We start from the raw sequence: 226,469 nt of genomic DNA, 5'->3' as shown, positions 1-226,469 counted from the left end.
GAGAATATCGGCCCGGTGCGCTGCGCTGTCAGCAAGCACGATGGTTCGACCTTTGCCGAGTTCGACCTGGCGAAACTGCCGGCCCAGCTGGAATTGTCGGCCGATCCCGAGGCGATCGGCGCGGCCCTTGGCCTTGGGCCGCACGAGATCGGCTTCGAGAACCACCGCGTTTCGTTCTGGTCGGCGGGCGTGCCCTACGTGACCATCCCCGTCGCCAATCTGGAGGCGGCCGCTCGGATTAGGCTGGACAACCAGGCGTGGTCGGAGCTCGCACCACGCAAGAGCGAATGGGCCTTCGCCAGCCCCTATGTCTATTGCCGCGAGACGGTGCACCATGACAGTGCCTTCCATGTCCGCATGATGGTGCCCGGCAATCCGTCCTACGAAGACCCGGCGACCGGATCAGCGGCGGCCGCGTTCGCCGGCGCGATCATGCATTTCGACGGCCCGACAGACGGCGTTTCACAACTGTGGATCGAGCAGGGGCTGGAGATGGGCCGGCCTTCGCGCATTCGCCTCGAACTGAATGTCGACGGCGGCAAACTGGCCGCCGCCCGCATCGGTGGCCATGCGGTGAAGGTGGCTGAAGGCAGGCTTTTTGTTTGACGACCTCGGCACTTCGGCGATTTGTCGGGAAATGAATCCCACGGGGCTGGACATGGCGGATGGCGGCGGCTATATGCCCGCCAACGCCGGTTTTTACCGGCCGAGTGGGTGCGTAGCTCAGTTGGTAGAGCAGCTGACTCTTAATCAGCGGGTCCACAGTTCAATCCTGTGCGCACCCACCAAAAATCTCCAGGATTTGGTGGAAAGACCTTAGAACGAGCCGGTTTCATTCACCGCGCTCGTTTCATCGACTTTGGGCTGCTTTTGGAGTCCGATAGTCTTTGGCGAGGCGTGCTCTTAGCTCGCGGCGCTCGCAGCCGACTGGATCAAACGCTGCGATTGCCGCGCCCGAAAACGCGGCTCAGAAACTTGCCGAACCGAAAAGCGATGCCATTGTCAGCACTCTGACGTCTGTCAGCATCAACATCGGCTTTTCCCCCTGAAAAGTCGCTGATAAGCCACCAGAAGAAGATCAAGAAAAGGACGAGAATCGCGGTGTCGATCGGACCGTAGCTGGAGTATCTGCCGCGCGAAATTAGCGCACCGCTACCGACAATGAGAAACGCAGCAGAGTAGGCGGGGTGAAATTTTTTCATCCCACCAGATTTATCTGAGAATCATTGCGAACGGAAGCTGCTGCCTTAGTGGATCAAGCTCATAGGCCGATGTTGAACTGGATCACTTCTCCGAAACACCAGCCTCCGCAAAACTTGCCATCCTGGCATGGCATTCGAGTGCCGAGCGGACGATGTTGACGGCGAGGCAGGCGCCGGAGCCTTCGCCGAGCCTCATGCCGAGGTCGAGCAAGGGCGGCAGGCCGAGCGCCTCCAATAGACGACGGTGGCCGGATTCGGCCGAGACATGGGCTGCCAGGGTGTGGGCGAGGCCAGCAGGGTGCAGCGCTGCCAAGGGTGCCGCTGCGGCGGTGCAGACGAAGCCGTCGAGCAATACCGGCACGCCGAGATGACGCGCAGCCAGCGTTGCGCCCAAGATCGCCGCAAGCTCGCGGCCGCCGAGGGCCGCCGCGAGCTTCAGCGGATCGGCCAGCGCCGGGGCGTGGCGCTTCAGGCCGGCCTCGATGGCGACGATCTTGCGCACGAGGCCGGCATCGTCGACGCCAGTGCCGCGCCCGGTCCATCGTTCGGCGCCGCCGCCGAACAGCGCGGTTGAGATGGCCGCCGCCGGCGTGGTGTTGCCGATGCCCATTTCGCCGAAGCAGACGAGGTCGAGGTCCTTGCTGACCGCGTCGTAGCCGGCCGAGACAGCGGCGAGGAAGGCCTCGTCGTCCATCGACACGTCTTGCGTGAAATCGCCGGTCGGATGATCCAGATCAAGCGGGATGACGTCCAGCTCCGCGCCGGCGATGCGGGCAAGCTGGTTGATGGCGGCGCCGCCGCCGGCGAAATTCGCCACCATCTGCACGGTGACCTCCGACGGGAAGGCCGACACGCCTTGCGCGGTGACGCCGTGATTGCCGGCGAAGACGAAGACCTTGACACGGTCGAGCTTTGGCATGTCGCGGCCCTGCCAGCGCGCCAGCCAGGCGACTATTGTCTCCAGCCGGCCAAGGCTGCCTTGCGGCTTGGTCAGCGTGTCCTGGCGGCGGGCGACGGCATTGGCCGCGGCGTCGCTGCCAATGGGCAGGCCGAGGCAGGCGGCGCGCAGTTCATCGAGCGATTTGAAAGGCATGGGGGCAAAATCTCCGAAACAGAGTCAGGAAAGGGAAATGGAAGCGACGAGCAGGATTGCGATCTCGCCCAGCTGCTGAAGGGCGCCGACGGTGTCGCCGGTCTGGCCGCCGATCTGATTGAGGCAAAGCGCGCGGAAGGCGGCGAATAACAGACCGAGCAGGATGATCGCGAAAACGGCAGCGCCGAACCCAAGCGCCAACAGCGCGACCGCACCGAGTACGGCACCGATGCCAGCTGTTTTAGCCGAGACGGTGCCCGCTTCGGCCGAAAGGCCGTCGCTGCGGGCCGGCTGCAGCAGGTGCATGAAGGCGCCGAGCAGGCCGCGCGAGGCGGCATGCGCGGCAATCAAAGCCAAGAACACGTGGGCTGGGCCGGCGAATCCAGAGAGCACGCTCCAGCGGATCAGCAGCGAGATGCCGAGCGCGCAGGCGCCGTAGGCACCGATGCGGCTGTCACGCATGATCTCCAGTTTCCTGTCGCGGGTCTTGCCGCCGCCAAAACCATCAGCAACATCCGACAGCGCGTCCTCATGCAGGCAGCCGGTGACAAGCAAGATCGCGGCAAGGGCGAACGCTGCAGCAGGACCTCCGGCTAGGCCCAGCCTCGTGCCGACCGCGTAGGCCAGCGCACCGGCCATAGCGGCGGCGAGACCGGCGACCGGTGCAGCCCAGATCGCAGCGGCAAGGCTTCGGCCACGGAAGTCGGCTCGCGGCAGCGGCAGCCGGGTAAAGAAGACGAGGCAAAGCGCGATATCATCGAGAATTTGCTGTTGCGAGGCCTTCATCCGCCCCTCGCAATGGCATGGAAGAACGTGCCGCTGACATTGCCGCGCCGGTAGCCGGAGGCGCCGAGCGGGTTGCCTTGCCCGTCGGCGAGATCGGCCAGCGGCTCGTCATTGCCGGTCGCAACCATCTGCGCGTAGTGGAACTCATGGCCGCGGATCAGCGTGCCTTGGCTGCCGAGCGGACAGCCGGACCGCAGCCGCGCCTCGCGGTAGCCGAGATTCATCTTGCGCTTGGCGAAGCTGGTCGAATGGCCGAGCAGGCCAAGCATCCGATGCGTCTCGCCCGATGCGTCCTCGAGCGCCTCGCCGAGCACCATGAAGCCGCCGCACTCGCCATGCACCGGCCGCGTGGCGGCGAACCTCGCCATGCCCGCCCTGAAATTCGCAGCGGCGGCGAGGCGGCCGGCGTGGAGCTCGGGATAGCCGCCGGGCAGCCAGCAGACATCGCAATTGTCGCCGGGCGCTTCATCGGCGAGCGGCGAGAATGGGACGATCTCGGGGCCGGCCTTGCGCCAATGCGCGGCAACGTGCGGATAGAGGAAGGTAAAGGCAGCGTCCTCGGCGAGTGCAATGCGCTGGCCGGGGGGCGGCAGCGCGTCGCCGAAATTGCCCGGCGCGGGCGTGAATGGCGCCGCCAGAGCCATGATGGCGTCGAGGTCGAGCGAGCGCTCGACCATATCGGCCAGCCGGTCGAGATGCGCCATCAGATTCTCATATTCGCCGGCCTGAACGAGGCCGAGATGACGCTCGGGCAGGTTGAGCGAGGGATCGCGCAGGATAGCGCCGACGACAGGCAGGCCGAGCGCTTCGATGGCATCGCCGCACAGTCGGCGGTGGCGTTCACTGCCCAATCGGTTGAGCACGACACCGGCCATGCGCACATCGGGGTCATAAGTAGCAAAGCCCTTGGCAACGGCCGCCGCCGTGGTCGACTGGCCGGAAACGTCGAGCACCAGCAGCACCGGCAAGCCATAAAGTCGGGCAAGGTCGGCGGCCGAGCCGGTGCGGCCCGGAGCAGCCGGAATTCCGTCGAACAGGCCCATGGCGCTTTCGAGGAAGATAAAATCGGCATCTTCGGTCGCTTCGCCGGCCAGTGCGTTAAGCAGGGCGGGCGGCATTGCCCAGCTGTCGAGGTTGACGCCGGACAAGCCTGTGGCGGCGGTGTGGAAGCCGGGATCGATATAGTCCGGGCCGGACTTGGCGCCGCGCACCTTCAGGCCGCGCCGGGCGAGCGCGCGCAGAATGCCGATGGTGACGCTGGTCTTGCCCGAGCCCGAGCGCGGCGCGCCGATGATGATGGCGCGGGTCATGGCTCGCCCGCCAGTGCCGCACGCATAGCGACAATACCGCCGACGACGATCAGCGCCGGCGAGGTCAGACCGGCGGCTGCTGCCTCTTCCGCAATGGTGGCGAGCGTGGCGACGACGATCCGTTCCTGCGGTGTCGTCGCAGCGACAATCACCGCGGTGGGCGTCGAAGGCGCCAGCCCGCCCTCGAGCAGCGAGGCGGCGATCAGTGGCAGATTGGCCATGCCCATATAGATGACCACCGGCTGGCCGGTACGGGCGATGGCCGCCCAGTCGAGGTCGTCATCGGTGCCGGCGGCGTGACCGGTCGCCAGGATCAGCGCCTTGTTGATGCCGCGCATGGTGCCGGGAATGCCGGTGGCGGCCAGCGCGCTGAGGCCGGACGTCAGGCCAGGCAGGATGCGGAACGGGATGGTTTTCCCGGCCAGCGCAAGCGCCTCTTCGCCGCCACGCCCGAAAATATAGGGGTCGCCCCCCTTCAGCCTGACGACGCGCCGGCCCGCGCGCGCCAGCCGAACCAGCAGAGCGGTAATGTCGTCCTGCTTCATCGATGGTTTGCCACCGCGCTTGCCGGCATAGAACAGTTCCGCGCCCTCGGCGACGGCGACGACCGCGGGCGAGACCAGCGCGTCATAAACCAGCGCGTCGCACTGTCCGAGGGCGGCCAGCACTTCCAGCGTCAGGCAGCCGGGATCGCCAGGGCCGGCACCGGCCAGCCAGACATGACCGGGCTCCAGCTGGCGCGGCTTGAAGTCCAGCCGGGTGAGCGCCTGCTCGACCGTAGTGTTTCTATTGCTGCCGCTCACAACCCGCCCCGTCCGCGAAAGCGCCGCTGGTAGTGCGCGTCATACAGTGAACTTTCGCCAAAGCCTTCCGCCGCCAGCGAGCGGCCGACGAAGATGATTGCCGTGCGCTCCATCGGATCGGCGGCCAATTGCGCCTCGATGGTGGCCAGCGTGCCGGTCAGCACGCGCTCGTCCGGCCAGGAGGCACGGAAGACGACCGCGACCGGGCAGTCGGCGCCGTAATGCGGCGTCAGCTCGGCGACGACGCGGTCGATGGCGTGGATGGCAAGGTGGATGGCCAGCGTGGCGCCGGTGCGGCCGAAGCCGGCCAGCGTTTCGCCGGGCGGCATTTTCGAGGCGCGGCCGGAGATGCGGGTCAGCACCAGGCTTTGCGCGACTTCTGGAATGGTCAGCTCGCGGCGCAGCGCTGCCGCCGCAGCGGCGAAGGACGGCACGCCCGGCGTCAGCGTATAAGGGATACCATGCTTCTCCAGCCGGCGGATCTGCTCGGCAACTGCGCTCCAGACCGACAAATCACCGGAATGCAGGCGGGCGACATCATGGCCGGCCGCGTGGGCGGCCACATATTCGGCCTCGATCTCGTCGAGTGACATCGGCGCGGTGTCGATCAACCTCGTTCCGGGCGCGCAGTGCTGCAACAGCTCCGGCGCCACGATCGATCCGGCATAGAGGCAGACGGGACAACTGCCGAGCAGGCGGCTGCCGCGCAAGGTGATGAGATCGGCAGCACCCGGGCCGGCACCGATGAAGTGAACGGTCATGCCGCATCTCCGCTGATGGCGATGGCGCAGGTGACAGCACCGAGCACCGTGCGCGGTCCGAGCAGCTTTGCGCCTTTGCCGGCGGCGGCAAGCGCCGAGGCTTCGGAAACAGACGGCGTGCCGGCATGCTCCTGTGATAGGTCGGAGTGGCTGGTCGTAGATGCAGCTTTGAGTTCGTCCTGCTCGACAACGATCACCGGGAGGCGGAGTTCACGTCCGGCGGCGAAGATTGCCGCTTCATCCTGCTTGAGAGACGCGGTCGCGAGGGCTGAAAGCGCGGGCAGGGCAAGCCCGTGCGCCTCCAGCGCGGTTTCTACCGCAGCAAGCACGTCGCGTGCGCTGACACCTTTGCGGCTGCCGATGCCCGCGACCATCATGGCTTGGCCCAACTCCATTGCGTGACCGGCATAGCCGGCCGCCAGGCCTGCATCGAACCAACCGGCGAAGCACGGGATATAGCGATCCGGGTAAGCTCGCCTCCGAGCGCAGCGTGACGGGAAAGCAGCAGTACCTCCATCTCCAGGGTCACTGCGTTGGCGACTAGGCGGCCGCCGGCAGGTAAGGCATCGATGGCTGTTTCCAGCACGCCGGCATCGCTGCCGCCGCCGCCGATGAAGATCGCTGCCGGCGTTTCCAGCCCGGCAAGAGCTTGCGGTGCCGAATCTTCAACGACGGCGAGACCGGGAACGCCGCAGGCCGCGGCGTTGCGTCGGATGCGGGCGGCGCGGGACGGATCGGCCTCAACGGCGATGGCACGCATGGAAGGATGGGCCAGCATCCATTCGATGCCGATGGAGCCCGATCCGGCGCCGATGTCCCACAGCAGTTCGCCGCGCCTTGGCGCGAGAGCGGACAGGGTGACGGCGCGCACTTCACGCTTGGTGATCTGGCCGTCATGCTCGAACAAAAGATCGGCACGTCCCGCTGTCAGCGGCAGGATGGGTGCTTGCGGAGTCGATTCAACTTCGATCGCGAGCACGTTGAGCGGATTGATCTTTGCGAGGTCGAAGGTGCCGGCGCTCGCCGAGCGCAACCTTTCGTTCGGCCCACCCAGCGCCTCCAGCACCGTCAGCCGCGACGCGCCGAAGCCGAGCTCGGTCAGGAGACGGGCAATCGCTTCCGGTGCATCGCGGTCCGAAGTCAGCGCGAGAATGCGGGTGCAATCATGCAGCAACGGCCGGATCAGGTCAAGCGAGCGGCCATGCAGCGAGACCGTCTCGACGTCCTGCAGCGCCCAGCCCAGGCGTGAGGCGGCCAGCGAAAAGGCCGAGGGCGCGGGGATCACCCGCATATCCTCTGCCGCGACCTTGCGGGCGAGGATGACGCCTACACCGTGGTAGAAGGGATCGCCGGAGGCCAGCACGCAGACGCGTCTGCCGGAGAGCGCCAGCACGTCGCGCATCTCGGCATCGAAAGGCGTCGGCCAGGCGCGCGCTTCACCTTTGACCAGTGATGCGACAAGGGCGAGGTGGCGCTTGCCGCCGAAGACGAACTCGGCCTCAGCGATCAACCGCTTGGCCTCGTCGCCGAGACCCGCTACACCGTCCTCGCCGATGCCGATGATCGTGAGCCACTTTGAGGCGAGCTTGGCGCCGCGCGGAGCTTCAGCAGGCATGATGACCCACCGCATTCTGATCCTCGGCGGAACCACCGAAGCACGGCAACTGGCCGGCAAGCTTGCCGCGCGCGCGGATATTTCGGTCATGCTGTCGCTGGCCGGTCGCACCGAAAACCCGGCCGCGCAGGGGGTGCCGGTGCGGGTCGGCGGCTTCGGCGGTGCCGGCGGGCTGGCGGCGTATCTCCGCCAGAACAAGATCGACCTGCTGATTGACGCCACGCATCCCTATGCGGCGCGAATCTCCGCCAATGCGGCGGAAGCAGCGCGCATGACCGGCGTGCCTACCGTTGCGCTCAGGCGTCCCGGATGGGAGGCGGTCGAAGGTGATCGCTGGACGTTGGTCGACACCGTTGCCAGCGCGGTGACGGCTTTGGGATCGGTGCCGCGCCGTGTGTTCCTGGCGCTCGGGCGACAGGAGGTCGCTGCCTTCGAGGCAGCTCCCCGGCATCATTATCTCATTCGCAGTGTCGACCCGGTCGAGCCCAGGCTCGCTGTGCCCGACGCGGCCTATCTCTTGGCGCGCGGGCCGTTTCATGAGGTCGATGAGCGCACGCTGCTCGAAAGCCGTGGCATCGAAGTCGTTGTTTCCAAAAACAGCGGCGGCGAGGCGACCTACGGCAAGATCGCGGCGGCGCGGGCACTCGGCGTCGAGGTGATCATGATCCGAAGGCCGGCGTTGCCGGACGTTACGTCGGCGGGAACCATCGAATCGCTTGCCGCTATGGTCGATCATTTTCTGGTCGGTCATGTTCTTGGGCCCGCTGCCGAACGCGGCGTGTAGACCAGCGCGACCTTGTCACGCCGCTTGATGATCCTGGTTTCCGGCGAGCCGATGATGATGCAGGTCGCCATGTCGGCCTTCGCGGCATCGGCGTCGGCCAGCAGAAAAACCTCGATGCGCTCGTCGGGACGGCCGGCGGCACGGCCGAAGATCACCGGCGTGGTGCCGGGCAGGATCGCCGTCAGGCACTCGAAGGCGCGGCCAAGCTGCCAGGGACGTGCCTTGCTGATCGGATTGTAGAGCGCGATCACGAAGCCGGCGCCCGCCGCGGCAAGCAGGCGCAGCTCGATCAGATCCCACGGCTTCAGATTGTCGGACAACGAGATGGCACAGAAATCATGGCCGAGCGGCGCGCCGATGCGGGCGGCGACGGCGAGCATGGCGGTGATGCCGGGCACGATAGCGATGTCGACCGTGCGCCATTCGGGTGGGCCCGCCTCGATCGCCTCGCAGACGGCCGCCGCCATGGCGAAGACGCCGGGATCGCCGCCCGACACGACGGCGACATCGTGGCCTTCCGCAGCCTTCAGCAGCGCGTCCCTGGCGCGCGCGAGTTCCTCGCGATTGTCGGAAGCGACGCGGGTCTGGTCGGGGCGCAGATCGAGCCGGTCGAGATAAGGCTTATAGCCATAGAAGAATTTTGCCTCGGCAACGGCGCGGCTTGCCTCCGGCGTCACCTGGTCGGCGTTGCCGGGCCCGAGGCCGATGACGGTGAGGCGGCCGCTCATGCTTCTGCTTTCAATGCACTTGGCCGGCCCGACCAGCCGGCCACCAGCACGATGGCGAAATAGGGCGCCTGGTCGTCCTTTTTGTCGGCCAGCCGCATCGAGACGCCGCCCGGCATGGTGCCGCGCTCGACATAGATGGCCCGCGCCAGCTTGTCGGTTGCCTCCAGCGCGCGCCTGATCTTGGGCAGGTTGCGGCCGACCTTCATGATCACCGCGGCGTCGGTGTCGGCGAGGCGACGCGTCAGCTCGAATTCGCTCATCGTGCCCGGCAGCACCGTCAACACGTCGTCGCCCTGGACGATCGGCAGGCCGGTCGCCGACCAGCAGCCGGACATGGCGGTGACGCCCGGGATGACTTCGGTCGGAAAACGGTGCGCCAGCCGGACATGAAGATGCATGTAGGAGCCGTAGAAAAGCGGATCGCCTTCCGAAAGCACCGCGACCATCCTGCCGGCGCTGAGGTGCGCGGCGACCTTTTCGGCCGATTGCTCATAGAAATCGGTGATCTGCGAGCGGTAATCGCTGTGATCCTTGTCGATCTCGGTCGTCACCGGATAGAGCAGCGGCAGCTCAATCAAATCGGGGCGAAAATGCGCGCCGACGATGGCGCGCGCATTGCTGTTGTTGCCGCGCTTGGCGAAATGCGCAACGACATCGGCCTCGGCCAGCGCACGCACCGCCTTCAGCGTCAGCAGGTCGGGGTCGCCGGGACCGGTGCCGACGCCGACCAGTCGACCTTTTGCGATCACGTTCATAGGCCCGGCCTCGCCAATGCATTGAGGGCGGCGGCGGTCATGGCGCTGCCGCCCAGCCGGCCGCGCACGACGGCGTAAGGCACGCCGTAGGAATTTTCGGCCAGCGCATCCTTCGATTCGGCGGCACCGACAAACCCGACCGGCATGCCGATAATCGCCGCCGGCTTCGGCGCGCCGTCGCGCAGCTTTTCCAGCAGATAAAACAGGGCGGTTGGCGCATTTCCGATGGCGACGACCGAACCGGCTATGCGCTCGCCCCACAGGTCGATCGCCGCGGCCGAGCGGGTGTTGCCGATCTTTTTCGCGATGTCGGCGGTCCGCGGATCGCGGAGCGTGCAGATTACCTCGTTGCCGGCAGGCAGCCGGGCGCGCGTGACGCCGTGCGAGACCATCTGCGCGTCGCAGAAGATCGGCGCGCCGGCGCCCAGCGCTGTGCGTGCGGCGGCGACGAAATCGGTCGAGAAAACGAAGTGCCGCGCGGCCTCGACCTGGCCGCATGCATGGATCATGCGGATAGCGACGTCGGCCTCGGCTTCGGACAAGCGCGACAGGTCGGCCTCGGCGCGGATGATGGCGAAGGAGCGCTCATAGATCGCCGTGCCGTCATGGATGTAGTCGTAGGCGGTCATGTTCATTCCTGTCGGTAAGCTTTGACGACGCCCGCCGTGCCGAGCCTCGCGAGGCAGGCGGCAACGGTTTCGCCGGGATGTCGTGCGCTGCGGATCGCCGCTGCAACGCGGCCGATGCCGTGCGCGGCGTCGTAGCCCGGCCTGTATCCGGCGGGCAATGCCTTTGCCGTCCCGTCCACGACAAGTCCGGCTCCGTTTTCGCCACCGACCAGGGTCAGCTCCGCTGGACCGGGATGGGCGCAGCCCTTGGCGCAGCCGGAGATGTGCAGCGTCAGCGAAGAATCGAGGATGTCGCGGCTTTCTGTAGCGATGATCTCGGCGATGTCGCGGGTGGAGATGCGGCCGGAGGCACAGGCGGGTGCGCCGGGGCAGGCGGCGATCCGGGTGCGCGGGTCGGCGGGGTCTGTGACGAAGCCGAGGGCGGCGGCTGTCTGCTGAAGCGAGTGGTAGGCGGTTGGCGAAAGGCCGATGAAAAGCAGCGCGCGGCTTGGAGCGAGGCGGATTTCGGTGACGCCCAGGGCGATGGCTTCTTGCGTGAGGCCGATGAGTTTTTGCGCGGGCATGCTGCCGAAGGGCAGGCCGATGCCGAGGGCACGGCCGTTGCTCAGGTTGAAGATACCAATGGGCGGGCGAAGGCGCTCGGCGGCGCCCCCCTCTGTCCTGCCGGACATCTCCCCCTCTAGGGGGGAGATTGCGCCTTGGTCTCCGCCTCCGCTAATCGCCGAAGTCGCGCCAAATACCAAGGCAGCAGAAGTACGGCCGTCGGCGGAACTGCCGATCTCCCCCCTAAAGGGGGAGATGTCCGGCAGGACAGAGGGGGGCGCGAAGGAATGCCAGCTTGCGAGAGATCTGCGCTGCCGTTCCGTCAAATCCCTTGCGTGAGCGTCGCGGCCTTTTTCGGCGACCATCCTTAGAATCGCGACGGCGATATCACGGGCTGCTTCCTCCTCGGCCATGGCGAGAGGCTTGGCATTCTGCCCGTCGCCAGCAACGGCTATCAGCCAGCGGACGCCCGCGTCGGTTCTGATCGCAGCCAGTCGTATGTCGGCCGTCACCGCATCCATCGTCAGTTGCCCGCCGCCGTCGATGACGACTGAAACCTTCGGACCGCGCCTTGCCGTCAGACCAGCCTCTTCAATCGCCACCCGAATCCGCTCCGCCATCGGGCGCGGGTCGGCTATCTCCTCCGGGTCGAGCCCGGCCAGCGGGCCGGTCTCGACCGGCACGCCGGTGCGCACGGCGATGCCGAGCGCATCGACCTCCATCGCCAGTAGCGGCGCGCTTGCCGGCGTCAGGCCGCGTATCTGCAGGCCGCCGCGGGCGGTCACTTCCATGATGCCGTTGCCATGGCGCAAGGCGGATTCGCAGAGTCCGATCAACGACTTCGGCAACAGTCCTCCAGCGACCGGATTGAGCCGCACCAGTAGCCCGTCGCCGGTTTGCATCGGCGCGGACAAGGCAGGGCAGGCGCCACGGCGCGAGAAAGCGTTCATGCCGCCACTCCCAGAGCTTGCGCTTCGGCAATCAGTGCGGCGAGATCGTCATCGATCGAGTTGCGCAGCGGATGCCAGAGCCCGCGCCGCCGTGCTGACAGCAAACGCTCGGCAATCACCTTCGCCGCCGCCGGGTTCTCGCGCAGGATGAAGGCGCGCACCACGGGGTCGCCAAGATAGGCATCGTGCACGGCGTCGATCAGCGTGCCTGATATGGCATGGGTAGTCTCGGCAAAGCCGACCAGCCGGTCGACCGTCTCGGCGAATTCCGAGGCGCCGCGCGGCCCGTGCCGCATCTGGCCGGCGATGAAGCGCGGGTTCACCGCGCGGGCGCGAACTACCCGGGATACGGCCTCACCAACCGAGCGCGGCTTGGGCCTTTGCGGGTCCGTGATGTCGAGGACGATGACGTCGGCGCTGCTGCCGAGCGCGGCAAGCGCTGCCGAAAAGCCGCCGATAAAGGCGACGTCGGCCGAGCCTTCGAGGATGTCGCGGCCGGGGTCGTCGCCGGTATGAACCAGAAGGTCGGCCTCAGCGATGCGGCCCTCGAACGCGCCGGGCGCCGAAATGCCTTCGCCCTCGGCGCCGCCATAGGCATGCGAAGTGGCGTCGAGGTAAGTGCGGCCGATCTCTTCGCGCGCAGCCCAGTCGCCGCTCGACAACAAGTCCTCGACGCCGGCGCCGTAAGTGCCCGGCGAGGTGCCGAAAATGCGCGGGCTGATCTTTCCATCCGCGCGGGTGCTGGCCGCCAGCGGGTTTTCCGAATCGTCCTCGTCGCGGGCGGCGACGGCGTTGGCGGCGGCATCGATCAGCGCGATCTGGGTCGGGAACATGTCGCGGAACAGGCCCGATATGCGCCAGGTGACATCGACGCGCGGGCGGCCGAGCGTTGCCGGCGGCAGCACCTCGATGCCGGTGATGCGGCCGGTGGCTGAATCCCATTGCGGCCGGCAGCCCATCAGCGCCAGGCCTTGCGCGATCTCCTCGCCGCCGGTGCGCAGCGAGGCCGACCCCCAGAGGTCGATGACCAGCGAGCGCGGCCAGTCGCCATGCGATTGCATGTAGCTGCGCAAGACCTCGTCGGCGGCCGCCCTGCCGAGATCGAACGATGTCGGCGTCGGCATGGTGCGCGGGTCGGCGGTAAACAAATTGCGCCCGGTCGGCAGCACATCGCTCCGGCCACGCGCCGGCGCGCCGGCCGGACCGGCAGCGACGTGGCGGCCGTCGAGGGCGGCAAGCAGCGCGGTTTTTTCAGCTGCCGCACTTTGCCGCCGTACCGGATCAGCTTCGCCTTCCGGCGAGCGGCCGTAAATGTGCAGGCCGTCCTTGATGGCGAAATCCTTGAGATCGCAGAGCCAGGCGTCGATGCGGCGCAAAGCCTCGTCGGCTGCGTCGGTCCTGGCGACACCAGCCTCTGAGGCGAGGCCGGTCTTTTCCGCCGTTTCGACGATCAGCTTCGCCAGGCGGTCGCGGCGGCGGCGGTCGAGCCCGTCGGCCTGGGCATATTCGTCGACCAGTCGTTCAAGCCTGTGCTGGTTTTCGTCCAGCCCGGCGCCGGTCAGTGGCGGCGGCAGATGGCCAAGCGTGACGGCGGCAACGCGCCGCTTGGCCTGGGCTGCCTCGCCGGGGTTGGAGACGATGAACGGATAAATGACGGGCAGGGCGCCGGCGACGATTTCGGGAAAGCAGTTTTCGCTGAGCGCAACGGTCTTGCCGGGCAGCCATTCCAGCGTGCCGTGGGCGCCGACATGGACAATTGCATGGATGCCGAGCGACTGGCGCAGCCAGAGGCCAAAGGCGACCAGCGCATGGCGAGGCGGCAATGTCGGGTCGTGATAGTCGGCGCGGCGGTCGACTGAGCGCCCGCGATCGGGGGCGAGCGCCACGGTGATGTTGCCGAACGTGGCCGTGCGGAAGGGGAATTTGGCGACGGCAGGCGCTTGAACACCCCTCTCTGTCCTGCCGGACATCTCCCCCTCAAGGGGAGAGATTGCTCCGTGACTTCTGCTTTCGCCAACTACCGACGGTATTAAGGTAGAGCCGTCGGCGAAACGGCCAATCTCCTCCCTTGAGGGGGAGATGTCCGGCAGGACAGAGGGGGGCGCCTCGCGCGAACCTGTCTCATCTTCCGCCTTACCCCATGCCGCCTCCACGGCAGCGAGTGCCGCAGTCGGTAACTCTGCAGAAAGAGCGAGATAATCGTCCAGTCTCAGCCCACCATTGCCCCGTTCCAGCAAATCCAACAACTCCCTTGGCGTTTGCGGAATCCTTTCAACGGCGTAGCCCTGTTCGCTCAGGTCGTGCAGCATTGCCAGCACGCTGGACGGCACGTCGAGGCCGACGGCGTAGCCGGTGCGACCGGGGGCGCTCGGATAGTCGGGGATCAGGATGGCGAGCTTGCGTTCCGCGCGCGGCGTCCGCCGCAGGCGCACGAATGCCTCGATACGGTTCGCCACTTGCGCGACGCGGTCGGGCTCTGGCCGGTTGGCGAAGGCGCGGAAGGCCAATGCGGGATCGGTTTCGCTTTCGCCCTTGAAGGAAATGGCGCCGGCCAGGATGCGGCCGTCGAGCTCGGGCAGGACGACATGCATGGCAAGGTCGGCGGGCGCCAGGCCGCGCTGATTGGTTTGCCAGATGTCGCGGCGGGTGGTTGCGACGATGACCTGGAACACCGGCACGCCGGCGCGGTCGAACAGGGTTTCAACGCCCGGCTCGGCCCCGGAGGCGAAAGCTGTGGCGGTGATGATGGCGGCAGGCTTCAGCGTTGCAAGCGCGGTTTCAACAAAGGCGAGTGAGGCCGGGTCCTTGAGGCTGGAGACGAAGATAGGCACGGGAGCCATGCCGCGCGCGCTCAGCGCTTCGAAAAGCGCGTCGATGGGCGCGACGTCGGCGGCGAGCAGCATCGAGCGGTAGAAGAGGATCGGCACGACTTCTCCCTCCCCTTCGAGGGGAGGGTGGCCCGAAGGGCCGGGTGGGGTCGTTGCGGCAGTGCTCGACATTTTTTTCTGTCGGCGCGCTTCAAAGTGTTGGCGCGCTTCGGAGAGGACCCCACTCCCGGCCTGCGGCCGGACCCTCCCCTCGAGGGGGAGGGGGACGCCGCGTTCTACGACCCCTAGCCCCGGCTCGTAAAATCCCGCCTTTGGCACGCTAACAGGTTCGGCTATCGCCGCACCCGATCCAGCGAGACTTGCCAGCCTCTGCACCAGCGCCGTCATATTTGCCGGCCCGCCCTCGCGGAAATAGCCCAGCAGGGCGTCCAACTCCTCGCGCGGCAGCGTCGAGCCTTCGATCAGTCGCAAATCCTCGTCGTGGCTCTCGCCCGGTAGGAGCGCCAGCTTGATACCGCGATTTCGCGCGATAACGGCGAGCTGGTCGCAGCCATAGCGCCACCACTCGTAGCCGCCGAGAATGCGGACCAGAATGACCTTGGCGTGGCGGGCGACGCTCTCGGTCCAGAGGTCGACGGACATCGGATGGCGCAGGTCGCGCAAGGCGGCGAGCCGCATCGAGGGCAGGCGGTCCGCATCCGCCTTCCACGCCGCCGCCAGCCCGGCCAGGTCGCTGTCGGTGAAGGACAGGGCCACGACATCCGCAGGCGTTTGCCTGAGATCGACAGGCTCGGCGAGATCGTCGAGCGAGGCGGATGTGGTGGTGAGGATGTGCATCGCGGCTCGTACCTGGGGTCAGCCGGCGAGGATACGCTCTATCGCCGGGCGGTTCAGCCCTTTCAGACCGATGACGACGAGGCGCGAACGGCGGTCGTCGTCAGCCGTCCAGGCGCGATCGTAATAATGGTTGACGCGGGGACCGACAGCCTGCAGCAGGAGCCGCATCGGCTTGCCGCCAACCTCGACGAAGCCCTTGACGCGCAACACGTTTTCTTCCGCCGCCGCCGTGGCGACGCGTTGTGCGAGCTCGTCCGGGTTGGAGACGGACGCGATGTCGATGACGAACGAGTCAAAATCGTCATGCTCGTGGTCGAGCTCGTCGTCGTGATGGGTCTTGCGGTTCTCGATGTCGTCCTCGACGGCGAGGCCGAGGCCGAGCAGCACCGACGGATCGACCTTGCCTTGCGAAGTCGGCACGATCTTCACCGCCCGCGCAACATGCTTGCCGATGACGGCATTGGCACGGGCCGAGCCGGCTGCGTCCATCAGGTCGCTCTTCGACAGGATGATCAGGTCGGCGCAAGCGAGCTGGTCTTCGAATACTTCCTCGACCGGATCGTCGTGTTCGAGCGTCTCGTCCTGCGCGCGCTGCGCCTGCAGGGCGTCCATGTCGTTGGCGACGCGGCCATCCGCCAGCGCCGGTCCGTCGACGACGGCGATGACGCCGTCGACGGTCACCCGGCTCTTGACCGACGGCCACTGGAAGGCCTGGACCAGCGGCTTGGGCAGGGCCAGCCCGGATGTCTCGATCAGGATATGGTCGACCCTCGGCATCAGCGACAGGATTTGGTCGAGCGCCGGGACGAAATCGTCGGCGACAGTGCAGCAGATGCAGCCATTGGCCAGCTCGACGATGTTTTCCTCGGGGCAGGTGTCGATGCCGCAGCCCTTCAGGATCTCGCCGTCGATGCCGATGTCGCCGAACTCGTTGACGATGATGGCCAGCCGCTTGCCTTTGGCGTTTTCGAGCAAATGGCGGATCAATGTCGTCTTGCCGGCGCCGAGAAATCCGGTAACGACGGTGCAGGGGACGCGCGAAAGGGAGGCAGCGGTCATATCAAGTCCTTCAAAAGGTCGAGGGGAGGGATGCGGGCAACCAGACCGCGCTTCAGACAATCGGGACGGCCGCGCCACGGAATGAGCCCATCCGTCGAGGTGGCGAACAGCTTTGCACCGGTCACGAGATCGGCGCCGCTGGTCGTGGTCAGGTCGCCGAAGACGTAACTCCAGCAGCCGTCGCGCAGCATGGCGGCGCTGAGCCGGCGCTTGCAATTGCCGAGGCATTCGACGGTGCGGATTTTGATGTTTTCGCCGGAAGCGGCGCGGCGCGTGTCCTCGGCGAGCAGTTCGCCGGCGCGGGGATGAGCGTCCGAACCGGTCTCGTCACGGCAGGAAGAGCAGACGATGACGGTAACGCCGGCCAGGGAATCGTCAGGGCCGGACAATAAATCCGCTGTCTCAGCCGAAAAACTGCTGTCGCGTTCCAAATCAGGCTCCTTGCCCGGAAAACCCGCCAGGCGATCGGATTCTTATGTCCTAGACGGCAGGTCTCCTGGCTCGCGGGTCATCGCCTTGGTGCCGCCTTCCCGGGAATATCCCAGTGGTTTTCGGCCTTGGCTCGTCGCTTACAGTTGCGGGGACAGCCGCGGATTTGAAATCGAGATTTCGCACCGCATTCCCTCTTGGCCCCTGCCGTTGCGGGCAGGGGACCGTCTGGAACAGATTTAGGCTTGTGGAGGCAGTCGTGTCAACGCACGTCTACGACGCGGCAATGTCGGCCAGCGCCGGCCCAAGATCACCGGCAGCTGTCACCTCGATGCGCTCAAGCCCGAGCCAGCCCTGCATCTGCTTCAATTCCTCGAAGAGTTCGGCAGCGGTTTGTGGCGGGGCGCCGGGCTCCGCATAGGCGGCATGGACGCGCAATACGCCGGCCGGACGGTCGGCCCTGAGGTCGACCCGCCCGACGATGCTGTCGCCGAGCAGGAACGGCAGCACGTAATAGCCATACCGGCGCTTTTCGGCCGGCGTGTAGATCTCGATGCGGTAGTGGAAGTCGAACAGCCGCTCGGTGCGCGACCGCTCGAAGACGACGGGATCGAACGGCGCAAGCAGGGCGCGCGCCTCGGTCCGGCGCGGCAAACGGGCGTTCTTGTGGAGATAGGCTGTTTTGCTCCAGCCGTCGACGCTCACCGGCAACAGCTCGCCAGCCTCGACCAGCTCCTCGATGCGGCCCTTGATATCGGCGGGCGAGAGGCGGAAATAGTCGCGCAGGTCGCCTGCCGTGGCGACGCCATGGGCGCGGGCGGAGATACGCAGCAATTCGCGGTGCGCATCCTCGGGGCAAGGAACCGGCAGAGCGAGTACCGCCGGCGGCAGTACGCGCTCCGGCAGATCGTAGAACCGCTCGAAGCCGCGGCGATGCGCTGTGGTGATGCGGCCGGCCCAGAACAGCCATTCGAAGGCGTGCTTGGCATGGCTCCAGCCCCACCAGCCACCATTGCCCTTTTGGCCTTCGAGGGCTGAAGCGGCGATCGGGCCGTGATCGACGACCTGGCGATAGATCTCCTCGATATAGGCGGCGTGCTCGCGGCCCCATTTGGCCAGTCCGCTGTACATTTCCTCGCCGCGCTCGGCCCGCTGCATGCGCCAGCGCATCAGCGGATAGGTCTCGACCGGCAGGAAGGAGGCTTCGTGCGCCCAATATTCAAAGACCATCCGCTTGCGCGTTATGGCGGCGTCGTCGAGCAGCGCCAGCTTGTAGGGGCCAAGCCGCGAATAGAGCGGCATGTAGTGGGCGCGCACCACGGCGCTGACGGAATCGATCTGCAGCAGGCCGGTACGGGCAAGCACGCGGGCCAGATGTCGGCGGTCGGGTGTACCGGCGGGTCGGGGGTCATTGAATCCCTGTGCCGCCAGCGCGATGCGGCGGGCCATGCGAAGCGAGATTTTTTCCTTCATCAATGCGGGTATCCTGATGATGCCGGACAGAGCAGAGAATCTGCGATTCCGCGCCATGCTAGCAGGGTTTTGTCGGTATCCATGTCAGGAGAGAAAAGTGGAGTGAAAAGTGAAAGAAATCAAACAGGAGCGGATCTGACCAGTTTTCCCGGATATGCCGCCCAGTACCGCGATTTGAACAAGGTTTGACTTGCTTCGCCGAAAGCGCTGCGCTAACCCTCGCCGCGTTGCAGCATAGAGCCCCCTTAAAACGGTTCAGTGGTTAAACTGTCACGCTTCCGCAAGTGGGTCCGGTGCTGTAATCAGAGTGGATTGGCCGCCAACGGAAACTGCAGCATGAACGCACTTTTAGGTTCGTACCTGCCCATCGTCCTGTTCATCGGCGTGGCGCTGGTGGTCGGGCTGGCGCTGCTTGCCGCACCCTTCCTGGTGGCCTACCGCAACCCCGATCCGGAAAAGCTTTCGGCCTATGAATGCGGCTTCAACTCGTTCGACGATGCGCGCATGAAGTTCGACATCCGCTTCTACCTGGTGTCGATCCTCTTCATCATCTTCGATCTGGAGGTGGCCTTCCTGTTTCCTTGGGCGGTGTCGTTCAGCCAGATCGGCATGCTCGGTTTTTGGTCGATGATGGTGTTTTTGGCGGTGCTGACCATCGGCTTTGCCTATGAATGGAAAAAAGGAGCGCTGGAATGGGATTGAACGACAGTTCCGGCACGCTCGTCGCGCCGAAGCCCAAGGGCCTCATCGACCCCAACACCGGCAGGCCGGTGGGGGAGGATGATCCGTTCTTCCTGGAGATCAACAACGAGCTCGCCGACAAGGGCTTTCTCGTCACCTCGACCGAGGCGCTGATCACCTGGGCGCGCAGCGGCTCGCTGATGTTCATGACCTTCGGTCTCGCCTGCTGCGCGGTCGAGATGATCCATACCTCGATGCCGCGCTATGACTCGGAAAGGTTCGGTGTTGCGCCGCGCGCGTCTCCGCGTCAGTCCGACATCATGATCGTTGCCGGCACGCTGACCAACAAGATGGCGCCGGCGCTGCGCAAGGTCTACGATCAGATGCCGGAGCCGCGCTACGTCATCTCGATGGGCTCCTGCGCCAATGGCGGCGGCTATTATCATTATTCCTATTCGGTGGTGCGCGGCTGCGACCGCATCGTGCCGGTCGACATCTACGTGCCCGGCTGCCCGCCGAGCGCCGAAGCGCTGCTCTACGGCATCCTTCTCCTGCAGAAGAAGATCCGCCGCACCGGCACGATCGAGCGGTGAGCGGCATGACCCAGGCGTTGAATGACCTCTCGACCTATCTCGGCGAGAAGCTGACCGGCCGGATCGGCGAGGTGGTGTTTGCCTATGGCGAACTCACCATCTCGGTCGAACCGCGCGACCTGATCGAGGTAGTGACCTTCCTGCGCGACGACCCGAAATGCCAGTTCATCTCGATCATCGATGTCTGCGGCGCGGATTATCCGTCGCGGGCAAAGCGCTTCGACGTCGTCTATCATTTGCTGTCGCCGAGGCAGAATATCCGCATCCGCATCAAGGTCCAGGCCGACGAAGAGACGCTGGTGCCGTCAATCACCGGCATATATCCCGGCGCCGACTGGTTCGAACGCGAAACCTACGATCTCTATGGCGTGCTGTTTTCGGGTCATCCCGATCTGCGGCGGATTCTGACCGACTACGGCTTCGAAGGCCATCCGCTGCGCAAGGACTTTCCGCTGACCGGCTTCGTCGAGGTGCGCTACGACGACGAAGCCAAGCGCGTCATCTACGAGCCGGTGGAGCTCAAGCAGGAATTCCGCAATTTCGATTTTCTGTCCCCATGGGAAGGCACGGATTATGTTCTGCCGGGGGACGAGAAGGCAAAACAGTGAATGGCTGAAACCTCCGTCCGCAACTTCAACATCAATTTCGGCCCGCAGCATCCGGCTGCGCACGGCGTTTTGCGCCTCGTGCTGGAGCTCGACGGCGAGGTCGTCGACCGCGTCGATCCGCATATCGGACTGTTGCATCGCGGCACGGAAAAGCTGATCGAGCACAAGACTTATCTGCAGGCGGTGCCTTATCTCGACCGGCTCGACTATTGCGCGCCGATGAACCAGGAGCATGCCTTTGCGCTTGCAGCCGAGCGGCTGCTCGGCATCGAGGTGCCGAAGCGCGGGCAGCTTATTCGAGTTCTCTACTCTGAGATCGGCCGCATCATGTCGCACATCCTCAATGTGACGACGCAGGCGATGGATGTCGGCGCGCTGACGCCGCCGCTGTGGGGCTTCGTCGAGCGCGAAAAGCTGATGGTGTTCTATGAGCGTGCCAGCGGCTCGCGCATGCATGCAGCCTATTTCCGGCCGGGCGGCGTGCATCAGGACCTGCCGCAGAAGCTGATCGAGGACATCGGCAAGTGGATTGACCCGTTCCTGAAGTCGATCGACGACCTCGACGCGCTCTTGACCGGTAACCGTATTTTCAAGCAGCGCAATGTCGACATTGCCACTGTCTCCCTGGCGGACGCCTGGGCCTGGGGGTTTTCCGGCGTCATGGTGCGCGGCTCGGGTGCGCCGTGGGACCTGCGCAAATCGCAACCCTACGAATGCTATGCCGAGCTGGACTTCGACATTCCGGTCGGCAAGAACGGCGACTGTTTCGACCGTTATCTGGTGCGCATGGAAGAGATGCGGCAGTCGGCGAAAATCATGCGCCAGTGCGTCGACCTGTTGCTCGGCAAGGAAGGCGGCGGGCCGGTGTCGAACCTCGACGGCAAGGTGGTGCCGCCGAAGCGCGCGGCGATGAAGCGCTCGATGGAAGCGCTGATCCATCACTTCAAGCTCTACACCGAAGGCTACCGCGTGCCGGCCGGCGAGGTCTATGCCGCGGTCGAGGCTCCGAAGGGCGAGTTCGGCGTCTATCTCGTCTCCGACGGCACCAACAAGCCCTACCGCTGCAAGCTGCGCGCGCCGGGCTTTGCGCATCTGCAAGCCATGGACTTTTTGTGCCGCGGCCACATGCTGGCCGACGTCACCGCCGTTCTCGGCTCCCTCGACATCGTGTTTGGTGAGGTCGATCGCTAAATGTCAGTCCGCCGTCTCGCAGAAGCCAGCCTCCAGCCAGCCTCCTTCGCCTTCAACCGGGCGAATGCGGCAGCGGCGAAGCAGTGGATCAAGAAATATCCGAAGGGGCGCGAGCAATCCGCGATCATCCCCTTGCTGATGCTGGCGCAGGAGCAGGAAGGCTGGGTGACCAAGGCGGCGATCGAGGCGATCTCCGACATGCTCGGCATGCCCTATATCAGAGGGCTGGAAGTCGCCACCTTCTATACGCAATACCAACTCAATCCGGTCGGCAGCCGCGCCCATATCCAGGTCTGCGGCACCACGCCCTGCATGCTGCGCGGCTCGGAAGCGCTGATGGATGTGTGCCGCTCGAAGATCCATCACGACCAGTTCCACACCAACGACAAAGGCACGCTGTCGTGGGAGGAGGTCGAGTGTCTCGGCGCCTGCGTCAACGCGCCGATGGTGATGATATTCAAGGACACCTATGAGGATTTGACGCCGGAGCGGCTTGCCGAGATCATCGACCTTTATGACGCCGGTAAGGGCGCCACGGTGGAACCGGGACCGCAAAACGGCCGCGTCACTTCCGAGCCGGCCAGCGGCCTGACGACCCTTAAGAGTGAAAAGGCGATCCTCAAGGCGACCCGCGACCGGGAAACCAGGGCCGCGACCAAGGCCGCCAAGGAAGCGGCGCCGGCGGCCGCTGCCGCAGCGCCGGTTCCGCCTGCTGCCGCGCCTGCACCGGCGCCAGTTGCGCCCTCGAATGCCAGCAAGCCGAAGACCGATGCGGTCGAGACCAGCCCGGCGCTGAAATCGCCGTCGGCGACAAAAGTCGCGCCCGCGGCGGAGAAGGCGGCGAGCGTTGCAGCGCCTCTGCATTCGGCCGCCAATGCCAACAAGGCCGAGCCGCAGGTCGAGGACGTCTCGAAACAGCGCAAAGGCTCCAAGAACAAGGCCGAGCCGGCGTCTGCTTTCAAAGCGCCGGAGGCCAAGGTTAAACCGGCGAAGGCTGCCGCCGAAGCGGCCAAGCCGTCGCCCGGAAACAAGCGCCGGCCGACCGGCAAGAAGCCGGTCTGAAGGAACGAGCAATGCTTCAGGACAGAGACCGCATCTTCAACAATATCTACGGCCGCTTCGACAAGTCGCTGGCCGGCGCCATGGCGCGCGGCGCCTGGGACAACACGCCCGGCATCATCGCCAAGGGGCGCGAGTGGATCGTCAACGAGATGAAGGCATCGGGCCTGCGCGGCCGCGGCGGCGCCGGCTTCCCGACCGGGCTGAAATGGTCGTTCATGCCCAAGCAGAGCGACGGCCGGCCGAGTTATCTCGTTGTCAATGCCGACGAATCCGAACCCGGCACCTGCAAGGACCGCGATATATTGCGCCACGATCCGCATACGCTGGTCGAGGGCTGCCTGATCGCGGGCTTCGCCATGGGCGCGGTCGCCGCCTACATCTATGTGCGCGGCGAGTTCATCCGCGAGCGCGAGGCGCTGCAGCGCGCCATCGACGAGGCCTATGCGGCCAAGCTGATCGGCAAGAACAACACGTCCGGCTATGATTTCGACATCTACATGCACCATGGCGCCGGCGCCTATATCTGCGGCGAGGAAACGGCGCTGCTCGAAAGCCTCGAGGGCAAGAAGGGCCAGCCGCGGCTGAAGCCGCCTTTCCCGGCCAATGTCGGCCTCTATGGCTGCCCGACGACGGTCAACAATGTCGAGTCGATCGCTGTCGCGCCAACCATTCTGCGCCGCGGTGCGGCCTGGTTCTCGTCCTTCGGCCGGCCCAACAATGCCGGCACCAAGCTGTTCTGCATCTCCGGCCACGTCAACAATCCGTGCACCGTCGAAGAGGCGATGTCGATCCCGTTCCGCGAACTGATCGAGACGCATTGCGGCGGCATCCGCGGCGGCTGGGACAATCTGCTGGCGGTCATTCCGGGCGGCGCCTCGGTGCCGCTGGTGCCGGCCGAGCAGATTATCGACGCGCCGATGGATTTCGATGCGCTGCGCGACCTGAAATCGGGCCTCGGCACCGCGGCTGTCATCGTCATGGACAAGTCGACCGATGTCGTGAAGGCGATCGCGCGGCTGTCCTATTTCTACAAGCACGAGAGCTGCGGCCAGTGCACGCCCTGCCGTGAGGGCACGGGCTGGATGTGGCGGGTGATGGAACGGCTGGTGCGCGGCGAGGCGCAGAAGCGCGAGATCGACATGCTGCTCGACGTGACCAAGCAGGTCGAGGGCCACACGATCTGCGCTCTGGGCGATGCGGCGGCATGGCCGATCCAGGGTCTGATGCGGCATTTCCGTGGCGAGGTGGAGCGGCGCATCGACGAGTTTTCGCGCAACGCACACCGCGCCGAACCGGTGCTGGCGGCGGCGGAATAGAAGAATTCAAAAAATGCGGGCGAATGCCCGAAACGAGGAAACGAGCGCGGGGCAGACGGAAACGACCAGGAGACCACCTATGTCGCTGTTTTCGATACCCGACGATTTGACGCCCGATGTGGACCCGTTGTTGAAGATGAACCAGGACCTAACCAGGACAATGCCGAAGGAGATGGCCAGCGCCGTCAATCTCCTGGCGCATCCTGTCGCCGGCGCGGCGGCGATGACGGCACTCGGCATCGGGCTTGCCAACCACGCCTTTGGCATCTGGATGGGCGTGCTTTCAGGCGTGGCCGAGACCTCGCAGCGGCTTTGGCAGCCGGTCACCGAGGATTTCGAGGCCCGGACCGAACGCGTTTCCGAGACCGGCAAAAGCTCCTCGACCAAGGCGCGCGCAGCCACCAAAACCCTGATTGCCGAGGCGCAGTCCTTCGCCAATGACGTGACCGACATTGCGACAAGCACTGCGGCGCGGAGCGTGGCGAATGCGAGCGCCGTTGCAGCGGACGCATCGGCCGGGCTGATGCCGGAAGATTTCAAGCAGCCCAAGCCGATGGACCGGCCAGCCGTGCCCGCCGACCTCAAGGCAATATCGGGTATCGGGCCGAAACTGGAAAAGGTGCTGAACGGCCTTGGCATCTGGACATACGCCCAGATTGCCGCGTGGACGCCGCAAGAGATCGCCTGGGTCGAAGATTACCTGTCGTTGAAGGGCCGTATCGGCCGTGACGGCTGGATCGGTCAGGCCGCCGCATTGGCCGGGGCCAAAAATTGAATTCAATATCGTGCGCGGTGTCGGCTGCGCCCGGAAGGAAAGATTGCGGAACGTCCGCAGGGGTTTGAGGCGAAATGGCAAAGCTCAAGGTCGACGGGAAAGAGATCACTGTACCCGACCACTACACGCTGCTGCAGGCGGCCGAGGACGCAGGTGCTGAAGTGCCGCGCTTCTGCTTCCATGAGCGGCTGTCGATCGCCGGCAATTGCCGCATGTGCCTGATCGAGGTGAAGGGCGGCCCGCCCAAGCCGCAGGCGTCCTGCGCCATGGGCGTGCGCGACCTGCGCCCCGGTCCAAATGGCGAGCCGCCGGAAATTTTCACCAACACGCCGATGGTCAAGAAGGCCCGCGAAGGCGTGATGGAATTCCTGCTGATCAACCATCCGCTGGATTGCCCGATCTGCGATCAGGGCGGCGAGTGCGACCTGCAGGACCAGGCGATGGCGTTCGGCGTCGATTCCTCACGCTACCACGAGAACAAGCGGGCGGTCGAAGACAAGTATATCGGGCCGCTGGTCAAGACGATCATGAACCGCTGCATCCATTGCACGCGCTGCGTCCGCTTTACCACCGAGATTGCGGGCATATCCGAGCTCGGCCTGATCGGCCGCGGCGAGGATGCCGAGATCACCACCTATCTCGAAAGCGCGATGACTTCGGAACTGCAGGGCAATGTCATCGACCTTTGCCCCGTCGGCGCGCTGACCTCCAAACCCTACGCCTTCCAGGCACGCCCTTGGGAACTGACCAAGACAGAATCCATCGACGTGATGGACGCCGTCGGCTCGGCCATCCGCGTCGATAGCCGGGGCCGCGAAGTGATGCGCATCCTGCCGCGTACCAACGAGGCGGTGAACGAGGAATGGATTTCCGACAAGACCCGCTTCATCTGGGACGGCTTGCGCACGCAGCGCCTCGACCGCCCCTATGTGCGCAAGGACGGCAGACTGGCACCGGCAAGCTGGGCCGAGGCTTTTTCCGCGATCAAGGAAGCGGTGTCGAATGCCGCACCCGAAAAGATCGGTGCCATTGCCGGCGATCTTGCCGCCGTCGAGGAGATCTACGCGCTTAAGCTTCTGATGGCTTCGCTCGGCTCGAAGAACACCGACTGCCGCCAGGACGGTGCCGCACTCGATCCGTCGCTCGGCCGGGCGAGCTATGTCTTCAACCCGACCATCGAAGGCATCGAACAGGCCGATGCGGTGCTGATCGTCGGCGCCAATCCGCGCTTCGAGGCATCCTTGCTCAACGCCCGCATCCGCAAGCGCTGGCGGGCCGGCAATCTGCCGGTCGGCGTCATCGGCGATGTCGGCGATACCCGCTATGATTACGAGCAGCTCGGCGCCGGGCCGGAATCGCTGAAGGATCTGGCCGACGGCAACGGCAAGTTCTTCCAGCTGCTGAAGAAGGCGACGCATCCGCTGATCATCGTCGGACAGGGTGCGCTGGCGCGTCCGGACGGCGCGGCCGTGCTTGGCCAGGCGGCGAAGCTCGCCGTCGCCGTCAATGCCGCAAGGGCCGACTGGAACGGCTTTGCCGTGCTGCACACCGCCGCGGCACGCGTCGGCGGCCTCGATGTCGGCTTCGTACCGGGCGAGGGCGGCAGGAATGTCGCCGGCATGCTGGGCGAGACCGACGTGCTGTTCCTGCTCGGCGCCGACGAAATCGACATGGCCAAGACCGGCGGCGCTTTCGTCGTCTATATCGGCACGCATGGCGACAAGGGCGCGCATCGCGCCAACGTCATCCTGCCGGGCGCCGCCTATACCGAGAAGTCGGGCACCTTCGTCAACACCGAAGGCCGCGTGCAGCAGACCAACCGTGCCGGCTTCGCGCCCGGCGAAGCGCGCGAGGACTGGGCGATCCTTCGGGCTCTGTCGGATGTGCTCGGCAAGAAGCTGCCGTTCGATTCGCTGCAGCAACTGCGCGCAAAGCTCTATGCGCAATACCCGCATCTTGCCCGCGTCGACCATGTCGCGGCCGGCGACCCGGCCGACATCGCCAGGGTGGCCAAGCTCGGCGGTCGGCTGAACAAGGGCACCTTCACCTCACCGGTCAAGGATTTCTACCTGACCAATCCGATCGCGCGGGCTTCCGCGGTGATGGCCGAATGCTCGGCTTTGGCGAAAAACGGCTTCAGGCAGGCGGCGGAGTAGATATGGACACCTTCTTCTCCTTTTATGTGCTGCCGGCGCTGCTGATCCTTTTGAAGTCGGTCGTGCTGATCGTCGTTCTGTTGATCTTCGTCGCCTATGTGCTTTACGCAGACCGCAAGATCTGGGCGGCGGTGCAATTGCGCCGCGGACCGAACGTCGTCGGCCCGTGGGGCACGCTGCAGGCCTTCGCCGATCTGCTGAAATTCGTCTTCAAGGAACCGGTGATCCCGTCCGGCGCCAATAAGGGCGTTTTCCTGCTGGCGCCCTTGGTGTCGGCGGTGCTGGCGATCTCTGCATGGGCGGTCATACCGGTCAATGAAGGCTGGGCGATCGCCAACGTCAATGTCGGCATCCTCTATGTCTTCGCCATCTCCTCGCTCGAGGTCTATGGCGTGATCATGGGCGGCTGGGCGTCCAATTCGAAATACCCGTTCCTTGGCGCGCTGCGCTCGGCGGCGCAGATGGTGTCCTACGAAGTCTCGATCGGCTTTGTCATCGTCACCGTGCTGCTTTGCGTCGGCTCGCTCAACCTGTCCGACATCGTCCTGTCGCAGCAGGACGGGCTGGGCACGCGGCTCGGCCTGCCCAACACCTTCCTCGACTGGCATTGGCTGTCGCTGTTCCCGATGTTCATCGTCTTCTTCATCTCGGCGTTGGCCGAGACCAACCGTCCGCCCTTCGACCTCGTGGAAGCCGAATCGGAACTCGTCGCCGGCCATATGGTCGAATATTCCTCGACGCCGTTCCTATTGTTCTTCCTCGGCGAATATGTCGCCGTCGTCCTGATGTGCGCGTTGGCAACCATCCTGTTCCTTGGCGGCTGGCTGCCGCCCTTCAACTTCGCGCCGTTCACCTGGGTGCCGGGGCTGATCTGGTTCGTGCTCAAGGTCTGCCTGGTGTTCTTCATGTTCTCCATGGTGAAGGCGTTCGTGCCGCGCTATCGCTACGACCAGCTGATGCGACTCGGCTGGAAGGTGTTCCTGCCGATCTCGCTGTTCATGGTGGTCGCCACCGCCGCTTTCCTAAAGATCACGGGGTTTGCCTGATGTCTGCATTATCCCAGGCCGCCAAGTCACTGCTTTTGCAGGATTTCGTCGGCGCTTTCTTTCTGTCGATGCGCCAGTTCTTCGCGCCGAAGGAGACGATCAACTATCCGCATGAGAAGGGACCGGTCAGCCCGCGCTTCCGCGGCGAGCATGCGCTGCGCCGCTACCCGAACGGCGAGGAACGCTGCATCGCCTGCAAATTGTGCGAGGCGATCTGCCCGGCACAGGCCATCACCATCGAAGCCGGCCCACGCCGCAATGACGGCACGCGGCGCACCGTGCGCTACGACATCGACATGGTGAAATGCATCTATTGCGGCTTCTGCCAGGAAGCATGCCCGGTCGACGCCATCGTCGAGGGACCGAATTTCGAGTTCGCGACGGAGACGCGCGAGGAACTTTACTACGACAAGGACAGGCTTCTGGCCAATGGTGACCGCTGGGAGCGTGAGCTGGCGCGCAACATCTCGCTGGATGCGCCTTACCACTGATATTTGACGCATGGACGGGGCGAGGGCCTCGTTCAGAGGATGATCCCGAAAAGTTGCAGACTTTTCGGACAAGATCATCCTCCGGAATGAAAGAGTGTCGCATGTTTTCTTTTCGATCGGGTCTTTCAACCCGATCGGAACATGCGATAGGAACACGCAACTTGCCGACCGGAGGCGGTGGCAAAAAACAGGACGAACGTCCTGTTCTGACAGGAAACCCGGGGGAACCCATGCTGAGTGGACTAGAGGCGGCCTTTTTCTACCTCTTCGCCTTTGTCGCGGTGGCATCGGCGTTCATGGTCATTTCGGCGCGCAATCCCGTGCATTCGGTGCTGTTCCTGATCCTGACCTTCTTCAACGCCGCCGGCCTGTTCATGCTGACCGGCGCCGAGTTCCTGGCGATGATCCTGCTCGTCGTCTATGTCGGCGCGGTGCTGGTGCTGTTCCTGTTCGTGGTCATGATGCTCGATGTCGACTTCGCCGAGATGAAGGAAGGCGCCCTGCAATATGCACCGATCGGCGCGCTGGTCGGGCTGATCCTGGCGGCGGAGCTGATCGTGGTGCTCGGCGGCTATACATTCGCGCCGAGACTGGCGGCGACGGTCGCCAAGCCCATTCCGGACCTGGCCGCGCGCTCCAATACGGCAGCGCTCGGCGACATCCTCTATACGGATTACCTCTATTACTTCCAGGTAGCTGGCCTGGTGCTGCTGGTCGCCATGATCGGCGCCATCGTGCTGACGCTGCGCCACAAGCCGGGCGTCAAGCGGCAGTCGATCGCCGCCCAGGTCGGCCGCACGGCGGCAACCGGAGTGGAAATCCGCAAGGTCAAGACGGGCGAAGGAGTCTGAGATGGTCGTCGGCATCGCGCACTACCTGACCGTATCGGCGATCCTGTTCACGCTCGGCGTGTTCGGTATCTTCCTGAACCGCAGGAACGTCATCGTCATCCTGATGTCGATCGAGCTGATCCTGCTTGCGGTCAACATCAATTTCGTCGCCTTTTCGGCGGCGCTCGGCGATTTGGTCGGCCAGGTGTTCGCACTGTTCGTGCTGACGGTCGCGGCGGCCGAAGCGGCGATCGGCCTCGCCATTCTCGTCGTCTTCTTCCGCAACCGCGGCTCGATCGCGGTCGAAGACGTGAACATGATGAAGGGTTGACGGAAACCACCATGTATCAGGCCATCGTCTTCCTTCCGCTGCTCGGCTTCCTGATCGTCGGCCTGTTCGGCACTTCGCTCGGCGCCAAGGCTTCCGAATACATCACCTCCGGCTTCCTGGTGATCGCCGCTGTGCTGTCGTGGGTTGCCTTCTTCTCGGTCGGCTTCGGCGGCGGCGAGGTGTTCACCGTGCCGGTACTGCGCTGGATCCAGTCAGGCGGCCTCGAAGCGTCGTGGGCGCTGCGGATCGATACGCTGACCGTGGTGATGCTGGTCGTCGTCAATACGGTGTCGGCGCTGGTCCATGTCTACTCGATCGGCTACATGCATCACGACCCGGACCGGCCGCGCTTCTTCGCCTATCTGTCGCTGTTTACCTTCGCCATGCTGATGCTGGTGACGGCCGACAACCTCGTGCAGATGTTCTTCGGCTGGGAAGGCGTCGGCCTTGCCTCCTATCTGCTGATCGGCTTCTGGTACAAGAAGCCGTCGGCCAATGCAGCTGCGATCAAGGCCTTCGTCGTCAACCGCGTCGGCGATTTCGGTTTTGCGCTCGGCATATTCGGCGTGTTCGTGCTGTTCGGCTCGGTCAATCTCGGCACCATTTTCGCCAATGCGGCGACGTTCATTCCAGCCGAAGGCGCGCCGCAAGGCGCGGCCGTACTGACCTTCCTCGGCTATGCGCTCGATAAGCAGGCCGCGATGACGGTCGTCTGCCTGCTCCTGTTCATGGGCGCGATGGGCAAGTCGGCGCAGGTGCCGCTGCACACCTGGCTGCCGGATGCCATGGAAGGCCCGACGCCGGTCTCCGCACTGATCCATGCGGCCACCATGGTGACGGCAGGCGTGTTCATGCTGGCGCGGCTGTCGCCGCTATTCGAGCTGTCGCATTCGGCACTGACGGTGGTCACCTTCATCGGCGCCTTCACCGCCTTCTTCGCGGCGACAGTCGGTCTTGTCCAGAACGACATCAAGCGCGTCATCGCCTATTCGACCTGTTCGCAGCTCGGCTACATGTTCGTGGCGCTCGGCGTCGGCGCCTATGGCGCGGCGATTTTCCATCTGTTCACCCACGCCTTCTTCAAGGCGCTGCTGTTCCTCGGCTCGGGCTCGGTCATCCACGCCGTCTCCGACGAGCAGGACATGCGCAAAATGGGTGGCCTAAGGACGCTGATCCCGACGACTTACTGGATGATGGTGATCGGCACGCTTGCGCTGACCGGTGTCGGCATTCCGGTAACGATCATCGGCACGGCCGGCTTCTTTTCCAAGGACGCCATCATCGAAGCGGCCTTCGCCGGCCACAATGCGGTCGCCGCGTTTGCCTTCATATTGCTGGTCATTGCTGCCTGCTTCACCTCCTTCTACTCCTGGCGGCTGATCTTCATGACCTTCCACGGCGAGCCGCGGGCCAGCCACGAGGTCATGCACCATGTCCATGAATCGCCGCCGGTCATGCTGGTGCCGCTGTTCATCCTGGCCGCGGGCGCGCTGTTCGCGGGGGTGATCTTCCACGGCGCCTTCATCGGCGAGGGCTATGCCGAATTCTGGAAGGCGTCGCTGTTCACGCTCCCGGACAACCATATCCTGCACGAAATCCACGAAGTGCCATTATGGGTCGAGCTGTCGCCGTTCATCGCCATGCTGATCGGCTTTGCGATAGCCTGGCAGTTCTATATTCGCGCGCCGGAAATGCCTCGGAGCGTCGCCGCCAACCATCGCCTGCTCTACGCCTTCCTGCTCAACAAATGGTATTTCGACGAGCTCTACGACTTCCTGTTCGTGCGGCCGGCAAAGCGCCTCGGCAGCTTCCTGTGGAAGACCGGCGACGGCACCGTCATCGACGGGCTCGGGCCGGACGGCATTTCGGCGCGCGTCGTCGACGTCACCAACCGGGTCGTCAAGCTGCAGACCGGCTATCTCTACCACTATGCCTTCGCCATGCTGATCGGCGTTGCCGCACTCGTCACCTGGATGATGCTCTGATGACCGCCTGGCCGATCCTATCGCTGGTCACCTTCCTGCCGCTGGTTGGTGTTCTGCTCATCCTTTTCGTGCGTGATGACAGCGAGAACGCGCGCCGCAACATCCGCGCCATCGCGCTTTTCACGACTGCGTTCACGTTTGTGATTTCGCTGTTTATCTGGACCGGCTTCGACAATTCGCAACCTGGCTTCCAGTTCGTCGAGAAGTTTGCCTGGCTGGATTCCGGCATCTCCTACCATATGGGCGTAGACGGCATCTCCATGCTGTTCGTCATCCTGACCACCTTCCTGATGCCGCTTTGCATTCTCGCCTCGTGGGAATCGATCGAGAAGCGCGTCAAAGCCTATATGATCGCCTTCCTGCTGCTCGAGACGCTGATGATCGGCGTGTTCTGTGCGCTGGACATCGTCTTGTTCTACGTCTTCTTCGAAGCCGGCCTGATCCCGATGTTCATCATCATCGGCGTGTGGGGCGGCAAGCGGCGCGTCTATGCCTCGTTCAAGTTCTTCCTCTACACCCTGGCCGGCTCGGTGCTGATGCTGCTCGCCATCATGGCGATGTTCTTCCAGTCCGGCACCACCGATATCCCGACGCTTCTGACGCATAATTTCCCGGCCAATATGCAGACCTGGCTATGGCTTGCCTTCTTCGCGTCCTTTGCGGTGAAGATGCCAATGTGGCCGGTGCATACCTGGCTGCCGGACGCGCATGTCGAAGCGCCGACGGCCGGCTCGGTGATTCTGGCCGCCATCCTGCTCAAGATGGGCGGGTACGGCTTCCTGCGTTTTTCGCTGCCGATGTTTCCGATCGCATCCGAAATGTTCGCGCCGCTGATCTTCACGCTTTCCGTTGTCGCCATCATCTACACCTCGCTGGTGGCGCTGATGCAGGAGGACATGAAGAAGCTGATCGCCTATTCGTCGGTCGCTCACATGGGCTTCGTTACCATGGGCATCTTCGCGATGAACCAGGAAGGCGTCCAGGGCTCGATCTTCCAGATGCTGTCGCACGGGCTGGTCTCCGGCGCGCTGTTCCTCTGCGTCGGCGTCGTTTACGACCGCATGCACACGCGCGACATTGACGCCTATGGCGGGTTGGTCAACAACATGCCGAAATATGCAACCGTGTTCATGATCTTCACCATGGCCAATGTCGGCCTGCCCGGCACCAGCGGCTTCGTCGGCGAGTTCCTGACCATGCTCGGCGTGTTCCGGGTCAACACCTGGGTGGCGTTCTTCGCCGCCACCGGCGTCATACTGTCGGCGGCCTATGCGCTCTGGCTCTACCGCAAGGTGATCTTCGGCGCACTGACCAAGGAAAGCCTGAAAGGTTTGCTCGACCTGTCGACGCGCGAAAAGGTGATCATCTATCCACTGGTCGCGCTGGTCATCTTCTTCGGCGTCTATCCGGCGCCGATCTTCGACGCGACGGCCGAATCGGTCAAGGCGCTCGTTACCAATATCACCGCATCCATCGGCGCCGCGCAGACCGCGGCGGCGAACTGACTGGGGGTTTGCGAACCATGACGCCGGACCTTCTCTCCAGCCTGTCGCTCTCGACGCCAGAGCTGATCCTCGCCATCGGCGCCTTGGCGCTGTTGATGCTCGGCGCCTATTCTCGCGCCAACACCGCCGTCACGGTGAGCGGCCTTGCTGTTGCCGTGCTGGTGATCGCCGGCGCCTGGCTGATCTTTTCCCCGGGGCAGGGCAACGCCTATGGCGAAGCCTTCATCCAGGACCCATTCGCCCGCTTCATGAAGATGTTGGCGCTGATCGGCTCGGCGGTGACGCTGGTCATGTCGGTTCGCTTTGCCCAGGCGGAGCGTTTCGACAAGTTCGAATATCCGGTGCTGATCCTGCTCTGCACGCTCGGCATGATGCTGATGATCTCGGCCAACGGCATGATCGGGCTCTATCTCGGCCTCGAGCTGCAGTCGCTGGCGATCTACGTGCTGGCGGCGATCAACCGCGATAATCTGCGCTCGACCGAGGCCGGGCTGAAGTACTTCGTCCTTGGCGCGCTGTCGTCGGGCATGCTGCTTTACGGCATCTCGCTGGTCTACGGCTACACGGGCAACACGGGCTTCCAGGAGATCGCCGCGGCGCTCAGCGGCGGCGAGCGCCAGCTCGGCCTCGTCTTCGGCTTGGTCTTTGTGCTGGCCGGCCTTGCCTTCAAGATCTCGGCGGTGCCGTTCCATATGTGGACGCCCGACGTCTATGAGGGCGCGCCGACGCCGGTGACGGCCTTTCTGGCGGCGGCACCCAAAATGGCGGCGATGGCGCTGATGGTGCGCGTCACCATGGGCGCCTTCAAGCCGATCGCCACCGACTGGCAGCAGATCATCGTCTTCATCTCGATCGCCTCGATGGCGCTCGGCGCCTTCGCTGCCATCGGCCAGACCAACATCAAGCGGCTGATGGCCTATTCCTCCATCGGCCATATGGGTTATGCTCTGGTCGGCCTTGCCGCCAACAGCCAGGACGGCGTGCGCGGCGTCGCCATCTACATGCTGATCTATCTGGTGATGACGCTCGGCACCTTCGCCTTCATCCTGGCCATGCGGCGCAAGGAGGGCAATGTCGAGCAGATCAGCGATCTCGCCGGCCTGTCGGCGACCAACCCAATCATGGCGACGATCCTCACCATCATGATGTTCTCGCTGGCCGGTATCCCGCCGCTCGCCGGCTTCTGGGGGAAATGGTACGTGTTCCTCGCCGCCATCAATGCCAACCTCTACGCGCTGGCGATCATCGGCGTGCTGGCCTCTGTGGTGGGCGCCTATTATTATCTGCGCATCATCAAGATCATGTGGTTCGACGAACCGGTCGGCGGCTTCGTGCCGATGGCGACCGAACTGCGCGTCGTGCTCGGCGCCTGCGGCGCTTTCGTGCTGTTCTACGTGCTGATCGGCGGCCCGATCGGAACCTACGCAGCCGCCGCGGCCAAGACCTTCTTCTAACGGAATGACGTTCAGGCTGGCTCCAACCGCGGCTTCGGAAGGGTTCCGGCTCGAGGCGCACGATACGGTCGGCTCCACCAATGCGTTGGCGCTGGAGCACGCGCGGGCCGGCGATCCGGGCAAACTCTGGGTCGTCTCAAAAAAGCAGGAAGCGGGACGTGGCCGCCGCGGCCGCGCCTGGGCGACGCCCGAGGGCAATCTGGCGGCGACGCTGCTGGTGATCACCAACACCGAGCTTCGACTTGCCGCGACGCTCGGCTTCGTTGCCGGACTGGCGCTGGCCGACGCGCTCGACGCCGTCGTGCCGAAAGGCAGGATTGCGATCGGCCTCGATGGTGCGAGCCAGGGCAAGAACCGCTTCGAGTTGAAATGGCCGAACGACGTGCTTGCCTCGGGCGCCAAGCTCGCCGGCATCCTGCTGGAATCGGCGATGCTGGACGGCGACCGTTCGGCGGTGGCTGTTGGCATCGGCGTCAATGTGGTGGCTTATCCCAATGATTTGCCCTATCCAGCGACGTCGCTCAACGCGCTGGGGTCGGCTTGCGATGCCGAGACACTGTTTCTGGCGCTGTCGGATGCGTGGAGCGAGAATGCCCGGCTGTGGAACGAAGGGCGTGGGCTTGCCGCCGTCAGGCGGCGCTGGCTGGCGCGCGCGGCGGGGCTTGGCGGGCAGGTTGCTGTCAGAATTGACGGTAATGTGGTGCGCGGCACCTTCGAGACCATTGACGAAGACTGCCGTTTCGTGATCCGCGACGATGAAGGCTCGGTTCTGACGATCGCCGCCGGCGACGTGCATTTCGGCGCGGTCGCATCGGCCGTCGGTTGACTGGCCAATACGTTTGACTGGCCAGGTATTTGACCAGCTTGAATTTGACCGGCCGACAATTTTGATTGGCCGACAATTTTGACCGGCCCACAATTTGACCGGCCCACAATTTGACCGGCAAGGAAGGAAAGACCATGGCGACAGCGGAAAATGCCGAACTTGTCTTCGTGCCGCTCGGCGGTGTCGGCGAGATCGGCATGAACTTCGCCCTCTACGGCTATGGGCCGGCCAATGCGCGCGAATGGATCGTCGTCGACGTCGGCGTTACTTTTCCCGATGCAACCCTGCCCGGCGTCGACCTGGTACTGCCCGACACCCGCTTCATCGAGGAGAATGTCGCCAATCTGCGCGGCATCGTCATTACCCATGCACATGAGGACCACTACGGCGCGCTGCACGACATCTGGCCGAAGCTCAAGGCGCCGGTCTGGATGACGCCGTTCGGCGCCGGCCTGCTGGAAGCCAAGCGGCAGGGCGAGCAAGGGGCGCCGAAGATCCCGGTGACGATCTACCGGGCTGGCGAGAAATTCACCGTCGGTCCGTTCGAGATCGAGGCCATCCCCGTCGCGCACTCCATTCCCGAACCGATGTCGCTGGCGATCACCACGCCGGCCGGCGTCGTCATCCATACCGGCGACTGGAAGATCGATCCGGCGCCGACGATGGGGCCGATGACCGACGAGGCACGCTTCCGTGCCTATGGCGACAAGGGCGTGCTGGCGTTGATCTGCGATTCCACCAACGCGCTGCGGGAAGGGGAATCACCGTCGGAAGTGGCGGTAGGCGAGGGCCTCAAGGGTGTCATCCAGAATGCCAAGGGCCGTGTCGCCGTCAGCAGCTTCTCCTCCAATGTCGGCCGCATCGTCTCGATCGCCAAGGCAGCGCGGGATGCCGGCCGCCAATGCCTGGTGCTTGGCCGCTCGATGAAGCGCGTCATCGATGTGGCTGATGAACTCGGTTATATGGACGGGTTGCCGGAATTCATCGCCGAGGAGGATTACGGCTTCATCCCGCGCGAAAACCTCGTCATCATCTGCACCGGAAGCCAAGGCGAGCCGCTTGCCGCACTTGCCAAGCTGTCGCGCGACGAGATGAAGTCGGTGGCGCTGACGGCCGGCGACACGGTGGTGTTTTCCTCGCGCACCATTCCCGGCAACGAGAAGGCGATCCTCGAAATCAAGAACCGCCTTATCGATCTCGGCATCAAGATCATCGAGGACGGCGATGCGCTGGTGCATGTCTCCGGCCATCCACGCCGCAGCGAATTGCGCAAGATGTATGAATGGGTGCGGCCGCAGATCGGCGTTCCCGTACATGGCGAGGCAGCGCATCTGGTGGCGCAGGGCTCGCTGATGTCGATGTCCGGCATCGGCCAGGTGGCGCAGGTGCGCGACGGCGACATGCTCAGGCTGTATCCGGGTGCCGCCGCCATCATCGACCAGGTTCCGTTCGGCCGCATCTACAAGGACGGAAGGCTGATCGGCAGCGATCAGGCGATGGGCATTCGCGACCGCCGCAGGCTGTCCTTTGCCGGCCATGTCGCCGTCAACGTGGTGCTCGACGACAAATACGAGCTTGCCGGCGATCCCGATCTCGTCGCCATCGGCGTCGCCGAGGCCGACGGCAGCGGCGAGAGCCTGGAAGACCTGATGATCGATGCGGCAATCGGCGCCGTGGACTCCATCCCCCGCCAGCGCCGAAAAGACCTCGACCTGGTCCAGGAGGCGGTGCGGCGCGCGGTGCGCGGCGCGGCCAACGAAGCCTGGGGCAAGAAGCCGCTGGTGACAGTGTTCGTCACAAGATGAGGGAGTAGGGGAGTAGGGCAGTAGGGGAGTAGGGAAGAACAGGTAGCTTGCACTCTCCAAACTTGTTTTCCCTACTCCCGTACTCCCCTATTCCCCTACTCCCCTAACCGGGAGCACTCTATGCTCGGACGCCTCAACCATGTCGCGCTTGCGGTGCCGGATCTGGCCGCGGCTGCGGCGGTCTATCGTGATACGCTTGGCGCGCGCGTAACCGCGCCGCAGGCGCTGCCGGAGCATGGCGTTACGGTGGTGTTCGTCGACGTCGGCAACACCAGGATCGAGTTGCTCGAGCCGCTAGGCGAAGCTTCGCCGATCGCCGCATTCCTCGAGAAGAATCCGTCCGGCGGCATGCACCATCTCTGCTACGAGGTGGACGACATTGTTGCGGCGCGCGACCGTCTCAAGGCCAGCGGCGCGCGCGTGCTGGGCGACGGCAAGCCGAAGACCGGCGCGCATGGCAAACCGGTATTGTTTCTGCACCCCAAGGATTTCTTCGGCACGCTGGTCGAACTGGAGCAAGCATGAGTTGGGTTTCGTTTGTCGCCCTGTTCTTCGCCACATGGTGGGTGGTGTTGTTCGCCGTGCTGCCGTTCAGCATGCGGACACAGGACGAGGACCGGGACGTGACGCTTGGCACGGTTCCGAGCGCACCGCGCGGACCGCATATGCTGCGCGCGGCGCTGCGCACGACAATCGCCACGCTGGTCCTCATGGGTATCTTCTACGGCATCACGAGAGGGCTTGGCCTCGGCATCGATGACATCCCGCACATCGTACCAGATTTCAACCAGAGCCCAGCGCATTAGCCGGCTACCTACCGTGTCCGGCTATCCCAGCCTAGCCGACGCCCTGAAATCAAGCTGAGCCAGCAAGGTCAACCCAAGTAAAGCCCCGGGGCGGGCTTGGGCTGACGCAACGTCATGTAGTTTGGTAATCTGTCGTGCTAACCAAATGATTGCACAAAAAAAATGCAAGGCGCGAGGCCTTGCAATTTAAACGCGTCCGATCTGTTTCCGGTGTCCGGCGGCAGCGAGTTACCGCGCCTAGATCGCATCCTCCCAAGACTTTGACCGCGTAGGAGGGCAGATTTTTCTCTACCCTCTCGGTTATGTGGGCACACTAGCCTAAGGCGGGTGAAAATGTCACGAAGAATTTTGCCCGGAAACAGGCAATCTCGTGCTGCAGTGCACAATAGTACGGCAGGCGTTGCTTGCGAAACGGCCAGCAAGCCGTGTGCGGCAATTGCGGCGCCTGTGCAGCGCCTGGGCCGGGTTTCCATTCCGCCATGAAATGGCTATGAAGCCGGGGCAAGCAAGCCTGTGCCGCGCCGATTCCGGCGCCGCCATCCTCTCTCACGGACCAGTTCATGCGTTTGTCGCGCTATTTCCTGCCCATCCTCAAAGAAAACCCGCGCGAGGCCGAGATTGTCTCGCATCGGCTGATGCTGCGTGCCGGCATGATCCGCCAGCAGGGGCAGGGCAGCTTTTCCTGGCTGCCGCTCGGCAAGCGGGTGCTGGACAAGGTCTGCCGGATTATCCGCGAGGAGCAGAATCGCGCCGGCGCGCTCGAAATCCTGATGCCGACCATCCAATCGGCCGAGCTGTGGCGCGAAAGTGGCCGCTATGAAGATTACGGCAAGGAGATGCTGCGCATCAAGGACCGGCAAGACCGCGATATGCTCTACGGGCCGACCAACGAGGAGATGGTCACCGAGATCTTCCGCTCCTATGTCAAGTCCTACAAGGACCTGCCGCTCAACCTCTATCACATCCAGTGGAAGTTTCGCGACGAGGTGCGCCCGCGCTTCGGTGTCATGCGTTCGCGCGAGTTCCTGATGAAGGACGCCTATTCCTTCGACCTCGATTATGAAGGCGCCAAGGCCGCCTATAACCGCATGTTCGTGTCCTATCTCAGGACGTTTACGCGCATGGGGCTTCAGGCTATCCCGATGCGCGCCGACACCGGGCCGATCGGCGGCGACCTCAGCCATGAGTTCATCATCCTGGCCGACACCGGCGAGAGCCAGGTGTTTTGCCACCGCGATTATCTTTCGCTGGCAGTGCCCGGCGCAGACACGGATTTTTCGAACGACGCCGAGATCGGCGCCATCGTCAAGACATGGACGACGCCCTATGCCGCCACCGACGAGATGCATGACGAGGCGGCATGGGAGAAGGTGCCCGCGAGCGACCGGGTCTCGGCGCGCGGCATCGAGGTTGGGCATATCTTCCATTTCGGCGACAAATATTCCAAGCCGATGGGCGCCAAGGTGACCGGCCCGGACGGCAAGGATCATTTCGTTTCTGGCGGTTCCTACGGCATCGGCCCGTCCAGGCTGGTCGCGGCGATCATCGAAGCCAGCCATGACGATAACGGCATCATCTGGCCGGAGGCGGTGGCGCCGTTCGATGTCGGCCTAATCAACATGAAGGCCGGCGATGCCGAATGCGACCGCGTCTGCGGCGAGCTGAATGCCGCCTTTGCCGCCGCGGGCAAGGAGGTGCTCTACGACGACACCGACCAGCGGCCGGGCGGCAAGTTCGCCACCGCCGATCTGATCGGGCTGCCGTGGCAGGTGATCGTCGGGCCGCGCGGCATCGCCGCCGGCGAGGTCGAAATCAAGAACCGCAGGACCGGCGAGCGCGAGACGCTGCCGATCGCGGACGTGAAGCAGCGTTTCGGTGCCGCCGCATGAACAAAGCGGCGGCAGCAAGACCATCGGGCGCCGGGCCTTTTTCCGGCTTCGAGCGCATGGTGGCGTGGCGCTATCTGCGGTCGCGTCGCAAGGAGACGGTGATCTCGGTCATCGCCTCGATCTCCTTCCTCGGCATCATGCTGGGCGTCGCCACGCTGATCGTCGTCATGGCGGTGATGAACGGCTTTCGCGCCGAACTGCTGACGCGCATCCTAGGCGTCAACGGGCACCTGATCGTGCAGCCGCTCGACATGCCGCTGGAGGACTATGCCCAGGTCGCCGGCCGCATCAACGGCGTGCCCGGCGTCAAATACGCCATCCCGCTGATCGACGGGCAGGTGCTGGCGCAAGGCAATGTCGGCGGCGGCACCGGCGCGCTGGTGCGCGGCATACGCGGCGAGGATCTCGGCAAGATCACCATCGTCGCCAACAATATCAAGGAGGGCTCGATCGTCGGCTTTGACACCGGCGAAGGCGTCGCCATCGGCAGCCGCATGGCCGAGAATCTCGGCCTAGTGCTTGGCGATACGATCACGCTGATTTCGCCCGAGGGCGACATCACGCCGCTTGGCACGACGCCGCGCATGAAAGGCTATCCGGTCACCGCGATCTTCGAGGTCGGCATGTCGGAATATGACAGTTCCATCGTCTACATGCCGTTCTCGGAAGCGCAGCTTTATTTCAACATGGACGGCCGGGCGCAGACGATCGAGATCTATGCCGACAATCCCGACAATATCGACGCGCTGAAGCCGAAGGTCGAAGAGGCGGCGCAGCGGCCGATCAGCCTTGTCGATTGGCGGCAACGCAACAAGACGTTCTTCGACGCGCTGCAGGTCGAACGCAACGTCATGTTCATGATCCTGACCCTGATCGTGCTGGTGGCGGCGCTAAACATCATTTCGGGCCTGATCATGCTGGTGAAGGACAAGGGCCACGACATCGCCATCCTGCGCACCATGGGCGCGACGCGCAGCGCGATCCTGCGCATCTTCCTGATGACCGGGGCTGCGATCGGTGTTGTCGGCACCATCGCCGGCGTGCTGCTCGGCATCGTGATCTGCCTCAACGTCGAGCGCATTCGCCAGTTCTTCTCCTGGCTGGCCAACGAGCGGCTGTTCAATCCCGAGCTTTATTTCCTGAGCCAATTGCCGGCCCGCATGGATGCCAGCGAGACGATCTCCGTCGTTCTCATGGCGCTGGCGCTGTCGTTCCTGGCCACGCTGTTTCCGGCGTGGCGCGCGGCCAGGCTCGATCCGGTCGAAGCGCTGAGGTACGAGTGATGGCCGAAGCCATTATCGAGCTGAAGAGCGTCGAACGGCACTATGTGCAGGGACCGCGCAAGCTGACCATCCTGAACGGCGCCGATTTTTCGCTGAAGCGTGGCGAGATGGTGGCGCTTGTGGCGCCGTCGGGCACCGGCAAGTCGACGCTGCTACACACCGCCGGGCTGTTGGAGCGACCGGACGCCGGCGACGTGATCCTGGCGGGGCGCGCCTGCGGCCGGCTTTCCGACGACGAGCGCACGGCGATCCGCCGCAACGACGTCGGCTTCGTCTATCAGTTCCATCATTTGCTGCCTGAATTCTCGGCGCTGGAAAACATCATGATGCCGCAGCTGATAAAAGGGCTGCCGCGCAAGGAGGCGGCCGAGCGGGCGGCGCAATTGCTCGACTATATGCAGATCGGCAAGCGGGCACAGCATCGCCCCTCCGAGCTCTCCGGCGGCGAGCAGCAGCGGGTCGCCATTGCGCGTGCCGTCGCCAATGCGCCGCTGGTGCTTTTGGCCGACGAGCCGACCGGCAATCTCGACCCGGTGACTGCTTCCTATGTGTTCGAGGCGCTGGCAGCGCTGGTCCGGCAATCGGGCCTGGCGGCGCTGATCGCCACTCATAATCATGAGCTCGCCTCGCGCATGGACCGCCGCGTGACGCTGGCCGACGGCAAGGTCGTGCCGCTTTAGGGGTGCGCTGCTATTGAGGCGATGCCGGCCTGCGAGCTGCCGTGCGCCGTCCCGCCACTTTCGCGCGCCTGTCGGCCCCGAAACGCCCGGCATCTCCCTTTTCAACCCTTTCTTAACCCTGTCGAAATGACCGAGCGCAATTCCGGTGACACCTGGGCTGCGATCGTTGACATTCGAACAAAATTAGAACAAAATACGAACATACTAACAACAGGAGAGAGTTATGACCGATCTTGTTCAGGATGTCGTTTCGCTGGTGTGCATGAGCACGTTCCTCATTTCCATGGCAATCTGGATCGGCGCGATGTGAGGCTTGAGCTCAAGGGCGGGCTCGATGCTGATGAGCGAGGGCCGCCTTCGCATATTGGCGCAGGCATTGGGCGAGTGTTTCAGCCGGCCTTGCGGGACACTTCGACAGGCGACACCGCGGCGGGCCCGAACACGTCCTCGAAAGCGGATTTCAGCGCCAGGTCGAGGTCGGCCATGGTCACGGGAAGGCCGAGATCGACAAGGCTGGTAACGCCGTGATCCTGGACGCCGCACGGTACGATGCCGCTGAAATGGCTAAGGTCCGGCTCGACATTGATGGCGATGCCGTGAAAGCTCACCCAGCGCCTCAGCCTTATGCCGATGGCGGCGATCTTGTCCTCGGCCGCCGAGCCGTCGGGCAAAGCGGGGCGGTCCGGCCGAACCACCCAGACGCCGACGCGGTCCTCGCGGCGTTCGCCGCGTACGTTGAAGGCGGCCAGCGAGCCGATGATCCATTGTTCGAGAGCGGCGACGAAGGCGCGGACATCCTCGCGCCGCCGCTTCAGGTCGAGCATGACGTAGGCGACCCGCTGGCCCGGCCCATGATAGGTGTATTCGCCGCCACGCCCGGCGGCAAAGACCGGGAAGCGGTCCGGCTCGATCAGGTCCTCGACGCGGGCGCTGGTGCCGGCGGTGTAGAGCGGCGGGTGCTCGACCAGCCAGACCATCTCGCCGGCGGCGCCGCTGCGGATTGCCTCGGCGCGCGCCTCCATCAGGGCGAGCGCATCGGGATAGGCGGTGAGCCCAGGCTCGATCCGCCATTCGACCGGCGCCGAGCCGGGCAAGGGCAGGAACGACGTGGCGATCTGGCTGCGTTCTGTCATGATATCTCGTCTCGCCACTCATATGGCGGCAATCGGTACAAACGTCCAGTTCCGGCACGTTCGGCCCTTGAAGAGTTATGCCGATGTCCGGCCGATTATTGCTGGCCGCGCACTTGTTTCACCGGAAACGATTTGCTACACGCCGCGGGCCGGTTGGTTCCGGCTCCTACCACGTGCGGTCGTGGCGGAATTGGTAGACGCGCAGCGTTGAGGTCGCTGTGGGGCAACCCGTGGAAGTTCGAGTCTTCTCGACCGCACCAATCAGTCTTTTGGCTGTGGAAGTTATTGCGATTTTTCTGGCTTGTCGCACAGCCGTGCAAATACCGCAAAAAGCGCACTGTCACCGTAATTTGTTAATTCGCGTTCTATGCCGTCTGTTCACTTTCCCGGACATCTGAGTTCACGGTTGGTGATGGGCATCGCAGCGAAGCAAGCACCTTTGCGCTTGCCTTGAAGGCATCCTATTCTGGAGGGTAGCATCCGCTCGTGGGCATAGAATGTCGGTACTGCCTTTCTTAAGAATTTACGCGCCGCTCAACGCGGTGCTGGCTGCGACTGGGCTTGTGGCGGTGGCTGCGCTCACGACACCGGACATGTCCGGACGAAGCAGACTGGCTTTGGCTGCCGTGCTCGCGGTCATTTGGGGCGTCTATCTCCTGGAATTGGCCGAGAAACTGCTCAACCGCCGGGCGGGAGACCTTCGGGACAGGACGCCGGCAATCGCCATTGATGTGCTCGCGGTTTTGGTTCCACTCGCCGCATTTCTGCTCGTCGGCACGCCCGACCGGAGCCTCTACTGCGCTGTCTGGCTGCTGAAACCGCTGCGCGATTCAACTTTCTTCCCGCTGCTGGGCAGAATCCTGACCAACGAAGCGCGCAACCTGATCGGCGTCGCCACGGTCTTCGGCATCGTTCTGTTCGGTGTTGCGCTCGCAGCCTATGTGATCGAGCGCGACGTCCAACCGCAAAAGTTCGGCAGCATCCCCCAGGCAATGTGGTGGGCGGTGGTCACGCTGTCCACCACCGGCTATGGCGACGCTATTCCGGAAAGCTTCGCCGGCCGCGTCCTTGCCGGGGCGGTCATGATGAGTGGCATCGGCATCTTCGCGCTCTGGGCTGGCATTCTTGCCACCGGCTTTTATCAAGAAGTCCGTCGCGAGGATTTCGTCCGCAATTGGCAATTGGTCGCCGCCGTGCCGTTGTTTCAGAAGCTCGGCCCGGCCACACTGGTCGAGATCGTGCGCGCATTACGACCTCGCATCGTGCCGGCAGGTGCTGTGATCTGCCGCAAGGGCGAGACCGGTGATCAGATGTTCTTCGTCGTGGAGGGGCGCGTCAGCGTCGCGACGCCGAACCCGGTGGAGCTGGGCCCTGGCGCCTTCTTCGGCGAGATGGCGCTGATCACCGGCGAACCGCGCTCGGCGACCGTCAGCGCCACAACGGTGGTCTCACTCCTGTCGCTACACTCGGCGGATTTCCAGATGCTGTGCAGCAGCAGCCCGGAGATCGCAGAAATCATCCGCAAAACCGCGCTCGAGCGGCGCGGCGCGGCGCCTAAGGGTTGACCGTACTAGGTGTTCGTCAGGAGGAGGATGCGCTGCCAGGGCGGCCAATTGCCCGCCGACGGTGGCTGGCTGGAACTACATGCTCTGCCGCTGCCGAACCGCCCTCAATACAAATCGCCGCGGAATCGTAGAGAAATGCTTTAAAATCAACGCGGGAGGCGTTGCGGCGCTGCGTCTCGAGCGCACCATTAAATTCGAAAGCGGAATCTCTTCCTCGTTGAATTCTCGCACGGCGGGGAGCGTCCTTGTCGGGGCACGTGCTTTGTGCCTGATTGCGGTCGCGAGTTTGGCTTATGCGAAGTGGCCATCGGCGGGCATGGCCATCCATCGACAAGCGCACATAACTATTCGCGCACCAGGCGTCCGGTCGCCCACCAGATCACTGATACAACAACGATCGATGCGTAGCCGTCCACGGCATAGTGCCAGCCAGTGAACACCGATCCGTACAGGATCAGGGCTGCAAAGGTCCAACCCAGAACGCCAAGCCAGCGATTGATCGATGACAGCAAATAGGCGTTCAATACGGCAAAGGCGACATGCATGCTTGGCATGGCCGAGATGCCGCCGCCAAGACTTGGCCGGCCGCTCTGGTAAGCCTTCAGGAGATATGCCGCGGGTTCCCGCACCATGTAACTATGGTTCAGCCTGTCCAGGGCCGCATTCAATCCGTGGAAGCGATCCACGCCGACAAAGTGGTGGTAGTAAACCGGTCCGACCGATGCCAGCGCCAGGGCCAAGACCGTTCCGAGGACGGACAACGTCAGCGCTGCTGCGCAGAGATAGCGGATGCGGGCAATCTCGTCCGACCAGAGCGACACGAAAAGGATGGTGCCGAACCACTGGTAAAACCAAATGACTTCATAGCTGTTGAAGACGACGGACGACCAATTGTTGCTGTCGAGCTTATGGACGATCTCCCATGGCGGCATCCCGTGCAGCCATTCATCAGCGTCGGCCAACCAGTTGTCGGCATAGTATGGAACGACGGACGGGATGGCGATCTTGTAGGTAGAGAACGCGGTCAAGCTGGCAAAGAAGAACAGCAGCACCAGCAGACAACCACGCCAGCGCCCTTGAGCCAAATCCAGTGCGTAGCGAACCGGTTGCCGCCGACCATGGATTAGCGCGGCACAGCAGACGCCACCGATAAACAACACCGGGATGCCAACAAGAAACTTGTGAGAATAGATTAAGGCCGACGTATAGAATACCTCCGGGTATAGTGCGGAAGCGCCTAAAACATATGTCGCCATGAACAATGAGAGGCGCAATTGCCATATGGCGGAGGGCCTGTAGCGAGAGGCTTCCGTGGTTAGGGCCAAACCAATTTACCCGTTCTTAACGTTTCGCCGGAGAGACACATATACCGATAAGGTAAAAACCTTGCCGCCAGGTTTACTTTTCCCCGGTGGTCGACATTTGCCGCCGGCTCGCATGCGACGGATTGTTTCCCTGTAATCTTGCATCCGCATTTGCTGTCCAAGCCCCTGCGTGAAGGGATTGCCCGAGGGCTGGAAACCGAACTGGCTGGCTGGTGCTTAACGCGCCTGCCGCCTCCCGTTGACGTATCATAAGTTTTAGCTTATCATAAGTCATGGTTTATGATTATGCAGGCATGATGGCCTTGGCCGATCCGACACGCCGCAAGGTGTTCGAGCTCATCGCCGATCGGCCACGCTCGGTCATCGATCTGACGCGAGTGCTTCCGGTCTCGCAGCCGGCGGTATCGCAGCACCTCAAGGTTTTGAAGGAAGCCCGGCTGGTCCGCGCAGAGCCGAAAGGTGCCAGCAACATCTATCATCTCGACCCGCATGGACTTGGCGAGATGCGCGCCTGGCTCGACCGCATGTGGGGCGATGCGCTCGACGCCTTCAAACGGGAAGTCGACAACAGCAAGGAGAAGAGGAAATGACGACCATGATCAAGCCCGCGCCGGTCAGGAAGTCGGTGACCGTGGAGGTGCCGCTCGACAAGGCATTCGATGTGTTCACCACAGGATTCGGGCGCTGGTGGCCGGCTTCGCACTCGATCGGCAAATCCGCCCTGACGACCGCGGTGATCGAACCGAAAGCCGGCGGCCGCTGGTACGAGATTGGCGAGGATGGGTCACAATGCGATTGGGGCGAGGTTCTCGCCTGGGATCCGCCGTCAAGGCTGACACTCGCCTGGCGCATTGGAGCCGGCTGGCGCTACGATCCGGCACTGCTGACCGAAGTCGAGATCCGCTTTGTCGCGCTCGGCGAGAACGCGACGCGTGTGGAACTCGAGCACAGGCTTCTGGAGAACATGGGCGAAACCGCAGAGGCGATGCGCGAGGCCTTCGAATCCGAGGGTGGCTGGAGCGGTCTCCTCGACCGCTATGCGGCCGAGGCCAAGCGCCACGCCGCCTGATCGGGAAGCCTTCCAGTCCAATACCAGCGAGGCCCTCGCACTGTCGGCCTCGCCGTTTTGAATCAGTGTCGATCTCCCCATCTGGTTGACTGGGGCGGGGAGATACGCTGCCCTTTACCTGGCGCCGCGAAGGTTTTGCAGCGCCGCAGGTTTGTAGAACGTCCTCTCCTCCTACCATCCGGTATGCGTTGCGTCGTTTGGACGCGCGAACGGCGCTGTAGCAATTTGCCGTTGCGCATGGTCCTTTCGCAAAATCGATTCCGATTGTCAGGGTCATGCGTTAGACCTGACAGGCACCTTATCCGGAAATCCAATGGCGGGAGGCGCTGGTGGAAGGCCAGGACGAACAGATGACCGGCGCCAGGGCCGTCGAGGAGCGCCGCGCCGACATCTATGACGAGGACGGCGTCATCCTGTCGTCGTTTCTCGCCCAGATCGGTGCCGCGATCGCCGATCGCGATACGCTGACGCTGAAGCGTGAAGTCGACGATCTGCACCAGTCGGAACTCGGTCATCTGCTCGAGGCCCTGCACCCGGAACAGCGACGCGCGCTGGTCGAATTGCTGGGCAAGGATTTCGATTTTTCCGCGCTGACCGAGGTCGACGAGGCGATCCGCCGCGACATCGTCGACAGTCTGCCCAATGCGCAGATCGCCCAGGCGGTGCAGGATCTCGATTCCGACGATGCCGTCTACATTCTCGAAGACCTCGACCAGGAGGACCAGGACGAGATCCTGTCGCAACTGCCGTTTACCGAGCGGATCAGGCTGCGGCGCTCGCTCGATTATCCCGAAGAGACCGCCGGCCGCCGCATGCAGACGGAGTTCGTCGCGGTGCCGCCCTTCTGGACGATCGGCCAGACCATCGACTACATGCGCGAGGACAACAACCTTCCCGACCGTTTTAGCCAGATCTTCGTCATCGATCCGAGCTTCAAGCTGCTCGGCGCCATCGACCTCGACCAGATCCTGCGCACCAAGCGCTCGGTCAAGGTCGAAGAGGTCATGCATGAGACCAGGCATGCCATCCCGGCCACCATGGACCAGGAGGAGGCGGCACGCGAATTCGAACAATACGATCTTCTGTCCGCCGCCGTCGTCGACGAGAACGAGCGGCTGGTCGGCGTGCTGACCATCGACGACGTCGTCGACGTCATCCAGCAGGAGGCCGAGGAAGATCTGCTGCGCATGGGCGGCGTCGGCGACGAAGAACTCTCGGACAGCATCTTTTCGACCTCGCGCTCGCGCGTGCCCTGGCTGCTGGTCAATCTTTTGACGGCTTTCCTGGCGGCTTCGGTGATCGGCCTGTTCGACCGCACCATCGAGCATATCGTGGCGCTGGCGGTGCTGATGCCGATCGTCGCCGGCATGGGCGGCAATGCCGGCTCGCAGACCATGACGGTCACGGTGCGGGCGCTGGCGACCAGGGACCTCGACATCTACAATGCCGGCCGCATCATCCGCCGCGAAATCGGGGTGGGCTTCATCAATGGCATCATCTTCGCCATCCTGATCGGCCTCGTGGCTGCTGCCTGGTTCCACGATCGCAATCTCGGCGGCATCATCGCTGCTGCGATGATCATCAACATGTTCGTGGCGGCTCTGGCGGGCATCCTTATCCCGCTGCTGCTCGACCGCTTCAAGATCGACCCGGCTGTGGCTTCGGCGGTTTTCGTCACCACGGTCACCGATGTCGTCGGTTTCTTTGCCTTTCTCGGGCTCGCCACATGGTGGTTCGGCGTGCGCTGAACGGCACCTCAATTGACTTTTACGTAAATGCCGTGCGAGGCTTTGGAAGGTGCCTTGTCCGCCGATTCTGGTTACGCGCCTGGGCGCCGGCGGCGCCGGCCAGTTGGAACTCGCGGCGTGGCCGGGGCATTGGAGTGACGATGCGGGAATATTATTCGATCACGGAACTGACCCGCGAATTCGACGTGTCGACGCGGACGTTGCGCTTCTACGAGGACGAAGGGCTGGTGCAGCCGGTACGGCGCGGCCGCACCCGGCTGTTCCGGCCATCGGACCGGCATCTGATCCGCCAGATCATGCGCGGCAAGAGGCTCGGCTTCTCGATCAACGAGATCCGCGAAATCATCCAGATGTACAGGGAGCCGCCCGGCGAGGTCGGCCAACTCAAATTGATGATCAAGCGAATCGAGGAAAAGCGCGAGCATTTGCGCCAGAAACGCCGCGACCTCGAAGAGACCCTGGCCGAACTCGACCAGGCCGAGGAATCCTGCGTCGAGCGGCTGGTGGAACTCGGCGTCACCACATAGGCGCGGTGTCAGCCTCGGCTCAAACCCAGCGCCGCACCCTTTTGGCGTAGTCCCGGTACTTTTTGCCAAATTTGGCGGTCAGCACCTTCTCCTCGCTCTCGATCGTCAGCTTCTGCGTCAGGAACGCCGCGATGACCGCCAGCGGCAGGAACCAGGCGATCCCCGTGACAAAGGCGAGGCTGACCAGCAGCAATGTGTTGGCGAGGTAGATCGGGTTGCGGCTGACGGCGAAGGGTCCGGTGGTCACCAGATGGTCAGGCACGCCGTTCGGGTTGAGCGTCGTCTTGGCGCGGATCATGGCGCGAATTGCCGTGAACCAGAGCGCGGCAACCGCCACCAATCCCACAAGGCCGGCGGCGAACAGGATGTCGCCGAGAAGATCGCCGATCCACGGCAGCGGATAGAACAGCCCTAGCGCGACGCTGACGATGATGGCGGCGATATAGATCAGCGGCGGCCATGGGATGTGCCCCAGCTTCGGCTGCCCAGGATTTTGCTGCACGGGTTTCGGGTGACTGTCGCTCATTATTGTCCTCCCTCGATTAGCGCGTTCCCGGTTCCGCCGCCTCGGTTTGGGCGGTGCAGGTGCCGGCGAGCTCGCCAATATGCGCCTTCCACTCCAGGGACTGGTCGTTGCTGTAGAGCCGGTCAAGCGAGGCTTCGCCCTGGAGAGTGTCCAGCATGCAGGCACAATAGCTGGAGCAGAACTCGGTGTCGCGTGCCTGCTGGCAGGATATCTGGCAGGATTTCAGAAAACTCACCTCCCTGGTTTCGGCCTGCGCCGGCATGAATTGCGAAAACAGCCAGACCGAGCCGATCAGCACCGGCTGATGGATCAAATAGAAGGCAAGGCTGTGCCGGCCGATGAAGACCAGCGGGTTTGCCCAGCGGCCGGGCGCCAAGGCCGACAGCCGCGTCAGTGCGCCAGAGGTGGCGGCGCGCTTGGTAACCGCGATGCCGGCAAGCACGGCGCCGAACCAGGGCAGCAGCGGAACGTAGTCATTGGAGCGCGGGTTGGTCGCCGACAGGCCGACCCACCACAAAGCCGGATGATCGAAAAGCTCGGATCGCAAGTAGAAAGGCGCGGCGATAACGAGGGCCGCCACGGCAAGCGTCAGCAGCGCCGGCAGCCGCAGGAACGCCAGGCCGAGCAAGCTGGCGAGCGCGATCTCGTGCAATATGCCGAAGAAGATGAAGCCGTCGGGCGTGGCGATGCGGGTGACCAGCGATATTGCGAGCGCTGCCCCGGCAACCATGGCGAAGCGCTTCCAGAAGCCGGTCCAGCGGATTTTTTTGCCATGGGCGAGATAGAGGCTGATGCCGACCAGGAACAGGAAGCTCGAGGCGATGCAGCGCGCGTAGATTTTCCACCAGCCGAAGGCGGTGAGGCCGGGATCGGTGTAGCCGAAGAATTCGAGGTCCCAGGTGAAATGATAGCTCGCCATGGCAAGCAATGCGATGCCGCGTGCAATGTCGATAGCGGCGATGCGCTTCGACTTCGGTTGATCCTGAACGGCTGCGCTCGGCGTGTCGATGCTCATTGGTCTCGCTGTCTTGGTTCCAGCCCCGGCAAGACGACTATCACGGTTGCCACCGTCAAAAGAAGCAGGGCCTTGCGTCGCGTTGGTGACGGTCGGCATCAGGGCTGCTTTAGGCCAGAGCCGGAAAGCCTTTGGCCGGCTTCGCTTTTTGCCGTGAAGGCGTCGGTTTCCTGTTACCCGGCCAGGAATCGCCGCGGCAGATTTGTGCTCCAACCCTGCTTCGGGCGATTCGGCTTCGGGGAACACAATGGCTACCCATGTGCGCCATCCGATCTGGCTTGCGGCCTTGCGGCCGGCGGATGCCCGCACCTTCGCCTCGCTCTATGCGGTCGAATCCTTCGCGCGCGCCACCGTGTCCAGCGTCATCCCGATCCAGGCCTATGAGATACTGCACAACGAGCAGATCGTTTCGATCCTCTACACGATCGTGGCGATGCTCGGCCTGTCGGCGACGCTGTTCATGCCGATGCTGATCGCCCGCTTTGCCCGGCGCTGGGTCTATACCGCCGGCGCCTGCCTGCTGGCCGTCGGCTCGCTGTTCTTCGTCACCCATACGCTGGTCGGCCAGGTGGTGGGCATGCTCTGCCGCGTCGTCGGCGCCGGGGCGCTGGCGATCACGCTCAACCTCTACATCATGGACCATATCCGCAAGACCGATTTCATGCAGGCCGAGTCGCTGCGCATGGCGTGGTCGATGCTTGCCTGGACCGCCGGGCCGACCCTCGGAATTTACCTCTACACGCGTTTCGGCATCTATGCCGCGCATGGCGCGGTGGCCGTCTTCGCCATGGCTTTGCTGGCGCTGTTCTGGACTTACCGGCTTGGCGATAACCCGTCGATCCGCCCCGGCAAGACGCGGCCGGTCAATCCGCTGGCCAATATCGGCCGCTTCGTCGCGCAGCCAAGGCTGAGGCTGGCCTGGCTGATCGCCTTCGGCCGCTCCTGCTTCTGGACGACGTTCTTCGTCTACGGGCCGCTGTTCATGGTGATCACCGGCGAGGGCAAGCTCGCCGGCGGCCTCTTGGTTTCGGCCGGCAATGCGCTTTTGTTCATGGCAATCTTCTGGGGCAGGGCAGGAAAGCGTTTCGGCGGCCGGCGCACCATGACGTTCGCCTATTTCGCGATGTCGGCAACGCTGCTGGCGGCCGGCGCCGTCGGCGAGGCCGCGCCGCTCATCACCGGCGCCTTGCTGCTTTGCGGTGCTTTCTTCACCATCGCGCTGGATGCGCTGGGCTCGACCGCCTTCATGCGCTCGGTGCGCTCGTATGAGCGGGCACAGATGGCGGCGGTCTACCGCACCTATCTCGACTTTTCCGAGCTGACGCCGCCTCTGGTCTATTCCGTGGTGCTGGCGTTCTTCGGCCTGGGCGCGGTTTTCGCGACACTCGGCCTGCTGGCGGCGATCTGCGGCTTCGGCACCTGGCGCTATCTGCCCAAATCGCTTTGATGTTCGAGCGCCACATGGCGCTCGCGCACCCCAATTGTGGAAGCGGTGCAGTGCCGCATCGAACGCAGGCCGTTCTGTTCGACCGCGCAGATCGCGACGTCTGCGGCGCCAGTTCTCCGGTTTGGCGAGGCGGCGCATTCGCCACACGATCCGGCGGAATTTGGTTTGCCGGGCGCGGCGATTCTGCCTATAGTCGCTGATGTCGTCGGTTCCGTTTGGAACCAAGAGGGAATGCGGTGCGGGCGAAATTGTTTGCCCAATGCCGTGGCTGCCCCCGCAACTGTGTGCGGTAGTCCTCTCCATATGCCACTGAAGGTTCGCCTTCGGGAAGGTGGGGAAGGGTGCTGATCCGCGAGCCAGGAGACCTGCCGGCGACAGGAAACTGACTTCTATGCCCTCGGGTGGAGGGCGAAAGGACAAGACATGAATACCGCTTCCGTTTCGCTCGGCGCTTCCGCCTCCTCGCAGTCGCGTCTCATGCAGCTGGCGCTTGCTGCATTCCTCGGCATTTTCGTCATGGGCTTTGTCGGCTTTTCGCATATCGATGCGGTCCACAATGCCGCGCACGACTATCGCCACTCGATGGGCTTTCCCTGCCACTGACAAGGGGCTGACATCATGACACTGTTTCGCAACGTCGTGTTCATCGCGGCGATCGCAGGGCTTGTGGCCGGCGTCGTTCTCGCCTGCATGCAGGCCTACGCCACCGTGCCGCTCATCCTGAAAGCGGAAGTCTACGAACAGGCCGGCGGCGGCCGTGACCATGCCGCGGCACCTGCGGCACCGGCCGAAAACGCAGCGGGCACGATGGCTATGAGCAGCGCCGCGCCGGCACCGGCTGAAGCAATGGCTCCGGCTGAAGACGAAGGCTGGGCGCCGGCCGACGGCTTCGAGCGCTTTGGCTTCAGCGTCGTTGCCAATATCGTCACCGGCATTGGCTTCGCACTGGTCCTGGTCGCGGTTTCGGAGTTCGCCGGCGGCATCGGCAATTGGCGCCAGGGCCTGTTCTGGGGGCTGGCCGGCTTTGCCGTGTTCACGCTGGCGCCCGGCCTCGGCCTGCCGCCGGAACTGCCGGCGATGCCGGCGGCCGACCTTGTCCAACGCCAGATCTGGTGGTGGGCAACAGTGGTGGCGACAGCGGCCGGTCTCGGCCTTATCGCCTTCCGCAGATCGCTGCCGCTGGCGATCCTTGCCGTGGCGTTGATCGTTGCGCCGCATATTGTCGGCGCGCCGCAGCCCGACAGTTTCGAGACGGCGATCCCGGAAGGCCTGCATCATCAGTTCGTGGTGGCGGTGACGCTGACCAATCTGGTGTTCTGGCTGGTGCTCGGTATGGTCGTCGGGCTGGTGCGCGGACGCTTCACCGGCGCGGCAACCAGCCTGCGCGACAGCTTTGCCTGACCGCGCTGCCGGGGCGCTGACCCTGGTCATCGGCGGTGCGCGCTCCGGCAAGAGCGCGCATGCCGAGAGGCTGGTGAGCGCCTGTCCGGCGCCGTGGAGCTATATCGCCACAGCGCAAGCCTATGACGAGGAGATGCGTCAGCGCATCGCGCTGCACCGCTCGCGGCGAGGCGATGGCTGGACGACCATCGAGGCGCCGCTCGACCTTACCGGCGCGATCGAGGCACTGCCCGACGGCCAGCCGGTGCTGATCGACTGCCTGACGCTGTGGCTGACCAACCATATGCTGGCCGACCATGATGTCGAGGCCGAATGCCGAAGGCTGGCCGATGTGCTGTCGCGGCCGCGCGGCCCGTGGTTCGTGGTGTCCAACGAGGTCGGCCAGGGCATCGTGCCGGACAATGCGCTGGCAAGACGATTTCGCGATGCCGCCGGCCGGCTGAACCAGGACGTCGCGGCGGTCGCCGGCACCGTGCTTTTGATGGTGGCGGGGCTGCCGCTCAAGGTGAAATGACATGGCTGATACTATCGATCCCAAGACCATTGAACAGGGGGACGAGGAACGCCACCGCGCCAAGATGGCCAAGCGCAAGGCGGTGCAGGACGCCGAGGTTGCAGCCAAGACGGTCGAGAAGGGGCTGTTGATCGTCAACACCGGGCCGGGCAAGGGCAAGACCACGGCCGCCTTCGGTCTGGCGCTCAGGATGCTCGGCTACGGCAAGCGTGTCGGCGTCGTCCAGTTCATCAAGGGCAAATGGCACACCGGCGAGAAGGACGCCTTTGCCGCCTTCGGCGACCGTGTCCTCTGGCACGCCATGGGCGAGGGCTTTACGTGGGAGACGCAGGACCTGAAACGCGACATCGCGGCGGCCGAGGCCGCCTGGGCGAAGGCGCTCGAGCTGATGGCCGAGCCGTCGATCAGCCTGGTGGTGCTCGACGAGTTGAACATCGCGCTGCGTTACGACTATCTCGACCTCGAAAAGGTGGTCGCGGCGCTGAAGTCACGCCGCGAAGGCCTGCATATCATCGTCACCGGCCGCAACGCCAAGCCGGCACTGGTCGAGGCGGCCGACCTGGTCACCGAGATGGCCGTGACCAAGCACCACTTCTCCGCCGGCGTGAAGGCGCAGCAGGGGATTGAGTTCTGAGGGGTGTTGCTGGTTTGTCAAGGTCAGCGCTGCCCCTCATCGCCTGCCGGCGATTTCTCCCCGTGAAGGACGGGGAGAAGGAGCTAGCCGCAACGCTGGCGATCTCCCTCTCCCTGTCTTTTCACGGGGAGGTAAGGCTGAGGGGCAGCGCCGACCTGAACCGATTATTTGAGGCGTTGCCCTATTTTGTTCTTGCTTTATGCCGGCAGCTATGCTACTAATTCCGCTATGGTGCTAATTGGCTCCAACGACCCGCCGCTTGGCGGGTTTTTTGTTTGCGCTCGATCTCGAGCGCAGGTCACGCCAAGATAACAACCACTGCGACCACCCCGAACAGCGCAATCAGCAGCAAGTCGGCGACCTGGTAGAGTTTCAGCGCCCGTCGGACGTCGGTGCTCTCGACATCGTCGCGGCGGCCGCCCTCGCCCATCAACGCGTCTTCGACCATCACGCCGTCGTAGGAACGGGGGCCGGCGAGCGCCAGGCCGAGCGCGCCGGCCATCGCTGCCTCCGGCCAGCCGGCATTGGGCGAGCGGTGTTTTTTCGCATCGCGCCGCACGGCGTGCCAGGCGGCTTTGGCGTCGGCGCCCTTTACCAGGAAAGCCGCAAGCACGATCAGCAGCGCCGTCAGTCGCGACGCCGGCAGGTTGATCCAGTCGTCGAAGCGCGCAGCCGCCCAGCCGAAGGCTTCGTGGCGCGGCGTGCGGTGGCCGATCATCGAATCGGCGGTGTTTGCGGCCTTGTAGGCGACGCCGCCGGCGAGCCCGCCAATACCGATCCAGAAGGCCGGCGCGACGACACCGTCGGAGAAATTCTCGGCAAGACTTTCGATCGCTGCGCGGCAGACAGCGGCCCTGTCGAGCTTTTCCGGATCGCGGCCGACGATCCTGGAGACGGCAATGCGGCCCATGTCCAGTCCGCCGCTGTCGAGTGCGTCGGCCACCGCTTCGACGTGCTCGGCCAGGCTCTTCTGCGACAGCAGCGACGTCGCCAGGATTGCGGTGACCAACAAGCCGAAGGGAATGCTCCAAAGCATGGCTTCGATCCAGAAGGCGAGGCCGGCCGGCACCAGCACGATCACCAGCAGCGCGACGACGCCCCAGCGGCGACGGTCGGCGTCGGAATCAGTGGCGCGGTTGAGCCTGCGGTCGAGAAAGGATATCAGCCTGCCGAACCAGGTGACGGGATGGCCAATGGCATCGAAGAGCCGGGCCGGGTAGCCGAGTACAAGTTCGATGGCCAGCGACAGGGAAGTGATCAGGATCGACATGAAGTCTCTTGATGGAGTGACGGCGGCGGTGGACCACGGCGGAAGCCTTGGCCGGGCGAGGGCGCTTTTCCCTCACGCGCCGCTGCCTTTCGTCGACCTCTCGACCGGGATCAATCCGCACTCCTACCCGCTTTTCGATTTGCCCGCCACCGCCCTGTCGCGATTGCCGGAAACGGCGCGCAGCCGCGACTTGGCTGAACTCGCGGCAAGCGCCTATGGCGCGCCGTCGGCGGCGAACGTCGTGGCGGCGCCCGGCACGCAAATCCTGTTGCCGCGCGTCGCTTCGCTGGTCAGCCCGGGCAAGGCGCTGGTGCTCGGGCCGACTTATGCCGAGCATCGGCGGGCAGCAGCGATCGCCGGCCACGCGGCGGCTGAAGTCGATGATTTCGAAGCCCTGGCGGCGGCCAACCTTGCGATCGTCGTCAATCCAAACAACCCGGACGGGCGCGTCGTCGAGCGCGAAAGATTGCTTCGACTTGCCGGGGCATTACGCGCCAGAGGCGGGCTGCTGGTCGTCGACGAGGCCTTCATGGATGTCGGCCCGCGCAGCGAGAGCCTGGCCGGCGACGTCGACCAGGGCGGCATCGTCGTGCTGCGCTCGTTCGGCAAGTTCTTCGGCCTGGCCGGCCTGCGGCTTGGGTTTGCATTGGCCGACGCGCTGATGGTCGAGCGGCTGGAGGCGCAATTCGGGCCATGGGCGGTTGCCGGGCCGGCGCTCGAATATGGCATAAGGGCGCTTGCCGACACCGGCTGGCAGGCCGGGATGCGGCGCCGTCTGGCCGAGGATACCGCACGGCTCGACACGCTGTTCGGCCGCTTCGGCGTGCCTGTCGCCGGTGGCACCACGCTGTTCCGCTATCTCAGGCTGGCGAACGCTGCCGGCCTGTTTTCGGCACTTGGCCAGCGCGGCATCCTGCTTCGGCATTTCGCCGGCCGGCCGGATGTGCTGCGCGCCGGCCTGCCGGGAGCCGACGAAGAATGGCGGCGGCTCGAATCGGCGCTTGCCGGCTGGGCCTCGCGGCGCGACGATGATGCCAAGGGAGAAACGACCCAATGATCCATGTCTGCTCGCTGTCCAAAGTCGAGGAAACGGTGACGAAGACCGGCGCCGGGCGGCTGCTTTCGCTGCTCGCCGCCGGAACGGAGGTGGTGCGACCGGCCTCGATCACCAGGGAAAACCATCTGCATCTGGTCATGCACGACATTGCGGTGGCGCAGGAGGGCATGACCATGCCGGGCGAGGAGCACGTTGTGACCCTGCTCGATTTCGCCCGCCAATGGGACCGCTCGCGGCCGCTGGTGGTGCATTGCTATGCCGGCATCAGCCGCTCGACCGCCTCGGCCTATATCATCGCGGCAGCGCTGGCGCCGAAGCGCGACGAGGCCGAGTTGGCCGAGACTCTGCGCAGGCTGTCGCCGACGGCGACACCCAATCCGCGGCTGATCGCGATCGCCGACACGCTGCTCGATCGCAGGGGCCGGATGATCGAAGCGATCCAGGCGATCGGGCGCGGCGCGGATGCTTTCGAAGGCACACCGTTCGAATTGAAAATCTGAGCCTAAAAACAAGTTCCAGGAAAGTGCGCAGGAGTTCTAGGACACGGCCAAGGCGCGAATGATGATCGGGAGAATTTTGGCCATCGTTGTTGGCGTGGTCTGCACGACAGGCAGCGCCATGGCCGCCTCCATGCCGGCTCTCAAGTCGATCGACCCAGCAGCGCTCCAAGCCTCTGTCGAGGGTTTGGCCAAGGAACTTATGCTGCCCGGTGCTATGGTTTTGCTCAAGACTCCGCGGGGCAACCTCGTCTTCGGCTACGGTACGACTGAACTGGGTGCCACGAACCCGCCGCGCGCCGATACCCACTTCCGTGCGGCCTCGAACACCAAGACGATGACCGCCGCTGTTATCGTGCAACTGGTGCAGGAAGGGAAACTGAGCTTTGCCGATCTGATCTCAAAATACGTCCAGCGCGTTCCCAACGGCGACGAGATAACCATTCGGCAGCTCATAACAATGCGGAGCGGCCTCCCTAACTTCACAAATGCGCCGGAACTTGCCGAAAGCCTGGACAAGTATCCTTACAGGGTATGGACCGCCGATGAAGTACTCGGCATGGCGTTCAAACGGCCGCCGGACTTCGCGCCGGGTGCCGAATTCGAGTACAACAACACCAACTACTATCTGCTCGGCCTTGTTGCCGAGAAGATCGACGGCAAGCCGCTCTCGACCATCTTCCGGGACCGCCTGTTCGGGCCGCTCGGCATGAAGAACACGGCGTTGCCGCCGAGCACGTCGAGCGCCATCCCCGAACCATACTCAAACGGTTACCTCTACGGCAGTACTTCGTACGCCCTGGCTGATGCGCCCTATCCGGACGACCTCCAGGCTGCGGCCAGGGCCGGAACGCTCAAGCCCAACGACGACACATGGCAGAACCCGTCCGCCTACTTTGCGGCTGGCGGAGTCATCTCCACCGCCGATGACCTCGCGACCTGGATGCGCGCGCTGGTCGGGGGCAAGCTCTTCAATGCCGACTTCCAGCGGCAGTGGCTTGCAAGCCCTGTGGCGCCGGAGCCAGGCGAACCCGCCATGCTAAAATACGGCTATGGCATCCTAACGCTGACCTTCGGGCCTAACGTAATCTACTATCACGAAGGCGAGATGCCCGGTTACCAGTCCTTCATAGGCTACGATCCGGCCAATGACGTCACCCTGGTCATATGGACCAACCTGACGCTCGCGCTCGACGGCCAGGCGACCGCCAACACCTTGATGGTGAAGATACTGGACGAAATCTACACGGTGTCGCCGCTTCAAGAGGGGAAGTGAGGATCCTCGCGCGAATGGAATCGCCCCTCGTGAGCGAGGCCTGAGCTGGTGGGATCGAACACCTACGCCAGCCAGTCCGCCAGCTTGGCCTTGCGCATGTCCCTCACCAAGCCGATGAAGCCGTCGGCCTGATGCTCGGCGGTGAGCCGGCCTTTTTCGGCGGTGGCAATGCTGGCGTCGCCGACCACGCCATTCGGGTTGAGATCGCTGGCGATCCAGGCGAAGGCGTGCGTTCCGGTGTGGCGCAGCAGCGAAAATTCCTTTTCGGCGCGGGCAACCTTGGACACGAAATTGTCGGCCTTGGCCATATCGACGAGGTCGGACCGGAAATGCAGCATCAGCGAGGTCTCGACGTCGCCGCCATGAATGCCGTGGCGGTCTTCGAGATCGGTGTACATACCGGCCGGCCGGCCAAAGCGCTGCCAGCTGGTCTTTGCCGCCAGTATCTTTGCCCGCACGCGCAATTCGCGGGTGACGATGCCCATGATCTCTTCATTGCCGCCATGCGAGTTGACGACAATCAGTTTTCGGACGCCGGCGCGCGCGACCGACAGGCCGAGCTCGGTCCATGCCTCGACCAAGGTCGTCGCCGGCAGGGTGAGGGTGCCGGGCGCATGCAGGTGCTCGTTCGACTTGCCTACCGCCTGCACCGGCAGGATGCGGATGTCGAGATCGCCGGGCAGGCGGGCGATCACCGTTTCCAGCATACCGTTCATGATCGAGGTGTCGGTCGAAACCGGCAGATGCGGCCCGTGCTGCTCGATCGCTGCCAGCGGCAGAACGGCAATGGTCGCCTCAGGATCGATGGTCGCGTATTCGGTGGTCCGGTAGTCACCCCACCATACGCGCTTTTTTGTTCCGGCCATTTTGAACCTCGAAGAGACTGAATGGGCGTTTGCGCTGCCCCTCACCCTTAGCCTCTCCCCGTAAAGGACGGGGGAGAGGGGGATCGCCAGCGTTCCGGCTCGCTCTTCTCCCCGTCACTACACGGGGAGAAGGTGCCGGCACGCGGATGAGGGGCAGCGCCAACCTTTGTCGTGTAACTTGAGATCATCGGCCTGTCGATTCCAGCCGCTGGCCAGCGCTGCTCAACCCGCCGCGATGACCTCGATCTCGACCTTGAATTCCGGCCGGGCAAAACCTGAAACGATCATCAGCGTCGAGGCCGGCGCAGGGCTGGCGAACAGCCGGTCGCGAACCTCCATATAGGGGCGCAGGAAGGCGCGGTCGGTGACGTAGGCGTTGATGCGGACGATGTCGGACAGGCTGAGCCCGGCCTCGCCGAGAATCGCCGATATGTTCTGGAAACAGAGCTCGGCCTGTGCGCCGGCGTCTTCCGGGATCTGGTCGTCCGCTGTGATCGCGACCTGGCCCGAACACAGCACCAGCCGCTTGTCGGGCGGCAGCTCGACGCCGTGGCTGTAGCGGGCGAAGGGCGGCTTGATCGACTTCGGCGTGAGAAATTTGAACATGGCAATCTCCGTTCACGGCAGCCTATCGCATCGGCCCGAAAATCGAGATCGATTTTCGGAAAGCACGATGCGACAGGATACGAAGTTTTAGAGCGTACTTTGTGCGTCCAAGTGGACGCACGTCGCTCTAATGCGGGATCGATGCGGGCATCAAGATGACGGTGCATGTCACGAGTGCGATTGTGGACAGGCGATCAAAAAATAGGCACGATGCCTTTCGTACAGCATGACCCGTCCGGCCTTCGCGCCGCCATTGCACAGGCGGGCATTGCACAAGCGGGCGGTCCCGGCGCAACGCGCCGGTGGCATGTGTCTTGCTTCTTGAAACAATGGTGTCGAGCCCGCCGCGGAACGCGCCGGAGCGAACAAAGGGTGGTGTGGATGTACGGAAAACTGAAGATTTCGGCCGGCGCGATCGTGCTGCTTGGCGCAGGCACGCTTGCTGCGGCAGCGAACGAAAAAGTCACCTTCGGCACCAATTGGTTGGCCGAGCCGGAGCATGGCGGTTACTACCAGGCGGTGGCGGATGGCACCTATGCGGCCTGCGGCATCGACGTGACGATCATGCAGGGCGGCCCACAGGTCAGCGGCCGGCCGCTGCTGCTGGCCGGCAAGATCGATTTCTACATGGGCGGCAATTTGCTGTCGGCCTTCGATGCCGTGCAGCAAGGCATACCGATGCGCGTCGTGGCCGCCGACTTCCAGAAGGACCCGCAGGTCATCATGTCCCATCCCGGCCAGGGGCTGGACAAATGGGAAGACCTGAAGAACGCCGACCAGTACATCCTCGGCGACGAAGGTGCGCAGACCTTCTTCCAGTGGATGGTCACCGACCTTGGCTTCGATGCCGCCAAGCGCGTGCCATACACCTTCAACCCTGCGCCGTTCATCGCCAACAAGAAGTCGATCCAGCAGGGTTACGTCACCTCGGAGCCATTCGCCGTTCAGAAGCAGGGCGGTTTCACGCCGAACCAGTTCCTGCTGGCCGACTATGGCTGGGACACATATGCAACGACGGTCGAGACCATGCAGGAGACGATCGACAAGCGGCCCGAGGTGGTCCAGTGCTTCGTCGATGGTTCGGCCAAGGGCTGGTACAATTATCTCTACGGCGACAACAAGGCCGCCAACGAAATGATCAAGAAGGAAAATCCGGACATGACGGATGAGCAGATCGCCTTCTCGATCGAGCAGTTGAAGAAGTTCGGCGTGGTCGATTCCGGCGACAGCGAAAAGCTCGGCATCGGCGCCATGACCGACGCGCGCATCCAGAGTTTTTACGACAAGATGGTCAAGGCCAAGGTCGCGCCGGCGGGCATCGACATCAAGAAGGCCTACACGCTTTCCTTCGTCAACAAGAGCGTCGGGCTCGACCTGAAGAAGTAGACCGTGAAGCTGGAGAAGGTGGCGCAACAGCCAGGAAGTGTACCGGGGCCGACGCTGTTGGCCCTGCGTGGCGTCGGCAAGGTTTTTTCCAACGGCGTCACCGCGCTCAGCAATGTCGAGCTGACGATCCGGGAAGGCGATTTCCTCAGCCTGCTCGGGCCGTCCGGCTGCGGCAAATCGACGGCGCTGCGGCTGATTGCCGGCCTGTCGACGCCGACCTCGGGCCTGCTCGACTGGCGCGGCAGCGGCGCCCGCGATCGTTCGAATATCGGCGACCGCTCGAATATCGGCTTCGTCTTCCAGGAGCCGACGCTGCTGCCCTGGGCCGACGTCTTCGACAATGTCTGGCTGCCGCTGCGGCTGAAGGGCGTGTCGCGGGCCAAGGCGGCACCGACGGTGATGGAGATGCTGGCGCGGGTTCACCTGACCGGCTTCGAGAAGGCGGTGCCGCGCGAACTGTCGGGCGGCATGAAGATGCGCGTCTCGATCGCCCGCGCCATGGTGACCAAGCCGCGGATTCTGTTGATGGACGAGCCGTTCGCGGCACTCGACGAGATCACCCGCTTCAAGCTCAACAATGACCTTCTGGAGCTATGGCAGGATGAGCGTTTCACCGTCGTTTTCGTCACCCACAGCGTCTTCGAAAGCGTTTTCCTCTCCAACCGTGTCGTCGTCATGGCGGCGCGGCCGGGCCGAGTGTTCGCCGAGCTTGCCGTCGACGCGCCCTATCCGCGCGACGAGGCGTTTCGCACCTCGCCCGACTATGCCGCGCTCTGCCGCCAGGCATCCGACGTGCTGATCGGCGCCATCAACTCAACTGCCGGACCGCATCATGACGGCCATTGAAGAACCAGTCCTGGCGCTCGACCCGGAGGAGGCGCGCCGCGTCCGCCAGGAGCGCTTCGAGCGCATCGGCAGATGGCTGCTGCCGCTGGCCATCATGATCTTGGCGATCTGGCTGTGGGACCGTGTCTGCGTCTGGAACGACATCCCGAAATACATCCTGCCGCGTCCCGGCGTGGTGCTGCAGACGTTGCATGACGATGCCGGGCTGCTGTTCTCCTCGCTGCTGGTGACACTCAGGATCACCTTCTTGAGCCTGCTTCTCGCCGTCATCGGCGGCGTCGGGCTGGCGGTGCTGTTCGCTCAGTCGAAATGGGTGGAGATGTCGTTCTTTCCGTTCGCCATCGTGCTGCAGGTGACGCCGATCGTCGCGATCTTTCCGCTGATCAACATCTATGTCGACAACCAGACGACAAAGCTTTTGCTTTGCGCCTGGATCGTCGCCTTCTTCCCAATCCTTTCCAACACCACGCTCGGCCTCAATTCGGTCGACCGCAATCTGCGCGACATGTTCAAGCTCAACGGTGCGACCCGCTGGCAGCAATTGCGCTACCTGCGGCTGCCGGCGGCGATGCCTTATTTCCTCGGTGGGCTGAAGATCGCCGGCGGGCTGTCGCTGATCGGCGCGGTGGTGGCCGAGTTCGTCGCCGGCGCCACCGGCCAGTCGTCCGGCCTCGCCTCGCGGATCATCGAGGCCGGCTACCGGCTCAACGCGCCAAGGCTGTTCGCCGCGCTGATCCTGATCTCGCTCACCGGCATCCTGATCTTCCTGGTTCTGTCGCTTGTATCGCATCTCATTTTGCGGCGCTGGCACGAGAGCGCGCTGAGGCAGGAGCGGTAGGCATGGTCGGCGCCGTTACCCCCCTCTGTCCTGCCGGACATCTCCCCCTCAAGGAGGGAGATTGGACCTCATTTCGGATTTCGCCAATTACTGACGTGGCAAGGCGTGTGCCCCGGTTGAAGCTGCCGATCTCCCCCCTTGAGTGGGAGATGTCCAGCAGGACAGAGGGGAGTGCGGCTTGATACCAGCCTCTGGTCCTTATCATCTTGCAAACGTTCGTGTTCATCAGTCGCTGACGCCAGGGCTTGCGGCTGCCTTCGATGCCGACGGCTTTGCGCTTACGGATATCGCCGTCGCCAATGGAAAAATCTCCAGCATTGCAGCACATCAGCGATCCAATGCACCGGCGGACGCCGTCGATCTCGGCGGCCGGATCGTCTTGCCCTGCTTCGTCGACTGCCACACCCATATCGACAAGGGCCATATCTGGCCTCGAAAGCCCAACCCGGACGGCACCTTCATGGGCGCGCTGAACGCAACGGGCGCCGATCGGGCGGCGCGCTGGAGCGCCGACGACGTTGCCCGCCGCATGGATTTTTCGCTGCGCTCGGCCTATGCGCATGGTACCAGGGCACTGCGCACGCATCTCGACAGCGTTGCGCCGCAGGAAGAGATCTCCTGGCCGGTGTTCGAGACGATGCGGGATGAATGGCGCGGCCGCATCGAGCTGCAGGCGGCCTGCCTGCTCGGCATCGAGGGCGTGCGCGACAGGAAATGGTTCGAGAGGCTGGCCAAGCGAGTGGCTGCGGCCAACGGCGTGCTCGGCGTCGTCACCTATATGGTACCGGATCTCGAAGAACTGCTTGACCAGGTATTTGCGCAGGCGATCAAGCACGGCCTCGACCTCGATTTCCATGCCGACGAGACCGACGATATCGCGGCGATCTCGTTGAAGAAAATCGCCGAAGCCGCCCTTTGGAACGGTTTCGAGGGGAACATCCTGGTCGGCCATTGCTGCTCGCTGGCGCGCCAGCCCGATCTCGACGTGCTCGACACGCTGGACAAGGTCGCCAAGGCCGGCCTGACGGTGGTGTCGCTGCCGATGTGCAATCTCTATCTGCAGGACCGGCGCGGCGACAACACCACGCCGCGCTGGCGCGGGGTGACGTTGCTGCACGAGATGAAGGCGCGCGGCATTGCCGTGGCCGTCGCCTCCGACAATACGCGCGACCCGTTCTACGCCTATGGCGATCTCGACATGCTTGAGGTTTACCGGATGGCGACGCGCATCCTGCATCTCGACCATCCCGTCGCCGACTGGCCGCAAGCGGTGACTTCGACGCCGGCCAAGGTGATGCGGCTCGACGGTTTCGGCACGCTTGCCGCCGGAGCGCCGGCCGATTTCGTCGTCTTCAAGGGACGGAGCTGGACGGAATTGCTGTCACGGCCCGAATCGGATCGCATCGTTGTACGCGACGGCCTGTCGATCGAGTGCCAGTTGCCCGATTATGCCGAACTCGATGATCTGATGGTGGAATGATGGATATTGCGGCGCTCAAGCGCGACCTGCACGGTTTGAAGATCGACGACCATCCGGCGATCGTCCAGCAGAAGAGCCGCGACTTCTACTGGTACAGCCCGGTGCTGAAGCAGCAGCTCGATCACGTCACCGGCGACCTGATCGTGACGCCGAAAACCGAAGACGAGGTCGTCCGCATTCTCGCCGCCTGTCACCGGCATGGCGTGCCGGTGACGCCGCGCGGCAGCGGTACCGGGAACTACGGCCAAGCGATGCCCTTGTCCGGCGGCGTCGTGCTCAATCTCGCCGAGATGAACGCGGTCAAGACGATCGCCCCCGGCCGTGTCGTCACTGGCCCCGGCGCCGTGCTCGCCGACATCGACAGAGCGACGCGGGCGCATTCCGGCCAGGAGCTCCGCATGTCGCCGTCGACCTACAACACGGCATCGATCGGCGGCTTCGTCGCCGGCGGCTCCGGCGGTATCGGCTCGATCCGCTGGGGCGGACTGCGCGATCTCGGCAATGTCATCCGGCTGAGGACCGTGACGATGGAGGCTGAGCCGCGTGTCATGGAGCTCACCGGCGAGGACGTGCTGAAGGTGATGCATGCCTACGGCACCAACGGCATCATCACCGAAGTCGAGATGCCGCTGACCGCCAGCTATGACTGGATCGACGTCATCGTCGGCTTCGACGATTTCATGGATGCGGCCGGGTTCGGCAACGACCTCGCCATCCAGGACGGCATACTGGCGAAACTGATCACGCCGATCGCAGCACCGATCCCCTACGATTATTTCAAGCGCCACCAGCGGTTTTTCCGGCGCGGCCAAAGCATCGTCGTCCTGATGATCGCACCGCATGCGATGGATGCCTTCCTTGCCTTCACGGCGCGCAGCAAGGGCGAGATTGTCTTCCGGGCCGACAAGGAGGCCGATCTCAAAGGGTTGCCGCCGGCCTATGAGCTGACCTGGAACCACACGACGCTGCGTGCCATCCGGGTCGATCCGACGATCACCTACCTGCAGACCCGCTACCCGTCGCCGGACCACCTCGGCCACGTCAAGGCGATGGTCGATCGCTTCGGTGACGAGGTGCCGGCGCATCTCGAATTCATCCGCTTCGACGGCGCCATCGGCATCGCAGGGCTGCCGCTGGTGCGCTTCACCACGGCGGAGCGGCTCGACGAGATCATCCGTATCCACGAGGACAATGGCTGCTGGATCTTCAACCCGCACCGCTACACGCTGGAAGAAGGCGGCATGAAGCGCACCGACGAGGTGCAGCTCGCCTTCAAGCGCGAAACCGACCCGCAAGGGCTGCTCAATCCGGGCAAGATGATCGCCTGGGAAAACCCGGACTATGATTATCGCTCGGGCAAGTCGTTCCTGTTCAAGGGGCTGGAGAACGCGGGTTGAACATCCTCGTCCTCTACGCTCATCCGGTGGAGACCAGCTTCAATGCCGGCCTGCACCGGACCATCGTCGAGCGCCTGAAGGCGGCCGGCCATGTGGTCGACGACTGCGACCTCTATGCCGAGAATTTCGATCCCAGGCTGACGCGCGCCGAACGGATGTCCTATCACGACGAACGCAGCGACGGCGATCCGGCGTCGGCTTATGTCGAGCGCTTGCTGCGGGCCGAGGCGCTGGTGCTGTCGTTTCCGGTGTGGAACTTCGGCTATCCGGCCATTCTGAAAGGCTTTTTCGATCGCGTCTTCCTGCCCGGCGTGTCGTTCAAGCTGGTCGCCGGCAAAGTGCAGCCGTCACTGCACAATATTCGCAAGGTGGTCGCGGTCACGACCTATGGCGGCAGCCGGTTCCGAGCCATGCTGATGGGTGACCCGCCGCGCAAGCTGGTCAATCGGGTGCTGCGTGCGACGATCAAGCCCGGCGGGTCGGTTTCCTACCTTGCGCATTACTCGATGAACCTGTCGACCGACGGCAGTCGGAAGAGGTTCGTGGCGAAAGTCGTGGCCAGGATGGACGCGCTCTGAGGATGCGCTACATCCGCACCCGTTCCGCCTTCGGATCGTACATCGGCCTAAGCGACGCCTCCGCCGCAAAGCGCTCGCCGGCGATCTCGATCTCGTAGGACGACGACAGGACATCCGCCTCGCTCTCGCCCTTGCAAGGCACGTAACCAAGCCCGATAGCGCCGCCGAGATGATGGCCGTAATTGCCCGAGGTGATCGGACCGACGATCTTCCCGTCGCGCAGGATCGCCTCGTTGTGGAAGAGCAGCGGCTCGGTGTCGTTCAGGCGAAACTGCACCAGCCGGCGCGACAGGCCGGTTTCTTTCTTCTTCAGCACCGCATCGCGGCCGAGGAAGTCTCCCTTGGCCGTCTTCACGGCAAAGCCGAGGCCGGCCTCCAGCACATTGTCTTCGTCGGTGATGTCGTGGCCGAAATGCCTGAAGGCCTTTTCGATGCGGCAGGAATCCAGTGTGTGCAGGCCGCATAGCTTCAGGCCGACGTCGGCGCCGGCTTCTTCTATCGCCTCGAAGACGTGGGTGGCCTGATCGGTCGAGACATAAAGCTCCCAGCCGAGCTCGCCGACATAGGTGACGCGGTGGGCGCGGGCCAGCCCCATGCCAATTTCGATCTCCTGAAACGTCCCGAACGGGTTGTTTTCGTTTGAAAAATCGTTGGGGCTCACCCTTTGAATCAGCTTTCTCGCATCCGGGCCCATCAGGCAGAGCACGGCTTCGGCAGCGGTCACATCGGTGATGACGACGAACTCGTCGGCAAGGTGTTTTCGCAGCCAGGCTAAATCGCGCTGCAGCGTCGCACCGGGCACGACGAGGAAGAAGGCTGTTTCAGACAGCCGTGAGACGGTGAGGTCGCTCTCGATGCCACCGCGCTGGTTGAGCATCTGGGTATAGACGATCTTGCCCGGCGCCACATCCATGTCGTTGGCGCAGAGCCTTTGCAGGAAGGCGCAGGCGTCGCGGCCTTCGACGCGGATCTTGCCGAACGAGGTCATGTCGAACAGGCCGACGCCGTTCCTGACCGCCAGATGCTCCTCACGCTGGTTGTCGAACCAGTTCTGCCGTTTCCAGGAATAGCGGTATTCGCGCTCCTGGCCGGGCCTGGCGAACCAGTTGGCGCGCTCCCAGCCGGCGACCTCGCCGAACACCGCACCGCGCGCCTTCAGATGCTCATGCAGCGGCGAGCGCCTTATGTTCCGCGAAGTCGCCATCTGCCGGTAGGGGAAATGATGGGCGTAGAGCAGGCCGAGCGTTTCGGAAACGCGCTCCTTGAGATAACGGCGGTTCTTCTGGAACGGCTGAGCGCGGCGGATGTCGACCTCCCAGAGATCGAAAGGCGCCTCGCCGTCATTGATCCATTGCGCCAGCGCCATGCCGGCGCCACCGGAGGAGACGATGCCGATCGAATTGTAGCCGGTCGCCATCCAGTAGCCGGAAAGCTCCGGCGCCTCGCCGAGATAGTAGCGATCGTCGGGCGTGAAGCTTTCGGGGCCGTTGAAGAAGGTGTGGATGCCGGCGGTGCCCAGCATCGGCATGCGGTTGACGCCCATTTCGAGGATCGGCTCGAAATGATCCATGTCCGCGGGCAACTGGTCGAAGCAGAAATCCTCGCTTATGCCGTTCATGCCCCACGGCTTGGCTACCGGTTCGAAAGCGCCGAGCATCATCTTGCCGGCATCTTCCTTGTAGTAAGCGCACTCGTCCGGGACGCGCAGCACCGGCAGGCGGGAAAGCCCGGCGATCGGTTCGGTGACGAGATAGAAATGTTCGCAGGCGTGCAACGGAATAGTGACGCCATTCTGGGCGCCAAGCTCGCGTGCCCACATGCCGGCGCAGTTGACGACGATGTCGGTATCGATCGTGCCTTGCTCGTCGCCCTGCGCCCAGGACACCCCGGTGACGCGGCCGGCCCTGGTATGGACCTTGGTCACCTTCACATTCTCGACGATCGTCGCACCGCGCTGGCGCGCGCCCTTGGCCAAGGCCATGGCGATGTTGGCGGGGTCGCACTGGCCGTCGAGCGGCAGATGCACGGCGCCGACCACATCGGATACATTTAGATGCGGGTACATCTGCTTGACTTCACCTGGCGAAATCTCGTGCACGTCGACATCGAAGGCGCGGGCGAGAGACGCCTGCCGATAGATCTCGTGCTTGCGCTCCTCGGTCAGCGCCACGGTGATCGAGCCGACCTGGCGCATGCCGGTGCCGACATCGGTCTCGGCCTCGAGCTTGACGTAGAGGTCGGCCGAATATTTCGCCAGCCGCGTCATGTTCTGCGAGCCGCGCAATTGGCCAATCAGGCCGGCAGCGTGCCATGTCGTGCCTGACGTCAGCTGCTTGCGCTCGAGCAGCACGATATCGGTCCAGCCGAGTTTGGCCAGATGATAGGCGACCGAGCAACCGGAGACGCCGCCGCCGATGATGACCGCCCTTGCTTTGGGAGGAATGGCCTTGGTCGGAATGGCTTTGGTGGGCGGGGCGCTCATGCGGCCTCGCGGCGATAGCTGGATGCGAAGCGGCGCAGGCGTGTGGCAGCCTCCATCAGCACCGGCTCAGGCTGGCAGAGGCTGAAGCGGATGTGGCCTGCTGCGGCCGCGCCGAAGCTCGAGCCGGGCATAACGCCGACCTTCTCCTGGTCGAGGAAAGCCCAGGCGAATTTTTCGTCGTCTGGCTCGATCGCCGATATGTCGAGCATCACATACATGCCGCCTTCGGAGCCGCGCACGGTGACGTTGTTCATCCCGCGCATGGCATCGAGAACGACGGCGCGCCTCGCGGCATAGCGCTCGGCGATCTCCTCGACGCCGTAGCCGTTTTCGAGCGCCTCGGCGCAGGCGAGGCTGATGAAGGCTGGCAGGCCGTAGGTCATCACCAGATTGAGGTCGGTCAGCAGCGAGATCATCTCCTCGGGCCCGGTCAGCCAGCCCATGCGCCAGCCGGTCATGCCGTGGCTCTTGGACATCGAATTGATGACCAGCGTGCGTTCCGCCATGCCAGGCAGCGAGCGTGGTGAGACGTGCTCGCCGCCGCCCAGCGTCCAGTAGACCTCGTCCGACAGCAGCCAGAGGTCATGCTCGCGGCAGATCTGCGCCAGCTCTTCCAGGCGCTCGCGCGAATAGACGGCGCCCGTGGGGTTGTTCGGCGTGTTGATCAGGATGGCCCGGGTGTTCGGCCGAAGGGCGGCGCGGATGTCGGCGGCGCGCGGCTGAAAGCTGTCTTCGGCGGGGGTCTCGACGACGCTGAACTCGGCGCCCGCCGCACTGAAGGTATTCGGATAGGTGGCGTAATAGGGCGCAACGACGATGGCATGGTCGCCCTGGTCGAGAACCGCTTGAATGGCCGCGTAAAGCGCGGCCTGCCCGCCCGGCGTGGCGATGACCTGGTCGGGGCTGGTCGCAACCCCGGTGCACCGCGTCGACGCCGCCGCCATCGCCTTGCGCAGGCGTGGAACGCCGGCAAGCGGGGTGTAGTGGTGATTGCTGGCGCGGACGGCCGTCACGCAGGCTTCGATCGTCTCGCCCGGCGTGTCAAAATCATGGTCGCCGACCGACAGCATGATGATGTCCTCGCCGGCCTGCTTGCGCGCCCAGGCAGCGGAATGAACCTCCCAGCCATCCTTGCCCAAAGGCACGATGCCGGAAATGCGCGATGATGGTCTGGGCATTACGCTACTCCCGAAATTTCGTAGCCGGCCTGTTCGAGCCGGTCGCGCAGCGCGGCGATGTGGGCCGGTCCGACTTCGCAGCAGCCGCCGACGATGCCGGCGCCAGCCTCGACCCAGCCGATCGCCTGGCCGGCATAGGCATCCGGATCGAGGTCGTGGCGGGCGTGCAGCACTTCCACGGTGCCGCCATGCTTGAGTGCCTCGACCGAAGTGAAGCCGTTGGCATAGGCGCCGACCGGCCCGCCGAGGGCGATCAGTTCGGGGAGCGCTGCAGCGATCGCCTCGGGCCGGCAGCAATTGATCAGCCGGGCCGCGACGGGCAGGCCGTCGAGAGCGCTTGCCGCCGCCGCAATGGCTTCGCCGCTGCGCAGGCGCGGCGCGCCGTGGTCGGCGAGCGTCCACGACACCCATACGGGCTTGCCGCTTTCCGATGCCGCGGTGACGGCGGCGCGCGCCTCTTCGGCCGACGCCATGGTTTCGCACAGAAACAGATCGACGCCGTCCGCCTGCTCGGCAACGATACGGCGATAGACGTCGAGCGTATCCTGGAAGGATATCGTCAGCGCTGGCGCATAGCTGCCGAACAGCGGCGACAGGCAGCCGGCGATCGCCGTGTCGCCGGCTTGGTCGCGCGCTTGCCTTGCCAGTTCGATGCCGCGCTTCTGCAGCGGCTTGAACAGCTCTTCCGCGCCTTCGCGCGCCAGCCGCTCCGGCGTTGCGGAATAAGTGTTGATGGTTATGACGCGGGCGCCGGCGCGGATAAATTCGGCATGCAGGTCGCGCACCAGATCCGGTTCGTCGATGAGCACCCTGGCCGACCACAGCGGCGTCGGCTCGGAGCTGCTGCGGCGGACCAGCTCTTGGCCCATGCCGCCATCGGTGAGGATCACTTTCTTCATGCTCTGAGCCTCTCGTTCTTTGGATCCCATAACGGCTCATCCTCCTGCACGACCGCCCGAAAACGTTCGCCGAAGATCTCGACCTCGACCGCCGTTCCCGGCTCGGTCAGGTCGGCGCGCAGCATGCCGAGCGCGATCGACTTGTCGATACGATGACCCCAGCCGCCGGACGTCGTCTCGCCGACGATCCGGCCGTCATGCCACAGCGTCGACATATAAGGCGCATCGCAGTCGCCGGGGTTTTCGACGACAAGCGTGACGAAGCGTTTCTTGACGCCCTGCTGCTTCTCGTTCTGCAGCGCTGCCTTGCCGCGGAAGTCAGGCTTGTCCCATCTGACGAAGCGCTCCAGCCCGCCCTGCAGGATCGAATAGGCGGTCGACAGGTCGCCCTTCCAGGTGCGGTAACCTTTTTCGAGCCGCAGCGAATCCAGCGCGTACATGCCGAACGGTTTCAGGCCGTGCTTCTGGCCAGCTGCCCAGACGGTGTCGAAGATCGCTGCGGTATCATCGATCTTGCTGTGGATTTCCCAGCCGAGCTCGCCCGCGAAGGACACGCGCACCAGCTTTGCCCAACGTCCGGCGATACTGGTCTCCTGATGCGTCAGCCAGGGCAGGGTGAGGTCGGCCGCGCAGAGTTCGGCCAGGATTTTTCGCGAGTTGGGACCGGCGAGGATCTGGGTAGAGTATTCCTCCGTCCTGTCGATCAGCTTGAATGTGGCGTCCTTTGGGATGCGCGATTTCAGCCATTCGAAATCATGCCACTGAGCCACCGCGGCGGTGATCAGCGTCATCAGGTTCTCGTCGTGGCGGATCACCGACATTTCGGTGACGATGCGGCCGTTGTCGTCGGCAAAATAGACGAGGCCGATGCGGCCGGGTTTCGGCACCAGGCCCGTGACCTGGAGGCTGAGCCATTCGGCGGCACCTGGACCGTCGAGATTGAAACGGGAAAAACCCGGCAGGTCCAAGATGCCGGCGGCATCGCGGACGGCAAGGCATTCTTGGCGCACACGATGCTGCCAGGGGCCGTCACGGCGGAAGGTCAGCGTGGATTCTTCGGAGACGTCGTCGCAGGGCTGCGCATACCAGGTGGCGCGTTCCCAGCCATTATAAGCATCGAACTGGGCGCCGAGTGCCTTGATGCGGCCGTGGAGCGGCGACAGCTTGCGGTCGCGTCCGGCCGGCCAGGCATGGCGCGGGAACTGGATGGCGTATTCGTTGCCGTAGATTTCCATGCCCTTGGCAACGCAATAATCCGGAGCCGAGGCGAAGGCGGTGAAACGGCGCGGATCGCAGGACCACATATCCCATTCGGTCTGGCCCTCGGTCACCCATTCGGCCAGCACCTTGCCGGCGCCGCCGCCCTGGGCGATGCCGAAGGTGAAGACGCAGGCCTCGAAGGCGTTGGGCACGCCGGGCATCGGCCCGATCAGCGGGTTGCCGTCCGGCGCATAGGGGATCGGCCCGTTGATGACTTTGGATAGGCCGGCGGTGCCGAGGATCGGCACGCGGGCGACAGCGTCAGCCAGGTAATATTCCAGCCGATCGAGATCGTCGGGAAACAGCTGGAACGAAAAGTCGTCGGGCATCGGGTCGTTGTGGCCGACCCAGTGGGCGCGGCAATTGCGCTCATAAGGGCCGAGATTCATGCCGTTCTTTTCCTGGCGCAGATAATAGGACGTATCGACGTCGCGCAGCAGCGGCAGCTTCTTGCCCTTTTCCTTCGACCACGCCGCCAGTTCGGGGATTTCCTCGAACAGGATATATTGGTGGCTCATCACCATCATCGGCACCTCGCGGCCGAACATCCTGCCGATCTCGGCGGCGCGGTATCCGGCGGCGTTGACGACGATCTCGCAGCGGATCTCGCCTTGCGCCGTCTCGACCACCCACTCGTCGTTTTCTCGGCGCACGCCGGTGACCGGGCAGAAACGGATGATCTTCGCGCCCATGTCGCGGGCACCTTTAGCCAGCGCCTGGGTCAATTGCGCCGGGTCGATATCGCCGTCATTCGGATCGTAGAGCGCGCCTTTCAGATCATGCGTCTCGATGAAGGGGTAACGACGCTTGATCTCGTCGAGCCCGACGACATCGATGTCCATGCCCTGGTAGCGGCCCATGCCCTTGGCGCGCTGGAATTCCTGCATGCGCTCCGCGCTATGGGCTAGCCTGAGCGAGCCGGTGACGTGGTAGTTCATGGGATAGCCGACCTCGTCGCCCAGCCGGCGATAGAGTTCCGTCGAATATCGCTGCATGTTCATCAGCGACCATGACGAGGAGAAAGTCGGCACGTTGCCGGCGGCATGCCAGGTCGAGCCGGAAGTCAGCTCGTTCTTCTCCAGAAGCACGCAGTCGATCCAGCCCGCTTTGGCGAGATGATAGAGCGAGGAGGCGCCGACGACACCGCCTCCGATGATCACAACGCGTGCCGTGGTCGGCAAACCGGCCATGTTCTTCTCCGACTATTTGTTTTGATGCATGTCGTTGTCCCAAAACCGCCACGCACTTTTGGGCGACATGCATTCGTTCAATAGACAGGCGGCGAAACCACCCAGATGACGACAGCCGGCTCGGCTCCAGGATTGCGCCAGCGGAATGGCTTGCCGTCAAAGCGGAAGGAGTCGCCTTCGCCAAGCCGGTGCCAGACGCCAGCAATTTCGATGTCGAAGCTGCCGGAAGCGACGTAGCCGGCTTCCTCGGTCGGCCGGCGCGCCTCGGTCTTCAGCTCGGCACCCGGGGCGAAGGCCGAACGCAGCATCTCGAAGCTACCGCCGAGATCGGGCGACAGCAGCTCCTCCACCAGGCCAGAATCGCTTGTGCCAAGCACGCGTCGGCTGCCGGCGCGCACGACCACGCCGCGCTCGGTCTCGACAGGCACGTCATGGCTGAAGAACAGGCTGACCGGCACGCCGAACAATTCCGCGAAGGCTCTGAGGTCGCCGAGCGACGGGATCGACAGGCCGCGCTCGACCTGGCTGACCCAGCCGACGGAGCGGCCGAGCTTGAGGCCGGTCTCGGCAAGCGTCAGTCCGCGCGCCTTGCGCAACGCGCGGATGTCGCCGGCCAGCAGCCGTTCGCTGCTGTCTTGTTCCGATCTGGCCGCGGTTGAGGGCAAAGCTGTCCCTGTTTCGGTGAAAAATTCCCAGCAAATTTCATGTGAAGGCACGTTTGTGAAAAAATCAAGAGGATTTTCATGCGCCCACAAGATTTACTTGCGCCATTTTGACGGTTCGGGCAAAGGCTCGGCGCACGAGCGGCGAGTGGGGCGTCCGGTCGAGGCGGATAGGCTTATCGGGCGTTCAAAAAGACGCGCAAGGATGCTCCATCACTTCTAGTCGGCGCATGATCCTTCCGGAGAATCGGGTTCGGGATCATACGCAAAGGGACGGCCATGCTGGAAAACAACTCCCGGATTGCGGCGGCGATCGTCGATGACGCGATCACCTCGCGCCGATCGGTACGCGCCTTCTTGCCCGATATGATCGACGACGAGACCATCCGCGATATTCTCGCCGTTGCCGCGCGCGCGCCCTCAGGCACCAACATGCAGCCCTGGAAGGTCTATGTGACCAAGGGCGAGGTCAAGCAGCGCATCACCGATGCCATCCTCAGCTCGGGCATCCGCGCCGAAAAGGCGGAGTGGGACGAATATCGCTATTATCCCGACCAGTTCTTCGAACCCTATCTGACGCGGCGGCGGGCCAACGGCTTCGGTCTCTACGGCGTGCTCGGCATCGGCCGGCGCGAGGTCGACAGGATGCGCGCGCAGCACGACCGCAACTTCATCTTCTTCGATGCGCCGGTCGGCATGATCTTCACCGTCGACCGGCGGCTGAACAAGGGGTCGTGGATCGACTACGGCATGTTCCTCCAAAACATCATGGTCGCGGCGCGGGGCAGGGGCCTGCACACCTGTCCGCAAGCTGCCTTCGCGCCCTATCACCGGCAGATCAGGCCGGTGCTCAACATTCCCGACGAGGAGATCGTCGTCTGCGGCATGGCGCTCGGCCATGAGGACACGTCCAAGCCCGAAAACGCATTCCGCACCGACCGCGCGCCGCTGGAAGAGTGGGTGACGTTCGCCAGCTAACGTGGCGACGCGCCGCCTGAGTTATTGCACGTCGTAGCCGACTTCCTCGCTGGCGTGGCAGAGTGCCTTCCAGAACGAGCGTGCGAACGAGCGGAACACGTAGATGTCGAACTGATCGGCCGCGGTGCGCTGGATCTGCGCGAAGACGTCGTGATGCATGGTCGAGCGGCCGGCGCCGATCGGGAAGGCCGGCAGCGCGAAGTCGATGGCGAAGAATTTCGCCAGCACCCACTCGGCCTTCGGCCCGGCGATACGGATCGCGGTGCGGCCGTGCGAAAGGTCGGTGACCGTACCGATGGCCGGAGTGACGACATCGGCAAAGGCCGTCGCCAATCCCTCGGCTTCATCGACAACCGTAAATTTGCCCGGCGCAAAGCCGAACACCGACCTGGCGCCGTTCGTCACACCGCCGCCGGCGCCGTCGGGCAAAGTCAGGCCGGTGATCGTATGGATGCCGGCCATCAATGTCTTCTCCTCGCCGGGCCAGGCGGCGAGCTGCAGAATCGACCCCGGCCTGGTTTCGGAGAGGATGATTTCGACGCCGTGCTCGAAATCGCCATGCGAGCCCGGATGCAGCACCGGCTCAAGCGGTGATTGGCGTTCAACCATGCATGCGGCTCCCGTCCGGATCGAAGAAATGGTTGGAGACGATCTCGACCGGCCCGAACCGGTTGCGCAACGGGTCGGAAACGTAGGCACGCGAGCCGCGCCGCGCCTTGCCGCCCTTGACCAGGGCCAGCGCGATATATTTGCCGAGCGCCGGCGAATAGCAGCAGGCGGTGATGTGGCCAAGCGAGCCGTGGGGATTGGCTTCGTCAAGCTGCTCGACGATGTGTGCGCCCCCATTGAGCGGCTGGTTGTCGAGCGAAACAATACCGACGAGTTCCAGGCGGTCCGGTGCGATCAGCCCCTCGCGATCCATCATCGCCGAGCCGATGAACGGCTTCTTCTTCGACAGCATCCAGTCGAGATGCAGGTCGCGTGCCGTGGTACGGCCGTCGATCTCGGCACCGGTGACGTGGCCTTTCTCGATACGCATGGTGCCCAGCGCCTCCAGCCCGTAGGTCACCAGCCCGAACGGCTTGCCGGCTTCGATGAGCGCCTCCCAAACATGGGTGCCGTAACCGCCGCCGGAATAGACCTCGAAGGCCATTTCGCCGGAGAAGGACAGCCGGCAGATCATCACCGGCACGCCGGCGATTTCGCCGTGGACGATGCCCATGAAGGGCAGTGCGGCATTGTCGACGGCGGTGCCGCTGACGCAAGCAGCCAATATCTGCCTTGCCTTCGGCCCGCCGATGGCGGCACCGGCCCATTGATCGGTCACCGAGGTGACGTGGACCTTCAGCTCCGGCCAGATCACGTCGAGGAAATACTCCAGATGCTGCATCACCTTGCCGGCATTGGCGGTGGTGGTGGTCATCAGGAAATCCTGCTCGCCGAGCCGCCATGTTGTGCCGTCGTCGAAGGCGAGACCGTCCTCGCGCAGCATCAGCCCGTAGCGCGCCTTGCCGACGGCCAGCGTCGAAAACATGTTGGTGTAGACGCGGTCAAGGAATTCCGCCGCGTCCGGGCCTTGCACGGCGATCTTGCCCAGTGTCGAGACGTCGACGATGCCGGCGCTCTCGCGCGTGGCTCTCGCTTCGCGCACATAGGCCTGCTCGATCGTCTCGCCGGGATGGCCGTAGATCATCGGCCGGTACCAGAGGCCGGCCGAATACATGGTGGCGCCGTTGGCGACGTGCCAGTCATGCATCGGCGTCAGTCGCTCGGGTTTCAGATCGCCGAAGCGTTCGGCGGCAAGCGAGCCGATCGATACCGCCGAAAAGGGCGGGCGAAAGCGCGTCGTGCCGACCTGCGGGATCGGCTTGCCCAGGGCCTCGGCCATTATGGCCAGGCCTGGTATGTTGGAACTCTTGCCCTGGTCGGTCGCCATGCCGAGCGTGGTGTAGCGCTTCAGATGCTCGACCGAGACGAAGCCTTCCCGATGCGCCAGCCGCACGTCGTCGGCCGTCACATCATGCTGGAAATCGACGAAGCTCTTTCCACTGGCCCTGATCTCGAACACCGGCGCCGGATCGGGATCGCCGGGTGCGGCTTCGACAACCGGCAAGGCCGCCGGCGCGCCGGTTCCGCCCGTCGCGGAAAAACCGGCGGCGCGACCTTCGGCGATCGCCTCGGCGGTGGAGAAACTGCCGGTGAAGGCGCCGGCGCCGATCCATTGCCGTGTTGTAGGTTTCGGCGGCAGGAACGCTTGCAACGTTTCGTTCCATTCCGCCTTGGCGCCGGCCTGGCTGGCCAGATGGATGGTCGGCGACCAGCCGCCCGACATCAGCAGGCAATCGGCGTGGATGCTGCGCGCATCGCCGGAAAGCGCGCCACTCGCCATATCGAAGCGCTGCACCTTGAAGCCGGACAGCGCCTTGCCGCCCTCGGTGGCGATCACCGCGTGGCCAGAAAAGATCTCGGCCTCGGTTTCGCCGGCCAGCTTGTGCATCTCGCTCGAAAGCTCAGGGCGTACGTCGACGATGGCGACGATCACGGCGCCGGCCTTCTTCAGCGCCAGGGCCGCGCGATAGGCGCTGTCATTGTTGGTGAACAGCCCGATCCTGTCGCCGGGCAGCACGCCATATTCATTGGCAAAACGCTCGGCCGCATGCGCCAGCATCACGCCTGGTCGATCATTGCCCGGAAAGACCAGCGGACGCTCCAGGGAGCCGGTGGCCAGCACCACCGACTTGGCGCGGATTGTCCAGTAGCGATGGCGGGGTTCGCCCTTGCCGGGCGTTTCCTTGTGGTCGGTGACGCGTTCGAGCGCAGCAAGCGTGTTGCCGTCATAATAGCCCCAGACCGTGGTGCGCGGCAGCAGGCGGACATTGTCACGGCCTTCGAGCTGGCCAGCGGCGCGCCCCGCCCAGTCGGCGGCCGGCATGCCATCGATCGTCTCGCCCGACCAATTGGCCGAGCCGCCGAAATGCGGCTCGAGCTCGGCCAGGATGACGCGTGCACCCTGATCGGAAGCAGCCCTGGCGGCCATCAGTCCGGCCGGGCCGGAGCCGACTACCAACACATCGCAAAACGCATTCATGCGTTCGTAGCGCGCCGTATCGGGAGCCGTGCCTGCCTTGCCCAGGCCGGCGGCACGGCGGATGAAATGCTCACAGAACATCCAGAAGCGCGTGCCCTTCAGCGGACCGATCACCGGTCCCATGAAGGTCTTGTAGTAGAAGCCGGCCGACAAAAGCTTGCCGCCGAGCTGGTTCACGGCACTGACATCCCAGGCAAGTGAGGGGAAACGGTTCTGGCTGATTGCGGTCAGCCCGTCATAGATCTCGACCATGGTGGCGGGAATGTTCGGCTCGCGAACCTCGCCCCGCAACACGGTGACCAGCGCGTTAGGCTCCTCGACGCCGGCGGTCAGCACGCCGCGGGGACGGTGATATTTGAACGAACGCCCGAACAGGGTGACGCCGTTGGCAAGCAGCGCCGAAGCCAGCGTGTCGCCGGCGTGGCCGGTATAGGGCGCGCCGTCGAAGGTGAAACGAATGGTCCGCAGCCGGTCTATGAGGCCGCCAGCCTCGGTACGGCGCGGGCTCATGGCTTGTCCTCGGCCCGGTGCCGCGCAACCGAATTGTGATCGCCGCGCGCGAACGCGGTGCTGGAGATCTCGTGCGTCAGCGTGTTGCGCACGACCCTGAGATGGGCGCGGCAGCCGCCGGAATGCTGCCAGATCTCATTGTGGTCACCGGCCGGGTTCAGCCGGTCGTAGACATAAGCGTTCCAGGCGTCGAGATTCTGCGAGGCGGGCTGTGGGCGCTGGCGATTGCCGTCGCCCTGATAGGTGAATTCGATCACGTCGCGCGGGCCGCAATAGGGGCAGGTGATGAGCATGGATCTCTTAAACTTCTCGTTTGACCACGATCTTGTCCGAAAACCGGTTTCCACTTTTCGCTGACGCGGACCTGCGGTTCGGGATCATGACCTAATGCAGCCGGGGCGTAGCGCCCTGGCCCTTGTCGTCGATCACCAGGCCACGGTAGAAGCGGTCGAGCGTGAAGGCCGCGTTGAGATCGTGTGGCTCGTCCTTGGCAATGGTCCAGGCAAAGCACCAGCCGGAAGCCGGCGTCGCCTTGAAGCCGCCATAGCACCAGCCGCAGTTGAGATACATGCCCGGCAGCGGACCGGTGGTGATGATTGGCGAACCGTCCATAGACATGTCGCAGACGCCGCCCCATGAGCGCAGCATGCGGACACGGGCCAGCCCAGGGAAGAGCGCCAGCATCTCGCTCATCACCTCATCGACGATCGGCAGGCTGCCGCGTTGGGCGTAGCTGTTGTAGCCGTCAAGATCGCCGCCATAGACAAGGCCGCCCTTGTCCGATTGCGACATATAAAAATGGCCCATGCCGAAGGTCAGGACCGTATCGATGAACGGCTTTAGCGATTCCGTGACGAAGGCCTGCAGCACGTGGCTCTCGATCGGCATCGTCTCGATGCCGGCGAGCCGCATGACTTGCCCGGTGCTGCCGGCCACTGCGACGGCTACCTTCTTGGCGCGGATTTCGCCGCGCGTCGTCGTGACGCCGGTGATACGGTCGCCGTCGCGCAGGAAGCCGGTGACCTCGCAGTTTTCGATGATGTCGACGCCGCGGCGATCTGCAGCGCGCGCATAGCCCCAGGCGACGGCGTCGTGGCGGGCGGTGCCGGCGCGCCGCTGCATCAGGCCGCCGACAATCGGGAAGCGCGCGGTGGCCGAGACGTCCAGTGCCGGTACCAGGCGGGCGATCTCCGCCGTAGTCATCAGTTCGGCGTCGACGCCGAGATGGCGCATGGCGTTGCCGCGCCGGGCATAGTCGTCGAGCTGGGCAGGTGTGTGGGCGAGGTTCAGGCAGCCGCGCTGCGAGAACATGACGTTGTAGTTGAGGTCGTGGGCCAGGTTCTCCCACAGCTTCATCGAATGCTCGTAAAAGCGCGTGTTGGCCGGCAGGAGATAATTGGAACGGACCGCTGTGGTGTTGCGGCCGACATTGCCGGAGCCGAGCCAGCCCTTCTCCAGCACCGCGACATTGGCGATGCCGTGCTCCTTGGCTAGGTAGTAAGCGGTCGACAGGCCATGGCCGCCGCCGCCGATGACGATCACGTCGTAGGACGCCTTCGGGTCGGGCTTGCGCCAGGCCGGCCTCCAGTCCTTGTTTCCGGTCAGCGCGTTTTTGAGAAGCGAAAAGGCCGAATATTCCGCCATTCTTATTGTCATCCATTTCAGGCTTGGCGGCAGACTATAGAGCAGGTGGCCAACGCAAAGCCAAGATTGCGCCATCGCTTTTCGACTCCCCGACTTCGATTGACCGACTCCGATTGGCCGAGTTCGATTGGCCGGCTTCGAAAAACGAGACGCCTGGGATGACTTGCCCCGTGATATGAGCCTCTTTATCAAGGACGTGCTCCAAAACTGCCGATGCCGCCCGCGAGTCGCCAGAAAAAAACATGTTCTTTCGTTTACTCCGCCTGGTCTTGATTCTTGCGCTTGTCGTCTCGGCGCCGTCGTTCGTTGCAATGGCGCAGGCACTCGGGCAGGGCGCCGCCGGGTTGATCGCAGACCAGCAGAAGGTCATCCAGAGTCTGACGGCCAAGACCGACGGTCTCGAGAAGAAAATACAGCAGGACGGCCAAGACGATGCCACCCTGGTGGAAATTTCCGGCTTCTATAAGGCGGTCTCGTCCTGGCTGAGCTTCGCCTTCAAGTTCAAGTTCCAGGCCATTCTTGCCGCGACTTTGATGGCGCTCGCATTCGCTGCAGTGCTTTTTATCGGCGGCCGACGCCTGTTCGGCCGCGTCTTCGAAGCGGATCCCTCCGTCGAGGACCCCTCCTATCTCAGCCGGCTGTCGGTGGCGTTCTGGTCGACATTGCTGCCGACGCTGGCGGTCGGCGCCTTCCTTGTCTCGACGATCTTCTTCTTCAATTATTACAATGTTTTACGCGGTGACATCGGCATCTTCCTGAATTCGCTGGTTGCCGTTGTCGCGGTGGTGTTCTGCGTCAACCGCCTGACCAACGCAGCGCTCGAGCCCCGATTGCCGAACTGGCGTCTGATCCCGGTCGAAACCGGCCCGGCGCGCTGGCTGGTGCGGCTGACGACCGCCATGGCCGTCGCCATCGGCATCAACTATTTCCTATCGGTCGTGAACGACAAGATGGGCTCGCCACTGTCGCTGACCATCGCCAGAAGCTTCATCGCCACCATCATCGTCGGCATCATCCTGATCCTTATGGGCCTACTGAAGCCGTTCAAGGCTCCCGACGGAAGCTGGCGCCCCTGGCCGGCGTGGCTGCGTTACACCGCCATCGCGCTAGGCCTATTCACCATCGCGTCGGCACTGCTTGGCTATATCGGCCTTGCAATTTTCGTCTCGCTGCAGGTCGTGGTCACCGGCACGATCCTGGTCACCGCCTATATCGGTTTCCTGTCGGCGCGGGCGATCGGCGAGGAAGGCGGGTTCGCCAAAACTTCGATCGGGCGCTGGCTAGCGGCCAATTCAAGCTACGAAGAGACCGCCCTCGACCAGCTCGGGCTTGTCGTCAGCGCCGCCATCAACATCATGATTGTGCTGGTGTTCCTGCCGCTGATCCTGTTGATGTGGGGCTTCCAGCCCGGCGACATTCAGGCCTGGGCCTACAAGCTGGCGACCGGCCTCACCATCGGTTCGGTGACGATCTCGGTCACCGGCATTCTCACCGGCGTCGTCGTCTTCATTATCGGCTATTTCCTCACGCGCTGGTTCCAGGGCTGGCTCGACGGCTCGGTGATGGCGCGCGGCCGGGTCGACACCGGCGTGCGCAATTCGATCCGGCTGGCGGTCGGTTATGCCGGCGTCGCGGTCGCGGCACTGGTCGGCATCTCGGCGGCCGGTATCGACCTCTCCAATCTTGCGCTGGTCGCCGGCGCCCTGTCCCTCGGCATCGGTTTCGGCCTGCAGAATGTCGTCTCGAATTTCGTGTCGGGCCTGATCCTTTTGGCCGAGCGGCCGTTCAAGGTCGGCGACTGGATCGTCGCCGGTGACATCAGCGGCACGGTCAAGAAGATCAGCGTGCGCGCCACCGAGATCGAAACGTTCCAACGGCAATCGGTGATCCTGCCCAATTCAAACCTGATCAACAATGCGGTCGGCAACTGGACGCACCGCAACAAGCTCGGCCGGATCGACATCAAGGTCGGCGTTGCCTATGGCAGCGACGTCAAGCAAGTGCATGGCGTCCTGCTGGAGATCGCACGCAGCCATCCGCTGGTGCTGAAGAACCCGGAACCCTTTGTGTTGTTTTCCAATTTCGGCCCGGCCGCGCTCGAATTCGAGATACGCGTGTTCCTGGCAGACGTTCTTAGTGGCAATATCGTCCAGAACGACATCCGCTTTGCCATCTTCGATGTGTTCGCCGACCAGCATATCGAAATTCCGTCGACACCGCGCGCCGTCGTCGAGACCAAAAAGCACGAGGCGTGGCCGATCGACGACGACAAGATCGAAGTCGAATTCGCCGAGCGGGAACAAGCAAAAGCTCTAGCGGCGGTCGAGGCGAAACGTCTCGCCAAGTCGGCACGCAAGGTCCGCAAGCCCGATCCTGACTAGCAGCGTGCCTTCAAGTCTTCGGAAACCAATTGCGGCATGAATGCGGCATTCAGTTGCTGTTCAGCTTGCATTGCATATAAGCTCACCTGCAAACGGCGAGAATGCCTTGCGAAATGCAACAGAGGCGGTGGCAACACCGATACTGCAAAATGTGGAAGTCTCTCGTCGCCGCCATCGCTTTTCTGGCCGTGGGCGGTTCGGCCCATGCCGCCAGCGCGGTCAACAAGGACGCCGAGACCCGCACGCTGATCGTGACGGAAGGCGGCGGCAAGACCGAGCTGGCGCTGGCCGCCGGCGAAACCGTGGAATTTTGCCCGAGCGGCTGTTTTGTTACCTTGCCGAATGGCGACCTCGAGGCGCTGACGGGTTCGGAAACCGTCGAGATCTCGGGCGGCGTCGCGCGCATCAAGTAAAGTCGACGCCATGATTTTTGAAGGCCGGGCAAACGCCCGGCCTTTTATTTACTTCCAGTAATCGGCGATGAAGGTATTCACTTTTCTTCGAAGCTGCGCAGAACGGGCTCTAGCAGCGCTTTCGTACCGAGCAGGGTGAAGGCGTAGGTCCAACTGCATTCGACGAGCTGGTGGCGCGGGCTTTTTTGGCGATGTCGCAAACAGGCTGCAAGCGCGCCGCCGCGCCGACCTATAGTCTGCTCGCAATAGAATCTTGGAGTCGCGGGCAATGGCAGGGTTTCCGGAAAAGGCGAAGGTCGTCATCGTCGGGCTGGGCGGCATCGTCGGCGCATCGGTCGCCCATCACCTGATAGAGCGCGGATGGGACGATATTGTCGGCATCGACAAATCGGGCATCCCGACGGATATCGGCTCGACGGCGCACGCCTCCGACTTCTGCTACACGACCAGCCATGATTTCCTGTCGTGCTGGACGACGCTCTATTCCATCGATTTCTACGAAAAGATGGGTCATTACGCTCGCATCGGCGGCCTCGAGGTCGCACGCGTCGGAGACGACGCCCGCATGGCGGAAATCAAGCGCAAGATCGCCTCGGCGAAGGCCTTCGGCACACGCGCCCGCCTGATCGATCCCGCCGAAATCAAGGAAAAATTCCCGCTGATCGAAGAACAGATGGTACAGGGCGGCCTGTGGGATCCCGATGCCGGCCTCGTCATCCCGCGTTCGCAGACAGTCGCCGGCAAGCTGGTCGACCAGGCGGAAGCCTCGGGCAAACTCAAGGCGTTTGCCAACACCTCGGCCAGGTCGCTCGTCATCGAGAACGGCCGCATCAAGGGCGTGGTGACCGACCGCGGCACCATCCAGGCCGACTACGTCGTGGTCTGCACGGGCATCTGGGGGCGGCTGATCGCGGAAATGGCGGGCGAGGACCTGCCGGTCATGCCGATCGACCACCCGCTCACCTTCTTCGGGCCGTACACCGAGTTCGCCGGCACCGGCAAGGAGATCGGCTGGCCGCTGCTGCGCGATCAGGGTAATTCGGCCTATATGCGCGATACCGGCGATCCCAAGACCGCCGAAGGCGGGCAGATCGAATGGGGTTATTACGAAGAAACCAATCCGCGCCTTTGCCATCCGCGCGATATTCTCGAGAAAAACGAGGCACGGCTTTCGCCGTCGCAGCGCGATCTCGACATGGAGCAGATCCTGGCGCCGCTGGAGCGGGCCATGGAACTGACGCCGATCCTGGGCGAGCTGGGCTACAATGAGAGCCATTCCTTCAACGGGCTGCTGCAGGTGACGGCGGACGGCGGTCCTTCGATGGGCGAAAGCCAGAAGGTGAGGGGCCTCTGGTATGCCGTGGCGATCTGGGTCAAGGACGGTCCCGGCATGGGCAAGCTCATCGCCGATTGGATGACAGACGGCCGCACGGCGATCGACCATCACGCCATCGACTATTCGCGCTTCTATCCGCACCAGACGAAAGAGCAGTTCATCTGGGACCGCTGCACTGAAACGGCGATGAAGGTCTACAATCCGGCGGTCCATCCGCGCGAGCCCTTCTCCAAGGCTCGCAATGTCCGCCGCTCGCCGTTCTGGGAGCGCGAGAAGGAACTCGGCGGCTATTTCATGGAGCTAGGCGGCTGGGAGCGCGCCCATGGCTACGCCGCCAACGAGCATCTGCTCGAGAAATACGGCAACCGGGTGCCGGTGCGCCAAAACGAATGGGATAACCGCCACTTCTGGCGCGTCTCGAACGCCGAGCATCTCGCCATGAGCGAGGATTGCGGCATCGTCAACCTGTCGCATTTCGCCATGTACGACGTCGAAGGCCCGGACCATGTCGCGCTGATGGAATGGCTGTGCGCGGCAAAGATCGGCGGCGACAACAATACCGGCAGGGGCATCTACACCCATTTCCTCGACGAGGAAGGCATGGTGCGCGCCGACCTGACCGTCATCCGCATGGCCGACCGCTGCCGCGTCATCGACGGCGCCGATGCCGGGCCGCGCGACTTCCAGTACATGCGCCGGACGGCAGAAGACAAAGGCTTCGACGTTACCGTCACCGACGTGACCGAGAAGTACGTGACCATCGGCATCTGGGGTCCGAACGCGCGGGCGACATTGAGCAAGTGCGTGGAAAACCCCGACGGGCTGACGCCGGAGAATTTTCCCTTTGCCGCGATCAAGCCCGTCAGGATCGCCGGCAAGGACGTGACCGCCTTCCGCATCTCCTATGTCGGCGAGCAAGGCTGGGAACTGCACATGCGCTACGAGGACGGCCTCGCTGTCTGGGACGCGCTGCGGTCGACCGGCGTGATGGCCTTTGGCGTCGAGACCTATGCCAACAGCCGCCGTATGGAGAAGAGCCTGCGCCTGCAAAACGCGGATCTGTTGACCGAATATAATCTGCTGGAAGCCGACCTTGCCCGACCGAAGGTTAAGGAGGCCGATTTCTGCGGCAAGGCAAAGCATCTGGAATATCGCGCCCGGGTGCACCAGCCGGCCATGCTTTGCACGCTTATCATGACGGACAATACCGATTCCAACGGCGTTCCCCGCTATCCGGTCGGCACGATGCCGGTGATGGACCCGCAAACCGGTGAGACGCTCGTCGACGAGCTCGGCCGCCGCTCCTTCACGACCTCGGTGGCCTATGGTCCGACCCTCGGCAAGAACATCGCGCTCGCCTACCTTCCCTGGGCGTATTGCCAGGAGGGCCGCAAGCTGAACGTCGAATATTTCGGCGAGAAATACCCAGTCGAAGTGGCCGCCGTCGGCTACAGGCCGCTCTATGACCCGGAGAACCTCAATCCGCGCAGCTAAGCATTGGGGCGGTCGCAAAAATGTGACCGAATGAGCCCGGCTCTCCACCGGGCTTTCTCTTTGTCGATCGGCGATTTTCGCTTAACGTGCGGCATGTCTGGTTTTGCCAGTGCAAGACATTTCGTCTCGGGTGCCGCCGCGCTGGCGTCGGTGCTATGGCCGGCGGCAATCTCCCGCGCCGCCGAGCCGGTCGATGTCGAACTGGTGCTGGCAGTCGACGTATCCTTGTCCATGTCGCCGGACGAGCTCGAAATCCAACGTCATGGCTATGCGGCGGCGCTGACGCATGACGATGTCCTGCAGGCAATCGGCGAAGGCGCTCATGGCAAGATTGCCGTCACCTATGTCGAATGGGCTGGCGCGACCTGGCAGCAGGTCGTCGTGCCGTGGACGGTGATCGCCAATCGTGCCGACGCCGAACGGCTGGCAGCGCAGCTTTCCGCTCATCCGCCGGCCAGTGCCAGGCGCACCTCGATCTCCGGCGCGCTGGAATTCGCCAGCGATCTCTTTGCCGAAAGCGGCTTCCAGGGCGTCAAGCGGGTGATCGACATTTCGGGTGACGGCCCCAACAACCAGGGCGCACCTGTCGATATCACCCGCGACGCCGTGATCAAGCAGGGCATCACCGTCAACGGCCTGCCGCTGATGACCAGGGGCGGGTTCACCAGCGCCTACGATGTCAACAATCTCGACCGCTACTACAGCGACTGCGTCATCGGCGGGCCGGGCTCTTTCATGATTCCGGTCAATGACTGGACGCAGTTTCCGGAGGCCATCCGCCGCAAGCTGGTGCTGGAGCTTGCCGGTCCGGCCTCGCCGCAGCGAGCGGCGGAAGAGGCGGCGCATCCGCCATTGGTGCTGGCACAGGACATCCCCGTCACCGACTGCCTGGTCGGCGAAAAAATGTGGCGCGATCGCAGCTGGATGTACAACACCCGCTAATGGCGAAGTTTGCTGCCGGTGGTGACATACCGCAGTGCAGCATCTGCTTCATTGACAAGGCTGTGCGCGTCTGTGACACAATTCTCCATCCGAACAAAAAAGGGGAACCGACATGAACAAGATCGGAATTCTTGCAGCAAGCTTGACGCTTGCCGTCGGATTGTCCGCGCCGGCCACCGCCGCTACATCGGTCAGCATCGGCATCAGCGGATGGACGGGCTTTGCGCCGCTGACGCTCGCCAAGCAGGCCGGCATCTTCGAAAAGCACGGCCTCGACGTCACCTTGAAGAAGGTGCCGCAAGCCAGTCGGCCCCTCGCCATCGCCAGCGGCGACCTGCAATGCGCCGCCACTACGGTCGAGACCTGGCTGGTCTGGAACGCTAACGGCGTGACGACCAAGCAGATATTCCAGCTCGACAAGTCCTACGGCGCCGACGGCATCGTCGCCCGCAACGACATCAAGACCGTCGCCGATCTCAAGGGTAAGTCGGTCGCGTCCTCGGCACCGGGCACGTCGCCCTATTTCATGCTGGCCTGGGTGCTCAACAAGAACGGCATGTCGACCAAGGACGTGACGGTCGTCAACCTGGAGCCGGACGCGGCGGCGCAGGCGTTTCTCGCCGGACAGAACGATGCGGCGGTCACCTATGAGCCGTTCATCTCGGCGGTGCGCGAAAAGTCCGACCAGGGCCATATCCTTGTGACCACTCTCGATTATCCGATGGTGCTCGACACGGTCGGCTGCACGCCGGAGTTCCTCAAGGCCAATCCGGATGCGGCCAAGGCGCTTGCCGACAGCTATTTCGAGGCACTTGACCTGATAAAGAGCGACCCGGCGAAATCCTATGAGACAATGGGCGCCGACGTGAAGCAGTCGGCCAAGGAGTTCGAAGAGTCGGCAAAATACCTGAAATGGGCCGACAAGGCTGAAAACAAGCAGTTCTTCACCAAGGAATTCCAGGACTTTTCCAAGACCGCCGGCGAGCTTCTGCTGCAGATGGGCTTGATCAAGGAAGCGCCCGACGTATCGACATTGGCCGACACCAGCGCCGTCGCCGACTAACCGGCAGGATTGTCGCCCGGCGGCGGCGCGTGCGCCGCCGCTTTTTCATTCCGATCAGAGGACGGTCGAAGATGCCGCGCCCCTTGCATCCGGTCTCGCCGGGCATTCGAACCGTGCTCGGCATTTCGTTCTTCGTGCTGTTCGTGGCGTTCTGGGCGTGGATCACGCTTGGCGGCCACGTCAATCGCATTTTCCTTGCCGATCCGCTGTCGATGGTGAGAGACGGTTGGCGGCTGCTGGTCGAGGACCGCTTCTGGCTCGACATCCTTATCACCATCTGGCGCGTCTTCGGCGGGTTCCTGATGGCGGCCATCGTTGCCGTGCCGCTTGGCATCGTGATGGGTGCCTGGAAGCCCGTGGAGGCGTTCCTGGAGCCGTTCGTCTCCTTCGCCCGCTATCTGCCGGCATCGGCCTTCATCCCGCTGCTCATTCTGTGGGCGGGCGTTGGCGAGCTCGAAAAACTGCTGGTGATCTTCGTCGGCTCGGTGTTCCAGATCATCCTGATCATCGCGGTCAAGGTCGGCGGCACACGGCGCGACCTGGTCGAGGCGGCCTACACGCTTGGCTCGTCCGACAACGGCATCGTGCGGCGCGTGATCATGCCGGCCAATGCGCCGGAGATTGCCGAGACCCTGCGGCTGGTGCTCGGCTGGGCCTGGACCTATGTCATCGTCGCCGAGCTGATCGGCTCGTCGTCGGGCATCGGCTACATGATCATCAACAGCCAGTCGCGGCTGGCGACAGGGCAGATCATCTTCGGCATCATCGTCATCGGCCTGATCGGGCTGTTGTCCGATTTCGCCTTCAAGGCGCTCAACCGTTGGCTGTTTCCATGGAGCCTGGCGTGAGCAAGCTGGTCATCGAAGGCGTCTCGCGTACCTTCGCCGGTGTCGGCGGTGGGCAGCCGGTCAAGGCGCTGATGCCGATCGATCTGGCGGTCGCCGCCAACGACTTCATCACCATCCTGGGGCCATCCGGCTGTGGAAAGTCGACGCTGCTCAGGATCGTCGCCGGCCTCGAAGCGCCGAGTGGGGGACGTGTTATGCTCGACGGCAGGGTGGTGGACCGGCCCGGTCCAGACCGCGGCATGGTTTTCCAGTCCTATACGCTGTTTCCGTGGCTGACGGTCGCCGAGAACATCGGCTTCGGCCTGCGCGAACGTGGAATGGCCGAGCACGAGCGCAACGAAATCGTCGCTTCTTACGTCGATCTCGTCGGGCTGAGAGGTTTTGAAAACCATTGGCCGAAGCAGCTTTCCGGCGGCATGCAGCAGCGCACCGCGATTGCCAGGGCACTGGCCAACGATCCGGAGATCCTGCTGCTCGACGAGCCGTTCGGCGCACTCGACAACCAGACCCGCGGGCTGATGCAGGAACTGCTTCTCGGCATATGGGAGCGCCGGCAAAAAACGGTGCTGTTCGTCACCCATGACATCGAGGAGGCGATCTTCATGGCGTCGCGCGTGGTGGTGATGACGGCGCGGCCCGGCCGCATCAAGTCGGACGTTGCCGTCGACCTGCCGCATCCGCGCCACTACACGCTGAAGACCAGCCCGGAATTTTCGGCGCTGAAGGCGCGGCTGACGGAAGACATCCGCGTCGAGGCGATACGCACGGCGCAGGTATAGTCGGGTCAGCAAGGCGCCTGAACGGCTCAGAGACTTCGTAAGTCCTTGATAAGTACGTATAGATGCAGCGGGTCCGTCGGCGATTGCACGAATCCGTAGCGCTCGTAAAACGTGCGGGCGCCGTCGTTCTTGGCGTGGACGACGACCGCGCGGATGCCTGCAATATCGGCCGCCTGCAAACAGCGCAGAACGGCATCGCGCAACAGTCCGCCGCCGACGCCTTTGCCTTGCCAGTCCAGACTGACCGCAAGACGCGCCAGCAGCATTACAGGCACCGGATGGCGTGCGAGACCTTTTGTCAATCGTTCGGGCGCACCCTCATATTTAACCTCACCAACGACCAGGGTATAAAAGCCGATCACAGCCTCGCCAGAGAGACCAATGTAGGTCTGCGAAGCATTGGCTTGCTGGTTTTGGAATGCATAGCGTACGAGAAAGCGATTGAGCGGTTCTTCACCGCAGTCGAACATGTCCACCAAATGCTTGCGGGCCAGTTTCTCGATCTGGAATTCGCTCACGCTGGATCGCGACCGGAAAAGATGCTTGGTTCGTTCAATAGGCGCTTGAGGCGGGGGAGATCACGCGTTGGCGCGTCGAGCGCTGCCATGAACGCGACCCATTTTTCGGCGTCGAGATGGAAGCTGCGCCGGTCGGCTAATGTTTCTTCGGCTCGCGCAAGCGCGCTTTCAAGCACGAAATCGCTGAGCGAACGGCGTTCAGTCGCGGCGGCGGTTGCGAGTGTACGCTTTGCCTGGGGGGTAAGGCGCAAGTCCAGTTTTTCCGATCTGGTGGTTCTAGTCGTCATTGATACCTCTCGATTGCCGGATACCACATGTCGCCAGACAATGTCATGACAATTTCGGCCGCCCGCGAAATGTGCTGGATCAAGCCGCCAGAAGCTGTTTGCGGTCGACGCGTTCCTGTTGCGGCGAGCGGGCGTACAACTCGCGATAGCATTTGGAGAAATGCGAGGCGGAAACAAAGCCGCAGGCGACCGCCACTTCGACCACCGGCAACGACGACTGGATCAGCAGGTGCCGGGCGCGGTCGAGGCGGATCTCCAGATAGTAACGGGCAGGGGAGCGCCCCATCTCGGTGCGGAACAGGCGCTCAATCTGCCGGCGAGACAGGTCGACATGGTCAGCGATCTCGATCAGAGAGAGCGGCTCGGAGAGATTGGCCTCCATCAACTCGATAATGGTCAGCACCTTGGAATTCTGCACGCCAAGGCGGGCGCGCAGCGGCAGGCGCTGGCGGTCGGTCGGGCTGCGCACGCGATCGGTCAGCACCTGCTCGCAGACGCGGTTGACGAGGCTTTCGTCGAAATCGTCGCCGATCAGCTTCAGCATCATATCTAGGGCGGCGGTGCCGCCGGCGCAGGTGTAGATGTTCTGGTCGATCTCGAAGAGGTCGGCGAAGACATTGGCCTTGGGGAACGCCTCGGAGAAGCCCGGCAGGTTCTCCCAATGAATGGCGCAGCGCTTGTTGGACAGCAGGCCTGCTGCGGCCAGGATATGCGCGCCGGTGCACAGGCCGCCGACGGCAACGCCGCGATTGTACTCCTCGCGCAACCAGGCAAAGGCCGATTTGTTCTGGTAGCGCTCGACATTGATGCCGCTGCAGACGATGGCCATGTTCGGCCGGTCCGGTCCGGACATCTTCTTGCGCTCTTCCTCCAGCGACGTGTTGACGGCGCATTCGACGCCGTTCGAGGCGCGCACCGGCTTGCCGTCGATGCTGGCGAGCCGCCAGCGATAGGCTTCATAGCCGAGCATGCGGTTGGCCGAACGCAACGGATCGAGCGCCGTTGCGAAGGCGATCATGGTGAAATCGGGGACCAGGAAGAATACGAACGATCGCCGGATCGGGTGCTTTACGACGTTCACGGGTAGATCCTCACGCTGCAATGGCGCGAACAGGATGTCGCGATCAGCATAGCGACATCAGGAAAAACGTTTCCTGTCAATTGGCTAGATGGCAACGGAGCCACTTTATTTGCGACACGGGTCGCAAATGGGCAATCGCTGTGCGGCGAAGGACGTGACAGGCCGCCGGATCGACCAACGAGCCTACACAGTCTGCGCACACAAAAACGCCGCCTCGGCAAAACCGAGGCGGCGCTGGATCGACTTCGAAGCAGCGCTGGGCTGCTTCCGCCAGGATTGCTGTGTCAGCTGTCTCAGGCGACGAAGCCGAGGCGCGCGGCAGCCATGGCCCCGGTCTGGCCGGGCATGGTGTTGGCCAGGCGCTGGCGTTCGAGCGCGGTCGTCAGGTTCATGTCGCGGCGGGCAAAGAGGCGGGCAAAAAGCTTCATGATCATCTCCATTCAGTTGCTCAGACGGGTCGCCTTCGCTTGATGGAGTGGGGCAGCTCGTTTGTTGATGATGATATAGGCTTACGTGAGGGGAAACTAAGTCGCAAAAGCGAAGCACTTGATATGAAAAGCGACACGGAATGCGACAAATTTGGGCAACCTGCCCAGGATTTTCGATTATTTACAATGTGTTGATTGCCAGTGCGGGCTGCTATGCGACTTGCTCATATGCGGCATGCGACGGCGACATGGCTCGGGAAAATCATTTGAATACAAACAAAAGAGGCCTGCCGGGCTGATCTGCGCGGCAGGCCTTCAGCTATTGATACACACGGTTTACTTTGCTCCAGCCCAAGATCCCACACCATGGCGAGTGCCGGTCTTGGCATCGGCAGCTTCGGGCCAGCCGATATCCTTCTGCAGTTCAATCGGCAGCGCGCGGATGGCGCGTTCCGTCTGGTAGCGGGCACGGACCTCGCTGAACTCGGTCGCGATCCGACCGATGGATGACAGGATAGACATCTCATTCTCCTTCGCGTTGGGCCGGGATGTCCCGGCGCTTGCAGCGTCAGGCGGTACACCGGGTTTGTTTCAGCTTCATTTCGTGTCGATTGCAGGTCCGTGTCATGGTTGTTTCGGGACCACTTCGATGCGTCCTGCCTTCGATGGAGTTGACTATCCTCCCAAACTGATGTTCAATCAAACGAAATGGAATGATGGTTTGCATCAGAAAAATTGAAGGTCGCTTGCCATGAACGCCCCACTCAATCATCCGCTGCCGCTGCTCGATCTCGACGTTCTGCGCACTTTCGTCGCAATCGCCGAGACCGGCAGCTTCACCACTGCGGCCAATGCGGTCTTCCGCACGCCGTCGGCCGTCTCCATGCAGATCAAGAAGCTGGAGGACATTCTCGGCCGCTCGGTGTTCGCGCGCGACGCCCGTTCGGTGACGCTGACCACCGATGGCGAGATGCTGCTCGGCTATGCGCGCCGGCTGCTGTCGATCAATCGCGAGGTGGTATCGAAGTTCATCATTCCAGACATTGTCGGGGTGGTGCGGCTCGGCTCGCCGGACGATTATGGCGAACGTGTGCTGCCGCATGTGCTGAAGCGATTCGCACAGTCGCATCCTTCCATCGCGGTCGACGTCACCATCGACCAGAGCGTCAACCTGCGCCGTCGCATGGACGATCGGGCACTCGACATCACGCTGCTCACCAACTCATACAAGACCAGCGCGATCGGCGCCGAAGTACTGCTCACCGAGCCTATCGTCTGGGCCGGTGCCAAGGGGGGCTGTGCGCATCTGCGCGAGCCGCTGCCGGTCTCCTTGTGGGAAGAAGGCTGCGCCTGGCGGGCGGGGGCATTGGAGGCGCTTGGCCGCGAGGGCCGCAACTACCGTATCGCCTATATGAGCGCGCACACGGCCGGCCAGCGCGCCGCGATCATGGCGGATCTTGCAGTCGCGCCGCTGCCGAAATCGTTCCTCGGCAGTGACATGGTCGAGCTGTGCCCGAAGGACGGCATGCCAGACATAGGCACCTACAATCTCGCCATGGTGGTGACGCCGGACGCCAGCGCGCCGGTGAAGGCAGTCGCCGACCATATCCGAGCGACGTTTGAGATGTTCAGGGAAACTGGGAAGTTCTGAGCCAAACTACGACCTGAGCGGCGCAACCAGATCGCGAGGGGTTCCGTCGCGGTCTTCCCTTTGCAGCGACAACTCTCCTGCCTTGGCATGATAACTGCCAGTTTCGTTGGTCAAGAACGTAACGATGCTGTCCCGCGCGCGTCGCGCCTCCGGCATGTCGATCAACGGCCAGACATGGAACATGCCTTGCTCGTGGACGACCTCAATTTCGACGCCGGCCGCGCGTGCCTTTTCCGCGAAGATCAGATTGTCGGGTGTAAGCAGATCGCGTGAACCGGTCAGCAGCAGCGTTTTGGGCAGCACCGACAGGTCGCCGTAAACCGGGCTGATGCGCCAGTCGGTGGGATCTATGCCGGCGCTGTAAAGCCGGATCGCCTCGCGGCCGCCGGCAATGCCCAGCCATGGATCGTTGCGTTCAGCCTCATACATTTCTGGGTTGGCGAGCGATACGTCGAGGCCGGGCGAAATCAGCACGTGGCGTGATGGCAAGGGCAGGCCGTCTTGCGCAGCCATCATGGTCAGCACGACAGCCATGTTTCCGCCGGCGGAATCGCCCATGAAGATGATGTCATTTGCCCTGGTTTCGCCGAACATCTGGCGGTAGACGGCGCCGACCATACCGAACATCGCGTGGAAATCGTGTTCGGGAGCAATGGGATAGATCGGCACGGTGATACCGAACCCGAGGCGGTCGGCCATGTCGGCGATCAGCCGCCAATGATAGGGGGTGATTTCAAAGACGTAAGCGCCGCCGTGCAGGTAGAGAATCCGCCTCCGCTCACCAGCCTTGGGCGCGATCTCGTAGACGGGAAAGCCGTTGATCGTGCGGGTTGTGATCTCCAGGCGCGACCGCAGCGACGCAGGCGGCCGATGGTTTTCCGTCTTGCGCGCATAGGCGATCCAGCGCTGCAGGTTCTCCGGGCTGGAAAACGCCTTCTTACGGCTGTACCTGAGCACGAACGAAACGACGTGGCTTTTGAGACTGGGCATGCAGATACACGGACTTCGGCTGAGCCGACTAAGAGAACCCCCGACTATTTTGAAGATTGTGTCGCCACCAAAAAAGTCAATATTTATGCAATCTCAACACGGTGGTTTGACTCCAGCTGGCGATAAAGCCTCAGGTCCATGAAGTCGCCAGCCCACCTGGGCAGCTCAGCGCCGCGGCGGCAGTGCGGCGCGCAGCCAATTGCTGGGTGCAGCCGGAGCCGCATTGCGGCCCCGGCGAATACCAAGCAGCTTGCATTTGTCGGTGAAGTTCATCCGCGCTGCATGCCCCAGCCCACCGAAAGCTGCCTTTCGCTCGAACGCGGCGACACCGGCCAGCCAATGTCCTTCTGGATCTCAGGCGGCAAGCTATTGAGGATGCGCAGCGACTTGCGCGCTTCACGTGTTTTCTTGAAGGCCGCACCATAGCGGCCGAGGCTTTCGAATATCGACATCTTGATCTCCTTTGGAGCGTTGCGGTGGCCGAAAACTGTTTCTGCCTGCCGTTCGATGCCGGTTAAATGCTCCGCACATGTATCTGGCGGATTTCACGAAAACGCGATTTCGTTTCCAGATCGGCGCGATCTGGAAACATTTGCATACAAATGAAAAATGGAAAGGCTGACAGCCTAGCGGAGGCAAGTCATCCCCGCCCGCGCCGCGCGGCGTGGCCTTCGCGCGAACGGCGCCGCGGGGCGGCGTCGCCGGCAATGCCGTCTTCGCTCACCGTCTTGCGCGGCGGCAGTTTCACCGCCGCCGACAGCTTGGGGAACGGGTCGATCTTGTTCGGGAGCGCCATGGCATAAACGAAATGTTCCTGGAATTTCGGCTCCAGCGCCGTCTCGATCTTCTCGATCCTGCTGACGGTTTCCTCGATCTCGCGGCGATAGCCGCGGTTCAAGAGCGCCATGCGGGCACCGGCGCCGGCCGCATTGCCGACGGCCGAGACCTTGTCGAGGTCGCAATCCGGGATCAGGCCCAGCACCATTGCGTATTTCGGGTCTATGAACGAGCCGAAGGCGCCCGCGAAGTGGATGCGGTCGACGTGATCGGTGTGCTGCTTTTCCATCAAAAGCTTGGTGCCGGCATAAAGCGCCGCCTTGGCAAGCTGGATGGCGCGCACGTCGGTCTGGGTAATGGTGATCTTGGGCTCGCCTTCCTTCAGCACATAGGAGAAGGTGCGGCCATTGGCGACGACGCGAGGCGAGTGGCCGCTCAGCGATCCATCGACGACGCCGTCCTCGGAAATGATGCCGGCGAGGTACATCTCGGCGACCACCTCGATGATGCCGGAGCCGCAAATACCAGTGACGCCGGTCGCCTGCACACTGTCGAGGAAGCCCGGCTCGTCGGACCAGAGTTCCGAGCCGATGACGCGGTATTTCGGCTCCAGCGTTTCGGGATCGATACGGACGCGCTCGATTGCACCCGGTGCGGCGCGCTGGCCACCGGAGATTTCCGCACCCTCGAAGGCTGGGCCGGTTGGCGAGGAGGCCGCCACGACCCGCTGGCGATTGCCGAGCACGATCTCGGCATTGGTACCGACATCGACGATCAGCATCATCTCGTCCTGCCGGTGGGGGCCTTCCGACAGCGTCACTGCAGCCGCATCAGCGCCGACATGGCCGGCAATGCAAGGCAGCATGTAAAGCCTGGCGCCCTGGTTGAGTTTCAAGCCGATATCCGATGCCTTGATGTGCACGGCGCCGGAGACGGCTAGCGCGAAGGGAGCGCCGCCGAGCTCGGTCGGATCGATGCCGAGAAACAGATGATGCATGATCGGATTACCGACGAAAACGGAATCCAGGATATCGTTACGCTGGACGTTGCCTTCGGCGCAGACCTTGTCGACGAGGCCCGAAATGGCCTCGCGCACGGCGACCGTCATGCCTTCGCGGCCGTCCGGGTTCATCATCACGTAAGAGACGCGGCTCATCAGATCCTCGCCGAAGCGGATCTGCGGATTGGAGGTGCCCGATGAGGCGGCGACCCGACCCGACAGCAACGACACCAGATGCATGGCGATCGTGGTCGAGCCGATATCGCAGGCAAGCCCGTACGCCTCGTTCTTCAGGCCAGGCCACAGAGCGATGACCCGCGCGGTCTCGCTGTCGGTGTCCTTGTGGATGGCGGCCGTCGCGGTCCAGTTGCCTTTGCGCAAAATGCCTTGCACCTGCGGCAACAGATGGAAATCGAAATCGAGGCTCTTAAGGCCCCAGTCCTTCATCAGCGCGATCTTCAGACGGTCGAGGTCGCCGAGCGGCTTGTGCATGTCGGGTTCTTCGATCTCGACATAGCACATGCGGATAGCCGCATCGCGGGCGATGACCCTGGTATCGGCGTCCTTGCGGATAGTCTGCGCGTTAATAACGGTGTCCTGCGGCACGTCGACGACGAGATCGCCGAGGATCTGTGCCGAGCAGGACAGGCGGCGCCGCTCGGGGAGCCCGCGAACGCGCTCGTAGCGCTCTTCCTTGGCGCCCTTGGGCGAGAGGTGATCGTTGGAGGAGACGATCTTGTGCTTGGCGAAATTGCCTTCCTGCACCTCGATCTGGCAACGCCCGCAAGTGGCACGCCCGCCGCACACGCTCTCGACGTAGACACCAAGCTGGCGCGCGGCATCCAGAACCGGCGTGCCGACCGGAAACCGCCCGCGCTTGCCCGACGGCATGAACAGCACGAGTGGATCAGTGATGTTGACGGGAGAGTTCATTCGTTTCCAGACTTTACTTTCTACGCTGCTCGGGTCTTGGCCACGGCAGCGATGCCGCTGTGTTTCGGTTCCTCCCCAGTCGTAAACCCATATCGTGTCGGCCAAGCCATGGCTCAACCCCGGGCCATCCGCGCTTCGCGGCCGCCGCGCCTGCGTCCGCCATTGCCATTGCCATCGCCCGGCGCGTTGACCTGCGTCCGGGCGGCAACGGCCTGGCCGCCTTCAGCAGGCTTGTAGTCCTTGTAGGTCCTGATCCAGTTGGTGCAGTTCTCGTCGGTGCCGTTCAGCACGTTGGCGCCGCGCACCGCTTCCATTTCCTGCGGCCGCACCGGGTTCATAATCGCCGAGGTCATGCCGGCGCCGATCACCATCGGGATGAAGGCGGCGTTGATGCCATGACGGTGCGGCAGGCCGAACGAGATGTTGGAGAGGCCGCAGGTGGTGTTGACCTTGAGCTCCTCGCGCAGCCGGCGTAGCAGGGCAAACACTTGGCGGCCGGCATCGCCCAGCGCGCCGATCGGCATGACCAGCGGGTCGACGACCACGTCATGCGCCGGAATGCCGAAGTCGGCACAGCGCTGAACGATCTTCTTGGCGACGGCAAAGCGCACATCGGGGTCCATCGAAATACCGGTCTCGTCGTTAGAAATGGCGACGACCGGAACGTTGTATTTCTTGATCAGCGGCAGGATGGCTTCGAGCTTTTCCTCCTCGCCGGTGACGGAATTGACCAGCGGCCGGCCCTTGGCGACCTTCAGCGCCGCTTCGATCGCGGCGGTCACCGAGGAGTCGATCGACAGCGGCAGATCGACCAGGCCCTGCACGATCTCCAGCGTCTGCACCAGCAGCGCCGGCTCAGTGGCGTTGGGATCGACTGCGGTAACGCCGGCATTGACGTCGAGCATGGTCGCGCCGCAGGCGGCCTGCTCCAGCGCATCCTTGATGACCGTCTCAAAATTGCCGGCGATCATTTCGGCGGCCAGCTTTTTGCGGCCGGTCGGATTGATGCGCTCGCCGATCACGCAGAAGGGCTGATCGAAGCCGATGATGATTTCTCGTGTCGCCGAGGCGACGATGGTGCGGGTCATGAAATCTCTCCATCGTGATATAAAGAGTTCTTTATATCGTTATCTGTTTGTGATCAAGCGAATGCTGACGATTCGCGCTGTCAATGCGCGGTTTTGACCATGTCGACCTGGGTTTCGGTGAGGTCGTCATGCAGTATGTGGTCGAGCCGGTCGGCAACGAGCTGGTCGTCGCGGCGGATTTCGCGCTTCCACGGCCGGCGGCCCTTCAGCACGCCGGATTCGTCGACGATCTCGGCGACGTATTCTTCCTGGCGATAGGCCATCACATGGACGCCGGACACACCGGGAATTTCCTTCACCTCATTGATGATGTCGATGCAGAGCTGCTTGCCTTCCTTCTTCTGATCCTGAGCGCCTTCCAGGCGCTTGACGATCTGATCGGGAATGTGAATGCCCGGCACGTTGGAGCGGATCCATTTGGCCGTCTTGGCCGAGGCCAGCGGCCCGACGCCGCACAGGATGAAGCATTTCTCGGTATAGCCGAGGTCGCGGACCTTCTGCATGTAGGTGCGGAACATCGGCACGTCGAAGCAGTACTGGCTCTGCACGAACTGCGCGCCGGCGGCGATCTTCTTGCCAAGCCGATAGGGCCGGAAATCGATCGGCGGCGCGAACGGGTTGATGGCCGCGCCAAGGAAAAGCTGCGGCGGGGTCGTCAATTTGCGGCCGGACAGGAATTTTCCGTTGTCGCGCATGATACGGCAGGTTTCGAGCAGCGACATGCAGTCGAGATCGAACACCGGCTTGGCGCCGGGCTGGTCGCCGGCCTGCACGCCGTCGCCGGTCAGGCAGAGCATATTGGCGACACCCATCGCAGCACCCCCAAGCACGTCGCCCTGGATGGCGATGCGGTTCCGGTCGCGGCAGGCGATCTGCATGATCGGGGCATAGCCCATGCGGGTCAGGAGGGCGCAGATGCCGACCGACGACATGTGGCAGTTGGCGCCGGAAGCGTCGACGGCATTGATGGCGTCGACCCAGCCATCGAAAATCCTGGCGCGGTTGTAGACGTCTTCCGGATCGGCGCTGTCGGGCGGATTGAGCTCGGTCGTCACTGCGAATTCGCCGCGTCTCAATACACGCTCCAGGCGACCACGTGAGGTGTGGCCGGGCAGGGGATCGAGCGGCAAATGGATGCCGGCCGGATTCTCGTCGGGCTGGCGGCCAATCATGCCGACGCTCCAGTGTTGGTAGTGTTCCGGGCTGCATCGCGGGCGGCCGCCGCCTGCGCGGTGACGCGCAGCCACGCGGAGGTCTCGCGCAAGGATTGGTCGACTGGTTTCTGCACGTCAAAAATCCTGTCGCCATGCACCATGTTCCGCGAGCCTTCCCAGGCCTTAACCCAGACGCACGGCATATCAGGCTCGACCTCGCAATTGCCGTTGGCGCGGACACCGCCACAAGGGCCGTTGCGCAGTTGCTTGGGGCAGTTCATCGGGCACGACATGCCGGTCGAGGAAAGGATGCACTGGCCGCACATGCGGCAGTCGAACATGAAACCCTTGACGCGCTTTTCGACGAATTTCACCGGTCCTTCGACGCGGCTGTAGCCGATGCCCTTCCACAGCGGGTGGAGGAGCAGAAACATATCGGCGAATTTGGCGTAAAACCATTCGAGCAGCCGCGAATGCCGGACCGACCAAAGCCGCACTGCAAACGAGCGCTGCACGCGCCGCTGCGGCGACACGTCGGCCGGCTTGTAGTCGGATTTCGGCGCCGCCTTCCTGACGATGGTCGCCTGGGTCAGGCCGGTCTGAGCCGTCGTCGCCGGCATTGATTGGGGATCAGACATTTTTTTTGCCGCCCGCCTTGACCAGAGCGACCAGCCGCTCGCGGTCGTATTTCGCATCGATTTCCTGAAGAGCCTTCTCCGCCTCGGCTTCAAGATCGTCACCGACTGGGATGGGTTCTGCCTTGCGCCATTCGGCAAGATAGTCGTCGGTGCCGCCGGCGCCGGTGCGCATGGCGCACATGTCGATCGCCTCGGTGAAGCGCAGCGGCAGTTCGCGCTTGGCGTTCTGCCGGCCCTTTTTGACGATGACCTGGGCGGGGATGTCGCGCCAGTAGACGACGATCAGATCGGCCATGAATTCCTGCTCCTGCAGAGCGCCGCGCGTCCAAATCGAACGCACAAACGATGCTCTACCACCTAACTTCGCTGCATCGTGTCCTCCGAAGATCGATTCCGATGTTTTGGGCCGATGCAGTGATTTCGAGCATTGCCGGAAGCGCTGTTGGGCTGCTTGTTATGGGACGACGCGGGGGCCTTCAAAAGCGACGCAATCGACGGCCGCGGTTGAAAGCGGAGTCTTTCAGCACAGGTCAGCCGGCGCGGCCATCGAAGCTTCCGACCAGCTTCCAGTGGAAGCGCACGTAACCTCGTTCGGTCGTGCCTAGATGCTCCGCGACGATCTCATGGAAGCGCGGCAGGCGGTGGAAGGGAACGGCCGGATAGGAATGGTGCTCCGAATGGTACGGCATATTCCAGGCGACGAAGCGCACCAGCGTTGTGGTGAAGGTGGTGCGGGTGTTCTCGAGCATGTTGGCGACATGCGGGCACAACGCGTGCTCGGCCAGCAGGTAGGCCCGCAAAAACGGCTGTCCTACCAGCACCGGCACGATCCAGACCCACAACAGCAGCGCCGACTGTATGGCGAGAGATGCGGCCAGCAACACCGCATAACCGATCAGGAACAGCCGTGCTTCGGCAACCACCTTGCCGCGACTCTTTTCCGGTACGAAGCCGTCGCGATTGCGGCCAGCCGCATTGGTTGCGACCACGCGGCCCATGGCGATCCAATAGGGGCCGCCCGACAGATAGCGCAGATATTGGCTGACGGTCTCCGGCTTCGGCGCCCTCAGTTCGGGGTCGTTTTCGGGGTCGTGCGTATGGCGGTGATGGGCGAAATGGAAATAGCGGAACCATGCCGGCGGCAGCAGGATCAGGAAGCCGGCCACGGCGGCAACAGCGCGATTGAGCCACGCCGTCCTGAACGCCGTTTCATGGATGGTCTCGTGCAGCGGCGTGAAGAAGAAGACGATCAGGATTCCCTGCGGCAAGACGAGAAGCGGCCAGAACGGGATGCGGGCGGCGATCAACGCGCCCAGCAGGATAACCAGCCCGCCATGGGCGGCCAGCCGGAAAATGCCTGGCCGGTCAAGCCTGGCGGTGAGGTCGCGACGGTCCTCGACCGAAAGGCCGGCAATGATGGTGCGGTGATCGATGTCGCTCATGATGCAATGTTAGCGGCGGGTGGGCATCCGGTAAATCGGCGCGTCACCAGACGCCGTTCGTTATCCCGGTCCAGAGATAGGACCAGACCGTCGGGTGATACCATTGTTTCGAAGGCAGGCCGGGCTCGACCGTGCCGAGCTTGCCGGCCAGCGCATCCCTGACCGCCTCGACGCAGATGTCGCGCGAGAACGCCGCCTGCCGCAACGCGTAGCTTGAAATCGTGTCGCCCGGCTGCGGTTTTGCCGGGTCAGCATCATCGTGCCGAGTTGACCGATGGCCGAGGCCCAGCCTTGCCGTCGCGCCCGTCCGAGAAGCAATTGCTTTTTGGATTCAGGTGCTTCGAGGATAACACTGACCGGCCCGAGTTGATCGGCGACCGCGTTGACGATCGCCCAGATATGCGAGCCGCCTTCGGTGACGACGACGATCGGTCGTTGGTTTGGTTTCGACCGTGCCATGGTTCGCGACCTCCGCAAAGACCTGTTCTTTGCGCGCGAATGCCAGGCTGACCGGGTTAACCCTTGGTGATCGGGGCTCAGCGCTTGAGTTCGAGGATGTCGAGCTTCGATTCGTAATAGGGCGCCGGGAACTCGATGCGCCATTCGCTGGCGCTGTTGCGGAAGGCATAGCCGACCTGATCGCTTTCCGGGCCGCTGCCGTAGGGCCTTGCCGGATCGTCGTTGACGTAGAAGGAACCAAGATAGATCGCGCGTTTCTCGCCATCGTCGAAGAAGCGGCCCTTGGTGCGCTGCGAGCCGGTGATCTTTTCCAGTCTCCAGCCGGAACCGTCGTCGCTCACCTTGCATTTGAACCAGCCATAGATGACGAGCGGGCTCAATCCGCCGGCCTTGATGGTGCGGCATTGCCACTTGCCGGTCAGGTCGTTGTCGGAGAAGGAAACCAGCGGCTTTGCCAGCAAGGCGTCGAGCTGCTTGACCTCGGCTGGATCGCCGGCCTTCGCCTCGTCAAGCGCTGCCTTGCGCGTCTCGCCATATTTGTCGAGCCGCGCCTTGTCGGCAGCCGTTATCAACTTCTGCACCTCGCCGTCGGCGAACGCGGGCATGGTCAAGCAGAGGACAGTTGCTGCGGCAAACATGAGGCGAGCGATCATCGGTGGCGTTTCCCTGTTGATGGCTGGAGCAGCCCGTTTTCTTGTCTGGCGCATACCTTAATGTTTCGCCACGTTCTGTCATCCGTGCTTGGGCATCGACAGCGGAAACGAGGTGGAAAGAATGCGGATCTTGCTGACGGGATCGTCGGGCTGGCTAGGCAGCGCCTTGGCACCGCGCCTGCGGGCCCTCGGCCATGACGTCACTGGCCTCGATCCCGTTCCGTCTTCGGAAACTCCAATCGTCGGCTCAGTCGCCGATCGCGACCTGGTCATGCAGGCGGTCGAGGAGAACCGCATCGAGGCCATCATCCACAGCGGCGCGCTGCACAAGCCCGACATCGAACGTTATCGCAACGAGGATTTCGTCGAGACGAATGTGCGCGGCACGCTCAACCTGCTCGATGCGGCCGCTGCATTCGCGGTTCAGCGCTTCGTGTTTACGTCGACGACATCGCTGATGATTTCCGAGGCCATACGCGCCGGTTTCACGGGAAGCGCGCGCAAGGCGGCATGGCTGACGGAAGACATGTCGCCGGAGCCACGCAACATCTATGGCGTCACCAAGCTTGCCGCGGAACATCTTTGTCGCCTTTACCAGCTCCAGTTCGGCCTTCCGTCGATCGTACTGCGCACCGCTCGGTTCTTTCCCGAAGCAGACGATATGGCGCACGTGATCGAACAGTCGGACGCCAACACCAAAGCCAATGAGCTTTTGTTTCGCCGGCTGACGGTGGAGGATGCTGCCGATGCCCATATCGCTGCCTTGGAGAAAGCACCGCAATTGGGCTTCGACATCTTCATCATTTCGGCACCAACACCGTTCCAGCCCGAGGATTGCGCGGCATTGATCGCCGATGCACCGTCGGTCGTCGCACGCTATTTTCCGGATTATCCGGCACTCTACGCGAAGAAAGGCTGGACGATTTTTTCGTCGATCGACCGGGTCTACGATGCGTCGCGAGCGAGGGACCGGCTGGGTTTCGTCTGCAAGACGAGCTTTGCCGATGTGCTCGCCGGGCTCGAAGCTGAAGAAGGCCTTGCCTAGAAGTACCGTCAAGCCAGGATTGCAGCGCTGGCCAGCTCCTTCGTCAGGTCGCCATAGCCGGTCGAGCGGCGCTCATAGGCGAGGCCGAGCATTTTCGCCGCCTTTTCGGCGACCTTGTCGAGTTCCGGGTCGTCGGTCTGAGCGATATAGATCAGCTTCTCGTAATTGCCGAAATAGTCCTTGATCAGCTCCGGGTGCTTGTCGAGGCCGAGCGGCTTCATGAAGAAGGCATCGAATTGCCGGCAGAGGAAGTCGGTCATGTAGAACGACATCATGTCGTCATCGGCGACTTTCGCATAGGCATCCATGCCCTGGTAGAAGGCAAAGCAATGCGGCCCGGCCATGCGCTCGACGCCATGCTTCTCGCAGACCCGATCGAGCAAGCCACCCGTGCCGCAATCGGCATAGCCGACGAAGATGTGTCTGTAGCCGTCGGTCTTGGCCTTCTCGATAGCCTTGTCCATGGCCGGCGCGATGCGGTCCGGATAGAAATGGAACTCCGCTGGCAGGCAGGTCAGGTCCAGATGGTCGAACCCGAGCTGCTCCTTGACCGCCAAAACCTCGCGCGCAATCATCCCGCAGGCGATGACGAGCAGCCTGTCGCCCTGATCGGATTGTTGTTTTCGCGCGGTAGTCATGGAACCAGTCTAATCCATCTTCGTTGCTGTCCAGCGAATTTATATGCTGAGGGAGACACCATTCATGAAATTGTTCCGCGTTGCGCCAATCGCTATTCTCGCCTGCGCCTTGGCTGTTTCGGCCTGCGCCAACACGGTGCGCGGCGTCGGTAAGGACATCAAATCCACTGCTAAGGCTGTTGACGATACCGTCAAGAAACCCTGATCCGCACGGCTCTAAACATTTGGGAATAAAAAAGCCGCACTGCAAGGCGCGGCTTTTCTCGTTGGTGCCGGACTTATTGGCTCAGGCCGAAGCGCGGACGTTGTGCTTGCGCTTCATGAAGTCCTTGGCGGTCTCGACTGCCACCGCGGCGTCGCGGCAATAGGCGTCGGCACCGACGGCTTTGCCGAATTCCTCGTTGAGCGGCGCACCGCCGACCAGCACAACATAGTCGTCGCGAATGCCCTTTTCCTTCATCGTATCGATGACGACCTTCATGTAAGGCATGGTCGTCGTCAGCAGCGCCGACATGCCGATGATGTCGGGCTGGTGCTTTTCGATGGCATCGAGATATTTTTCGACCGCATTATTGATACCGAGGTCAATGACATCGAAGCCGGCGCCTTCCATCATCATGCCGACCAGGTTCTTGCCGATATCGTGGATGTCGCCCTTGACGGTGCCGATCACCATCTTGCCCTGCTTTGGCGCGCCAGTGGCGACAAGCAGCGGACGCAGGATGAACATGCCGGCCTTCATCGCGTTGGCCGACAGCAGCACTTCGGGAACGAACAGGATGCCATCGCGGAAGTCCTCACCGACGATGCGCATGCCTTCGACCAGAGCCTCGGTCAACACCTTGTAAGGCGCCCAGCCGCGCTCGAGAAGGATATTGGTGCCTTCCTCGATTTCTTCCTTCAACCCGTCATAAAGATCGTCGTGCATCTGCTGCACCAACTCGTCGTCGGAGAGTTCCGAAAGGATGATCTCGTCGTCGGCCATTTTTTCTCAGGCTCCTTGCCGGCTACAACTATCGCGGCAGCTTAAAAATATCGCGCCAATACCTAACCCGCATGGGCCGGTTGTCCATAGCTGATTTGCGACTTCCCGCAAAACGAAAGCGACCGTAAATCTCTTGGAATTCTTGTCGATTTTGCGACAGGCGTTGGCGCTGGCGGGCCGTTTCGAATAGGGTGCATGGCTACGATCCGGCCAGAGACCGCAATATGCGGCCGCAAACGGATTTCAGGCCGGTACAAGAGCCCGGCCGGAGTAAATCAAGGCCAGAACGAAAGCCAGGGAAGAACGATTATGAGTGAGAACGCGCCGGTCGATCAGGAAGCGTCAAACGCGCGGCGCGGACGCGCTGCCAGCGGTGGCGCCGCAGCCCGACGGGCTGCACGTTCGGGCGGCGGCCCCGGCACACAGCTCACCTATATCAAGCGCAAGATCAACGTCTATGAAGTGCTGGACGAGGAAGGGCTGGCGCTGATCGAAAAGAACACCGACACGGTGCTGGAGGAGATCGGCATCATCTTCCGCGACGACGCCGAGGCGCTAAAGCTTTGGAAAGAGGCGGGCGCCGACGTCAAGGGCGAGCGGGTGCATTTCCCCAAGGGCCTCTGCCGCTCGCTGTTGAAGACCGCTCCGTCCGTCTACACCCAGCACGCTCGCAACGGCGAGCGCTCGGTGCAGATCGGCGGCAACGCGACAGTGTTCGCGCCAGTCTATGGACCGCCCTTCGTGCGCGATCTCGACGGCGTCAGGCGCTATGCGACGATCGAGGATTTCCGGAATTTCGTAAAACTCGCCTATATGGCGCCGTCGATCCACCATTCGGGCGGCACGGTTTGCGAGCCGGTCGATGTGCCGGTCAACAAACGGCATCTCGATATGGTCTACAGCCATATCAAATATTCGGACAAGCCGTTCATGGGCTCGGTGACCGCGCCCGAGCGCGCCGAAGACACGGTGGCGATGGCCAAGATCGTGTTTGGTGACGATTTCGTCGAGAACAACACGGTGCTGACCAGCCTGATCAATGCCAACTCGCCGATGGTCTTCGACGAGACCATGCTGGGAGCGCTGAAGGTCTATTCGCGCCACAATCAGGCCTGTATCGTCACGCCGTTCATCCTTGCCGGTGCGATGAGCCCGGTGACGGTCGCCGGCACGCTGACACAGGTTTTGGCCGAGGTTCTGGCCGGGGCATCGTTCACACAACTGATCCGGCCGGGTGCGCCGGTTCTGTTCGGCACCTTCGCCTCGTCGATCTCGATGCAGTCGGGCGCGCCGACTTTCGGCACGCCGGAGCCGTCGCTGGTCTCGTATGGCGCCGCACAGCTTGCCCGCAGGCTCGGCCTGCCGTTCCGCACCGGCGGTTCGCTCTGTGCTTCAAAAATCCCCGATGCGCAGGCCGCCTACGAGAGCGCCAACACGCTGAACTCGACGATCCTCGCCGGCACCAATTTCGTGCTGCATTCGGCCGGCTGGCTCGAGGGCGGTCTCGCCTCCTGCTACGAAAAGTTCATGATGGATATCGACCAGCTCGGCATGACGCAGAAGTTCTCCCAAGGCGTCGACCTGTCGGAAAACGGCCAGGCGATGGACGCCATCCGCCAGGTTGGCCCGGGCAGCCACTATCTCGGCTGCGATCACACCCAGGCGAATTTCCAGACCGCGTTCTACCGTTCCAACATTGCCGACAATAATTCTTACGAGCAATGGCTGGCCGAAGGCGAAAAAACCGCGCCGCAGCGCGCCAACGAGCTCGCCCGCCGCTGGCTGGAAAGCTACGAGGCGCCGCATCTCGATCCGGGTATCGACGACGGGCTGAAGGACTTCATTGCCAGGAAGAAGGCGTCGATGGCCGACGCCTTCACCTGAAAGGAGCCCGAATCAGGCGGGGCTAAAGTCGCCAACATCATCCACAAGGAAGTCTGGCGGAGCGCCTTCTCCGACCCAGACAAGAAGGGATGATCCTCGAGCGCAGCATGGTCGAAACCATCGCGGCGGCACTTTCCGCACACGGTCTCTTGCTTCGCGGCGGCTTCAATTTTGCAGGCGCTGAGAAGGCGCCTTCCGATCTCTCCGGCACTACCGCCAAATCCGTCCTGCTGGTGGGCCAGGCGGGTGCCGCACCTTGGCCGCACTTCATGCGCTGGCTGGAGAAACAGTCACAGCCGATCGACGATCCGCTCGACAGATGGTCGCGCGAAGTGATCGGCGCGGTGGCCGGAAGATTCGGGGCGCGCGCGGTGTCGCCGTCCGACAGGCCTTATCTGCCATTCCAGCAATGGGCGATGCGTGCGGAGGGGCTGAAGCCGTCACCGCTCGGCATTCTCATGCATCCGCAATATGGGCTCTGGCATGCCTATCGCGGCGCGCTGCTGTTCGAAGACGAAATTGCGCTCCAAGAACCCCGCGACATGATTCACCTTTGCGATACATGTCTGGAAAAACCTTGCCTGAAATCCTGTCCGGTAGAGGCTTATTCTGCGGATGGTTTTGCACATGAAACCTGTCTGGCCCATGTGCGCGGGCAAAACGGCGCGCCCTGCCGGACCGGCGGCTGCCTTGATCGCAACGCCTGTCCTTACGGCACCGACTATCGCTATCCGGCCGAAGTTCAGGCCTTTCACATGGCAGCATTCGCGCGTCTGTAGCGTCGCCGAATGCCGCACGAAATCTTGAAGCAGATCGCCTCACTACAGCTTGCGGCGACGGTCACCGCCGGTATCTATCGCACGTCGGGCCGGTCGGCATTGTCGGCTACTGCATGGGTGGAGCGCGGGCGCTGAACGCAGCGGCCAGCTATCCCGGCCGCATCGTTGCCGCGGCCAGTTTCCACGGCGGCAATCTGGCTGGTGACGCCGCCGACAGTCCGCACCGGAAGGCCGCTTCGCTCAAGGCAAGGGTTTATATCGGTACGGCCGGCACTGATCGCAGCTTTCCGCCCGCGCAAGCGGCGCGGCTGGCCGAAGCGCTGCGCGCGGCCGAGGTCGACCATGTCATCGAGAACTATGCCGGCATGGCGCACGGCTGGTGCGTGCCGGACCACAGCGCCTTCGATGCAGCCGGCGCCGAGCGCCACTGGAAGCGGCTGACGACGCTGTTCGCGGAGACGCTCGGTCAGGGCACGCCAACCGTTACGACGTGACGGCGCGCCAGAAAATTCTTTCCATCGCCCCAAGGAACAGCCATTAGCCTTCGTCCAACAGGCAATGATGGCGATGATGCTGGACGAAAGCGAAGCCTCCGACGCTGAACTGATCGGGCGGGCGAAGGGCGGAGATCGGGGTGCTTTCGGCAAGTTGCTCGAAAGGCACTACGGTTTCGTCTATCGCGCCGCCTATCGCTGGTGCGGGAAAAAGGCCGACGCCGAGGATATCGCCCAGGAAGTCTGCGTCCGGCTTGGCCGGGCGATCCGCGACTATCATGGCAGCGGCGCCTTCACGACATGGCTCTACGCCATGACGCTGAATGCGGCGCGCGACATGATGCGCAAGACCGCCCGCGAGACGGTCAAGACCGATGCCTATGGCGCCTATGTCCTGATTTCGGGGGAAATCTCGGCTGAGCCGGAGGACCCCGCCGAGGCGCTCTGGGCGGCGGTGCGCAAGCTGCCGGACAAGCAGCGCGATGCGGTGCTGCTGGTTTATGGCGAAGGGCTGAGCCATGCAGCCGCCGCCGAGGCGATGGCGATCTCGGAGACGACGGTTTCCTGGCACATCCATGAAGCGAAGAAACGGCTGAAGACGCTGATGCGTTCAGCCGGGGAAGTGTGACCATGGTCGACGACAACGAACTCAACAGACTGCGCGAGATCGCGACCCCGGCGCCGGACGCGGACGCAAAGGCGCGTGCCCTCCAGGCCGCGCTGCGCGCCTATGACATGGAAGAAAAAACTTTACCGGCCGCCCAAGGATCGGCAAGCGGGCTTCGTCTCACAGAGCGAGCACAAAGGCTCTGGAGCGAAATCATGCAAAAGAAACTCTTCGCCACGCCGGCCATCGCCGGGCTCGTTGCCCTGCCGATCGCCGGATACGCTGCCATGTACATGCTTGGGGAATCCAAATTCAGCGGGCCCGAATTCGGCGGGGACGATAAGATCACCGAGACACTGGCCGACAAGCCGGCGACCGTCAAACCGCCGGTCGTGGCCGAAGCAGACAAGCAGAAGAAGGCGGACGCCGACAGCGAAAGCCGTAACGCCGGCGAGGCGCTTGTGGCGCCGACATCGCCGCCGAAAGCGGAATCGACCGCAGTCGGCGGGTTGACCCAGCAGGACGTGCTCACCCGCAATGCTCCCGAACCGGCGCAGAGTGGCGAGTTTGTGCTGAATGGCGGCACCAGCACCGCGGCTCCGGCCGTCGATGGCGGCGCGCGGGTCGGTCGCATGCCTGGCACGGTTGCCGATTCCAAGCTGATGGCACAGCAGCCTGCCGCTGCGCCGGCCGACCAGATGCTGCCGCAAGAGGAAAACCGCGACCGCGTCGAGAATTTCAAGACCAACCCGGTGCATGCCGCACTGGAAGATCCGGTCTCGACGTTCTCTATCGATGTCGACACCGCTTCCTATTCCTTTGTGCGGCGCTCGCTGAAGGAAGGTTTTATTCCGCAAGCCGATACGGTGCGCGTCGAGGAGATGGTCAACTACTTCCCCTATGACTGGAAGGGACCGGACTCCGCCTCGGCGCCGTTCAACTCGACCGTCAGCGTGATGCCGACGCCGTGGAACGAGCACACCAAGCTGATGCATGTCGCCATCAAGGGCTTCGACGTGAAGCCGGCCGAGCAGCCCAAGGCCAATCTGGTCTTCCTGATCGATGTGTCGGGCTCGATGAACGAGCAGGACAAGCTGCCGCTCCTGCAGTCGGCCTTCCGACTGCTGGTCAACAAGCTGAGACCTGACGACACCGTCTCGATCGTCACCTATGCGGGCGATGCCGGTACCGTGCTGGAGCCCACCAAGGCTTCGGAAAAGGACAAGATCCTCGCTGCCATCGATAATCTGACATCCGGCGGCTCGACGGCAGGCGAGGCCGGCATCAAGGAAGCCTACAGGCTGGCGCAGAAATCCTTCGTCAAGGACGGCATCAATCGGGTGATGCTCGCCACCGACGGTGATTTCAATGTCGGCCAGACCGACGATGACGATCTGAAGCGGCTGATCGAAAAGGAGCGCAAGACAGGCGTATTCCTGTCGGTGTTCGGCTTCGGCCGCGACAATCTGAACGATCAGATGATGCAGACCATCGCCCAGAACGGCAATGGCACCGCTGCCTATATCGATACGTTGGCGGAGGCCGAGAAGGTACTGGTCGAGGATGCCTCCTCGACACTGTTCACCATCGCCAAGGACGTGAAGATCCAGGTCGAGTTCAACCCGAACAAGGTTTCGGAGTACCGGCTGATCGGCTACGAGACCCGCGCCTTGAATCGCGAGGATTTCAACAATGACCGGGTCGACGCCGGCGAGATCGGCTCAGGCCATTCGGTCACAGCGATCTACGAAATCACGCCTAAGGGCAGCGGCGGCGAACAGATTGATCAACTGCGCTATGGCCAGGCCTCGGTGAACAATGGCGGTGTTGCCAATGCCGACGAATATGCCTTCGTCAAGATCCGCTACAAGCTGCCGAACGAGGACACTTCGAAGCTGATCACCACGCCAGTAACGTCAGCCAACGAAGTGGCGTCGTTCGACCAGGCCAGCACCGACCAGCGTTTCTCCGTTGCGGTTGCTGCCTTCGGCCAGAAGCTGCGCGACGAGGATGCGACCGCGAAGTTCGGCTACGACAAGATCATGCAGATTGCCACCGCCGCCAGAGGAGCCGACCCGTTTGGATACCGGTCCGAGTTCCTCTCGCTTGTGCGCCTTGCCTCGGCGCTCGGCGGTAACCGGTAGTGGCAATGAGGGCCGGTTTCTTTCAGATGGGATCGTTCTGATAGGGGGAGCCGGCCTACGGGCGGGTGAGGCAGGCCGGCGAGGGAAACCTTGCCGGCCTTTTTTCCGCGGCCGCACTGCTTCGCGCGGACCGCGTCGCAGACGAAAGTGTCAGGCGCGTCCGCGGCGCCGCTCGCGGCGGGCTTCGCTAGTCTCGGCGACGTTGACCGTCGCCTGCTTGTTGCGCATAGGGCCGATGCGTTCGACGATCTGCTCGACGGTTGGGCGATCCGACTTGGTGTGCGCATCGAGCGCCTTGCGCATGGCGGCAAGGTGCTGGAACGAGGTACCGCAGCAGCCGCCGACGATCTTGGCGCCGGCATCGACGGCTAGGCGCACATAGTCGGCCATCAGCTCGGGCGTGCCCGAATAATAGATCTCGGCACCGCGAAATTCGGGAATGCCGCAATTGCCCTTTACGATCACCGTTGCTTCCGGCTTCGCCTCGGTCATGTCGAGCAGCGAAGCGAGAATGTCGGAGGCGCCGACGCCGCAATTGGCGCCGACACCGAGCGGCGTCTGCGACAGGCCATCGACGACGCCGTGAATGTCCTTTGGCAGCAACCCCATCATGGTACGCCCGGCGGTGTCGAAGGAACCGGTATAGGTATAAGGCAGGCCGACGCGGATAGCAGCTTCGGCGGCGGCACGGATTTCGTCAGGCGCCGACATGGTCTCGATCCAGGCGACTTCGGCGCCGCCGGCCTTCAGCCCTTCGATCTGTTCGGCAAAGGCCTCGACCGCCTCATCATAGGTCATGGCGCCGAGCGGCACCAGCAGCTCGCCGGTCGGGCCGACGGAGCCGGCCACGATCACCTTGCGGCCAGCCTTTTTTGCAACGGCGCTTGCGATCTCGGCGGCGCGCTTGTTCAGTGCATAGACCCGGTCCTGCGCATGATGCAGCTTGAGCCGATGGCGGGTGCCGCCAAAAGAGTTGGTCAGGATGATGTCGGCGCCGGCATCGACAAAGTTCTGGTGCAGGCTGGTGATGGTATCGGGTGCGGTCTCGTTCAAGAGCTCGGGAGCCTCGCCGGCCTCAAGGCCCATGGCGAACAGATTGGTGCCGGTGGCGCCATCGGCGAGCAGGACGCCCTTTTCGGCAAGCAGCGCGTCGATCGGATTGGTCATTGTGGAATACGCCTTCCCGGAGAATTATTGAGATAACGATATAAAGAATTCTTTATGTGACGTCAATGTCGGCGTGGGAAACAACCGGTCAAAATCGCATCTCCGCCAGCTTTCGTGTGAAGCTGGCCGCCTCATGCGCGTTGACGTCCGCGGCACGGATCAGATTGTCGAAATGGCTGGTCAGGATGCGGATCGGCTGCGTGGCGTTCAGCACCAGATACATGTCGCCGACGTAAATGGCAGCGCGATAAGGTCCGAAGATCGTGTAGGGGATCGAATAGCGCATCCGCCCGTCATAGAGAAACAGGCGGAAGGTGGGATAGAGGTCGTCGAGCAGTGTCGCCATGTGCAGGAGTTGCTGGTGGCGGTCGGCCTCCGGAAAGCGGTCCCACACGCCCAGCCCGCGCGCGAAGATCTCCAGCGTGTGGCGCGGCATACAGACTTCCATGTCGGTTTCGGGCCGTCGGTTGTAGTCGATGCGATACTGCGTTTCGCCGGCCTGTGCCTCGCGGCTCTTGTTGGCGATGACGGCTTCATAGTCGACAAGCGCCTCGGTGCGCAGAAGATCGGGAATGCCGGCCGGCACGTAGCGGATTTTCGTTCCCGCCGCCTCGGCATGCCAGCGAGCCAGCAGCGTGCGGTCGAAGCCGTCCGGCGCCTCCTCGATCTCAAGGCTCTCGCGGATTTCACCGGTGACGCCCTCGTCGTGGCTGAGGCCGAGCAGCCAGTCGAGCGAGACTTTGAATTCGGCGGCGATGTTAAGCAGCGTTTCAGCACGGGGAAGGCGGGTCGAGCCGCCGGAGAGCAGCTGCGACAGTGCCGAACGGTCGATGCCAACCGCACCGGCGAACGCTGACTGGTTCAAATCGGACCTTGTCAAGAGCATTTTCAGGCGCTCACGAAAGATCGTCGACAGGTCGCGTTTGTCCAAATCTCTACTCTCCCTGAAGTGAGCAAAAATTTGCGCCGAAGCGGTCTATATGGCGTTTCGAGCGCAAACGAATCTACGAGCTTGTTTACAACAGATAACATCTGCAGCTGAAAATGCGCAATCGCAACAGTTTGTGCGCTTTATCGCGTTGCAGCGATGCAACGCTCCTGACACAATGCTGTCAGGAATCAAATCGGGTTCCGGCGACTGGAAGGCAGTGGTCGATAGCATGACGAGCATGGGTAACAGGCGACACGGCGCAGCGGCCATCGAATGGCCGACCGTGTTTCTCGCACTTCTCTGCTACGGCGGCTGGCTCGCTGCCGGCTTTCTGCTCTGGCCATCCTACCCGCTACTGGCACTCGTCTTTCTGACCCTGATTACGGCGCTGCAATCCTCACTGATGCACGAGGTCCTGCACGGCCATCCAACCCGGAACGCGCGGCTCAACGAAGCGTTTGTGTTCCTGCCGATTGGTCTTGTCTGGCCGTTTCGCCGGTTCAAGACCATTCACCTGCGCCACCATGCAGACGAGCGCCTGACCGATCCGCTCGACGATCCCGAAAGCTATTACAAGGCGCTCTGGCAGCACGAGGGACTGCCGTCGGCGATGAAATTCCTGCTGAAGATCAACAACACAATGCTCGGCCGTTTCGTGCTGGGCCCGTGGCTGTCCTGCATAGGGTTCTTCATCGACGACGCCAGGCGGGTTGCCGCGGGCGACAAGGTCGTCCGCAAGGCCTGGCTGCTCCACGCTATCGGCCTCGCCATCGTGCTGCCCACCGTGCAGTTCGGCTTCGGCATGCCGTTGTGGCTTTACGTTCTGGTGCCGGTATGGCTGGGACAATCGCTGATTTCGATCCGCACCTACGCCGAGCACCAATGGTCGGAACATCCGGAAGGCCGCACGATCATCGTCGAGCGCTCGCCGCTGTCCTTTCTGTTCCTCAACAACAATCTGCATTTCGTCCATCATAAGAGTCCGACGGTGGCCTGGTACAGGCTGCCGAAGCTGTTTCGCGACCGCCGCGACGAGTGGCTGCGGATGAACAATGGCTACGCCTATCCGAACTATTTCGCGTTGCTCAAGGCCTATGCCTTCAAGGCGAAGGAGCCGGTCGTCCATCCCGTGCTGCGGCGCATGCCGGAACCGGGACGCGCATTCAAGCCGCGTGTCAGGGCACGCAGCCTCAATGGGCTTGGCAGCGCACCGGTACCCGCCGAGCCGCCGAAAGAGTGATTCTTGCGTTGTTGCAGGCGGTTCCGCGCGGACGACGCTTTCCTGAACTTGTCAATTTCCCCGCATAACGGTCAAATCCCCGACATGAGCGAATTCATTGCGGCTTTGCCGATGTATGACTGGCCGGAAGCGCGGGACGAGGTCGACGCGCAATGGGCGCGGTTGCGCGATACTTTCAGACAAAGAGGCATCGATGCGCCGGAGACGATCATCCGCCGCAATGGCGATTTGCCTCCAGTGCCTGGCGGTATCCGAGACGATCAGGGAAAACCCGTCGCGCCAGATCCGGCGACATTGCCGCCGGACGAGCTGGATTTTCACCGGCTCTGGCTGCACCCGGCGCTGCTCCTTGCGCAAACCTGTTGGGGACCGATGGAACTCGGCCTGTCGCAACGTGTCCAGCTCGTCGGTCAGCCGCGTTATGATGCCTTCGAGGGTGGACAGGGCGAACTCTATTCGAGCGCCATCATCATGAGAGCGGGCGAGGCACCGCAGGCAAGGTCGCCGGCCGACGGCGGTGCCGTCATTCCGCTCGATCTGCTGCGCGGCCAGCGTTTCACCTTTAACAGCTTGGATTCCATGTCGGGCATCATCGCGCCAACTCGCGACCTGCAAGCATTGGGCGAGAGTCTGGACATCTTTTCCGCGTTGAGCGAAAGCTGTGGGCACCGTGCTTCGATCGTTGCTGTTGCCGAGGGCAGGGCCGACGTCGCGGCGATCGACTGCGAGAGCTGGGCGCTGGCGCAGCGTTTCGAGCCTGCGGCCCAGAAGGTGACGGTGGTCGGCTGGACAAGGCGTCGCAAAGGCTTGCCGTTCATCACGGCAAGGACAACGCCGGAAACGATCGTCACCACGATGCGCGAGGCGATCGCAGCGCTCACATAACCGCGTCGCGTTCGGTCGGCCTCATGCGAGCACTTTAGATTCCTGTTTATGCATGTCGTTATCGCAGAACCGCTGCACACCCTCGGGTCAAGCCCGGGGGCATGCTTTTGTGGGACATGCATTAGCAGCCGCCAAGCAGCCGATTGTCGAGCGGGTAGGTCGAAAGCTTCTCGTTGCCGGTTTCGGTGATCAGGATCTGTTCCTCGATCTTGGCGCCTTCGTAGCCGCCAAGCCGACCGATATAGCTCTCGACGCACAGCACCATGCCAGGTTCGAGCACTCCGTCGGGTGTGTCGTCGGTCCAGTCGCTAGCATGCGGCAAAGTCGGGTATTCGTCGGCAAGACCGACGCCATGATAGAGCACCCCATAACGGGCGGGGAAGCAGTCCCCCGGCGGCACTGACGAGCGCTCGACGAGGTCGCGGAACGATACGCCCGGCCGCATCAGCTCCGTGTTGTTGGCGATCTGGTCGGCGGCGATTCGGAACAGGTCGCGCTGCTCCTGCGACGGCGGCGCGTCACCGCAAAGCCAAGTGCGCGAAAGGTCGGCGCAGAAGCCGTAAGGACCGATCAGGTCGGTGTCGAAGGCGACGAGCTCGCCGGCCTCGATCGTCCGCGACGAGCACTCCTGGAACCACGGATTGGTGCGCGGACCCGACGACAGGAGCCGGGTTTCGATCCATTCGCCGCCGCGCGCGATGTTTCCGCGGTGGAGTTCGGCCCACAATTCGTTCTCGGAAATCCCCGGCCTCAGCGCCTGCTCCATCTCACCCATCGCTGCCTCGCAAGCGACGATCGCGCGGCGCATGGCAAGGATCTCGTCGGGCGATTTGATCAGCCGCGCATTTTCCATCACCGCCTCGCCATTGCCGGTCGAAATGCCGAGACGGGCGAGCTCTTCGATGCCCTCGGGATTGATGTGGTCGATCGCGATACGGCGATTGCCCCCGCCGTGTTCCAATACCAGCTCGGCGATGCCGGCTGCCCAGCGGCGGACTTTTTGACCGGTCAGCTCGCCGCTGTACAGATAAGCCCACGACACTGCCGGCCGCACCTCGTCGACGACGCCGGAATGATCGGAAAGATGCTCGCAGGAGAAATAGTCGAACAGCACCACCGGGCCATCGGTGGCGACGAAACAATGCCTGGTCCGATTGTGTGCGACCCAGAGCTGCATGTTGGTCGCATCCGTCGCATAGCGGATGTTGACCGGATCGTAGAGCAAGGCTCCCGCATAGTCGCGGCGCTTCAGCTCGGCGCGGATGCGCTCGAGCCGGTATCGGCGCATGGCGGGCAGGTCAGGAGCAGCAATTCCCGCCGCCTGCCATTCGGTTTCCGCCAGCGCTCCATAGCCCAGCGCATGCTGGTTGAGTTCAGCGGCCTTCAGCCGCGATTTTTTGCGCAGCACATCGTTCGAGCCGTCCGGCTCGAACGGCATGATCTTGCGGTGATGACGGGGCCGGTCAGTCGGGTTCCTGTCCACCCTCGGCTCCTCCGCTAACGTCTTCTTTTGGCGCCGTGGCTCCTCCCACCGCCATTCTCTTCAATCTTACATAGGCGCCGGGCCGGGTGGACTTGCCGGTGCCACGCAACAGCGGAACCATCATTTGCCGCGGCTGGCCGTCCGGCTCATAGCCGGCCACTTTGAGCTGCTCCAAAATGACCGGACGCGGATCGTCGCGGTCAAGCCAGACGAGTACGGCCGGCTCCTGCATCAGCATTTCGAAATTAGGCACTTCCTGGTCAAGTGCGACCAGTTTTTCGTCGACCAGCCGCAGGTTTCCGACCCATGCACCATCAGATATTGCGGTTTTGACCGGTCCGTCCGCAGTCAGTTGGCGATAGAGGGCCGGGTAATCCACGCGGATCATCCGCGACAGACCACTGGTCCCGTTTATCTGGACGTACCAGGTGGCGGGCGCGAGGAGCACGGCGATGATCGCTCCAGCCGCGATTACCAGGAGCTGCGCATTCCTGCCGCGCGGCGTCAGCCGTTCCATAGTGGCGACGATGGCCGGCGGCAACATGAACAGGACCGGTAGCAGCCAGCGATCCTTGACCACCGTCACGCCGGTGGCCAGTACAAGTATCGCAAGCATGGCCAAGCCGAGCGCCAAGGTACGCCGCAACAGAATTTCCCGAGCCGGACCTTTCGGGTGCCACTCGGAGAAACGAAACCCGGCCAGCCCGAAAGCCAGCGCGGAGACGAGCACCGGCAAGACCGCGAAATTGAAGGTCCCCATGATAAACTTGCCGGCACCGACAAAGGCCGCCGCCATGCGCCCTCGTTGCGAGTCTATTCCGAACTTCTCGCCTCTCGACAATAAATCGGCGGGATGCATGAGGCTCCAATAGGTGGTTGGCGCCAGCACCAATATCGCGACCGCTATGCTGATGGCGAACTTCGGATCGAGGATTACGCTGCGCCATTCGCGCAGCGACAGCACTGCCGCAACAAGGGCTATCACGAGAAAGACATCATTATATTTGGCAAGAATTGCAGCCGCCGTGGCCAAGCCAAACGCCGCATAGGCGACCATGCTTCGCCGCTCGAGAAGATAGGCCATGGCAAGCAGGAGCAGCGAGCAGAAGGCGACGACGGCGACGGAATGCGACAAGGCGCGCTGCGATTCCCAGACGATCTGCGGGATCGTAAACAGACCGAACATGGCCGCCGCCGCTGTCGCTTTGGTGTAGCCGAACCGCCGCATGGCGGCGAACACGCTGCAGGCGGCGAGGAACAGCACGGAGTATTTGACGAGCTTCAGCGTGAAGATACTGGTGCCGAAAACATGCGCGGCCAGCCAGTTGATCCAGGTGTAGAGGGGTGGTTGCGAGCCGCCATATCCAGCCCAGAGATACGGTATATAGATCAGCTGCTCCGCATCATCGATGCCGACGCCGGTTCCCGCCCAAGAGCTCAACAGGGACAGTATGATGGTCTGCAAGGCGAAGTAAGCCGCGACCATGACAATCGCCGCCGGGAACGGGCCGATCCGTCCCTCGGCCAGCCACTCGGCCCATCTCAGATTGTACTTCAATGAAATCTCATCGCCCTTGCCAGCAGAGTGTTGCCGGCTGCGCTAGCATGAAGAGCATGCTCCGCACAATGCGACCGGCTGGCTGCGCCTACGTCCTCATCCTTTCGCCGCTCGGATCGAACGGCGGTTCGACATTGATGCGTGCGGGACGCCGGTGGCCAAGGATTTCGATCTCGAACAGGCCGGCGCTCTCGTTCTCGGCAAGCGCTGCCGGTACATAGCCTTGCGCCATCGACTTCTCGACATAATGCGCATAGCCGCCGGAGGTGATCCAGCCGACCACGCGCCAGTCGCCGTCGACAATGCCGCGCACGGCAGACGCGCCTTCGGCGGCGTTCGAGCCGCGCACTTCCTTGCCGCCCGCGTCGAAGCGCGGTGCACCGTAGCCATGCGGCTTTTCCACGGTGCCGTAATCCTTGCCGCCGACTTTGGCCCAGATCGGCTCGTCGCCCATGACGTCGGCATCCGCGGCATCGACGATGAAGGAAACGCGGCGCAGCTTCGGCCCTGCCGCCTGTTCCCTGGCTGCCGCCTCCCGGCCGATGAAATCGTTCTTCTCCAGCTTGATGAAGCGGTCCATCGAGCCTTCGAATGGTCCGTAGATCGGACGTAGCTCGCGGAACCAGGTCGGGAAGTTCTTCTCAAGGCGCATCGAGAGCAAAGCCCGCATGCCGAAATCGATAAGGCCAAACTCTTCGCCAGCCTCCTTGATCGCCTTGTAGACCAGGCGCTGGTAGGCGGGCGCCATCCAGATCTCATAGCCGAGGTCGCCGGTGTAGGTGATGCGGTTGACCATGCAGGGCGCGCCGCCGACCGCCATCTCGCGGAAATCCATGAAGCGGAAGGCCTTGGTCGAGATGTCGACATCGACCAGTTTCTGCAGCAGGTCACGCGATTTCGGCCCGGCGATGGAGAGGCCGACCAGCGTCTGGTCGAAGCGGTGGATGCGCACCTCTGACGCCCTTGGGCCATCCTTCGGCAGATGCTTCTCGAACCAGCGCATGTGGTATTTCTGCGCTGCCGAAGAACCCCAGATCATGAAGCGTTCTTCGCCCGCCTTGGCGATGGTGAAGTCGCCGATCAGCCGGCCGAACTCGTTCAGCATCGGCGTCAGCACGATGCGGCCGGTCTTCGGCATGCGATTGGTCATCAGCCGGTTGAGGAAGTCCTCGGCCCCTGGTCCGGAGACTTCGTATTTGGCAAAGTTGGCGATCTCGGTGACGCCGACCTTCTCGCGGGTGGCGCGCACCTCCTCGCCGATCGGGCCGAAATCATTGGAGCGGTGGAAGGACACGACGTCCTTCGGCTCCGAGCCTTTCGGCGCGAACCAGAGCGGGGTTTCGAGACCCCAGCTGTCGCCCATGACGGCGTTGTTGGCGAGCATGGTGTCGTAAAGCGGGGTCGTCTGCGCCGGTCTTGCCGCCGGCAATTCCTCGTTGGGAAAGCGGATGGAGAAACGGCGCGAATAGTTTTCGCGCACCTTTGCGTTGGTGTAGCGCAGCGTTGCCCATTCGCCGAAGCGGGCCACGTCCATGCCCCAGACGTCGAAGCCGGGGTCGCCATGGACCATCCAGTTGGACAGCGCCAGGCCGACGCCGCCACCCTGGCTGAAGCCGGCCATGACGGCGCAGGCGCACCAGAAATTGGTCAGGCCCTGCACCGGGCCGACCAGCGGGTTGCCGTCCAGCGCGAAGGTGAAGGGACCATTGATGATCTGCTTGATGCCGGCCTTCTCGATGCCGGGGAAATGCTTGAAGCCGATCTCAAGCGACGGCGCGATGCGGTCGATGTCGGGCTGCAGCAGCTCGTGGCCGAAATCCCACGGCGTGTTGACCGGCGACCACGGCTTGCAGGCCTTTTCATAGGTACCGAGCAAGATGCCGTTGCGCTCCTGGCGGGTATAGATCTCGCCCTTGAAATCGAGCACGCCGATCATCTCGCGGCCGGTCGACTTGTTGAATTCCTCGACCTCCGGCATCGGCTCGGTCAGGAGATACATGTGCTCCATGGCCAGCACCGGCAGTTCGACGCCGACCATGCGACCGATCTCACGCGCCCACAGGCCGCCGCAGTTGACGACATGCTCGGCTTTGACCGTGCCTTGCTCGGTGACGACGTTCCAGGTGCCGTCGACCTCCTGCGTCAGTTCGACGACGCGGTTGCGCAGCACGATCTCGGCGCCCAGCTTCCTGGCGGCCTTGGCATAGGCGTGGGTGGTGCCGGAAGGATCGAGGTGGCCCTCGACCGGATCCCACATGGCGCCGACGAAATTCGTCTCGTCCATCAGCGGGAACATCGCCTTCGCCTCGGACGGCGTGATCAGTTCTGTGTCCATGCCGAGATAGCGGCCCTTGGCGTGGGCGAGCCGCAGGAAGTCCATGCGCTCGGGCGTATCGGCCATCATCACGCCGCCGGTCAGGTGCAGCGAGCAGGATTGGCCGGAAATCTCCTCGATCTCCTTGTAAAGCTGCACCGTATAGGCCTGCAGCTTGGCGACGTTGGGATCGCCGTTCAGCGTATGGAAGCCGCCCGCCGCATGCCAGGACGAGCCGGAGGTGAGCTCCGAACGCTCGATCAGCAGGATGTCGGTCCAGCCAGCTTTGGCCAGATGATAGAGCACCGAGCAGCCAACGACCCCGCCGCCGATGACAACCGCTTTTGCATGAGATTTCATTAAGATAATTCCGTTTTTGAAGAGATTGAATCGAGTGAGCGGGGCGCGAAAACAAAGCGGAGGTCGAATACGGCGATGTTTTCGGCCAGCCTGCCATCAAGACGGAGTGGGGGTCGACTACTCATCAGATGATCAGAAATCGGTCGGCGCGCCGCCTTCGGCCCGGCGCTTGTCGACGAAAGCGTTGAGCTCCTCGCGGATTGCCGGGTCCATATAAGGCTCTTCATAGGACGCCAGCCGTTCCTTCCACACGCGATTGGCCTTTTCGAGTGCGGTCGGCGATCCGGCCTCAACCCAACTCTCGAAATTGCGCCAGTCGGAAATGATTGGCGCGTAAAACGCGGTCTTGTAGCGGTCCTGCGTGTGCTGGGTGCCGAAGAAATGGCCGCCGGGGCCGACCGATTGGATGGCGTCGAAACCGAGCGCTTCCTCGGAAAGATCGAGCGGCGTCAGGAACTCGGCGACCATCTGCAAGAGGTCTATATCGAGGATGGTCTTTTCGTAGGAACAGCGCAGGCCGCCTTCGAGCCAGCCGGCCGCATGCATCATCAGATTGCCGCCACCCTGAATGGCGCCCCACAGCGAGAACACGCTTTCATAGGCGGCTTGCGCGTCGACCGTGTTAGCGGCGCAGGTGTTGGAGGTGCGGTAGGGGATGTTGTAGCGGCGGGCGAGCTGCCCGCCGACCAGCTGCGCCTTCATATATTCCGGCGTGCCGAAGGCCGGCGCGCCGGACTTCATATCGACATTCGAGGTGAAGCCGCCGTAGCCGACAGGCGCGCCCTTGCGCACCATCTGCGCAAAGGCGATGCCGGACAGCGCCTCGGCATTCTGTTGCACCAGCGCGCCGGCAATCGTCACCGGCGCCATGGCGCCGGACAGGGTGAAGGGCGTCACGATGACCACCTGGCCCTTGCTCGACATCTGGATGATACCTTCCATCATCGGCACGTCGAGCTTGAGCGGCGAATTGGTGTTGATGATGGTGAATACCGACGGCTCTGCGAGCAACTGCTCATGGCTGATGCCGCGCGCGATCCTGGTGATCTCGATGCCGTCGACGTTGCGCTCCTTACCGAGCGAATAGATGTGGAACATCTTATCGGTCAGCGTGGCGAGGTCACGGATGCATTCGAGGTGGCGCACGGACGGATGGATGTCGATCGGCTCGACCGGGTAGCCGCCCGTGCAGTTCAATATGTTGTGCATCTGCGCAAGCTTGAGGAAGTTGCGGTAGTCCTGCTGGTTGCCTGGCCGACGGCCGCGGTCGACGTCTGAGCAATTGGGTGCCGACGCCATCATCGAGATGATCAGATTATCGCCACCAAAGCGCACATTGTGCGCCGGGTTGCGGGCGTGGATAGTGAATTCCGGCGGGCAATGGGCAACCAGTTCCAGGATCATGTCGCTGTCGAAGCGCACCCGCTCACTGCCTTCGCGGACATCGGCACCATGCGCCTTCATGATGCGCCGGGCTTCGTCATGCAGCACGTCGACGCCGATTTCCCGCAGCACGCGTAGAGAGGCGAGGTGAATTGATTCCAGCTCGTCGTCGGAAACCAGCCGGGTCGGCGTCAGCGGGTTCTTCAACTGCCGAAACGGCGGCTGCTCAAACGCCGTCGAGCCGCCGGCACGCTTCCCCGCGCGGCCGCCGCGACGGGCGCGGTCGTTTGCCAGTGCCGGTTCGGCGGGCTGAAGGGCGGCGATCATGATAGTCCTCGTACGCTGCGGCAATGCGGCGGCATAATGGACCGCCGGCCGTCCGGCCATTGCGGAGGCGGCGACCACTAGGGCGAGGGAAGCGACATGCCCTGAGGGCAGCCGGCGGGATCGCCAGCCTCTTGATCGCGTTCCGGCTGGCGCAAGCGGTTTTCGTTGCCGGTGCTTACCGCGAAGGAACCGAAACGCTAATCCTGCATCATGGACCGGGCGGAACAAAGCAGCGGCGAAATAGGGCAATGGGCGGCGATCACCGGCGTGATCGCCACCGTTTCGGTGTTCGCCATCGCGCAAGGGCTGAGCTATCCGCTGTTGAGCTTCATCCTGCAGCGCCAGGGCGTCTCGCCGGCCATAATCGGCCTGTCGGCGGCAATGACGCCGATCGGCTTCATCGTCTCGTCGCCGCTGGTTCCGGCGCTAGCGCGGCGTTTCGGGGCAGGGCGCACCGCGCTTACGTGCGCGGCACTTTCCGCGCTGGTGCTGGCGCTGATCGGCTGGACCCAAAACGTCTATCTGTGGTTTCCGCTGCGCTTTTTGATCGGCGCCGTCACCAACCCGCTCTACGTGCTGAGCGAAGTCTGGGTGATCGCACTGGCGCCGCCGGCACGCCGCGGCCGCGTCATGGGCATCTATTCGACCATCATTTCGGCGGGCTTTGCGGCGGGGCCGCTGTGCCTGCTTGCGGTCGGCACCGTGGGATGGCCGCCGTTTCTGGTCGGCATCGGCGCATTCCTGTTTTGCGGCGCCTGCCTCGCCTCGGTGCTGGCACGGCTGCCCAAGGTCGACGAGAGCGGGCACCGGGTTTCGGTGCTGGGGTTCGTGCCGCAGGCGTGGCTGCTGTTGTCGGCGGTGATTGTGGCCGCCGGTTTCGAACAGGCGGTGCTCGCCTTGCTGCCGGTCTACGGAACACATTATGGCATTGCGGAAGCGCACATGTCGGCGCTGCTGTCAGTGATGATCGCCGGCAATATCGCTATGCAGGTGCCGCTCGGCTTGTTGGCGGAACGACTGACGGCGCGGCTGGTGCGGTTCATCTGTGTTTCGATGACGGTGCTGGGATGCGCGCTGCTGCCGGTTCTCATCGAGACGCCGCTGATCTGGCCGTGCGTCTTCGTCTGGGGTGCGGTTTCGTACGGTATCTACACGATGTCGATCATCGAGCTCGGCGAGCGGTTCACCGGCTCGGCACTGGTCGCCGGCAATGCCGCCTTCTCTTTGATGTGGGGCATCGGCGGCATCGCCGTGCCGCCGCTGGCGGGCAGCGCCATGGATGTTGTTGGCGCCGGCGGCCTGCCAATGACGCTCGGTGCCATTTGCCTGGCGCTGACAGTTGTAACGGTCATTCGAAGACGGATGGCGTGAATGCCAGAAAGCCGCCGTTTCTGACGAACGACTTGAATATAAGCGGCCCCATGTCGATCTTGGCTATGCCGCCGCCCGACTCAACCGGAGACCTCATGACCAAATCGAATACCAGGGGCCAGCCGGGTTCGGCGGCCGAAGACCCGTTTCTCTGGCTGGAGGACAGGAGGGGCAAGCAGGCGCTCGACTGGGTGCATCGCCAAAATGCGATCACGGTCGGGGAGCTGCAGGGTGATCCGTCCTATCAGACGTCGTTCCAGACGGCGCTCGACCTGATGACGGCCGAGGATAACATCGCCGTCGGGACCGCTATCAACGGCCATGTCTATAATTTCTGGCAGGACCGGACGAACGTACTCGGCCTCTGGCGGCGTACCACGGTCGCATCCTACAAGACCGACAAGCCGGAATGGCAGACGATCATCGACTTCGACAGCCTGGCGGCGAAAGAGGGAGTGAAATGGGTGTTCAGCGGCGCCAGTCGGCTCTACCCCGACTTCAGCCGCTGCCTGCTCAACCTGTCGCCGGATGGCGGCGATGCCAGCGAGATGCGCGAATTCGATATCGAAAGCAGATCGTTCGTCGATGGCGGCTTTCGCGCTCCTGCCTCGAAGTCGAGCTTTAGCTGGCTGGACGAGGACACGGTTATCGTTTCCGCCGCTTTCGAAGAGGACGACAAGACCCAGTCCGGTTATCCGCGCGTGGTCAAGCTTTGGCGGCGCGGCATGCCATTGAACGAGGCGATTCCGATCTTCGAGGCGCTAAAGCAGGATCTTGCCGCCGGCGGGTCCGTCGAATTCGACGGCGACAAGCGTCATGTCTTCCTCGCCCGGACCATCGACTTCTTCGCCTCGCACAGTTTCCTGCGGCTGCCATCGGGCGAAAACAGGCGCATCCCGCTGCCGGACGACGTCACCGATACAGCGCTGTTCAAGGGCCAGCTTGTCTTCGGCGTGCGTACCCCATGGACGGCGCCGGACGGCACGCTGTGCAAGCCCGACGGGCTCTATTCACTCGATTTCGAGCGCTGGATCGAAACCGGGCTATTCGGATCCCTCGATACCGTGCTCGAGCCGGCGCACCGTGTCTCGATCGCCGGTATTGCCCGCACGCAGGACCGGCTGTTCATCAATTTGATGGACAATGTGCGCGGCAAGGTCGTCGCCGGCAAGCGCAGCGACAGCGGCTGGGAGTTCAAGCCCGTGGCTTTGCCCGAAAACGGCAATGTCGGCATCAGCCATGCCGAGCGCTTCGGTTCCAGCGTCTCCTTCTCTTTCACCGATTTCCTGACGCCGAGCTCGATCATCTGGTCGGACGACAACGCCGCGGGCCTCGCAACGGTGAAGTCGCAGCCGGCGCGTTTCGATGCGTCGTCGCTGGTCTCCGAACAGTTCGAAGCGCGCTCGAAGGATGGCACGATGATCCCGTACTTCGTCGTCAGGAGGCGCGACTTGCATGGACCCGTGCCGACATTGCTTTACGGCTATGGCGGCTTCGAAGTGCCGCTGTTGCCCGGCTATGCCGGCGTGCGCGGCAGGCTGTGGCTGGAGAAGGGCAATGCCTATGTGCAGGCCAACATCCGCGGCGGCGGCGAGTTCGGGCCGAACTGGCATCAGGCGGCGCTCAAGGCCAATCGCCAGAATGCCTTCGACGATTTCGCCGCGGTGGCGCAAGATCTGGTCAAACGCGGCATGGCTACGCCCGCCACGCTGGGCATCCAGGGCGGATCGAATGGTGGTCTGCTGACCGGCGTCTCGCTGACCCAGCACCCGGAATTGTTCGGTGCAGTGATCATCGAGGTGCCGCTGCTCGATATGCTGCGCTACACCGAACTGCCGCCCGGCGCGTCGTGGATGGCCGAGTATGGCGATCCGGCGAAGCCGGAAGAGGCAGCCTGGCTCGCCGCCTATTCGCCCTACCAGCATGTAGACACGGACGCAGCCTATCCGCCGGTGTTGCTGACGACCTCGACCGCCGACGATCGCGTCCATCCCGGGCATGCGCGCAAAATGGCGGCACGGCTGCAGGCGGCCGGCCACGGCAAGACGCTGTTCTTCGAGGAGACCGAGGGCGGCCATGGCGGACGCGGCGATCGGCGGCCGCAGGCCGCACAGGCGGCAATGAAGTACGTCTTCCTGCAGCGGGCCCTGACTGGCACCAATTGACTGGCACCAATTGACCGGCGTCGCTTGACCGGCACGGCTTGAACTGAGGGCTCGAGGCAGCCTAAGGTGCGTGCATGGCTCGGCTGGCGAAATCGGGTTGCGCATTTGGGGTCGCGGTGACGCCGTCGCCGCGCACGCTTCGCGCCGAGCTGTTGCGGCTGTGCGCCCGCATTGGCTATTCGCCGCCCGCTGTCCTCTGACGAATCCGCCCCGGCGCAAAAGCTGCCGGATTGGTTCAAGAGGAAAGATCAGACATGACCTACCAGAATTATTCGCTGAAGCAGCTTCAGCAGATCGATGCCGCGCATCACCTTCATCCGTTCACCGACCACAAAGAGATGCGCGAGACCGGCTCGCGGATCATCACTCGCGCCAACGGGCCGTTCATCTACGATTCCGAAGGGACGGAAATCCTCGACGGCATGGCAGGGCTGTGGTGCGTCAATGTCGGCTATGGCCGCGACGAGCTGGCCGACGCCGCCTACGCCCAGATGAAGGAATTGCCCTACTACAACTCCTTCTTCAAATGCTCGACGCCGACGCCGGTTCTGCTGTCGAAAAAGCTGGCGGAGATCGCGCCAAGGCATATCAACCAGGTGTTCTACGGCTCGTCGGGTTCGGAGGCCAACGACACGGCGCTGCGCCTGGTCCGTCACTATTGGGTGCTGGAAGGCAAACCGGAGAAGAACCGCATCATCTCGCGCAAGATGGGCTATCACGGCTCGACCATCGCCGGCGCCTCGCTCGGCGGCATGGATTTGATGCACAAGCAGCTCGGTGGTGCCGTGCCCAACATCGTCCATGTAATGATGCCCTATGCCTATGAGCTCGCACTGCCCGGCGAAAGCGACCATGATTTCGGCCTGCGTGCGGCAAAAGCGGTCGAGGACGCGATCCTCGAAGCTGGCGCCGACAAGGTGGCCGCCTTCATCGGCGAACCGGTGATGGGGGCAGGCGGGGTGAAGATCCCGCCGATGAGCTATTGGCCGGAAGTGCAGCGCATCTGCCGCAAATACGACGTCCTGCTGATGCTGGACGAGGTCATCACCGGCTACGGCCGCACCGGCGAGTGGTTCGCGGCACAAGCCTTCGATGTCGAGCCCGACACCATCACCACGGCCAAGGCGCTGACCTCTGGCTATCAGCCGCTGTCGGCGCTGCTGGTCGGCGACCGCATCGCGGCGACGCTGGTCGAAAAGGGCGGCGAATTCTATCACGGCTACACCTATGCCGGGCACCCGGTGGCCTGCGCGGTGGCGCTGAAGAACCTCGAGATCATCGAGCGCGAGGGGCTGGTCGAGCGCGTCAGGAACGACACCGGGCCTTACTTCGCCAGGGCTTTGCAGGAACGTCTCGGCGGGCACGATCTGGTCGGCGAGGTGCGCTCGTTCGGGCTGATGGGAGCGATCGAGATCGTCAAGGACAAGGCAACCAAGGAGCGCTTCCTGCCGGCCGGCAACGCGGCGGTGACCGTTCGGGACTACGCAATTGCCCAGGGCATCATGCTACGCGCCACCGGCGACACGATGATCCTGTCGCCGCCGCTGATCTGGACGCGCGAGACGATCGACATGGCCTGCGACCGTATCGCAAAGGCGCTCGATCTGGCCGAAGCAGATCTGCGCAAGCGGTGAACGACCGCCGGGCGCTCCATGTCGGGCGCCCGGCGATCGTCTCATTGTCCTTGAAGGATGCGAAACGCAAAAACCGCGTCCCATCGGGAACGCGGCTTTGCCAGATACGCATGGCGTTTCGCCAACCAAACACTTGCGAAACTTGCGGGCTCCGGTACGCGAGACCTGATCCGGAGCGCCGGGCGGATGTCCGCCTCGCAATCCGTTTTAAACGCATATCGTTACTGCAGGGTTAGCAAGAGCTTAAGCAAACCTAAATTTGCCGACTTTCCGCTTTGGGCAGATCGAAAACCTGTGAACTTGGAGCTTACGCCGGGTTACCACGGAGGAAATTAATGATGCCGGAAAAATCGGCACCGGCATTCCCTTGTGCGTTGAACAGCGCATAGAGCTGAGCTGCCTCGGCGCCGAGCGGCGTTGCTGCACCGACGCTCTGTGCGGCCTCCTGCGACAGTTTCAGGTCCTTCAGCATCAGTGCCGCCGCGAAGCCAGGCTTATAGCCATTGTTGGCGGGCGATGTCGGCACCGGGCCGGGCACCGGGCAATAGGTGGTCAGCGACCAGCACTGGCCGGACGAGGTCGAGGCGACGTCGAACAGCGCCTGGTGCGACAGGCCGAGCTTTTCCGCCAGCACGAAGGCCTCGGCAACACCGATCATCGAAATGCCCAAAATCATGTTGTTGCAGATCTTCGCCGCCTGTCCGGCGCCGTCGTCGCCGCAATGAACTATGCGGCCGGCCATCGGCTTGAGGATTGGTTCGGCCTTGGCGAAGGCATCCTTCGAACCGCCGGCCATGAAGGTCAGCGTGCCGGCCGCCGCACCGCCCGTGCCGCCGGAGACTGGCGCGTCGATCGACAGCAACCCGTGCTTGGCGGCGATGGTATGGGCCTTTCGAGCCGACTCGACATCGATGGTCGAGGAATCGATGAACAGCGCGCCTTTTTTTGCCTTGGACACTATGTCTGCGTAAACCGACAGAACATGCTTACCGGCTGGCAGCATGGTGATGACCGCATCGGCGTCTTTCACCGCCGCAACGGCGTTGGCCATGATGACGACGCCGTGTTCCCTGGCGATGACGAGGTTCTCCGGCACCAGGTCGAAGCCGTACACGGCATACCCGGCCTTGACCAGGTTGGAGGCCATCGGATTGCCCATATTGCCGAGGCCGATGAAGGCGATGGTGGTCATGATGGCGCTCCGTGGGTGGGGTGGAGAATAGTGAATAGTCATCAGGGATCATGGGTTAGTCATGTTCTATATGATTTATTCACCATTCACCATTAACTACTAACTACTCACTACTCACTAAATTCTCTACTCACTACTCACTAAATTCTCTACCGTCCAATCAGCGCGCGAGCGATGATGACGCGCATGATCTCGTTGGTGCCTTCGAGGATCTGGTGGACACGCAGGTCGCGCACCAGCTTCTCGATGCCGTAATCGTGCAGATAACCATAGCCGCCGTGCAGCTGCAGGGCGTCGTTGGCGACATTGAAGCCGGTGTCGGTGACGAAGCGCTTCGCCATCGCCGACCATTTCGAGGCATCCGGCGCGTTGCGGTCGAGCTTCGAGGCGGCGGTGTAGAGGAAGACGCGCGCTGCCTGCAATTCGGTCTCCATGTCCGCAAGCTTGAACTGCAGCGCCTGGAACTGGTTGATCTTCGAGCCGAAAGCCTTGCGCTCGGCCGTGTAAGCGAGCGCCTTGTCGAGTGCCGATTGCGCGCCCCCGAGCGAGCAGGCGGCGATGTTCAACCGGCCTCCGTCGAGCCCGGCCATGGCGATGCCGAAGCCGGCGCCTTCTGCCGACAGAAGGTTTTCCGCCGGCACCTTGCAGTCCTCGAAGACGACCTGGCGCGTCGACTGCATGTGCCAGCCCATCTTGTGCTCGTTGGCGCCGAAAGAAAGGCCCGGCGCATCGTTCGGCACGACGAAGGTGGAAATGCCTTTCGGCCCGTCGGCGCCGGTGCGCGCCATGACGACATAGAGGTCGCTGTCACCGGCACCGGAGATAAACTGCTTGGCGCCGTTCAGCACATAGTCGCCGCCGCTCTTTGTCGCGCGCGTCTTCAGCGCCGCCGCATCCGAGCCCGAGCCGGGCTCGGTCAGGCAATAGCTTGCCAGCCATTCCATTGAGGTCAGCTTCGGCAGGAAGCGCCGGCGCTGTTCGTCGCCGCCGAAGCGGTCGATCATCGATGCCGCCATATTGTGGATAGAGATGAAGGCGGAAAACGCCGGATCGGCCCGCGAAAGCGCCTCGAAGATCAGCACGGCGTCGAGCCGGCCGAGCCCCGAGCCGCCGACATCCTCGCGGACATATATGCCTCCAAGGCCGAGCGGGCCCGTCTCGCGGATCACGTCGGCGGGGAAATACTTGTTGCGATCCCAGTCGAGTGCGTTCGGCGCCACACGGTCGGCGGCGAAGGCCTCGGCCATCTCCTGGATGGCGCGCTGGTCCTCGTTGAGTTCGAACTGGCTGGTGCCAGCATCGACAGCGGCGTCCATGGCGTGCTCCCTGACGTTTCCGGCCTGCTGGCCTGTCGTTTTTGGCTTTGCGCGCCGTTCAATCTAGACCAATGATGCCGCCGCGCAACCCGACCCGTCCGCGCAGCCGCTGTGCGCGAATGCGCTTTGGAGCAAAGTGTGACGACAAAATTCGACGAACTGCTTGGATGCTTCCATGCCTATCTCCAGACGTTCGACGATGCGCTGGTGCGCGACGCCGTTGCCCGGATCGGCTGGGACATGCCAAGCCGGCCGCTCGAACCGCATGCACTGCCTTGTCTCGTCCAGCTCGACCGTATCGTCGAACTCGCTCCCGTTGCGGCCAAGCCGCTGGCGCGGCTGGTTGCGGAGCGTCGCGGCGATCTGCGCTGGGGCCAGACCTATGGCGAAGCGGATTTCGGCAAGGTTTTCATAGACAATTACGGCTGGCTGGAGGTGTTTGGTACGCGCGGCCATTTCGTCAATGAAGAGGTCGCGGCCGGCCTGCTGATCCTTGGACCCGACATCGTCTACCCCGACCACCACCATGTCGCGGAGGAGATCTACATCCCGCTGACCGGCGGCACCGAATGGCGCATGGGCGATGGCAGTTTTCGCCTTCGAGCGCCGGGCGAGGTGATACACCATGCCTCTGACGTCAGCCACGCCATGCGCACCGGCAAGGAGCCGCTGCTGGCGCTCTATCTCTGGCGCGGCGGGCCACTGGCAGCCAAGTCGACGATCACCGCAACCGTTGCGCAGGGCAGGGACTGAGATGGCCAAGGCGATCATGCTGCAGGGCACGGGTTCCGATGTCGGCAAGACGGTGCTCGTCGCCGGCCTCTGCCGCGCGGCGAAGAAGCGCGGCTTGAAAGTGCGGCCGTTCAAGCCGCAGAACATGTCGAACAACGCCGCTGTCGCCGATATTCCCGGCGCTTCAGGCGGCGGTGAGATCGGCCGCGCCCAATGGCTGCAGGCGATCGCCTGCGGCGTGCCGCCGACCATCCACATGAACCCGGTCCTCCTCAAGCCGCAGACCGATGTCGGCGCTCAAGTCGTAGTGCAGGGCAAGGTGTTCGGCGAGGCGCGGGCGCGCGACTATCAGACGCTGAAGGGCCGGCTGATGGATGCGGTGCTGGACTCCTGGGCGACGGTCGGCGAGGGCGCGGACCTGGTCATTGTCGAGGGCGCGGGATCGCCGGCCGAGATCAACCTGAGGAGCCGCGACATTGCCAATATGGGCTTTGCGACGCGCGCCGGCGTGCCGGTGATCCTGGTCGGCGATATCGATCGCGGCGGCGTCATCGCCTCGGTCGCCGGCACCCACCTGATCCTGCCGGACGAGGACCGGCGCATGATCGTCGGCTATCTCATCAACAAGTTCCGCGGCGATGTCACGCTGTTCGACGATGGCATCGAGGCGATCGAAAAATTCACCGGCTGGCGCTGCTTTGGCGTGGTGCCGTGGCTGAAGGCGGCGGCGCGGCTGCCGTCGGAAGACTCCGTCGTGCTCGAACGGTTGGCGTCCGGTGAGAAGCGCGCGCTGAAGATCGCTGTGCCGGTGCTTTCGCGCATCGCCAATTTCGACGATCTCGACCCGCTCAAGGCCGAACCGCAGGTCGAGGTGGTGTTCGTGCCGCCTGGCCAGCGCCTGCCGCAGGATGCAGGGCTGGTGGTCATTCCCGGCTCGAAGTCGACGATTGGCGATCTCCTGAAATTCCGCGAGAACGGCTGGGACCGCGACCTTGCCGCGCATAGGAAACGCGGTGGCCATATCGTCGGCATTTGCGGCGGCTTCCAGATGCTCGGCCATGTCGTGCGCGATCCCGATGGTATCGAGGGCAGCGTTACCGAGACGCAAGGCCTCGGGCTGCTCGACGTCGAAACGGTGATGGAGCCGGAAAAGACGGTGCGCAATGTCAGCGCGCGCTCGGTGCCGTTCGATCTGCCGCTCGAGGGCTACGAAATCCATCTCGGCCGAACCACCGGTCCGGACACGCTGCGGCCGTCCGCCGTTATCAACGGCATCGATGACGGCGCTATCTCGGCCGACGGCAAGGTGCTGGGCACCTATATGCACGGGCTGTTTTCCGCCGATGCCTTCCGGGCGAAATTCCTCGAAAGCCTCGGCGTCAAGGGCGGCGGCATCGACTACCGCGCCGAGGTCGAACGGGCACTGGACGAGATCGCCGCCGAGCTGGAAACCCACCTCGACTGCGACGCCATCTTTGGGCTGGCGCGTTAGCTGGCGGGCTCGTCAGCCTTCGGCCAGTAGGTGCCGAACGACCAGACATTGCCTTCCGGATCGCGGCAGATGAATTCGCGGCTGCCATAGTCGCGGTCGGTGAGTTCTTCCAGAATCTCGGCGCCGGCGGTCTTTGCCCGCGCGTATGCCGCATCTGCGTCAGCGACCGCAACGTAGATCGACTTGCCGCCGCCCGAACCGGGCGCGCCGACCATCTTGCCATAGGCATCGTCGCGCGCCGTGCCGAGCATGATGATCGAGGAGCCGAAAGCGAGTTCGGCATGGTGCACCACATCGCCTTCGCCATAGCGGGCGCGAACGCTGAAGCCGAAAGCCTCGCACAGCCAGTCGATCATCCTGCCGGCATTTTTGTAGCGCAGCGCCGGGTAAAGCCGCGGTGGTTCGGCGGTGTTCGGCACGGCTGATCTCCTTCAGCGGGTTGGTCGATCAACCCAGTCTGGGCGAAGGCTGGTTGCGCGTCTTGAAGAAATGTTACCTCGCGGCGACAGTGGTCGGCGTGACGCCTGCGAGGTCGCGGAACTCGCGCACCAGATGCGCCTGGTCGGCATAGCCGCAGTCGGCGGCGATGTCGGCCCAATCACTGTTGGTCTGTCTCGACAGGCCAAGCGCATGGTTGAAACGGACGATGCGCGACAGCGTTTTTGGGCCGGTGCCGACTGCGTCCGAAAATTTTCCGGTAAGATGCTTGCGGCTCCAGCCAAGCTTTTCGGCCAGCGTCGAGATGCGGGTCCGCCCACGCGTCGAGACGATCGTCTCATAGGCCCAGACCATTTCGGCCTGAGTGCGGTCTGCGGTTGCCAACCGATCGCCGACGAAGGCCTCGGCGATGGCAAAGCGTGAGCTCCAATCCGGCGCATTGCCAAGCCTTTCGCGAAGCGCGATGCCTTCGACGCCGAGCACGTCATCCAGGCCGACCATGCGGTCGGTCAGTTCGCTCATCGGGCGGACGAAGAAGCGACGAGCGCCGAGCGGAGTGAAATTGATCTGCACACAGCAGGCGCCGCCGAAGGATTCGATCACCACCGGCCCGGCATAAAGGCCGGCGGCAAAACTGGCGAAGCGGTCATTGTCGGTGGGGTTCCTGCCGAGCCCGATGGCAAAGGGTTCGGCAAAGCTGATGACCAGCGGCACGGTCAGCGAGGCATATTCGATCGCGCGGAAATGGCCTGGCATGGTTTCGCGAAAGCCACACATGTCAGTGACGGCGCCCTGAAGCCGATGGCTCGGCGCGCGCCGCACCATCTCGAACCGATCGAGCTCCGGGCCGTCGTGGCGGCTGCCGTCTTCGCTGGTGGGCATTGTGCTTTCCCTGGTCCAGGAATTCTAACAGACCATCCTGCAGAATCAAAAGCGCCCGGCTTTTGGCCGGGCGCCCCGAGTTGCCTGAGATTGCGAGTTGCCTGAGATTCCGAATTGTCTGGACGTGTTTAAGCGCCGCGCATCAGACAGCCGGCGGCCAGCACGATGTAGGCGATGACGACAATCCACACAGAAGCCAAAGGGATAAACGCAAGAACGCCAAGCGCGGCGAGAACGCCGATGATGGCGATGACAAGGGATATGATAAAAATAAGCTGGGTAGGTGCACTGAGATTCATGTCCGTCCCTCCTCAACATGATTCGTACAGCGGCATAGTATCAGTCGCACGGTCACACACCAATGAGCGCAGCGGCTTGCCGGATTGGCCGGCAGCTTTCCAGCGAGAAAACATGCGGCTCCAGCACGCGCACCCCCGTTTGCGCCAGGCCGATTCCGCGCTACCTTCCGAACGAATCGGAAGGGGCTGATGGCGATGGGATTGCTGGACCAGATACGCTCGATTTTCGACGGCGACCCCGGCGTGCGCAAGGTGGCGGACGATCCGGTGCTGTCGGCGGAGCTACTGATGCTGTTCCGCATGATCCTGGCCGATGGTTCGGTCAGCGAAAGCGAAATGACCGCCTTCAGGCGTATCTGCCGGGACGCCTTCGGCATTCCCGAAACCAGCGTCGACAGCGTCATCGAATACCTCAACGAATTCGGCTACGAGACCAACGGCTCGCAGGCCATCGCGCAGTTCCGCGACCTCGATGTCGAACGGCGCAAGCTGCTCGCCCGCCACATGGCGGAAATCGCCAAGGCCGATTCGCAACTTGCCGGGAGTGAGATGCAGCTGTTGCGCCGCACGCTTGACCTGCTCGACATCAGCCCTGCCGATGTGGTCAAGCCGCAAGGCTAACTGTCGCCGCTCACCCCTGTTCCTGCAGTCGTTTCGCGATCGCCCGGTGCAAATCTGGAGCGGCGGCGACCAACGCCTTGGCCGCTGCGGATTGCGGGTGGTCGAGCACTTCGCTTGTCCTGCCGCGCTCGACGATCTTGCCGTCATGCATGACCATCACTTCGTCGGTGATGGCGCGGGCGACGGTCAGATCATGGGTGATGAAGAGATAGGCGATGCCGAGCTTCTGGTTGAGCTCGGCGAACAGATCGAGGATCTGGGCGCGGATCGAGACATCGAGCGCCGAGACCGGCTCGTCGGCGACGACCAGCTTCGGCCGCGTGATGATGGCGCGGGCGATCGAAAGGCGCTGACGCTGGCCACCCGAAAACTCGTGCGGATACTTGTCCATGTCGCCTGGTGAGAGGCCGACCTCGTGCAGCGCATGCGCCACCATCTCGCGCCGCGCGGCGGGCGCCGGCTTCTTCTCCAGCACATGCAGGGGCTCGGCCACCAATCTTTCGACCTTCTGGCGTGGGTCGAACGAGCCATACGGGTCCTGGAACACCACCTGCATGTCGCGCCGTGCCGGCTTCAGCTCCGCCTCGCTCTTGCCGATGAGGGTGTCGCCGCGGAAGCGGATCGTACCGGTCGTCGGCTTGTCCAGTGCCAGGATCATGCGAGCAAGCGTCGACTTGCCACAGCCGGAACGCCCGACGAGCGCCACCGACCGGCCGGGCGCCATGGCGAAGGAGACATCGTCGACGGCGCGGATCGGAGCCGCGCGTTTCAACAGGGATATGCGCCGTCCCGGATAGTCCCGCGTTACGTTCTCTACCTGAAGCAGCGGTTTGGCCGATCCGCTGTCATGCGTTCGAGCCCGCGCCGGCACATGCATCGAGGCCTGCGCCAGCTGTCGCGTGTAGGGATGAAGTTGTTCCGACAGCGTGCGCGCGGTATCGCCGGCCTCCATCACCTCGCCATGGCGCAGGATGGTGATGCGGTCCGCCATCTCGGTCACCACTGCGAGGTCGTGCGAGATGAGCAGAAGACCCATGCGATTTTCCGCAACGAGGTCGCGCAGCAGGTCGAGAATCTGCGCCTGCAGCACCACGTCGAGCGCCGTCGTTGGCTCGTCGGCGATCAGCAGCTTGGGTTTCAGTCCACAGGCGATGGCGATGACGACGCGTTGGCGCTGGCCGCCTGAGAGTTCGTGCGGATAGCGCGACAGCGGGAATTGCGCTCCCGGCAGGCCGACCCGGTCGAGCATTTTTCGCGCCCGTTCCTCAGCGTCGGCGCGGCTCGCCCTGGTGTGCCAGCGAATACCCTCGGCGACCTGCTCGCCGATGGTCTTGACCGGATTGAGCGCCGTCATCGGCTCCTGGAACACCATGCCGATGTCGTCGCCGCGCAGCGCGCACATCTGGTCCTCGCTGGCGGCAAGGATGTCGATGCCGTCGAAGGTGATGCGTCCGCTGGCATGCGCAGCCCAGGGCAGAAGCTGCATGACGGTGAGCGCCGTCATCGACTTGCCGGAGCCGGATTCGCCAACCAGCCCCATCACTTCGCCCGGCGCGACGGAAAGTTCGATGTCTCTGAGGATACGGGTGCTGCCGATGGTCAGCGACAGCTTCTCGATTTCGAGCAGGCTCATCGCTGCCGCCGCGATTTCGGATCGAGGATGTCGGCAATGCCGTCGCCAAGCAGGTTGAGGCCAAGCACCGTGATGACAATCGCCATGCCCGGAAAGATCGCCATCCACGGCGCCACCACCATGCGGGTCTGGGCGTCGAACAGCATGCGGCCCCAGCTTGGCATCGGCGGCTGGGTGCCCAGCCCGACATAGGAAAGCCCGGCTTCGGCCAGTATGCCCAGCGCGAACTGGATGGTGCCTTGCACCAGCAGCAGCGTGGCGATGTTGGGCAGCACATGTTCGATGCTGATTAGCGTCCTGCTCTTGCCGGCGGCGCGGGCGGCGAGGATGAATTCGCGCGGCCAGATCGCCAGGGCGCCGGCCCGGGCGACGCGCGCGAACACCGGGATGTTGAAGATGCCAATGGCAATGATGGCGTTGAACGCGCCCGGCCCGAAGATGGCGGTGATCATAATTGCCGAAAGCAGCGCCGGAAAGGCGAAGACCAAATCGTTCAACCGCATCAGCACGTCGTCGGCGAAGCCGCCGCGCGCCGCGGCAAAGGCGCCGAGCGGTACGCCGACGCCCATGCCGATGCCGACCGCCACCAGCGCCACGGCAATCGAGTTGCGGGCGCCAACCATGATCATCGACAGGATGTCGCGACCGAAATGGTCGGTGCCGAACCAGTGCGCCAGCGACGGCGCCTGGGTCTTGTCGGAAATGACCAGATTGGTGACATCGTAAGGCGTCCAGAAGAAGGACAAGATCGCGACCGCCGCCACCAGTGCGGTGACGACGAAGCCGGCGAGGAACGAACGGTTTCGAAACGCCTTGGCCAGGATGCCGGCAAGGTTCTCGTCGGGGATGTCGATGTGCAGCGTCATTGCCGGCCTCTCAGGCGCGGATCGACCACCGCATAGGAGAGATCGACAACGAAATTGACGATGATGACCGCCGCGACCAGCAACATGACGACGCTCTCGACCACGATCAGGTCACGCTGATTGATCGCCTGGAACACCAGCCGGCCGAGGCCGGGCAAGTAGAAGACGTTCTCGATGATGATGGTGCCGGCAAGCAGGAAAGCGAATTGCAGGCCTAGAATGGTGACCACCGGGATCATGGCGTTGCGCAGCGCATGCCGCCACAAGACAAGGCGATAGGGCAGGCCCTTGGCGCGGGCGGTTCGGATGTAGTCCTCGTTCAGCACTTCGATCAGCGCCGAGCGGGTGACCCGGGCGAGGATCGCCGCCTGTGGCAGAGCGAGGGCGACCGCCGGCAGAAGCAGCGATTTCAGTGCCGGCCAGACGCCGGCGCTCCAGCCGGGAAAGCCGCCGCCCGGCACCAGCCGCAGCCAGACGGCGAACAGATAAATCAGCATCAGCGCAAACCAGAAATTGGGCACGGCGACGCCAAGCTGGGCGGCACCCATCGCGATCGTGTCGCCGGCCCGGCCGTGCCGGCTGGCGGAAAACAGTCCGACCGGAATGGCAATGACGGTGGACAGCGCCAGCGCCATCAGTGCCAGCGGCAGCGAGACGACGAGGCGCTCACGGACCAGATCGATGACCGGCACCGAATAGGTGTAGGAACGGCCGAAATCGAGGCTCAGCAAGCCGCCGGCCCAATGCAGATAGCGCAGCACGACGGGAGCGTTGAGACCCATCTGGTTGCGCAGCAATTCGATCTGGTCGGCACTGGCGTTCAGGCCAAGCATCAGCCGCGCCGGGTCGCCGGGGATGATTTCCAGCACGGCAAAGACCACTATCGAGGCCAGAACCAGCGTGACGACGGCGATGGCGAGCCGCTTGAGGAGGTAGGCGGTCATGGACGTTGAGGAACCGCTGTGTTGGCGAACGCAGAAACCGGGCGAAGCTTGCGTTCCCGCCCACCCTCTGTGCCGGACATCTCCCCCTCAAGCGGGGAGATTGAGCCCTCTTCGCTAACCACTAGCGTTGCAAGGACAGAGCCAGCGTGGAAACGGCCAATCTCCCCGCTTGAGGGGGAGATGTCCGGCAGGACAGAGGGGGGTATGACGGAGTGCAACTTTCGCCCCTTCTGTCAGCGCCTCAATCCGTCCACTTCACCTTGGTCAGGTCGTTGGCCTGGATCGGGGCGTTTTCCCACAGGCCCTGCAGTTTGGCGTCCCAGACGCCGACCTTCGGCAATTCGTACAGGAAGCCGACCACGGCGTCATCTGCCAGGACCTTCTGCGCCTCGCCAAGCAGCGTCGTGCGCTTGGCCTCATCAGAGGTAAGGTTCAGCTCCTCGATGATCTTGTCGAAGGCCGGATTGTCGTAATTGAAGTAATAGTCCTTACGCGAATAGATATCGATGTCGTTAGGCTCGGTATGGGAAACGATGGTCAGGTCGTAATCCTTCTTGGTGAAGACCTGGTCCAGCCATTGCGCCCATTCAACCGGTATGATCTCGAGATCGATGCCGATTTCGCGAAGCTCGGAGGCGATGATCTCGCCACCGAGCCGCGCGTAGGAGGGCGGCGGCAGCTTGAGCGTCGCCTTGAAGCCATTCTCCAGGCCGGCTTCCTTCAGCAATTCCTTGGCCTTGTCCACATTGTGCGGATAGAGGCCGGTGAGGTCGACATAGGCCTCGCTGGCGGGCGACATGTGCGAGCCGATCGGCACGCCGAGGCCGGCCGAGGCGCCGTCGATGATCGCCTTGCGATCGAGCGCAAAGGAAATCGCCTGCCTGACCTGTAGCTTGTCGAAGGGCGGCTTCTTGTTGTTGATCGACAGGATGGTTTCACCCTCGGTCGAGCCGATCACCACCTTGAAGCGTGGGTCGTCCTTGACCTGGGCGACGCTGTCGGGGTCGAAGAACGGAAAGGCCTGAACGTCGCCGGAAAGCAGCGCCGGAACGGCGGCGGCGGCATCCGGAATGATGCGGAACTCGGCCTTGTCGAGGAATACCGGGGCGCCCCAGTAATTGTCCGACTTGACCAGCGTGATCGATGAGCCCTTGGCCCAGTTCTGGAACTTGAATGGGCCGGTGCCAACAGGCTTTTCCTTGTTGGTGTCGGCTGTCTCAGGCGCCACGATAACCGCGTCGCCCCAGCCCATATTGTAGAGGAACGAGCCTTGCGGGTTCTTCAGCGTGACCTTTACCGTCGCGGGATCGACAACCTCGACCTTGTCGATGGCGGCAAACAGGCCCTTTTGCGCGTTGACGGAATTTTCGGCGCGGGCACGGTCGAGCGAGAATTTCACGTCGTCGGCGTTGAAGTCGGTGCCGTCATGGAATTTCACGCCGGTATGCAGCTTGAAAATGTAGACCTTGCCATCGTCGGAAATGCTCCAGCTTTCCGCGAGATCGGGCAGCACCTCGCCGTTCGGGCCGATGCGGGTCAGGCCCTCGAAGACATTGGCATAGAGTACCTCGTCGATTGCCGCGGCGGCACCCGCGGTCGGGTCGAGATGCGGGGGTTCGAGCGTAATGCCGATGACCAGGTCGGTGCGCGCGGCCATCGCCGAGGTTCCGGCGGCCAACGCCAGCGCCGCGGCGGCCAGAATGGTTTTCCACAATTTCATCGTGCAACTCCCCATGTCTAAAACACGTGCTCAAACCCGGCCGGATAGAAGCGTGAATTCGCCGCCGAGTAAATTGCGTTTCGTCCCGTCGGCGGTCGCCGGGAGGAATGTTTTTTCGCCCATGGCCGGATCATCGCGGGCCGGCGTCCCTCAGCAGAACGTTGAGGCCGATCGCCATCACCTTTGCCGAGTCCAGCATATCGGCAATGCCGACCCATTCATCGGGCCGGTGGGCGAGATCGAGGATGCCCGGGCCATAGGCGATGCAGTCATAGATGTGGCCGATACGGGCGATGTGCTTCTGGTCGTAAGTGCCGGGCGAAATCACGTAATCCGGTTCGCGGTCGAATATCTCCATGATGCCTTGCGCGACCGCCTTAACCACCGGCGCGTCGCGCTCGGTCATCAGCGGCAGCACCTCCATCAGATCGCGGATTTCGTAGTCGAACTTTTTGCGCTCGCGCTTCAGCCGTTCGAGGATATCGGTCACCTCGCTCTTGACCGTAGCGAGATCCTCTTCGAGCAGGAAGCGGCGGTCGATGGTCAGCCGGCAGGAATCGGGCACGTTGGGCGAGGGCAGGCCGGGCCGGAAATCCTCCGTCTGGCCGCCATGGACCGAGTTGATGTTCATGGTTGAGCGTTTTGCGCCTTCGGGCACGACCGGCATGCGCGTCATCTTGCGGTCGAGCGCCGGAAACAATTCGTCCTCGAAGGCGCGCAGCACGGCGCCCATATGGCGCACCGCATTGTCGCCGAGGAACGGCATCGAGCCGTGCGCGATCTCGCCCCTGGTTTCGATCTCCGCCCACCAGACGCCGCGATGGCCAAGGCAGATGCGATCCTTGTTGAGCGGCTCGGGAATGATGACGTGGTCGACCTTCGGCCTGGAGAAATAGCCGAGCTTGGCCAGATGCGCGACGCCGCCAAAGCCGCCGGACTCCTCGTCGACCGTGCCTGAAATCTCGATGGCGCCGGGAAAATCGGGAAAGACCTCCATGAAGGCTTCAGCGGCGATGATCGAGGCGGCAAGCCCGCCTTTCATGTCGCAAGCGCCGCGGCCATAGACCTTGCCATCCCTGACGATGCCGGCGAACGGATCGAGGCTCCAGCCGTCGCCGGGCTCGACGACGTCGATATGCGAATTGAAGTGCACGCAAGCACCCGGCGCCCGGCCATCGAAGCGGGCGACGACGTTGACGCGCGGGTAACGGTCAGTGTCGCCAGGTGTGCCCTCGGCACGGATGAATTCGGTCTCAAAACCACGCTTCTTCAGCCGCGCGCCGATATATTCGGCACATGGCCGATAGGCTTCGCCGGGCGGATTGATGGTCGGAAAGCGGATCAGATCCGCAGTCAGTGCAACCAGATCATCGGCTCGGTCATCGATAGCCTTGAGGAGCCGTTCGTTCGGTTCGTTCATTCGGCGAATTGAGCAGCGGATGAGGGGGTTTTGCAAGCCCGATGGCGAATTGCCAGGCGATTGCGTGTCGTTACGGCAACTATTGCGGGAAATCGTTCAAATTCGCTGCTTGGGATTGGTGAAATCGTCAGGGAGTAAGTGTTAGCTCGCTGGCTTGCCATCAAAACGCTGGAGAACAGCGTGAGGGCAGGCAGGCAAGGGGCATCAAAGGGGTTTGATTGCATGAAAAACACAGTTCTCATGGCAGCGGCATTAGTAGCGATGCTGTTCGGCTCGTCGTTCGAGAGCCGTGCGGCCAGCCTGGTCGCGAACATCGATATTTCCTCACAGACGATGACGGTAAGATACGGACTGTCGTATTACCGGTGGAGCGTTTCCACCGCCCGCAAAGGCTACATCACGCCACGCGGCAGCTATCGTCCACAGCGGACGGCCCGGATGTGGTATTCGCGCAAATACGACATGTCGCCGATGCCCTATTCGGTGTTCTTCCGCGGCGGCTATGCCATCCACGGCACCGGCGCGATCCGGCAATTGGGGCGCCCGGCATCGCATGGCTGTGTGCGCCTTCACCCCAGCAACGCGGCCGCATTCTATTCGATGGTGCGCAAAGCCGGCTTCGGCAATACGCGGATCCTCGTGACGAATTAGGGTCTGCTCCCCGGCCCGCAACAAAAAACCCGCCGGAGCGGCGGGTTCGTCGGGGCCAAATAGCACCATAACCAAATTTGTAGCATAGCTGCCGGCACAAAGCAAGAACAAAATACATCAGTAGCGGAAAACGCTTGCTATGGTTTCCGCTCAAGCGGCTTTGTCGCGCATTGTCGCCGGCCGACGCTTTTTGCGCTTGCTGATCTCCCAGCGCTTGTGGAACCACATCCACTGGCCGGGGTCTTCGCGCACCCAGCGCTCGACGACGTCGCTGAGAAGCTGGGTGGTGGCGGGGACGTCGACACTGCCGCCGGCGGTGCGCGGCAAGGTGAGCTTGTCCTCGATCTCGAGCAGGAAACGATTGTTCGGCAAGCGCACGCAGCGCGCCGGGTAGACATCGCAATCGTAGTGCCGCGCCAGGGTGCCGAGGACCCGGTTGCTCTCGCAGGGGCGGCCGAAGAATGTCGTCTCGAGCCCGCCGGTGAATTTCTGGTCTACCAGCACGCCGATATTGCCGCCCTTCTCCAGGACGGCCGCAAGCGCGAACGAGGCACCGGTCGAAGACGGCAGCAGCGATCCCATGCTCGAGCGGCGGGTCGAGAGGATGTAGTCGGCGAGGTAAGGGTTGTTGGGCGGGCGAAACAGCGCCGTGATGTTCATGCCGAAAGTCGCCGCCGCCACCGGCAGCAGCTCGAAATTGCCGAGATGCCCGGTGAAGACGATATGCGGCTTGTCCTCGCCGGCGATGCGCACGAAATGCTCCACGCCCTTGACCTCGACACGGCCCGGCTTCGTCGCAGCGGGATCGTAGTCGAACAAAGCATCGAGAAAGATGTATTCGGCGGCCAGGCGGGCCATGTTGCCCCACATGTCGGAAGCGATCGCTTCGATCTCGGCATCGCTTTTTTCCGGATAGGCCTGGCGCAGATTGTCGACCGCAACCTGATGGCGCGCCACCCAAGGGCCGATGCGGCGGGCGGCGCGGTCGGCAAAATTGAGCGCGCTGTCGGGCGGCAGCAGGCGCAGCGCGGAGATGATGATCATCGCGACCCGCGCGACCAGCCAGTAGTTGAACTGGCGAAGCCGCCTGCCATAGCGGAATCCCAGGTCCCTGCGGATCTTCTTGAAGGCGTTGCCGATCATTCTCAGCCGACGCGCAGGATGATCTTGCCGAAGACGTCGCGGCCTTCCATGCGTTTCAGCGCCGCATCGATGCCGTCGAAGCCGACCTCGGTGTCGATCACCGGCGCGACCAGGCCCGCTGCCATCTTCTGCATGGCGTCGGCTATGTTTTCCATGCGGCAGCCGAACGAGCCGAGCAGCTTCAGCTGCTGCTGGAACAACTGCATCAAATTGATCTGCGTCGACACGCCGGAGGTCGAGCCGCAGGTGACCAGCCGGCCGCCGCGTTTGAGGCACAGCATGGACGCGGCAAAGGTGTCGGCGCCGACATGCTCGAACACCACGTCGACGCCCTTCTTCTTGGTCAGCTTGCGCACGACGCCCTCGAAGCGGTCGTCGCGGTAATTGATGACGTGGTCGGCGCCGAGCGCCTTGGCCTTGTCGATCTTATCGTTCGAGCCGACGGTGGTGATGACCGTGCAGCCCATCTTCTTGGCCAGCTGAATAGCGGCGGAGCCGATGCCGGAGCCGCCGGCATGAACCAGTATCGTCTCGCCGGGCTGCAGCCGGGCGTTGTCGAACAGCATGTGCTCGACCGTGCCGAAGGTGACAGGCGCCACCGCCGCGCCGATTTCGCTCACGCCTGGCGGGGCGGGGACCAGAAGGCGCGCCGGCAGGTTGATCTTTTCCTGCGCAAAGCCGTCGAGATGGAAGCCGTGAACGCCCGAAACATGCTCGCAGAGATTGTCACGGCCTTCGCGGCAGGCGCGGCAAAGCCCGCAGGTGCGGGCGCCATAGATCGACACCAACTGTCCGGGCAGGAGGCTGGAAACGCCGGGGCCGACCGCCTCGACCTCGCCGGAGGCCTCGGCGCCGACGACCAGCGGCAGCTTGCGCTTGGCGAAGGCCATGCCGCGCCAGCCCCAGACATCGATGTGGTTCAGCGCCACGGCCTTGATGCGCAGTGTCACCTCGCCGAGCGACGGCGGCGGCGGTGGCGGCAGGTCCACCGTTTCAAGCCGGCGATCCTCGATAAGTTGCAATGCGCGCATGGTGCCTGTCGGTTCAGTCCGGCTGAAAAAGGTCGCTTAGACCGGTTCCCGCGCCATGACAAGGCAGGTGTTCTGGCCGCCGAAGCCGAAGGAGTTCGACAGGACCGTGCCGACCTCGGCGTTGCGCTTGGCGTTCGGCACCACGTCGAGCACGATCGCCGGGTCGGGATTGTCATAGTTGATGGTCGGCGGAATGACGCTTTCGCGCATCGTCATCAGCGAAAATGCGGCCTCGACGGCACCGGCAGCCGATAGGGTATGGCCGATCATCGACTTGTTCGACGAGACCGGCATTGATGAGATCCGCTCGCCGAATACCGTCGACAGCGACAAGTGCTCCATCTTGTCGTTTTCAGGCGTCGAGGTGCCATGGGCATTGACATAATCGATCCCGTCCTCGCTCAAGCCGGCATCGGCAAGAGCGGCGCGCACCGCCGCGATCGCCGGCGAACCGTCCGGCTTGGAGCGGGTGCGATGGAAGTCGTCGGCCTTTTCGCCGCAGCCGCGCAATATGCCGAGAACGGTGGCGCCGCGGGCAAGTGCTGCCTCCAGCGATTCCAGTACAAGGGCGCCCGAGCCCTCGGCCAGCACGAAGCCGTCGCGGTCCTTGGAGAAGGGTTTTGAGGCCTTTTCGGGGATGTCGTTATGGGTGGAGAGCGCGGACAGAAGCGAGAAGCGGATCAGCGCCTCGGCGGTCGCCGAGCCGTCGGCGCCGATCGACAGCGCCCTGTCGCATTCGCCGCGGCGGATCGCTTCGACACCGAGCTGGATCGCCGTGGCGCCCGAAGCGCAGGCGGTCGACAGCGTGATCGGCAGGCCACGCGTGCCGAAACGGTCGGCAAGCCGGTCGGCGATCGAGCCGAACTGGGTGGTCTCGAAGATGTCGAGTTCCCTGAGGCCGCGCGCTACCCGCAGCAGCCTTTCTGCACCGGTGTCGTGCGTGTCGGAATTGTAGAGCGAAAAGCGCTCGCTCCAGTCGAGCTCGACCGGCGGCGAAGCGAGGAAGAGCGGTCCGCCGAAATCGCCGGCATCGAGGCCGGCCTCCGACATCGCTTCCTGGGCGGCGGTTTCGGCAAGCTCATAGGTGAGGAGACTGGCGCCCTTGGAACTCGACGGCAGGAAATCGACCATGCCGGAGATGCGGGTGTTGAGATGATCGACCGGGAAGCGGGTGATCGGATGGATGCCGGATTTGCCCGACGTAAGTGCCGCCCAATTTTCGGCTTTGCCGACACCGAGCGACGTCACCACGCCGATGCCGGTGACCGCTACGATAGGCCTGCCCATATGGTCGTTCAGATTGGCCATTTGTTGTCCAAAAACCTGTTTCTCTTGGAGCAATCGGATCGCCCGAAAACCGCATCACACTTTCGGTCCGATGCTCTAGGCGGCTTTGATCAGCGCCATGCCCTCGAATTGGTGATAGCCGATCGCCGTTGCAAGGACGGTCTTCGGGACGCCGGCAAACGGTTTTTCGACTGTGGCGTCGAAGACAGGGTAGGCCGCCTTGCGGTCGACAGCCAGGGCTGCCAGCGCAACGGCAAAGGGGAACTGCGCTTCCTTCATGTGGCCGGTCAGCGTCGAAAAGCCGCGTGCGGCGATCGCCGGATTGGCCTCGAGTGCCGATTTCTCGGCGGCGGTCGCGGCATGGGCGCCCGAAGCGCCGGAGATCGCCAGCAGTTCGCCGTCCGGCAATGCGGCTTGCTTCAACAGCGCGGCGATCTCACCGTCGAGTTCGCCCCGTCGGCGCCTGGCACGACCGGACAGGACCGGGCCGAGTTCCGCGTAGATCTTCCGGCCACGGCGTTCCGCGTGCTCGCGCTGCTCCAGGACGAGAAACGCGCCGCCGGATCCGGTCACCACACCGCCGCCTTCGGCGCCTTGCCTCTGCCAGACCGGCCGCCACGCGCCGCGATGCAGGTAGCCGGCCAGTTCATAGCCGAGCAGCATGTCGGAATGTTCGGTCTGAAAAGCGCCGCCGACCAGTATATGCGTCGACTGGCCGGAGCGGATGCGCGCGGTCGCCGTCTCGACCGCGGCAACGCCCGCACCTTCCTCGCCCATGAAGGTGCGCGACGACCCCGTCACCTTGTGGACGATCGAGATGTTGCCGGCGAGCAGGTTGGAAAGCTGTGCCAGAAACAGCGTCGGGCGCAATTCCGTGGTCAGCTTCTCGTTAAGCAGCACGTCGCGGTCATTGCGGCTTTCCGATGCCGCGAGAATGGCCGCATCGACCGCCTCGTCGCGCTCGCCGCCGCCGGCGGCCACCACCATGTCCATGGTCGCGCAGAGTTCGTCATTGCCCTTGATGCCGGCATCGTCGAGCGCAAGGCCGGCCGCATAGGTGCCGAGCCTCTGCCAGGTCTCCATCTGCCGCTGGTCGCCGCGCTTGGCGATCTGCAGGTTCCAGTCGATCTCCGGCAGCGGATGGACCGTATAGGGCGAGAAGCGCGAGGCCTCCAGAACCGGCTCAAGGCGCGGCTGGACAAGCTTTTGCCAATGCGCATCCGGACCCTCGCCCAGCGACGAGACAAGGCCGATGCCTGATATGACGACGTCGTGGGGGTTCATTGGGGGCTGTTGTGGGTCGGGCGCGTCAGGCGCTGTGTTCACGCGGCGTTCTTGGCGGCGACGAGCGCGTCGATCTTGGCGCACAGGTTCTTCATGACGAAATAGTCGTCGGTCGAAGCCTTGCCGTCATTGACCTCCTGCGTCCACTTTTCCAGCGGCACCTTGATGCCGAATTCCTTGTCGATGGCAAAGACGATGTCGAGGAAGTCGAGGCTGTCGATGCCGAGATCGTCGATGGTGTGGCTTTCGGGCGTGATCGTCTCGATATCGATCTCGCTGGTGTCGGCGATGATCTTGGCGACTTTGTCGAACGTGGTGGACAAGGGCTTTTCCTTCGATTGCGGGCGGAATCTGTCCGCATGTGTTTGGCGCTGTCTAATCGGTTTTTCCGGGCAGGAAAAGGCCTGATGCGCCGACGGCAGCTGGGATTGATGTTCTGGCAGAGCAATAGGGGTCGCTGGCAACCCCTCCCGGCGATATGCCCAAACCGTCCCATCTCTGGTCATTGCGTGTACCAATGTACCACGAAGATCTATGACTACAGAAACGCGTGCAGACCGGGTGCGCCTGGAAAAACGATTGGCGAAGGTGCTCAAGGCCTTGGCTGAGCATCGCGACATGAGCCTGGGTGGACGGCTGGCGCATCGCATCCGCTATGTTCGCGTTACGCCGGATTCGCGTTTCGGATTTGTCGAGGTGGCCTGCCGACCGACACTAACGGAGGCACGGAGGCGTCGATTACCTATGCGTTCACGGCCTTGAGCCCGGCAGGAGCATCGTATCTGTCCGAACTGACGGAGGACGCGTTCGCGGACATGATCGAGGGATGGAAGCTCCGTGTCGACGCTTGGCTGGTAGCGGTGAAAATCTGACGCCAGGTAACTTAAACGAATTGCCACCAAGGGTGGAATGTTACCTTCGTCTCGTAGATGGGAACCAGCAAGTAGCGGACAAAGCTGTCGCTCAGTGAGTTTTCCTTCGTTCTGTGCCTTGATGGGACAATTCCTCGCCGCTGATCGGAGCAACACTCGTGGCCATTCATTCCTTCCACATTAACATCCCGGATGAACAGATCGAGTACCTACAGCGTCGTATCCAAGCGACAAGATGGCCGTCGTCGATCTTCGCATACGGATGGGAGGACGGTACTGACGTTGATTTCCTCAGTAAGCTTTCACGTTACTGGCAATACGATTTCAGGTGGCGCGATCACGAAAAACGTCTGAACCTGTTGCCTCAGTTTAGGGTCACGATAGACGGGTGCGACATCCATTTCGTTCACCAGAAAGGAAAGGGGTCAGCGCCCTTGCCGTTGATCCTCACTCATGGCTGGCCCGGCTCCTTCGCCGAGTTCGAGCATGTCATTCCGCTGCTCACGGATCCTGCCAAATACGGCGGGGATGCCGATGACGCCTTCGATGTCGTCGCACCGTCGCTTCCGGGTTTCGGCTTCTCGTCCCCGCCGCGTCAGGCCGGCGTTAGCTCAAAGCATGTCGCCAAGCTGTGGCGGGGGCTGATGCGCGAACTGGGATATGATCGCTTCGCCGCACAAGGTGGCGACATCGGCGCCGGCGTCTCGACCTGGCTCGCTCAGCTTTACCCGGAGGACCTTATCGGATTGCACCTGAATTACATTCCAGGCAGTTTCCGCCCGACCCTCGGTCGCGACGACCCACCTGTCACGCCGGAGGAGAAGGCATTCCTCGACAGTGCGGCGAATTTCGCCGCGACGGAGGGGGCCTACGCTTTTCTGCAGGGGACCAAGCCCCAGACGCTAGCCTTTGCACTGACAGATTCCCCAATCGGGCTAGCCGCATGGATTGCCGAGAAGTTCCGCAGTTGGAGCGACTGCGAAGGCGAACTCGAACGCGCCATCCCTCTAGACACGCTGCTTACCGACATCTCGCTCTACTGGTTCGGTAACACGATCGAGGCCTCGCTCCGGATTTACAAAGAGAACCGGCTCTGCCCCCTGACCTTCGGGCCAAGGGAGCGAATAACACCGCCCCTCGGCGTTGCAGTCTTCCCTCGAGAGCTTCCTATGCCACCTCGCTCCTGGGTCGAGCGAGTCTTCCGTGTCGAGCGCTGGACCGACATGCCGAAAGGAGGACATTTCGCGGCGATTGAGCAACCCGAACTCCTGGTCGAGGACATCCGGGCCTTTTTTCGGCCGCTGAGGCTCCGGCCGGCAAAGTAAAGGACGAAAACCTCGCCCGTTGTCACGGCTCGGAAGTCCTGATGAGACGTACCATCGCATTCGCTTTAGTTGAAAGCGCTCGTTGGTCCTGACTAAGGGTCAATGTCGACCTTGGACTCGATCAAGACCTCATCGCGGGTCGGAACCGGTATTCCGCTTAAGTACCAAACGCTAGATTTCACTACTAGCGAACGCTTCAACCGGCTCCGGCGCAGATCAGAAAGTGACGCGGCCGAGTACCCGCAGGCCGTCGCCCTGCGGCTCGACGACCACGGCCTCGCCTTCACGCGGCGAGATCCCGGTCAATTCCTTGATGTTTTCGAGATGCGTGACCATGACCAGATTGTCGGAGCCGGAATAGCCGCGGATCTCGGCAAGGATCGCGGCAATCTGGTCGGCCTTTTCCTTTTCGTCGGTCTTCAGCAGGTCAAGCGGTGCGAACGGCTCCGGCTCGCTTTCGAAAGCGATGCGGGCGGTCTCGAGGCAGCGGCAATAGCGGCTGGACAGCACGCGCTCGACCGGTGCGGCGCGGGCGCCAAACAGCGCGCCGATCTTGCGCGCCTGTTGCTTGCCGCGCTCAGAGAGATTGACCTGGGTCGCGCATTTGCCGAGGTCGAAATTGGCGGCATCGGTGGTGCCGGTGACCATGGCATGGCGAAGCAGGACCACATGCCCGCCGTCGCGGAGCAGCGCCCAGCCGGCTTCCGTCGCATGGGCTGTGGCGGAAACGGCAAGCAACAGCAGCGCCAGCACAAATCGAAGCATCAGACATCCTTTTCGGGTGACCGGCAGGCAGGTCCCCGGTGACCGGCATATAGGGACGGCAAAGCCGGCTGAAAGACAAGCCGAGTGCAACCTGCGGCCGAGACGCCTATTTCTTCGCTATCTGCTTCTTCACCAGATCGATCTTGCGGTCGATCAGCGGGATGGGGAGTGTGTAGCCGGCTTCGGTAAAGCCTTGCTTGGCGTTCTCGAAGAATTCGATCGCCTTTTGGTATTCGGCATTGCCGCCGCCATAGCTGCCGCGGTTCCAGTGGACGTCGCCGAGATTGTTCTGCTCGAAGGCCCATTGCATCGGCTGGCCTTCGCGGGTGAAGACCTTGAGCGTCGCCTCGAAGGCGGCTTCGGCTTCGTCCAGATATTTGCCGGTCCGTTCGAGATTGCCGAGATTGATCAGGCAAAGCCGATCACCGCCCCCAGATTTTCCGTCGCGGTAACGTCCGCCAGTGCCCTGGCGCCGCGCATCGGCTCCAGCCCGCCGGCGCCGATCGGCGAGGCCGAGGCGGTGGGCGCCCGGCGCAGCACCGCATCCGCCGGAAACGGGTTGGTGCGGCAGGCATCGAGCAGCATGATCGTTACCGGCACGGTCGTCTTCAATTCGTCCATGACGGCGGAGATCGGCGCCAGGGCCTGATCGGCGTCCTTCAATGAAGAAACGTCGGCGTCGACCGGCACCAGATAGTTTTCGCCGCCGGCCTCGATGCCGTGGCCGGAATAGTAGATCAAGGCGACGTCGGCGTCCTCGGCATCCTCAGCGAAACGCTCGAGGTCGCGCTTCAGCTTTGCCGCGTCGCGGTCGGTGACGCTGCGCGCGCCGAAGCCGAGATCGGTCAGCATCTTGGCGATGTCGCGGGCGTCGTTGGCGGGGTTGGGAAGAGCCGCTATGTGCTGGTATTTCGACTGGCCGACAATCAGCGCCACGCCCTTGAGGCTCTCCGGCTCCGCGGCATGAGCCGAGGTCACCACGAGGCAAAGCATGGCGCCGACGAAAGCCGTCAGCCACGCCTGCTTGAAGAAGTGCTGATTTCCGACAAGGCCCATTCGCCGCGTGTCACCCGACAACCCTGTATAGCGCTGGCATCCAACCATGAGCAAATTCGGGCAAGATCCGAGCAGCCGGATTGTTGGCCGGTACATTCGCGAGGGAAGGGCGATTGCGCCGCCGCCGGGCCTCGCCTATCACGGGAAAAATGTCTCCGCTTACCGAAACCGTCCTCTTCGTCTTCAGTCTCGTCGGGCTCGGCTATCTTGCCGGGTTGACCGGCTATTTGAAGCCGGCGAGCGGCGAGGGCGTATCCGAATTCGCCATCAACGTGGCAATGCCGCTTTTGCTGTTCCAGACCATGGTAAAGGCCGATTTCCACGGCGTGGCGCCGTGGTCGCTATGGGGCGCTTATTTCGCGGCGGTCGCGCTCACCTGGGCCACCGGCCATCTGGTTGTTACGCGCATCTTCGGGCGGGACGCCCGCGCCGGCGTCGTCGGCGGCGTATCGTCGTCCTTCTCCAACGTCGTCCTGCTCGGCGCGCCCTTCATCATCGGCGTGTTCGGGCCGGCCGGGTTCGAAGTGTTGTCACTGCTCGTCTCCATTCACCTGCCGGTGATGATGATGGCCTCGATCATCCTGTTCGAGATGTTCGGCCGCGGCGGCAGCGAGCCTGTGCATCCGGTCCGTGTCGTCAGGAGCTTTCTCAGGAGGGTATTCATCAATCCGCTGATCATCGGCATACTGGCCGGGCTGGCGTGGCGCTTCACCGGTGCGCCGCTGCCGGTGCTTGCGACGCGGCTGAGCGACGCGCTGGCCGGCACGGCCGCCCCGGTTGCGCTGTTTGCCATGGGGCTCAGCCTGCGCCGCTTTGGCATCTCCGGCAATGTAAGGCCGGCGCTGGCGCTGTCGGTGCTGAAACTGTTCCTGATGCCGGCGCTGGTTCTCGGCCTGGTGTGGCTGATCGGCCTGCCGCCATTGACGGCCAAGGTGGCGGTGATGGTCGCGGCGTTGCCGTCCGGCATCAATTCCTATCTCATCGCGGTGCAGTTCAACACCGGCCAGGCGCTGGCGTCGAACCAGATGACCATCGCCACCACCTGTGCTGTCGTGACCACTGCGTTTTGGCTGACAGTGGTCGTCGTCGTTTTTGGATAAGAGCCCGGCTGCATCGCTCTCGCTTTGGCTGGCCCAAACCCTATATGCCATCTTGTGATTGCTTGCGGGGCTTGCCCTGGGCTAAGAGCAGTGGCTCTAGCGATGCTATCGCGCACGTCCATTCACGAAATCAGCGACCGGCCCGCCAGGTGCCGAACGGAGGCGAGATCATGCTTCAGAAAACCAGCCATTTCATGCGGCAGGCCAATCTCATCAATGGCGAATGGGTGCAGGCCGATTCAGGCCAGACGATCGACGTCAACAATCCTGCCACCGGCCTCAAGATCGGCACAGTGCCGAAGTCGGGCAAGGCCGAGACCCGCCGCGCCATCGAAGCCGCCGACGCTGCTTTCCAGACATGGCGCAAGACCACCGCGCTCGAACGCTCGAAGCTGTTGCGCAAGCTGCACGACGCGATGATGGACAATCAGGACGTGCTGGCCGAACTGCTGACCATCGAGCAGGGCAAGTCGCTGTTCGAATCGAAGGGCGAGATCGGCTCGGCCGCGTCCTACATATTGTGGTTCGCCGAAGAGGGCCGCCGCACCTATGGCGACGTCGTTCCGTCGCCCTGGGCGGACCGCCGTATCCTGGTGACCAAGGAGCCGGTCGGCGTCATCGCCGCCATTACGCCGTGGAATTTCCCATCCTCGATGTTGGCCCGCAAGCTTGGCCCGGCGCTTGCCGCCGGCTGTACCGCCGTGGTCAAGCCCGCGTCGCAGACGCCTTATTCCGGCCTTGCCTGGGGCGCGCTTGCCGAGGAGGTCGGCTTCCCCAAAGGCGTAATCAATATCCTGACCGGCGCCGCCGGTGAGATCGGCGACGAGATCTGTGCCAACCCACTGGTCAAGAAGATCACCTTCACCGGCTCGACGGAGGTCGGCAAGATCCTGATCCAGAAGTCGTCGGTGACCGTCAAGAAAGTGTCGATGGAGCTCGGCGGCAATGCGCCGTTCATCGTCTTCGACGACGCCGATATCGAGCGGGCCGTCGCTGGCGCCATCACCGCCAAGTACCGCAATTCCGGCCAGACCTGCGTCTGCACCAACCGCTTCCTGGTGCAGGCCGGCATCTATGACCAGTTCGTCGAAAAGCTCGCTATTGCGAGCAACGGGCTGAAGGTCGGTTCCGGCCTCGAGGAAGGTGTCCAGCAGGGACCGCTGATCGATGAGAAGGCGGTGGAGAAGGTCGAGGAGCTGATTGCCGACGCTACCGCCAAAGGCGGCAAGGTCGTCGCCGGTGGCAAGCGCCACGCGCTCGGCGGCTCGTTCTTCCAGCCGACGGTGATCGCCAATGCGACGCCGAAGATGCGCTTCATGAAGGAAGAAATCTTCGGCCCGGTAGCACCGGTATTCAAGTTCGAGACCGAGGAAGAGGCCGTAGCACTCGCCAACGACACCGAGTTCGGCCTGGCCTGCTACTTCTACACCGGCGATCTCGGCCGCGCCTTCCGGGTCATGGAAGGGCTGAAATACGGCATGGTCGGCGTCAATGAGGGGCTCATCACCACCCCTGAAGCGCCGTTCGGCGGCGTCAAGGAATCGGGCCTCGGCAAGGAAGGCGGCCATCAGGGCATCGAGGATTATCTCGACACCAAATATGTCTGCATCGGCGGACTTGGTCTCTAGAAGCCTGATGCGGTAATACCGAAACGACCCTGGGCCGCTTCGAAAGGCCAGGCTGGCATCGAGCAGCGAACTTGCGAGCATGGCAATGAAGGACGGCGAGGTTTTCGGCACGACGCAGGCGGGCGAGGCCGTCCGCCGCTTCACCATCCGTGGCGGCGGCCTCACCGCCAACATCATCGGGCTGGGTGCGATCATCCAGGATCTGCGTCTGGCCGGGCACGACGCGCCGCTGGTGCTCGGCTATGATCGTTTCGAGCACTATGAGACGGACACCGCCTTCTTCGGCACCGTCGTCGGGCGCTATGCCAACCGTATCCGCGACGGCCGCTTCACGCTTGCCGGCAAACGCTATCAGACCGAGCGCAATTTCCTCGAAAAGCACACGCTGCATGGCGGTTCGCAAGGTTTTTCGCGCCGGGCCTGGGCGGTTTCGCTGCATGGCAGGGATTTTGTCACGCTGACCCTCCACGACCCGGACGGCACGATGGGCTTTCCCGGCGCGCTCGACGTGACCTGCACCTACCGGCTGAAGATCCCCGGCACGCTCAGCGTCGAACTGACCGCCACCTGTGAGGAGCCGACGCTCTGCAACCTTACCCAGCATTCCTATTTCAACCTGGATGACGGCGGCGCCGGCGACATTCTCGACCACCGGCTGATGCTGAATGCCGGGGCCTATCTTCCTGTCGACGCCGATCTGATCCCGACAGGCACGGTCAAGCCGGTCGACGGCACGCCCTTCGATTTTCGCCAGGCCCGGCCGCTGCGCATGGAGACCGAGGGCGAACAGCTCCCCTACGACCAGAATTTCTGCCTCGCCTCGACGCGCGGGCCGCTGAAGCAGGCGTCATGGGCGCAAGGCGCGAATTCCGGGGTCGAGATGGAGCTCTGGACCACGGAGCCGGGCGTCCAGCTCTATACCGGCCAGTACCTGGCGCTGTCTTCGCCTGGATTGGGCGGGCGTCAATACAAGGCCTTTTCGGGCTTCTGCCTGGAGCCGCAAATCTGGCCGGATGCGCCGAACCGGCCGTATTTCCCGCAAGCCACGCTGTGGCCTGGGCAGATCTACCATCACGTGACGGAATACCGGTTCAGGCAGCCTTAGGGCAGGAGTGCCGCTGCCCAAGCGTACGACTCGAGCGTCGTGAACATGCCCAGCGCGGCGCCTTCGGGATGATAGTGTCCTGAAGGTTCTGCAAAAGCTCTGGAGAGAGAACAGCTCTTGGCCTGAGGCAAGGGGCTGCCATGGCACGCTGGTGACGTTTCGACCACCGATTCCCGTGGAAGGGGAGTGCCATGACCAATCGAGAAATTAGACTGAGCAGAGGGCGAGTTGAAAGGGTTGCTGTTGTCGGATGAGGACGGCTTTCGCAAGGACTTGCAGATTGTGGTGCAGGAGGCTTTGGAGGCCGAGATGACGCAGGCCATCCAAGGAACTTACCAAGGGCAATCAGTAACGCACTTCGTCGACCCGCAAACCGGCTTGAGTGTCATTCGCGATAGTTCAGGAAATCTCCTGTCTGGATGGAAGCTCAGTCCCAAGCAGTTAGAATATGTCTTGACGACCGGCAAACTGGGAGGCGAACTATGAGCAGCGTATCTGGCGAATACCGTGCGTTGGTTGAAACCTTTCTCGCAGGGGAAATAGATGCTCCTAAGTTGGTAGAATTTTACTTAAAGAAATTTAAGGATGAGACGCGAGCCATCCCAGAGCAGGACTTTAAGGTGATAGATGAGATCTTTGCTGACATTGACGCATACACTTCCGATATCAGCTTGATTAGAGAGAATCCTAGATTTTATCTTGACGACGCACAACTGAGAGTAAAAGTTGCGGAGGCCCTAGACCGGCTCCCATGAGGCTTACCGGCTGCCCGGCGGACATGCCAACGTCATCGCTGAATGCAACGCCATTTTTGCAGAGCTTGACGCACACAACTCTCGAGATCCCTAGTCTGCGGCAGAGCTTCAGCCATCTGGCGGCTATCTCAGAACCGGCTGGAGCGTTCTTTCGGCTGAGGCGACTTCAAGCCCTGACAGGAGCATGCCGGATCAGCAGGAAGTCGCGCGGCGGTCTCCAGCGCGACCCGCGAGGCTGTCATTGAGAGATTGGGCAGCACGTCCTCCTGCAGCAATTTCTGGCGATTGCGATCCATATAGTCGTTGAAGCCCGCCGTCACGAACGCGCAAGGCACGAAACACGCGCCGATCTCGCGCGACAAGGTCGCCTCAGGGGCGATGGAATGGTTGAGTACATCCGCCCCCATGCCCCGATACGCCAAGGCTTCGGCTGGCGTTGTCAGCCGGGGCCCATAACAGTGGGCAGCCACCAACTGCTGTTCGATGCCATAAACGCGGCATTCGGCTGGCCAATGACGGCGGGCCGTTTCGACCAGAACCGCCGCACATCTTGGACACACGATTTGCTTGCCCGAACAGTCAAAGCTCTGGCGGTCAGGCAACAGTGAAAACGGGGTCTGCGTCAGTTCGATGATGTCGGCGGTCACCACCATGTCGCCCGGCTGGATCGCCTTGTTGACGGCGCCAACCGTCGAGCAGGCGAGAACTTGCCGTACACCCGCCCGCATCAATACCCAGAACGCGCGGCGATGACAGGAATGGTCAATATGGTCGCGGGGATTGCCGTGCGAATACATGCACAGAGCGCGCTTTGCTCTCCCGTCGGCAGTAATCGACGCGTCGAACTCGAGCAGCTTCCAGTTGTCGGTACGACCGAAAGGCGTTTCAAAACTCATGTCGCGCCGCAACGTGCGCACACCATCGAATTCGACATCTTCCGGGAAGGCAAGCCCCCAGTTTGCCGACCCGGTGATGATGGCCAACCCTACCTGAGGGATGTCCGTCGAATGATCCGCCAGATCGTCGGCTGCATGGTAATTGGTGGGCATGTTTCCAGTCTCGGTCAGGATTTTTGGCGAAGGGTCACAATCAGGACCACGGCCACGACGATGACGGTCCACAATGTCGAGATCGCCGCAATGGTCGGATCGATCTGATCGCGCAGCGACAGGAACATAAGCTTCGGCATCGTGCTGTTGCGACCGCTTGCAATGAAGATCGAAATCACAGACTCGTCGAGCGAAGTCAGGAACGCCATCAATGTCGCCGACAGCAAGCTGATCCGAAGTTGCGGAACGATTATTCCGCCAATGGCTCTGGCCCAGTTTGCACCGAGGCTGCGCGCCGCCTGAACCTGGTTCCAGTCAAAGCGGGCGAGAGCGGGTAGCAACACAATGCAGGCGACCGGAACGGCCAGCACCACATGTCCGACCAGCACACCGAATAGCGTTCCGATCAGATGTTGTGCGGCCAACACAAAGAAGAGACCGATCGCAAGCAGGATACCTGGGGTGATCGAGGGGGTCAGCAGGACACTCTGGATGGCCGCAGCGGTCTTTCCGCCCAGCCGGTTCATTGAAATGCAGGCGAGCAGCGCGAAAGGCACCGCGATCAACGCCGTCAATGTCCCAAGGATCAAACTCGTCCTCAGCGCGGCCATCCACGTTGCCGAGCCGAAGAAGTTCTCGTACCAGCGCAACGAGTAGGCGTGCGGCGGAAACTCGAGGAGATTCGATGCCGAAAAGGAAAGCGGCACCACCACGAGCGTCGGCAGCATCAGAAATGCCATGACAAGAGCGGCAAAGCTCCAGAGCAAAATGCGGGCGAGCCTGTTTTGCGGATAGGCTTCAAGCATGGGAGGCTTCCACGGTGTTCTGGGCCACCAGCCGGCGTGCCGCCAGCAACATCACACCGATCAGCGCTATGAGAACGAGGAGCAGAATGCCCAGGACGCTCGCCGATCCCCAGTCCTGAAAGGTCGATAATGTACGCTCGATCCGGGTAGAGAGCGGATTTACCTTGCCGCCGCCAAGCACCGCCGGCGTGATGAAAAAACCTATGGCGTAGATGAGGACGATGATCGAACCCGAGAAGATGCCGCCCGCCGAAAGCGGCATAATGACGGTGCGGATCACCTGCCTGAGAGTGGCTCCCATGCTCGCTGCCGCGCGAATGAGATTTGGGTCGATATCGCGCATCGCAGCATAAACAGGCAGCAGAAAGAGTGGCAGCATGTAGTGCACCATGCCGATGAGCGTTCCGGTGAAGTTGTAGACCAGCGGCAATGGCTCCGCCGTCAGGCCTGAACCGGTCAACGCCGCGTTGACCAGGCCGTCGCGCCGCAAAAGCACGAGCCAACCATAGGTACGCACCAGAATGGAGGTCCACAGCGGCAGCATGACGAACGCCATGAGCACGTTGGCCAACCTTGGTCTGACGCTGGCCAGAGCGAGCGCCAGAGGGGTGCCGAGGAGAATGCAGGCCGCTAGCGTACCCAAGGACAGTTCGAGGGTCGTGACGAGCGCCGACCATGTCAGTCCGCTCGAAAGGACCTTCTGGTAATTGCCAACGGTGTACTCACCTCCGGTGGTCAGGAAGGATTGCCGGATTATCCAAAGGATGGGCAGTATCGCCGCCAGTCCAACGATGAACAGCGCCGGAAGCGAAAGCGATAGAAAAAACCGCCGCTCGCGCCGTGCATCCACTGCGAGCGCCGGATCCCGGACGACGGTCACGCCGTCGCTCCCGGTATCGCGTGAACCTTCGCTGCTGGTGCATATGCGGTCATCCGCTGACCGGCGGCAAGTTCGGCGCAGCCGCCGGCCAGCGCTGCCGGAATGCAGACAAGAACCTCTTGCCCACCGTCAAGCGCCAGCGTCAAAAGCCAGTTCTCGCCGCGGAACGCTTTGGTGCGCAGTATTCCTTCGAGAGCCACTCCGTCTCCCCCGACGAGCTTCGCATCAAGATGGAAGCTTTCGGCGCGGATCATCAGCGTTTCGCGTGATGCTTCGGCGCCGTCGATTCTGCGCGCCGAGCCCGGGGCCACAATGTTGGCCTCGCCCATGAACTCCGCGACGAAGCGGGTCGATGGACGATCATAAATCCGCTGCGGCGTATCTATCTGCTGGATGCGGCCAGAATTCATCACCGCAATCCGGTCAGACATAATCAGCGCTTCGCGCTGGTCGTGGGTCACATAGATTGTGGTGATCCGTAGATGATCATGCAGACGCCGGATCTCATACTGCATGGTCTCGCGCAGGTTCTTGTCGAGTGCCGACAGCGGCTCGTCCATCAACATCACGCGCGGTTCGAAGACGATAGCCCGCGCCAATGCCACCCGTTGACGTTGGCCGCCGGATAGTGCGGCCACATTGCGCTCCGCCAGGCCATCCAGCTTCACGCGGGCCAAGGTGTCAAGCGCCCGCTGACGCGCCTCCGCTCTCGGTACCTTGCGCAGCACCAGCGGATACGCGACGTTCGCCAGGACGTTCATGTGAGGAAACAAGGCGTAATTCTGGAATACTATGCCGATGTCTCGTTTGTTGGGCGGCAGGCGGGTGATGTCTCGATCGCCCAGGAAAAGTTTACCGGAATCCGGCCGGACAAAGCCGGCCAGAGCCATGAGTAACGTGGTCTTGCCCGATCCCGATGGCCCTAGCAGCGTGAGGAATTCGCCAGCCTGAATGTCGAGCGAAACATCATCCAGTGCGACGTAGGACCCATAAGCCTTGTGCACGCTTTCGATGGTGATCGCGAGCGACTTCATCATGTGCTCCAGCCTTGAAGCGCGTCGCGTTCGACCGGCTTCACGCTACGCGCTTCAGGTTCTTGTTTTCATGCATGTCGTTGTCGCGCGCTGCACATTTTTGCGCGACATGCGTCAGAGCTGAGAGTCAGCGAGCCATCATTTCATCGAAGGCTCGTTGGGCAGCCTCGCCATTCTTGACCCACCATTCTGAATTGGAAAACACCGAAGTGCCAGCATTTTCAGGGGCGGTCGCAAGTGTCTTCAGACGGTCCTCGGGAATAAGTCCACCCTCATATGCCGCAGGATTGACTGGGCCATAGGCAATGAAATCGGTCAGCTTGGCAACCCGCGCGGGCTGCGTCATCGCTGCAATGAGCTTCATCGCGGCTTCCTTGTTCGGCGCTCCCTTCGGCACCCCAAGACAATCCGTGCCGATGACCGAACCCTTGAACGTGTAGTCAGCCGCGCCGCCATCGGCTTTCACGGTTTGGGCGCGTCCGTTCCAGGTAATGACCAAATCCGCCTCACCGTCTTTCAGCAACTGCGCGGATTGGGCGCCCGAGGTCCACCACACGGCGACGTTTGGTTTAATCGCTTCAAGCCGCTTGATGGCGCGCTCTAGCCCTTCCGGCGTGCTGAGCACGGAATAGACGTCCGCCGGTGCCACGCCATCGGAGAGAAGCGCGATCTCGATCGAGTCTTGCGCATTGGCGCGCAACGCGCGACGGCCAGAAAATTTGGCAACATCCCAGAACTCCGCCCACGTCTTCGGCGGGTTCTCGCCATAGGTCTTGGTGTTCCACGACATGACGGTGCCATAGGAATCGAACGGATAGCAGTAGTCGGACTTTGCGCCGTCCGGCACGGATTTCGGATCGATGATCTTGTAGTCGAGCGGCTCCAGCAGCGATTGCGCGGCAGCCTGCGCCCCTTCCGGCGAACCCAGGTGGACGATATCGGTCGTGACTGCACCCGAGGTAACCTGCATCTTCAGGGCGGCCAGGCCGTCGCTCTGCGTCTCCTCGCGGACATCATAGCCAAGCTCTTTTGCAGCCGGCCCCCACATGGCCTCCTTGATGGCGTTGCCATAGTCGCCGCCCGCGGTCGTGATGGTGACCGTCTGCGCATGCACGGGCAGGGCAGCCGAGATTGCGAATGCTGTTAAGGAAATGCGTAGCCAGGACATAGGTTTTCCTCCCCAACTTTTATGGAATATCGCTTGAAAGAGCCATTATTTTGTAATCGTAACGTTACGATTGCATCTAGATACGCTAGAGTCAAGCTGCTTCCTATGGAGTTCGATTGACCGGGATGTCGAATTCGGTAACGCTATGGCGGTCAGCAAATCAGCCGGCGCTTTCGCAAATGAAGTCGGGCGAACAATGGCCAATCTAAAGCAGATCGCCGCGGAACTTTCCCTCTCGGTGACGACGGTATCCCGCGCTCTGAAGGATGGGCCGGAAGTGCAGCCCTCGACCATAGCCCGCGTCAAGGAGGCGGCTAAGCGGGTCGGCTATTTACCAAATCATCATGGTCGCGCGCTCAAAACCGGTCGAACGCAGACGCTGACGGCGGTGCTCCCGATGGAGACACGAGACCATCTGTCCGATCTGTTGAAGCTTCCTTTGATCGAAGGCATGACGCTGGCGGCGCGGCAAGCCGGTTATAGTCTGTCCATCTATTCCACCACTCCCGACGACGATCCCGTTGAGAGTGTGCAGCGGCAGCTTCAGGCGCGCAGCGCAGACGGCCTGATCATCACACGCCTGGTGTCGGCTGATCCGCGCGTCAGGCTGCTGCTGGATCAACGCATGCCATTCGTCGCGTTTGGAAGAACGGACCTGGATATCGCCTATCCCTATGTCGATGTCGACAATGAACAGATTGCCTACGAGGCGACCCGGCGGCTCATGGATAAGGGCTGTCGACGCATTGCGCTGCAACTTCTCGTTCCGGAGGACCAGGCGAGTGCCATGCGTCTTTCCGGGTATGGAAGGGCAATGGCCGAGGCCGGTATTCCGATCGACCAGTCGCTGATCGGTCATGGCATGTTCACCATGGAATCGAGCGCCGGCTGGTTCGATCGCTTGCTGGCGTCATCAGATTCGCCAACGGGCTTGGCGTGCGCCAACGAACTGGGCCTGCTGGGAGCGTTGCACGCTCTCGGCAAGCGGGGTCTTACAGCAGGCCGCGACGTCCACATCGTCACCCGTGACAGCACGCGGCTGGCACGCTTCCTGCCCGCAAAGATCGGAGTTCATTCCGTCGATATGGCGGGTGTTGGACGCAAACTTATCGAAGTCCTGGAGAGCCGGATCATCAATCCGCTTGGGCCGGTGGAGACAGTCTTGGTGCAAGGCAGATTCGAGCCGGCCGAATAGTCCGGGCGGCCGTATAACAAGAAGGGCACCCTGCGGCTGGCCGAAATGCCGGAGCCGGAGCTCCAGGACAGCGATGTCCTTGTAGAGGTCCATGCCGCTGGGGTGAACCTGCTCGATTCCAAGGTCAGAACCGGAGAATTCAAGCTCATCCTGCCCTATCGTCGGCCGTTCATCCTGGGCCACGACGTGGCCGGAACGGTTATCCGCGTGGGATCGAAAGTTCGCAAGTTCAAAGCCGACGACGATGTCTATGCGCGGCCGCGCGATGGCCGGATTGGGACATTCGCCGAATTCATTGCCGTGAATGAAGCCGACGTGGCCTTGAAGCCTGAGAATCTCAGCATGGAAGAAGCGGCCTCGATTCCCCCGGTCGGACTGACCGCCTGGCAGACGCTTATCGACAGGGCAAACCTAAAGAGGGGACAGAAGGTCTTCATTCAGGCTGGTTCCGGCGGCGTCGGAACATTCGCCATTCAGTTGGCCAAGCACCTCGGCGCGACCGTTGCGACAACCGCGAGCGCGGCGAGTGCCGATCTGCTGAAAAGCCTCGGCGCCGATGTCGTCGTCGACTACAGGAAAGACGACTTCGAGAAAGTTTTGTCGGGCTACGATGTCGTCTTGAACAGCCAGGACGCCAAAACACTGAGCGTGCTGAAAGCGGGTGGGAAGCTCATCTCCATTTCCGGTCCACCGGATCCCGAATTTGCCAGGAAAAGGGACTGAATTTGATGCTGAAGCTGGTGCTGCGCTTCCTGAGTCGCGGAATTCGGGCCAAAGCCAAGCGCCGCGGCGTGCAGTTTTTCGTTCCTTTTCATGTGGGCGCAGGGCGATCAGCTGAGCAAAATCACCGCGTCATCGAAGCCGGCGCGATCCGCCCGGTTGTGGATCGAGTCTTTCCATTCGAAGCGACCAATGACGCCCTGGCCTATGTCGAAACAGGACGCGCCAAGGGCAAGGTCGTCATCAAGCTCAGATAGCAGGTGCCTCGAACGCACCCCTCAACGTCTCGAACGGCGCCAGGGCGCCGCGCACCTGCACGACGGCGGCGGCGACGCGATGGGCGCGCTGCACCGCTTCTTCCGGGGCATGTCCGGCAAGGCGGGCGGCGAGGTAGGCGCCGTTGAAGGAGTCGCCGGCACCGGTGGTGTCGACCGGCGCGGCGACATGCACCGCCGGCACCGATTGCAAGCCGCCGTTCCGGGCGATCAGCGCCGGCTCCTCGCCGTTCTTGACGACGACTTCACCGACCAGCTTTCGCAGCCGTTCGGCTGTTTCCTGCGGTGTCGTATCACCAAATAGCACCTGCTCGTCGGGGAAGGTCGGCAGCGCGATGTCGGCGACTGCGAGCGCCTCGAGCATGGCGGCCTGTGCTTCCTCGCGCCGGCGCCACAGCCGCGGCCGGTAATTGGGATCAAAGGCGATCAGCGAGCCGGCCGCGCGCGCTGTGGCCACGGCCGTCAGCAGTACCTTGCGTGGAGCCTCGTCGAGAATTGCCAAAGTGATTCCGGAAAAATAAACAAGCGCCTGGTTTTCAAGGCTTTTCTGCAATGCGGCTGGGTTCGAAGCCAACTGCCTTGCGGCCGCATCGGCCCGCCAGTAGGTGAAAGAACGTTCGGCGCCGGTCAGCGTGATCGCATAGAGGCCGGGGCGGGCGCCCGCTATCACCGGGCTGGCGCCGATGCCGATGCCGTTCTCGGCCAGGAACTTGATCTGGTCGCGCGAGAACGGGTCGTCGCCGAAGGCCGACACGTAGGTCGCCGGCCGCTCGCTGCTCAAGGCATGCAGCGCCCATAAAGTGTTGAACGTGTCGCCGGCAAAGCCCATGCGCCAGTTCAGCCCGGCCTGGCCCGAAAGCTCGAGCATGCACTCGCCAATCGAGGCGATGCCGTTTCCTGCCATGAAGCACTCCTCCATCCTGCAATTGCGGTGCTGTAGCTTTTTGCGGCCGGCAGCGCCATGCTTGGCGACGGCGGATTCTTGCGCTGGGCGCGATTTCCCACAGGGGCGTGGGACGCGATCTGCCCAGCGAAACGTTATCCGCAGAACAGGAATTGGTTTGGCATCGTTATGGCGTTATCTTCTTGGAGGCCTCGGCCTGGCTGCCTTGCTTGCCGGCGTGCTGGCCGTCGTCTATCTGACGGCGCCGCATGCGCCGCAACCAAGCTCGGACGTAGGCCGTTCCAAGACGACGGCGAACAAGCTGTTCGTGGCGACTTTCGAGCCCGAGAAAGGCGTCATCCGGCAGGGCGAACTGGAATCCTGGCTGCTGACGCTGAAAACCATCGAGGGTGCGCCGGTGGAAGGTGCTGCGATAACGATTTCCGGCGGCATGCCGCAGCACAAGCACGGTCTGCCGACCAGCCCGCAGGCGACCGATTACCTCGGCGCCGGGCGCTATCGCATCGATGGGGTCAAATTCACGATGAGCGGGTGGTGGCAATTGCATTTTGCCATTTCCGCTGCGGCCGGTTCGGACACTGTCGTCTTCAACGTGGTGCTGTGAGCCGCTGATGAGCTGGTTTTCCAGTCTTCTCGTGTTGGTGGTGGTGGCCGTGCTTGCCGGCTGCGGCAGACCGGAGTTCTCCGATGCCGAAAAGCAGACCATCGCCTCATTGGCGCTGTCCAGGCTGCCGCCGCTGAAACCCGACACCACCAATCGCTTCGCCGATGTGCCGGCCGCCGCGGCACTCGGCTCGACGCTGTTCTTCGACACCGGGATGAGCGGCGACGGCACGGTATCGTGCTCGACGTGCCACAAGATCGACCGCCAATTCCAGGACGACCTGCCGCAAGCGGTCGGGGTCGGCCGCACCAATCGTCGTACCATGCCGTTGGCCGGCGTCGCGCATGATCCCTGGTTCTTCTGGGACGGGCGGCGCGACAGCCTGTGGGCCCAGGCGCTGACACCGCTTGAAAATCCGCTGGAGCAGGCCGGCAACCGCGCCGCCTTCGCGCATTACATCAAGGCCCGCTTCGGCGAGCGCTATGAGCGCATCTTCGGCCCGCTGCCGAACCTTTCGGGCGTGCCGGCCAATGCCAGCCCGCTTGGCAGCGATGCCGAGAAGGAGGCCTGGAACGCCATGCCCGCCAGCCAAGCCGAGGAGGTCAACCGCGTCTTTGCCAACATCGGCAAGGCGATCGCCGCCTTCGAGCGCTCGATCGCGCCGCCGCAGACACGCTTCGACCGCTTTGCCATCGACCTGGCTGCGGGCGCCGAGCCGAAAGGCGACGCCGCCTTTTCCTCGGAGGAAATCCTCGGCCTGAAGCTGTTCATCGGCAAGGCCAATTGCGTGACCTGCCACAATGGCCCGCGGTTTACCGACGGCAGCTTCCACAACACCGGCGTGCCGCCGGTCGCGGGCCTGCCGCCGGATCGCGGCCGCGTCGACGCGGTACGCCAAGTCGAGGCCGATCCGTTCAACTGTTTCGGCGCCTTTCGCGACGGCGATGTCAGCGCCTGCCGCGAACTGCGCTTCATGGTCAAGGCCGGGCCGGAACTCGTTCGTGCGTATAAGACGCCGTCGCTGCGGGGTGCCGCCACCCGGCCGCCCTACATGCACGCCGGGCAGTTTTCCTCGCTCGACGAGGTGGTGGCGCATTATTCCAAGGCACCGGCAAGCGTCGAGGGCACATCCGAGATCCACCCGCTGCAGCTTTCGGACCACGAACGCGCGGCGCTGGTGGCGTTTTTGAAGACACTGGCGGAGTGAGGGTGGCTCAGCGCGCTGTGTAGCGATCCTTCGCTGTCCCGCCAACATTACCGCAACAGCGCTCTCCTACCGATCCTTCACCGTCTCCATCGCGACAAACGTCGAGGTCTGGGCAACGTGCGGCAGGGCGGAGATCCGCTCGCCGAGCACGCGGCGATAGGCGGCGATGTCGGTGGTGCGGACCTTCAGCAGATAGTCGAAGCTCGACGCCATCATGTGGCACTGCTCGATCTCCGGCACCGCCTGCACGGCGCGGTTGAAGGCGTCGAGCGCGGCCGAGCGGGTGTCGGACAGTTTCACCTGGACGAAGGCGACATGACCTTCGCCCATGCGCTCGCGATCGATGATCGCCTGGTAGCCCCTGATAAAGCCGTCCATCTCCAGCCGCTTGACCCGCGCCTGCACCGGCGTCTTCGACAGCCCGACTTTTGCCGCGAGTTCCGACATGGAAAGCCGGCCGTTGCTGCCCAGCGCCGACAGGATGTTCCTGTCAATGCGGTCCAATTGGTCTTCTGTCATTGAAATTCTGGTCAAATTGGCGTGGATCGGCCGTCATGATAGATCAATCGACCTCTGCTGTCGATTTCTTTGGACCGACTGCGATCGGGCTTTGTGCTAGCTTTGCGCCATTCGGTCCGGCGACCGCCGGCCCGCTCACTGATGCTTGCTCTACAGGACCGTCATGCCAGCGCTCGATGCCATCCGCCAGCAGATCCGTGCCAATTACCTGCCTGACGAAGACGGGGCTGTGAAGCGGCTGGCCGAGGCGACGAGGCTTGCAGGGAAAGACCGAAAGGCGATCTCGGCCCGCGCTGCCGATCTGGTGCGCGCGGTGCGCGGCTCGTCCGATCCGCGGCTGATGGAGGTCTTTCTGTCCGCCTATGGCCTCTCGACCAAGGAGGGCGTGGCGCTGATGTGCCTGGCCGAGGCGCTGCTGCGGGTGCCCGACACCGAGACGATGGACGATCTCATCGCCGACAAGATCGCGCCGCACGACTGGTCGGCGCATGCGGGCGGCTCGAGCTCGATCTTCATCAACGCGTCTACCTGGGCGCTGATGCTGACAGGCCGCGTGCTCGACGAAGGCGAGGGCGGCATCGAAGGCACGCTGCGCGCCATGGTGCGCCGGTTGGGCGAGCCGGTCATCCGCAAGGCGGTGGCGGCGGCGATGCGCGAGATGGGCGAGCAGTTCGTGCTCGGCCGCACCATTGCCGAGGCGGTCAGGCGCGGCCGGCCGATGACGCAGAAGGGCTATCTCTATTCGTTCGACATGCTGGGCGAGGCGGCCCGCACCGAGGCCGATGCCTTGCGCTATCTCAAGGCCTATGCCGACGCCATCTCGTCGCTCGATGCCGGCGCCAACGGCCCCGACATCCGCCAGAACCACGGCATCTCGGTCAAGCTTTCGGCGCTGCATCCGCGCTATGAAGTCACGCAGAAGGAAAAGATGCTGCCCGTCATGGCCGAGCGGCTGCTGTCGCTGGCGCTCGCAGCGCGCCATTCGCGCATGGGCCTCAACATCGACGCCGAGGAAGCCGACCGCCTCGATTTGTCGCTCGACGTCATCGAGCGGGTGCTGGCCGAGCCGGAGCTTGCCGGCTGGAACGGTTTTGGCGTCGTCGTGCAGGCCTATGGCCCACGCGCCGCGTTCGTTATCGACTGGCTCTACGAACTGGCGAGGAAATATGACCGCAGCATCATGGTGCGGCTGGTCAAGGGCGCCTATTGGGACACCGAAATAAAGCGGGCGCAGACGCTCGGGCTCGACGGCTATCCGGTCTTTACCCGCAAGGCCAACACCGACGTCTCCTACCTGGCTTGCGCCAAGAAGCTGTTGGCGATGACCGACCGCATCTATCCCCAATTCGCCACCCACAACGCCCACACCGTCGCCGCCATCCTGTCGATGACGACGGACCGCGATACATTCGAATTCCAGCGGCTGCACGGCATGGGCGAGGCGCTGCATGAGACGGTGCGGCGGACCGAAGGCACGCGCTGCCGCATCTATGCGCCGGTCGGCGCGCATTCCGATCTGCTCGCCTATCTGGTCCGCCGGCTGCTCGAAAACGGCGCCAATTCCTCCTTTGTCCACCAGCTCACCGACGAGGAAGTCGAGCCCGAGGACATCGCCCGTGATCCGCTGGAAATCGTTGAGAAGCAAGGTCCCGCCGCCAATCCGGCGATCGTGCCGCCATCGGCGATCTTCGGTCCCGGCCGGCGCAACTCCAAGGGTTTCGATATCACCGACACGCTGACGCTGGCCGCGATCGACAAGGCGAGGGCCGAGTTCGCCGGGCCGGAGTGCTGGCACGCCAAGCCGGTCAGCCGCGCCGCCGGCTACGGCAAGCAGCGTCCGGTCGTCAATCCGGCAAAACCTTCGGAAGTGGTCGGCACGGTCAGCGAGGCCGGCGTAAAGCAGGTCGAGACCGCCGTGCGCATCGCCGTCGAGGCACAACCGGCGTGGGCAAAACGCCCGGTTGCCGAGCGCGCCGCCATCCTCAACCGGGCGGCCGATCTCTACGAAGCGAACGCCGTCGAGTTCTTTGCACTCGCCGCCCGCGAGGCCGGCAAGTCGCTCGCCGACGGCGTTGCCGAGGTGCGCGAGGCGGTCGATTTCCTGCGCTACTATGCGGCCGAGGCCGCAAATGCCGAGGCGGGAACCGAGGCGCGCGGCGCCATCGCCTGCATCTCGCCGTGGAATTTTCCGCTCGCCATCTTCACCGGGCAGATTGCGGCAGCACTCGTCACCGGTAATTCCGTCATCGCCAAGCCTGCCGAACAGACGCCGCTGATCGCTTTCCGTGCTGTCCAGCTGCTGCGCGAGGCCGGCGTGCCGGAGGATGTCATCCAGCTTCTGCCCGGCGACGGCCCCTCGGTCGGCGGCCCGCTGACCGCTGACCCACGCATTGCCGGCGTCTGCTTCACCGGCTCGACGGAGGTCGCCAAGCTGATCGAAAAGCAACTCGCCGAGACCGCTGCGCCCGATGCCATGCTGATCGCCGAGACCGGCGGCCTGAACGCCATGATCGTCGATTCCACTGCGCTGCCCGAACAGGCGGTGCGCGACATCCTGGCCTCCGCCTTCCAGAGTGCCGGCCAGCGCTGCTCGGCATTGCGCATTCTCTACGTGCAGAAGGACGTCGAGAAGAAGATGCTGGAGATGCTGAAAGGCGCGATGGAAGCGCTTAGCCTCGGCGACCCATGGCGGGTATCGACCGATGTCGGCCCGGTCATCGACGACGAGGCGCAAGCGTCGATCCGCGACTACTGCACCAAAATGGGCCTGCAGGGCCGGCTGATCGCTAAACTCGAAGCACCGAAGGATGGCCGCTTCGTTGCGCCGCACGTCTTTCGGGTCAAGGGCATCGAGGAGCTGGAGCGCGAGGTGTTCGGGCCGGTGCTGCATGTCGCCACCTTCGATGCCGACGAGATCGATGCGGTGATCGCGGCGATCAACCGCAAGGGCTATGGCCTGACCTTCGGCCTGCACACCCGCATCGAAGGCCGCGCCCAGCATTTCGTTGACGGCATCCACGCCGGCAACATCTACGTCAACCGCAACCAGATCGGTGCCGTCGTCGGCGCGCAGCCGTTCGGCGGCGAGGGGCTTTCCGGCACTGGGCCGAAGGCTGGCGGCCCGCATTATCTTCGGCGCTTCCGCAAGGGGCCGGAGGCCGGTACCCATCTTGCCGAAGGCCGCAAGGTGACGGCGACCGAGCTCGCCGACAATCTGCCGGACCCGACGTTTGGCGGCTGGTCGACGCGGCCGGACCGCGTAACCATCCTGAGGAAACATCTGCGCGGTAAGGGTGCCGCGGCCATCGGCGCTGCCGCCGCCATCGATTTCGGTCAGGTCGACCTGCCCGGGCCGACCGGCGAGGCCAACACGCTGTCGCTGGCGCCGCGCGGGCGCGTGCTGTGCCTCGGTCCCGACGCGGATACGCTGCTTGCCCAGACCATCCAGGCGCTGGCCGCCGGCAACGCGGTGCTCGCCGTCGCGCCCGGCGCGCCGGCGGCGCTATCGGCGCTGACCGGCAAGGGCCTGCCGCTGGCGGCGATCGACGGCCGGCCGGACCCGGTCGAAGCGCGCTCGCTGCGGGTCGATGTCGTCGCCTTTTCCGGTACGCCCGAGGCCACGCGCATCGTGCGCAAGGTCATCGCCGAGCGCGCCGGCCCGATCGTGCCGCTGGTCAGCGAAGTCTATTATCCGGCCGCCTATGCGCACGAGCGCGCCGTCTGCGTCGACACCACGGCGGCGGGCGGCAATGCCAGCCTGCTGGCCGCTGCGTAGGGTTTCGCCAGGGTTCGCGTATCGCCGGCAGCGGCGGCGCCGACTTTGGTGCCGGCATGGGGATGGTCGCTACCTGATACCGAGCGGCACTTCGAACTGCCAGGCCGAGCGACCGGCTCCATCTGGAATAGGGGGAAACGGAGAAGCCCGGCGGACTGCGTCGAGTGCGGCCTTGTCCAGCGCGGCAACACCCGAACTGCCCGTCAGCCTGGCCGACCGGACGCTGCCATTCGATGCGACGGTAAAGGCAACGGTAGCCGTGCCGGTGGCGCGCGTGCGTGTCGAATTGAACGCCCGCACCAGCTTAGACCTGATCTTGCCGGGATAGTTGGTGACGGTCGCATTGCCGACGCCTGATTTGCCGCCCCTGCTGGCGGTCAGGATCTTGCCGTCCTTCTTGCCGTCGGCCGCGCCGCGCGCGACATCCGTTTCGTCACGGCCGCCAGAGCCGGTCTTTTTCTTCTTGGAATCGGCTTTGGCAAGTGCCTTGCTCGCTTTCTTGCGCAAGGCCGGCTTTTCGGGCTCGTTTGGTTCGGCCCTCCTGGCCGGCTTTTTCTGTGCGGTTGCCTTTTTCGGTTGCTTGGGCTTCGGCCTTTCCGGCTTCGGTTCTTCCGCCGCGCCGACTGTCTCGGTCGTCTGAACCGTTTCGGCCGGCGCCGGGTCGGCCGGTGCCGGAGCACTCGTCTCGGCAGGCTCGGCCGTTTCGACCGCGCTGACTGGCGGCGGCACGGCATTGTCGTCGGCAGGCACCAGCCTGTCGGTCGCAAGAATGTCGGGCGATGGGCCCTGGCGGGCTGGCCGGACGGGTTGGGTAGGTGCGGGCTCGGTGCGATCGGCAGGCGCAGCAGCCTCCGTGGCGGGCTCGCTGACCGGCTCGGCCACTTCTGTTCCGGAAGCTTCGGCCGCGCCAGTGACCGGCTGGAGCGTCTCCGCCGCCGCAGTCGCCTGTGCCTCGACCGTTTCCACCGGTCTGGCGTCCAGCATCGTCACCATCGTCACGTTGGCCACGTCCGGGTCGTCTCCGACATCGCCGGCTGCCTGCTGCGGGTCGGCGCCGAGCAGCATTTCGCCTTGCTGGTCGGCACCTTCGATCCTTGGCCGGTCGTCCGGCAGCGTGAGAAAAGCCAGCGCCACGGCTACGTGGAATGCGCAAGAGCAGGCGATCGCCACCGTCCAGTTGCGGCGCCGCTGCTTCTGTCGTGCCTGCCGCATTGGCTCCACAGGCACCGTATGCAAGTTGCCGTCGGCATCGACGATGTAACTGTCTTCCGGTCTGTCGCGCAGCGAAACACGCAGCGCCTCGCGCGGGATGGCGAAATCCGGATCGTCCGGCTCCGGCGGCAGGAAACCGGCTAGCGGCCACGCCATGGCGTTTCGTGCGAAGGCGGGTTCCAGTCCCAAAATTCAGACCCCGAAGGCGATGCCGGTCCTGGTCTGCGTCTTCAGCCGGCGCATGCAGGCATTCGGCTCGGCGCCGGCGCATTCCGTGGCGCTGTTGATCAACACGCGGCTGAGCTTGCCGCAATCGGTGCCGGCAAGGTCGAAACGCGTCACCTTGGTCTTGCCTGCCGGCAGCTCTTTGAAATCGAGCACGGTCAGCCGATCGACGACACCGACCTCGTTGAACAGCGCGACCTCGAATGCCGCCTTGGACAGATCGGCACCGAGATTGTTGGTGACCACGAAGGTCAGGCGGCAGCCCTTGTCGGATGGTTGCGCGCCGTTCAGTTCTAGGTTCAGCGCCGGCGCTGGCTGCTGTGTCCATGCCGGAGCCGCTGCAAGCGATATTGCCAGCACCGCGGCGAACAGACGAAGGGATGCCGTCATGCCTGTCATTGTCGTCAGCCTCCAAACCTCATGGTCGCCGCCAGCTTCAGGGTGACGCCGGGCTCGTAGACGACGCTCGTCGTCGATGCGTTCAGCGGGTTGGCGTATTTGACGTCGAACAGATTGTCGGCGCGAAAATCGACCTTGAAATTGTTGGTCGCCTGGTAGCTGGCGAAGGCATTGACCAGCGTATAGTCCTTGGCCACCGCGTTGCCCTGCGGCTTGCCGTTGTATTGCACCTCGCCGCCGATAGTCAGCCTGTCCTCGAGGAAGCGAAACCCGAGTTGCCCGGTGACCTGGGAGGAGGGGACCGTGACAAGGTCCGCCCGTTCGCCTTCATAGGAGATGGTGTGGCCGTCGGTGACCGACGCCGACAGCCCGGCAAAGCCCCAGGCGGCGTCATAGACGCCCTCCATCTCGAAGCCGTGGATCCTGGCCTTGGCGAAATTCTGGTACTGGAAGCAGATCGGGATGCCCGGACCGAATGGGCAGCCGCTGGTCGGGTCGAACGGCGACAACGTCACGCCGTCGATGTAGTCGTCGACGTTGTTGTTGAAATAGGCCGCCTTCAGCCGCAGCGCGTCATCAGCCTCGATGACGCCATTGGTGCTGTAATTGACGCCAAACTCCACCGTCTTGCCGATTTCAGGCTTCAAATTCGGATTGGGGAGAAACGGGAAGCTGACGCCTGACGGATGATTGCCGCTGATCAGCGTCTCCGACAGCGACGGAGAACGGTAGCCTTCCGCATAGGTGCCGTAGAATTGCAGCCCGGAAAGGCCGGCGGTTTCGAAGGGCGAAAGGCCCACTGTGATGCGTGGCGACAGCCGGTTGCCAGAGGTTTCGCCGACATCGCTGTCGAGCTTGTAGCTGTCGTAACGCAGCCCGGCGATGACCTCGAGCCAGTACCAGGTGAGCTTGTCCTGAACGTAAGCGCCGGAGACGTTTCTATCGCCCGAAGGCGTGTAGAAACTGTCGCCGCCCGCCGCGCCGCCTGTCTCGACATCGTCGCCGACCCAGTCGCCGCCATAGGTCAGCTCATGCGCGATTCCAACGGTCTCGAATCTCGACGTGTTCCAGATGTCGATGCCAGAGGTGCCGATGTCGAACATCGATTTCGAACCCGCCGGCAAAACCACGGGCAGACCGGTGACCGGATCAAACCGGTTTTGCGCGACAAGGGTCGTCAGATCGAGCTTGGTCTTGTTGTAAGAGGCGTTGATGTGGAGATCGAGCCAGCTCCTGTCTTCGTCGGTGATGTTGTAGCGGGCCGTGAAGGTATTCGCCTTCAGGTCGGCGTCGTTCACCGGCGCACTGCCGCTGGTTTCGGTCCATCCGTCGTTCGAGCCGATCCAACCGAGCTTCAGTTCGCTGTTGTCGCTGGGGCGGATGGTCGTCTTGAGCAGCCCGCTCAAGACGTCGAAGCCGGTGCCCGCTACAGTGTCGCCGCCGCCATGCTTGTAGTCGTCATAATCGCGGTAGACGATGTTGCCGAGCACGTCCCAATTCTCGTTGATCCGATAGGCACCGCTGGCGCTGGTGGTCCAGCCTTCGCCGTTGGTTTCGTAGCGCCCGGTCGCTGCTGCCGCCCAGGTCTCGTCGGACCTGAGGAAATCCTGCGCATCCTTGGTGTCGAAAAAGACGACGCCGCCGATCGCCCCGGAGCCATAGGTGTTGGCGACCGGGCCGCGGATCACGTCGACGGATTTGATTAATTCGGGATCGATGTAGAAGATCGATTGCGTGCCATGATCCGAGCGCTGGAAATTCTGACGAGCGCCGTCGACAATGACGGAGACGCGGCCGAAATCCTGCAGGCCGCGGATGTTGATGCTGGAGCTGACACGCCTCGCGTCGGCCTGGACGGCGACACCCGGCACACCGAACAGCATTTCGTTGGGCGTCGTCGCCATGCGGCGCTCGAGCTGTTCCTCGTCGACATGGCTGGCTGAAGCAAGCGACTCGATCGCCGTCTCGCCGGTACGGCTGAGGATCAGGATCTTGTCGAGCAGCGTGGTACCCGTCAAAGCCGGCTTTGCCTGTTCGGGCTGTTGTGACGGGTCAGTCCGTTGCTGGCCGGTTGCCGGTTGGGCGGCCTGCTGGGCGCCGGCCGGTGTGGCGAGCAGCGGGATCGCCGCCGCGCCGGCCAGCAACGCGGCCATTTTGCTTGCCATAGACCCCATTTTTCTTGCCGTCGACCAGTGTGTCAGGCCGTTGCCCGCCAGCCGTCCCCAATTCGCCAACCCCATGCTGCAACTCCAAGAATCCATGTTCGATGCTGGCTGGCTTGGGCTCGCTGGCATTTTTCATCGCGTCCGGCGCCTTAAATATTGACTCATTTACTCCGGTATTGCACTGCTAGAATAACATGACCATTCGAGTCAAGAATTGAATCGGCATTTCACGCAGGCGCCGAGCCAGATGCCCGGCACAGGAAAGGGATCGAACCAATGAATACGCACAATCCCAGCGACTTTCGCTATCGCGTCCGCCGTTCCGACGAAAATTCCATCCGTTTCGACCGGGTCCAATCGGCCGTGAGAACGCTGTCCAGCAACACGCTGTTCCAGGGTGAGCACGAGATCGGCATCGAGCATCACGGTGCGCTGTATCGGCTGAAGATCACCCGGCAGGGCAAGCTCATTCTCAACAAGTAGGTGGTAGAAATGGACCAGCGCGTAAAACCCGCCCCGCACGAGATCCGGCGGGCACGGGCAGACAATCCGAAGATGCGCGAGCGTGACCTCGCCGCCCAGCTGAGGATTTCGGAGGCCGAACTGGTCGCCGCGCATTGCGGCGACGGGGTCGTGCGCGTCGAGCCGCGTGTCAACGACCTCTTGATTGGCCTCGAAGCTGTCGGTGAGGTGATGGCGCTGACCCGCAACGAAAGCGCGGTGCACGAGAAGATTGGCGTCTACGACAAGGTCGTCACCGGCAATCACAATGCCATGGTGCTCGGCGAAAACATCGACCTGCGCATTTTCCCAAAAGTCTGGGCGCACGGCTTTGCCCTGGAAAAGCGCGATGGCGCCGACATCCGCCGCAGCCTGCAGTTCTTCGACACCGCAGGCGAGGCGGTACACAAGGTGCATCTCAGGCCAGCCTCCAACCTCTACGCCTATCAGAAACTGGTGGCCGGGCTGGAATCGCCGAACCAGGAGCCGACGGTGGCGATTTCAGCGGGCACGGCTGACGAGACCGAGACTGCGGACAATTCGGCGAGCGTCGACGATCTGCGCAACCGCTGGAGCCAGTTGACCGACGTGCACCAGTTCTTCGGCATGCTGAAGACACTGAAGATCAGTCGCCGACAGGCGGTGCGCATGGTCGGCCAGGACTACGCCTGGCTGGTCGAGAAGGATGCAGTGAACGCCATGTTCAACCACGCCGCTGCCGGCGCCATTCCGATCATGTGCTTTGTCGGCAATCGCGGCTGCATCCAGATCCATTCCGGCCCCGTCGCCTCGATCAAGCCGATGGGACCATGGCTCAACGTGCTCGACGAAACCTTCCATCTGCACCTGCGGACCGACCACATCGATGAGGTCTGGGCAGTGCGCAAGCCGACCAAGGACGGCCATGTCACGTCGCTCGAAGTCTATGGCGCCGACGGCAAGATGATCATCCAGTTCTTCGGTAAGCGGCACGAAGGCGAAAGCGAGCGCGAAGACTGGCGCTTTCTGGCCGAAAACCTGCCGCGCATTCCAAGCCCGACCGCAGCCTGAGGACAACGACTATGGTGTCTTTGCTCAAACGGGCGCGTGTTTTCAGAATGGCGCTCGGGCCGGCGATCGCCCTTTTCCTGGCCTTTGCCGCATTGCTGCCGGCCCACGCCACTGAAGGCACGGAGGTCTTTGCGGACCCGTCGAAGATAGCCGCCATCGGCGGCTCGATCACGGAGATCGTCTTTGCGCTCGGCGAGCAGGATCGGCTGGTCGCCCGCGATTCGACCAGCCGCTATCCGCAAGCGGCGGCGGAACTGCCTGATGTCGGCTACATGCGCCAGCTGTCGCCGGAGGGTGTGCTGTCGGTCAATCCGTCGGGCATACTGGCGCTGCACGGCAGCGGACCGAAGGAAGCCGTCGACGTGCTGAAGAAAACGAGCATCCCGTTCATCGAGGTGCCCGAGCGCTACGACCACGAAGGCATTCTAGAAAAGATCCACATCGTCGGCAAGGCGCTCGGCACCGAGGCCAAGGCCGATGCGCTGGCGGCCCAGACAGACGCCAAGCTGAAGGCAGTTGAAAAGCAGACCGCCTCGATCAAGGAGCGCAGGCGCATCCTGTTCGTGCTGTCGATGCAGGGCGGCAAGCTGCTTGCCGCTGGCAGCGACACCGCCGCCGACGGCATCATCAAGCTTTCGGGCGGCATCAACGCCATCGACGGATTTGCCGGCTACAAGCAATTGTCGGACGAGGCAGTCATCACCGCCAGGCCCGACGTGATCCTGATGATGAACAACGCCGGGCCGGCCACCGCGGATGACGAATTGTTTTCGAACCCTGCCGTCGCTTCGACGCCGGCGGGTGCAGCCCGCACGCTGATCCGCATGGACGGCGGCTACCTGCTCGGCTTCGGTCCACGCACGGCCGACGCCATCCATGATCTCGCCGTCTCGCTCTATGGCAGCCAGGTCACGGATTGAGCGCGATGGCCGATCATTCGATCGCCGGTGCGGTGGCCATCATGGCGACGGCAGCCGAGGGTGACCGTTCGCGGCGCGCCCGCATCGTCATCGTGCTGCTCTGCGTCGGGCTGGCTATCGCCGTGCTGTTGTCGCTGACCTCCGGCGCGTCCGATGCCTCGGCCATCGGCGTCATGCACAACTGGCTGTTCGGCGCGTTGCCCGGCGACGCGGCGTTGAGCGCCCGCGACCGCCTGATCATCCATGACATCCGTCTGCCGCGCATGATTCTGGGCGTGCTGATCGGTGCATCGCTTGCCGTCTCCGGTGCCGTCATGCAGGGGTTGTTCCGCAATCCGCTGGCCGACCCCGGCCTGATCGGCGTTTCGGCTGGATCGAGCCTCGGTGCGGTCGCCGTCATCGTGCTTGGTTCGACCATGCTGGCGCCGCTGACTTCAGCGCTCGGCACGACGGCTTTGCCGCTGGCTGCGTTCTGCGGCGGGCTGGCGACGACATTGCTGCTCTATCGGGTCGCGACACGACAAGGCCGGACCTCGGTCGCCACCATGCTGCTCGCCGGCATCGCGCTGGCGGCGCTTGCCATGGCGCTGACCGGCATCCTGATTTTCATGGCCGACGACCGGCAATTGCGCGACCTGACCTTCTGGCAGCTCGGTTCGCTGGGCGGCGCAACCTGGCAGAAGATCGGCTCGGTCGGGCCGGTCATCGTGCTGGCGCTGGCGGCAATGCCGTTCCTGGCGCGGGGCCTCAACGCGCTGGCACTTGGCGAGGCCACCGCCGGCCATCTCGGCATCCCGGTGCAGCGCCTGAAATACACCGCCATCATCGGCGTCTCGGCAGCGGTCGGCGCCTCCGTCGCGGTCAGCGGCGGCATCGGCTTCGTCGGTATCGTCGTACCGCATTTGCTACGTTTGCTGATTGGCCCGGACAACCGCTATCTGCTGCCTGCATCGGCACTGCTTGGTGCGGCGCTGCTGCTTTTGGCCGACGCCGTCGCCCGCACCATCGTCGCCCCGGCCGAATTGCCGATCGGCATCGTCACCGCGGTCGCCGGCGCACCGTTCTTCCTGTGGATCCTGCTGCGTAAGCGCGGCGTCATCGACCTGTGAGAGACCGTTTGGAAACTCTACTCTGGCGGCCATTTGATGGCGTTTTCTGCGCTTCCGGTGCTCACGGACACAAATGTCCGCTCCGCTCCGGTTCTCGAAACCACCACCATATGACTCGCCAGAGCGAATTTCGAAACAGTCTCTAAGAGGTTTTTATGATCGAAGCGCGGGATGTCTCGGTGGCGATCGGCGGCAAGCGCATTGTCGCCCATATCGATTTCGCGGCTTGGCCCGGCGAGGTCGCGGCCATCGTCGGCCCCAACGGTTCGGGCAAGACGACCTTTCTCAGAGCACTGTCCGGCGATCTTGCTTATTCGGGAGAGGTCACCGTCAACGGCCGCAATCTATCCGCGATGAAGCCGGTCGAGGCGGCGACGGTGCGCGCGGTGCTGCCACAGGCGACGACGCTGTCCTTCCCGTTCACCGTGCGTGAGATCGTCAGGCTAGGCCTGGTCGGCGGGCGCTCCGGCGCGTTGCCCGGCGAGGACCAGCGCCTGCCCGAACGGGCGCTGGCTCGCGTCGACCTCGACGGTTTTGCCGGCCGCTTCTACCAGGAGCTGTCCGGCGGCGAGCAGCAGCGCGTGCAGCTTGCCCGCGTTCTGTGCCAGGTATGGGCGCCGGTGCTCGACGGCAAGCCGCGCTATTTGTTCCTCGACGAGCCGGTGTCCAGCCTCGACATCAAACACCAGCTGATCATCATGCAAATCGCGCGTGATTTCGCCAGGCGCGGCGGCGGCGTGGTCGCCATCCTGCACGACCTCAATTTGACGGCGATGTATGCCGACCGGATCTTCGTCATGCATCGCGGCAGGCTCGCCGCTACAGGTTCGCCGCAACAGGTGCTCAGCGACGAACTGATCGAAAAGGTCTTCGATTGCCGGCTGAAGGTCGGCGTGTTGCCGGCGGCAAACATGCCGTTCGTACTGCCGCAATCGGCGGCTTAGGCAATCAGAGAACTCAAGCGGCCGGCGCCCTTTGCACCAGCATGTCGATGCCGAGCAGGTGCCGCACATTCGGGCGCGCCGCCACCAGATCGGCGATCGTGTAGCGCGACAGTACCGCGAAGAAGGCGTTGAGCGCTTCGCGCAATGCCGAATTCAAGGCGCAGCTGTCGACCAGCGGGCATTCGGCGGCATCGTTCTCGAAGCACTCGGCCATGGCAAAGCTTTCCTCAGTCACCCGCACGACATCGAACAGGCTGATTGATTCGGCCGCACGGCCGAGCCTGACGCCGCCATTCCTGCCGCGCACCGTTTCGATCAGCCCGTGCTCGACCAGCGGCTGCAGGATCTTGAACAGGAAAAGTTCCGATACCGAATAGGCGGCGGCGATCTCGGGGATGCGGCTCAACCGTTCGGTGTTGGCGGCGCAATACATCAGAATGCGCATGGCGTAGTTTGTCTGACGGGTAAGCCGCATCGTGTCCTCACATAGCAGTGGTTGGCGTCAATATGGCCTATAGTTTGGAACAATTCCAGACTGGCGCTGCATAATAGATGAATTTCGGCCTCAAGTTTGCGTGCACGATTGCGCGCGCTGAAACCAGCGGCGCGCTTTCCGGGGCAGGCGGCACTAGATAAGTTCGCATACACGATCAGGAGCGGCCCATCATGTCTCGACCAGCCCCGGCATTTGCATCTGTCGCGTCCGCCCGGTTCGATGCCGATGCCAAGCTTTCGGCGCTCAGGCGCACCAAGTTCGTTGCCGCCGCAGCACTTGCGTTTTGCGTGCTGGTCTTTGCGGTGGCGAAATCGCTCGAGAGCCGGCATGCGTGGCTGGGCTTCGTCGCCGCTTTCGCCGAGGCGGCGACGATCGGCGGGCTGGCCGACTGGTATGCGGTGGTGGCGCTGTTTCGGCGGCCGCTTGGCCTGCCAATCCCGCATACGGCCATCATCCCGGAAAACCAGAACCGCATCGCCGACAATCTCGGCCGCTTCATCGAGGTCAATTTCCTGGCGCCGGAACCGGTGCGCGAAAAGCTCGCCGAGGTGGACTTTTCGGCGCTGGTCGCGGACTGGCTGGCCGACCCGAACCGCGCCGCCGATTTGTCGCGTTTCGTTGGCCGGCTGGTGCCGCAGACGCTGGCAGCGGTCGAGCAATCCGGGCTGCGCGGATTCGTCACCAGCCGCATGCTGGAGCAGATCGAGAAGGTACCGCTGGCGCCGCTTGCCGCCGAGCTGCTGTCGGCGCTGACCGACGATCGCCGCCACCAGAAATTATTCGACGAGTTCACCAAGGTGGTCGGCCGCTTCCTGAGCGACGAGCAGGCGCTGGCGACGATGCGCGAGAAGATCCGGGAGGAACTGCCGTCGCTGTTCAACCTGTTTCGCGCCGACGCCTATCTGTTGAAGAAGATCGTTGCGTCGGCCGGCTCGCTGCTCGATGAGGTGCGGGCCGATCCGCACCACCCGATGCGAGCCGAATTCGACCTTTTCGTCGAAACCTTCGTCGAGCGGTTGAGGACATCCAAACAATATGCCAGGCGCGCCGAAAAGCTGAAGCGCGATTTCCTTGCCCGGCCAGAGCTCAGCGCGTTGGCCGGCGATATGTGGGACAGCCTGCGGCTGTTCATCGAACAGGACGCCAAGGCGCCGAATTCGATGATCCGCGACCATCTCGCCACCATGTTCGTCGAGGTCGGCCGCCATCTTGCCGACGACGCGCAGATCAGGGCCGACATGAACCAGGGCTTCATCGTGGCGCTGGCCTCCTTCGTCGAAAGCCAGAAAAGCGGCGTGTCGAAGTTCATCGCCGACCAGGTCAAGCGCTGGGACCTCGCGCAACTGACAAGGCTTATAGAAATGAACATCGGCAAGGACCTGCAATATATCCGCTTCAACGGCATGATCATCGGTGGCCTTGCCGGGCTCGTGCTCTACATCGCCGAGCGGCTGTTTCTCGTCGGCTGACTCGTCCGAATGGACCGCTGAGCTTCGCTGCACTATCTTCGGTGCAGTGACGGCGTTCACGGCAACAGCGGGAGAGAACCAGCATGGCAAAACGACCGGAGCCTGAGTCCTTCATCGACATGTTCGGCAAGTTCGGCCGCGACCTGAAGCTGCCGAATGTCGATGTCGAGGCGATCCTCGCTCACAACCGCAAAAACTTGGAAGCGCTGGAGAAGTCGGCCCGGGCGAGTGCCGCCGGAGCGTCGGCGCTGTTGTCCAGGCAACGCGAGATGCTGCAGGACACGCTGCGCGAAATCACCGACATGGCACAAAACTACAGGGCGCCCGGCAATCCCCAGGAAATGATGCAGAAGCAGGCGGCGTTCGCCAGGAAATCCTTCGAGACCGCGCTGAAGAATGCCGGCGAGATGGCCGAACTGGCGAGGGCGTCCGGCACCGAATCGATCGAAATCCTGCGCAGCCGCATCAAGGAGGCGATGGAGGAGATCCGCGCCGGCCACCACAAGGGGTAAGCTGTTCCCCGGCAGCACGCTTGCCGGCAGCGAAGACCGGCGGTTCGCGGCCGAAGATTATGGGCTGGAATCGCACTGGCGAATTGACAGGGGCGGCCGGTCGTGGTCCGGAACAGGCAAGCGATCGGGAAAGCAGGAATGACGCAGATACGGCCGAGGACGCCGCCGACCTTCGAGCAACTCAGGGCGATGGCCGGGCAGGAGTTGGGCGTTTCGGACTGGACGTTGGTCGATCAGCACCGCATCGACCAGTTTGCCGAATGCACTGGCGATCATCAATGGATCCATGTCGATCCCGAACGGGCGAAGCGGCAAAGCCCGTTCCGCACCACGATCGCGCATGGCTATCTGACCCTGTCGATCATCGGCGCGCTGGCGCTCGAGATGGGGATCGTGCCCGAAAACACGCAGGCCGCGTTCAACTACGGTTTCGACAAAGTGCGTTTCGTGGCACCGGTCAGGGTCGGCTCGCGAATCAGGCTGCGCACCACGCTGTTGTCGATGGAAGACAAAGGTCCGGGGCAGTATTTGATGAAGGCCGCCAATACAGTCGAGATCGAAGGCGAGCAAAAGCCGGCGCTGACCGCCGAGACGCTCGTCATGCTTTATGCACGCCGCAAGCGGGCAGGGGCCTGAGGGCACAGCCTCAGGCCAGCAGGCTTCCGGCAGCGCAATCAACGCGACATCGCCTCTTCAAGCGCCATGAAAATCCGGTCGTCTCCCGATTGGGCGACGTTGAAGCGCATGTAACGGCTGGCCGAACGGGACAGGCTGAACGGATTGCCGGGCGCAAGCACGACGTTGGCCGACAAAGCGTGACGGGCGACGTCCGCGGCATCTATTCCCTCCGGCAGCCTGCACCATAAAAACATGCCGGCCGGCCGATCTATCCACGGCACAATGCCGATTGCTCTGAGCCGGGTGCCGGTTTCTTCCATGGCGCGCGAGAGCCGCGCGCGCAGCAGATCGACGTGCTTGCGATAGAGGCCGTCCTTCAGCAACGTCAGCACCAGTTCGGATGCAAGTCGCCCGCTGCCAAAGGATGTGGCAATCTTGAGATCGGTCAAACCTTCCATCCAGTCGCGAGGAGCGGCGATGAAGCCGCAGCGCACCGATGCCGACAGCGTCTTGGAAAAGCTTCCGATATGGATGACCCGGCTGAGGCCGTCGAAGGCCGCCAGCCTGGGCGCGGGCGTGTGTTCGAAATCGGCGAAGATATCGTCCTCGATGATCGTCAGCCCCGACTGATCGGCGAGCTTCAGCACCCGATGGGCAACGACCGGGGACAATATCGCACCGGTCGGATTATGGAGCGCCGAATTGGTGATGTAGAGGCGCGGCCGGTGCTCGTTCAGCGCCTGCGCGAACAGTTCGGTGTCCGGCCCCGAGCGCGTGTAGGGGACGCTGATCACCTTGGCCCGATGGGCGCGCAACAGGGCATGGAAGTTGAAATAGCAGGGATCGTCGACCAACACCGTGTCACCCGGTTCGAGCAGGAACCGGCACAGCAGGTCGATCGCCTGAGTGCCCGATGCCGTCAGCATGATCTGTTCCGGGGACGCTTCGATGCCGTGCTCGGCCATGCGCCGCGCCAGCAGATGTCGCAACGCCGGCAACCCGAGCGGCGTGCCGTAATCGGTCAGCGCTGCGTCGTCGGCGCGGGCCATCGTCCGCAGCGCGCGACGCAATCCGGTCTCGGGCATCCATGACGCCGGCAACCAGCCGCAACCCGGTTTCAGGACGCCGTCGCCGGCTTCCAGCGATTGGCGCGAGACCCAGAGCGGGTCGACAGCACGGTCAAGCCTGGGGCCGATCTCGGCCAGCGACAGCGGAGCCAGCGGTCCGGCGGCATAGAAGCCCGAGCCTGGCCGCGAGCGGATCATGCCTTCCGCCGCAAGACGTTCATAGGCTTCGACCACGGTGGATTTGGAAACCTGCATGGCCTTGGCGAAAGCCCGGATCGAAGGCAGCCGCATTCCCGGTGTCAGGCTGCGCGAGGCGATCCTGTGCCTGATCGTCGCCATGACGCTTTCGACAAGCGTTCGGTTGCCTTCATCTGTTGTCGTCTGCTCGTCCATCCGTACTGCTCGCCCCACCATGACAGTTTTGTCAAACTGTACCCGATTGTCTCTGGTGGAGCCATACGCTCGGCCCGATAGAGGGCGAAATCAGCGGGGCATCTATGGACAAGGCGGCGAGTAGCTGGGCGGCGAGCAGTTGGGCGGCGAGTGGCTGGGCGGCAAGTGGCTGGGTCAACGGGTTCATCGGCGTGCTGATCTTCAGCGGTTCGCTCCCGGCGACGCGCGTGGCGGTGATGGATTTCGATCCGGTGTTCGTAACGGTCGCCCGTGCGGCTTCGGCGGGCATCCTCGGCCTGGCGCTGCTGCTTCTCTTTCGCCAGAAGCGCCCGGAGCGGCGAGATCTGTTCCCGCTGGCGATCGTGGCGCTTGGCGTCGTGGTCGGCTTTCCCCTGCTGACGGCGCTGGCGCTCAAGCACATCACGTCGGCTCACTCGATCATTTTCGTCGGCCTGTTGCCGTTGGCGACCGCGATCTTCGGCGTGGTTCGAGGCGGCGATCGCCCGAAGCCGGCGTTCTGGCTGTTCTCGTGCCTCGGCAGCGCCCTTGTCGCCGGTTTCGCAGTCACCCAAGGTCTGTCGGTCTCGCCGCTCGGCGACATCTTGATGCTGGCCGCCATCATCGTGTGTGGATTGGGCTATGCCGAAGGAGCGGCGCTGTCGCGCAAACTCGGCGGTTGGCAGGTGATTTCGTGGGCACTGGTGCTGTCGCTGCCCTTCATGCTGGCGCTGACGTTCATCACTATGCCGCCGTCGCTCGAAAGTGCCGGCAGGGGCGCATGGATAGGCTTGGCCTATGTTTCGCTGTTCAGCATGCTGATCGGTTTCGTGTTCTGGTATCGCGGCCTGGCGCAAGGCGGCATCGCCGCGGTCGGGCAGTTGCAGCTGCTGCAGCCCTTCTTCGGCCTTGGGCTGGCGGCAGCGCTGCTGCATGAGCAGGTCAGTCCCGCCATGATCGCCGTCACCGCCGCCGTCGTACTTTGCGTCGTCGGTGCCAAGAGATATGCAAAATAGGTGCGCCAGCACACTCTTGACTCGATACAATCGCGTCCAATTGATACCAAGAGCTGCCGACCTGGCGGAACGGCGTCTCGAGGTGCCGAGTCGGCCAGAGTGGCACAAGGCGCGAGGTGGCCTCATGTCGGCGTGGAGGAAAAAGGGACGATTTTGGTGCCTGGGGTCCAGAAGATAGTCTTGTCCTCCGGCGGCGAGGTGGCCGTCCGGACGGCTGGTGACGCTTCCAAGCCCGCGCTCGTGCTGCTGCACGGCTTTCCTAGCTCTTCGCGGACGTTTCGCGACGTGATCGCGCCGCTCTCCGGCAGCGCCTATGTCGTGGCGCCTGACCTGCCGGGCTTCGGCGCGTCCGATCTGCCGCCCGAGCCATCGTTCGACATGCTGGCCGGCGCGATTGACGAGCTGCTCTCGCGTCTCAACGTTGGCCGCAGGTTTCTTTATCTTCATGATTTCGGAACCCCGGTAGCGCTTCATCTCGCCATGCGCGCGCCGGAACTCGTCGAAGGCCTCGTTATCCAGAATGCCAATGCCCACCGCTCCGGTTTTGGTCCGCAATGGGCAGACACATTGGACTTCTGGGCTGCGCCGAATGCGGCGAATGAGCAGGCCGCCACCGCCCATCTGACCCTCGAGGGAACCCGCGACCAGTATGTCGCCGGCCTGCCCGGCGAGATCGCGGCGCAGATCGATCCAGGTGGTTGGATTGAAGACTGGCGGGTCATGTGCCTGCCGGGACGACTTGATCTGCAGAAGGCGCTCATTGCCGACTACGGCCGGTATGTCGACCGGTTCGGGGAAGTGGCTGATTATCTGGCGAAGCATCAGCCCCGAGCGATGCTTCTTTGGGGTCGCCACGATGCCTTCTTCGACATTGCAGAGGTTCAATCCTGGCTTGTGGATCTTCCCCGGATGGAGGCTCACGTCTTCGACGCAGGCCATTTCCTCCTGGAGACGCATGCGCTCAAAGCTGCTGAACTGATGCTGGAGTTCGTCGCTGGCGGCTCAGCTAAGCGCGCTAGCCGCGGCGACCCGAAATAATCGCAAGGATCAGCGCCGCCATTACCAGGGCCGTCGCGACCTGGAAAGTGACCTGCATGCCGCGTGCGGCTGTCGCAGATGCCAATATCTGCTGACCGGTACCTTCGCTTCCGCCAGCCGATGCGAAGGCAAACACCGCGCCCATCACCGACGCACCGGTGATCAGGCCGAGATTGCGCGAGAGATTGAGAAGGCCGGAGACGACGCCGCGCTGGTCGGGTGCCACGCCGGTCATCACGGCTGAATTGTTGGAGGTCTGAAACAGGCTGTAGCCGGTGCAGACGATGATGATCGGCACGATATAGCCGGCAACACCGAATTCCGCCCGCGACAGAGCAAAAGTACCAATAGCGAGATCGAACAGGCCGACGATCGTCATCCGGTGCGCCCCGAAACGATCGACCAGGCGTCCGGCCGGCAGCGCCGCCAGTGCGGTAACCAGAGGGCCGGTCGACAGAACCAGCCCGACCATGGCTGCGTCCAGTCCGAGCGCACGCGACAGATAGAACGGCGCGACCACCAGCGTCGCCATCATCACGGTGGCGACGATCAGGCTCATGGCGAGGCTTGCGTTCAACGCCTGATCGCGGAACCTCCCAGGCTGAATCAAAGGGTTCTCGGCCCTTGTCTGCGCAATCACGAACAGCAGGCCACCCACGGCGGCGGCAATCAGCAAGCCGATATTGAGAGAACCAAAACTGCCGCGCCCAAGAGTCATGGCGAGCGCATAGGCGGCCAGCGTCAGCGCGAGCAAAGCCGTGCCTATGCCGTCGAAACCGCGCCGATCTGGCGTCTTTTTTCCGGCCGGCAGGACGCGCCAGGCAAGCGCGAAAGCCAGCGCCCCCAACGGCAGATTCATGAGGAAGATCGCGCGCCAGCCGAGGCCGGCGATCAGCAATCCGCCAAGCGACGGGCCAAGCGTGGTGCCGATCGCCGACATGGCGCCGAGCAGGCCCATGGCGCTGCCCGTTTTTCCCCGGGGAACCGTGTCCGCGACAAAGGCCAGCGTAAGAGCCATCATGACAGCCGCGCCGAGCCCCTGTGCCGCCCGTGCGGCGATCAGCAGCCAGAGCGTCGGGGCAAGCCCGCAAAGCACGGATGCGAAGGTGAACAGGGCAATGCCGCCGAGCAATAGCGGGCGGCGGCAGAATATGTCGGCGAGCCGCCCGGCGCTGACGACCAAGGTGGTGATGGCGAGCAGATAGGCAAGAACGACCCATTGGACGAGCTGGAACGATGCGCCGAACGCCTGCATCAGCGATGGCAGCCCGACGCTGGCGATGCTGGTGGCGAGCGACGACAGCAGCGTTGAAAGCGACAGGCTTGCCAATGCCCATCGGGTCGAGCGGGCGCTCACCGGGGCAACTTCGCCCCAGGTCTTTTCAGCGGTCGATGCCAAGGTGAACTCCTTTGCCGTCAGCCCCAAATCGGAGCTGTCGGAGGCTATTCCCTCGCATGATGTGGCGGAAGGCGCAGTATTTGCATCTTATTCGTGCATGAAACGCCACATTACGGCTGAGCTGTGCTACGGTCCTTCCATGTCATCGCCCGATCTCAATCTGCTTGTCGCCCTTGATGTGCTGCTGAGTGAAGGCAGCGTCGCGCGCGCCGCCGGGCGGCTGCGCCTCAGTCCCTCGGCGATGAGCCGGACGTTGGCGCGGTTGCGCCAGGCGACAGGCGACCCATTGCTGGTTCGGGCTGGCCGTGGCCTGGTTGCGACACCGCGCGCGCTCGAATTGCAGCAGCAAGTGGGCCGCGTCGTGCAGGATGCGGAAGCGCTGCTCCGCCCGGCCAGGCCCCTCGACCTCTCCGCTCTCGACAAGGTCTTCACGCTGCGCGCCAACGAAAGTTTTGTCGAGGAGTTCGCACCGCGTCTTGTGACCCGTGTCGAAGCGGATGCGCCCGGCGTGCGGCTGCGTTTTGCGCCGAAATCCGACAAGAGCGACATGTCGTTGCGCGACGCGGCGATTGATCTCGAAATCGGGGTTGCCGGTGAAACGAGCCCTGAAATGCGCATTCAGGCGCTGTTTCGCGACCGCTTCATCGGTGTGGTGCGAACGGGACATAAACTGAGCGAGAGCCCGGTGAGCCCGGAACGTTATGCGGCCGGTCGCCACATCAGCGTGTCGCGGCGTGGCCGCGAAAAGGGCCCGATCGACGAGGCCTTGAAACTGCTGGGTCTCCAGCGGACGGTTGCGTGCATGGTTTCCAGCTTCTCGGCCACGCTCGCCATGGCGCGCGCCTCCGATCTGATCGCCAGCGTCCCCGAACGGCACACGCTGGGCGCGCGCGCAGGCATGTACAGCTTCCCGTTGCCGGTCGATATCGAGGAGGTCACCATTTCGATGCTCTGGCATCCGCGGCTCGATGTCGATCCGGCGCAGCGCTGGCTGCGAGCCTGCGTGCGGGAGGTCTGCGCGTCGTTTCGTTGATCCAGAGTCGGGGCGTGATCTAGAATCTGGTCACCACGCCGATGCCGATGCCTTCGAAGCCGCCCATCGCCATCAAAGCGGCCGGCGCTTCCTCGAGGCTGATCTTCTTGCCGACCAGGAGTTCGGGTTTGAGCTTGCCGGTGCGGATCATCTCCATCATCGCCTGGTAGCGAAACGCCTGCATGCCGTGGCTGCCGCGGATTTCGAGCTCGAATGCGATCACCTTGTCCATCGGAATCTGCGGCCTGGCATGGTCGCCGAGCATCAGGCCGACCTGCACGTGGCGCCCGCGGCGGCGCAGGTTCGCGATCGAATTGAACGAGGTTGTCGGGTGGCCGAGCGCGTCCATCGACATATGCGCGCCGCCATTGGTGATCTGCTTGACCGCCTTGACCACGTTCGGCGTGTTCGCCGCGTTGATCGTCGCCACCGCGCCGATCTTTTTGGCAAAGTCCAGCTTCTCGTCGGTGAGGTCGATGGCGACGACATTGGCGCCCATGGCGCTGGCGATCATGATCGCCGACAGGCCGACGCCGCCGCAGCCATGCACGGCCACCCATTCGCCGGGAGTCACGCGGCCCTGATCGACGATGGCGCGGAACGAGGTGACGAAGCGGCAGCCGAGGCTGGCGGCGGTGGCGAATTCCATCTCGTCGGGCAAGCGCACGAGATTGGTATCGGCATGGTCGATGGCGACATATTCGGCGAACGACCCCCAGGCGGTGAAGCCGGGCTGGAACTGGTGCTCGCAGACCTGGTGGTTGCCCGACGTGCATTCGAAGCAGCGGCCGCAGCCGACGGCAAACGGCACGGTGACGCGCTCGCCGCCCTTCCAGCGGGTCACCCGGCTGCCTGCGGAGACCACGACGCCGGCCAGTTCGTGGCCCGGCACATGCGGCAGCCGGATGCCGTCGTCGTGGCCCATCCAGCCATGCCAGTCGCTGCGGCAGAGGCCAGTCGCCTCCACCTTGATGACGACGCCTTCCGGCGAAGGCGTCGGATCCGGCACGGTCTGGATCGTTGGCGTTTCGCCGAACTTTTCGAAAACGACGGCTTTCATCGGCAGTTCCTCACCACTTCATGCAATTGCGGTCTATTCGGCATCGATCTGGTTCTCCGGCGCGGCCTTCCGGAATGCCGGCAGCGCCATGCAGGCGGCATTGATGCGCGAGATCGTCGGGTAGGGCGTCATGTCGACGCCGAAGCGGGCATTGCTGGTGACCTGTGCGACCAGGCAGATGTCGGCCAGCCCCGGCGTGTCGCCATGGCAGAATGTCTTGGTCTCGGGCGAGGAAGCCAGAATCTTTTCAAGCGGCTGGAAGCCTTCGTTGACCCAGTGCCGGAACCAGTTGACGACATCCTGGTCGCCGGCGCCGAACAGCGTGCGCAACGAGGTCAGCACGCGCAGATTGTTCACCGGATGGATGTCGCAGGCGATCATCTGCCCCAGCATTCTGACGCGGGCGCGGCCAGGCGCATCCTTGGGCAGCAGCGGCGGCTCGGGCGTGGTCTCGTCGAGATATTCGATGATCGCCAGCGATTGCGTCAGTAGCGTGCCATCGCCTAGGACCAGCGCCGGCACCAGCCCTTGCGGATTGACCGCGAGGTAGGCGGGATCCAGATGCTCGCCGTGGCGCAAATGATGCGGCACGTACTCGTAGGCCAAGCCCTTCATCTCCAGCGCGATCCGCACCCGGTAAGAGGTCGAGGAACGGTAGTAGTTGTGAAGGACGATATCGCTCATTGTGTCACGGGCTCGGTTGGCCGATGGTCAGTTCGATTTCGCCGATGCCGTCGACGCCGCCGGTGATCTTTTCGCCCGGCCCAACGGCGCCGACGCCGGCCGGCGTGCCGGTGAAGATCAGGTCGCCGGGCCTAAGTTCTACCGCCTCGCTGCAAATCGAGACGATGTCGGGAACCGGCCAGATCAGTTCGGCAAGGTCGCCGTCCTGCCTGATCTCGCCGTCGACCGCGAGCCAGATGCGGCCCTTCTCGGGATGACCGGATTGTTGCGCCGGGACCAGCGGGCCGCAGGGCGCTGAACGGTCGAAGGCTTTCGACCAGTCCCACGGTCGTGCCGCCTTTTTCGCCTCGTCCTGAAGGTCGCGGCGGGTCAGGTCGACGCCGACGCCGTAACCCCAGACATGGTCCAGCGCCCGCTGGCGCGGGATGCGAAAGCCGGTCTTGCCGATCGCGACGACCAGCTCGATTTCGTGGTGCAGGTTTCGGGTCAGCGGTGGGTAGGGGACCGTGGTGCCCGAACCGACTACCGCGTCGACCACTGCGTCGCCCGGTTTGGTGAAGAAGAAGGGCGGATCGCGCTCGTCATTGCCGAGCTCGCGGGCATGGGCGGCGTAGTTGCGGCCGACGCAGAAAATGCGGCGCACGGCAAAACGCTCCGGCGAGCCGGCCACGGCCACCGACGGGGTTGCGGGCAGGGGAAGGACGAAGCCGGTCATGCACTGTCTCTGTTCAGTGGATCTGTCGCCGGCACATTCGGCCGATTTGGGCAAACGGGCAAGGCATTGGATGGCGGAAGAGCAGGCCTGCCGCACGGTGCCGCGGAAATCGTCGGTCCATCCTGCTTTAGCCAGCCAAGATGGCAATGTACTATTTGGCAATAAGCTGGCCATGGTTGCCGGACTATTCTAGACCAGACCAGACCAGACCGAACCGAAGTGAAGCTAATGACCGCAGTCAACGATCGCGCCCGGTTCCTCATCATCGACGACCATCCGCTGTTTCGCGAGGCCCTGCACAGCGCAGTGCAGATGGCCTATCCGGAGGTCGACACGGTGGAAGCGCGCTCGATTGCCGAGGCGCTCGAGCTTCTGACGGATGCCAAGCCGTTCGACCTCGCATTGCTCGATCTCAGTATGCCCGACGTGCATGGCTTTGACGGGCTGCTGCAGCTCAGGACGCGTTATCCGCGCCTGCCGGTCGTCATCGTGTCCGGCTATGAGGAGCCGAAGATCATTTCCGAGGCGCTGTCCTACGGCGCGGCCGGCTTCATCCCGAAATCGGCACGCAAGAGCGATCTTGCCGCGGCCATCCGCTCGGTGATGGAAGGTGCGATCTATGTTCCCCAGACCTATGAGGACCGGCCGCCCGACGCCGACAGCACCGACCGCGCCGAGATGGTACAGCGCCTGGCCACGCTGACGCCGCAGCAGCTCAAGGTGCTGCAGATGCTGCGCCAGGGCCTGCTCAACAAACAGATCGCCTACGAGCTGCAGGTCGGCGAGACCACCGTCAAGGCGCATGTCTCGGAAATCCTGCGCAAGCTCAACGTCTACAGCCGCACCCAGGCGGTGATCGAGGTCTCGAAGCTGGACAATGCCGAGCTGTTTCGCGATCCGGCGGGGTTTTGATCGCACGGTCGTCTGCGAATAAAGACGGACTCTTCACGCCTTCTGTTGTTCTAAATTTTCATCAAAAAAACTGAACCAAGATAGAATATTCCATCTTTGTTATAGAAATGAATACTTCCTCCATCGTGCAGGCGAAGACCGCGGTCTGAATCGCTGTCAAACGTTTTATCGTAGTTGAATCCGACAGAGTTAATCATCAGATATTCTGCAACGTCGTTCTTGGTCTTGCCCGCGACGGCTTCAATGTCTGCAATCCAAATCCGGTGACAGCGCACCATGTTTCTTGCGTCGCCTGCCTTATTTTTCGTGGGTTCACGGCTTTGTCGATTTGCAGCGCAACCCGGTCAGCTGCGTTACTTAGTGCGGCAGACCGGGAACGATAGGGCGGGCGAGGCGAGCCATGCAGTCGATCTACGGACAACTACGGCCAGGCGAACAGTAGAAAAGTGCACTGTTGCCGTAATTGCATCTATTAGATCCGAACTTTCATTCCTGGCGTCATTGCTTGTTCCAAATTCTGCAGCTTGTCGCTTCAAGGAAGACGATTGACGTATTTCCTTACGAGGTGGCGCGTCTTCTGGTTGGCCGATCGGGACGATGACATTGATGACAAATACGGCTGTAATTATTATCGATCCTCGCTCGAGAGTGACGGCAGCCAACCAGAGCCTTCTGAGCATTGATTTCGGACGTCGACAAAAACGCCGCCGCCACAATTTTCCAAAGAGGAAACTGCTGGCCGCTGCCTCCAATTAGCGATCGAGCGATGATATTGGACGCTCGCTCAAACGGTTCGTCTAAGAGGATGAAAAAGCGGAAAAAATCTCTCACCTCGCTGAGAGGGTAGGAGCCCTTGCTCGTCTCCAAGAGCCACAGACCATGATCGTATCGCAACTGGAATTCTTGCACTGCCTACAAACCCTCAAAGTGAACAAGGACCAATATGCGAAAATCCAATAACGAGCGTTCGTCGTGTCCATTGTATACATGGAACACCTGATCCCTTGCGCAAAGCTAACGCCTCTGAGACGTCAAGCCAGCACATGCGCCAGCACGCCGCGCAGTCGCGCCGGCTTCAGCGGCTCATGTCGCAGAAAACCGCAGCCCCGTCATTCCATGCGACTCATACATGTACTTGAATTTATCAGAAACAATTATATGGAATCTCGTCCCGAAGTTGTCATTCAGGCGAAAAATATCAAACTCGGTCGAGAAACCATCAACAAGCCTTAGCTGATCAACGCGGTATATGTCTCCGTCTTCAAATGTTTCGAAAGTAGACTCGGAAAAGTCGAACCCTTTTATCTCCTCCATGGGTACATATATTTTCAAGTCGCCCCTATCCGTCTTGGCCGTATAAAAGAGGTGCTTGCTTCTCGAAACAATCGGACCAAACGCCTCGAATATCTCGCGCTTTGCAAACAAGACGCCTGGATGAGAGCTTGGTACGAAATCCGAGATATGCAGCGGCCGCTCGTCATCAAAGCGAAAAAGCAACTTACTTTTGTCGACAGGCCCAGCCTCCTCCATCTCGAGGAAAGCCTGGGATCCATTTGTATTTCCGTCGTCGACGAGAATACAGTAGTCTCGGGCGTTTTCTTCTATTCTCCAATACATCCTTGGCCTTTTCAAAATTTGGTTCTGCCTGATGCAGTTCGCCCATGCCCTCAGATGGGCTCAAGCCAGCAAATGCGCCAGCAGCGCCCTTAGCTGCGCGGGCTTCAGCGGCTTGCGCATCAGCTCGATGCCAGCGGCGCGGGCGGCGTTGGCGACGGTCTCCGAACCGTCGGCGGTGACGATCAGCGCCGGCACGGCGCGGCCGAGATAATCACGGACCTCGACGATTGTGGTGGTGCCGAGGTCGCCGCCGTCGAGATGCTGGTCGGCTATGACAATGTCTGGCAACCAGTCGGTATCGCCAAGCATGTCGAGCGCGTCACCGGTCGAGGTGGCGGGGCGCACCAGGCATTGCCAGCGCTCGAGCAGGGAGGTCATCGCCTGCAGCACCTCGATGTCGTTCTCGACCAGCAGCACCCTTGTGCCGAACAGACCGTAGCCGCGCGGCCGCTCCATGTCGACGGTGCCGGCGATTGGATCGGCCGTGTCGCCGATCCCGACCGGAACGTCGATATGGAAAATCGTGCCATGTCCGACCTTCGACGAAAACGTGACGGGATGGTCGAGCGCCGCGGCGATGCGGCGCACGATGGCCAGCCCCAACCCCAGCCCGCCGGCGGCAAGCCCGGCATCCGTCGGGATCACGCCCCGATGGAATTCCTCGAACACCGCCTCGCGCTGGTCGTCGGGGATGCCGCAGCCGGTATCGGCGACGTCGATGCGGATCGTGTCGCCGCGATGCCTGGTGCCGACCAACACGCCGCCCGAGCGGGTATAGCGCAGTGCATTGGACAGGATGTTCTGCAGGATGCGGCGCAGCAAGGTTCGGTCCGAACGAACGAGCGCATCGACCGGCCGGAACTTCAGCGTCAGCCCCTTCATCTCCGCGACCGGCTGAAAATCCGAGCGCAGAGACGAAAACAGCGTCTCCAGGCTGACATCGGTGATGTCGGGCTGCACGACGCCGGCATCGAGCTTGGAAATGTCGAGCAAGGTGCGGAGCAGGTCCTCCATCGTCTCCAGCGATCGCTCGACCTGGCGGACCAGGTTTCTGCCTTCCTCGCTGGTCTGTACTTCGGCAAGCGCCGAGACCGACAGATGCGCGGCGTTCAGCGGCTGCAGCACGTCATGGCTGGCCGCCGCAAGGAACCTGGTCTTGGACAGGTTCGCCAGCTCGGCGTTTTCCTTGGCTGCGTTCAAGTCGATGTTCGACTGCTCCAGCCTGCGCAAGGTCGAATGCAGCTCTTCGGTGCGGCTGCGCACCCGGCTCTCAAGCGAAATGGCAGTCTGGAACAGCGAAAAAGCATTGCCTTGCTGGTCCATGGAGCGCTCGACGCGGCTGATCAGCGCGGCGTTGATCTTCTTCAGCCTTTCCAGGTCGTCGATGTTCCTGAGCGGCATGCCGGATTTCCTACTCCGCCGCTTCGGCCGCATTGCGTTCACCGAAGGCGATGCCGGTGAAGGTCTGGTTCAGATGCATCGAACGGTACTGTTCGCCATAGGTGCCAAAGCCGAGGACGTTGTTGACCTTGTAGAGTTCCGAAATCTCGCGATAGACCTGCCGATTGCGCGCGTCGAGCCGGCGCAGCACGCAGTCGAAACCGAGGATCAGGTCGATGCCGCCAAGCCTTTCGCTGACGTCGCTGAGAGCGGCGCGGGTCGCCTCGACCATGTCCTTAGGCTGGGCGACGGCAAGCACGACACCATCGTCGATGGCGCAGAAGAACGACAGCGAGCCGTCCGCGTGCATCTTCTGGATTGAACGGCAGTAAAATTCGCCGCCGACTTTCACCACCACCGGGTGCGAGGCAAAACTCAGTGGCGTCAGCATCTGCGCGACGACGCCGACCGAGGCGGCATATTCCTCGGCGGCAATGGTGGCGTTGAATTCGCGCACGATGCGGTGGTCGGGATCGGATGCCGTCACCACCAGCTTCTCGTCGGTGGGAACGAAATTGTCGGTCTTGAACACGTGGAAAGGAATTTCCGTAGTGATCAGCACGATGATGGCGCTGTCGGAGGTCACTTTGCCGTTCGAGATCAGCCGCGTTGTCTCGAATTTCAAGTCATCGCCAGCCGACCCGCCGATCAATGGAATATCGTCGAGCCCCCAATGGATGGCGGAGGTCACCGCTTCTTCGGCATAGGACAGCCCGTCGATCAAGCAGAGCGCGAAAGTGGTGTCGGCTCGCTCGTGCCCGAGGCGCTCGCGTAACGAACGCCTCAGCGCCTCGACTTCGCCGGTAATCCCGTCCATGCCCGATGAGGACAGATTTTCGACCATGGTGCTGGCTGCCGAAAACGATGCGGAGGGAAGCAGCATAGCCAGGATCTGGCCTTCCTCCAGCCCCTTGGGCGTTATCTCACCGGCCGTCGAGCAGCCGGCATAGTGGAGCGCCGGCGCGTGGGTCTTCAGCGCTTCCGACAGGGCGACGGCCTCTATGAGGCTCTGCGAGAAAAACAGGAGGGCAAACCCGGCGTCAATGGCCGCTGCTTCCGCTGCCACCGCCCGGGCGAACGCATCCGCATCGGATTCGTCGGTGGTGAGCACCGAAAGGCCGCATGCATAGCGCGTCCGTGACTTGGCCAGCGGCTTCCTCCTCCATTTCCTCCAACGCTCTTTTTTGTGCGCGTCTGGCGCGCCGGCGTCGAGGTCATTGTTGTCTTGAAGCGGTGCTTTGGCAATCAGCCAACATGATGGATTTGAAGTTTCTGCCGTTTGACGGCGTCAGCGCAGCCGCTCACGGACGGAAGCTGTGCGTCCCGTACTTCGGGCGTGTCGTTATCTCGCACTTGCACAAAGTTGTAGTGCACTGCAATATAGCTGAGAATGCGGCCTTGAGCCCGCCTTTCGCAGAGGGGACCGGCATGACGGACATCTCCGCGACGCGTCTTGTCGTGGCCAGGCCTGTCGCCGACACATCGTCAAGGGCGAGGCTTGCCTATCTCGACGGCTGGCGCGGCCTGTCGATCGCGCTGGTGCTGATCGGCCATTTCTTCCCCGTCCCCGGCATCAATCTCGGCGTCCTGGGCGTCGAATTCTTCTTCGTGCTCAGCGGCCGGCTGATGGCCGAGATCCTGTTCGTCGAATACTATCCGCTGAAGAAATTCTTCAAGCGCCGGTTCTCCCGCATCTATCCGGCACTGCTGGTTTTCGTCGTCGTCGCGATGATCGCCTTGTCCGGCACGTTCATCGCCTTCAAGTGGAAGGCGGCGCTGACGGCGCTGACGTTCACCTACAATTACGCCGGAGTTCTCGTTACCCGCGCCGGCGCGCTCGACCATATCTGGTCGCTCTGCGTCGAAGAGCATGCGTATATCATTCTGGCTCTGATTAGCGTCGTCGTCCGGGGACGGTCCCGCGTCATCATGCTGCTCGGCGCTTTGTCGCTGCTGGCCATGGCGAACGGCGCCATCTCCTACTGGGTGCTCGCAATAGGCTACGAGGGCACCTATTGGCGCACTGACGTGCACATCGCCTCGATCCTGCTGTCGGCGGTGTTATGCCTGCTCAAGGCCGACGACAGGCTGCCGGCGCTGCTCAAGGGGCCGCATGTTGCCCTGGCGGCCACAGTCGTGGCTGTGCTCCTTTTCATGGCTGCCGTGCCAACCCCCATTCACTATCTGGTCGCGGTGCCGCTGCTGGCGCTCGCCGTCAATTTGCTCGACTTCAGCAGCCGCCACCTGACCAGGTTTCTGTCGTCCCTGCCAATGACGATGCTGGGGCTGTGGTCGTATTCGCTCTATCTGTGGCAGCAGCCCTTTTATCAATTCGTCGATATACAAGGCAGTTCGCCGTGGCTGATGCTGGCGGCGGCGTTCGCTTGCGCGCTGTGCAGCTACTACATCATCGAAAGGCCGGCCCGCTCCTGGCTGAACCGCAATTGGTAGGGCGAGCGGCGCCCGCCGTTTTAGCCGGCGATCCGCCTTGCATAATACCGCACGGCTTTCCTGCCACCGTGGATTACCGCGTCGCCCACTTCCGCAAAGCCGAGTGCGGCATGGAAGGCGTCCGAAGCCGGATTGGGCGGCTCGGCATTGACTTCGCAGGTGACGATCGCCTGGCTGGCGCGTGACGCCTGCTCGAACAGATCCTCATACAGCCGGCGGGCATGGCCGCGCCCGCGCGCTGCGGCGGCGACCACGACGCGATCGACATAGACGAACCGCGGATAGCGCTGGCGAAACCACAGGAAGTTGGGGCTGTCGTAGCTGGCGTCCTGGTCGAAGGTCATGATGAAGGCTTCGAGCGAACCGATACGGCGCGCGTAAAACGCTTCGCCGAGCAGGAAGGAAAGGTGCTCGGGTTCGAGCCACGACAATTCCGCGGCATGCTCGTTGTTGAGCGCGAGGACGGCGGGCTCATCCTGCGGCGAGACCTGCTCGATCGGCAAACGCGTTTCGATCATGTTTTTTCTGTCTCCGGGATCATGTCCGGACGGCGGCGATGGTCGCCGCCGCCATCGCCTTGTCGGTCACGGTGTTGCGGTATTCGCGGTCGAGATCGGTGCCGCCCATGCCGACCCTTGGGTTGCGGTAACGCATGGCACTCGGCACGTCCTTGAGCGCGGCGAAATGCATTTCGCTCAACCCGGTTTTCCTCCGCACCTTGCCGATGTTCTCTGGGTCAAGCCCGCCGCAGCCGAGGATGATGATGCGGTCGCCGGCCTGCCTGACAAGATCGGCGAGCAGGTCAGCGCCCTCGAGCGCCGTGTCGCGCTGGCCGCTGGTCAGCACGCGGCCGACCTTGCAGCGGATCAGTGTCTCCAGCGCCTCTGTCGGGTCGCGCGTCATGTCGAAGGCGCGGTGGCAGGTGACGTTCAAGCTTCCCGCCGCCTTCACCAGTTGGCTCATGCGCTGCTCATCGATCGTTCCGTCGGCATTAAGGCAGCCGATAACGACACCGGCGACGCCGGTGTCGGCAAGCGCGCCGACATCGGCGAGCATCGAACGGTATTCGGCTTCGCTATAGAGAAAATCACCGCCGCGCGGCCGCACGATGACGTGGAACGGGATCGTCGCCAGCTCGAGCGCCGTGCGCACCGTGCCGAAGCTAGGCGTGATGCCGCCTTCGATCAGGCTGGCACAGAGCTCGACACGGTCGGCGCCGGCGGCTTGCGCGGCCAGCAGGCCGTCTATGCCTTCGACGCAGATTTCGATCAGCGGCAGGCGAGGGCGTCCGGTCTCGGGCATGGGGGATCCGTTCATGATTTCAGCTGGCCAGCGGTAGCATCGGGCATGGTGCGATGAAAGCCGCAACCGTTGGCTCAAGTGCTTGCGATCGCGCCTGCCATTCCGCCGCTTGACACATTCATAACTTCAGAGTTATACGTAAACGATAGCTGGTGGGTTATTGGTTCTCGTGGAGAGCGCGTTGGTGAACAGACCAGCCAAACCGCAAACAACGGGTCCGAAGTTATGACTGGAGCAACTACAGTCGAAACCAAATCCATTGTCGTCGAGCGTCTCTTACCGCACGCGGCTGAAAAGATATGGCGCGCACTGACCGTGCCGCATCTGGTTGCCGAATGGCTGATGAAGAACGACTTCGCGCCTGTGCAAGGCCATCGCTTCACCTTTCGCGCGACGCCGGTACCGGGCTGGTCCGGCGTGACGAACTGCGAGGTGCTGAAGATCGAGCCGCCGCGCCTACTCGCCTACAGCTGGGGCGACGGCACCGAATCCGACAGCGGTCTGAAGACCGTCGTGACATGGTCGTTGACGCCCGAAGGTACGGCGACCCGGGTGCGCATGGAGCATTCCGGGTTCCGGGCCGAGGACGAGCGCGGGTACATCGGAATGGGAAGCGGCTGGCCGCGCATTCTCGAGCGGCTTGAGCAGGTGACTGCCTCGCAAAGCTGAAGATCCCTGCGCTCGCCGCAATGCGGCGGCCGGCGAACTGACAGAGCCAAGGATGTCGAGACCCCGGATGTGATGCTCATTCCCGGGCCCTGCAGGCGCTGCTCGCGCTGGACAAGTCGACGGAAACGGCCGATCTGTCCTATGTGACGCGCAAGCTCGTCCATTTGCGCGCCAGCCAGATCAACGGATGCAGCGTCTGTATCGATATGCATGCGCCAGAATTGAAGAAGGCCGGTGAAAAGGACGAGCGCGTCTTCACCGTGTCCGCCTGGCGGGAAACACCTTACTTCACCGACGCCGAGCGCGCCGCGCTGGCGCTGACCGAGGCGGCAACCCGGTTGGCTGACCGGCCGGATCCGGTGCCGAAAAGGCCCTTGCCGCCCTGGTCATCCAGATTGCCCTGATCAACGCATTCAACCGGCTCAACGCAACTACCAGGCAGATGATCGGCGCCTGGGGCTGAACGGGGCCGGGTTCTCGAAAGGTCACATCAGATACGCAGCTTGTGAGCGTTCGCGCGCACGAAGTCGATGAAGGCCCGCAGCTTCGGCGGTACGAGGCGGCGGCTGGGATAATAGAGGTGGAGCGGCTCGTAAGCGGGACAGAAAGGCTCCAGCACCTTGACCAGCGCGCCTGAGGCAAGAAGCGGCGCGGCGAGGCCCTCGACCGCGAAGGCGAGGCCAAGCCCTTGCGCGGCGGCGGTAATGCACAGCGGAAGCGTGTTCGCGACCAGACATGCGTCCGGCGTGAATGCGACTTCGCGTCCCTCCACGATGAACTCCCATGGCGAAATCGCGCGGGTGAGGGCGAATGCGATGCAGCGATGGGCGGCGAGGTCGGCCGGCCGCTTCGGCGTACCATTGCGCGCCAGATAGTCCGGGCTGCCCACCACGACCATCTGCAAGGGCCCGCCCAGACGCGCGCCGATCATGTCTTTGTCGAGAAGCTCGCCGATGCGCAGACCGGCGTCGAAGCCCTCGGCGGCGATGTCTACGAAGCTGTCGTCGAAAATCAGACTAAGCCGCACTTCGGGATAAGCATCCATGAACGGCCGCATCAGTGGCTCGATCAGCAGCGGGGCGGCGATCCAGGGCAGGCTGAGGCGCAGCGTGCCGGCGGGACGGTCGCGAGCTTCGCGCAGTGCCGCACCAGCCGCCCGGATATTTTCGGCTGCCGGGCGCACGTGGTCGAGGTATTGAGCGCCAGCTTCGGTCAAGCCAACGCTGCGAGTCGTCCGATTGAGCAGCCGCACCCCCAGACGCTCCTCGAGCCCCTTGACCGCCTCGCTCAACGAGGCCGGAGCGACGCCGAGCTGGGCGGCGGCGCGGGTGAAGCTTTTGGCCTCCGCAACTTTTACGAAGGCGACGATGCCGCTGAGCTGGTCGAGGCGCATTGTAAGGATTTTCCAAATAGCCCTGTCGAATTCTACTGGTTTTTCCGGTGAACAAAAGGCGTCATGTTGAGTCCGACGAACGGGCCTCTGTGTTGGGAACGGCTCGAACAGGGAAGGAAACAGGACCGATGACCAGGCTTGCTTCGCTCGCCGCCGCCGCTCTTCTGGCGGTGTCTGCCGCCACGGCGAATGGCGGCCCGCTGGAAGACAGCAACATCCAACTCGTCAAGGACTACTACGCAGCTTATGCGACCGGGAATCCCGAGGCCGTCCGGCCCTTCCTCGCGCCCGACATCGTGTGGCGCATTCCCGGCCATCATCCGCTCGCCGGCGACAAGCGCGGGCCGGACGAGGTGGTCGCCTTCTTCCGCGGCCTGGCCGACGGCAAATTCAAGGCCGAGCCGATTTTCTTCCAGGCGCAAGGCGACCTTGTCGTCGATGTCCATCGCGGCTGGTCGAACGTCGGCTCGGGTCCCGAGATCGACCAGCTCTACGCGCTGATGTTCCGCATCAAGGACGGCAAGATCACCGAGGCACAGAATTTTTTGACCGACATGTACCAGTCGGACGCCTTCTACTGGGCGCATTACGCGCTGACGCCATTGCCCGGCCGACTGGCTGGCGAGCGCTGAGACGGCGGTCTTTTTCGCAACGCGCCGCGGTTCTCACTCCAAGCCAAAGGAGACTTGCAATGCTTAAAACCCTGACACTTGCTGCAGCAACCGCCGTGATGCTCGCCGCCTCCAATGCCATCGCCGCACCGCGCGTCGAGCGCGTCACATTCTCCGCGCACGGTGAGCAGATCGTCGGCGAGCTCTATCTGCCGGAGGATCTGGACGCGGCAAAACCTCGGCCCGCGCTGGTCGTGACAGGCGCCTGGATGACGGTGAAGGAACAGATGCCGGCCCGCTACGCCCGCGAGATGGCGGATCGCGGGTTCGTCGCCCTGACCTTCGATTTTCGCGGTTGGGGCGAAAGCGGCGGCATACGCCGCCAGTACGAGGATCCTAAGGCCAAGATCGCCGACATCGAAGCCGCGGTCGCCTATCTCGCGAGCCGGCCCGAGACCGATCAGGACCGCATCGGCGGGCTCGGCATTTGCGCCGGCTCCGGCTATATGGTCACCGCAGCGGCCGAAAACGCCGCGATCAAATCGGTCGCCCTCGTTGCGCCCTGGTTGCAGGATGCCGAAGTGGTGGAGCAGGCCTACGGCGGCAGGCACGGCGTCGCCAGGCTTGAGGCCGCGAGCGATGCGGCCGAGGCCGCGTATCGCCGCACCGGCAAACAGCCGTTCCTGCCGGCTGCCAGCCTGTCCGACAAGCGCGCGATCATGTTCAAGGTGCCTTATTACACCGAACCCGATCGCGGCATGATCCCGGCCTGGCGCAACGAGGCCGATCCGGCCTTCTGGCGCGGCTGGCTGAGGTTCGACGCCATCCAGGCTGCCCCGCGCCTGCACCAGCCCTTTCTGATGGTGCATAGCGAGGCGGCTGCCATTCCGCAGGGTGCGCACAAGTTCTACGCGCGGCTGACCAGTTCCAGGCAGGAGCTGTGGCTCGACAACGTCACCCAGTTCGATTTCTACGATCGCGCCGCGCCGGTGAAGGCGGCGAGCGATGCCGCCGCCGCGCACTTCCGCGCGACGCTCGGCAGTGCAGGGGAGGCGGGACAATGAGCTTCGTCACCCGCCGGCATGTCCTGGCCTCGGCGGTTTCCGCTGCGATGGTTTCCGCCGTCTCGGCGCCCGCCTCGAGCGCCCCAGGAGATGCGCTGACGGTCAAAGACAGGATCACAATCGCCGAGGCAGTGGCCGGGATCGGCCTCTATGCCGACCTGCGTGAATGGAACCGGGTCAGATCCTATCTCGCGCCCCGTGTCACGACCGACTATACCAGCCTCTTCGGCGGCGAGGTCACGACCAGCGGCCGCGACGCGCTGATCGCGCAGTGGCAAGCACTGCTGCCGGGTTTCGACGCCACCCAGCACCTTATCACCAACATCATTGTCGAAGGCGCGGGCAATGATGCCATGGCGCGCAGTCACGTCCGCGCAACCCACTGGATCGACGGGCGGTTCTGGACGGTCGGTGGCAGCTATCTCCACCGGCTGGTGCGGACGCCGGAAGGTTGGCGCGTCAAGGCAATCTCCATCCGCCGCTTGTACGAAGAGGGAGACCGCGCCGTGCTGGCCGCCGCCGCCGGCCGGGTAAAGGCGGAGGCCAATGAGTGTTCGGCTTTGCGCATGCCCGGTCGCGCGGCGAGGTTGCTCGGAGCATCGGCAACGTGAATATTGATCGAAATGTCGGGGCAGGCTTGGCGCATGCGGCATTTAGTGGCGCCACCGCGGACACGGGACATGACCCTTTCACTGCAAGACGTTTCGGATCGGCTTGAGACTGTAGCGGGTTCTGAAGTTGATCCGCCGACGCGAGCCGTCGGCAGATCACGGTTGTTCCAGACCGCTCAGGCGGTCTTGCTCTTCCTCTGGCTCAAAGCGCCTAGCAGCGCCTCAGCGGCCTCGCTCGATGATGCTGGGTTCTGACCCGTGATAAGCTGGCCATCGACGACTGTGTGGACGCCCCAGTCCTTGACCTTGGAGAAAACCGCGCCGAGGCTGATCAGCTCGTCCTCGACCAAGAACGGCACGACATTCGTGAGACCTACGGTCTCCTCCTCACTATTGGTGAAGCCGGTGACGTAGCGTCCCTGCACAAACGGCGTGCCGTCGGGACTGGTCACGCGATGCAGAACGCCCGGTGCGTGGCAAACGAGGGCGATCGGCTTGCCGGCCGCGATGAAGGATCCGATCAGCTTGATCGAATTCGGATCTTCGGCCAAATCCCACAGCGGGCCGTGGCCGCCGGGGTAGAAGACCGTGTCGAAGTCCTTCTGGTCGACACTGTCCAGGCGCACGGTTTCTGCGAGCTGCGCCTTGGCAACATCGTCAGCACTGAAGCGCCGTGTAAGGTCGGTCTGGAACATAGGCTCGTCGCTTTTCGGATCGAGAGGCGGCTGGCCGCCCTTTGGCGAGGCGAGGGTGATCTCGGCGCCGGCGTCCTTGAAGACGTAGTAGGGGGCTGCCAGTTCCTCGAGCCAGAAGCCGGTCTTCTTGCCCGTGTTACCGAGAGTGTCGTGGGAGGTGAGTACCATCAGGACTTTCATTGTCGGATCCTTTTCTCAGGTGATGCCGCGCCGATGAGGCGTCGTAGTTGGTTGATTTGGAGCTCAATCGGCCGCGTCGGCCTGTCGATGCACGGATAATGGCACCTGCCCATGTATTTCAGAAATTTATTTCATTTATTTTATATATTCATGTCAGATTATATCTCGATGAGATACGATCTGAACCTGCTCCCGGTTTTCCTGGCCCTGATGGAAGAGCGGAGCGTGACACGGGCAGCAGCGCGACTGGGCATCACCCAGCCGGCGCTGTCCAATTCGTTGAACCGCCTGCGCGACACCCTCCGGGATCCGCTATTCATCCGGGAAAGGTATGGCATAAAGCCGACGCAATTGGCTGAGGAGATCGCTCCGACGATCGAAGCAGCGCTGGCGCAACTGGACGATCTCATTTTGAACCAGCAGGAATTTCAGCCAGCAAAGGCCGAACGGCTGTTCACGCTTGCCCCCAACAGTTACGTGGAGCTTGTGTTGATGCCGGCCCTCGTCGCGAGGACGCGTGAGCTGGCGCCTGGTATCAAGCTCCGCATGACAGCATTTGGCAACGATCTCGCCGAGACCGGCGTGATTTCCGGTACCACGGCCATGGTGATTGGCCGGATCGTCGATCCGCCGGGCAATCTTGTCGTCCAGCATCTTATGGACGATGGGCTCGCCTGCGCGGTGCGCAAGGATCATCCCGACGTTCGAGACCATATTTCCCGAGAACAGTATGAAAGGCTCAAGCACGTGAACGTGCTCCCGCCGGGCCGGCTGCGGGCGGGCCTCTTCCAGGCATTGGAGCAACAAAACCTCAAGCGAGAGATTGCCCTTTCTGTCACGCACTTCCTGGCCGTGCCAGAGATGCTTGCCGTCACGGATTACTGCGCAACGCTGCCGAGACTGATCTGCCGCAGCCTTGAGAGGGATCCGCGCCTGAAGATACTACCGCCGCCCGTCGACCTCGGCACTTTTCCAGTGCAGATGGCTTGGCACATTCGCTACCGCCACGACCCAGCCCACAGGTGGTTGCGTTCGATGATCGGCGAATTGGCAAAAGAAATGACGTCGGAGACCTAAGACGGCTTTCTTGTATCCGCGTTGATGTCCGCAAAGGCCAAACCGGGCCATTCATCGTGCCGTATGCCGAGCACCAGATCCGGACTTGCCCGAGCTATCAGCAAGCGGCAGCTAGGGTCGCACCATGCCGCCAACTAAGTGCTGTCCGTCACGACCGACTATACCAGCCTCTTCGGCGGCGAAGCCGCGACTTCGACGCCACCCAGCACCTCATCACCAACATCATTGTCGAAGGCGCAGGCAATGACGCGGTTGCACGAAGCCATGTCCGCGCAGCCCACTGGATCGACGGGCGGTTCTGGACGGTCGGTGGCAGCTATCTCCACCGGCTGGTGCGGACGCCGGAAGGTTGGCGCGTCAAGGCAATCTCCATCCGCCGCTTGTACGAAGAGGGGGATCGCGCCGTTCTGGCCGCTGCGGCCGACCGGGTAAAGGCGGAGGCCAAATGAGTGTTCGGTTTGCGCATGCCCAGTCGCGCGGCGAGGTTGCTCGGAGCATCGGCAACGTGAATATTGATCGAAATGTCGGGGCAGGCTTGGCGCATGCGGCATTAGTGCCGCCAACCGCGGAGACAGGACATGACCCTTTCATTGCAAGAGGTTTCGGATCGGCTCGAGATCGAATAGCTGCTTGTTCGCTATTGCTGCGCTGTGGACGATCGCGACTGGGACGCCTATCGCAAAATATTCACACTCGATGCCGTGCTTGACGACACTGTAACAGGTGGAATCAGGAGCGGTGTGGATGAGCATGTCGCTTACATGAAAGGCGCCCTTCGAAGATATTGATCTCGCAGCACGCCATTTCGACAATCCTTCTGGATCTCCGAGGGGATGAGGCCAGCGCGCGCGTGCATTGTTCATGCCCGATGGTGGTCGACCTCGGCGAATGCAAAAGGCAGGTCTTCTTCCAAGGGCTCTGGTATCGCGACCGCGTCGTACGCACGTCCGAGGGCTGGCGCATAAGTGAACTTGTCGAGGAAGGCTATTGGAATCACAATTTGCCGGAGGGGTTCGCGTTCTGACGTCTGTTACGCGCTGCGCTGGATTCGCCCCGGACGCCATTTTCAGACGTGGCAGCTACTGGCGCAACACGGTGTTCTTGGTGCCTTCTTCGACCTGGTCGATGACCAGCAGCTTGACCGGATCGGCGCCGATATTGATCGCCTGATGCCATTGCCCGATCATCTCGATGATGAAATCACCTGTTTGATAGGTGTTGCTCTTGCCGGTCTCGACGTTGGTGACCTGAAGCGTGCCGGCCTCGACATAGGCATAGCGCGGAAACGGATGCTTGTGGACCGGCAAGGTCGCGCCCGGCGCGATCTGATAGGCCGAGACCAGGATCTGGACGTTCTTCTGGGGCAGCGTGATCGGCTGGCCAGACGCGGTCTCGGTGCGAGAGGCAAGCGGGGTCACGACAACCGGCGTCCCGCTGGGATCCAGCGCCTGGGCGCTGTTTGCAAACAGTGCAGCCGTGAGCAGCAGCGTCGGTGCCAAGATTTTTCGCATGATTCCCCCCGAACGGCGTCAGCATTGCGCAGCAAGCTTTGAGGCGCAAGCTTGTCTGTTCAGGAGCGCCTTATCCAGCTCTTCTGAACATGCCCGGCGTCATACCATGCATGGCCCGGAATGTACGGGAAAAATGGCTCTGGTCGGCGAAGCCCGCCGTAATAGCGGCGTCGGCGAGGCCAAATCCCTGTTCGATCAGCGCGCTCGCCCGGCGCAATCGCCGGTCGCGGATATAGGCCGCCGGCGTCAGGCCAATTGCCTTGTTGAAATCGCGGATGACCTGGAACCGGGTCACGCCAGCCGCGCCGGCAAGCCGCTTGAGGTCGAGCTGCGAGCCAAGCTCGCTTTCGACAAGATCGCGGTAGAGCGAAAATCTTCGCTGCGATCCGGAGCTTTCGATCTCTTCGGCCTGTCCGCTCGAGTCGCCATGCCGAACGATCAGTTGTCTAAGCGCCACGAGCAGGGACGTCTCGGCCGTCATTGTGTCCGGGGATGTCGAGCCGTGGTGCGCTGCCGTCAATGCTGCGGCGAGACTGCTGTCTTCGATCGTCGCGCGCGAAAACACTGGAGCGCCGTCGCGGCCGAGTTCGCGGGTAAGCGCGGTCATCATCGGCACCGAAGGATAAAATGTCCGGTAGGCCCAGCCTTCATCCGCCCCGCGTTCGCCGTCATGCCACTCTTCAGGATTGACGACGGCGATGGCGCCCGCCGGAGCGAGAACGCTTTGACGGCCGATGCGAATGCGCTCGCAGCCGGAGGTGATCAGGGCGATCACATAGGTCGGGTGCGTGTGCAGGTCGTAGCGGTGCTGGGTGAAGCGCGCCTCGAACAGGCCCAGGTCGGGGAAGCACGGATGGCGCCAGTATTTCCCGGTCTCTGCGGCTTCGTTTGTCTTTGCCATGGTCAATCCGGTTCAAGACGCTTTTCGTCGGGCCTTCTATGGCTGGCAGGATCAAACTGCGCCGCCTTGCCGGCGTGAAAGGAGGCATCATGCTGCATAATGACCCCATCGCCGCGCTGACACCAGAGGTCGTAGGCTGGCGGCACCATATCCATGCCAATCCGGAGCTCGGATTTAATGAATACGAAACGGCGCGTTTCGTTGCAGAGAAGCTGCGCTCCTTCGGCGTCGACGAGGTGCATGAAGGGATCGGCGGCACCGGCGTCGTCGGTGTCCTGCGCAGCGGTGGCGGCGCACGCGCCATCGGCCTTCGCGCCGAGCTCGACGCGCTTCCGGTGCTGGAGAAAACCGGCTTGGCCTATGCCTCCAGGAAAGAAGGAGTAATGCACGCCTGCGGCCATGACGGCCACACCGCCATGCTGCTCGGCGCCGCCAAACTGCTCAGTCAATCGCGCACCTTCGACGGCACCGTCACTTTCATCTTTCAGCCGGCCGAGGAAAACGAGGGCGGCAGCATGCGCATGATCGAGGACGGCCTGTTCAAGCGCTTTCCGGTCGAGGCGGTCTATGCGGTCCACAACTGGCCGGGCGTCAGGCTGGGGACGATCGCCACCCGCGCTGGTGCGCAAATGGCGGCCGTGGATAATTTCGAACTGACCTTCGAGGGTCTTGGCGCGCATGCCGCGATGCCGCAGCTCGGCGATGACCCGATCCTGGCCGCCGGCGCCTTTGTGCAAGCCGTCCAGCGCATCGTCAGCCGCTCGGTCGACCCGCAAAGCGCGCTTGTCGTCAGCCTCACGCAGATCCATGGCGGCAATGTCGGCAACGTCGTGCCGGGCAAGGTCTGGCTGCAAGGCACCTGCCGCTTCTTCGAGCCCGGCCTTTCCGATCATTGCGAGAGGCTGATCGGCGAGATCGCACAAGGCATTGCCGCCGCGCATTCGCTCAAGGCCAGGCTCGACTACCGGAAGGGCTATCCGCCGCTGATCAACACGGCGGACGCGACGGCCCACGCCGTCGAGGCGGCGGCATCCGTCGTCGGCCGGGAGAATGTCCTGACCGAGTTCAGCCCCAGTCTCGGCTGCGAGGATTTCGCTTTCATGATCCGCGACGCCGGCGGCTGCTATGCGTGGATCGGTGCCGGCGAGGTCGGCCCGGGCGAAGGCCTGCACGGCGACCGCTACGTTTTCAACGACGAGATCGTGCCGACGGTGATGCGCTATTACGTCAAGCTCGTCGAGCAGACGCTTCCGCGGGCCGGTCCATCTAAAGCAATTTTTCCGGCGTGATCGGCAACTCCCGGATCCGCTTGCCTGTGGCGTCGAAGACGGCATTGGCCACCGCAGCGGCAACGCCGGTGGCGCCGAGCTCGCCGATGCCCTTGCCGCCGATCGGGCTGGCATGCTCGTCCACCTCGTCGACGAAGTGGATTATGATGTCGCCGGGAATGTCGGCATTGACCGGAATGGCGACCCCGGAAAGGTTCTTCGACAGGAACCGCCCAAGCACTGGTTCGTGCCTGCTCTGCTCCATCGCCGCCATGCCCCAGCCCCAGATGATGCCGCCCGTCATCTGGCTGCGTGCGGTGCGGGGATTGACGATGCGGCCGGCGCTGTAGCTGCCGACGGCGCGACGAAGCCTGAGCAGGCCGAGCCCCGGATCGATGCCGACCTCCATGAAAATCGCGCCGAAAGTGCGCATGGCGAGGCCTTTGCCATGCTGCGCCGGATCGAACGAGCCGGAGCCGATGATCTCGCCGATGTCGGTATGGCTCATAACGTCGGCGATCGTCTGACCGCCGGCAGCGCCTTTGCGCCGAATCTTGCCGTCCTGCATCTCCACCTCGTCCGGCAGCAGATTGGCAAGACGGGCAAGCTGCGAACGCGCATCTTCGGCGGCGGCAAGCACCGCCGCGCCCACCCCCATGGTCGATGACGAGCCATAGGTCGGTCCCGCCTCCGGCAGCTCTGTATCGCCCATTTCCAACTCGATCTTCGCCATCGGCAGGCCCAGCACATCGGCCGCGATCTGCGGAAAGATGGTGAGTGTTCCGGTCCCTATGTCCTGGGTGCCGGTGCGGATGAGCACTCTGCCGTCCCTGTGCAGCCTGACCTCGGCTGCAGGCGTCGGGTGGCGGAAACAGCCCATGCTGCAGGTTGCCATGCCGTAGCCGATCAGCCAATCGCCATCGCGTTGCGGCTTGCGCGGGCGCTCGCGCCAGCCGAACAGCCGGGCGCCTTCCTCATAAGCCTCGCGCAGCTTCTTCGATGACCAGGGCTGGCCGGTGGCCGGATCCGTGTCCGCATGGTTGATCAGACGCAGGTCGAGCGGATCGATGCCGAGGCGGTGTGCGAGCTCGTCCATCGCGCTTTCGAGGGCCCAGGTGCCGGGACCCTCGACCGGCGCGCGCAGCGCCGTCGGCATGGCGACGTTCGCGCGCTCGACGCGCTGGCTGAGACGCATGGCCGGCGTGGCGTAGAGACCCTTCGAGGCTTCGGTGGCGAACTCGACGAAATCGTCGCTCACGGTGGTCAGGTTGACCACGTCCTGTTGCACGGCGGTCAGCTTGCCCGACCTGTCCGCAGCCAGCACGATCTTCTGTGCCATGCGCGGCTGGTAGCCGAGGCAGGAATAGGCATTGGCGCGGCTGAGCGCCAGCCTGACCGGGCGCTGCATGATGCGCGCCGCGGCGGCGGCCAGCACCTGATGCGGCCAGATCCAACCCTTGCCGCCGAAGCCGCCGCCGGTATGGCGGGAAATCACGCGGACCTTCCCGGCGGGGACATTCAAACGGGCGGCAAGCACCTGGCGGACACCATAGACGTGCTGCGTGGCGTCGTGCAGCGTCAGCTCTCCGTCCTTCCACTCAGCGAGCGTCGCCGAGGGCTCCATGGCGTTGTGGTGGCGCGACGGCTGCAGGTAGACGGCTTCGACCATGGCGGCTGCGTCGCTAAGCCCGCGGCCGACGTCGCCCTTGGTAAATGTCGGCTCCAGGAACAGGAAGCCGCTCTCCCTCGGCACGACCGCAGCCTTGTCGATGGCGGTCCACTTCGGCGGTGCCGGCAATTCCGGCTCGGCGAACTCGAAGCGCAATGCGACGCGGCGGGCACCGGCCTCCGCCGCCTCCAGCGTCTCGCCCAGCACAATGGCAAGCGGCTGACCCTCGTGACGTATCTCGTCGCCCTGCATGGGCATGAAGCTCTGCGCTGCCGGTGGGCCTTCGGCCTGCTGCATCTGCGTATCGGGCTCGGCCCTCGGCGATGCGAACCGGCCGAATTTGGGCATGTCCTCATGCGTGAGCACACGCACGACGCCCTTCTCGGCGAGCGCGTCGTCGACCATGATCGACGTCACGCGGCCGGCCGGAACGGGCGCGGTCACGAGTACCGCATAGAGCAGGTCGGGGGCGAAATAGTCGGCCGCATAGCGGGCGCGGCCGGTGACCTTGACGCCGCCGTCAGGGCGGGCAACAGGCTGGCTGATCATCATGACGACATCCTCGCTGCTCTTTCGATCGCCCGCAAAGCGGCGGTCTTGGCCAGTTCGATCTTGTAGGCGTTCTGCGACAAGGGACGCGCTTGGGCGAAGGATTGCTCGATAGCGGTGTTCAACGCCTCGCGATCGCCGATTTCGGCACCGGCGAGCTGCTCCTCGGCGGCGCTCAGCCGCCACGGCCGCAGCGCCACGGACCCCAGCGCCAGGGCGGCCCGACGGATAGTTTGGCCGTCCATCTCCAGCACAGCGGCGGCAGAGACGATGGCGTATTCGTAGGATTCGCGCTCGCGCACCTTGAGGTAAGCCGATCGCGGCGCCGGCGCCGGCAGCTCGATTGCCGTGATCAGTTCGCCTTGCTGCAACACATTGTCTGCCTCGGGCCGCGTGTCGGGAAGCAGGTGGAATTCCGCTGCCGGAATGCGCCGGCCGCCGCTGCGGTGCGCGGTGACGATGACCGCATCAAGTGCTGCCAGCGCCACGGCCGGGTCGGATGGCTGGGTGGCGACGCAATCCTCGGTCCAGCCGAATATCGCGTGATTGTCGTTGATGCCATGCAATGCCGAGCAGCCGGAGCCGAGCTGACGCTTGTTGCATGGCAACTGCTCTTCGGCACGGAAATAGGCACAGCGCGTCTTCTGCAGAAGATTGCCGCCTATCGTTGCCAGGTTTCTCAGCTGCGGCGATGCGGCGTTGAGGATCGCCTGGCTCAACACCGGATAGTCGCGCACGACCAACGCATGCTGCGCGACATCGTTGAGATGCGTCAGCGCGCCGATCGTCAAGCCGCCGCCGGGCAGTGTTTCGACCTGATCCAGCCCGTCGAGGCGGGAGATGTCGATGATCCGGGTCGGCTCGGCAATGCCAAGGCGCAGCCAGTTGAGCAATTCGGTGCCGCCGGCGAGAAAGGCGCTGTCCGGCGCGGCACCGGCTGCGATCGTGTCACCCAGGCTGTCGGCGCGTGCATAGACGAATGGGGTCATTGGCTCGCCCTCCCGGCCGCTGCGCGCACCGCCTCGACGATTTGCGGATAGGCCGAGCAGCGGCACAGATTCCCGCTCATCCATTCGCGGATCTCGGCATCGGAGCCGGTATGTCCCTCCTCGATCAGCGCCGCCGCTGACATCACCTGGCCGGGCGTGCAGAATCCGCACTGAAAACCATCATGATCGATGAACGCCTGCTGCACGGGATGAAGCGCATCGCCGTCTGCCAGCCCTTCGATCGTGGTAACCTCGCGTCCCTCGCAGGACACGGCAAGTATCATGCAGGCATTCACACGCCGCCCGTCGAGGTGCACGGTGCAGGCGCCGCACTCGCCGAAATTGCATCCCTTTTTCGTTCCGGTCAGATGAAGCCGCTCGCGCAGCAGGTCGAGCAGCGTGACGCGGGGATCGAGATCGGAAAGGCTGTGATCCTCTCCGTTCACCCGCAACCTCAATAGGTGCCGATCGTGGAAGTTCATGTGGGGTACCTCGAAGCACATGCCGTACTCGCCGCAAGGACTTGTCCAGCAAGCAGCCACCCACCTGTCGAGGCGAAATAGGGCGGTCGATTCCGGGGAAAAGGCGCTGCCGGTCAGGCAAGGCTAAAAAACGCGCATCCGAGATTTGCGGCGGAAAGGCCCTGAATGCCGCCCCAAAAAGTGCACTGTCACCGTAATTCGGGTGTGAAGTAACGCTGAAAGATTTATGGAGTAACGCATCAGTTTGGTTAGCCAGTTTCCTGGGAGTCATTTGCCGATATAGGCGGCCAGCTCGTCAGGTGTCCCCATGGGAAAGGCGCGTTTCAGATGGTCGAGGAATGCGGAGACGCGCGCGCTCAGCAGCCGCCGAGAGGGATAGAGTGTCCACAGGGCGATGTCGGGTCCCTCGACATCCCCCCAAAGTACCAGCGTTCCGTCCGCCAGATCATGGCTCACTAGCGACACTGGAAGGCGTCCCGCGCCGACGCCCGCTCGCACTGCATCCCGGACCATGATGAGCGACGACAACGCAAGGACGGGCTCGATCGCGATTGTTAACCGGCCAGTGGGCGTCTTCACCTCCCAAGCCCCGCGATCTGTCGAACGCATGACGGCCGGGGTCGCCAGGCCTTCGGCCGGCAGGGCGAGGTCAGGACTTGCCACGACCACCAGCCGATCACGCAGAAAGGCTCGCCCAACGAGGCTCTCATCCGGATCCGGATTGACCCGGATCACCAGGTCAAATCCCTCTTCGATCATGTCGACGACGCGGTCTTCGGTCGTGACCTCGAGCCTGACCTCTGGGTATTTCAGGGCGAAGCCGGCGGCGATCTTCCCCATCGCGGTCTGTGCGAACAGCAATGGGGCGCTGATCCGCAACCGGCCGCGCGGCCTTTCGCCGCCTGAGGCGATCGCCGCCGTCGTCTCTTCGAGCTCGGAAAGCAACCGGCCCGCGCGCTCGAAAAGCGCGCGTCCTTCTTCCGTCAGCTTTAACGCGCGCGCGCCACGCTCAAACAGCCGTAGATCCAGACTCGCCTCCAGTTCCGCCACGCGTCGGGACAAGGTGGCCTTCGGGCGCCCGGCAGCGCGGGCGGCCTTACCGAAGCCCCCGTGGCGGGCGACCAGATTGAAATCAGCAAGGGCAAGTAGATCCATGTGTTCCACCTGTGGGACGGCGTGTTCAGATATAATGCCTACCGACACAAATGTGGATCACTAATTTTCTGGGACGCCATCCGGCTCAACTCAGGAGTAATCCCATGACCATTCTCGTTACCGGCGCGACCGGCAATGTCGGCCGCAACGTAGTCGAACAGCTCGTGAAGCGTGGCGCCGATGTGCGCGCTTTGGTTCGCGATCCCTCGAAGGCCAATTTCCCCGCTGGCGTAGATGTCGTGCAGGGCGACCTGCTCGATGTCGATTCCCTGCGCAAGGCGTTCTCCGGCGTCTCCACCCTTTTCCTGCTGAACGCGGTGGTGGCCGACGAATACACTCAGGCGCTGGTAGCGCTGGCCGTTGCCCGTGAGGCCGGCATCGAGCGGATCGTCTATCTGTCGGTGATCCACAGCGACATCTACGTCAATGTGCCGCATTTCGCGGGCAAGTTCGGCGTCGAGCGGATGATCGAACAGATGGAGCTCAACGCCACCATCCTGCGGCCCGCCTACTTCATGGACAACGACATCACGATCAAGGACGTGGTGATCGGCTACGGCATCTATCCGATGCCGATCGGAGCCAAGGGCATCGCCATGATCGACGCGCGGGACCTGGGCGAGATCGCCGCGATCGAACTCCTCCGCCGTGAGCAGGCCGCCGCGCCGCTCCCGCTCAACCGCATCAACCTGGTCGGCCCCGACACGCTGACTGGCACGGACGTCGCAGCGATCTGGACGGACGTCCTCGGTCGACATATCGCGTATCCCGGCGACGACACCGCCGGCTTCGAGCAGAACCTGCGGCAGGTCATGCCGAGCTGGATGGCGCTCGACATGCGCCTGATGGCCGAGCGCTTCCTTACGGACGGCATGGTCCCCGATGCCGGCGATGTCGATCGGCTGACCGCGCTGCTGGGCCGACCGTTGCGCTCCTATCGCGACTATGCGGCCGCAATTGCCGGCTGAGCCCCATCACCGACGTTCTGTCCAGGAGACATATCATGATTTACTCGACCGCTACCGTTCCGGTGAATCCCCGAGGCGAGACCAAGCTGACCCGTGCGCAGATATGGCAGGGCCTGGAACTCAAGGCGCGCGACGCCCGCCTGTTCCTGCCCGCAGGCCTCTGCACCCGTTGCGACGTCGTGGAGGAGAGCGCGACTCACTTCGTGCGCCAAGCTACGATCGCCGGTGCTGATCTGCGCGTGAGCGAGCTGCTTCAAAAGCACGGACGAAACGCAAAGCCAGTCCGTCAAAACGCGGGTGTAGATGACGTACTGATTCACGGCTTTGTCCAGTTCAAGCGTTGTGCCTGACAAGGTGGTGGCCGAAGCATTGTCTAACGTCAACGTTCGTTGTGACTGACCAAACGCTGAATAGCGGCGAACCCAAAGGCTCCCCAACGCAACGTACCCCGACTGTGCGCGTTCTAGTGAAATGGGAGGGCGCCATAGCCGATCTGACGGGGGTGGTCTGATGACAAATCGGAGCAACAGGGATGGCAAAGTTTAAAGAAGCTCTTGAGCGCGGGAAGAAAGCTCGCCGTCAGCAGGAGGAGCCCGTCGGCGGCGCGGAGATGGGGAAGCGAGATGCCCCCATGGCGGACTTCGGCGAGCAGGCAAAGGCTTGGCTAAACGACGTCGTGATTGCATCGCTGGAGGCGGCCAAGGCTGACGTGGCAGGCGAGGTGGCTATCGACATAGACACCGCGCCACGCCGGCAGGTCAAAGCTTTAACCCCGTCGATTCGTTTCCAGATCTACAGGAAGCGAGAATTGGAGAAGACGCCTAGAAGAACCTTTACGGTCAACGTTAAGGTGAGCGGGGCGGTGTCCGTATCTTCGCCGGGGATGGTGACCAAAGATGTGGGAAACATAGGGGATAGGTCCGACCTACGGGTCCGCACCTTAATAGCCGAACTGATCGAGGACGCTGCCAAGGTACATAGCAAGGCTATGCCCATGGGCCATGTGGAAACCGAAGGGGTACGGGGGGTCTTCGCGCGAGCCAGTTATCCAATCCCCCGCTCAGAAATTTCCACCAAACATTCCCGACCCCGCCTTCACACGCAATCGTATGTTGATTTTTCCCAAGTAGGATCATCAATGATCGCTTGGGTTCTAGCCTTGAGGGGGCGCCCAGGATGGGCGATCGATCGAACTCTCCACCCGCCGCAGCTGCCACGAAGGACCTTGTGCAGAAAGTGATCCTGCAAGCCTCTCGCGGTGAAATCATATCGGTAAAGGGGACCATCGCAGCGATTCGCCGAGACGTTCCGCATCTGCTGGTTACTGACGATGAACTGGTCTACCTTATCAGTGCGGCCCCGGCCTTTGGAATGGCAGTCGCTTTCGACCTTCACGAATAGCCTCGCTTGGGGGCGTGTTGGCGTTCATGTTAAACCTATCGCCACGACGAAACCCACGACAAGCGAAATGGCCAGGGCGACAAATACGGAGCCGGGAGGAAGAGGGTCCGGATACCATGTCGCGCATCGAATCCGAATAGAACAGGCCGCGCCACCTGACCTTCCTCATTGAAGCCTTTGAAATCGGCTTGCCCTGACGTGTCGAAGATCACGTCGACCAGATCGGGCAGCTTAGCCCGCGCCATGGCGCCGACCAAGTATGCAGGTGTAAAATAGAGGAATTCAGATAAAATCATGAGTCTATCCCGAGGGTATGCGAACCCAATGGGGTGCGACGCGCTCGCATGGCTGATGACACGGGGCAGGGACAGCTGCAGCTCATTCGAGGAAGAACTGCGCGCGGTTGCTGGCCAGTGCCGTCCGAAAGCCGTCGAAGACCTCCATGGGTGTTCCCTCGGGGTTGTCGTCGGGTCCTAAGACATTCCAGGGATCGCTCGACGCGCTCCGCCATTCTGGGACCTTTGCTGGTACGGGCCCGTGCTCGGCGGTCCCGGACCGTTCGACATCATGCAATTACCGAAAAGCATCAAGATCGGTTATGCGGTCTGTTCCGACCACATCCACACGCCTGAAGTGCTGCGATCGCATTCGGCGCAGCTTTTCGACTGGATCATGGAGGCAGGCTCAGTGTCCGGATCGGTGGCGAATACGGAATGGCGGACGCAGCAACCGCCCATGCCGACATGGAAAGCCGCGGGACGACGGGCAAGCTGCTGCTGGTCCCATGACATGCGATTGGCCGATCGAGGCTGGATGGCGACGCTCTGCGACCCACAAGTGCTAGCGATCCATATCTATGTATAGCAGCCACTCGGTCCAGTCGCCTCTACCTTAAGGCAAGAAGACTTCCTGTCCCGAGAGAATGATCGATGTCCACGATGTCGCCTATCCTTACAAGACGCCACTTGCTCGCCATCTCTGCGGCTGCCGGCGCCGTTGGCCTGTTGCCGTCAAGCACGGCCGCTGCGGCTGAAAGCACAGCTATAAGACCCTTCCGCGTCGACATTCAGGAAGCAGCCGTCGCTGATCTTCGTCAGCGCCTGGCGGCGACGCGTTGGCCGGACAAAGAGACCGTCACAGCTCAGTCGCAGGGCGTCCAGCTTGAACGGCTTCGCGACCTCATCGAATACTGGACGACCGACTACGACTGGCGAACGATCGAGGCTCACCTCAACCGGCTGCCGATGTTCGTCACCGAAATCGACGGGCTCGAGATCCACTTCATCCATATTCGTTCGCCACATGCCGACGCCTTGCCGATGATCATGACGCATGGCTGGCCCGGCTCGATTCTGGAGTTTCTCAAAGTCCTGGGGCCTCTCACAGATCCGACAGCCTTCGGCGGCGATGCTGAGGACGCCTTTCACCTCGTCGTGCCCTCGATCCCCGGCTTCGGCTTCTCCGCAAAGCCGACCAAGACGGGGTGGGGTTCCGATCGCATCGGCAGAGCATGGGCGCTTCTGATGCAGCGGCTGGGCTATGATCGCTATGTCTCGCAGGGCGGCGATTGCGGCTCGGTGATATCGCATCGAATGGCGTTGCAGAACGTGCCGGGGCTTATCGGCATTCACGTCAATATGCCGGGCACGGTTCCAAGCGAGATCGCGGCTATTCTGGCGGCCGGCGGGCCAGCGCCGAAAGACCTTCCCGACGATGAAAGGAAGGCGTTCGACGCGCTCGACAAATTTTACAGGGACAGTTCCGGCTATGCGGCGATGATGGTCACACGGCCCCAGACCATTGGCTATTCGCTGGTCGATTCACCACTTGGGCTTGCCGCGTGGATCTACGAAAAGTTTGCTCAGTGGACCGACAGCGACGGACAGCCGGAGCGTGTGCTGACAAGGGACGAGATGCTCGACGACATCTCGCTCTATTGGTTGACCGCAACGGGTGCATCGGCCGCGCGGATATACTGGGAAGACCATTCCAACAACTTCAACGCGGTCGACATTCAGGCGCTTCCGGTCGCCGTGACCGTATTCCCCGGTGAAATCTATTGTGCGCCGCGCGGCTGGGCTGAGCGCTGCTACCACAACCTCATCTACTTCAACGAGGCGGAGAACGGCGGCCACTTCGCCGCTTGGGAACAGCCGGAAATCTTCACACGCGAAATACGAGCGGCCTTCAGATCGCTGCGTTGATTGAATGGTTCTCATGGAAGGGATTCAAACGATGATCACACAACCGAAGCGGCTCTACACCGGCCGGGTTCATACCACCGGTGGCCGCGATGGCTCCTCGCGCAGCTCCGACGGCAGGCTTGACATCAGGCTTTCCACGCCTGGCGGCCCGGGCGACGGCACCAATCCGGAACAGCTTTTCGCGGCTGGCTGGTCGGCCTGCTTTGAAGGCGCGATGGCGATCGCCGCGCGCAAGATGCAGGGGGTTTTGCCCGCTGAAACGGCGATCGATGCGGAGGTCGACCTGAATTCCGGCGAGGACGGCTTCTTCCTCAGTGCGCGTCTCAATGTGAGCCTTCCCGGCCTGGATCCTGACGTAGCGCGGGCGATTGTCGATGCCGCGCATCGGACTTGTCCCTATTCGAAAGCTACGCGCGGCAACATCAAAGTGGCCATCACTCTGGCCTAACGCGCACCGCCGCCAATCCCTTCATCCGACTCGACTGGAGCCACCAATGCAGACCGGAACCAACCCTGAATTCATCGACCTCGATCGCCGTCGCCTCCTGGCGGTCGGGGCCGCAGCCGTGGCCATGGCGCAGCTAGTGGCGGTGCGACCGGCAATGTCGCAAGCTACATCGCCAAAGGCCGCGTTCGCCGCCCTGAAGCAGGTCGATGCCGGCCTGCTCTCTGTGGGCTATGCGGAACAAGGTCCTGCGGACGGCCCCGCCGTCATTCTGCTGCACGGCTGGCCCTACGACATCCATAGCTATGTCGACGTAGCATCTCTTCTTGCCGGCGCTGGCTACCGTGTCCTCGTCCCGCATCTTCGCGGATACGGGACGACCCGCTTCCGTTCGGACGCTACTTTTCGCAACGGGCAGCAAGCCGCGCTCGGCGTCGATCTCGTCGACTTCATGGACGCGCTCGGTATCGAGAAGGCGATCCTGGGCGGCTATGATTGGGGAGCGCGCACCGCAAATGTGGTTGCGGCTCTCTGGCCGCAGCGTTGCAAGGCGATGGTTTCGGTCAGCGGCTATCTGATCGGCAGCCAGGCGGCCAACAAGGCGCCGCTTCCGCCGCAGGCCGAGTTGCAATGGTGGTACCAGTTCTACTTCGCCACGGATCGGGGACGCACCGGCTATGCGAAGAACACTGATGATTTCGCCAAGCTGATATGGCGACTCGCCTCGCCGCACTGGAACTTCGATGACGCGACCTTCGCCAGGAGCGCCGCGGCCTTTCGCAATCCCGATCACGTCGACATCGTCATCCACAATTACCGCTGGCGGCTCGGCCTTGCCGACGGCGAACGTCGCTATGACGAGATGGAGGAAAAGCTCGCCAAGGCGCCCGTGATCGGCGTTCCAACCATCACCATGGAAGGTGACGCCAACGGCGCGCCGCATCCCGATCCGGCCAACTATGCCGGCAAGTTCTCGGGCAAGTACGAGCATCGGTTTGTGTCGGGCGGCATTGGCCACGACCTGCCGCAGGAAGCGCCGGAGGCGTTCGCCAAGGCCATCGTCGACGTAGACGGCTTCTGAGGGGAGAAGCGTGATGAAACGATATCTGGCCATTGCAGCCGTCGCAGCCTTGTCCGCGGCACTTGCGATCACATGCGTGGCGATTGACAGGGCCGGCGCCCAAGAGCCTTTGCAGGTATCCCCGATCTACGGGGTGACAATTCCGGATGGATACCGAAAATGGGAGCTGGTCGCGCCCGCGCTGGAAGGCGACCCGCTGAACGAACTCCGTGCGGTCGTCGGAAACGCGGTCGCACTGGACGCCTACAGGAAAGGCACGCTGCCGTTCCCCGATGGCAGCGTTCTCGTGAAGCTGGCCTGGAAGCGAACCCAGTCGGCGGAGTTCGAATCGGCATCCGTGCCGGGAGCCCCAACGACCGTGCAGGTGATGGTCAAGGATGCGAAGAAATACGCGGCGAGTGGCGGCTGGGGTTTCGGCCGTTTCATTGATGGCAAGCCGGTCGACCTAGCGCAGCACGAGACATGTTTCGCCTGCCACGAGGCCCGCGTCCAAAACGACGACTACGTCTTCACGCGCTACGCACCATAGCCACGCGCGTTTGGTGCAGAGCGCTTGGCGGCGAAAATGGAAAGGGACAACAAATGACGCAGAGATGGCTTATCACTGGGACTTCGAGAGGAACGGGCCGCGCGCTTGCCCAAGCGGTCCTCGAGGCCGGGCATAAGGTTATCGCAACGGCCCGCAATCCCGAACAGATATCCGACCTGGGCGCACGCTTCGGTGAATCGGTCAGGACCTTCCCCTTGGATGTAACTGATCCGAACGCCGCCGAGGCTGCGGTGAGGCTTGCCGTCGACACGTTCGGAGGGCTCGACGTGCTGGTCAACAACGCCGGGTATGGAAACGTCAATTCGGTAGAGGACACTGCACTGGAGGATTTTCGGAGGCAGATCGAGACAAACCTGTTCGGCACCATCATCGTGACCAAGGCCGCTATCCCCATCATGCGCGAGCAGCGCAGCGGGCACATCATCCAGTTTTCGTCCGTGGGAGGGCGTATCGGGGCTCCTGGACGCGCACCCTATTCGTCGGCGAAGTGGGCCATAGAGGGGTTCTCGGAATGCCTCGCCCGCGAAATGGGACTTGTCGGGGTGAAAGTCACCGTGATCGAGCCCGGCGGCATGCGAACCGATTTCTCCGGTGTATCGACCACCCTCAAGGAGGGCCGCCCCGAATATGATCGAGTGGTGGGCGAGACGGCCCGCATGCAGCGCAATTATGACGGTCGGCAACCGGGCGACCCGGCTCGCGTGGCCCAGGCCATCCTGAAGATAGCGGCAATGGATGATCCGCCATTCCGACTGCCAGTGGGAAGCGATGCCCTGAAGATTCTCGTGCAGGCGGATCTAAGAAGGCTGGAAGAGCTGGAACGGTGGCGGGAACTAAGCCAGTCGACCGACTTCCCTCGCGACGAAACGGACGACCGGTCAGGCTCTCGGCCTGCGTCGCCGTCTTTCCTCGCTCTGAACTCCGCTGTCTAATTATCTCCAACACGAAAGGACCACACAATGAAAACCTTACTGGCAGGGTTGGCCATCATTGCCGCCACTTTGGGCAGCGCACAGGCGCAATCCGGAAAGCCGACTGTCGTTCTGGTGCATGGCGCGTTTGCGGATGCGTCGAGTTGGAACGGCGTTGTCGCTATCCTCGAGAAGGACGGCTACTCCGTCGTGGCCGCAGCCAACCCCTTGCGTGGCGTCAAGAAAGACGGCGGCTATATAGCCTCTCTTGCTTCCAGCATCGAGGCTCCTGTCGTACTCGTCGGCCATTCGTATGGGGGTTCAGTGATCAGCGAAGCCGCCGCGGGCCAGGCGAATGTGAAGGCGCTGGTCTACGTCGCTGCCTTCGCACCGGAGGTCGGCGAAACGGCCGTGGAGCTTTCCGGCAAGTTTCCCGGCAGTTCGCTTGGCCCGACGCTCGCCAAGCCAGTCGCATTGTCCGAAGGCGGCTCGGATCTGTACATCCAGCAGGACAAGTTTCACGACCAGTTTGCAGCCGACGTCCCGGTCGGCGAAGCGAAGCTGATGGCGGCAACGCAACGCCCGATCACCGAAGCCGCTCTCAACGAACGCCAGGCCAATGCGGCCTGGAAAGCCATACCCAGCTGGTTCATCTACGGCGATGCCGACAAGAACATTCCGCCACGGGTCTCCGAGTTCATGGCTGAACGGGCTCGTGCGCGCAAAACCGTCTCCGTCAAGGGCGCGTCCCATGTCGTGATGGTGTCGCACCCTGCGGCTGTGGCGGAGTTGATCGAGCAAGCCGCAGGCGAGACAGCGCCGTGAAGCCGAGCTTCATGAGGCCGATCACCGGAAGCGGGTAGCGTCGCCGTCGGGTGGGGCGGCCAGACGGCCGATCGACTGGCTGGGTCTCGGTCTGACAATCGTGCGTCAGGCCGCCGACCTGCTCCCCCCATCCGATCTGTGGCCAGTCGGTCGAGAACGATGGCTCGGTCTTTTCGGTTGAATTGCCATTCTACCTGCCCGAAAATGGGCTGTCAGAAGGCGGTGATATGACCTGGAGGGATTTCGAGGAATGCGGCCCCTTTGCGATAAGACCTTCCAGCCGGCCGAGCCGGTGAACGCCCGTGGCCGGATGGTCGGCTGTTCTGCTCATCTGCAGTACGCCGGGCCATCTCGGCGCTCGGCTCCCCAGGTTTGCCAAGCGACTTCGGTTCACTAAACCGAGACATAGCATGAGCAACAGCGTCTACCGCTTGGCGGCAGTCCTCCTTGCGCTTGGCATCTTCCTGTTCGACGTGCTGTCGCCGCTCGAGGGAGCGATCGCGGTACTCTACGTGCTCGTCGTACTCATTGCGGCCCGCACCTCGCGGCGAGCGGACGTATTGGTCGCCGCTGCTGGCGCCATCGTACTGACGGTGCTGGCCTATGTCATTTCCCACGCCATGGAGAGCTTCGGATCTCCCGCCTTACGCGCGGCCGTAAGCCTTGCGGCCATCGCCATCGCCACCGCGCTGGCGCTCCAGAGTCAGGCCGCCACGGAAACCCTGGCTGCGCAGGCTCGCTTGCTGAACCTCTCGCACGACATGATCTTCGTTCGCGACATCCGCGGTGTCATCACCTTTTGGAACGACGCTGCCGCGGAGGTCTATGGCTGGACCGCAGCCGAGGCGATCGGTCGGGTGGCGGACGAACTGCTCGGTACGAAATACCCTGCCGACCGGGCGGTGGTTGAAGCTGCATTGCTCAAAAGCGGGCGATGGGAGGGGATCTTAGAGCATCAGACACGAACCGGTGCGCGGCTCGTGCTGGACAGCCGGTGGGCGATACAGCGGGACCGCCACGGAAACGGCGTTGGCGTCCTGGAAACGCACACCGACATAACGGAGCGCCAGACAGCTCATGCAGCACTGGTCAGGAGTGAGCGGCGCTACAGGCGCATGTTCGATACAAGCCGGATCGGCGTCATCGAAGAAGACTGGAGCGCAGTCCAAGCCGAGCTTGCCAACGTAGCGGAGGAAGGGACCTCGATTGCCGACCATCTCGCCGCCAACCCGGACTTCTACACGCGCGCCAGACGGCTCATCAGAATCGTGGACGTCAATGCAGCGTTCCTGTCCATGCTTTCAGTGGATGATCGCACGCAGTTCCTGAACACGCTGGACGATGTCCTGGGTGCGGCCGATACGACTTTCCCGGGCGCGCTCGTTGCGTTTGCGCGCGGTGACGCCTTCTATGAGGGGGAGACGGAGATGGTCTCGAGCGACGGGAAGGCCGTCCCTGTGCTGTTCACCATCACCTTTCCCTCTTCACCTGACGACGGCGACAAGGCTCTGGTATACGTAATGGACATCACGGACCGTAAGCGCGCCCAGGACGCTATCCAGCAGGCACAGGCCGAACTCGCCCACGCCGCGCGCGTCGCCACCCTCGGTGAGCTGACCGCGTCGATTGCGCACGAGGTCAGCCAGCCGCTCATGGCGGTGGTGACGAACGGCGAGGCAGGGATGCGCTGGCTCCGCCGCGATCCGCCCGAGCTCAACGAGGTGGAGTTCGCGCTCGGGCGCGCTGTCGCCGAGGGGCGAAGGGCAAGCGACATCGTGAAGCGCATCAGGGCTTTCCTGAAGAAGGCGCCGTCACATCGAGACGAACTGGCCTTGTCCGCATTGGTGGAAGACGCCGTGGCGCTCGTCCAGCGTGAGATTGCGAAGGCCAACATACAGCTCAAGATCGACCTGCAGCCTCACCTTCCCAACATACGCGGTGACCGCGTTCAGCTGCAGCAAGTCCTGGTCAACCTCATGATCAATGCGGCGCACGCCATGGCCGGGCAGGACGGCGCGCGCATGCAGTTCATAACCGCCGCCAAAACCGAGGTGGACGACATCGAGATCATCGTGCAGGACACCGGGCCGGGAATACCGAATGAGCATCTTCAGCGATTGTTCGAACCGTTTTTCACGACCAAGCAGGACGGCATGGGAATGGGCCTTGCCATATGCAAGACAACGATTGAGGCGCATGGCGGGCGAATGACAGTTGAGAGCCTGCCGCGGCAGGGCGCGACGTTCCGCGTGACCCTACCCTCCGTCGATGCAAGCGCGACCGCATGAACAGGGCTACTTCCATGAAAGTTGCTTCGTCTCCGACAGGACCATCTCCCTTTGTTGTCGTCGTCGACGACGACCCGGGCGTGCGCGACGCACTCGAAAGCCTGTTCCGTTCGGTCGGGATGTCGACCTACTTGTTCGGCAGTCCGGCCGAGATGATTCAAGCCAGCCTTCCCCAGTCGCCGGGCTGCATCATCCTCGATGTCCGTCTGCCGGGCGTCAGCGGCCTGGACTTCCAGTCGCAGATGACGAAACAGGGAATCGAACTGCCGGTGGTCTTCATGACCGGTCACGGCGATATTCCGATGACGGTCCGAGCCATGAAAGCCGGCGCCGTCGATTTCCTGTCAAAGCCGTTTCGCGACCAGGACATGCTGGACGCGGTAACAAGCGCGATCGAGCGGGATCGGGTCAGGAGGGTCGAGCGCACGGAGAGCGATCGCCTGCGAGCGGAATATGAAACGTTGACGCCGCGCGAGCGCGAGGTGATGGGTCATGTCGTCGCCGGCCTGATGAACAAGCAGGTGGCGGGCGTGATCGGGCTTTCGGAAATCACGGTGAAGATCCATCGCGGCAATGTCATGCGCAAGATGGGCGTCCGCACGCTCGCGGACCTTGTTCGCAAGGCAGAGGCGCTGGGTATTTCAGGTCGCTGACCGGCGTGGTGCAAACCTCCGTATGATTTCCTTTCGGGCCAATGTGCCTCATGGATGACGGGTGGCTCTGTGGAGATGACCTGCTGCAATCGAGCGGCATGAACGCCTTTGATTATGCTCAAGATTCCCAAGATTGCGATCGTCGATGACGATGACGGAGTGCGAAGCTCGCTCGCCAGCCTGCTCAGATCTCTCGGCTATGAAGTGTGTGGCTATGCGTCGGCGCTCGAATTTCTTGACGATAAAATTGCCGACGATCCTGGCTGCATGATCACTGACATCCAGATGCCCGGAATGTCGGGCGACGAACTTCAGGCGGAGCTGATAGCAAGAGGCCGGATTTTTCCGATGATCTTCATGACGGCTTTCCCAAACGAGGCGACGCGAAACAAGGTGATGGCTGCAGGCGCCCGTGCGTTTCTGGAGAAACCAGTTGAAGCTGATGCGATTACAAGCTGCCTGGAACTACTTCCTCGAGACTAGAGCGTCGGACATTCAGGTTGAATCGCGAAGGATTCCGCTAACGTCGGGTTTGTGATTCACTTCCTTAAGGAGGTGATTTGCCATGCCCAAGCCCTATTCGCTCGATTTGCGTGAACGCGTTGTGCGGTTTGTCGAGGCTGGCCATTCGCGGCGTGCGGCGGCGGCACATTTTGGGGTATCGGTTTCGTTCGTCGTGATCCTGATGAGGAACTATCGAAAGACCGAGAGCCTGGTGCCCAAGCCGAGCGGAGGCCGCCGCCATTCCAAGCTCGACCCGCATCGTGCGTTCCTGATTGGTTGTGTGGCCGAGAAGGACGACATCACCATGCCGGAGCTTGCCGCCGAGCTGGTTACTGCTACAGGCGTCCAAGTGGCTCCGGCCTCGATCTCACGTTGGCTCATCAGGAACGGCTACCGCTTCAAAAAAACGCTGCTGGCCAGCGAGCAAGATCGACCCGACATCAGCAAGGCGCGCCAGCAGTGGCGGGCCAAACGCCAGCCGCGGATGCGGCTTGAGCCACATCGGCTGGTGTTTATCGACGAGACCGGAACCACTACGAAGATGACGCGCCTGCGCCGTCGCTGCCTGAAGGGCCAACGGCTGCGTTCAAAGGCACCGTTCGGACATTGGAAGACGCAGACCTTCATCGCCGCCGAATCTGTGATGAGGGCCTTGCAAGCCTAGGCGACGGTAGGGCGCTACGCCAGCTTACCGCTGACTTCGATCGGCCTCTCCGCTGTTTGCCGCCATTCTAGCACAAGTGGAGCGGATCGTAGCGCAGGGAACGCGCGCTGGCGCGCAATATCGCGCCATAGCGTAGAAGATGCGGTGGCTCCCCGGGCCGGACAAGTCTGATAAATCGAACCGGGTGTGAAATCGCCAGAAAAGCTTTTATTTACAATCGTTTGGTACGACCGCTTCCCCAAAGCGTCGACCGCCTTGGTGTATCTCAACGGGTAGCATTGGTGTATCTCTCGGTCAACCTCAAAGGCGACGATGGCACGTAAGTTTGATGTTCATGGTCCCAACCAACGATCACCTCTGGGACTGCCGATCTTTCCAAACGTTGGGATTACGGCCCACCCCCGTACTTTATGCCGCCAAAGCGCATGATCCTTCGGGTGTTTGTAGACGTTCCCCTTTCCTACGGACACAACTCCGCGCGCCCTCCTTGACGTCGATTTCGGCACCGCCCCGACAAAGTTGGCACCGTGGTGCGTGACCACCAGAAAGTCGAAAGACGCCCCCGGTGGGAGGCCAGCATTGTCGTATGCCGCATCGCCAACAAGCAGCACCTTTTTTCCGTTGTTTAGTGTCACTCGTAAGGCCAGCCCACTGTCGTTCATCTGACTTGGGGGGCTCGCACACTGCTCTGCTTGACCCCATGGAAATGGGAGTGCACCGCCCGGCCAGCCAAATAGGGTGCCATTGGCAGCCAGTATTCCAGCGATGCGTCTCGCATTAGCGCCGAACTTCTGGATTGGAGTGACCCACCGGCTCTTTTGAAGCTGTGGGAACTGGTAGAAGCCAGCGAGGTGATCGAAGTCCCAGTGGGAAAGGACGATCGGCACCTTGGAACTCGGCAGAGCGAATTGCCTTGGAACTGTTCGCCCATTGAAAACGATCGGCCAGCCGGCGTCGTAGTAGAGTGACGGTTTCCCAAGGTTGTTGACAAGCGACACGAAGCTGGCTTGCCCCACGTCATGGACAACAACAGCATGTGGCCTTGGTATCGCAGCAAGCAGGGTGCGGAGCTGAGCCTTGTTGGCCAATGCCGATGACGGGAATTGGCAGTCTACGGCGAGCTGCTGCGCATAAGATGATGTGACGGTGACCGCAGCCCCCAACGAGAGTAGTGG

Annotated in this window: 216 protein-coding genes, 2 tRNA genes, 7 pseudogenes and 2 riboswitches (2 of these 227 only partly in view); of the genes and pseudogenes, 119 read left to right on the top strand and 106 right to left on the bottom strand. The window is 63.1% G+C overall.

The annotated features are described in order from the left end of the window. Both NKH83_RS14280 and NKH83_RS14275 read left to right on the top strand, forming a co-directional pair. Positions 1–606, top strand: the 3' portion of a protein-coding gene (locus NKH83_RS14280) for a PhzF family phenazine biosynthesis protein (RefSeq protein WP_352477532.1). It extends 300 nt beyond the left edge of the window; only the last 606 of its 906 coding nucleotides appear in the window; the start codon falls outside the window, past its left edge; its stop codon occupies positions 604–606. A 106-nt stretch (positions 607–712) separates the two neighbouring features. After that, positions 713–788: transfer RNA gene (locus NKH83_RS14275), tRNA-Lys, on the top strand. A 144-nt stretch (positions 789–932) separates the two neighbouring features. Here NKH83_RS14275 and NKH83_RS14270 read toward each other — a convergent pair. The 8 genes from NKH83_RS14270 to cbiE form a co-directional block, all read right to left on the bottom strand. Continuing rightward, positions 933–1,202, bottom strand: a complete 270-nt coding sequence (locus NKH83_RS14270; protein WP_352477533.1) for a hypothetical protein — start codon at positions 1,200–1,202, stop codon at positions 933–935. An 82-nt stretch (positions 1,203–1,284) separates the two neighbouring features. Then, entirely contained in the window at positions 1,285–2,295 is a 1,011-nt protein-coding gene (cobT, locus tag NKH83_RS14265; protein ID WP_352477534.1) for a nicotinate-nucleotide--dimethylbenzimidazole phosphoribosyltransferase, read from the bottom strand. Between the two features lie 24 nt (positions 2,296–2,319). Then, positions 2,320–3,081, bottom strand: a complete 762-nt coding sequence (locus NKH83_RS14260; RefSeq protein ID WP_352477536.1) for an adenosylcobinamide-GDP ribazoletransferase — start codon at positions 3,079–3,081, stop codon at positions 2,320–2,322. Then, the gene (locus NKH83_RS14255; RefSeq protein WP_352477537.1) at positions 3,078–4,391 is read right to left on the bottom strand and encodes a cobyrinic acid a,c-diamide synthase CobB; all 1,314 of its coding nucleotides are present in this window, start codon (positions 4,389–4,391) and stop codon (positions 3,078–3,080) included. The genes NKH83_RS14260 and NKH83_RS14255 overlap by 4 nt, the downstream gene beginning before the upstream one ends. After that, the gene (gene cobA / locus NKH83_RS14250; protein WP_352477538.1) at positions 4,388–5,194 is read right to left on the bottom strand and encodes a uroporphyrinogen-III C-methyltransferase; all 807 of its coding nucleotides are present in this window, start codon (positions 5,192–5,194) and stop codon (positions 4,388–4,390) included. Before cobA ends, NKH83_RS14255 begins: the two co-directional genes overlap by 4 nt. Beyond that, entirely contained in the window at positions 5,191–5,955 is a 765-nt protein-coding gene (cobM, locus tag NKH83_RS14245) for a precorrin-4 C(11)-methyltransferase (protein ID WP_352477539.1), read from the bottom strand. The genes cobA and cobM overlap by 4 nt, the downstream gene beginning before the upstream one ends. Next, positions 5,952–6,332 carry a cobalamin biosynthesis protein gene (locus NKH83_RS14240; protein ID WP_254818091.1) on the bottom strand — a complete coding sequence of 127 codons (381 nt, stop codon included), beginning with the start codon at positions 6,330–6,332 and terminating at the stop codon, positions 5,952–5,954. Before NKH83_RS14240 ends, cobM begins: the two co-directional genes overlap by 4 nt. Further along, positions 6,329–7,570 (bottom strand): precorrin-6y C5,15-methyltransferase (decarboxylating) subunit CbiE, encoded by a 1,242-nt coding sequence (gene cbiE / locus NKH83_RS14235; protein ID WP_352477540.1) that lies wholly within the window; start codon positions 7,568–7,570, stop codon positions 6,329–6,331. Before cbiE ends, NKH83_RS14240 begins: the two co-directional genes overlap by 4 nt. Position 7,571: 1 nt before the next feature. On the opposite strand from cbiE, the gene NKH83_RS14230 reads away from it, so the two are divergent. Beyond that, positions 7,572–8,354, top strand: a complete 783-nt coding sequence (locus NKH83_RS14230) for a cobalt-precorrin-6A reductase (protein ID WP_352477734.1) — start codon at positions 7,572–7,574, stop codon at positions 8,352–8,354. Here the strand turns inward: NKH83_RS14230 and NKH83_RS14225 are convergent. The 8 genes from NKH83_RS14225 to NKH83_RS14190 all read right to left on the bottom strand — a co-directional run bounded on the left by NKH83_RS14225 (position 8,318) and on the right by NKH83_RS14190 (position 18,585). Beyond that, the gene (locus NKH83_RS14225) at positions 8,318–9,082 is read right to left on the bottom strand and encodes a precorrin-3B C(17)-methyltransferase (RefSeq protein ID WP_352477541.1); all 765 of its coding nucleotides are present in this window, start codon (positions 9,080–9,082) and stop codon (positions 8,318–8,320) included. The two genes, NKH83_RS14230 and NKH83_RS14225, sit on opposite strands and share 37 nt — an antisense overlap. After that, positions 9,079–9,837 (bottom strand): precorrin-2 C(20)-methyltransferase, encoded by a 759-nt coding sequence (locus tag NKH83_RS14220; protein WP_352477542.1) that lies wholly within the window; start codon positions 9,835–9,837, stop codon positions 9,079–9,081. The genes NKH83_RS14225 and NKH83_RS14220 overlap by 4 nt, the downstream gene beginning before the upstream one ends. Beyond that, positions 9,834–10,466 (bottom strand): precorrin-8X methylmutase, encoded by a 633-nt coding sequence (locus NKH83_RS14215; RefSeq protein WP_352477543.1) that lies wholly within the window; start codon positions 10,464–10,466, stop codon positions 9,834–9,836. The genes NKH83_RS14220 and NKH83_RS14215 overlap by 4 nt, the downstream gene beginning before the upstream one ends. 2 nt (positions 10,467–10,468) lie before the next feature. Beyond that, positions 10,469–11,959, bottom strand: coding sequence for a precorrin-3B synthase (cobG, locus tag NKH83_RS14210; RefSeq protein WP_502895571.1), 1,491 nt, complete (start codon positions 11,957–11,959; stop codon positions 10,469–10,471). After that, positions 11,956–15,624, bottom strand: coding sequence for a cobaltochelatase subunit CobN (gene cobN, locus NKH83_RS14205; protein ID WP_352805256.1), 3,669 nt, complete (start codon positions 15,622–15,624; stop codon positions 11,956–11,958). Before cobN ends, cobG begins: the two co-directional genes overlap by 4 nt. A gap of 18 nt (positions 15,625–15,642) precedes the next feature. After that, a complete protein-coding gene (gene cobW / locus NKH83_RS14200) occupies positions 15,643–16,683 on the bottom strand; it encodes a cobalamin biosynthesis protein CobW (protein WP_352477547.1) in 1,041 nt (346 codons plus the stop codon). Continuing rightward, positions 16,680–17,114, bottom strand: coding sequence for a DUF1636 family protein (locus NKH83_RS14195; RefSeq protein WP_352477548.1), 435 nt, complete (start codon positions 17,112–17,114; stop codon positions 16,680–16,682). The genes cobW and NKH83_RS14195 overlap by 4 nt, the downstream gene beginning before the upstream one ends. Positions 17,115–17,152: 38 nt before the next feature. Continuing rightward, positions 17,153–17,356: riboswitch (cobalamin riboswitch) on the bottom strand. Between the two features lie 29 nt (positions 17,357–17,385). Next, positions 17,386–18,585, bottom strand: a complete 1,200-nt coding sequence (locus NKH83_RS14190) for a winged helix-turn-helix domain-containing protein (protein ID WP_352477736.1) — start codon at positions 18,583–18,585, stop codon at positions 17,386–17,388. Between the two features lie 336 nt (positions 18,586–18,921). On the opposite strand from NKH83_RS14190, the gene NKH83_RS14185 reads away from it, so the two are divergent. The 22 genes from NKH83_RS14185 to NKH83_RS14080 all read left to right on the top strand — a co-directional run bounded on the left by NKH83_RS14185 (position 18,922) and on the right by NKH83_RS14080 (position 41,898). After that, positions 18,922–19,287 (top strand): NADH-quinone oxidoreductase subunit A, encoded by a 366-nt coding sequence (locus NKH83_RS14185; RefSeq protein WP_023720750.1) that lies wholly within the window; start codon positions 18,922–18,924, stop codon positions 19,285–19,287. Continuing rightward, entirely contained in the window at positions 19,278–19,859 is a 582-nt protein-coding gene (locus tag NKH83_RS14180) for a NuoB/complex I 20 kDa subunit family protein (RefSeq protein ID WP_023720749.1), read from the top strand. Before NKH83_RS14185 ends, NKH83_RS14180 begins: the two co-directional genes overlap by 10 nt. Positions 19,860–19,864: 5 nt before the next feature. Next, positions 19,865–20,467, top strand: coding sequence for an NADH-quinone oxidoreductase subunit C (locus NKH83_RS14175; RefSeq protein WP_254818102.1), 603 nt, complete (start codon positions 19,865–19,867; stop codon positions 20,465–20,467). After that, positions 20,468–21,658, top strand: a complete 1,191-nt coding sequence (locus NKH83_RS14170; protein ID WP_254818103.1) for an NADH-quinone oxidoreductase subunit D — start codon at positions 20,468–20,470, stop codon at positions 21,656–21,658. It begins immediately after the preceding gene. Next, positions 21,659–22,720 (top strand): NADH-quinone oxidoreductase subunit NuoE, encoded by a 1,062-nt coding sequence (gene nuoE, locus NKH83_RS14165; protein ID WP_352477550.1) that lies wholly within the window; start codon positions 21,659–21,661, stop codon positions 22,718–22,720. Between the two features lie 11 nt (positions 22,721–22,731). Further along, positions 22,732–24,036, top strand: coding sequence for an NADH-quinone oxidoreductase subunit NuoF (gene nuoF, locus NKH83_RS14160; protein ID WP_254818105.1), 1,305 nt, complete (start codon positions 22,732–22,734; stop codon positions 24,034–24,036). Between the two features lie 79 nt (positions 24,037–24,115). Further along, the gene (locus NKH83_RS14155; RefSeq protein ID WP_352799628.1) at positions 24,116–24,811 is read left to right on the top strand and encodes a helix-hairpin-helix domain-containing protein; all 696 of its coding nucleotides are present in this window, start codon (positions 24,116–24,118) and stop codon (positions 24,809–24,811) included. A gap of 74 nt (positions 24,812–24,885) precedes the next feature. Continuing rightward, on the top strand, positions 24,886–26,967 hold the full coding sequence (gene nuoG, locus NKH83_RS14150; protein WP_352805249.1) for an NADH-quinone oxidoreductase subunit NuoG: 2,082 nt from the start codon (positions 24,886–24,888) through the stop codon (positions 26,965–26,967). Positions 26,968–26,969: 2 nt separating this feature from the next. Then, positions 26,970–28,013, top strand: a complete 1,044-nt coding sequence (gene nuoH / locus NKH83_RS14145) for an NADH-quinone oxidoreductase subunit NuoH (protein WP_292663045.1) — start codon at positions 26,970–26,972, stop codon at positions 28,011–28,013. Beyond that, positions 28,013–28,504: an NADH-quinone oxidoreductase subunit NuoI gene (gene nuoI / locus NKH83_RS14140; RefSeq protein ID WP_352805246.1), complete on the top strand. Its 492-nt coding sequence runs from the start codon at positions 28,013–28,015 to the stop codon at positions 28,502–28,504. Before nuoH ends, nuoI begins: the two co-directional genes overlap by 1 nt. 230 nt (positions 28,505–28,734) lie before the next feature. Then, positions 28,735–29,355, top strand: a complete 621-nt coding sequence (locus NKH83_RS14135; protein ID WP_352805243.1) for an NADH-quinone oxidoreductase subunit J — start codon at positions 28,735–28,737, stop codon at positions 29,353–29,355. A gap of 1 nt (position 29,356) precedes the next feature. Next, the gene (nuoK, locus tag NKH83_RS14130) at positions 29,357–29,665 is read left to right on the top strand and encodes an NADH-quinone oxidoreductase subunit NuoK (RefSeq protein WP_023676620.1); all 309 of its coding nucleotides are present in this window, start codon (positions 29,357–29,359) and stop codon (positions 29,663–29,665) included. Between the two features lie 11 nt (positions 29,666–29,676). Next, positions 29,677–31,650, top strand: a complete 1,974-nt coding sequence (gene nuoL, locus NKH83_RS14125) for an NADH-quinone oxidoreductase subunit L (protein ID WP_254818111.1) — start codon at positions 29,677–29,679, stop codon at positions 31,648–31,650. Continuing rightward, a complete protein-coding gene (locus NKH83_RS14120; RefSeq protein WP_352805241.1) occupies positions 31,650–33,155 on the top strand; it encodes an NADH-quinone oxidoreductase subunit M in 1,506 nt (501 codons plus the stop codon). Before nuoL ends, NKH83_RS14120 begins: the two co-directional genes overlap by 1 nt. Positions 33,156–33,172: 17 nt before the next feature. Further along, entirely contained in the window at positions 33,173–34,609 is a 1,437-nt protein-coding gene (nuoN, locus tag NKH83_RS14115; protein WP_352799631.1) for an NADH-quinone oxidoreductase subunit NuoN, read from the top strand. A gap of 4 nt (positions 34,610–34,613) precedes the next feature. Further along, positions 34,614–35,435 (top strand): biotin--[acetyl-CoA-carboxylase] ligase, encoded by an 822-nt coding sequence (locus NKH83_RS14110; protein WP_352477556.1) that lies wholly within the window; start codon positions 34,614–34,616, stop codon positions 35,433–35,435. 134 nt (positions 35,436–35,569) lie between these two features. Then, entirely contained in the window at positions 35,570–37,240 is a 1,671-nt protein-coding gene (locus tag NKH83_RS14105; RefSeq protein WP_352805238.1) for a ribonuclease J, read from the top strand. A 120-nt stretch (positions 37,241–37,360) separates the two neighbouring features. Beyond that, complete coding sequence (mce, locus tag NKH83_RS14100; protein ID WP_352477558.1) at positions 37,361–37,765, top strand: methylmalonyl-CoA epimerase; 405 nt, start codon at positions 37,361–37,363, stop codon at positions 37,763–37,765. Then, positions 37,762–38,046 carry a DUF1467 family protein gene (locus NKH83_RS14095; RefSeq protein ID WP_254818117.1) on the top strand — a complete coding sequence of 95 codons (285 nt, stop codon included), beginning with the start codon at positions 37,762–37,764 and terminating at the stop codon, positions 38,044–38,046. The genes mce and NKH83_RS14095 overlap by 4 nt, the downstream gene beginning before the upstream one ends. 560 nt (positions 38,047–38,606) lie before the next feature. Continuing rightward, on the top strand, positions 38,607–39,935 hold the full coding sequence (gene proS / locus NKH83_RS14090; protein ID WP_352477559.1) for a proline--tRNA ligase: 1,329 nt from the start codon (positions 38,607–38,609) through the stop codon (positions 39,933–39,935). Next, a complete protein-coding gene (locus tag NKH83_RS14085; RefSeq protein ID WP_352477560.1) occupies positions 39,932–41,218 on the top strand; it encodes a lipoprotein-releasing ABC transporter permease subunit in 1,287 nt (428 codons plus the stop codon). The genes proS and NKH83_RS14085 overlap by 4 nt, the downstream gene beginning before the upstream one ends. Continuing rightward, positions 41,215–41,898, top strand: a complete 684-nt coding sequence (locus NKH83_RS14080; protein WP_254818120.1) for an ABC transporter ATP-binding protein — start codon at positions 41,215–41,217, stop codon at positions 41,896–41,898. Before NKH83_RS14085 ends, NKH83_RS14080 begins: the two co-directional genes overlap by 4 nt. Before the next feature lie 389 nt (positions 41,899–42,287). Here NKH83_RS14080 and lipB read toward each other — a convergent pair whose 3' ends face one another. Continuing rightward, positions 42,288–43,031, bottom strand: coding sequence for a lipoyl(octanoyl) transferase LipB (gene lipB / locus NKH83_RS14075; RefSeq protein ID WP_352477561.1), 744 nt, complete (start codon positions 43,029–43,031; stop codon positions 42,288–42,290). Positions 43,032–43,206: 175 nt separating this feature from the next. On the opposite strand from lipB, the gene NKH83_RS14070 reads away from it, so the two are divergent. Continuing rightward, positions 43,207–43,291 (top strand) — tRNA-Leu (locus tag NKH83_RS14070). Positions 43,292–43,528: 237 nt separating this feature from the next. Continuing rightward, positions 43,529–44,596, top strand: coding sequence for a cyclic nucleotide-gated potassium channel (locus NKH83_RS14065; RefSeq protein ID WP_352805235.1), 1,068 nt, complete (start codon positions 43,529–43,531; stop codon positions 44,594–44,596). Between the two features lie 344 nt (positions 44,597–44,940). On the opposite strand, the gene NKH83_RS14060 is transcribed toward NKH83_RS14065, so the two are convergent. Continuing rightward, on the bottom strand, positions 44,941–45,852 hold the full coding sequence (locus NKH83_RS14060; protein ID WP_352805294.1) for a phosphatase PAP2 family protein: 912 nt from the start codon (positions 45,850–45,852) through the stop codon (positions 44,941–44,943). Positions 45,853–46,193: 341 nt separating this feature from the next. Here NKH83_RS14060 and NKH83_RS14055 point away from each other — a divergent pair, with 341 nt between their 5' ends. The 4 genes from NKH83_RS14055 (at position 46,194) to NKH83_RS14040 (ending at position 49,265) form a co-directional block, all read left to right on the top strand. Further along, positions 46,194–46,511 carry an ArsR/SmtB family transcription factor gene (locus NKH83_RS14055; protein WP_352477563.1) on the top strand — a complete coding sequence of 106 codons (318 nt, stop codon included), beginning with the start codon at positions 46,194–46,196 and terminating at the stop codon, positions 46,509–46,511. After that, positions 46,508–46,990: an SRPBCC family protein gene (locus NKH83_RS14050; protein ID WP_254818127.1), complete on the top strand. Its 483-nt coding sequence runs from the start codon at positions 46,508–46,510 to the stop codon at positions 46,988–46,990. Before NKH83_RS14055 ends, NKH83_RS14050 begins: the two co-directional genes overlap by 4 nt. Before the next feature lie 350 nt (positions 46,991–47,340). Further along, positions 47,341–48,738 (top strand): magnesium transporter, encoded by a 1,398-nt coding sequence (mgtE, locus tag NKH83_RS14045; RefSeq protein WP_302895619.1) that lies wholly within the window; start codon positions 47,341–47,343, stop codon positions 48,736–48,738. A 140-nt stretch (positions 48,739–48,878) separates the two neighbouring features. Then, entirely contained in the window at positions 48,879–49,265 is a 387-nt protein-coding gene (locus NKH83_RS14040; protein WP_254818129.1) for a MerR family transcriptional regulator, read from the top strand. A gap of 19 nt (positions 49,266–49,284) precedes the next feature. Here the strand turns inward: NKH83_RS14040 and NKH83_RS14035 are convergent, their stop codons facing one another. Both NKH83_RS14035 and NKH83_RS14030 read right to left on the bottom strand, forming a co-directional pair. Beyond that, positions 49,285–49,791, bottom strand: a complete 507-nt coding sequence (locus NKH83_RS14035) for a methyltransferase family protein (protein ID WP_352477564.1) — start codon at positions 49,789–49,791, stop codon at positions 49,285–49,287. Between the two features lie 16 nt (positions 49,792–49,807). Then, positions 49,808–50,806: a heparan-alpha-glucosaminide N-acetyltransferase gene (locus NKH83_RS14030; RefSeq protein ID WP_352477565.1), complete on the bottom strand. Its 999-nt coding sequence runs from the start codon at positions 50,804–50,806 to the stop codon at positions 49,808–49,810. Positions 50,807–51,053: 247 nt separating this feature from the next. Here NKH83_RS14030 and NKH83_RS14025 point away from each other — a divergent pair, with 247 nt between their 5' ends. The 5 genes from NKH83_RS14025 to cobO all read left to right on the top strand — a co-directional run bounded on the left by NKH83_RS14025 (position 51,054) and on the right by cobO (position 54,802). Next, positions 51,054–52,253 carry an MFS transporter gene (locus tag NKH83_RS14025; RefSeq protein ID WP_352805231.1) on the top strand — a complete coding sequence of 400 codons (1,200 nt, stop codon included), beginning with the start codon at positions 51,054–51,056 and terminating at the stop codon, positions 52,251–52,253. Between the two features lie 189 nt (positions 52,254–52,442). Continuing rightward, positions 52,443–52,640: riboswitch (cobalamin riboswitch) on the top strand. Positions 52,641–52,676: 36 nt separating this feature from the next. Further along, complete coding sequence (locus tag NKH83_RS14020; RefSeq protein ID WP_023676561.1) at positions 52,677–52,856, top strand: CbtB domain-containing protein; 180 nt, start codon at positions 52,677–52,679, stop codon at positions 52,854–52,856. A 15-nt stretch (positions 52,857–52,871) separates the two neighbouring features. Beyond that, positions 52,872–53,654: a CbtA family protein gene (locus NKH83_RS14015; protein WP_352805228.1), complete on the top strand. Its 783-nt coding sequence runs from the start codon at positions 52,872–52,874 to the stop codon at positions 53,652–53,654. Then, positions 53,647–54,168, top strand: coding sequence for a bifunctional adenosylcobinamide kinase/adenosylcobinamide-phosphate guanylyltransferase (cobU, locus tag NKH83_RS14010; RefSeq protein WP_352799652.1), 522 nt, complete (start codon positions 53,647–53,649; stop codon positions 54,166–54,168). Before NKH83_RS14015 ends, cobU begins: the two co-directional genes overlap by 8 nt. Before the next feature lies 1 nt (position 54,169). Continuing rightward, a complete protein-coding gene (gene cobO, locus NKH83_RS14005; RefSeq protein ID WP_352799653.1) occupies positions 54,170–54,802 on the top strand; it encodes a cob(I)yrinic acid a,c-diamide adenosyltransferase in 633 nt (210 codons plus the stop codon). 298 nt (positions 54,803–55,100) lie between these two features. Here the strand turns inward: cobO and cbiB are convergent, their stop codons facing one another. Further along, on the bottom strand, positions 55,101–56,072 hold the full coding sequence (cbiB, locus tag NKH83_RS14000) for an adenosylcobinamide-phosphate synthase CbiB (protein WP_352799654.1): 972 nt from the start codon (positions 56,070–56,072) through the stop codon (positions 55,101–55,103). Between cbiB and cobD the strand changes: the two genes are divergently transcribed. From cobD to NKH83_RS13985, 3 genes are all read left to right on the top strand, one after another. Beyond that, positions 56,071–57,129, top strand: a complete 1,059-nt coding sequence (gene cobD / locus NKH83_RS13995; RefSeq protein ID WP_352805223.1) for a threonine-phosphate decarboxylase CobD — start codon at positions 56,071–56,073, stop codon at positions 57,127–57,129. The genes cbiB and cobD overlap by 2 nt on opposite strands. Continuing rightward, positions 57,126–57,629: a tyrosine phosphatase family protein gene (locus tag NKH83_RS13990; protein ID WP_352646973.1), complete on the top strand. Its 504-nt coding sequence runs from the start codon at positions 57,126–57,128 to the stop codon at positions 57,627–57,629. The genes cobD and NKH83_RS13990 overlap by 4 nt, the downstream gene beginning before the upstream one ends. Positions 57,630–57,705: 76 nt before the next feature. Further along, positions 57,706–58,902, top strand: coding sequence for a serine hydrolase domain-containing protein (locus NKH83_RS13985; protein WP_352805220.1), 1,197 nt, complete (start codon positions 57,706–57,708; stop codon positions 58,900–58,902). Between the two features lie 62 nt (positions 58,903–58,964). Here the strand turns inward: NKH83_RS13985 and NKH83_RS13980 are convergent, their stop codons facing one another. Both NKH83_RS13980 and NKH83_RS13975 read right to left on the bottom strand, forming a co-directional pair. Continuing rightward, positions 58,965–59,768 (bottom strand): creatininase family protein, encoded by an 804-nt coding sequence (locus NKH83_RS13980; RefSeq protein WP_352805217.1) that lies wholly within the window; start codon positions 59,766–59,768, stop codon positions 58,965–58,967. Between the two features lie 222 nt (positions 59,769–59,990). Beyond that, complete coding sequence (locus NKH83_RS13975; RefSeq protein WP_352646967.1) at positions 59,991–60,374, bottom strand: RidA family protein; 384 nt, start codon at positions 60,372–60,374, stop codon at positions 59,991–59,993. A 381-nt stretch (positions 60,375–60,755) separates the two neighbouring features. Between NKH83_RS13975 and NKH83_RS13970 the strand changes: the two genes are divergently transcribed. From NKH83_RS13970 to NKH83_RS13945, 6 genes are all read left to right on the top strand, one after another. Beyond that, positions 60,756–61,760: an ABC transporter substrate-binding protein gene (locus tag NKH83_RS13970; protein WP_352805214.1), complete on the top strand. Its 1,005-nt coding sequence runs from the start codon at positions 60,756–60,758 to the stop codon at positions 61,758–61,760. Positions 61,761–61,763: 3 nt separating this feature from the next. Then, entirely contained in the window at positions 61,764–62,606 is an 843-nt protein-coding gene (locus NKH83_RS13965) for an ABC transporter ATP-binding protein (RefSeq protein ID WP_352646963.1), read from the top strand. Further along, a complete protein-coding gene (locus NKH83_RS13960) occupies positions 62,593–63,444 on the top strand; it encodes an ABC transporter permease (protein WP_254818144.1) in 852 nt (283 codons plus the stop codon). The genes NKH83_RS13965 and NKH83_RS13960 overlap by 14 nt, the downstream gene beginning before the upstream one ends. 178 nt (positions 63,445–63,622) lie before the next feature. After that, positions 63,623–64,924 (top strand): cytosine deaminase, encoded by a 1,302-nt coding sequence (locus NKH83_RS13955; protein WP_352805209.1) that lies wholly within the window; start codon positions 63,623–63,625, stop codon positions 64,922–64,924. After that, positions 64,921–66,321, top strand: coding sequence for an FAD-binding oxidoreductase (locus NKH83_RS13950; RefSeq protein WP_502894201.1), 1,401 nt, complete (start codon positions 64,921–64,923; stop codon positions 66,319–66,321). The genes NKH83_RS13955 and NKH83_RS13950 overlap by 4 nt, the downstream gene beginning before the upstream one ends. Beyond that, on the top strand, positions 66,318–66,899 hold the full coding sequence (locus NKH83_RS13945) for an NAD(P)H-dependent oxidoreductase (RefSeq protein WP_352805207.1): 582 nt from the start codon (positions 66,318–66,320) through the stop codon (positions 66,897–66,899). Before NKH83_RS13950 ends, NKH83_RS13945 begins: the two co-directional genes overlap by 4 nt. 7 nt (positions 66,900–66,906) lie before the next feature. On the opposite strand, the gene NKH83_RS13940 is transcribed toward NKH83_RS13945, so the two are convergent. From NKH83_RS13940 to NKH83_RS13920, 5 genes are all read right to left on the bottom strand, one after another. Then, positions 66,907–69,381 carry a GcvT family protein gene (locus tag NKH83_RS13940; RefSeq protein ID WP_352805206.1) on the bottom strand — a complete coding sequence of 825 codons (2,475 nt, stop codon included), beginning with the start codon at positions 69,379–69,381 and terminating at the stop codon, positions 66,907–66,909. Further along, positions 69,378–70,559, bottom strand: a complete 1,182-nt coding sequence (locus tag NKH83_RS13935) for a pyridoxal phosphate-dependent aminotransferase (RefSeq protein ID WP_352646954.1) — start codon at positions 70,557–70,559, stop codon at positions 69,378–69,380. Before NKH83_RS13935 ends, NKH83_RS13940 begins: the two co-directional genes overlap by 4 nt. Next, positions 70,559–71,458 (bottom strand): homocysteine S-methyltransferase family protein, encoded by a 900-nt coding sequence (locus tag NKH83_RS13930; protein ID WP_352646952.1) that lies wholly within the window; start codon positions 71,456–71,458, stop codon positions 70,559–70,561. The genes NKH83_RS13935 and NKH83_RS13930 overlap by 1 nt, the downstream gene beginning before the upstream one ends. Beyond that, on the bottom strand, positions 71,455–73,908 hold the full coding sequence (locus NKH83_RS13925; protein ID WP_352805204.1) for a GcvT family protein: 2,454 nt from the start codon (positions 73,906–73,908) through the stop codon (positions 71,455–71,457). Before NKH83_RS13925 ends, NKH83_RS13930 begins: the two co-directional genes overlap by 4 nt. A 77-nt stretch (positions 73,909–73,985) precedes the next feature. Then, positions 73,986–74,573, bottom strand: coding sequence for a helix-turn-helix domain-containing protein (locus NKH83_RS13920; RefSeq protein ID WP_352805201.1), 588 nt, complete (start codon positions 74,571–74,573; stop codon positions 73,986–73,988). Between the two features lie 276 nt (positions 74,574–74,849). Here NKH83_RS13920 and NKH83_RS13915 point away from each other — a divergent pair, with 276 nt between their 5' ends. Continuing rightward, complete coding sequence (locus NKH83_RS13915) at positions 74,850–75,548, top strand: nitroreductase (RefSeq protein ID WP_352799671.1); 699 nt, start codon at positions 74,850–74,852, stop codon at positions 75,546–75,548. Positions 75,549–75,569: 21 nt separating this feature from the next. Here NKH83_RS13915 and NKH83_RS13910 read toward each other — a convergent pair whose 3' ends face one another. From NKH83_RS13910 to NKH83_RS13895, 4 genes are all read right to left on the bottom strand, one after another. Further along, positions 75,570–76,157 carry a sarcosine oxidase subunit gamma gene (locus NKH83_RS13910; RefSeq protein ID WP_254818153.1) on the bottom strand — a complete coding sequence of 196 codons (588 nt, stop codon included), beginning with the start codon at positions 76,155–76,157 and terminating at the stop codon, positions 75,570–75,572. Next, positions 76,150–79,146 carry a sarcosine oxidase subunit alpha gene (locus tag NKH83_RS13905; RefSeq protein WP_352805197.1) on the bottom strand — a complete coding sequence of 999 codons (2,997 nt, stop codon included), beginning with the start codon at positions 79,144–79,146 and terminating at the stop codon, positions 76,150–76,152. Before NKH83_RS13905 ends, NKH83_RS13910 begins: the two co-directional genes overlap by 8 nt. Further along, positions 79,143–79,439 carry a sarcosine oxidase subunit delta gene (locus NKH83_RS13900; protein WP_023676536.1) on the bottom strand — a complete coding sequence of 99 codons (297 nt, stop codon included), beginning with the start codon at positions 79,437–79,439 and terminating at the stop codon, positions 79,143–79,145. Before NKH83_RS13900 ends, NKH83_RS13905 begins: the two co-directional genes overlap by 4 nt. 91 nt (positions 79,440–79,530) lie before the next feature. Then, on the bottom strand, positions 79,531–80,790 hold the full coding sequence (locus NKH83_RS13895) for a sarcosine oxidase subunit beta (protein WP_352477589.1): 1,260 nt from the start codon (positions 80,788–80,790) through the stop codon (positions 79,531–79,533). A gap of 242 nt (positions 80,791–81,032) precedes the next feature. Between NKH83_RS13895 and NKH83_RS13890 the strand changes: the two genes are divergently transcribed. The 7 genes from NKH83_RS13890 to NKH83_RS13860 all read left to right on the top strand — a co-directional run bounded on the left by NKH83_RS13890 (position 81,033) and on the right by NKH83_RS13860 (position 90,046). Continuing rightward, complete coding sequence (locus NKH83_RS13890) at positions 81,033–83,171, top strand: mechanosensitive ion channel family protein (protein WP_352805195.1); 2,139 nt, start codon at positions 81,033–81,035, stop codon at positions 83,169–83,171. A gap of 149 nt (positions 83,172–83,320) precedes the next feature. Continuing rightward, the gene (locus NKH83_RS13885) at positions 83,321–83,584 is read left to right on the top strand and encodes a hypothetical protein (RefSeq protein ID WP_254818157.1); all 264 of its coding nucleotides are present in this window, start codon (positions 83,321–83,323) and stop codon (positions 83,582–83,584) included. Between the two features lie 268 nt (positions 83,585–83,852). Continuing rightward, positions 83,853–86,414, top strand: coding sequence for a GcvT family protein (locus NKH83_RS13880; protein WP_352477592.1), 2,562 nt, complete (start codon positions 83,853–83,855; stop codon positions 86,412–86,414). A gap of 93 nt (positions 86,415–86,507) precedes the next feature. Next, positions 86,508–87,356: a DUF1194 domain-containing protein gene (locus NKH83_RS13875; RefSeq protein WP_352738691.1), complete on the top strand. Its 849-nt coding sequence runs from the start codon at positions 86,508–86,510 to the stop codon at positions 87,354–87,356. A 112-nt stretch (positions 87,357–87,468) separates the two neighbouring features. Beyond that, entirely contained in the window at positions 87,469–88,419 is a 951-nt protein-coding gene (locus tag NKH83_RS13870) for an ABC transporter substrate-binding protein (protein WP_352738689.1), read from the top strand. A 71-nt stretch (positions 88,420–88,490) separates the two neighbouring features. Next, the gene (locus NKH83_RS13865) at positions 88,491–89,267 is read left to right on the top strand and encodes an ABC transporter permease (RefSeq protein ID WP_023676527.1); all 777 of its coding nucleotides are present in this window, start codon (positions 88,491–88,493) and stop codon (positions 89,265–89,267) included. Then, positions 89,264–90,046, top strand: a complete 783-nt coding sequence (locus NKH83_RS13860; RefSeq protein WP_352805190.1) for an ABC transporter ATP-binding protein — start codon at positions 89,264–89,266, stop codon at positions 90,044–90,046. The genes NKH83_RS13865 and NKH83_RS13860 overlap by 4 nt, the downstream gene beginning before the upstream one ends. Positions 90,047–90,072: 26 nt before the next feature. On the opposite strand, the gene NKH83_RS13855 is transcribed toward NKH83_RS13860, so the two are convergent. From NKH83_RS13855 to NKH83_RS13835, 5 genes are all read right to left on the bottom strand, one after another. Next, positions 90,073–90,564, bottom strand: a complete 492-nt coding sequence (locus NKH83_RS13855; RefSeq protein ID WP_352805187.1) for a GNAT family N-acetyltransferase — start codon at positions 90,562–90,564, stop codon at positions 90,073–90,075. Then, positions 90,561–90,851 carry a type II toxin-antitoxin system TacA family antitoxin gene (locus NKH83_RS13850; RefSeq protein ID WP_352477597.1) on the bottom strand — a complete coding sequence of 97 codons (291 nt, stop codon included), beginning with the start codon at positions 90,849–90,851 and terminating at the stop codon, positions 90,561–90,563. Before NKH83_RS13850 ends, NKH83_RS13855 begins: the two co-directional genes overlap by 4 nt. A gap of 79 nt (positions 90,852–90,930) precedes the next feature. Continuing rightward, positions 90,931–91,869, bottom strand: a complete 939-nt coding sequence (locus tag NKH83_RS13845) for a GlxA family transcriptional regulator (RefSeq protein ID WP_302895626.1) — start codon at positions 91,867–91,869, stop codon at positions 90,931–90,933. A gap of 356 nt (positions 91,870–92,225) precedes the next feature. Continuing rightward, positions 92,226–92,360 carry a hypothetical protein gene (locus NKH83_RS13840; RefSeq protein ID WP_352805184.1) on the bottom strand — a complete coding sequence of 45 codons (135 nt, stop codon included), beginning with the start codon at positions 92,358–92,360 and terminating at the stop codon, positions 92,226–92,228. Between the two features lie 336 nt (positions 92,361–92,696). Beyond that, positions 92,697–92,882 carry a hypothetical protein gene (locus tag NKH83_RS13835; protein ID WP_352805181.1) on the bottom strand — a complete coding sequence of 62 codons (186 nt, stop codon included), beginning with the start codon at positions 92,880–92,882 and terminating at the stop codon, positions 92,697–92,699. Positions 92,883–93,111: 229 nt separating this feature from the next. On the opposite strand from NKH83_RS13835, the gene NKH83_RS13830 reads away from it, so the two are divergent. Next, positions 93,112–94,011 (top strand): LysR substrate-binding domain-containing protein, encoded by a 900-nt coding sequence (locus tag NKH83_RS13830; RefSeq protein ID WP_023676521.1) that lies wholly within the window; start codon positions 93,112–93,114, stop codon positions 94,009–94,011. Positions 94,012–94,017: 6 nt separating this feature from the next. Here the strand turns inward: NKH83_RS13830 and NKH83_RS13825 are convergent, their stop codons facing one another. From NKH83_RS13825 to NKH83_RS13785, 9 genes and pseudogenes are all read right to left on the bottom strand, one after another. Then, entirely contained in the window at positions 94,018–95,001 is a 984-nt protein-coding gene (locus tag NKH83_RS13825) for an alpha/beta hydrolase (protein ID WP_352805178.1), read from the bottom strand. Between the two features lie 269 nt (positions 95,002–95,270). Beyond that, on the bottom strand, positions 95,271–95,453 hold the full coding sequence (locus NKH83_RS13820; protein ID WP_352805175.1) for a hypothetical protein: 183 nt from the start codon (positions 95,451–95,453) through the stop codon (positions 95,271–95,273). A gap of 188 nt (positions 95,454–95,641) precedes the next feature. Then, the gene (locus tag NKH83_RS13815) at positions 95,642–97,711 is read right to left on the bottom strand and encodes an ASKHA domain-containing protein (protein WP_254818165.1); all 2,070 of its coding nucleotides are present in this window, start codon (positions 97,709–97,711) and stop codon (positions 95,642–95,644) included. A gap of 113 nt (positions 97,712–97,824) precedes the next feature. After that, positions 97,825–98,799, bottom strand: a complete 975-nt coding sequence (locus NKH83_RS13810) for a methyltetrahydrofolate cobalamin methyltransferase (protein WP_023676516.1) — start codon at positions 98,797–98,799, stop codon at positions 97,825–97,827. Positions 98,800–98,879: 80 nt separating this feature from the next. Then, complete coding sequence (locus NKH83_RS13805) at positions 98,880–99,971, bottom strand: methylenetetrahydrofolate reductase (protein ID WP_352477600.1); 1,092 nt, start codon at positions 99,969–99,971, stop codon at positions 98,880–98,882. Beyond that, the gene (locus NKH83_RS13800) at positions 99,968–100,591 is read right to left on the bottom strand and encodes a methylenetetrahydrofolate reductase C-terminal domain-containing protein (RefSeq protein ID WP_352805172.1); all 624 of its coding nucleotides are present in this window, start codon (positions 100,589–100,591) and stop codon (positions 99,968–99,970) included. The genes NKH83_RS13805 and NKH83_RS13800 overlap by 4 nt, the downstream gene beginning before the upstream one ends. Beyond that, the gene (locus NKH83_RS13795; RefSeq protein WP_352805169.1) at positions 100,584–100,886 is read right to left on the bottom strand and encodes a virulence factor; all 303 of its coding nucleotides are present in this window, start codon (positions 100,884–100,886) and stop codon (positions 100,584–100,586) included. The genes NKH83_RS13800 and NKH83_RS13795 overlap by 8 nt, the downstream gene beginning before the upstream one ends. 235 nt (positions 100,887–101,121) lie before the next feature. Further along, the gene (locus NKH83_RS13790) at positions 101,122–102,033 is read right to left on the bottom strand and encodes a fatty acid desaturase (protein ID WP_352805166.1); all 912 of its coding nucleotides are present in this window, start codon (positions 102,031–102,033) and stop codon (positions 101,122–101,124) included. A gap of 43 nt (positions 102,034–102,076) precedes the next feature. Beyond that, a pseudogene (locus NKH83_RS13785) lies at positions 102,077–102,423 on the bottom strand (hypothetical protein). Between NKH83_RS13785 and NKH83_RS13780 the strand changes: the two are divergent. Then, a complete protein-coding gene (locus tag NKH83_RS13780; RefSeq protein WP_352805297.1) occupies positions 102,416–102,562 on the top strand; it encodes a hypothetical protein in 147 nt (48 codons plus the stop codon). The pseudogene NKH83_RS13785 and the gene NKH83_RS13780 overlap by 8 nt on opposite strands. A gap of 7 nt (positions 102,563–102,569) precedes the next feature. On the opposite strand, the gene NKH83_RS13775 is transcribed toward NKH83_RS13780, so the two are convergent. Further along, positions 102,570–103,145, bottom strand: coding sequence for a DUF4893 domain-containing protein (locus NKH83_RS13775; protein WP_352805163.1), 576 nt, complete (start codon positions 103,143–103,145; stop codon positions 102,570–102,572). Between the two features lie 121 nt (positions 103,146–103,266). Here NKH83_RS13775 and NKH83_RS13770 point away from each other — a divergent pair, with 121 nt between their 5' ends. Then, complete coding sequence (locus NKH83_RS13770; RefSeq protein ID WP_352805160.1) at positions 103,267–104,190, top strand: NAD-dependent epimerase/dehydratase family protein; 924 nt, start codon at positions 103,267–103,269, stop codon at positions 104,188–104,190. An 8-nt stretch (positions 104,191–104,198) separates the two neighbouring features. Here NKH83_RS13770 and NKH83_RS13765 read toward each other — a convergent pair whose 3' ends face one another. Continuing rightward, entirely contained in the window at positions 104,199–104,828 is a 630-nt protein-coding gene (locus NKH83_RS13765) for a DUF1638 domain-containing protein (RefSeq protein ID WP_352805157.1), read from the bottom strand. A 64-nt stretch (positions 104,829–104,892) separates the two neighbouring features. On the opposite strand from NKH83_RS13765, the gene NKH83_RS13760 reads away from it, so the two are divergent. After that, positions 104,893–105,033 (top strand): entericidin A/B family lipoprotein, encoded by a 141-nt coding sequence (locus tag NKH83_RS13760; protein WP_023676507.1) that lies wholly within the window; start codon positions 104,893–104,895, stop codon positions 105,031–105,033. An 81-nt stretch (positions 105,034–105,114) separates the two neighbouring features. Here the strand turns inward: NKH83_RS13760 and NKH83_RS13755 are convergent, their stop codons facing one another. After that, positions 105,115–105,813: a cobalamin B12-binding domain-containing protein gene (locus NKH83_RS13755; RefSeq protein ID WP_023676506.1), complete on the bottom strand. Its 699-nt coding sequence runs from the start codon at positions 105,811–105,813 to the stop codon at positions 105,115–105,117. Positions 105,814–106,122: 309 nt separating this feature from the next. Between NKH83_RS13755 and NKH83_RS13750 the strand changes: the two genes are divergently transcribed. The 5 genes and pseudogenes from NKH83_RS13750 to NKH83_RS13730 all read left to right on the top strand — a co-directional run bounded on the left by NKH83_RS13750 (position 106,123) and on the right by NKH83_RS13730 (position 111,721). Next, positions 106,123–107,697: a trimethylamine methyltransferase family protein gene (locus NKH83_RS13750; RefSeq protein WP_352477608.1), complete on the top strand. Its 1,575-nt coding sequence runs from the start codon at positions 106,123–106,125 to the stop codon at positions 107,695–107,697. Between the two features lie 107 nt (positions 107,698–107,804). After that, complete coding sequence (locus NKH83_RS13745; RefSeq protein ID WP_352805153.1) at positions 107,805–108,476, top strand: hypothetical protein; 672 nt, start codon at positions 107,805–107,807, stop codon at positions 108,474–108,476. 86 nt (positions 108,477–108,562) lie between these two features. After that, positions 108,563–108,970 (top strand): annotated as a pseudogene (locus NKH83_RS13740) (dienelactone hydrolase family protein); the annotation flags it as partial. Between the two features lie 67 nt (positions 108,971–109,037). Then, positions 109,038–109,598, top strand: coding sequence for an RNA polymerase sigma factor (locus NKH83_RS13735; protein ID WP_254818176.1), 561 nt, complete (start codon positions 109,038–109,040; stop codon positions 109,596–109,598). 2 nt (positions 109,599–109,600) lie between these two features. Continuing rightward, positions 109,601–111,721 carry a vWA domain-containing protein gene (locus NKH83_RS13730; protein WP_352805150.1) on the top strand — a complete coding sequence of 707 codons (2,121 nt, stop codon included), beginning with the start codon at positions 109,601–109,603 and terminating at the stop codon, positions 111,719–111,721. Between the two features lie 150 nt (positions 111,722–111,871). Here NKH83_RS13730 and bmt read toward each other — a convergent pair whose 3' ends face one another. Together bmt and NKH83_RS13720 are read right to left on the bottom strand one after the other, a co-directional pair. Beyond that, positions 111,872–112,888 (bottom strand): betaine--homocysteine S-methyltransferase, encoded by a 1,017-nt coding sequence (gene bmt / locus NKH83_RS13725; protein WP_292654777.1) that lies wholly within the window; start codon positions 112,886–112,888, stop codon positions 111,872–111,874. 88 nt (positions 112,889–112,976) lie between these two features. Then, positions 112,977–113,819: a helix-turn-helix domain-containing protein gene (locus NKH83_RS13720; protein ID WP_254818179.1), complete on the bottom strand. Its 843-nt coding sequence runs from the start codon at positions 113,817–113,819 to the stop codon at positions 112,977–112,979. Between the two features lie 229 nt (positions 113,820–114,048). On the opposite strand from NKH83_RS13720, the gene NKH83_RS13715 reads away from it, so the two are divergent. Both NKH83_RS13715 and NKH83_RS13710 read left to right on the top strand, forming a co-directional pair. Then, a complete protein-coding gene (locus NKH83_RS13715) occupies positions 114,049–115,059 on the top strand; it encodes a fatty acid desaturase (protein WP_352805290.1) in 1,011 nt (336 codons plus the stop codon). 84 nt (positions 115,060–115,143) lie between these two features. Next, the gene (locus NKH83_RS13710; protein ID WP_352646897.1) at positions 115,144–115,944 is read left to right on the top strand and encodes a phosphate/phosphite/phosphonate ABC transporter substrate-binding protein; all 801 of its coding nucleotides are present in this window, start codon (positions 115,144–115,146) and stop codon (positions 115,942–115,944) included. 121 nt (positions 115,945–116,065) lie between these two features. Here the strand turns inward: NKH83_RS13710 and NKH83_RS13705 are convergent, their stop codons facing one another. The 4 genes from NKH83_RS13705 to NKH83_RS13690 all read right to left on the bottom strand — a co-directional run bounded on the left by NKH83_RS13705 (position 116,066) and on the right by NKH83_RS13690 (position 123,369). After that, positions 116,066–117,382: a M24 family metallopeptidase gene (locus NKH83_RS13705; RefSeq protein WP_352805288.1), complete on the bottom strand. Its 1,317-nt coding sequence runs from the start codon at positions 117,380–117,382 to the stop codon at positions 116,066–116,068. A 25-nt stretch (positions 117,383–117,407) separates the two neighbouring features. Then, entirely contained in the window at positions 117,408–118,985 is a 1,578-nt protein-coding gene (locus tag NKH83_RS13700; RefSeq protein ID WP_352805146.1) for an ArnT family glycosyltransferase, read from the bottom strand. 88 nt (positions 118,986–119,073) lie between these two features. Then, entirely contained in the window at positions 119,074–121,659 is a 2,586-nt protein-coding gene (locus NKH83_RS13695) for a GcvT family protein (RefSeq protein WP_352805143.1), read from the bottom strand. A gap of 132 nt (positions 121,660–121,791) precedes the next feature. After that, on the bottom strand, positions 121,792–123,369 hold the full coding sequence (locus tag NKH83_RS13690) for a trimethylamine methyltransferase family protein (protein ID WP_352805140.1): 1,578 nt from the start codon (positions 123,367–123,369) through the stop codon (positions 121,792–121,794). Positions 123,370–123,579: 210 nt separating this feature from the next. Here NKH83_RS13690 and NKH83_RS13685 point away from each other — a divergent pair, with 210 nt between their 5' ends. The 3 genes from NKH83_RS13685 (at position 123,580) to NKH83_RS13675 (ending at position 128,539) form a co-directional block, all read left to right on the top strand. After that, positions 123,580–124,740: an MFS transporter gene (locus tag NKH83_RS13685; protein WP_352805137.1), complete on the top strand. Its 1,161-nt coding sequence runs from the start codon at positions 123,580–123,582 to the stop codon at positions 124,738–124,740. 95 nt (positions 124,741–124,835) lie between these two features. Then, positions 124,836–126,905: a prolyl oligopeptidase family serine peptidase gene (locus NKH83_RS13680; RefSeq protein WP_352805135.1), complete on the top strand. Its 2,070-nt coding sequence runs from the start codon at positions 124,836–124,838 to the stop codon at positions 126,903–126,905. A gap of 254 nt (positions 126,906–127,159) precedes the next feature. Next, the gene (locus tag NKH83_RS13675; RefSeq protein ID WP_352805132.1) at positions 127,160–128,539 is read left to right on the top strand and encodes an aspartate aminotransferase family protein; all 1,380 of its coding nucleotides are present in this window, start codon (positions 127,160–127,162) and stop codon (positions 128,537–128,539) included. A 307-nt stretch (positions 128,540–128,846) separates the two neighbouring features. On the opposite strand, the gene mmsB is transcribed toward NKH83_RS13675, so the two are convergent. After that, positions 128,847–129,731: a 3-hydroxyisobutyrate dehydrogenase gene (gene mmsB / locus NKH83_RS13670; protein ID WP_352805130.1), complete on the bottom strand. Its 885-nt coding sequence runs from the start codon at positions 129,729–129,731 to the stop codon at positions 128,847–128,849. 149 nt (positions 129,732–129,880) lie between these two features. Further along, positions 129,881–131,047 (bottom strand): isobutyryl-CoA dehydrogenase, encoded by a 1,167-nt coding sequence (locus NKH83_RS13665; protein WP_352805127.1) that lies wholly within the window; start codon positions 131,045–131,047, stop codon positions 129,881–129,883. A gap of 138 nt (positions 131,048–131,185) precedes the next feature. Here NKH83_RS13665 and NKH83_RS13660 point away from each other — a divergent pair, with 138 nt between their 5' ends. Then, a complete protein-coding gene (locus NKH83_RS13660; RefSeq protein ID WP_352805124.1) occupies positions 131,186–131,800 on the top strand; it encodes a dimethylsulfonioproprionate lyase family protein in 615 nt (204 codons plus the stop codon). A 1-nt stretch (position 131,801) separates the two neighbouring features. Beyond that, positions 131,802–133,271 (top strand): cobyric acid synthase, encoded by a 1,470-nt coding sequence (locus NKH83_RS13655; protein ID WP_352805121.1) that lies wholly within the window; start codon positions 131,802–131,804, stop codon positions 133,269–133,271. On the opposite strand, the gene NKH83_RS13650 is transcribed toward NKH83_RS13655, so the two are convergent. The 3 genes from NKH83_RS13650 to NKH83_RS13640 all read right to left on the bottom strand — a co-directional run bounded on the left by NKH83_RS13650 (position 133,268) and on the right by NKH83_RS13640 (position 134,890). Further along, positions 133,268–133,690, bottom strand: a complete 423-nt coding sequence (locus NKH83_RS13650) for a VOC family protein (protein ID WP_352805118.1) — start codon at positions 133,688–133,690, stop codon at positions 133,268–133,270. The genes NKH83_RS13655 and NKH83_RS13650 overlap by 4 nt on opposite strands. A 73-nt stretch (positions 133,691–133,763) precedes the next feature. Beyond that, positions 133,764–134,591 carry a helix-turn-helix domain-containing protein gene (locus NKH83_RS13645; protein WP_352805115.1) on the bottom strand — a complete coding sequence of 276 codons (828 nt, stop codon included), beginning with the start codon at positions 134,589–134,591 and terminating at the stop codon, positions 133,764–133,766. Positions 134,592–134,719: 128 nt separating this feature from the next. After that, positions 134,720–134,890, bottom strand: coding sequence for a hypothetical protein (locus NKH83_RS13640; RefSeq protein WP_254818195.1), 171 nt, complete (start codon positions 134,888–134,890; stop codon positions 134,720–134,722). Between the two features lie 189 nt (positions 134,891–135,079). Here NKH83_RS13640 and NKH83_RS13635 point away from each other — a divergent pair, with 189 nt between their 5' ends. Continuing rightward, positions 135,080–135,511, top strand: coding sequence for a TerB family tellurite resistance protein (locus tag NKH83_RS13635; RefSeq protein WP_352646871.1), 432 nt, complete (start codon positions 135,080–135,082; stop codon positions 135,509–135,511). A gap of 10 nt (positions 135,512–135,521) precedes the next feature. On the opposite strand, the gene NKH83_RS13630 is transcribed toward NKH83_RS13635, so the two are convergent. From NKH83_RS13630 to NKH83_RS13610, 5 genes are all read right to left on the bottom strand, one after another. Further along, complete coding sequence (locus tag NKH83_RS13630; RefSeq protein WP_352805111.1) at positions 135,522–137,144, bottom strand: ABC transporter ATP-binding protein; 1,623 nt, start codon at positions 137,142–137,144, stop codon at positions 135,522–135,524. Then, entirely contained in the window at positions 137,141–138,010 is an 870-nt protein-coding gene (locus NKH83_RS13625) for an ABC transporter permease (RefSeq protein WP_352805108.1), read from the bottom strand. Before NKH83_RS13625 ends, NKH83_RS13630 begins: the two co-directional genes overlap by 4 nt. Continuing rightward, on the bottom strand, positions 138,007–138,954 hold the full coding sequence (locus tag NKH83_RS13620) for an ABC transporter permease (RefSeq protein WP_352646865.1): 948 nt from the start codon (positions 138,952–138,954) through the stop codon (positions 138,007–138,009). Before NKH83_RS13620 ends, NKH83_RS13625 begins: the two co-directional genes overlap by 4 nt. 241 nt (positions 138,955–139,195) lie before the next feature. Beyond that, positions 139,196–140,674: an ABC transporter substrate-binding protein gene (locus NKH83_RS13615; RefSeq protein ID WP_352805106.1), complete on the bottom strand. Its 1,479-nt coding sequence runs from the start codon at positions 140,672–140,674 to the stop codon at positions 139,196–139,198. Between the two features lie 130 nt (positions 140,675–140,804). After that, positions 140,805–142,094 carry an acetylornithine deacetylase/succinyl-diaminopimelate desuccinylase family protein gene (locus NKH83_RS13610; protein WP_352805105.1) on the bottom strand — a complete coding sequence of 430 codons (1,290 nt, stop codon included), beginning with the start codon at positions 142,092–142,094 and terminating at the stop codon, positions 140,805–140,807. Between the two features lie 222 nt (positions 142,095–142,316). Here NKH83_RS13610 and NKH83_RS13605 point away from each other — a divergent pair, with 222 nt between their 5' ends. Next, positions 142,317–142,745: a L,D-transpeptidase gene (locus tag NKH83_RS13605; protein WP_254818202.1), complete on the top strand. Its 429-nt coding sequence runs from the start codon at positions 142,317–142,319 to the stop codon at positions 142,743–142,745. Positions 142,746–142,895: 150 nt separating this feature from the next. Here the strand turns inward: NKH83_RS13605 and NKH83_RS13600 are convergent, their stop codons facing one another. The 5 genes from NKH83_RS13600 to NKH83_RS13580 all read right to left on the bottom strand — a co-directional run bounded on the left by NKH83_RS13600 (position 142,896) and on the right by NKH83_RS13580 (position 147,813). Then, the gene (locus NKH83_RS13600; RefSeq protein ID WP_352805102.1) at positions 142,896–143,888 is read right to left on the bottom strand and encodes a lipid A biosynthesis lauroyl acyltransferase; all 993 of its coding nucleotides are present in this window, start codon (positions 143,886–143,888) and stop codon (positions 142,896–142,898) included. 2 nt (positions 143,889–143,890) lie between these two features. Next, a complete protein-coding gene (locus tag NKH83_RS13595) occupies positions 143,891–144,919 on the bottom strand; it encodes a zinc-binding dehydrogenase (RefSeq protein WP_352805100.1) in 1,029 nt (342 codons plus the stop codon). A 36-nt stretch (positions 144,920–144,955) separates the two neighbouring features. Further along, positions 144,956–146,227, bottom strand: coding sequence for a beta-ketoacyl-ACP synthase (locus NKH83_RS13590; RefSeq protein ID WP_352805097.1), 1,272 nt, complete (start codon positions 146,225–146,227; stop codon positions 144,956–144,958). Between the two features lie 75 nt (positions 146,228–146,302). Beyond that, positions 146,303–147,490, bottom strand: a complete 1,188-nt coding sequence (locus NKH83_RS13585) for a beta-ketoacyl-ACP synthase (RefSeq protein WP_352477637.1) — start codon at positions 147,488–147,490, stop codon at positions 146,303–146,305. 38 nt (positions 147,491–147,528) lie between these two features. Further along, positions 147,529–147,813: an acyl carrier protein gene (locus NKH83_RS13580; RefSeq protein WP_254818207.1), complete on the bottom strand. Its 285-nt coding sequence runs from the start codon at positions 147,811–147,813 to the stop codon at positions 147,529–147,531. 707 nt (positions 147,814–148,520) lie between these two features. On the opposite strand from NKH83_RS13580, the gene NKH83_RS13575 reads away from it, so the two are divergent. Beyond that, positions 148,521–149,687, top strand: coding sequence for an alpha/beta fold hydrolase (locus NKH83_RS13575; RefSeq protein WP_352805094.1), 1,167 nt, complete (start codon positions 148,521–148,523; stop codon positions 149,685–149,687). 216 nt (positions 149,688–149,903) lie between these two features. On the opposite strand, the gene NKH83_RS13570 is transcribed toward NKH83_RS13575, so the two are convergent. The 3 genes from NKH83_RS13570 to NKH83_RS13560 form a co-directional block, all read right to left on the bottom strand. After that, complete coding sequence (locus tag NKH83_RS13570; protein ID WP_254818209.1) at positions 149,904–150,452, bottom strand: histidine phosphatase family protein; 549 nt, start codon at positions 150,450–150,452, stop codon at positions 149,904–149,906. 106 nt (positions 150,453–150,558) lie between these two features. Then, positions 150,559–150,762, bottom strand: a complete 204-nt coding sequence (locus NKH83_RS13565; RefSeq protein ID WP_352477639.1) for a hypothetical protein — start codon at positions 150,760–150,762, stop codon at positions 150,559–150,561. A gap of 98 nt (positions 150,763–150,860) precedes the next feature. Then, on the bottom strand, positions 150,861–151,508 hold the full coding sequence (locus tag NKH83_RS13560; protein ID WP_352804023.1) for a caspase family protein: 648 nt from the start codon (positions 151,506–151,508) through the stop codon (positions 150,861–150,863). A 149-nt stretch (positions 151,509–151,657) separates the two neighbouring features. Here NKH83_RS13560 and NKH83_RS13555 point away from each other — a divergent pair, with 149 nt between their 5' ends. From NKH83_RS13555 to NKH83_RS13535, 5 genes are all read left to right on the top strand, one after another. After that, positions 151,658–152,608 carry an AEC family transporter gene (locus NKH83_RS13555; RefSeq protein ID WP_352805089.1) on the top strand — a complete coding sequence of 317 codons (951 nt, stop codon included), beginning with the start codon at positions 151,658–151,660 and terminating at the stop codon, positions 152,606–152,608. A gap of 170 nt (positions 152,609–152,778) precedes the next feature. Beyond that, complete coding sequence (locus NKH83_RS13550; protein ID WP_352804027.1) at positions 152,779–154,236, top strand: NAD-dependent succinate-semialdehyde dehydrogenase; 1,458 nt, start codon at positions 152,779–152,781, stop codon at positions 154,234–154,236. Between the two features lie 79 nt (positions 154,237–154,315). After that, the gene (locus tag NKH83_RS13545) at positions 154,316–155,341 is read left to right on the top strand and encodes an aldose epimerase family protein (RefSeq protein WP_352804030.1); all 1,026 of its coding nucleotides are present in this window, start codon (positions 154,316–154,318) and stop codon (positions 155,339–155,341) included. Positions 155,342–155,569: 228 nt separating this feature from the next. After that, positions 155,570–155,827, top strand: a complete 258-nt coding sequence (locus tag NKH83_RS13540) for a colicin D domain-containing protein (protein WP_352804032.1) — start codon at positions 155,570–155,572, stop codon at positions 155,825–155,827. Beyond that, the gene (locus tag NKH83_RS13535; RefSeq protein WP_352805085.1) at positions 155,824–156,096 is read left to right on the top strand and encodes a colicin immunity domain-containing protein; all 273 of its coding nucleotides are present in this window, start codon (positions 155,824–155,826) and stop codon (positions 156,094–156,096) included. Before NKH83_RS13540 ends, NKH83_RS13535 begins: the two co-directional genes overlap by 4 nt. Before the next feature lie 128 nt (positions 156,097–156,224). Here NKH83_RS13535 and NKH83_RS13530 read toward each other — a convergent pair whose 3' ends face one another. The 5 genes from NKH83_RS13530 to NKH83_RS13510 form a co-directional block, all read right to left on the bottom strand. Further along, positions 156,225–157,145 (bottom strand): phosphorylase family protein, encoded by a 921-nt coding sequence (locus tag NKH83_RS13530; RefSeq protein WP_352804035.1) that lies wholly within the window; start codon positions 157,143–157,145, stop codon positions 156,225–156,227. 14 nt (positions 157,146–157,159) lie between these two features. Beyond that, positions 157,160–157,951 carry an ABC transporter permease gene (locus NKH83_RS13525; RefSeq protein ID WP_352804038.1) on the bottom strand — a complete coding sequence of 264 codons (792 nt, stop codon included), beginning with the start codon at positions 157,949–157,951 and terminating at the stop codon, positions 157,160–157,162. Beyond that, entirely contained in the window at positions 157,944–158,831 is an 888-nt protein-coding gene (locus tag NKH83_RS13520) for an ABC transporter permease (RefSeq protein WP_352804041.1), read from the bottom strand. The genes NKH83_RS13525 and NKH83_RS13520 overlap by 8 nt, the downstream gene beginning before the upstream one ends. Continuing rightward, the gene (locus tag NKH83_RS13515; RefSeq protein WP_352805080.1) at positions 158,828–159,865 is read right to left on the bottom strand and encodes an ABC transporter ATP-binding protein; all 1,038 of its coding nucleotides are present in this window, start codon (positions 159,863–159,865) and stop codon (positions 158,828–158,830) included. Before NKH83_RS13515 ends, NKH83_RS13520 begins: the two co-directional genes overlap by 4 nt. Positions 159,866–159,992: 127 nt before the next feature. Beyond that, positions 159,993–161,033 carry an ABC transporter substrate-binding protein gene (locus NKH83_RS13510; RefSeq protein WP_352805077.1) on the bottom strand — a complete coding sequence of 347 codons (1,041 nt, stop codon included), beginning with the start codon at positions 161,031–161,033 and terminating at the stop codon, positions 159,993–159,995. A 145-nt stretch (positions 161,034–161,178) separates the two neighbouring features. On the opposite strand from NKH83_RS13510, the gene NKH83_RS13505 reads away from it, so the two are divergent. From NKH83_RS13505 to NKH83_RS31630, 3 genes are read left to right on the top strand one after another with little or no spacing between them, the layout of a single operon-like run. Next, complete coding sequence (locus NKH83_RS13505) at positions 161,179–162,228, top strand: LacI family DNA-binding transcriptional regulator (RefSeq protein WP_352805074.1); 1,050 nt, start codon at positions 161,179–161,181, stop codon at positions 162,226–162,228. A 45-nt stretch (positions 162,229–162,273) separates the two neighbouring features. Continuing rightward, positions 162,274–162,951, top strand: a complete 678-nt coding sequence (locus tag NKH83_RS13500; RefSeq protein ID WP_502895570.1) for an NADP-dependent oxidoreductase — start codon at positions 162,274–162,276, stop codon at positions 162,949–162,951. A gap of 5 nt (positions 162,952–162,956) precedes the next feature. After that, positions 162,957–163,205 carry a zinc-binding dehydrogenase gene (locus NKH83_RS31630; RefSeq protein WP_502895569.1) on the top strand — a complete coding sequence of 83 codons (249 nt, stop codon included), beginning with the start codon at positions 162,957–162,959 and terminating at the stop codon, positions 163,203–163,205. Here the strand turns inward: NKH83_RS31630 and NKH83_RS13495 are convergent. After that, positions 163,198–164,127 (bottom strand): sugar kinase, encoded by a 930-nt coding sequence (locus tag NKH83_RS13495; RefSeq protein WP_352805071.1) that lies wholly within the window; start codon positions 164,125–164,127, stop codon positions 163,198–163,200. The genes NKH83_RS31630 and NKH83_RS13495 overlap by 8 nt on opposite strands. A gap of 157 nt (positions 164,128–164,284) precedes the next feature. Between NKH83_RS13495 and NKH83_RS13490 the strand changes: the two genes are divergently transcribed. Next, positions 164,285–164,731, top strand: coding sequence for a FixH family protein (locus NKH83_RS13490; RefSeq protein WP_352805068.1), 447 nt, complete (start codon positions 164,285–164,287; stop codon positions 164,729–164,731). A 7-nt stretch (positions 164,732–164,738) separates the two neighbouring features. Continuing rightward, positions 164,739–165,938 (top strand): cytochrome-c peroxidase, encoded by a 1,200-nt coding sequence (locus NKH83_RS13485; RefSeq protein ID WP_352805065.1) that lies wholly within the window; start codon positions 164,739–164,741, stop codon positions 165,936–165,938. 66 nt (positions 165,939–166,004) lie between these two features. Here NKH83_RS13485 and NKH83_RS13480 read toward each other — a convergent pair whose 3' ends face one another. After that, a complete protein-coding gene (locus tag NKH83_RS13480; protein WP_352805062.1) occupies positions 166,005–166,457 on the bottom strand; it encodes an Lrp/AsnC family transcriptional regulator in 453 nt (150 codons plus the stop codon). 163 nt (positions 166,458–166,620) lie between these two features. Between NKH83_RS13480 and putA the strand changes: the two genes are divergently transcribed. After that, a complete protein-coding gene (gene putA, locus NKH83_RS13475; RefSeq protein WP_352805059.1) occupies positions 166,621–170,232 on the top strand; it encodes a bifunctional proline dehydrogenase/L-glutamate gamma-semialdehyde dehydrogenase PutA in 3,612 nt (1,203 codons plus the stop codon). A 69-nt stretch (positions 170,233–170,301) separates the two neighbouring features. Here the strand turns inward: putA and NKH83_RS13470 are convergent, their stop codons facing one another. From NKH83_RS13470 to NKH83_RS13460, 3 genes are read right to left on the bottom strand one after another with little or no spacing between them, the layout of a single operon-like run. Then, positions 170,302–171,600 carry a TonB family protein gene (locus NKH83_RS13470; protein WP_352477655.1) on the bottom strand — a complete coding sequence of 433 codons (1,299 nt, stop codon included), beginning with the start codon at positions 171,598–171,600 and terminating at the stop codon, positions 170,302–170,304. Positions 171,601–171,636: 36 nt separating this feature from the next. Further along, a complete protein-coding gene (locus tag NKH83_RS13465; protein WP_352477656.1) occupies positions 171,637–172,068 on the bottom strand; it encodes a hypothetical protein in 432 nt (143 codons plus the stop codon). A 5-nt stretch (positions 172,069–172,073) separates the two neighbouring features. Continuing rightward, positions 172,074–174,233 carry a TonB-dependent hemoglobin/transferrin/lactoferrin family receptor gene (locus NKH83_RS13460; protein ID WP_352805055.1) on the bottom strand — a complete coding sequence of 720 codons (2,160 nt, stop codon included), beginning with the start codon at positions 174,231–174,233 and terminating at the stop codon, positions 172,074–172,076. Positions 174,234–174,509: 276 nt separating this feature from the next. Between NKH83_RS13460 and hemP the strand changes: the two genes are divergently transcribed. The 5 genes from hemP (at position 174,510) to NKH83_RS13435 (ending at position 178,757) form a co-directional block, all read left to right on the top strand. Beyond that, complete coding sequence (hemP, locus tag NKH83_RS13455; protein ID WP_352477658.1) at positions 174,510–174,716, top strand: hemin uptake protein HemP; 207 nt, start codon at positions 174,510–174,512, stop codon at positions 174,714–174,716. 9 nt (positions 174,717–174,725) lie between these two features. Next, positions 174,726–175,784 carry a hemin-degrading factor gene (locus tag NKH83_RS13450; protein ID WP_352805052.1) on the top strand — a complete coding sequence of 353 codons (1,059 nt, stop codon included), beginning with the start codon at positions 174,726–174,728 and terminating at the stop codon, positions 175,782–175,784. 11 nt (positions 175,785–175,795) lie between these two features. Continuing rightward, positions 175,796–176,704 (top strand): heme/hemin ABC transporter substrate-binding protein, encoded by a 909-nt coding sequence (locus tag NKH83_RS13445; RefSeq protein WP_352477660.1) that lies wholly within the window; start codon positions 175,796–175,798, stop codon positions 176,702–176,704. Between the two features lie 5 nt (positions 176,705–176,709). Then, complete coding sequence (locus tag NKH83_RS13440) at positions 176,710–177,813, top strand: FecCD family ABC transporter permease (RefSeq protein ID WP_352477662.1); 1,104 nt, start codon at positions 176,710–176,712, stop codon at positions 177,811–177,813. A gap of 155 nt (positions 177,814–177,968) precedes the next feature. After that, entirely contained in the window at positions 177,969–178,757 is a 789-nt protein-coding gene (locus NKH83_RS13435) for a heme ABC transporter ATP-binding protein (protein WP_352477663.1), read from the top strand. Positions 178,758–178,770: 13 nt separating this feature from the next. On the opposite strand, the gene rirA is transcribed toward NKH83_RS13435, so the two are convergent. Next, complete coding sequence (rirA, locus tag NKH83_RS13430; RefSeq protein ID WP_352477664.1) at positions 178,771–179,232, bottom strand: iron-responsive transcriptional regulator RirA; 462 nt, start codon at positions 179,230–179,232, stop codon at positions 178,771–178,773. A gap of 191 nt (positions 179,233–179,423) precedes the next feature. Between rirA and NKH83_RS13425 the strand changes: the two genes are divergently transcribed. From NKH83_RS13425 to NKH83_RS13415, 3 genes are all read left to right on the top strand, one after another. Next, positions 179,424–180,722: a DUF445 domain-containing protein gene (locus NKH83_RS13425; RefSeq protein WP_352477666.1), complete on the top strand. Its 1,299-nt coding sequence runs from the start codon at positions 179,424–179,426 to the stop codon at positions 180,720–180,722. An 83-nt stretch (positions 180,723–180,805) separates the two neighbouring features. Continuing rightward, positions 180,806–181,234 (top strand): phasin family protein, encoded by a 429-nt coding sequence (locus NKH83_RS13420; RefSeq protein ID WP_352805048.1) that lies wholly within the window; start codon positions 180,806–180,808, stop codon positions 181,232–181,234. A 138-nt stretch (positions 181,235–181,372) separates the two neighbouring features. After that, positions 181,373–181,870, top strand: coding sequence for a MaoC family dehydratase (locus tag NKH83_RS13415; protein WP_254818237.1), 498 nt, complete (start codon positions 181,373–181,375; stop codon positions 181,868–181,870). A 38-nt stretch (positions 181,871–181,908) separates the two neighbouring features. Here the strand turns inward: NKH83_RS13415 and NKH83_RS13410 are convergent, their stop codons facing one another. Beyond that, the gene (locus NKH83_RS13410; protein ID WP_352805045.1) at positions 181,909–183,312 is read right to left on the bottom strand and encodes an aminotransferase-like domain-containing protein; all 1,404 of its coding nucleotides are present in this window, start codon (positions 183,310–183,312) and stop codon (positions 181,909–181,911) included. 104 nt (positions 183,313–183,416) lie between these two features. Here NKH83_RS13410 and NKH83_RS13405 point away from each other — a divergent pair, with 104 nt between their 5' ends. Next, positions 183,417–184,325, top strand: coding sequence for a DMT family transporter (locus NKH83_RS13405; protein WP_352477669.1), 909 nt, complete (start codon positions 183,417–183,419; stop codon positions 184,323–184,325). 180 nt (positions 184,326–184,505) lie between these two features. Next, positions 184,506–185,363, top strand: a complete 858-nt coding sequence (locus NKH83_RS13400; RefSeq protein WP_352477670.1) for an alpha/beta fold hydrolase — start codon at positions 184,506–184,508, stop codon at positions 185,361–185,363. On the opposite strand, the gene NKH83_RS13395 is transcribed toward NKH83_RS13400, so the two are convergent. Further along, positions 185,341–186,762: an MFS transporter gene (locus NKH83_RS13395; RefSeq protein ID WP_502895568.1), complete on the bottom strand. Its 1,422-nt coding sequence runs from the start codon at positions 186,760–186,762 to the stop codon at positions 185,341–185,343. The genes NKH83_RS13400 and NKH83_RS13395 overlap by 23 nt on opposite strands. A gap of 139 nt (positions 186,763–186,901) precedes the next feature. Between NKH83_RS13395 and NKH83_RS13390 the strand changes: the two genes are divergently transcribed. Then, positions 186,902–187,795: a LysR family transcriptional regulator gene (locus tag NKH83_RS13390; RefSeq protein WP_352805041.1), complete on the top strand. Its 894-nt coding sequence runs from the start codon at positions 186,902–186,904 to the stop codon at positions 187,793–187,795. 19 nt (positions 187,796–187,814) lie between these two features. Here NKH83_RS13390 and NKH83_RS13385 read toward each other — a convergent pair whose 3' ends face one another. From NKH83_RS13385 to NKH83_RS13375, 3 genes are read right to left on the bottom strand one after another with little or no spacing between them, the layout of a single operon-like run. Beyond that, positions 187,815–188,855, bottom strand: coding sequence for a zinc-dependent alcohol dehydrogenase family protein (locus tag NKH83_RS13385; RefSeq protein WP_352805040.1), 1,041 nt, complete (start codon positions 188,853–188,855; stop codon positions 187,815–187,817). A 33-nt stretch (positions 188,856–188,888) separates the two neighbouring features. Next, complete coding sequence (maiA, locus tag NKH83_RS13380) at positions 188,889–189,539, bottom strand: maleylacetoacetate isomerase (RefSeq protein WP_352805038.1); 651 nt, start codon at positions 189,537–189,539, stop codon at positions 188,889–188,891. Positions 189,540–189,543: 4 nt separating this feature from the next. Continuing rightward, complete coding sequence (locus tag NKH83_RS13375) at positions 189,544–190,254, bottom strand: fumarylacetoacetate hydrolase family protein (protein ID WP_352805035.1); 711 nt, start codon at positions 190,252–190,254, stop codon at positions 189,544–189,546. 228 nt (positions 190,255–190,482) lie between these two features. Between NKH83_RS13375 and NKH83_RS13370 the strand changes: the two genes are divergently transcribed. Further along, positions 190,483–191,166 (top strand): response regulator, encoded by a 684-nt coding sequence (locus tag NKH83_RS13370; protein WP_352804108.1) that lies wholly within the window; start codon positions 190,483–190,485, stop codon positions 191,164–191,166. Positions 191,167–191,216: 50 nt separating this feature from the next. Here NKH83_RS13370 and NKH83_RS13365 read toward each other — a convergent pair whose 3' ends face one another. The 4 genes from NKH83_RS13365 to NKH83_RS13350 all read right to left on the bottom strand — a co-directional run bounded on the left by NKH83_RS13365 (position 191,217) and on the right by NKH83_RS13350 (position 195,334). After that, positions 191,217–191,444: a hypothetical protein gene (locus NKH83_RS13365; RefSeq protein ID WP_352477675.1), complete on the bottom strand. Its 228-nt coding sequence runs from the start codon at positions 191,442–191,444 to the stop codon at positions 191,217–191,219. Between the two features lie 805 nt (positions 191,445–192,249). Next, the gene (locus tag NKH83_RS13360) at positions 192,250–192,783 is read right to left on the bottom strand and encodes a hypothetical protein (RefSeq protein ID WP_352805032.1); all 534 of its coding nucleotides are present in this window, start codon (positions 192,781–192,783) and stop codon (positions 192,250–192,252) included. 60 nt (positions 192,784–192,843) lie between these two features. Beyond that, entirely contained in the window at positions 192,844–194,184 is a 1,341-nt protein-coding gene (locus tag NKH83_RS13355) for an ATP-binding response regulator (RefSeq protein ID WP_352805029.1), read from the bottom strand. 10 nt (positions 194,185–194,194) lie between these two features. After that, positions 194,195–195,334, bottom strand: coding sequence for an FIST N-terminal domain-containing protein (locus NKH83_RS13350; protein WP_352477679.1), 1,140 nt, complete (start codon positions 195,332–195,334; stop codon positions 194,195–194,197). A gap of 317 nt (positions 195,335–195,651) precedes the next feature. Between NKH83_RS13350 and NKH83_RS13345 the strand changes: the two genes are divergently transcribed. Further along, positions 195,652–196,674: an acyltransferase family protein gene (locus NKH83_RS13345; RefSeq protein WP_352805025.1), complete on the top strand. Its 1,023-nt coding sequence runs from the start codon at positions 195,652–195,654 to the stop codon at positions 196,672–196,674. Positions 196,675–196,694: 20 nt separating this feature from the next. Here the strand turns inward: NKH83_RS13345 and NKH83_RS13340 are convergent, their stop codons facing one another. Continuing rightward, on the bottom strand, positions 196,695–197,192 hold the full coding sequence (locus NKH83_RS13340) for a GNAT family N-acetyltransferase (protein WP_352805022.1): 498 nt from the start codon (positions 197,190–197,192) through the stop codon (positions 196,695–196,697). A 19-nt stretch (positions 197,193–197,211) separates the two neighbouring features. Then, complete coding sequence (locus NKH83_RS13335) at positions 197,212–197,976, bottom strand: copper homeostasis protein CutC (RefSeq protein WP_352805019.1); 765 nt, start codon at positions 197,974–197,976, stop codon at positions 197,212–197,214. A 225-nt stretch (positions 197,977–198,201) separates the two neighbouring features. On the opposite strand from NKH83_RS13335, the gene NKH83_RS13330 reads away from it, so the two are divergent. Next, positions 198,202–198,645, top strand: coding sequence for an SRPBCC family protein (locus NKH83_RS13330; RefSeq protein WP_352805016.1), 444 nt, complete (start codon positions 198,202–198,204; stop codon positions 198,643–198,645). Positions 198,646–198,743: 98 nt separating this feature from the next. Further along, a pseudogene (locus NKH83_RS13325) lies at positions 198,744–199,108 on the top strand (carboxymuconolactone decarboxylase family protein). Positions 199,109–199,135: 27 nt separating this feature from the next. Here NKH83_RS13325 and NKH83_RS13320 read toward each other — a convergent pair. Beyond that, a complete protein-coding gene (locus NKH83_RS13320; RefSeq protein ID WP_352805013.1) occupies positions 199,136–200,038 on the bottom strand; it encodes a LysR family transcriptional regulator in 903 nt (300 codons plus the stop codon). 128 nt (positions 200,039–200,166) lie between these two features. On the opposite strand from NKH83_RS13320, the gene NKH83_RS13315 reads away from it, so the two are divergent. The 3 genes from NKH83_RS13315 (at position 200,167) to NKH83_RS13305 (ending at position 202,324) form a co-directional block, all read left to right on the top strand. Continuing rightward, entirely contained in the window at positions 200,167–200,670 is a 504-nt protein-coding gene (locus NKH83_RS13315; RefSeq protein ID WP_352805010.1) for a nuclear transport factor 2 family protein, read from the top strand. Between the two features lie 98 nt (positions 200,671–200,768). Further along, positions 200,769–201,713: an alpha/beta hydrolase gene (locus NKH83_RS13310; RefSeq protein ID WP_352805007.1), complete on the top strand. Its 945-nt coding sequence runs from the start codon at positions 200,769–200,771 to the stop codon at positions 201,711–201,713. Then, a complete protein-coding gene (locus NKH83_RS13305; RefSeq protein WP_352805004.1) occupies positions 201,710–202,324 on the top strand; it encodes a nuclear transport factor 2 family protein in 615 nt (204 codons plus the stop codon). The genes NKH83_RS13310 and NKH83_RS13305 overlap by 4 nt, the downstream gene beginning before the upstream one ends. Before the next feature lie 176 nt (positions 202,325–202,500). Here NKH83_RS13305 and NKH83_RS13300 read toward each other — a convergent pair whose 3' ends face one another. After that, the gene (locus tag NKH83_RS13300; RefSeq protein WP_254818257.1) at positions 202,501–203,199 is read right to left on the bottom strand and encodes a type 1 glutamine amidotransferase domain-containing protein; all 699 of its coding nucleotides are present in this window, start codon (positions 203,197–203,199) and stop codon (positions 202,501–202,503) included. 168 nt (positions 203,200–203,367) lie between these two features. On the opposite strand from NKH83_RS13300, the gene NKH83_RS13295 reads away from it, so the two are divergent. From NKH83_RS13295 to NKH83_RS13285, 3 genes and pseudogenes are all read left to right on the top strand, one after another. Further along, a complete protein-coding gene (locus NKH83_RS13295) occupies positions 203,368–204,276 on the top strand; it encodes a LysR family transcriptional regulator (protein ID WP_254818258.1) in 909 nt (302 codons plus the stop codon). A gap of 56 nt (positions 204,277–204,332) precedes the next feature. Next, on the top strand, positions 204,333–204,725 hold the full coding sequence (locus NKH83_RS13290) for a nuclear transport factor 2 family protein (RefSeq protein ID WP_352804143.1): 393 nt from the start codon (positions 204,333–204,335) through the stop codon (positions 204,723–204,725). 177 nt (positions 204,726–204,902) lie between these two features. Continuing rightward, a pseudogene (locus tag NKH83_RS13285) lies at positions 204,903–205,300 on the top strand (nuclear transport factor 2 family protein). A 55-nt stretch (positions 205,301–205,355) separates the two neighbouring features. On the opposite strand, the gene NKH83_RS13280 reads toward NKH83_RS13285, so the two are convergent. After that, positions 205,356–205,787, bottom strand: a complete 432-nt coding sequence (locus tag NKH83_RS13280; protein ID WP_352805000.1) for a cupin domain-containing protein — start codon at positions 205,785–205,787, stop codon at positions 205,356–205,358. A 70-nt stretch (positions 205,788–205,857) separates the two neighbouring features. Then, positions 205,858–206,688 (bottom strand): helix-turn-helix transcriptional regulator, encoded by an 831-nt coding sequence (locus NKH83_RS13275; protein WP_352804149.1) that lies wholly within the window; start codon positions 206,686–206,688, stop codon positions 205,858–205,860. An 89-nt stretch (positions 206,689–206,777) separates the two neighbouring features. On the opposite strand from NKH83_RS13275, the gene NKH83_RS13270 reads away from it, so the two are divergent. Further along, on the top strand, positions 206,778–207,977 hold the full coding sequence (locus NKH83_RS13270; protein ID WP_352804997.1) for an amidohydrolase: 1,200 nt from the start codon (positions 206,778–206,780) through the stop codon (positions 207,975–207,977). Here the strand turns inward: NKH83_RS13270 and NKH83_RS13265 are convergent. The 4 genes from NKH83_RS13265 to NKH83_RS13250 all read right to left on the bottom strand — a co-directional run bounded on the left by NKH83_RS13265 (position 207,955) and on the right by NKH83_RS13250 (position 212,800). After that, positions 207,955–210,177, bottom strand: coding sequence for a xanthine dehydrogenase family protein molybdopterin-binding subunit (locus NKH83_RS13265; RefSeq protein WP_352804995.1), 2,223 nt, complete (start codon positions 210,175–210,177; stop codon positions 207,955–207,957). The genes NKH83_RS13270 and NKH83_RS13265 overlap by 23 nt on opposite strands. Further along, a complete protein-coding gene (locus tag NKH83_RS13260) occupies positions 210,174–211,163 on the bottom strand; it encodes an FAD binding domain-containing protein (RefSeq protein ID WP_352737163.1) in 990 nt (329 codons plus the stop codon). Before NKH83_RS13260 ends, NKH83_RS13265 begins: the two co-directional genes overlap by 4 nt. Continuing rightward, positions 211,160–211,645 carry a (2Fe-2S)-binding protein gene (locus NKH83_RS13255; protein WP_254818266.1) on the bottom strand — a complete coding sequence of 162 codons (486 nt, stop codon included), beginning with the start codon at positions 211,643–211,645 and terminating at the stop codon, positions 211,160–211,162. The genes NKH83_RS13260 and NKH83_RS13255 overlap by 4 nt, the downstream gene beginning before the upstream one ends. 267 nt (positions 211,646–211,912) lie before the next feature. After that, on the bottom strand, positions 211,913–212,800 hold the full coding sequence (locus NKH83_RS13250) for a LysR family transcriptional regulator (protein ID WP_352646766.1): 888 nt from the start codon (positions 212,798–212,800) through the stop codon (positions 211,913–211,915). A 104-nt stretch (positions 212,801–212,904) separates the two neighbouring features. Between NKH83_RS13250 and NKH83_RS13245 the strand changes: the two genes are divergently transcribed. From NKH83_RS13245 to NKH83_RS13235, 3 genes and pseudogenes are all read left to right on the top strand, one after another. Further along, positions 212,905–213,768, top strand: coding sequence for an SDR family oxidoreductase (locus tag NKH83_RS13245; protein WP_352804991.1), 864 nt, complete (start codon positions 212,905–212,907; stop codon positions 213,766–213,768). 35 nt (positions 213,769–213,803) lie between these two features. After that, a pseudogene (locus NKH83_RS13240) lies at positions 213,804–214,007 on the top strand (AtaL-like protein); the annotation flags it as partial. Positions 214,008–214,300: 293 nt separating this feature from the next. Beyond that, the gene (locus NKH83_RS13235) at positions 214,301–215,008 is read left to right on the top strand and encodes a hypothetical protein (protein WP_352804988.1); all 708 of its coding nucleotides are present in this window, start codon (positions 214,301–214,303) and stop codon (positions 215,006–215,008) included. 196 nt (positions 215,009–215,204) lie between these two features. Here the strand turns inward: NKH83_RS13235 and NKH83_RS13230 are convergent, their stop codons facing one another. Next, positions 215,205–215,465, bottom strand: a complete 261-nt coding sequence (locus NKH83_RS13230; RefSeq protein WP_352646760.1) for a hypothetical protein — start codon at positions 215,463–215,465, stop codon at positions 215,205–215,207. A gap of 91 nt (positions 215,466–215,556) precedes the next feature. Further along, positions 215,557–215,637: pseudogene (locus tag NKH83_RS13225) on the bottom strand (non-heme chloroperoxidase); the annotation flags it as partial. Here NKH83_RS13225 and NKH83_RS13220 point away from each other — a divergent pair. From NKH83_RS13220 to NKH83_RS13170, 11 genes and pseudogenes are all read left to right on the top strand, one after another. Further along, positions 215,636–215,957: pseudogene (locus tag NKH83_RS13220) on the top strand (zinc-binding dehydrogenase); the annotation flags it as partial. The pseudogenes NKH83_RS13225 and NKH83_RS13220 overlap by 2 nt on opposite strands. Positions 215,958–216,098: 141 nt before the next feature. Beyond that, complete coding sequence (locus NKH83_RS13215) at positions 216,099–217,373, top strand: epoxide hydrolase family protein (RefSeq protein ID WP_352804985.1); 1,275 nt, start codon at positions 216,099–216,101, stop codon at positions 217,371–217,373. 31 nt (positions 217,374–217,404) lie between these two features. Further along, positions 217,405–217,821, top strand: coding sequence for an organic hydroperoxide resistance protein (locus NKH83_RS13210; RefSeq protein ID WP_352804982.1), 417 nt, complete (start codon positions 217,405–217,407; stop codon positions 217,819–217,821). Positions 217,822–217,867: 46 nt separating this feature from the next. Continuing rightward, a complete protein-coding gene (locus NKH83_RS13205; protein ID WP_352804979.1) occupies positions 217,868–218,899 on the top strand; it encodes an alpha/beta fold hydrolase in 1,032 nt (343 codons plus the stop codon). Between the two features lie 13 nt (positions 218,900–218,912). Then, on the top strand, positions 218,913–219,428 hold the full coding sequence (locus tag NKH83_RS13200; RefSeq protein ID WP_352804976.1) for a cytochrome P460 family protein: 516 nt from the start codon (positions 218,913–218,915) through the stop codon (positions 219,426–219,428). Between the two features lie 53 nt (positions 219,429–219,481). After that, the gene (locus NKH83_RS13195; protein ID WP_352804973.1) at positions 219,482–220,381 is read left to right on the top strand and encodes an oxidoreductase; all 900 of its coding nucleotides are present in this window, start codon (positions 219,482–219,484) and stop codon (positions 220,379–220,381) included. 27 nt (positions 220,382–220,408) lie between these two features. Continuing rightward, on the top strand, positions 220,409–221,185 hold the full coding sequence (locus NKH83_RS13190) for an alpha/beta fold hydrolase (protein WP_352804970.1): 777 nt from the start codon (positions 220,409–220,411) through the stop codon (positions 221,183–221,185). A gap of 410 nt (positions 221,186–221,595) precedes the next feature. Further along, positions 221,596–223,473, top strand: a complete 1,878-nt coding sequence (locus NKH83_RS13185) for a sensor histidine kinase (protein WP_352804967.1) — start codon at positions 221,596–221,598, stop codon at positions 223,471–223,473. 14 nt (positions 223,474–223,487) lie between these two features. Further along, the gene (locus NKH83_RS13180; protein WP_352804964.1) at positions 223,488–224,126 is read left to right on the top strand and encodes a response regulator transcription factor; all 639 of its coding nucleotides are present in this window, start codon (positions 223,488–223,490) and stop codon (positions 224,124–224,126) included. Positions 224,127–224,240: 114 nt separating this feature from the next. Further along, positions 224,241–224,609: a response regulator transcription factor gene (locus NKH83_RS13175; RefSeq protein WP_254818283.1), complete on the top strand. Its 369-nt coding sequence runs from the start codon at positions 224,241–224,243 to the stop codon at positions 224,607–224,609. A gap of 82 nt (positions 224,610–224,691) precedes the next feature. Further along, positions 224,692–225,294: an IS630 family transposase gene (locus tag NKH83_RS13170; protein WP_352477713.1), complete on the top strand. Its 603-nt coding sequence runs from the start codon at positions 224,692–224,694 to the stop codon at positions 225,292–225,294. 332 nt (positions 225,295–225,626) lie between these two features. On the opposite strand, the gene NKH83_RS13165 is transcribed toward NKH83_RS13170, so the two are convergent. Further along, a protein-coding gene (locus tag NKH83_RS13165; protein ID WP_352804961.1) for a ComEC/Rec2 family competence protein crosses the window boundary here: on the bottom strand, positions 225,627–226,469 show its 3' portion. 441 nt of this gene lie beyond the right edge of the window; only the last 843 of its 1,284 coding nucleotides appear in the window; its start codon lies beyond the right edge, outside the window; the stop codon is at positions 225,627–225,629.

It is taken from the genome of Mesorhizobium sp. M0909, from assembly GCF_040319515.1.
Taxonomy (GTDB): Bacteria; Pseudomonadota; Alphaproteobacteria; order Rhizobiales; family Rhizobiaceae; genus Mesorhizobium.
The sequence above is the reverse complement of the archived record's forward strand: the minus strand, read 5'-3'. Positions and strand labels throughout refer to the sequence as shown.

Coding starts and splice junctions, on each gene's coding strand:
- NKH83_RS14270 (WP_352477533.1), bottom strand. CDS start 1,202: ATGAAAAAATTTCACCCCGCCTACTCTGCTGCGTTTCTCATTGTCGGT.
- cobT (WP_352477534.1), bottom strand. CDS start 2,295: ATGCCTTTCAAATCGCTCGATGAACTGCGCGCCGCCTGCCTCGGCCTG.
- NKH83_RS14260 (WP_352477536.1), bottom strand. CDS start 3,081: ATGAAGGCCTCGCAACAGCAAATTCTCGATGATATCGCGCTTTGCCTC.
- NKH83_RS14255 (WP_352477537.1), bottom strand. CDS start 4,391: ATGACCCGCGCCATCATCATCGGCGCGCCGCGCTCGGGCTCGGGCAAG.
- cobM (WP_352477539.1), bottom strand. CDS start 5,955: ATGACCGTTCACTTCATCGGTGCCGGCCCGGGTGCTGCCGATCTCATC.
- NKH83_RS14240 (WP_254818091.1), bottom strand. CDS start 6,332: ATGATGGTCGCGGGCATCGGCAGCCGCAAAGGTGTCAGCGCACGCGAC.
- cbiE (WP_352477540.1), bottom strand. CDS start 7,570: ATGCCTGCTGAAGCTCCGCGCGGCGCCAAGCTCGCCTCAAAGTGGCTC.
- NKH83_RS14230 (WP_352477734.1), top strand. CDS start 7,572: ATGACCCACCGCATTCTGATCCTCGGCGGAACCACCGAAGCACGGCAA.
- NKH83_RS14225 (WP_352477541.1), bottom strand. CDS start 9,082: ATGAGCGGCCGCCTCACCGTCATCGGCCTCGGGCCCGGCAACGCCGAC.
- NKH83_RS14220 (WP_352477542.1), bottom strand. CDS start 9,837: ATGAACGTGATCGCAAAAGGTCGACTGGTCGGCGTCGGCACCGGTCCC.
- NKH83_RS14215 (WP_352477543.1), bottom strand. CDS start 10,466: ATGACCGCCTACGACTACATCCATGACGGCACGGCGATCTATGAGCGC.
- cobG (WP_502895571.1), bottom strand. CDS start 11,959: ATGAACGCTTTCTCGCGCCGTGGCGCCTGCCCTGCCTTGTCCGCGCCG.
- cobN (WP_352805256.1), bottom strand. CDS start 15,624: ATGCACATCCTCACCACCACATCCGCCTCGCTCGACGATCTCGCCGAG.
- cobW (WP_352477547.1), bottom strand. CDS start 16,683: ATGACCGCTGCCTCCCTTTCGCGCGTCCCCTGCACCGTCGTTACCGGA.
- NKH83_RS14190 (WP_352477736.1), bottom strand. CDS start 18,585: ATGAAGGAAAAAATCTCGCTTCGCATGGCCCGCCGCATCGCGCTGGCG.
- NKH83_RS14185 (WP_023720750.1), top strand. CDS start 18,922: ATGAACGCACTTTTAGGTTCGTACCTGCCCATCGTCCTGTTCATCGGC.
- NKH83_RS14180 (WP_023720749.1), top strand. CDS start 19,278: ATGGGATTGAACGACAGTTCCGGCACGCTCGTCGCGCCGAAGCCCAAG.
- NKH83_RS14175 (WP_254818102.1), top strand. CDS start 19,865: ATGACCCAGGCGTTGAATGACCTCTCGACCTATCTCGGCGAGAAGCTG.
- NKH83_RS14170 (WP_254818103.1), top strand. CDS start 20,468: ATGGCTGAAACCTCCGTCCGCAACTTCAACATCAATTTCGGCCCGCAG.
- nuoE (WP_352477550.1), top strand. CDS start 21,659: ATGTCAGTCCGCCGTCTCGCAGAAGCCAGCCTCCAGCCAGCCTCCTTC.
- nuoF (WP_254818105.1), top strand. CDS start 22,732: ATGCTTCAGGACAGAGACCGCATCTTCAACAATATCTACGGCCGCTTC.
- NKH83_RS14155 (WP_352799628.1), top strand. CDS start 24,116: ATGTCGCTGTTTTCGATACCCGACGATTTGACGCCCGATGTGGACCCG.
- nuoG (WP_352805249.1), top strand. CDS start 24,886: ATGGCAAAGCTCAAGGTCGACGGGAAAGAGATCACTGTACCCGACCAC.
- nuoH (WP_292663045.1), top strand. CDS start 26,970: ATGGACACCTTCTTCTCCTTTTATGTGCTGCCGGCGCTGCTGATCCTT.
- nuoI (WP_352805246.1), top strand. CDS start 28,013: ATGTCTGCATTATCCCAGGCCGCCAAGTCACTGCTTTTGCAGGATTTC.
- NKH83_RS14135 (WP_352805243.1), top strand. CDS start 28,735: ATGCTGAGTGGACTAGAGGCGGCCTTTTTCTACCTCTTCGCCTTTGTC.
- nuoK (WP_023676620.1), top strand. CDS start 29,357: ATGGTCGTCGGCATCGCGCACTACCTGACCGTATCGGCGATCCTGTTC.
- nuoL (WP_254818111.1), top strand. CDS start 29,677: ATGTATCAGGCCATCGTCTTCCTTCCGCTGCTCGGCTTCCTGATCGTC.
- NKH83_RS14120 (WP_352805241.1), top strand. CDS start 31,650: ATGACCGCCTGGCCGATCCTATCGCTGGTCACCTTCCTGCCGCTGGTT.
- nuoN (WP_352799631.1), top strand. CDS start 33,173: ATGACGCCGGACCTTCTCTCCAGCCTGTCGCTCTCGACGCCAGAGCTG.
- NKH83_RS14110 (WP_352477556.1), top strand. CDS start 34,614: ATGACGTTCAGGCTGGCTCCAACCGCGGCTTCGGAAGGGTTCCGGCTC.
- NKH83_RS14105 (WP_352805238.1), top strand. CDS start 35,570: ATGGCGACAGCGGAAAATGCCGAACTTGTCTTCGTGCCGCTCGGCGGT.
- mce (WP_352477558.1), top strand. CDS start 37,361: ATGCTCGGACGCCTCAACCATGTCGCGCTTGCGGTGCCGGATCTGGCC.
- NKH83_RS14095 (WP_254818117.1), top strand. CDS start 37,762: ATGAGTTGGGTTTCGTTTGTCGCCCTGTTCTTCGCCACATGGTGGGTG.
- proS (WP_352477559.1), top strand. CDS start 38,607: ATGCGTTTGTCGCGCTATTTCCTGCCCATCCTCAAAGAAAACCCGCGC.
- NKH83_RS14085 (WP_352477560.1), top strand. CDS start 39,932: ATGAACAAAGCGGCGGCAGCAAGACCATCGGGCGCCGGGCCTTTTTCC.
- lipB (WP_352477561.1), bottom strand. CDS start 43,031: ATGACAGAACGCAGCCAGATCGCCACGTCGTTCCTGCCCTTGCCCGGC.
- NKH83_RS14065 (WP_352805235.1), top strand. CDS start 43,529: ATGTCGGTACTGCCTTTCTTAAGAATTTACGCGCCGCTCAACGCGGTG.
- NKH83_RS14060 (WP_352805294.1), bottom strand. CDS start 45,852: ATGGCGACATATGTTTTAGGCGCTTCCGCACTATACCCGGAGGTATTC.
- NKH83_RS14055 (WP_352477563.1), top strand. CDS start 46,194: ATGGTTTATGATTATGCAGGCATGATGGCCTTGGCCGATCCGACACGC.
- NKH83_RS14050 (WP_254818127.1), top strand. CDS start 46,508: ATGACGACCATGATCAAGCCCGCGCCGGTCAGGAAGTCGGTGACCGTG.
- mgtE (WP_302895619.1), top strand. CDS start 47,341: ATGACCGGCGCCAGGGCCGTCGAGGAGCGCCGCGCCGACATCTATGAC.
- NKH83_RS14040 (WP_254818129.1), top strand. CDS start 48,879: ATGCGGGAATATTATTCGATCACGGAACTGACCCGCGAATTCGACGTG.
- NKH83_RS14035 (WP_352477564.1), bottom strand. CDS start 49,791: ATGAGCGACAGTCACCCGAAACCCGTGCAGCAAAATCCTGGGCAGCCG.
- NKH83_RS14030 (WP_352477565.1), bottom strand. CDS start 50,806: ATGAGCATCGACACGCCGAGCGCAGCCGTTCAGGATCAACCGAAGTCG.
- NKH83_RS14025 (WP_352805231.1), top strand. CDS start 51,054: ATGGCTACCCATGTGCGCCATCCGATCTGGCTTGCGGCCTTGCGGCCG.
- NKH83_RS14020 (WP_023676561.1), top strand. CDS start 52,677: ATGAATACCGCTTCCGTTTCGCTCGGCGCTTCCGCCTCCTCGCAGTCG.
- NKH83_RS14015 (WP_352805228.1), top strand. CDS start 52,872: ATGACACTGTTTCGCAACGTCGTGTTCATCGCGGCGATCGCAGGGCTT.
- cobO (WP_352799653.1), top strand. CDS start 54,170: ATGGCTGATACTATCGATCCCAAGACCATTGAACAGGGGGACGAGGAA.
- cobD (WP_352805223.1), top strand. CDS start 56,071: ATGAAGTCTCTTGATGGAGTGACGGCGGCGGTGGACCACGGCGGAAGC.
- cbiB (WP_352799654.1), bottom strand. CDS start 56,072: ATGTCGATCCTGATCACTTCCCTGTCGCTGGCCATCGAACTTGTACTC.
- NKH83_RS13990 (WP_352646973.1), top strand. CDS start 57,126: ATGATCCATGTCTGCTCGCTGTCCAAAGTCGAGGAAACGGTGACGAAG.
- NKH83_RS13980 (WP_352805217.1), bottom strand. CDS start 59,768: ATGGCCGGAACAAAAAAGCGCGTATGGTGGGGTGACTACCGGACCACC.
- NKH83_RS13975 (WP_352646967.1), bottom strand. CDS start 60,374: ATGTTCAAATTTCTCACGCCGAAGTCGATCAAGCCGCCCTTCGCCCGC.
- NKH83_RS13970 (WP_352805214.1), top strand. CDS start 60,756: ATGTACGGAAAACTGAAGATTTCGGCCGGCGCGATCGTGCTGCTTGGC.
- NKH83_RS13960 (WP_254818144.1), top strand. CDS start 62,593: ATGACGGCCATTGAAGAACCAGTCCTGGCGCTCGACCCGGAGGAGGCG.
- NKH83_RS13950 (WP_502894201.1), top strand. CDS start 64,921: ATGATGGATATTGCGGCGCTCAAGCGCGACCTGCACGGTTTGAAGATC.
- NKH83_RS13940 (WP_352805206.1), bottom strand. CDS start 69,381: ATGAGCGCCCCGCCCACCAAAGCCATTCCGACCAAGGCCATTCCTCCC.
- NKH83_RS13935 (WP_352646954.1), bottom strand. CDS start 70,559: ATGCCCAGACCATCATCGCGCATTTCCGGCATCGTGCCTTTGGGCAAG.
- NKH83_RS13930 (WP_352646952.1), bottom strand. CDS start 71,458: ATGAAGAAAGTGATCCTCACCGATGGCGGCATGGGCCAAGAGCTGGTC.
- NKH83_RS13925 (WP_352805204.1), bottom strand. CDS start 73,908: ATGGCCGGTTTGCCGACCACGGCACGCGTTGTGATCATCGGAGGCGGT.
- NKH83_RS13915 (WP_352799671.1), top strand. CDS start 74,850: ATGCTGGAAAACAACTCCCGGATTGCGGCGGCGATCGTCGATGACGCG.
- NKH83_RS13910 (WP_254818153.1), bottom strand. CDS start 76,157: ATGGTTGAACGCCAATCACCGCTTGAGCCGGTGCTGCATCCGGGCTCG.
- NKH83_RS13905 (WP_352805197.1), bottom strand. CDS start 79,146: ATGAGCCCGCGCCGTACCGAGGCTGGCGGCCTCATAGACCGGCTGCGG.
- NKH83_RS13900 (WP_023676536.1), bottom strand. CDS start 79,439: ATGCTCATCACCTGCCCCTATTGCGGCCCGCGCGACGTGATCGAATTC.
- NKH83_RS13895 (WP_352477589.1), bottom strand. CDS start 80,790: ATGGCGGAATATTCGGCCTTTTCGCTTCTCAAAAACGCGCTGACCGGA.
- NKH83_RS13890 (WP_352805195.1), top strand. CDS start 81,033: ATGTTCTTTCGTTTACTCCGCCTGGTCTTGATTCTTGCGCTTGTCGTC.
- NKH83_RS13885 (WP_254818157.1), top strand. CDS start 83,321: ATGTGGAAGTCTCTCGTCGCCGCCATCGCTTTTCTGGCCGTGGGCGGT.
- NKH83_RS13880 (WP_352477592.1), top strand. CDS start 83,853: ATGGCAGGGTTTCCGGAAAAGGCGAAGGTCGTCATCGTCGGGCTGGGC.
- NKH83_RS13875 (WP_352738691.1), top strand. CDS start 86,508: ATGTCTGGTTTTGCCAGTGCAAGACATTTCGTCTCGGGTGCCGCCGCG.
- NKH83_RS13870 (WP_352738689.1), top strand. CDS start 87,469: ATGAACAAGATCGGAATTCTTGCAGCAAGCTTGACGCTTGCCGTCGGA.
- NKH83_RS13865 (WP_023676527.1), top strand. CDS start 88,491: ATGCCGCGCCCCTTGCATCCGGTCTCGCCGGGCATTCGAACCGTGCTC.
- NKH83_RS13850 (WP_352477597.1), bottom strand. CDS start 90,851: ATGACGACTAGAACCACCAGATCGGAAAAACTGGACTTGCGCCTTACC.
- NKH83_RS13845 (WP_302895626.1), bottom strand. CDS start 91,869: ATGATCGCCTTCGCAACGGCGCTCGATCCGTTGCGTTCGGCCAACCGC.
- NKH83_RS13840 (WP_352805184.1), bottom strand. CDS start 92,360: ATGAAGCTTTTTGCCCGCCTCTTTGCCCGCCGCGACATGAACCTGACG.
- NKH83_RS13835 (WP_352805181.1), bottom strand. CDS start 92,882: ATGTCTATCCTGTCATCCATCGGTCGGATCGCGACCGAGTTCAGCGAG.
- NKH83_RS13830 (WP_023676521.1), top strand. CDS start 93,112: ATGAACGCCCCACTCAATCATCCGCTGCCGCTGCTCGATCTCGACGTT.
- NKH83_RS13825 (WP_352805178.1), bottom strand. CDS start 95,001: ATGCCCAGTCTCAAAAGCCACGTCGTTTCGTTCGTGCTCAGGTACAGC.
- NKH83_RS13820 (WP_352805175.1), bottom strand. CDS start 95,453: ATGTCGATATTCGAAAGCCTCGGCCGCTATGGTGCGGCCTTCAAGAAA.
- NKH83_RS13815 (WP_254818165.1), bottom strand. CDS start 97,711: ATGAACTCTCCCGTCAACATCACTGATCCACTCGTGCTGTTCATGCCG.
- NKH83_RS13810 (WP_023676516.1), bottom strand. CDS start 98,799: ATGACCCGCACCATCGTCGCCTCGGCGACACGAGAAATCATCATCGGC.
- NKH83_RS13805 (WP_352477600.1), bottom strand. CDS start 99,971: ATGATTGGCCGCCAGCCCGACGAGAATCCGGCCGGCATCCATTTGCCG.
- NKH83_RS13800 (WP_352805172.1), bottom strand. CDS start 100,591: ATGTCTGATCCCCAATCAATGCCGGCGACGACGGCTCAGACCGGCCTG.
- NKH83_RS13795 (WP_352805169.1), bottom strand. CDS start 100,886: ATGGCCGATCTGATCGTCGTCTACTGGCGCGACATCCCCGCCCAGGTC.
- NKH83_RS13790 (WP_352805166.1), bottom strand. CDS start 102,033: ATGAGCGACATCGATCACCGCACCATCATTGCCGGCCTTTCGGTCGAG.
- NKH83_RS13775 (WP_352805163.1), bottom strand. CDS start 103,145: ATGATCGCTCGCCTCATGTTTGCCGCAGCAACTGTCCTCTGCTTGACC.
- NKH83_RS13770 (WP_352805160.1), top strand. CDS start 103,267: ATGCGGATCTTGCTGACGGGATCGTCGGGCTGGCTAGGCAGCGCCTTG.
- NKH83_RS13765 (WP_352805157.1), bottom strand. CDS start 104,828: ATGACTACCGCGCGAAAACAACAATCCGATCAGGGCGACAGGCTGCTC.
- NKH83_RS13760 (WP_023676507.1), top strand. CDS start 104,893: ATGAAATTGTTCCGCGTTGCGCCAATCGCTATTCTCGCCTGCGCCTTG.
- NKH83_RS13755 (WP_023676506.1), bottom strand. CDS start 105,813: ATGGCCGACGACGAGATCATCCTTTCGGAACTCTCCGACGACGAGTTG.
- NKH83_RS13750 (WP_352477608.1), top strand. CDS start 106,123: ATGAGTGAGAACGCGCCGGTCGATCAGGAAGCGTCAAACGCGCGGCGC.
- NKH83_RS13745 (WP_352805153.1), top strand. CDS start 107,805: ATGGTCGAAACCATCGCGGCGGCACTTTCCGCACACGGTCTCTTGCTT.
- NKH83_RS13735 (WP_254818176.1), top strand. CDS start 109,038: ATGGCGATGATGCTGGACGAAAGCGAAGCCTCCGACGCTGAACTGATC.
- NKH83_RS13730 (WP_352805150.1), top strand. CDS start 109,601: ATGGTCGACGACAACGAACTCAACAGACTGCGCGAGATCGCGACCCCG.
- bmt (WP_292654777.1), bottom strand. CDS start 112,888: ATGACCAATCCGATCGACGCGCTGCTTGCCGAAAAGGGCGTCCTGCTC.
- NKH83_RS13715 (WP_352805290.1), top strand. CDS start 114,049: ATGACGAGCATGGGTAACAGGCGACACGGCGCAGCGGCCATCGAATGG.
- NKH83_RS13710 (WP_352646897.1), top strand. CDS start 115,144: ATGAGCGAATTCATTGCGGCTTTGCCGATGTATGACTGGCCGGAAGCG.
- NKH83_RS13705 (WP_352805288.1), bottom strand. CDS start 117,382: ATGCCGTTCGAGCCGGACGGCTCGAACGATGTGCTGCGCAAAAAATCG.
- NKH83_RS13695 (WP_352805143.1), bottom strand. CDS start 121,659: ATGAAATCTCATGCAAAAGCGGTTGTCATCGGCGGCGGGGTCGTTGGC.
- NKH83_RS13690 (WP_352805140.1), bottom strand. CDS start 123,369: ATGATCGCCGCCCTTCAGCCCGCCGAACCGGCACTGGCAAACGACCGC.
- NKH83_RS13685 (WP_352805137.1), top strand. CDS start 123,580: ATGGACCGGGCGGAACAAAGCAGCGGCGAAATAGGGCAATGGGCGGCG.
- NKH83_RS13680 (WP_352805135.1), top strand. CDS start 124,836: ATGACCAAATCGAATACCAGGGGCCAGCCGGGTTCGGCGGCCGAAGAC.
- NKH83_RS13675 (WP_352805132.1), top strand. CDS start 127,160: ATGACCTACCAGAATTATTCGCTGAAGCAGCTTCAGCAGATCGATGCC.
- mmsB (WP_352805130.1), bottom strand. CDS start 129,731: ATGACCACCATCGCCTTCATCGGCCTCGGCAATATGGGCAATCCGATG.
- NKH83_RS13665 (WP_352805127.1), bottom strand. CDS start 131,047: ATGGACGCCGCTGTCGATGCTGGCACCAGCCAGTTCGAACTCAACGAG.
- NKH83_RS13655 (WP_352805121.1), top strand. CDS start 131,802: ATGGCCAAGGCGATCATGCTGCAGGGCACGGGTTCCGATGTCGGCAAG.
- NKH83_RS13645 (WP_352805115.1), bottom strand. CDS start 134,591: ATGCCCACCAGCGAAGACGGCAGCCGCCACGACGGCCCGGAGCTCGAT.
- NKH83_RS13640 (WP_254818195.1), bottom strand. CDS start 134,890: ATGAATCTCAGTGCACCTACCCAGCTTATTTTTATCATATCCCTTGTC.
- NKH83_RS13635 (WP_352646871.1), top strand. CDS start 135,080: ATGGCGATGGGATTGCTGGACCAGATACGCTCGATTTTCGACGGCGAC.
- NKH83_RS13630 (WP_352805111.1), bottom strand. CDS start 137,144: ATGAGCCTGCTCGAAATCGAGAAGCTGTCGCTGACCATCGGCAGCACC.
- NKH83_RS13625 (WP_352805108.1), bottom strand. CDS start 138,010: ATGACGCTGCACATCGACATCCCCGACGAGAACCTTGCCGGCATCCTG.
- NKH83_RS13620 (WP_352646865.1), bottom strand. CDS start 138,954: ATGACCGCCTACCTCCTCAAGCGGCTCGCCATCGCCGTCGTCACGCTG.
- NKH83_RS13615 (WP_352805106.1), bottom strand. CDS start 140,674: ATGAAATTGTGGAAAACCATTCTGGCCGCCGCGGCGCTGGCGTTGGCC.
- NKH83_RS13610 (WP_352805105.1), bottom strand. CDS start 142,094: ATGAACGAACCGAACGAACGGCTCCTCAAGGCTATCGATGACCGAGCC.
- NKH83_RS13605 (WP_254818202.1), top strand. CDS start 142,317: ATGAAAAACACAGTTCTCATGGCAGCGGCATTAGTAGCGATGCTGTTC.
- NKH83_RS13600 (WP_352805102.1), bottom strand. CDS start 143,888: ATGATCGGCAACGCCTTCAAGAAGATCCGCAGGGACCTGGGATTCCGC.
- NKH83_RS13595 (WP_352805100.1), bottom strand. CDS start 144,919: ATGCGCGCATTGCAACTTATCGAGGATCGCCGGCTTGAAACGGTGGAC.
- NKH83_RS13590 (WP_352805097.1), bottom strand. CDS start 146,227: ATGGCCAATCTGAACGACCATATGGGCAGGCCTATCGTAGCGGTCACC.
- NKH83_RS13585 (WP_352477637.1), bottom strand. CDS start 147,490: ATGAACCCCCACGACGTCGTCATATCAGGCATCGGCCTTGTCTCGTCG.
- NKH83_RS13570 (WP_254818209.1), bottom strand. CDS start 150,452: ATGCTTCGATTTGTGCTGGCGCTGCTGTTGCTTGCCGTTTCCGCCACA.
- NKH83_RS13565 (WP_352477639.1), bottom strand. CDS start 150,762: ATGCAATGGGCCTTCGAGCAGAACAATCTCGGCGACGTCCACTGGAAC.
- NKH83_RS13560 (WP_352804023.1), bottom strand. CDS start 151,508: ATGGGCCTTGTCGGAAATCAGCACTTCTTCAAGCAGGCGTGGCTGACG.
- NKH83_RS13555 (WP_352805089.1), top strand. CDS start 151,658: ATGTCTCCGCTTACCGAAACCGTCCTCTTCGTCTTCAGTCTCGTCGGG.
- NKH83_RS13550 (WP_352804027.1), top strand. CDS start 152,779: ATGCTTCAGAAAACCAGCCATTTCATGCGGCAGGCCAATCTCATCAAT.
- NKH83_RS13545 (WP_352804030.1), top strand. CDS start 154,316: ATGGCAATGAAGGACGGCGAGGTTTTCGGCACGACGCAGGCGGGCGAG.
- NKH83_RS13535 (WP_352805085.1), top strand. CDS start 155,824: ATGAGCAGCGTATCTGGCGAATACCGTGCGTTGGTTGAAACCTTTCTC.
- NKH83_RS13530 (WP_352804035.1), bottom strand. CDS start 157,145: ATGCCCACCAATTACCATGCAGCCGACGATCTGGCGGATCATTCGACG.
- NKH83_RS13525 (WP_352804038.1), bottom strand. CDS start 157,951: ATGCTTGAAGCCTATCCGCAAAACAGGCTCGCCCGCATTTTGCTCTGG.
- NKH83_RS13515 (WP_352805080.1), bottom strand. CDS start 159,865: ATGAAGTCGCTCGCGATCACCATCGAAAGCGTGCACAAGGCTTATGGG.
- NKH83_RS13510 (WP_352805077.1), bottom strand. CDS start 161,033: ATGTCCTGGCTACGCATTTCCTTAACAGCATTCGCAATCTCGGCTGCC.
- NKH83_RS13505 (WP_352805074.1), top strand. CDS start 161,179: ATGGCGGTCAGCAAATCAGCCGGCGCTTTCGCAAATGAAGTCGGGCGA.
- NKH83_RS13500 (WP_502895570.1), top strand. CDS start 162,274: ATGCCGGAGCCGGAGCTCCAGGACAGCGATGTCCTTGTAGAGGTCCAT.
- NKH83_RS31630 (WP_502895569.1), top strand. CDS start 162,957: ATGCTGAAGCTGGTGCTGCGCTTCCTGAGTCGCGGAATTCGGGCCAAA.
- NKH83_RS13495 (WP_352805071.1), bottom strand. CDS start 164,127: ATGGCAGGAAACGGCATCGCCTCGATTGGCGAGTGCATGCTCGAGCTT.
- NKH83_RS13485 (WP_352805065.1), top strand. CDS start 164,739: ATGAGCTGGTTTTCCAGTCTTCTCGTGTTGGTGGTGGTGGCCGTGCTT.
- NKH83_RS13480 (WP_352805062.1), bottom strand. CDS start 166,457: ATGACAGAAGACCAATTGGACCGCATTGACAGGAACATCCTGTCGGCG.
- putA (WP_352805059.1), top strand. CDS start 166,621: ATGCCAGCGCTCGATGCCATCCGCCAGCAGATCCGTGCCAATTACCTG.
- NKH83_RS13470 (WP_352477655.1), bottom strand. CDS start 171,600: ATGGCGTGGCCGCTAGCCGGTTTCCTGCCGCCGGAGCCGGACGATCCG.
- NKH83_RS13465 (WP_352477656.1), bottom strand. CDS start 172,068: ATGACAGGCATGACGGCATCCCTTCGTCTGTTCGCCGCGGTGCTGGCA.
- NKH83_RS13460 (WP_352805055.1), bottom strand. CDS start 174,233: ATGGCAAGCAAAATGGCCGCGTTGCTGGCCGGCGCGGCGGCGATCCCG.
- hemP (WP_352477658.1), top strand. CDS start 174,510: ATGAATACGCACAATCCCAGCGACTTTCGCTATCGCGTCCGCCGTTCC.
- NKH83_RS13450 (WP_352805052.1), top strand. CDS start 174,726: ATGGACCAGCGCGTAAAACCCGCCCCGCACGAGATCCGGCGGGCACGG.
- NKH83_RS13445 (WP_352477660.1), top strand. CDS start 175,796: ATGGTGTCTTTGCTCAAACGGGCGCGTGTTTTCAGAATGGCGCTCGGG.
- NKH83_RS13440 (WP_352477662.1), top strand. CDS start 176,710: ATGGCCGATCATTCGATCGCCGGTGCGGTGGCCATCATGGCGACGGCA.
- NKH83_RS13435 (WP_352477663.1), top strand. CDS start 177,969: ATGATCGAAGCGCGGGATGTCTCGGTGGCGATCGGCGGCAAGCGCATT.
- rirA (WP_352477664.1), bottom strand. CDS start 179,232: ATGCGGCTTACCCGTCAGACAAACTACGCCATGCGCATTCTGATGTAT.
- NKH83_RS13425 (WP_352477666.1), top strand. CDS start 179,424: ATGTCTCGACCAGCCCCGGCATTTGCATCTGTCGCGTCCGCCCGGTTC.
- NKH83_RS13420 (WP_352805048.1), top strand. CDS start 180,806: ATGGCAAAACGACCGGAGCCTGAGTCCTTCATCGACATGTTCGGCAAG.
- NKH83_RS13415 (WP_254818237.1), top strand. CDS start 181,373: ATGACGCAGATACGGCCGAGGACGCCGCCGACCTTCGAGCAACTCAGG.
- NKH83_RS13410 (WP_352805045.1), bottom strand. CDS start 183,312: ATGGACGAGCAGACGACAACAGATGAAGGCAACCGAACGCTTGTCGAA.
- NKH83_RS13405 (WP_352477669.1), top strand. CDS start 183,417: ATGGACAAGGCGGCGAGTAGCTGGGCGGCGAGCAGTTGGGCGGCGAGT.
- NKH83_RS13390 (WP_352805041.1), top strand. CDS start 186,902: ATGTCATCGCCCGATCTCAATCTGCTTGTCGCCCTTGATGTGCTGCTG.
- NKH83_RS13385 (WP_352805040.1), bottom strand. CDS start 188,855: ATGAAAGCCGTCGTTTTCGAAAAGTTCGGCGAAACGCCAACGATCCAG.
- maiA (WP_352805038.1), bottom strand. CDS start 189,539: ATGAGCGATATCGTCCTTCACAACTACTACCGTTCCTCGACCTCTTAC.
- NKH83_RS13375 (WP_352805035.1), bottom strand. CDS start 190,254: ATGACCGGCTTCGTCCTTCCCCTGCCCGCAACCCCGTCGGTGGCCGTG.
- NKH83_RS13370 (WP_352804108.1), top strand. CDS start 190,483: ATGACCGCAGTCAACGATCGCGCCCGGTTCCTCATCATCGACGACCAT.
- NKH83_RS13365 (WP_352477675.1), bottom strand. CDS start 191,444: ATGGTGCGCTGTCACCGGATTTGGATTGCAGACATTGAAGCCGTCGCG.
- NKH83_RS13360 (WP_352805032.1), bottom strand. CDS start 192,783: ATGTATTGGAGAATAGAAGAAAACGCCCGAGACTACTGTATTCTCGTC.
- NKH83_RS13355 (WP_352805029.1), bottom strand. CDS start 194,184: ATGCCGCTCAGGAACATCGACGACCTGGAAAGGCTGAAGAAGATCAAC.
- NKH83_RS13345 (WP_352805025.1), top strand. CDS start 195,652: ATGACGGACATCTCCGCGACGCGTCTTGTCGTGGCCAGGCCTGTCGCC.
- NKH83_RS13340 (WP_352805022.1), bottom strand. CDS start 197,192: ATGATCGAAACGCGTTTGCCGATCGAGCAGGTCTCGCCGCAGGATGAG.
- NKH83_RS13335 (WP_352805019.1), bottom strand. CDS start 197,976: ATGCCCGAGACCGGACGCCCTCGCCTGCCGCTGATCGAAATCTGCGTC.
- NKH83_RS13330 (WP_352805016.1), top strand. CDS start 198,202: ATGACTGGAGCAACTACAGTCGAAACCAAATCCATTGTCGTCGAGCGT.
- NKH83_RS13320 (WP_352805013.1), bottom strand. CDS start 200,038: ATGCGCCTCGACCAGCTCAGCGGCATCGTCGCCTTCGTAAAAGTTGCG.
- NKH83_RS13315 (WP_352805010.1), top strand. CDS start 200,167: ATGACCAGGCTTGCTTCGCTCGCCGCCGCCGCTCTTCTGGCGGTGTCT.
- NKH83_RS13310 (WP_352805007.1), top strand. CDS start 200,769: ATGCTCGCCGCCTCCAATGCCATCGCCGCACCGCGCGTCGAGCGCGTC.
- NKH83_RS13305 (WP_352805004.1), top strand. CDS start 201,710: ATGAGCTTCGTCACCCGCCGGCATGTCCTGGCCTCGGCGGTTTCCGCT.
- NKH83_RS13300 (WP_254818257.1), bottom strand. CDS start 203,199: ATGAAAGTCCTGATGGTACTCACCTCCCACGACACTCTCGGTAACACG.
- NKH83_RS13295 (WP_254818258.1), top strand. CDS start 203,368: ATGAGATACGATCTGAACCTGCTCCCGGTTTTCCTGGCCCTGATGGAA.
- NKH83_RS13280 (WP_352805000.1), bottom strand. CDS start 205,787: ATGCGAAAAATCTTGGCACCGACGCTGCTGCTCACGGCTGCACTGTTT.
- NKH83_RS13275 (WP_352804149.1), bottom strand. CDS start 206,688: ATGGCAAAGACAAACGAAGCCGCAGAGACCGGGAAATACTGGCGCCAT.
- NKH83_RS13270 (WP_352804997.1), top strand. CDS start 206,778: ATGCTGCATAATGACCCCATCGCCGCGCTGACACCAGAGGTCGTAGGC.
- NKH83_RS13265 (WP_352804995.1), bottom strand. CDS start 210,177: ATGATGATCAGCCAGCCTGTTGCCCGCCCTGACGGCGGCGTCAAGGTC.
- NKH83_RS13260 (WP_352737163.1), bottom strand. CDS start 211,163: ATGACCCCATTCGTCTATGCACGCGCCGACAGCCTGGGTGACACGATC.
- NKH83_RS13255 (WP_254818266.1), bottom strand. CDS start 211,645: ATGAACTTCCACGATCGGCACCTATTGAGGTTGCGGGTGAACGGAGAG.
- NKH83_RS13250 (WP_352646766.1), bottom strand. CDS start 212,800: ATGGATCTACTTGCCCTTGCTGATTTCAATCTGGTCGCCCGCCACGGG.
- NKH83_RS13245 (WP_352804991.1), top strand. CDS start 212,905: ATGACCATTCTCGTTACCGGCGCGACCGGCAATGTCGGCCGCAACGTA.
- NKH83_RS13235 (WP_352804988.1), top strand. CDS start 214,301: ATGGCAAAGTTTAAAGAAGCTCTTGAGCGCGGGAAGAAAGCTCGCCGT.
- NKH83_RS13230 (WP_352646760.1), bottom strand. CDS start 215,465: ATGATTTTATCTGAATTCCTCTATTTTACACCTGCATACTTGGTCGGC.
- NKH83_RS13215 (WP_352804985.1), top strand. CDS start 216,099: ATGTCCACGATGTCGCCTATCCTTACAAGACGCCACTTGCTCGCCATC.
- NKH83_RS13210 (WP_352804982.1), top strand. CDS start 217,405: ATGATCACACAACCGAAGCGGCTCTACACCGGCCGGGTTCATACCACC.
- NKH83_RS13205 (WP_352804979.1), top strand. CDS start 217,868: ATGCAGACCGGAACCAACCCTGAATTCATCGACCTCGATCGCCGTCGC.
- NKH83_RS13200 (WP_352804976.1), top strand. CDS start 218,913: ATGAAACGATATCTGGCCATTGCAGCCGTCGCAGCCTTGTCCGCGGCA.
- NKH83_RS13195 (WP_352804973.1), top strand. CDS start 219,482: ATGACGCAGAGATGGCTTATCACTGGGACTTCGAGAGGAACGGGCCGC.
- NKH83_RS13190 (WP_352804970.1), top strand. CDS start 220,409: ATGAAAACCTTACTGGCAGGGTTGGCCATCATTGCCGCCACTTTGGGC.
- NKH83_RS13185 (WP_352804967.1), top strand. CDS start 221,596: ATGAGCAACAGCGTCTACCGCTTGGCGGCAGTCCTCCTTGCGCTTGGC.
- NKH83_RS13180 (WP_352804964.1), top strand. CDS start 223,488: ATGAAAGTTGCTTCGTCTCCGACAGGACCATCTCCCTTTGTTGTCGTC.
- NKH83_RS13175 (WP_254818283.1), top strand. CDS start 224,241: ATGCTCAAGATTCCCAAGATTGCGATCGTCGATGACGATGACGGAGTG.
- NKH83_RS13170 (WP_352477713.1), top strand. CDS start 224,692: ATGCCCAAGCCCTATTCGCTCGATTTGCGTGAACGCGTTGTGCGGTTT.